This is a genomic window from Micromonospora sp. NBC_00389 (genome assembly GCF_036059255.1).
In the GTDB taxonomy this organism is placed as follows: domain Bacteria; phylum Actinomycetota; class Actinomycetes; order Mycobacteriales; family Micromonosporaceae; genus Micromonospora.
Map to the genome: position 1 here is coordinate 737,394 of NZ_CP107947.1, position 226,800 is coordinate 964,193.

Here is a 226,800-nt window from a genome sequence, read left to right on the forward strand (position 1 = left end):
CTTCGCCCCGGATCACCGGCAGCTCGGTCCAGGTCAGCTCGGCGTCGGCGTACTGCCGGGCGGCCTCGGTCTGGCCGGCCACGTCGCCCATCACCTTGTTGAGGTCGACGTCGACGAAGCCCGCGGTGAGCCGGCCGATCCGGGAGAACGCGAGCAGGTCGTTGATCAGCCGCTGCATCCGCTGCGCGCCGTCCACCGCGAAGGCGATGTACTGGTCGGCCCGCTCGTCGAGCTGCCCGGCGTAGCGGCGCTGGAGCAGCTGGCAGAAGCTGGCCACCTTGCGCAGCGGCTCCTGGAGGTCGTGTGAGGCCACGTACGCGAACTGCTCCAGGTCGCGGTTGGACCGGGTGAGCTCCTCGGCCTGTTTCTGGAGCTGGGTGTTGACCCACTCGATGCGCTCGCGAGCCTCCCGCACCTCGGCCAGGTCGGAGGCGATCTTCTGGCGCATCGCGTCCACGTCCTCAGCGAGCCGGATGAACTCCGGCGGGCCGGTGGTGGCGATGCCGTGCTGGTAGTCGCCGTCGGCGACCTCGCGGACCTGGTCGGCCAGCCCGACGAGTGGCCGGATCACCATCCGGTCCAGGGAGAGCAGCAGCACCGTGCCGGCGACGACCACCACCAACGCGGCGATGATCAGGAGCACGACCAGCACGTTGCTGCTGCTACGCACGGCGGCGGCGGACTCTTCCCGGGCGGTCAGGATCTCCTGCTGAAGGTCGCCGACCGCCGACCGGACCTGGTCGAACTGCTGCCGGGCCTGGTCGTTGACCAACGCCTGCCCGGCGGTGGTGCCGCGCTGGTCGGTGGTGGTGATCACTGGCTCCGCCACCACCTGCCGCCACTGCTCGGCACGCTCCTCGACGGTCCGCAGCTCCTGGCCGATCTGTGGATAGTCATCGAGCAGCGTCCGCATCGAGGCGACGAGGTCCTTCTCCTGGTCGAGCCCCGCCCGGTACGGCTCAAGGTCGGCCGGGTCACCGCTGACCGCGTACCCGCGGACCCCCGTCTCCTGGTCGAGCACCGCGTTGAGCAGTTCCTGCGCCTGCACCCGCAGCGGGCCGGTCTTGTTCAGGATGGCGTCGATCTGGGTGCGGTTGCGGGCCGCCATCGCCGCCTCGGCGGCGGCCAGGCCGATCAGCAGCACGCCAACGACGGTGAGCAGGGTGATGACCCGGCGGCGCAGGCTCCAGCCGCCGACCACCGGCGTCACCGGCCACCGCCCCGGCTGACCAGCAGCATGGCAACGTCGTCGGCGAGCGGGCCACCGTTGATCTGCTCGGCCCGGCCGACCAGCCACGCCGGCAGCTCGGGCAGCGGCACCTGGCGGTTCGCCGGCTCATCGAGCAGCCCGCTCAGACCCGGCACGTCGAGCCGCTCGTTGCTCGTGCCCACCCGCCCCTCGATCAGGCCGTCGGTGTACATCAGCAGGGACCAGTCATCGGTGTCGAACTCCAGGTCGTAGGCGATCGGCCGGCGGGGTCGTACGCCCAGCAGCAGGCCGCCGGGCGCGGGCACCGGAACGACCCGGCCGCCGGAGAGCAGCAGCGGCGGCGGATGCCCGGCGAGTCGGACGGTGGCCCGGTTGGCGTCCAGGTCCAGTCGGGCGGTGGCCACCGTCGCGAAGATCTCCTGGAGCCGGCGCTCGCTCATCAGCACCTGCTCCAGCGCGGGCAGCACCTCGTCGTCCGGTACGCCGGCGAGCACCAGTGCCCGCCAGGCCACCCGCAGCTCGACGCCGAGCGCGGCCTCGTCCACGCCGTGCCCGCAGACGTCCCCGACGATCAGGTAGAGACGGTCCGGACTGGTCTGCACCACGTCGAAGAAGTCGCCGCCGATCAGCGCGGCGTGCCGGCCGGGCCGGTAGAAGGTGTGCACCGCCACCTGGTCGGTCGTCATCAGTGGCTGGGGCAGCAGGCCGCGTTCGAGCCGAGCCGACTCGGCCTGGCGCAGCTCGACCTCGCGCAGCCGGCGGGCGTTCTCGTCGGCGCGTTTGCGCTCCACCGCGTAGCGCAGCGCCCGGGTCAGCAGCACCCCGTCGACCTGGCCCTTGACCAGGTAGTCCTGCGCGCCCTCGGCGACCGCCACGATGCCGAGGTGCTCGTCCGAGCGGCCGGTGAGCACGCAGACGGCCGCGCCGCTGGACATCTCCAGCACCTGGCGCAGCCCGTCCAGCCCCTGCGCGTCCGGCAGGCCCAGGTCGAGCAGGACACAGTCGACGTTGCTGATCCGTTGCCGCGCCTCGCTGAGGCTGCTGGCGATCAGGAGGTCGATCATCGAGTTCGTCTCGGCGAGCAGCTCACCGACGAGGAAGGCGTCACCCTCGTCGTCCTCCACCAGCAGCACGCGCAACCGCTCGCCCGGCGGCAGGTTGGCGTGCCTCGACAGGCCGCCGTGCGGGTACGGCACAACGGGGGAACCGGCCAGGCCGGCTCCCCGGTGCGGCCGGGTCACCGCCGCGAGGCGCGGGAGATCGCTGGTGATGTCGGGCTCCTTCCGAGTGCCCTGCTGATCCTGTATTAGACAACGGTCGGACACAACACGATGGCCTCGGCGCGACCGGCAATGGGCCGGATCACTGCCCGCGAAGGACAAACCGGGCGGCGGTGGAGGCCAGGACGTCCGGCCGTCCCACCCCGAGCCGCGGAGGGGCAGGATGGTGCCACCCCAGGCCCCACCACCCCCGAGGAGTTCCCGTGGGCGCACCCCCCACCCCCGTCACGAAGGGCAGGCCGGCCCGCACGGGTCCGGACGTACCCCTCGCCGACCGCGCGCTGGCCCGGCCCCGCCGGCGGCTCGCGGCCGCCGTGGCCGCCCTCGTCGCGCTGGTCGCCGTCGGCGCCGGCGGCCTGCTGGACCTGCGCACCCCGGCGCCGAGGTCGGCCGACGCGCCGGTGGACGCGTTCAGCGCCAGCCGGGCGTACGAGGACGTCCAGGTCATCGCAGCCCGGTCGCACGTCGCCGGCAGCCCGGCCAACGACCAGGTCCGCGCGCACATCGAGCAGCAGTTGCGCGGGCTGGGCCTGGAGACCGAGGTGCAGGACACCGTCGCCCCGGAAGCCGGCCAGCTCAGCGGGGCGGCGGGTGGGGCCACCCTGGCCCGGGTACGCAACGTGGTGGCCCGGCTGCCCGGCACCGACCCGACGGGCCGGGTCTTCCTGGTCGCCCACTACGACTCGGTGCAGACCGGGCCGGGCGGCAACGACGACGCGGCCGGCACCTCCGCCATTCTGGAGGTCGCCCGGGCGTTGGCGGCCGGCCCCCGGCCGCGCAACGACATCGTCTTCGTGCTGACCGACGCCGAGGAGGCGTGCCTCTGCGGCGCCTCCGCGTTCGCCGCCAGCCATCCGCTGGCCGCCGACGGTGGGGTGGTGCTCAACCTGGAGGCGCGCGGCTCGACCGGCCCCGTGATCATGTTCGAGACGTCCCGGAACAACGCGAAGCTGGTGGACGTCTTCGGCCGCGCCGCCCCGCACCCGGTCGGCACCTCGTTCGCCGTGGAGATCTACCGCGCGCTGCCCAACGACACCGACTTCACCGCGTTCCTGGACCGGAAGTTCGTCGGGCTGAACTCGGCGTACATCGACGGTGGCGCGATCTACCACACGCCACTGGACACCCCGGCATCGATGGATCGGGGCAGCCTCCAGCAGCACGGGGACAACGCGCTGGGTCTGGCCCGGGAGTTCGGCCGCACCGACCTGACCGACCTACGCTCCGGGAACGACGCCACCTACTTCCCGGTCCCCGGCGGGCTGGTCCGCTACCCCGGCTGGCTCACCCTGCCGCTGGCCCTGCTGGCAGTGCTCGCGGTGGCCGCGCTGGGCTGGCTGACCCGTCGGCAGGGTCGGGCCAGCACCGGCCGGCTTGCCGCCGGCTTCGGGCTGGCCCTGGTGCCGATCGTGGCCGCGCCGCTCGCCGCACAGCTGCTCTGGATGGCGATCACCGCGATCCGGCCGGGGTACGCCGAACTGCTCGACCCGTACCGGCCGATCTGGTTCCGGTTGGCCGTGCTGGCGCTCGCCGCAGCCATCCTGTTCACCTGGTACGCGCTGACCCGCCGCCGGATCGGGCCGGCCGCGCTCGCCGTCGGCGGGCTGGCCTGGCTGGCCCTGCTCGGGGTGCTGCTCGCCGTGGCGGTGCCCGGCGGGGCGTACCTCACCACCCTGCCGGCGCTGGCCGGCGCCCTCGGCGGGCTGGTCGCGCTGCGCACCCGGCAGACCGGGACGTGGCCGGTGGTGGCGGTGACCGCCGCCAGCGCGGTCGGCGTGGTCATCCTGCTGCCCACCGTGGTGCTGCTCTTCCCCGCGCTGGGGATGGCCATGGGCGGCGTGGCCGCGCTGGTCGCGGTGCTGCTCGGCCTGGCCGCGCTGCCAGTGGTCGACCTGCTGCATCCGCAGGCCGGTGGCCAGCGCGGGATGCGGGCGCTGCGGGCCCGGCGGCTCGCGGTGCTGCCGGCCGGGGCCGCCGCCGTGGCAGCGGTGGTGCTCGCGGGGGTCGGCCTGGCCGTGGACCGCTTCGACGCCGCCCACCCCGCACCCACCCACCTGATGTACGCCATGGACGCGGGCACCGGCCAGGCCCGCTGGCTGAGCCACGAGACCGATCCGCAGCCGTGGACCGATGGCTACGTGGACGGGGTGACCGACGTCGGGGACGAATTCCCCGGGCTCGGCGATGGTGAGCTGCGGGCCGGCCCGGCGCAGGCGGCGAGCCTGCCGGCGCCGAAGCTGGAGGTGCTGGCCGACAGCGTCGCCGGCGGCGAACGCACCCTGCGGCTGCGGCTCACCCCGCAGCGGGTGGCGCGGCTGGCCACCCTGCACGTCGACACGTCGACCGCCACCGTGCTCCGGGCCGAGGTGGCCGGTCGGTCGGTGCCGGTGGAGCCCCGCGCGGGCAGGTGGGGCTTCGGGCTGGTCTTCCACGCCCCGCCGGCCGAGGGGATCGAGGTCACGCTGACCCTGCGACCGATCGCCGGGCAGGTGGCGCTGCGCGCGATGGACGCCAGTGACGGGCTGGACGCGCTGCCCGGCTTCCGCCCCCGGCCGCCAGCCGTCGGCGTCGTCGGCTCGCACAGCTCCGAGATGCTGGCGGTTGCCCGCACCTATCCCCTGTGACGGACGGGCCGGTGGTCCGGCGGAGCCAGTTCTCCGGCGGCCCACCGGCCGTGCGTACCGATCGGAAATGCCGCATGGCGCCGTTGCGGATCCGCCCGGCGATATCCGGTCAGCTCGCCGGTTCGGGTTGGCCGGCGCCGCTGCGCCGCCAGCGGTTTCCGTCGTGATCGGTGTACGTGAGATCCACCAGAACGGTGTCGGCCGCGCGCAACCGATGCTCCGCCGTCACGGTGACGAACAGTTCGTGACTGTCCCGACCGTGTATCCGGCGTACCTGTTTCACTGCGGCCAACTCGGTGGGCGTGCCCTCCGGATCGTCGGGCGGGACGAGCCGCGGCAACACCGTCACGTCCAGCACCGGGGCGTCGCTCTCGTTGGCCACGGTCACCCGGAGCACCGAGTTGCCCCGGATCTCGGCCACCGCCGAGATCAGCCGGGCCTGGGTGGCCCGGACCCGCAGCTCGTCGGTCCGGCGGGCACGGATCTCCCGGCGCAGTCCAAGGTAGACGAACAGGACGCTGGCGATCGAGCCGACCGCGCCAAACCAGTCCGGCACGGAACCCCAGTCGACGGCGGCCTGGTGTGGCGACCAGTTCATGCGTCCATCGTGGATGCGCCAGGCGAGTGTCCCGTACGGCGGATCGGCCCGAATCTATCGCGAAATGGAAATCGCGGCACCGATTCCGGTCACGCGGGTGACCTAAACGGAGAGTGTGCGAGTCAGTACGGTGGTGGATATCCTTGCGGTTGGCGTGGTGCGAGCGACAATCCCTCCCACTGTCCACCAGATGGACATGATCTTTTCTGTCGCCTACCCCGCCGCAATTTCGCCACCGAAGGGGGACCGCATTGACTGCGGACGTTCCACCCGACGATGCCGGCGTGCCCCGGCCGGCTTACGACCGGCCGAGTCGGGTCTCTGTCGACCCGCCGCTCGGGCGGCTGGACTGCCCGTTGCACGGGCGGGACGACCTGATCGACGAGATCATGCGGCCACGGGAGATCGCCGGGGACCGGGCCTCGGTGCACATCCTCTGCGGCATGGGCGGCTCAGGTAAGAGCCACGTCGCCCTGGAGATCGCCCGCCGTGCCCGTTCGGACGGACGGACCGTCTGGTGGGTGCAGGCGGGCCGGCTCAACTCGGGGATGCGCGAGGTGGTCAGCCAACTCGGCGCCTCGGAAACCCAGGTCGACCAGGCATGGGCCGGGATGATCAGCGCAACGGACCTGGTCTGGCGCTACCTCAACCAGGCCGGGCAGCCCTGGCTGCTGATCTTCGACAGCGTGGACGAGCCCGGCACGCTCGGCCCCACCGACGGGGTGCTCGCCGACGGCACCGGCTGGCTGCGCAGCCCGGAGGCCGAGGACGGCATGGTCCTGGTGACCACCCGGGACGGCAACCGGAGCACCTGGGGCACCTGGTCGACTCTGCACCAGGTGCGCCCGCTCGACGCCGACGCCGGCGCGCAGGTGCTGATCGACCGGGCCGGCCCGCAGGCCGGTGACCTGGCCGACGCCCGGGAGCTGGCCCGGGAGCTGGGCGGGTTGCCGCTGGCCCTGCGCGCGGCCGGCAACTACCTCCGGTCGGTCAACGCCAGCCCGGTCTGGCGCGGCTCCTCCACCATCACCACCTTCGCCGACTACCGGGCTGCGGTGGAGCGCCGGTTCCGCTCGCCGCGCGACGCCGCCGACATCGACCTCGACGAGTCGCTCGGCCTGGAGATCGTCCGCGAGGTCGACGACATCTCACTGGACCTGCTGGCCCGCCGCCAGCTCCAGCAGAGCCGCCCACTGCTCAACGTGCTGGCCTGCCTGAGCATCTCCCCGGTGCCCTACGAGGTGGTGCTCAAGCCGGCCATCCTGGCCGGGTCGCCACTCTTCGAAGGGCTGACCGGCCGGCAGCGGGTGAAGGTGCTGGAGGGCATCGGGGACCTCACCCTGGTCGACTTCGACGTCCGGGAGGACGTCACCGACCCGGCCTTCGCGCACGTGCTGTCGCTGCACCCGCTGGTGCACGCGATGTTCCGGGACCGGGACGAGGTCCGCGAGCAGATCGCCGAGTACCACGGGCTGGTCATGAGGCTGCTGCTCGCCGCCACCGAGGGGCAGAGCCCGGACGACTCGGGCGTCTGGGCCAACTGGGACGTGCTGGTGCCGCACCTGGTCGAGGCGGTCCGCGAATACCTCGTGCCGCAGCAGCAGAAACACGACCCTGAGACGGTACGCCGGGCGCTGGAGCTGGCCCGGCTCACCGCCCGCTACCTCATCGCGGTCGGCCTGCCGGGCTCGGCCTTCGACATTCTCGACCCGATCGTGCGCGGTTGTGGCGCGTACGACCACGAGCGCGACCGGCCCCAGGTACTGGCGCTGCGGCACGAGCTGGGCCGCACCTGGCTGGAGCGGAACCAGCCGGAGATGGCCGAGCGGGTGCTCCGCGACGTGATCGCGGACCGGACCAGGGTGCTCGGCAGCGACGATGCCGACACGCTGGCCAGCCGGCACAAGCTGACCAAGGCGATCATGGCGCAGCGTCAGTGGCCGGAGGCCGAGCTGGAGCTGCGGCAGATCGTCATTGCCGAAGACCAGGTCCGCGGTCCGGAGCACTGGGACACCATGGTGGTGCGGCACAGCCTCGCGCTGGCCGTGCTCGCCCAACACCGGGCCGCCGAGGCCGAGGAGATGCTGCACGCCATCCTGGAGGTCCGGTACCGCACCTGGCCACTCAACCAGCCGGAGACCTGGCAGGCCCGGCACACGTTGGCCCGCTGCATGCAGGAGCAGGGCCGGCTCGACGAGGCGGAGACGGAGCTGCGGGCCACCCTGGCAACCGTCGAGCCCCGGCACGCCGACCGCAGCGAGGTGCTCGCCATCCGGGCCACCCTGGCCGCGCTCCTGCTGCTCGACGGGCGCCTCGACCCGGCGATCGAGGCGTACGAGCAGCTGCTGGCCGACCGGCGGCGGCTGCTCGGAGACACCCACCTGGACACTCTCCAGGTGGAACATGCGCTGCGTCGCCTGCGCAACGGCGACGAAACGGCCGGGCCCACCGGCGGACGCTGAGCACCGACGACCGCCACCGGGCTCGGCGCAGCGGGCGTCGGGGTCAGTGCGGCGCGGCCGGACCCAGGTCGCTCGGGTCGGTGTTGCCGCCACAGACGATCAACGCCACCCGCTCCCCCGCCTGCGGCACGTACGCGCCACCGACCAGCGCGGCCAGCGCCGCGGCGCCGCCCAGCTCGGCGGCGACCCGCAGCTCCGACCAGAGCAGCCGGCGCGCCCGCACCAGGTCCTCGTCGCGGACCAGCACGGAGACCACCCCGGTCCGGCGGGCGGTGTCGAAGGCGATCTCGCCGATCCGACGGGCGCCCAACGAGTCCGTGGCGATGCCGCCCACCTCGATGTCGACCGGCCGGCCGGCCTTGAGGGCGGAGTGCAGGGTGGGGATCTGCTCGGGCTCGACGGCGACGACGCGTACCGACCCGTCGAACCAGGTGGCGATGCCGGACACCAGCCCGCCCCCGCCGACCGCCACCAGCACGGTGTCGATCCCGTCCAGCTGCCGTTCCAGCTCCCGGCCGACGGTGCCCTGACCGGCCACCACCTCCGGCTGGTCGTACGCGTGCACGACCAGCGCGCCGGTCTCCTCGGCCCGCTGGGTGCTCGCCGCCAGCGCCTCGGCGTAGTGCTGGCCAACCTGCCGCACCTGGGCGCCCAGCCCGGCCAGCCGCTGCACCTTCACCGGCGAGGCGGTGACCGGCACGAAGACCTCCGCCGGCACACCCAGCGAGCGGGCCGCGTACGCGACGGCGAGGCCGTGGTTGCCACCCGAGGCGGCGATCACCCCCGCCGAGGGCAGCGACCCCTGGAGCATCCGGTTGAACGCGCCGCGCGGCTTGAACGAGCCGGTGTGCTGGTGCAACTCCAGCTTGAGGCTGAGCTGCCCCGGCACACCCAGATCGGCACCGTCGATGGTCAACACCGGGGTTTCCCGGACCCGCCCCTCGACCAGCGCCGCAGCCGCCTCGACGTCGCTTCTGTCCACCATGGGAAAACGCCCTTCGCTACGACCAGAGGGCCAGTCGACCGTCGTCGGTGAGCCCGACGAAACATCCTATGGAGATCCGCCGGCCATCCGTCGCGGGACGCACCGTGTGGTAGTGCCGCGGGTCGAACAGGAAGCCCTCGCCGAGCGTGGGTCGCAGCGTCAACGACTGCGCGTCGGCGGTCACCGACTCGTCATAGCCGTACCCGCCCGGAACGCGCAGGTCCTCGTCGTCCGGCTGCCACCGCCGCCGCCACAGCACGGTCTCACCGCCGGCCGGCGGCACGCGGACGTAGATGTTGAAGGCCAACTGGGCCACCACGTCGGTGTCGAGCAGTCGGCCGGCGTACTCCCGGACGGCGTCGTCGAAGTGCACCTGGAGGCCGGCGTTGATCTCGCGGACGATGCCGACGTGCATCTCCCGCCGCTGCCGCCGCCCGGGTGCGACGTCCGGCCAGGCGGCCCGGAACGCGGCCAGGCACAACTCCCGCGGCGCGTCCGACAGGCCCAGCGTGGACCAGGTCTTCTCGGCCGCGCGGGCCGCATCCCAGTAGTCCTCACGCAGGTCACCGGCATCGCGGTGGTCGTTGATGGCCGGGCCGAACTTGGCGACGACCGGAAACACCCGGCTCTCCTCGTAGCGGTCCATCGGGGCGGCGGCGAGGGCGGCGGTGATCGCGTGACAGCGGGCCGGGGAGAGCAGGCCCGGCACCCGGAGGGCAGCCAGCCGCCCTGCGACGAGCCCGGCGACGTCCGCTCGGGTGATCACATCGGATTCGACGGCGACGAACAGCGGGTCGGTGTTCCTCGGTTGCTGCACGGCGGTCCTCCTGTTGCGAAGATCCCTCACCGGACATGTCGCGCCCCACGACAGCGCACGATGCAATGTACCGACCGACGGCAACCGGGCCGGGGCCATCGACATTGACCGCGCCACATGCCGCGAACAGTTTCCGCAGTTCCGGATGGGGTGGCGCGGGCACCGCTACCATCGGCGCAACGGGGGTCCGGCGCACAGAGCCGTACGGCGGTTGGATTCCGCCGATCGGGGAATGGTGACGCACCCCGGCCTGACGGATGATGCGACTAGTTCGAACGCTGACAAGGAGTTCGATATGGCTGGCGCCGGCCCGACGGATCTTGACAGGCAGACCGACCGCCTGGAGATGGCGCGTCGAATAGCCCGGGAAATGATCGAGTCCGACCATCAGGCACTGGAGCTCGCCATCCGGCAGCGCCCGCAGTGCTGGTCCCGGCGCCCGACCGGCCACGGTGCCCGCCCGGAGCCGACAACTCACTGATCCGACAGGTCACGGGAGCCGTCGCCGAGTCAGCTCGCCGGCTCGTGATCTCCGTCGTGGTCACGGATCAACGCCGCCCATGCTCTCTGCTGTCACGGGTGGGCCTGCTCCAGGTCGTACCCGCAGGTAGCGCCCGCTATGGAATAGCCGACGGTGGCTGCCGCCAGCACGAGGCCGACACCGACGCCGAGGGCTGCCGCGCCTTTGCTGGACAGCCCAGTTCGCCAAACGAACACGGCCGTCACCACGGCGGCCAGGGGCAGCGAGAACGCGAGGGAGAGCCACACGGTCTCGCGGAACACCCATACCAACCAAGCTGGATCCCCGGTGATCTCCTCGCACGGGACCGGGTGTGCGGGCCTGGGCGCCGCCGCCAGCGGCGCAGTGGCAAGACCAGCGAACGCGTATGCCAACACCGTCCAGCTCAGCGCAGCCCGGGTCCTCGGCCAGTCGATCACAACGGCGACTGTGCCAGACGCCACCGAAGACGGCTACGGCACGCGGACCTGATCGCCGTACAGCCGGGGCCTCTACTTCCAGCGGAAGTGCACGAAGAGCCGGCCGAAGTTCTTGGAGTCCTTCTCCACCCGGTGATAGAGCTGCTTGACGTCCTTCTGATCGAGGAACCGCAGCACCCGCTTCTTGAGCTGGCCCGACCCCTTGCCAGGGATGATCTCCACGAGGGTGGCCTTCTTCGCCACCGCCTCGTCCATGATCCCGCGCAACGCCCGGTCGATGTCCTGGCCCTTGTTGAAGATCTCGTGCAGATCCAGCTTGAGCTTCATGCCGCAGCCCCCGGCCGGTCAGGTCCCATGTCCGCCATCCTAGGCACGCCCGTCGGCCCACCCGCCGGACGATGACGGGGCGACCCCGAAGGGCCGCCCCGTGCATATCACCGGTCCGCGCTCAGCGCCTGCCGCCCAGGCGGGTCTCCACCCGCTCCAGCGCGACCCGGTAGTCGTCGTTGGCCGCGTACATCGCGGCAGCGATCCGCAGGTGCCGCAGCGCGTCCGAGTGCCGGTTGAGCCGCTCCAGCGTCCGACCCAGCACGTGGTGCGCGTAATGGTCGCTCGGGTCCCGGTCGACCAGCTCCCGCAACTGCTCCTCGGCCCGGCTGAGCTGGGCCGACTGGAAGTAGGCCCGGGCCAGCAGCTGCCGTACCGCCGCGTTGCCGGGTTCGGCGTCCACGATCGGCTCCAGCAGTCGGGCCGCTCCGCTCGGGTCACCGGTTTCGAAGAACATGGTCGCCCGCCGGTAGTCCGCCAGAAGATCCATCTGCCCACCTCCTCGGGTCGCGCCGTCACCTGTTCCGACGCTGGCACAACGCTGGCCGTTTAGCGACTGTTCCCCGGGTTGGGATCGGGCCGAATCCGGCCCTCGGCGGGTCAGGCGCGGGCGTCCCGGCGCCCGGCGGCCAACTCCCAGGCGCGGACGCCACCGACGATCCCGGCAGTGTTCGGCACCACCACCACGTCATCGCCCATCCGGGCCAGTTGCTCAGGCCGAATCAGCCGGGAGTTGCCCCCGCCCAGATAGAGCCGGTCCCAGCGGAACACCGGGCGGAGCCCGTCCACGACCTGGCGGATCCGCCGGGACCAGAAGGCGTCGCCGAGCCGGCGGCGCTCCGGCTCGCCCACGTACGTGTCGTAGGTGGTGCCCCAACGCACCGGCGCGTGGGACAGCTCCAGGTGTGGGGCGAGCACCCCGCCGTCGAAGAGGGCGCTGCCCAGCCCGGTACCCAGGGTCAGCACCAACTCGCAGCCGGTGCCGGCGACCACCCCGGCACCGTGCACCTCGGCGTCGTTGAGCACCAGCGCCGGCACCCCGAACGCCTCGGCCAGCGCGCCTCGCGCGTCCCAGCCGGACCACTCGGCCAGCAGGTCCGGGTCGACACGGGTACGGGGGCCGCTGCGGGTCACGTAGTGCGGTGTGGTCACCACCACACCGTGCCGGATCATCCCGGGCACGCCGACCGTCAGTCGGTCCGGCGTTGGCAGCCGAGCGCCCAGGTCGAGCAGGGTCTGGACAAACAGCGCAGGAGGCAACGGGTACGGGGTCGGCACCCGTAGCGGCCGGGCCCGCATCGTGCCGGCCTCATCGAGCACCGACGCCTTGATGCCCCCGCCACCGCAGTCGATCGCCAGTGTGGTCACCACGTCGATGAGTCTGCCCGCTGCCGGCCGGTCATATGCGGGCGGCCGGATAGGCTGCCGTCCTGATGAGCGCCACGATGATCGTCAAGGACCTGGCCGCCGGGCACGGTGACCGCCCACTCTTCGCCGGATTGGACCTGGTGGTCGCCCCCGGCGACGTGGTCGGCCTGGTCGGGCCGAACGGTGCCGGAAAGTCGACGCTGCTGCGTACTCTCGCCGGGTTGCTGCCGGTGGAAGCCGGCAGTGTCACGCTCAGCCCGCCCTCCGCGAGCGTCGGACACCTGCCGCAGGAGCCGGACCGGCGACCGGGCGAGACGGTGCGCGGCTTCCTGGCCCGGCGGACCGGGGTGACCGCCGCGCAGGCGGCGCTGGACGCCGCGACCGAGGCGCTGACCGCCGGGACGGCGGGCGCCGATGACGCCTACGGCGACGCGCTGGAGCGCTGGCTCGCCCTCGGCGGCGCGGACCTGGACGAACGCGCCGAGCAGGTGACGGCCGACCTGGGGCTCGCCATCGACCTGGACCACCCGACGACCGGGCTCTCCGGAGGCCAGGCGGCCCGGGCCGGGCTGGCCTCGCTGCTGCTCAGCCGCTACGACGTGTTCCTGCTCGACGAGCCGACCAACGACCTGGACCTGGCCGGGCTGGAGCGGCTGGAGGAGTTCGTCACGGGGCTGCGCGCCGGCACCGTGCTGGTCAGCCACGACCGGGAGTTCCTCGCCCGCACGGTGACCCGCGTGCTGGAGCTGGATCTGCCGCAGCAGCAGGTGCACCACTACGGCGGCGGCTACGCGGCCTACCTGGAGGAGCGCGAGGTGGCCCGGCGGCACGCCCGCGCCGACTTCGAGGAGTACGCCGACACCCGGGCCGGGCTGGAGGCGCGGGCTCGTACCCAGCGTGCGTGGATGGAGAAGGGCGTCAAGAACGCCCGGCGCAAGGCCACCGACAACGACAAGATCGGTCGCAAGTTCCGCAGCGAGGCCAGCGAGAAGCAGGCGGCCAAGGCCAAGCAGACCGCGCGGCTGATCGAACGGCTCGACGTGGTGGAGGAGCCCCGCAAGGAGTGGGAGCTGCGGATGGAGATCGCCGCCGCCCCACGCGCCGGCGCCGTCGTGGCCACGCTGCGCGGCGCGGTGGTACGCCGGGGCGGCTTCACTCTCGGCCCGATCGACCTCCAGATCGACTGGGCGGACCGGGTGGCGGTGACCGGGGCGAACGGCTCGGGCAAGTCCACCCTGCTGGCGGCGCTGCTCGGCCGGCTGCCGCTGGACGCGGGCACCGCCTCACTCGGACCCGGGGTGGTGGTCGGCGAGGTGGACCAGGCCCGGGGTTTGTTCCTCGGCGACGCGCCGCTGATCGACGCGTTCCAGGCGGCCGTACCGGAGATGTCGCCGGCGGACGCGCGGACCCTGCTGGCCAAGTTCGGGCTGCGCGCGGCGCACGTGCCACGGCCGGCGGCCACCCTCTCCCCCGGTGAGCGGACCCGCGCGGCGCTGGCCCTGCTCCAGGGGCGTGGGGTCAACCTGCTGGTGCTCGACGAGCCCACCAACCACCTGGACCTGCCCGCCATCGAGCAGCTCGAATCGGCGCTGGCCAGCTATCCGGGCACGCTGCTGCTGGTCACCCACGACCGGCGGATGCTGGCCGCCATCGAGACGAACCGTCGGCTGCGGGTCGACGCCGGGCGGATCGCCGAGGATTGATCCGTGCCGGCGCGTCGCCGCGGGGTGACAATGACGCCATGCTCAAGTGGGAGTACGCACTGCTGGTCCGCCGTCGCCAGGCGGCGACCAACGACCTGGGCTGGGAAGTCGTCTTCGTCTGGTACGGCCCGGACGGCTCGATGGTCGACGTGACGCCGTACGGCGACACCGCGCTGGCCCACCTGAACCGGGCCGGCGACCAGGGCTGGGAACTGGTCGCGATGAGCGAGGACCCGTCCCTGCCCGGCAACCATGAGCTGCACCGCTACCACCTCAAGCGGCCGAAGCCCGCCGCCGCGCCGCCCCGGCAGCGGATGCGCGGCGGCGGCCGGCCCGGCCGCCGCACCCTCTCCGGCTGACCACTGCGACCGCTCGGCGGACTGACCCGGTCCGGCCCTGCGGTTCCCGCTCGACCCGTGCCCGGATGTGCGGTTCCGGCTCGGCCGGGCACCAGTCACAGTTGAGCGTGATACCTCAGAGGCATTTTTATGACTCTGAGGTATCACGCTCGCTGCGGCCTGGCCTCGAAGACTGCGACACGCCGATCAACGGCACTCCGACCCGCCGACGCGGTAGACGAGCGGGGCATACCGGGCGCGGATGCGGGTATCGCGCGGCGGGAGGTGACCCGAATGGTCGCTTTGGCACAGACTCCGCCCTCGGCCGACCGGCTGCGGGCGATCGACGAGTTCCTCGCTCAGGCGTGGGCGGACCAGGTCCGGCACGACGACCGGCTGCGTGGTCTGGCAGTCGAGGTGCGGTTCGACCGGGGGGTGGCCCATCTCAGCGGGGAGGTGGCCGAGCCCGACGACCTGCGGCTGGTCCGGGACCTGGTGGGGCGGCTGGCCGGGGTCTACGGCGTCTGGTGCCGGGTCGGCGTTGGCGGGCGGGAGCCGGTGGTGGTGGACCTCGGCTGCGGGCCGACCAAGCAGTGGTCGGGCAACCTGGGGCTGGACATCTACCCGGCGCCGGGGGTCAACGCCGTGGCGGACCTCTCCGGCTCGCTACCGCTGGCCGACAACTCGGTGGACGTCCTCTTCGCGGTGCACATCCTGGAGCACCTGATCGACTTCCTGCCGCTGGTGGACGAGTGCCACCGGGTGCTCCGCCCGGGCGGCGTACTGCACGTGATGAGCCCCTGGTGGGGGCATGTGAACGCGGTGGCGGACCCGACCCACGTCCGACTGATGGACGTGCAGACGTTCAAGGGGATCTGCCAACTCCGGCCGCCGGGCACCCCGCGCTGGTACCCGCTGCACGCCGGCTGCGACGGTGCCTCGATCTTCGCCGACCTCACCCCGCTACCCCCCGACGCCGACCCCGCAACCCAGTCCCACCTGGCCCGCTTCTTCGACTGACCAACCCCACTCCGGCCAGCCCCAACCGGGTCGACCGGTTAGGGGGTCTGGGTGGATTCGCGGATTTCCAGGCGATAGGGGGCGGAGAGTTCGCGGGCAGGGGCGGAGCGGTCGCCGTCGAGGCGCTCAGCCAGCAACTCGACGGCGAGCCGGGCGATCTGCGCCTTGTCGGGGGCGACGGTGGTCAGTGTGGGGATCGAGAACCGGCCGTCCTCGATGTCGTCGAAGCCGACCACCGCCACATCCTCGGGCACCCGCAGGCCGGCCTCGTGCAGGGCGCGCAGGGCACCCAGGGCGAGCGTGTCGTTGAAGCAGAAGACGGCGTCGGGGCGTACCCCGGAGGTGAGTAGACCGCGCATGGCGGCGGCGCCGTCGGCGCGGTGCCAGGCCGACGCGGGCGCCACCAGGGCCTCGTCGTAGTCCAGGCCGGCGGCGCGCAACGCGTCGGCGTAGCCGGTCAGGCGCAGCCGGGCGCTGGCGCCCTCGGGCGTGCGCTGCGAGCCGATGGCCGCGATCCGACGCCGGCCGAGCCGGATCAGGTGGTCGGTGATCTCCCGGGCCGCGCCGACGTTGTCGATCACCACGTGATCCGCCGGGCCGTGGTCGACCCGCTCGCCGAGCAGCACCATCGGCGTGCCGTCCAGGCCGGTCAGGTCCTCTGCGGTCAGCGCCAACGGGCTGAAGATCAACCCGTCGATCAGGTGGTCGGTGATGCCGGAGGCCACCACGCGTTCCTGCTCGCGCCGGCCTCCGGTCTGGTCGATCAGCACGGTCCAGCTGAACTGGGCGGCTGCGGTGACGACGTGGCGGGCAAGCTCGGCGAAGTACGGAATGTCCAGTTCCGGCACGGCCAGCGCGATCACGCCCGTGCGGCCCTTGCGCAGGTGACGGGCGGACAGGTTGGGCCGGTAGTTCAGCTCGGCGATCGCCTCCTCGACCCGGGCGCGGGTGTCCGGCCGCACGTGCACGTAGCCGTTGACCACGTTGGAGACCGTCTTCACCGACACGCCGGCCCGTTCGGCCACGTCCTTCAGCCTGTTTCGCACGCCGCAACCTCCCCGAGGTAACCCAGCGCACCATACCTCGACATCAACTCTTTACAACGTTGCCTACAACGTTGTAGAAACGACTGATACCGGGTGGGCGGTGACTGCGGTCACCCGGCACCGGCAATGAGGAAAGGTGGCACCCTTGCGGACCGCGCAGCTGACGATCGACCCGGCCTTCGCGATCGGCCCGGCCGACCGACGTCTCTTCGGCTCCTTCGTCGAGCACATGGGGCGGTGCGTCTACGGCGGAATCTACGAGCCCGGCCACCCGAGCGCCGACTCCCGCGGCCTCCGCCGTGACGTGCTGGAGCTCACCCGGGAGCTGGGCGTCTCGGTGGTGCGCTACCCGGGTGGCAACTTCGTCTCCGGCTACCGCTGGGAGGACGGGGTGGGCCCGGTCGGCGACCGGCCGCGCCGGCTCGACCTGGCCTGGAAGACGATCGAGACCAACGCGTTCGGGCTGGACGAGTTCATGACCTGGGCCGCCGAGGCCGGTGTCGAGCCGATGATGGCGGTCAACCTCGGCACCCGCGGCGTCCGGGAGGCGCTGGACCTGCTGGAGTATGCCAACCACCCAGGCGGCACCGAGCTGTCCGACCTGCGGCGCAAGCATGGCGCGGAGGACCCGTACGGGGTGCGGCTGTGGTGCCTGGGCAACGAGATGGACGGCCCGTGGCAGGTCGGCCACAAGACCGCCGACGAGTACGGCCGGCTCGCCGCCGAGGCCGCCCGCGCCATGAAGATGATCGACCCGTCGATCAGCCTGATCGCCTGCGGCAGCTCCAACCGGCGGATGCCCACGTTCGCCGCGTGGGAGGCGACCGTGCTGGAGCACACCTACGAGCACGTCGACTACATCTCGGCGCACACCTACTACGACCCGTCCGACGGTGACCGGGCCAGCATCCTGGCCTCGGCCGTCGACATGGACAACTTCATCACCGAGGTCGTCGCGACCGCCGACCACGTGGCCGCCAAGCAGCGGCACAAGCGCAAGCTGAAGATCTCCTTCGACGAGTGGAACGTCTGGTACGAGTCCCGACTCCAGGCCGACCTGGACCGGCGCGGCTGGGTCGAAGCCCCGGCGCTGATCGAGGACGACTTCACCGCGGTCGACGCGGTGGTCGTCGGTGACCTGCTGATCACCCTGCTCCGGCACGCGGACCGGGTCGGGGTGGCCGCCCAGGCCCAGTTGGCCAACGTGATCGCGCCGATCCGCACCCGCAACGGCGGCCCGGCCTGGCGGCAGAGCATCTTCCACCCGTTCGCGCTGACCGCCCGGTACGCCCGCGGCACCGTGCTGCGCACCGAGCCGGTGTCGCCGCGCTACGACACGAAGAAGTACGGGGACGTGCCGGTGCTCGACACGGTCGCCGTGCACGACGAGGAGACCGGTGAGCTGACCGTCTTCGCGGTCAACCGTGGCGAGGAGGATCTCCCCCTGGAGATCGACCTGCGCGGCCTGCCGGGACTGTCCGGTCTGTCCTTCCTGAGCCTCGCTGCCGGATCTGACCCGTCGGCGATGAACACCGAGGCCGAGCCCGATCGGGTGACGCCCCGGGAAATGCCCACCCCCACCCCCGACGGCGGCCGGTGCACCGTGCGCCTGCCCGCCGTGTCCTGGAGCGTGCTGCGCTTCGGCCCGGCCAGCGCCTGAAGTCGCACCGGGTTTGACCAGGCACAATTCATTCCGTCCCCCTCCAAGGAGATACCAGCATGATCCAGAACGACATGAGCCGGCGCCGCCTGCTCGGCCTCGGTCTCGGACTCGGTGCCGCGGCCTCGCTGACCCTCGCCGGCTGCGGCGGCGGCGATGACAGCACCTCCGGGCCGGCGGCCGGCAACGGCGGCAAGGAGTACACCGGTCCCAAGGTGGACCTGAAGCTGTGGAACGGCTTCACTGGCGGCGACGGCGACATCTTCAAGACGCTGGTGAACCAGTTCAACACCGAGCACCAGAACATCGCCGTCTCGGTGGCCACCTACCAGTGGGAGGACTACTACAACAAGCTCCCCGGTGCGGCCTCCAGCGGCAACGGCCCGGACATCGCGGTCATGCACATGGACCAGCTCGCCACCTTCGCCGCCCGCGGCGTGATCACCGAGCTGGACGACGTGGCCAAGAACCTGGAGCTCTCCGAGGGGGACTTCGCCCCGACGGTGTGGAAGGGCGGGCTCTACAACAACAAGCGGTACGGCATCCCGCTGGACATGCACCCGCTGGGCTTCTACTACAACAAGTCCGTCATGCAGAAGGCCGGCCTGGACCCGAACAAGCCGCCGACCACCAAGGACGACTTCACGGCGGCGCTGGTCGAGCTGAAGAAGGCCGGCGTCCAGGGCTTCTGGGTCAGCCCGTTCCAGTTCACCGGCGGCATGACCTTCTACTCCCTGCTCAACCAGTGGGGCGGCACGCTCTTCGACGCGGACGTGGCCAAGGCCACCTTCAACTCCGACCCGGCGGTCGAGGCGTGCACCTGGCTGGTCGACATGATCAAGCAGGGCCACTCGCCGGCCAACGTCGGCCAGGACGCCGAGTACCTGGCGTTCAAGAGCGGCAAGAACGCCTTCACCTGGAACGGCATCTGGCAGATCAACGATCTGAAGAAGAGCCCCGAGGTGCAGTGGGGCGTCGCCCCCCTGCCCCAGATCGGCAGCAAGCAGGCGGCCTGGGCCAACTCGCACAACTTCACCATCGTGAAGCAGCGGGCCACCGACGCCAACAAGGTCGCCGGGTCGAAGGTCTTCATCAACTGGCTGAGCCAGCACTCGCTGGACTGGGCCAAGGGCGGTCAGGTGCCGGCCCGCAAGGCGGTCCGCGAGAGCGCCGAGTTCAAGGCCCTGCCGGAGATCTCCGTGCTCGCCCCCGAGCTGGAGTACGCGGCCTTCCCGCCGGCGGCGCCGGGTCTGGGCGAGGTCATCACCACCTTCTACAACTCCTTCAACGAGGCCGCGCTGGGCAAGAAGTCGCCCAAGCAGGCTCTCGACGACGGGGTGGCCAAGGCCAACAAGCAGCTCGAGGACAACCGCAAGAAGTACGGGAGCTGATAACCCGTGGCGGACGTGATCGAGGTCGGGGCGGCGCGCGATGACGCGCCGCCCTCGGCGGCCAAGACTCCCCGCCGGGGCGCCTCGGCGGGCCGGACCGGACGGGCGACGCCGTATCTGTTCCTCGCCCCCTACCTGATCCTGTTCGGGGTGTTCGGCCTGCTGCCGATCATCCTGGGCCTGTGGCTCAGCGTGCACCAGTGGGACTTCCAGCTGCCCAATCGACCGTTCGTCGGGTTGGACAACTACAAGGAGCTCTTCTCCAGCGACTCCGCCGTCTACGGCGACTGGTGGGAGAGCGTCCGGGCCACCGCGATCTTCACGGTGCTGTCGGTGCCGCTGCTCGTGGTCGTACCGCTCGGGCTGGCGCTGCTGCTGAACCGCTCCTTCCCGGGCCGGACCTTCTTCCGGGCGATCTACTTCGCGCCGTACGTGCTGGGTGTGGCCGTGATCGGCCTGCTCTGGCGGTTCCTGCTCGACGCCAACCTGGGCCTGGTCAACCGGCTCCTCGGCGTGGTCGGGCTGCCGGCGGACACCCCCTGGGTGACCAACATGCCGTGGGCATGGATCTCACTCGTCGGCGTGACCGTCTGGTGGACCTCCGGGTTCAACGCGGTGATCTACCTGGCCGGCCTGCAGGACATCTCGCCGGAGCTGTACGAGGCGGCCCGGATGGATGGCGCCAACGCCTGGCAGCGGTTCCGCAACGTCACCCTGCCCGGGCTGCGCCCGGTGCTGCTGTTCGTGATCACCACGACCGTGCTCGCCTCGGCGAACATGTTCGGCCAGTCGTTCCTGATCACCCAGGGAGCACCCGGCACGGAGACGCGCACCGTGGTCTGGTTCATCGTCGAGGAGGGCCTGCGGGACAACGACGCCGGCCGGGCAGCCGCGATGAGCATCGTGTTCGCCCTGATGCTGGCCGTCGTGAGCATCGCCAACTTCCGCCTCTTCCGCTACAAGGAAGACTGAGGGGACCGCCATGACGACGCCCACGCCGACCACCCGCGGTTCGGCCACCGCGCTGCGCCGGGTCGTGCTCTACGCCACCCTGGTAGCGCTGGCCCTGATCTTCCTGATGCCGCTGGTGTGGATGGTCATCACCTCGCTGAAGACGTACACCGCCGCCCAGCAGATCCCGCCGAGCTGGCTGCCGAACCCGCTCGCCGGTTACGGCTACGAGCAGATCCTCAACAACTCGGCGAACCCGGTGCTGCGGTGGTTCCTCAACAGCATGCTGGCCGCCACGCTGCACTCGCTGCTGGTGCTGGTGACCGCCTCGATGGCCGCGTACGCGCTGGCCCGGCTGCGGTTCCGAGGGCGCGGGGTGAGCTTCGCGCTGATCGTCGGGACGCTGTTCATCCCGCCGACCTCGCTGATCATCCCGAACTTCCTGATCGTCGACCAGCTCGACTGGATCGACACCCTCGCCGTGGTGGTGGTGCCCGGCGCGGCCAGCGCGTTCGGCGTCTTCTTCCTGCGGCAGTTCTTCCTCTCGCTCCCGAACGAGCTGGAGGAGGCCGCCACGCTGGACGGCGCCAACCAGTGGCAGATCTTCTTCCGGGTGGTACTGCCGCTGTCCAAGCCGGCGCTGGCCACCCTGGCCGTGCTGTCGTTCCTCACCAACTGGAACGATTTCCTCTGGCCGATCTTCGTGCTGTTCAGCCCGGAGAAGCTCACTCTGCCCCCGGGCCTGGGCCTGCTCCAGGGCTCGTACGTCACCGACTACCCGGTGATCATGGCGGGGGCGGTGCTGGCGAGCCTGCCGGTGCTGATCCTCTTCGTGCTGGCCCAGCGGCACATCATCCAGGGTGTCTCCCGCAGCGGTCTGAAGGGATGACCCGGGCAACCACCCGGCGACGCGGCGCGGCGGCGATCATCGCCGCCGCGTTGCTCGTCGCGGGCTGCGCCGACGGCAGCGAACCCACCCCCACGAGCAGCGGGAGCGACCCCAGCATGTTCACCAACCCGGTCGTACGCACCGACGCCCCGGATCCGCACGCGATCCAGGTGGGCGACACCTGGTACCTGTTCCACACCAACTCGGGGGGCCGCAACGTCCCGGTGCTCACCTCCCCCGACCTGGTCGCCTGGACCGAGGCCGGGGACGCCCTGCCGGCGCTGCCGGACTGGGCCGACGCCGGCAGGACCTGGGCCCCGGAGGCGATCCAGCTGGCACCGGAGAAGTTCCTGCTCTACTACACCGTCGCGGGCCGGGAGTCCGGGCGGCAGTGCGTCGGGCGGGCGGTGGCCAGCGCGCCGCAGGGGCCGTACCGGGACGACTCGACCGGCCCGCTGATCTGCCAGGCCGAACTGGGCGGGGCGATCGACGCCAGCCCGTTCCGGGACACCGACGGCAGCCTCTGGCTGCTGTGGAAGAACGACGGCAACGCGATCGGGGTGGACACCTGGCTCTGGTCCCAGCGCCTCGCCGAGGACGGCCTGACCCTTCTCGGTGAGCCGACGAAGCTGCTCAAGCAGACCGAGCCGTGGGAGGGCACCCTGATCGAGGGGCCGTTCTTCCACCGCCAGGACGGTCGGCTGCATCTCTTCTTCGCCGCCAACGCCTACGACCGGGCCGAGTACGCCGAGGGCTACGCGGTCTGCGAGAGCCCGAGCGGTCCGTGCGTGAAGGCCGCCGAGAACCCGATTCTGAAGACCAACGAGGTTGCCTCCGGCCCCGGCCACGCCTCGATGGTGGTCAAGGACGGCCGGACCTGGCTGCTGTACCACGCCTGGCCGCCCGGCCAGGAGGGCAGCACCGACCCGGGCCGCCAGGTCTGGCTCGACGAGGTGACCTGGGCCGACGGCAAGCCGGTCGTCAAGGGCCCGACGGGCGAACCCCAGCCCCGCCCCTGACGTGGAAGGAAGGGCCCCTTGCGATCGCAAGGGGCCCTTCCGCACATCCCGGATCAGCTGTCGACGACCGGTTTTGCCACCCAGCGGCGAGAACTGTCAACCGCCTGAGCTGGCCTCCATCGAATCGACCGGGTGCGAACTCTTGCGGTAACGACCCGAGTGTGAAAATTTCCTTCCAGCGGCAGATAGCCTGCGGCGAATCTTGCCGGAAGTGCCGCGCTGAACACCCGGGAGCCCCAACGAAGGGACACACCGCATGAAGGCAACTCGGCTCGGAGCCGCCGGGCTGGTCGCAGCCCTGCTCGGCACGCTCGTCGCCGCCACCCCCGCCAGCGCCGCGCCCGGCGCCGACACCGCCACCACCTCAGCCACCTGCACCACCGACCCGGCCACCCCCAAGCGGCAGTTCCGGGCCATGTGGATTTCTTCGGTGGTCAACATCGACTGGCCCAGCAAGGCGTCCCAGACCGACCCGGACCGGATCGCCGCCCAGCAGGCCGAGTACCGCGGCCTGCTCGATCTCGCCGAACGACTCAACCACAACGCCGTCGTGGTGCAGGTCCGGCCGACCGCGGACGCGCTCTGGCCCTCGCCGCACGAGCCCTGGTCGGAGTTCCTGACCGGCGTACGCGGCCAGGACCCGGGCTGGGACCCGCTGGCCTTCCTGGTCGACGAGGCGCACAAGCGCAACCTGGAGTTCCACGCCTGGTTCAACCCGTACCGGGTCTCCATGCCGGCCCCCGGTGGCGCCGGCGCCGACATCAACCAGCTCGCCCCCGACCACCCGGCCCGGCAGCACCCGGACTGGACCTTCGCCTATCCACCGGCCGGGGTGGCCGGCAGCCGCCTCTACTACAACCCCGGCATTCCGGAGGTCCGCGAGTTCGTACAGACCGCGATGATGGACGCGGTCAAGCGGTACGACATCGACGGCGTGCACTTCGACGACTACTTCTACCCGTACCCGAGCGGCACCCACCAGGTGCCGGACGACGCCACGTTCGCGGCGTACAACCGGGGCTTCACGGACCGGGCCGACTGGCGGCGGGACAACATCAACCTGCTGGTCCAGGAGATGAACGGCAAGATCAAGGCGGCGAAGCCGTGGGTGAAGTTCGGGGTCAGCCCGTTCGGCATCTGGCGCAACAAGGCCGCCGACCCGCTCGGCTCGGACACCACCGGCAGTCAGTCGTACGACATCATCTCCGCCGACACCCGTAAGTGGGTCAAGGAGGAGTGGATCGACTACGTGGTGCCGCAGCTCTACTGGTACATCGGCCAGTACCCGGCGGCCGACTACGCCCGGCTGGTCCCGTGGTGGGCCGAGACGGTGCGTGGCACCCGCGTGCAGCTCTACATCGGCCAGGCCGACTACAAGAGCGGCGACCCGGCGTTCGGGCCGTTCTGGCAGAACCCGAGCGAGCTGTCCGACCACCTGACGCTCAACCGGGCGTACCCGGAGGTGCAGGGCAACGTGCACTTCTCCGCCGTCCAGGTGCGGGCCAACCGGCTCGGCGCCACGGACATCTACGCCGCCGAGCACTACTCCCGCCCGGCGCTGGTGCCAGCCATGTCGCACCTGCCGGCCAAGCCCCTGCTCTTCCCGGTGGTCACCAAGGCCACCCGGGAGGCCGACGGGGTTCGGCTGACCTGGCACCAACCGGCCGACGGCGTCGGACCGTTCGGCACCGCCACCTCGTACGCGATCTACCGGTTCGACGGCACCACGCTGCCCGGTCGGTGCGGCACCGCGGACGCCGCGCACCTGGTCGACACGGTCCGGGCGAAGCCTGGTGGAAAGCAGTCCTGGGTGGACACCTCGGCGGAGGCCGGCCAGCGGTACACCTACCAGGTGACCGCGCTGGACCGGTCGGCCAACGAGAGCCCGGTCAGCCCGCCGGCCTTCGTTCTGCGCTGACCCGTACGACCCTTGCCGGATGCCCCGGGTGCCACCGCGCACCCGGGGCATTCGTCTGTTTCAACGTATGTCACCAATAGGTGGCGCGACATATACCGACAAGTTGATCAGTTAATCGAGACTGATCGCCATCCGGTAACCCGCCGGTAACTTCCGTCCCACCCGCTCACCCCCGCGGAGGTAACCCGTGCCCCGACGTCTCGCCACCCTGATCGCCTCGGGCGCGCTCGCGCTGCTCGCCACCCTCGCCGTCGCCTCCCCCGCCGCCGCCGTCACCCCCCAACAGCGGCTCTCCGTGCTCTCCAGCTGGACCCAGACCAGCGCCTCCAGCTACAACTCCTGGAACAACGCCCGGACCAACCGGGCACCCTGGGCCGAGTACGCCTTCGACTGGTCCACCGACTACTGCTCGTCGAGCCCGGACAACCCCCTCGGGTTCACCTTCAACCTCGGCTGCTACCGGCACGACTTCGGCTACCGCAACTACAAGGCCGTCGGCCAGTTCTCGGCCAACAAGTCCCGTCTGGACAGCGCCTTCTACCAGGACCTGAAGCGCGTCTGCGCCACCTACAACGCGATCGTCCGGCCGGCCTGCAACAGCCTGGCCTGGACCTACTACCAGGCGGTCAGCATTTTCGGTTCGGTGGCGGCCGTGCAGCAGGCCGACATCGACCGGGCCGCCCGGATGAAGGCCGACGCCGAGCGCCGCGCAGGCGTACGCGCCTGACACCGGCACCCGACGGAGGGTCGCGTCGCTGGGGACCTCCCGGCGGCGCGGCCCACGCCCAACCGCTCAGGCCCGCTCGGTCCGGGTGGCCGGGTGCCGGTCCGGGTCGGCGAGACGACGCGGTGCAGGTTGGGACAGCCCGGTGCTGAACCGGGTCGAATCCGCCGCCAGGTCCGGGTGTTCCACGTCCAGCGCCAGCGCCGCCGCCTCGTCCAACCCCAGCTCGGCGCCTTCGCCGTACGCGTCGTCGAAGGCCGCGTCGCCCAGCACCTCACGCAGCTTCGCCTGCTCGTCGGCCCAGTAGCCGCCGTAGATGCCCGGCGTGGCTCGCATGCTGGCCCGGGTGGCCTGCGCCGCCCCGAACAACCGGGCCGCAGTCAGCCCGTCCCCGCCATCCGCGCAGCGCACCGCGATCGCGTTCAGCGTGTCGCACGCCCGGCCGTGGTAGCCGTGACCCATCCGGGATCGCAGCGCCACCAGCAGGTGCTCGTGCGCGGCGATCACGTCGCCCCGCGCCAGCGCCACCACGCCGAGCAGCATGTCCACCGACCGCCGACCCCGCTCCACCGGCCGGGCCGCCTCCACCGGACGAACCGCCCCCAACAGGTCCGCCGCCTCCTCCAGCGCGCCCCGCCGCCAGAGCAGCTCGGCCAGGCTGAACACCGCGAACAGCGCCTCGCCGACCACGTCCTGCCCGTGCGCCCAGTCGATGACCTCCCGGCACACCCGCTCGGCCTCAACGAACTGGCCCATGTCGACCAGCGGCGCGGCCCGCCCGGCGAGCACCCGGGCCAGCAGCCCGGCGTCACCAGCCTGCCGCGCGGCCGCCTCCGCCCGCTGGGAGTAACGCAGCTCCTCGGCGAACTCGCCGTCCGCGCCGGCGTGCAGCGAGTGCATGTGGTACGCCGCCGCCAGCTCCGCCTCCGGGATCCGCTCGCCGGTCTCGGCGATCCGCCCGTACAACCGGAACAGCCAGAGCCGACACTCCCGGGCCAGCCCACGCTCGCGCCACCACTGGTCCAGGCCGCCGGCCAGACCGAGGCCCGCGCGGGCGCTGCCGCCGGTGGCGCACCAGCGCAACGCGGCCCGCAGCTCCCCGGCCAGTGGGTCGAGCGCGTACAGCGACAGCGTCACCGGCCCGCCGTCCGGGCCCAGGCGAGCCCGCTCGAGCGCGTGCGCCGACCAGGCCACATGGCGGTTGCGGGCGGCGTGCTCCTCGCCCGCCTCGACCAGCCGCCGCGCGGCGTACGCCCGGATGGGGTCGAGCATTCGGTACGTGCTGCCGGCGGCACGAGGCTCGGCCAGCACCATCGACTTGTCCACCAGCACCGAGAGCGGATCCAGCGGGTCATCCCCCAGCAGCCACTCCACTGTCGCCAGGTCCACCGGCCCGGCGAAAACCGCCAGCCAGCGCAGCAGCCGGGCGGCCCGGGGCCCCAACGTCCGGTACGACCAGGTGACGGTGGCCTGCATGGTCAGGTGCCGCTCGGTGGCCGAGCGTTGCACCGCCCTGCTCGCCGGGCTGGGCGGCGGCACCCCGACCGCCGCGGCCACCAGGTCCACCGTGTCCTGCTGGTTGCCCGACCAGCCGCGCTCCACCGGCGGTGGCTCCGGGTCCTCCCGGCCGGCGTCCAGCGTGCCGAGCATGTCGTCCAGCCGCTCGGCGAGCTGGCCGACGGAGAGCACCCGCAGCCGCGCGGCGGCAAGCTCGATGGCGAGCGGCAGCCCGTCCAGCCGCTGCACCACCCGGCGCAGATCAGCCGACTCAGCGGGGTCCGGCTGCCGGCCACCGCGCGCCGCCGTCGTACGGTCCAGCAACAGCGCCACAGCGTCGCTCTCCGCGCCGTCCGGGCTCGGTTCGACCGAGAGCGGCGGGATCCGCCACACCACCTCGCCAGGCAGGCTGAACGACTCCCGGCTGGTGGCCAGCACCCGCACGCCGTGCCCACCGGAGAGCAACCGCGAGATGACCTCCGCGCAGGCCGCCGGCTGGGTGTCGCAGGTGTCCAGCACGACCAGCATCCGGCGGGCGGCGGCGTACTCGACCAGGGTGTCCAGCATCGGTCGGCCCGGCTCGGGTCGCAGCCCCAGCACCGCGGCCATGGCGAACGCCACCAACCCCGGGTCGGTCACCGCGGCGATGTCGACGAACCAGACCCCGTCCGGGTACGCCTCGACCACCCCACTGGCCAGCTCCACCGCGAGCCGGGTCTTGCCCGCACCGCCGGCGCCCAGCACGGTGACCAACCGGTACTCCTCCACCAGCCGGCTCAGCTCCGCCCGCTCGGCCTGTCGGCCAACGAACGAGGTCACCTGGGTCGGCAGGTTGTGTGCCACGGCGTCGGCGGTACGGGGCCGCGGGAACTGCCGCTCCAGACCGGGCGCGACCAGTTGGAACAGCCGTTCCCGGTCGTCGAAGCCGCGCAACCGGTGCAGGCCCAGGTCGAGCAGGGTGGCACCGGGTGGCAGCGGATCGGCCCGGCGGACGGTGGACGCCGAACAGAGCACCTGCCCGCCGTGCGCGGCGGCGGCCACCCGGGCCGCCCGGTGCACCTCGGGGCTGGCGTACTCCCCGTCGCGTGGCTCGGCGTAGCCGGTGTGCAGTCCCATCCGCACCCGGGGCGCGGACTCCTCAGTGGGCCAGTCGTGGCTCGCCAGAGCCCGCTGAGCGGTCAGACAGGCAGTCAACGCCGCCGCCGCGTCATCGAAGGCCAGGAAGAACGAGTCGCCCTCGGTCAACAGCTCCGCGCCACCGGTGCTGGCCAGCGTCCGGCGCAGCAGACGTCGGTGTTCAGCGAGCACCGGGCGGTAATCCGGGCCGAGCAGCTGGGCCAGCCGGGTCGAGCCCTCGATGTCGGTGAACACGAAGGTCACCCAACCGCTCGGGAGCTGGATCCGTGGCGACATGCGTGGAACCTCCGCCCGTGACGTCGGGTTCATGCTGCCTGAATCCGACCGGTCACGCATCGTGAGAACGGCCGGGCAGGTGCCGCCTCAAGGTGCCACTCGGACCCGCTCCCGGCAAGGGTGGCCCACCAGGCGGCCGTGAATCGACCGGATCAGCAGCCGCAGGCGCCGCCGCAACAGCCGCCCCCGGCGGGAGCCGCGGTGCCGCCGCCCGGGCCGCCCGCGCCCCGGCCGGTCACCGCGACCGCGGAAAGCAACTTGACCGTGTCGGCGTGTCCCTGCGGGCAGGCGGCCGGCGCACCGGCCGCCGCCATTGGACGGTTGACCTCGAAGGTGTCGCCGCAGGCGCGGCAGCGGAACTCGTACCTGGGCATGGAACCCAGGGTACGTGGGCCTGACTCCCGGCGGGGCATGGGTGATACTCGACGGGTGGTGGACGGCGAGGACCAGACGCGTGTACGACCGCTACGGCCGGCAGCGCCGCTCGACGGCCCGCTCGAAGGGTCGGGAGCCGCGCCGGATCCGGTGCCACGAGCCGTGCCCCGCCCCCGTCGCCCCTGGCTGAGTGGCCGGGCCGCAGACACCCCCACGCCGCCAGCGGCCACCGCCGCCGAGGTCCCGAAGACGGAAACCCCCGCCGCCGAGGCCCCGCAGACCGAACCGCCCGCCGCCGAGACACCCAAGACCGAACCTCCTGCCGCCGAGGCCCCGAAGACCGAGCCTCCTGCCACCGACACAACAGCGCTGACCCCGGCCACCGAATCGACCGCGGTTTCCCCGGCCGGGCCGAGTGCCGAGACGCCGGCCGATCCGAAGGCCGCGACGTCGACCGGCGCCGCCGCGGCGGACCCGACGGCGACCACCGTGGACACCACCGCCAGCACCACTGCCACCGCCACGGCCACGGCCACTGCGAGCGCCAGCGCGCCGACGTCCGGCACCGGCCGGCGGCGACGGATGCCGTTCGCGCACGCGGTCCGCATGCCGCCGCGCCAGGCGGCGGCGACCGCAGCCCGGGCGACCCGCGCCTGGGCGCGCCGACCCAGCGGCCGGCTCACCCTGCCCGGGGTCTTCCTGCTCGCCCTGGTGGCCGCGACCGCCGCAGCCGGCGCACTGCTCGTCCCGGCCACCATCCGCGCCCCCCGGCCGGTTGCGGTCGACGCCTCCGCGAACGTTCCGCCGGCCATGCCGTCCGGCGGGGTACCCCTGCCCACCGACCCGCTCCCCACCGGCGCGTTCCCGACCGGCCCGCTGCCGACCGGGCCGCTCCCGACCGGTGGGCTGCCGACCGGTCCGGCCATCGGGCCGGTGACCGGTGGGCGGCCCTCGGACGCCCTGGCCGGCTGGGCGCAGCAGGTCGGCGCCAAGGTGGGCGTCCCACCAGCGGCGATGCAGGCGTACGGCTATGCCGAGCTGGTGCTCGCCCAGACCAACCGCAGCTGCGCGCTGAGCTGGACCACGCTGGCCGCGATCGGGCAGGTCGAGTCCGGGCACGGCTCGGCCAACGGCGCGAGGCTGGGGCAGGACGGCAAGGCGCTGCCGCAGATCATCGGTCTGCGGCTGGACGGGCAGGACGGCCGGATGCGGATCATCGACACCGACCGCGGGCTGCTCGACAAGGACGCCACCTTCGACCGGGCGATCGGGCCGATGCAGTTCATCCCGACCACCTGGCAGGAGATCGGCGCGGACGCGGACAACGACGGGGTCAAGGACCCGCACGACCTGGACGACGCCGCCCTGGCGGCGGGAAACTACCTGTGCAAGGGCGGCCGCAACCTGAGCATCCCGGGCGACTGGTGGAACGCCATCCTGTCGTACAACGACGTGCGCCGGTACGCCCAGGACGTCTACGACACCGCAAATCGGTACGGACGGGCCAGCCGCACGTGAAGTGATCGTTCACATACATTGTAGAACTGGACACTTCCCCCGGGCAGCGGTTAGCGGCAAGCTAGACGGGTGATGGTGCGCGAGTGGGACCCCAGGACCGCGTCGTCCGCCGAGATCGGGTCGCTGGTGGACACGCTGAACGCAGTCCTGGCGGTCGATCTACCACAGGACCCGCCGTGGCGGGAGAGTTCCCTGCGGGAATACCTCGCCGAGGTGATGCCCGGCGAACGGCGGATCTCCTGGGTCGCCCAGGGCGAGTCGACCGTCCCCGGTGAGCCGGGCGCGATCCTCGGGCAGGTCCACGTGCTGCTCCTCGGTGACATCGGCGTGCTCGAGGTGCTGGTGCACCCGTCCGTGCGGCGCGCCGGGCTCGGCCGTGACCTGGTGCTGCGTGCCGCCCGCCGGGTCTACCAGGAGGGCTTCCGGTCGATCGGGGTCGAGGTGGTCGGCGACACGCCGGCGGTGGCCTTCTACGAGGCACTCGGCTTCACCCGTGAGTACGTGGAGACGCGCAGCGTGCTCGACCTGGCCACGGTCGACTGGGCCGAGCTGGCCGAGATGGCCACCGGCATCGGAGCGGGCTACCACCTGGAGTTCTTCCCCGGCGGGCCGCCGGACGACCTGATCGAGGCGTACGCGCGGGCCAAGGCCGAGGTGCGCGACGTCGACGACGGTGAGCTGCGGCCCAGCTCCTACGACCCGCAGCGGCTGCGGGACAGCCTGGCCACCCTGCACCGGCGTGGCATGAAGCCGTACATCGTGCTGGCCCGGCACGAGCAGAGCGGTGAGGTGGCCGGCCTGACCGAGGTGGTGGTGCCGGCACAGCACCCGACCCGCGCCGACCAGTACGACACGATCGTGGCGCAGGACCACCGCGGCTACGGCATCGACCGGGCGATCAAGGCCCGGATGCTGCTGGAGCTGCGCTCCGCCGAGGCGGAGCTGGCCGAGGTGCAGACCTGGAACGCACAGGCCAACGAGGCGATGCTCAAGGTCAACGCGGAGTTGGGCTACCGGCCCGACCGGGACTGGTGCGAATACAGCGTCGACATCGCTGAGCTGGTGCACCGCCTCGATCCGCCACGCTGAAGGAATTCACGAAACTGTCCAATGGGGGATGGACGGTGGACAGCCGCGCACCTTAACGTGCGTTGACTCGTCCACCCATCGTGGAGGCCCTATGCGCCCGCGCCGCACAATCGCCGCGCTCGCGACCGCCACCGCCGCCGTGACCATCACGGCAGTCGGCGTCGCACCCACCGCGGCAAGCGCCGCGCCCACCGACCTGTTCATCTCGGAGTACGTCGAAGGTTCGTCGAACAACAAGGCGATCGAGTTGTTCAACGGCACCGACGCCGCCGTCGACCTCACCGCCGGCGGCTACCAGCTCCAGCTCTTCTTCAACGGCTCCAGCACGGCCACCACCATCGCGCTCACCGGGACGGTGGCCGCCGGCGACGCGTTCGTGTTCGCCAGCGCCTCGGCCGGCCCCGCGATCATCGCCCAGGCCGACCAGACCACCGGGGCGAGCCTGTTCAACGGCGACGACGCGCTCGTGCTGCGCCGGGGCACCACTGTGCTCGACTCGATCGGCCAGGTGGGCGTGGACCCGGGCACCGAGTGGGGCGCGGGGGCCACCAGCACCGCGGACAACACGCTGCGTCGGCTGCCCACGGTGACCGCCGGCGACACGGACCCGTCGGACGCGTTCGACCCCGCGGCGCAGTGGGCCGGCTTCCCGGTCGACACCTTCGACGGGCTCGGCACGCACACCGTGGACGGTGGTGGGCCGGTCGACACGCCGGCCACGCTGACCTGCGGCGGGCCGCTGGTCACCGCTGCGGGCACGGCGGCGACCCGCGAGGTGACCGCCACCGACCCCGACGACACGATCGTCGACCTGGCGGTGACCCAGGTCAGCCCGACCCCGGCCACCGGCTCGATCGCCCGCACCGCGCTCACCCCGGCCGACGGGCTGGGCGGCACCGCCCGCGCCACGATCGGTGCGAGCGCCGACCTCGCCGCCGGGGCGTACACCGTCACCGTCACCGCGACCGACGCGGGCGGCGGCTCCGCCAGCTGCGCCCTGGTCGTGCAGGTGACCCGGGAGCTGACCGTCGGCGAGGTGCAGGGCACCACCACCGACGCCGAGTCCGGCGCGACCGACCGGTCGCCGCTCGCACCGGCGAGCGGCAACGGCACCAGCAGCACGCTGTACGACGTACGCGGCGTGATCACTCAGTTGACCCTGGCCCGCACCTCGGCCGGGGCGGAGCAGCACGGGTTCTTCCTGCAGAGCCGCACCGGCGACACCGACGGCGACCCGACCAGCTCCGACGGCATCTTCGTGTTCATGGGAACGTTCACCTCGCTGATCGGCGGTTACGTCCCGACGGTCGGCGACGAGGTGGTGCTCCGCGCCCGAGTGTCGGAGTACTTCAACCTCACCCAGCTCTCCGGCGCCTCGCTGGTCCGCCGGATCGCCTCCGGCCTGGACGTGGGCACCGCAGTCGCGGTGGCCGACGCGGCGCCGCCGGTCGAACTGACCGACGCGCAGCGCTACTGGGAGCGACAGGAGGGCACCCGGCTGCGGGTGCGGGCGGGCAGCGGCGCGGTGAGCGGCCGGGACGTCTTCGCCTCCACCGCCGACGCGGAGCTGTGGGTGGTCGACCGGGACGACCCGCTGCTGGACCGCGCCGACCCGTACGCCCGGCGGGTGTTCCGGGACTCCCACCCTCTGGACAACGACCCGACCCGCCGCTTCGACGACGGCAACGGCCAGCGGGTGCTGCTCGGCAGCATGGGCGTGAAGGCCACCGCCGGGGACAGCACCGCGCTGCTCCCGCCGGCACACACCTTCGACACGCTGCGCGCGGACGCGGTGGGCGGGGTCTACTACTCGTTCGAGAAGTACGGCGTCCAGGTCGAGCGGGCGGAGTTCGACGCCGGGGCCGACCCGTCGAAGAACAACCCGCCCAAGCCGGCCGACCGGTCGCAGGAGGTGGCGGTCGCCACCTACAACGTGGAGAACCTGTACGACTACCGGGACGACCCGTTCGACGGCTGCGACTTCGCCGGTAACGCCGGCTGCCCGGGCGTCGACCCGCCGTTCGACTACGTGCCGAGCAGCGAGGCGGACTACCGCGAGCACCTCACGGCGCTCGCCGACCAGATCGTCAAAGACCTGCACGCGCCGGACCTGATCCTGGTGCAGGAGGCCGAGGACCAGGACATCTGCACGGTGTCCGGGGCGGCGCTGGCCTGTGGCGACACGAACAACGCCGACGGCGCGCCGGACAGCATCCAGGAGCTGGCGGTCGCGGTGGCGGCTGCCGGCGGGCCGTCGTACACCGCCGCCTATGACCGGACCGGCGCGGACGCCCGCGGTATCACCGCCGCGTTCCTGTACCGCACCGACCGGTTGTCGCTGGCGGCCGCGACGGCGGGCGACCCGCTGCTGGGCTCCGCGCCGACCGTCCAGTACCGCGCCCCGGGGCTGCCGGCCAACGCCGACGTGCAGAACCCGAAGGCACTCAACGCGGTGCTGCCGTCCGACGTGGACACGTCCACCGGCCGGGACGGCAACAACGTCTTCACCCGTGCTCCCCAGCTGGGCAAGTTCAGCGTGGCCGCGACGCCCGGTTCGTCCGAGCGGTACACCCTGTACGCGCTCAGCAACCACTACTCGTCCGGCCCGGACAGCCGGATCGGGCAGCGTCGGGAGCAGGCGGCGTACGGCGCGGCGATCGTCACCGCGATCGAGGCGGCCGACCAGAACGCTCGGGTGGTCTACGGCGGGGACCTGAACGTCTTCCCCCGCCCGGACGACCCGATCGCCACCGGCAGCCAGCCCACCCCGTCGGACCAGCTCGCCCCGCTCTACGAGGCGGGCCTGCACAACCTGTGGGACAACCTGGTCGCGGACGTGCCGGCCTCCGCCTACTCGTACAGCTTCGAGGGGCAGGCGCAGACGCTCGACCACCTGTTCGTCAACGACGCGCTCTACGGCGACCTGGTGCAGGTGCGGGCGGCGCACATCAACGCCGACTGGCCTGCGGAGTTCACCGGCGACGGGTCGCGCGGTTCCAGCGACCACGACCCGCAGGTGGCCCGGTTCCGGTCCCGGGCGTCGCTGACCGTCGCCGACGCGACGGTGGTCGAGGGCAACCAGGGCACTCGGCAGCTCGCCTTCACCGCCACCGTGTCCCGGCCGCTGTCCCAGCCGGTGCTGCTCTGCGCCGCCACCGTTGGTCTCGCGGCGCAGGCCGGCTCGGACTTCGACCCGTACGTCGGCTGCCGGACCCTGGCCGCCGGGCAGACCTCGCTGACCTTCCCGGTGACCGTGCGCGGTGACCGGAAGCGGGAGTCGGACGAGAAGCTGACGCTGCTGGTGGCGGGCGTGCCCGGGTTGCGACTGAGCGACCCGCTGGCGGTCGGCAGCATCATCAACGACGACTGATCCTGGATCAGGCCGACGACGGCCCGCCGCCCCGGGTACCTGCCCGGGGCGGCGGGCCGTTTCCGTACCGCTCGCGGATGTAACGTGGCGCCCCCGCCGAGCCAATGAAGGAGTCGCTCTACACGAGTACCGCCGTCACCCGGATGGCCGTCGTCGATCGGTTGGGGCAGTTGCCCTGAGCCGTAGGCACTTTCCCGCCACCGTTGACTTCATCATTGGTTCAAGTCCTAGCGTCTGCGGCATGACAACGCTGAACGAGCTGTCCTGGTGGGCCGAGGCCCGCCGGGCCCGGCCGTGAGGCCGCCGACGTGGACGCTTCCGCTCGCCGGCTCGGCTGGTACCTGACCCTGGGCGGTCTGCTCGCGGTGATCGACACCACCGTCACGGTGGTGGCTCTGCCGAGGCTGGTCGACGACCTGGACACGAACCTGACCACGATCGGGTGGGTCACCAGCGGCTACGCGCTCGCCCTGGTCGCGGTGATGCCCACCGCGGCCTGGGCGATCGGGCGCTTCGGTGCCCGCCGCACCTACCTGACCGCGCTACTGCTGTTCACCCTGGGCTCGGTGCTGGCCGGGGCCGCCTGGGACGTCGGGTCGCTGATCGCGTTCCGGGTCCTCCAGGGGCTGGGCGGTGGACTGCTCAACCCGGTCGGGATGGCGGTTGCGCTGGCTGCGGTGCCTCCGCACCGGCGCGGCCGGATGATGAGCCTGCTCGGTCTGCCCGTCCTGGTCGGGCCACTGATCGGGCCGGTGCTCGGTGGGCTGCTGCTCGACCACGCATCCTGGCGGTGGATCTTCTGGATCAACCTGCCGGTGGGGCTGCTGGCGGTGCTGCTCGGCCGGTCGGTGCTGCCGGCCGCCGACCCGCGACGACCACGGGTCCGGCTGAACGTCGTCGGGCTGCTGCTGCTCTGCCCCGGCCTGGCGTTGGCCGTGTTCGGGCTCAGCGTCACCGGCGACAGGGGCGGAGTCGTCACCGCGTCCGTGCTGCTGCCGCTCACGCTCGGTGCCGCCCTGGTGGCCGCCTTCGCCTGGCGGGCAGGCAGGGTACGGCAGCCACTGCTGCGCCTGGCCGTGCTGCGCGCGCCCGGGATGGCCGGTGGCGCCGCGACGGTGGCGTTCTTCGCCGCCGGATACTTCGGCTCGTTCCTGATCATCCCGGCGTACGTGCAGGTGGTACGCGGGGACTCCGCCACCCTGGCCGGTGTGATCGGCATCCCGCAGGCGCTGACCACCGGGTTGATGCTTCAGGTGGCCACCCGGCTGGTCGACCGGGTCTCCGCCCGGCGGGTGGTCGGGCTCGGCATCGCGACCGCGCTGGCGGGCACGATCGCCCGCGTGCTGGTGCTCGATGCGGACACGTCGTACCCGCTGCTCGCCGCGCTGGGCGCGGTCATCGGCCTGGGTATGGGCGCGACGCTGATGCCGACGATGACCGCGGCCAGCCGTTCGCTGCCGCCCGACGACCTGCCGTCCGGCTCCACGCTGCTCACCACGGTGTCGCACACCTCGGTCGCCGTCGGCACAGCGCTGATCGCCGCAGCCCTGTCCTGGATGGCCGATCGATTCGCGTCGGGCCTGGGCGGCGGAGGCATAGCGGCCGCCACCCGGCTCGACCCGCTCACCCGTGCCGGTTTCGCACCGGAGCTGGCGCAGGCCACTCGGCTCGCGCTGGCGGTGTCCGCCGTGCTGTTGGCGCTCGCCTGGCTGACCAGCCGGCGACTTCCGGCCGCCCCTCCCAGCGCGGAGGCAGGCGCCGCCCCGGCGGAACCCGAGGTGGCGGTGAACGAACCGGTCAGTACCGCTGGCGGAGCAGACCGGCGGCCTCGACCGCCCAGTAGGTGAGGATGATCTGCGCGCCGGCCCGCCGGATCGAGGTGAGCGTCTCCAGCATCACCCGCTCCCGGTCGATCCAGCCGTTCGCGGCGGCCGCCTCGACCATCGCGTACTCGCCGGACACCTGGTAGGCGGCGACCGGGACGTCCACCGCGGCCCGCACCGCCGACACCACGTCGAGGTACGGCAGCGCCGGCTTGACCATCACCATGTCGGCGCCCTCGGCGACGTCCAACGCCACCTCACGCAGCGACTCGCGCAGGTTGGCCGGGTCCTGCTGGTAGGTACGCCGGTCGCCCTCCAGCGCCGACTCCACCGCGTCCCGGAACGGGCCGTAGAAGGCCGAGGCGTACTTCACGGCGTAGGCCAGCACGGCCACGTCCTGGTGCCCGGCCGCGTCGAGCGCTCGGCGGACCACGCCGACCTGGCCGTCCATCATCCCGGAGGGCCCGACCACGTGGACCCCGGCGGCGGCCTGGGCCACCGCCATCTCGGCGTACGCCTCCAGCGTGGCGTCGTTGTCCACGTCGCCGCTCGGGGTGAGCAGACCACAGTGCCCGTGCGAGGTGAACTCGTCCAGGCACAGGTCGCTCATCACCACCGTGGCGTCGCCAACCTCGGCCACGACGTCACGGATGGCGACGTTCAGGATGCCGTCCGGGTCGATACCGCCGGACCCGGACGGGTCCCGCTGGGCCGGCACCCCGAAGAGCATGATCCCGCCGACGCCGGCCTGGACCGCCTCGACCGCCGCCTTGCGCAGCGAGTCCCGGGAGTGCTGGAGCACCCCCGGGAGCGACGCGATGGCCCGCGGCTCGGTCAGCCCCTCCTTGACGAACATCGGCACGACCAGCTGGGCCGGGTCGACCTGCGTCTCGGACACCAGCCGCCGCACCGCCGGGGTGCGGCGCAGCCGGCGGGGCCGGATCTCGGGGTACGGCATGGGAGGTCCTCCTCGGACGACTACCGGAAGCGCAACGCGGTCGGCCCCTGCACCTTCGAGCCGCGACGCTGCTTGGCCGGCATGGCGGCGAGCTTCTCGCGCAGCTCGACGGCGTAGGCGGCGAGCGCCTCCACCAGGTCGGGCACCGAGGCGTGCGGCGGCTGGACGTCGACCCGCAGGCCGAACTCCGTCGCGGTCTCCGCCGTCTTGGGCCCAATTACGGCTACAACGGTACGCGCGTGCGGCTTCCCGGCGATACCGACCAGGTTCCGCACGGTGGAGGACGAGGTGAAGAGCACCGCGTCGAACCCGCCCGACTTGATCGCGTCCCGGATCTCGGCGGGCGGCGGCGCAGCCCGCACCGTCCGGTACGCGGTCACGTCGTCGACCTCCCAGCCGCGCTCGGTGAGCCCGGCGGCGAGCGTCTCGGTGGCGATGTCGGCGCGCGGCAGCAGCACCCGGCCCACCGGGTCGAGGATCTCGTCGTGCGGCGAGAACTCGGCCAGCAGCCCTTCGGAGGACTGCTCCCCGGCGGGGATCAGCTCCGGCTGGATGCCGAACGCGCGGACCGCGTCCGCCGTCGCCTCACCGATGCAGGCGATCTTGACGCCGCCGAAGTGCCGGGCGTCCAGCCCGTGCTCGGCGAACTTCTCCCAGACCGCGCGGACCGCGTTCACCGAGGTGAAGATCACCCAGGCGTACCGGCCGTCGACCAGGCCCTTGACCGCCCGCTCCATCTGCGCCGGGGTGCGCGGCGGCTCGACCGCGATGGTCGGCACCTCGCACGGGATCGCCCCGTACGCGCGCAGCCGGGCACTCATCACGCCGGCCTGCTCCTTGGTCCGCGGGACCAGCACCTTCCAGCCGTACAGCGGGCGGTTCTCCCACCAGCTCAGCTTGTCGCGCTGCCCCACCCCGGCGCCGACGGTGAGCACCACCCGGCCGGTGAAGCCGAGCGCGGCGGCCACGAAGCTGTCCACGGTCGACGTGGTCGTGTACTGGGTCTCGCCGGTGCCGTCGCCGGTCACCCCGACGCCGGTGGTGCCGTCGACCCCGGCGGACAGCAGCCCGTCCCGGACGGCGGCGAGGTCACCGGCGTCCACCGCGAGCGCGAGCGAACCCCGGCCGACGGCCGCGGCCAGCGCCTCGAAGTCCAGCACGCTGACGTCCTCGACGTCGGCGGCGGTACGCACGCCCGGCAGCGGGACACCCGCGTAGGTGGCGACGCCCTCGGCCTGGCCGACGCCGGGCACCACCTCGAAGTGGGCGGCGGTACGGGCCACCGCCTGCACCTCCTTGACCACCGAGTCGTGGCCGAAGGGGTCGCCGGCGACCAGGTGCACCGCGTTCAACCCGGACCGGGCCGCGGAGATCAGCACCTTCGCGACATCCCCTGGCACGCCTTCGGCCGGGGTGAACTCGGCGTCGTCCCTGGCCTCGGCGCGGACGACGGCGAGCAACGACTCCGGGACTCCCCGGTCGTAGATCACCTGATCGGCGTCGACCAGGGCGTCGTGCGCCCGACGGGTCAGCAGGCCCGGGTCGCCGGGGCCAGCCCCGACGAACGCGATACGGCCGACGGGCTTACGGGTGCGGGTCATTCTGTGCTCCCAAATTGCTGGGTCCCCGGGCCGGTGCGTCCTTCGTGGCCGAGGATCGAGTCGGCGCCGAGTTCGAGGAGTTCGGCGGCGAGTGCCTTACCGATCTCCGCCGCGTCGGCGGGCGTTCCGGTGCGGGACAGCCGGAGGTCACGAGTGCCGTCCGGGCTGATCACCGCCCCGCGCAGGTAGATCTCATCGCCGGCGTCGCCTTCGGCGAGTTCGGCATAGGCGGCGACGGGTGCGCTGCACCCGGCCTCCAGGGTGGCCAGCAACGCGCGCTCCGCGGTGACCGCGGCGTGCGACGGTGCGTGGTCGAGCACCGCAAGCAGCTCGACCAGGTCCTGGTCGTCGACCCGGCACTCCACGGCCAGCGCGCCCTGAGCGGGCGCGGGCAGCATCAGCATCGGGTCCAGCGTCTCGGTGATCACGTCGGCCCGGCCGAGCCGGGCGAGCCCGGCCCGGGCCAGTACGACGGCGTCCAGGTCGGCCTCCGGGCCGAGCGCCCGCGACAGGCGGGTGTCCACGTTGCCGCGGATCGGGGTGACCTCCAGCTGCAGGCCGAGCGCGTGCAGCTGGGCGATGCGGCGCAGCGCTCCGGTGCCCACGGTGGCACCGGGCGGCAGCTCGGTGAGCGTCCGGCCGTCCCGGGCGACCAGCGCGTCGCGCGGGTCCTGCCGGGTCGGCACCGCCGCGATGTGCAGCCCGCCAGCGGCCGCGGTGGGCAGATCCTTGTAGGAGTGCACCGCGAAGTCGATGGTCCGGGCGGCCAGCGCGTCGCGCAGCGCGGAGACGAACACCCCGACGCCGAGCCGGTGCACCGGCGCGTTGGAGCGGTCGCCAGCGGTGACCACCTCAACCAGTTCGACCTGGCGGCCGGTGGCGGCGGTCAGCGCCTCGGCGACCTGGCCGGACTGGGCCATCGCCAGAGCGCTGCCGCGGGTGCCGAGGCGCAGGGGGGCGGTCATCGCGCACCTCCGGTGGGTGGAGTCGGGTCGGTGACGTCCGCACCGAGCATCGGGTCGATGCCGGTGAACGCCGCGCCGAGGTCGGGGGCCACCACGTCGGGGACGGTGTCCACCGGCGAGGTCTGTGGCACCTGGAGGTCGAACAGCTCGCGCAGCAGCGCCGCGTACTGGTCGCCGCCGGGCTCCGCGGCCAACTGGCGGACCTTGACGGTGGGCTGGTGCAGCAGCCGCTGCACCACCCGGTGCACCGTCCGGGCCACCTCGGCCCGCAGGTCGTCGCCGAGGTCGGGGCGGCGCTGGGCCAGCCGGCGCAGCTCGGCGGTGACCACGTCGTCGGCCCGACCGCGCAGCGCGGCCACGGTGGGTGCCACGTCGGCGCCGCGCAGCCAGGTGAGGAAGCTCTCCACCTCGCCGAGCACGATCCGCTCGACGGCGGCGGCGTCCGCCGCGGCCGGACCGTCGGCGAGCAGCGCCGCCATCCGGTCGATGTCGATCACTTCGACGCCGGACAGCTCGGTGACGCCCTCCTCGACGTCGCGCGGGACGGCCAGGTCGAGCAGGACCAGCGGCCCTCGGGACGGGTCCCGCTCGGCGAGCGCCGCACCGACCACCGCTCGGGTGAGAACCGGTTCGGTGGACGCGGTGGCGGCCACTACGATGTCCACTGTGGAGAGGGTGTCGGCCAGCTCGGTCATCGGCGCGGCGTTCGCCCCGTACGACTCCGCCAGCCGGACGGCCCGGTCGGCGCCCCGGTTGGTGACGGTGAGTGGCCCGGCGCCCAGCCGGGACAGCGTGGCCACCCCGAGCGAGCCCATCGCGCCGGCCCCGACCACCAGGGCCGGGCGGGCGACGAGGTCGCCCTGGAGGTGCCCGGCGGCCAGCTCCAGCGCGGCGGTGACGACGCTCTGGCCGGCCCGGTCGATGCCGGTCTCGGAGTGGGCCCGCTTGCCGACCCGCAGCGCCTGCTGCATCAGCTCGTGCAGCAGGCGGCCGGCCGAGTCGGCTCCGGTGGCCCAGTGGTACGCGTCGCGCAGCTGGCCGAGGATCTGCGCCTCGCCGACCACCATCGAGTCCAGCCCGCTGGCGACTCGGAAGACGTGGTCCACGGCGGCGGCGTCGTAGTGCACGTAGAGGTGACTCGCGAGCGCCGTCGGCGTGCAGTCGGCCTGCTCGGCCAGGACGGCGCAGATGTCGCCGAGCCCGCCGTGGAAACCGGACACGGCGGCGTAGACCTCTACCCGGTTGCAGGTGGAGACGAGCACGGCCTCGGTGACGTACGGCTGGGCGACCAGGCGGTCCAGGGTGCGGGTGAGGTCGGCGGGGGGCACAGCCAGCTGCTCCAGCGTGGCGACCGGGGCGGTCCGGTAGGACGCGCCGACGACGAGCAGTTTCACGTGCCGATCGCCTCCTGGGTGTCGGTGGCCGCGAGCCCGCCGGGCAGGGCGGTCAGGCCGGACCCGCCGGTGGCGGGCAGCGCCGTGAGCGACGCCTTGCGGTGCTCGTGGAAGGACAGAATCTGCAGCTCGATGGCGAGGTCGACCTTGCGCACGTCGACCCCCTCCGGAACCGAGAGTACGCACGGTGCGAAGTTGAGGATGCTCGTCACGCCGACCGCGACCAGCTGATCGGCGACCCGCTGGGCCGCGGCGGCCGGGGTGGCGATCACGCCGATCGCGATGGATTCGGCCTCGGCGACCGCCGGAAGCTCGTCGACATGCCGTACAACCAGGCCGTTGATCTCTTCACCCACCCGGGAGGGGTCGGCGTCGAGCAGCGCGGCGATCCGGAAGCCCCGGCCCGCGAAGCCGTCGTAGCCGGCCAGAGCGTGACCGAGATTACCCACGCCGACCAGGGCGACCGCCCGGCGTTGGGTGAGCCCGAGCACGTACTCGATCTGCTCGATCAGCAGCGCGACGTCGTAGCCGACGCCCCGGGTGCCGTACGAGCCGAGGTGTGAGAGGTCCTTGCGGAGCTTGGCGGAGTTGACCCCGGCGGCGGCGGAGAGGCCCTCGCTGGAGACCGTCTCGTGCCCGGCGTCGGCGAGGTTGTGCAGCGCGCGCAGGTACTCCGGGAGCCGAGCGACGGTGGCCTCGGGTAGGTCCGGGAGCACCGGTACGGCACCGGCGCGGCCGGACGCGCCTGGGTGACGATGCTGACTCATGAGACTCCGTGCGGTGCGTTCCTCGGCCAACTCCGCTGGTCGGCCGCTTATGGACTCCCGCTGGCGACCGAGATTGCCGGCTGTGCTAGCAGGGCGCGTCGGAACTAGAGAGTAGGCGCTTGGGAAGACGTGCACAAATCGCGATCTTGTCGCTCCGTGACGCGACTCCACCAGCACCTCCTTTCGGCAAGATCGATCCAGCGGCCCCGCACCCCCACCGCCCGAGGCGATTATTGCTCAATCCCGACTTCTCTGACCAATCCCGCGCCGCCGCACCCACCCCCGCGATCTTGCCGTTTCCGCCCCGCATCAGGCCCATACCGCGCGAATCGGCGACCACAGGTGCAAGATCGACGCGTCGAAGGGGGTCGGGGTAGGGGCAGCACTACGAGGGAGAGGCGGGGTTTCGGGATGGGTTGGCCGATCGCGGGTGCCTAGCCTTTGGGGCATGACCGCCGTTGCCGCCACCAGCGACCAACCGACGCTGGCACCGAGCATCCCCCGCCAGCTCTTCGTCGACTCCGGGTACGTACTGCTCGGCCTGCCCCTGGCCCTGGCCAGCTTCGTCGTCCTCGTCGTGGGCCTTGCGGTCGGCGTTGGGCTGGTGGTCACAGTGATCGGTCTGCCGATCCTCAGCGGCACCCTGTACGCCGCCCGCGGGCTGGCCGACATCGAGCGGCTGCGGCTGCCCGCCGTGCTCCGGCAGCCCCGGATCCGGCCGCACTACCGGCTGGCGGAGGCGGGGGCGAACGCCTGGCGGCGGATCTTCGTGCCGATGCGGGACGCCCAGTCCTGGCTCGATCTGGCGCACGGCATCCTGCGGCTGATCGTGGCGGTGATCACCTTCGTGGTGGCGCTGGTCTGGTGGGCCGCCGCGGCCGCCGGTTCGCTCTACTGGGCGTACGACTGGGCGCTGCCGCGCAGCGACGGCGACAGCGACCCTGCCCAACTGCTCGGCCTCGGCGACTCGACCACCGCCCGGATCGGGCTGACCACCGCGGTCGGGGTGTTCTTCCTGATCACTCTGCCGATCGTGGTCCGGGGCTGCGCGCTGCTCCAGGCCACCTTCGCCCGGGCCATGCTGACCGGGGTGGCCGAGATGCGGGACCGGATCACCGTGCTGGAGGAGCAGAAGCGGGCCGCCGTCTCCGCCGAGGCGTCCGCGCTGCGCCGGCTGGAGCGCGACATCCACGACGGCCCCCAGCAGCGTCTGGTCCGGCTGGCGATGGACCTCAGCCGGGCCCGGCTGCAACTCGCCTCCGACCCGGAGGCGGCCGGCCGGACCATCGACGAGGCGGTCACCCAGACCCGGGACACGCTGGCCGAGCTGCGGGCACTGTCCCGGGGCATCGCCCCGCCGATCCTGGTCGACCGGGGCCTGCCCAGCGCCCTGGCCGCGCTCGCCGGCCGAGGGCTGATCCCGATCGACCTCCAGGTGGACCCGCAACTCGGCACGCCGGGTGGGCGACTCGACCCGGCGGTGGAGAACACCGCGTACTTCATGGTGGCCGAGGCGCTGACCAACATCGCCAAGCACAGTCGGGCCACCGAAGCCCTGGTCGCCGTGTCCCGGCAGGGCACCCGACTCCTGGTGCAGGTGGGCGACGACGGGCAGGGTGGCGCGCACCTGGCCAAGGGGCACGGGCTGGTCGGCATCGCCGACCGGGTCCGGGCGGCCGGCGGCGAGTTGGCCGTGGTCAGCCCCACCGGCGGGCCCACCGAGCTCCGCGCGGAGCTGCCGCTGTGAGCCCGCTCCGAGCCCGCACGACAGGCCGGACATGGTAGACAACACAGCCATGCGCATTGTGATCGCCGACGACGCCGTCCTGCTCCGCGAGGGGCTGGTGCGGCTGCTGACCGAGAGCGGGCACCAGGTGGTGGCAGCCGTCGGTGATGGCGACGCGCTGGTCGCGGCGGTGGTGGAGCACCAGCCGGACGTGTCGATCGTCGACGTCCGGATGCCCCCGTCGCACACCGACGAGGGGCTGCGGGCGGCCGTGGAGGCGCGTCGGCTGGTGCCGCGTACCCCGATCCTGGTGTTGTCCCAGTACGTCGAGGTCTCGTACGCCGACGACCTGCTGGCCACCACGGGCGGTGCCGGCGGCGGGATCGGCTACCTGCTCAAGGACCGGGTGGCCGCGATCGACGAGTTCCTGGACGCGCTGCGCCGGGTGGCGGCCGGCGGCACCGTGCTCGACCCGGAGGTGGTCGGGCAGCTGTTCGCCCGACGGCGTCGGGACGACCCGCTGCGCGAGCTGACCCCGCGCGAGCGCGAGGTGCTCGCCCTGATGGCCGAGGGGCGCTCGAACACCGCCATCGCCCGCGCCCTGGTGGTGAGCGACGGCGCGGTGGAGAAGCACGTGCGCAACATCTTCACCAAGCTCACGCTTCCGCCGGACACCGAGCAGCACCGGCGGGTGCTGGCCGTCCTCACCTACCTGCGGAACTGACCTCCCGGGCCAGGGTCACGGCGTCGGTGAGGGTGTCGGCCACCGGGTGACCGGAGGCCTGCAGCCGCGCCCGGTCGGTGAACCCGCCGGTGTAGAGCACCGCTCGGCCACCCACCGCGAGCGCCGCGTCCGCGTCGTCGATGGAGTCGCCGATCAGCACCACCGAGGTGCCGTCCACGCCCAGCTCGGCCAGGTGCTGCTGGAGCGACTCGGCCTTGCGGCCTCCACCGACCGTGGCCCGCAACCCGTCCACCCGGGTGAAGTGGCTGGTCAGCCCGTAGGTGTGCACGGTCGGGACCAGCTCCTCGTGGAACCACATGGAGAGCAGACTCTGGCTGCCCGTCCAGGAGGCCATCGCGGTCCGCGCGTCGGCAGCCAGCTCGCAGGTGGTCAACCCACTGCGGTACGCGTCGTGGAAGATCCGGTCCAGCCGGCCGAACTCGTCGTCGTCCACGGCCTGGCCGAGCACCTCGGCGTAGTACTCGGCGATCGGCCGGCGAAACCGCACCCGGTGTTCCTCGGAGGTGACCGCCGGCCCGCCCACACTGGCGAAGACCGCATTGGTGGCGGCCACCACCAGGCTGAGGTCGTTGAGCAGAGTGCCGTTCCAGTCCCACACCAGGTGGGGGTGCGCAGGGGTCATCAGAGCACCATAGGCACTCCTCAGAGCTGCGGCGTGGTCAGGTCCCGCAGCAGCCGCTCCTCCTCCACCCGCCAGTAGCCGTGCTCCTTGCCGTCGAGCATCACCACCGGCAGCCGGTCCCCGTACTCCCGCTCCAGCTCCTGGTCACCGCTCACGTCCCACTCGACCCACTTGTCCCCGGTCACCGCTACCACCCGGTCGAGCGCCGCCTTGGCGTCGTCGCACAGATGACACCCGGGCCGGGTGATCAGGGCGAGCCGGGCGTCAGTGGACATCGGTTACCTCCGTGCGGGCGTCGGCCGGCGTCGGCGGCCGGAGCTGGGTCTTGCGTACCTTGCCGATCGCCGAGTGCGGCAGGGTGTCGACGAACTCGACCGCGGTCGGGCACTTGAACCGGGCCAGGTTCCGTGCGCAGTGGGCGAGCAACTCCTCGCTGGTCACCGGCCGCCCCGGCGCCGGCACCACATACGCCCGCACAGTCTCGCCGGTCCGGGGGTGCGGCACACCCAGTACCGCCGACTCGGCCACCCCGGGGTGCCCGGCGAGCACCACCTCCACCTCGTGCGGATAGACGTTGAACCCGTTGACCAGGATCAGCTCGCCGAGCCGGTCGACCAGGAAGAGGTCACCGTCCTCGTCGGCGTACGCGATGTCGCCGGTGCCCCACCAGCCGTCGGCGTCCGGGCCGCCCCGACCGTCCGGCCAGTAGCCGGAGAAGAGATTGGGGCCGGACACCACGATCTGCCCCGGGTCGGTGCCCGGCGCCACGTCGGAGATGTCCAGCTCATCCGGGTCATCGTCGGGGACGGCCAGGCCGTCGCGCCACAGCTCAGCCCCGTCCGCGCCGACCAGGCGCAGCCGCACGCCGGGCAGCGGCCGACCGATCGAGCCGACCTTGGCGACCCCGCCGACCAGGGTGGAGGTGAGCACGGGCGCGGTCTCGGTGAGGCCGTACCCGACGTGCACCGAATGACCGCTCGCCTCGGTGAAGCGCGCCGCGACCGCGGGCTCCAACGGCGCCGCGCCGCAGACCGCCACCCGCACCGTCGCGGTCGCCGCGCGGACCTCGTCCGCACCGGCCCACGCCAGGAACATCGACGGTACGCCGACCAGCACGCTGACCCGGTGCCGGGCGATCTCGTCCAGCCCCACTGTCGGCCCCAGCTCGTCGAGCAGCACGCCGGTCGCGCCATGGTGGACGACCGCGCCGAGCCCCGAGTTGAGCCCGTACGCGTGGAACAGCGGCAGAGCCAGCAGCACGGTGTCGCCCGGACCGACCACCGGCGGCTCGATCCGGTCGACCTGCTCGTGGTTGGCCAGCAGCGCGCGGTGCGAGAGCATCGCGCCCTTGGGCCGGCCCTCGGTGCCGGAGGTGTAGAGCAGTACGGCCAGGTCGTCACCGCCCCGGTGCGGGCGCGGCTGCTCGGGTGCGTCGGCGGCCGGCGGTGGCGGCGCGCCGTGCACGGCGGTGAGCGCGGGCAGTTCGGCGGCCACCTCGGCGACCAGGCCCCGGACCCGGTCGGTGCCGATCAGCACCGACGCGCCGGAGTCGGCCAGCACGTGCCGCAGCTCCGGTGCCGTGAAGCCGGGGTTGACCGGCACCGCGATCAGCCCGGCGCGCAGGGCTCCGAGCCAGCCGATCACGAAGTCAGGGCTGTTGGGCAGGGCGATCGCGACGCGGGGCGGCGCACCGTCCGGGTCGGTGGGCGGCGCGGCGGTGGCCAGGCCGTGCGCGGCGGCGTCCACCGAGGCATCCAGTTCGGACCAACTGAGCGTCCGGTCGCGCCAGTGCAGCGCGGCCCGGTCACCGTGGTCGAGAGCCGCCCGGCGGACCCGGTCGGCGAGGTTCGGCGCGGGGTTTTCCGCTGCGTCCTGCACGGTGACCGAGTCTGGCACAGCGGACGACGACAGGCCACGCCCGACGGTCGGGCCAGCGGCCGGACAACCGTGCCGCGCGCGAGTCCCGTAGGTGGGACCAGCCACGGTGCCGCCAGCGACCCGATCAGGTCCCGCCGATGGGACGGATGACCCTTCCGCCGGCGGTTCGGCCGGGCCCGCACCGACCACCCGTCGGGGCGGGTCAGCCGAACGGACGACGCACCCCGACCAGGGGATCCACCCTGGATCATCGAGCCGGTCCAAAGTCAATCGCACACGACGGACAACCGGTCCGCCGACGGTGCGACGGAGAAGGAAATACTTCCGCCCTGTGTAACGGACTTGCCACGCGCGGGTGACGTTGGCCCTATCATCACTCGGGTTGGCTCACCCCATTTGCCGTGAGTCGACACCCCTCAGCCCGAGGAGGCCCCCGTGCCTGTGAGCGCATTGGACCAGCACCTCAAGGGGAACTGCCGCCCGTCGGCACACCCCGGAACCGTCCTGCCCGACCGGAAGCCCGGTCGGTCCGCACCAACGACCCGCAAACCGGCCCGTCCGGTGACCGACGGGACGGGGGCGTCGCGGTGACCACCTTCGGTTACGCGGAACGCCCGGTCGGCCTGACCGGTTCGGCGGCACGCTCCCACGTCAACGAGCGGCCGGCGGCCCGCGCGCCGCTGGACGATCCACACGGCACCGCCGTGCGGGGTGACGGAACGGCGAAGCGGATCCGCAACCGGCCACACCACAACGAGCCGCCGCCACGACCGGCGGTGCCCGGTGGGAACGCGAAACCGGCCGGCGGTCGGGTCGCTGTGCCGGCCCGTCCGACCATGCCGGTCCAGGGCCGACGGGTCGGCGACACGCCGACGGCGACCACCGATCCGTCGGCGGGCGAGACGGCGGTGATCCCGGCGGTGCCGGCCACCACCACCCCGACCGGCTTTCCGAGCCGACCGGACCCGTCCGACCCCGCCACCGAGGTCTGGACGCTGGTCGAACGGGCTCAGGCCGGTGAGTCCGAGGCGTTCGGTCTGATCTACGACCGGTACGTGGACACCGTGTTCCGGTTCGTCTACTTCCGGGTCGGCAATCGCCAGCTCGCCGAGGACCTCACCTCGGACACCTTCCTGCGGGCGCTCAAGCGGATCGGCAGCTTCACCTGGCAGGGCCGCGACCTCGGCGCCTGGCTGGTGACCATCGCCCGCAACCTGGTCGCGGACCACTTCAAGTCCGGCCGGTACCGGCTGGAGGTCACCACCGGCGACGTGCTCGACGCCGATCGGGAGGACCGGGGCCCGGAGGGCAGCCCGGAGGCGGCGGTGGTCGAGCACATCACCAACGTCGCCCTGCTCACCGCCGTGAAGCAGCTCAACCCGGAGCAGCAGGAGTGCATCGTGCTCCGCTTCCTCCAGGGCTTCTCGGTCGCCGAGACGGCCCGTGCCATGGGCAAGAACGAGGGTGCCATCAAGGCCCTCCAGTACCGGGCGGTCCGCGCGCTGGCCCGACTCCTGCCCGACGGTTTCCAGCCATAGCTTCCTTCCGCGGGACCGATGGGCATCGATCGATGTCCGGGCAGCTCAAGTCGGTCCCAACTGGTGATAACGATCACATTCCGTGATTTCCGCCCCACCAGGCCCGTAACCCGTGCCCGGTCCGCCGCGTTTCTCCGGGTGCGACCGGTGGTTGCCCCGGCAGGCCCGGGTCACCGGGGTCCGACCGGCATACCGGACGGGGCCCCACCTCCGTGGTGTCACACTGCCGCCCGGTCGCTGGCAACGACGGCGGCCGACCGGCCGTGACCAGCGAGAGGAGGTGCCTGCGGTGGACAACATCCTCTTCTCCCGCCGGCGCGCCGAGCGCTTCGCGCAGCTTCTCGACGAGGCCAACGGCGGCCGGCGACACCATGTCCGGTCCCGGGCCGACGGCCAGCTCGCGCCGCTCGTCGCAGTGGGCCAACGGCTCAGCGTCGACCCTCCGGCGGTCGAGGTGAACCCCGACTTCCGCACCGGCCTGCGGGCGATGCTGCTCGCCACCGCCGAACGGGAAGGGCTGGGCACCCCGGCGGCTGTCGAACCGGCCGCCACGCGTCCCGCCGCCGCCACCCGTGGCTCGCTGCTGCCGGCGGTGACCGCCCGTCGGGCCCGCGCCCGCGGCGCGATCCTGATCGGCATCGCCGCTGGCGCCATCGCCGTCTCCGGCATCTCGGCCGCCAGCGAGAACGCGGTCCCCGGCGACGCGCTGTACGGCATGAAGCGCTCGACCGAGCGCGCCCAACTCGCCCTGGCCAGCTCGGACATCAGCCGTGGCCAGCTCTTCCTGGACTTCGCCCGGACCCGGCTCGGCGAGGCCGCCGAGCTACGCGGTGACCGGATCGGTTACAGCGCGGTCCTCGACGACATGGACGCCGACACCCGGCAGGGTGTCCGCCTGCTCACCGCCGCGGCGGTGCAGCGGGCCGAGCCGGCGAGCCTGGACACCGTCAACACCTTCGTCACCGGCCAGCGCCGGGCGGTGGGCAACCTGGTCGACGGGGCCACCCGGGCCGACCGGGAGCGGACGCGGCGGTCGCTGGAGCTGCTGGACAGCGTCCGGGAGCGCTCGGACGGGCTGCGCGCGGCGATCGGCTGCGGCCTGCCGGCGCCGACCGGCAGTGATGCCCTCGGGCCTGTCCCGACCGCCTGCCCCGGCACCCGCTGACCCCAGTCGGCGCCCACCCGCCCCCGGCCACTCCCCTATACCGCAGGTCCTGCGGGCCACGGCACAGTTCGCTGTGTGCCCAGCCGTTCGACCAGGCACGCCGGCTACCCTCGCTGGAGGCATCCGGCGAGGAAGGGAGTCGCGTGGCGCGTAGCCGCAAGGTGACGGTCAGCACCGACGCCCATGGTCATACCGCCGGTTGGGTGGAGACCGAGCTGGCTCCGGCGACCGGACCCGCACCGGACCCGACCGCCGCGGCCTTCTTCGACGTGGACAACACGATGATGCAGGGCGCGTCGATCTACTGGTTCGCGCGCGGGCTCGCCTCCCGGAACTACTTCACCACCGCCGACCTGGCCCGGTTCGCCTGGCAGCAGCTCCGGTTCCGGCTGCTCGCCCGGGAGCACGCCGGTGACATGTCCCAGGCCAAGGAGGCCGCGTTGGCCTTCGTCGAGGGCTGGCGGGTGGACGACGTGGAGCGCCTCACGGAGGAGATCTTCGACGAGCTGATGGCTCCCCGGATCTGGGCCGGCACCCACCGGCTCGCCCAGGGCCACCTGGACGCCGGTCAGCGGGTCTGGCTGGTCAGCGCCGCCCCGGTGGAGATCGGCCGCGTGATCGCCGCTCGGCTCGGCCTGACCGGCGCGATCGGCACGGTGGCCGAGGTGCTGGACGGGGCGTACACCGGACGGCTGGTGGGCGACCTGATGCACGGGCCGGCGAAGGCCGAGGCGGTCACCCAGCTCGCCGCCGTGGAGGGGTTGGACCTGAGTCTCTGCTCGGCGTACAGCGACTCGGCAAACGACCTGCCGCTGCTCTCCGCCGTGGGCCGGGCGGTGGCGGTCAACCCGGACGGCACCCTGCTGCGGCAGGCCCGGCAGCACGGCTGGGAGGTGCGGGACTTCCGCACCGGCCGCCGGGCGGTCAAGATCGCCGTACCGTCGACCGCGGCGGCCGGCCTGGTCGCCGGGGCGGTGACCGCCGGCCTGGCGCTGCAGCGCCGCCGTCGCACCGGCTGACGCCGCGGGTCAGGGGCCGAACGGGTCGGGACGCCGCTCCAGCAGCGTGTGCAGGGTCTGCTGGATGGTCTCCCGCACCTGGTCGGCGAGGTTGAAGACCACCAGCGGGTCGTCCGCCGAGTCGGTCAGGTGCGCGGTGGGGATCGGCGGGCAGAACTGGATCAGCCACTTGCTGGGCAGCGGCACCATGCCCAGTGGCCCGAGCCACGGGAAGGTCGGCGTGACCGGAAAGTACGGCAGCTTGAGCAGCCGCGCGAGGGGCTTGATGTCGGCGAGCATCGGGTAGATCTCCTCGCCGCCGACGATGGCGACCGGCACGATCGGGGTGCCGGTGCGCAGCGCCGCCGAGACGAACCCTCCTCGGCCGAAGCGTTGCAGCTTGTACCGGTCGGAGTAGAGCTTCCCGATGCCCTTGAAACCCTCGGGGAACACACCGACCAGGTCGCCGCCGCCGAGCAGCCGCTCGGCGTCCGGGTTGCAGGCCACCGTGCCGCCGGTCTTGCGGGCGATCTCCGACACCACCGGCATCCGGAAGACCAGGTCGGCGCCGAGCAGGCGCAGGTAGCGGTGGGCGGGGTGCTTGTCGTGCAGCGCCGCCGAGAGGATCAACGCGTCCAGTGCCACCGTGCCCGAGTGGTTGCCGACCACCAGGGCGGGCCCGTCCACGGGTACGTGCTCCACCCCGCTGACCTCGGTGCGGAACCAGTCCCGGTAGAGCAGCCGCAGCAGCGGGTGGAAGACCGCGTCGGTCAACTCCGGGTCGAAACCGAACTCGTCGACCTCGTAGTCGCCGGACAGCCTCCGACGCAGGAACGCCAGCCCGTTCGCGACCCTGCGGTCCCAGTGGTCCCCCGGCCGGTCCGGCACGGCCGGTTCGGTGCCACCCGGCTCGCCGCCGGTGGCCGGGTCGCCCGTGTCGGCCGGCTCGCCGGTGACCGGGTCAGCCGCACCCGTCGGCTCGTCGGTGGTCGGGTCAGCCACGGCGGCGGTCTCGTCGGTGGAGGAAGTGTCGGTCTCGCCGGACGATGACTGGATCGGCGCGATCCGGGCCGCCGATCGGTGTCCGTTGCGCCGCGCCGGCTCCGTGCCCGGTGCGGCCGGCCCCGGCGGTACGTCGAACCGGCCGATGCCCGCCGGATCGCGCCCCTCGCCCGGCCCGGTCACGACCGCTCCCGCACTGCGGAGCGGACCTGCCGGATGCCGTCCAGGACGAGTTGCTCGGCGGTGGCCAACTGGCTCCGGGTGACCACGACACCGCCGTGGTGGGCGCGGATGAAGTCGTCGAAGGCCGCGGCGGTGGAGCGGGGCGTGAAGCCGTACTCCTGCTCCAGCCGGCTGGTGTCGACCACGCGGCCGTGCACGAAGAGGTCGACCTGGTCCAGGCCGTAGCGGCCGAAGCCCATGCTGCGGGCCAGCGCGGCGGCGCCGGAGAGGCCCGGCTCCAGCACCGGCACGGCCACCCGACCGGCCCGCCGGATCGCCTGGGACAGCGACAGCACCCCCGGGCCGGCGACGTTGTACGTGCCCGGGTGGTCCTCCACGATCGACCGGTGCAGCACCTCCAACGCGTCGTCGAAGTGCAGGAACTGCAACCGAGGGTCACGGCCGAAGACGGTGGGCACCAGCGGCTGCGAGAAGTAGCGGGTCAACGTCGTGTCGGCGGTCGAGCCGATGAACGGGGCGAAGCGCAGCACCGTCGCGGTGACGTCGGACCGGCGGCGCCGGAAACCGCGGACGTACCCCTCGACGTCGAGGATGTCGCGGCCGAAGCCGCCGCGGGGCACCTCGCGCGGCTCGGTCTCCTCGGTGAACACCGCCGGGTCCCGGAACGACACGCCGTACGCGGCGGTGGACGAGCGGACCACGAGCTTGCGCAGTCGGGGTGCCCGTTGGCAGGCAGCGAGCAGTTGCATGGTGCCGATGACGTTCTGGTCCTTCATCGCCGACCGGCCACCGTGCTGCGGGTCGGGAGCGCTGACCAGCGCGAGGTGCACCACCGCGTCGACGTCCAGATCGGCGAGCAGCCCGCCGATCGAGCCGGCGTCGACGCGGATCCGTTCGACCCGGTCCAGCAGGTCGGTGAACTCGGCGCCGGGCTCCGGCGCGTCCACTCCGATGACCCGCTCGATACGCGGGTCGGCGGCCAGCCGGGCCGCCACGTGGGCGCCCAGGTAGCGGCTGACCCCGGTGACGACGACAACCCCCGGAGCACCTGAGGTGCTGCCGGGGGTCATCTGCCGCACCTACCCCGGCAGGAGGGATCGAGCCGGGACAACCACGGCCTGATCACCTGAGCCTCCGGGGGTCGACAGTTGGCAAGTGACGCCGGACGCCGGGCCGCTGGCCCGGCGGCGATCACTTGCCGAGACGGCGACGCTGGACGCGGGTCTTGCGCAGCAGCTTGCGGTGCTTCTTCTTAGCCATGCGCTTGCGGCGCTTCTTGACCACCGAGCCCATACGACAGCCTTTCGATACAACGTGCGGGGCGGACCGGATGACACCACGCAGGTGGCGACGGCGACCGCTTGCGGACAACGGACCGGACCAGTCTGGGCGGCGGGGCGCACCGGTGGGGTCTCGGTCGGGCTCCAGGGTAGCCGGAGAGGGTCAGCCGGACCAACGCGCCCCCATCGAGGCCCTACCGATGTCCGTTACGTCGCGCTCGACGTGCGGGGCGGTGGCTCAGGCGGTCTCCTGAAAAGCACCCCGCAGATATTCGTGCACCGCGTGCTCGGGCACCCGGAATGACCGGCCAACCCGGACAGCGGTGAGCTCACCGCTGTGCACCAGGCGATAGACCGTCATCTTCGACACCCGCATGACCGTTGCCACCTCGGCGACGGTCAGGAACTTGACCTCCGACAGCCGTCCGTCGGACTGCGACCCGGCCATGGCTCACCGACCCATCCCATGCCCGGCGCGTGCCAACCCGACGGATGCTCCGGGCCGGGCCGGCGACGCGCGTGTTACCAGTACGGTAGCGGGGCGGCTGTGACCGGCGCGATCCCTTCGTACAACTGATCATGTTTCGGCCGTTGGTTCACCCGATCCGCGCTCCCGGTATCTCCCTGCCTGCGCCCAGCGTCCGGGTTGCGGTCGCGGTTCACTCGGCGCGCAGCGCGACCACCGGGTCGAGTCGGCCGGCGCGCTGCGCGGGAACCACGCCGAAGACGATGCCCACCACCGCCGATACGCCGAAGGCGAGCGCCAACGACCACCAGGTGATCGCCGCCGGGATCGGTGACAACGCGTCCACCAGCAGCGCGGTACCCACGCCGAGCGCCATCCCGGTCAGCCCACCGATCGTGGTGAGCAGCACCGCCTCCAGCAGAAACTGCACCCCGATGTCGCGGGGGCGGGCGCCGACGGCCTTGCGCAACCCGATCTCCCGGGTCCGCTCCTGGACGCTGACCAGCATGATGTTGGAGACGCCGACCCCGCCGACGAGCAGCGAGATGCCGGCGATGGCGGCCAGCACGCCGGTGAGCACACCGAGGATGTCGCCGAGCACGCCGAGGATCTGCTGCTGGGTCACCGCGCTGAACTCGGTGTCCGGGTGGCGGCGGCTCAACTCGGCGACGATCCGCTCGCCCAGCTCGTCGATCCGTTCCCGGTCCGGCGCCTTCACCGCGATGCCGTCCACCCGCTGAGTGCCCCAGAGCCGTTGCGCGGCGGTCACCGGCACGTGCACCTCGTCGTCCCGGTCGACGCCGAGGCTCTGCCCGAGCGGCGCGAAGATGCCGATCACCCGGAACCGAACGCCGGCCAGCGTCACCTGCTGCCCGAGTGGGTCCCGGTCGGGGAAGAGCGCGCGGGCCACCGAGTCGCCGAGCACCGCCACCCGTCGGCTGGTGTCCACGTCCGTGCCGGTGAGGTAGCGGCCTCGGGCCAGCGACCGGGTGAACACCGCCGGGGTGGTCTCCAGCACGCCCTGCACGGTGGTGAAGTCGGACCGGGCACCGGCCCGTGCGGTCGCCCCGGAGGCGACGGTGACCGCCACCCGCTCGGGGTCGCCGACCACCCGGGAGACCGCGTCCGCGTCCTTGAGCGTCAGCGGCGAGACCACCGGCGCGTTGCCCACCTCGATCCTGCCGGGGACGACCAGCAGCAGATTGGAGCCGAGCCCCTCGACCTGCTGCTCCACCTTCTGCTTGGTTCCGGTGCCGATGGCCACCAGCAGCACCACCGAGGCCACCCCGATGATCACCCCGAGCATGGTCAGCGCGCTGCGCAACCGGTTGGCCCGTAAGGCGTCCAGTGCCACCCGCCATGCCTCGGCGACCCTCACGACCCACTCCCGCCGCCGGTCGCCTCGCCGGCGTGACCGGTCCCGCTGCCTACGCCGGGCGGATCCGGAAGGCGTCCGGTGGCTCCGGCGGCGCCGCCGGAGCCACCGGACGGGTGCCCCGGCCCGCTTCCGGACGCGGACCGAGGCTCCGCGCTGGGAGCGGAGACCAGTGTCGCAGGTCGACCGTGATCAACGGACGGCGGTCGATCATGAAGGGCGGCCGGGTCGTCACCGGTGGCGCTGTCCGCCACCACCACGCCGTCGCGCATGGTGATCCGGCGACGGGCCCGGGCGGCCACCTCCTGATCGTGGGTGACCATCACCAGCGCCACACCGGACTCGATGTTCAGCTGCTCCAGCACCGCCGCGCCGGTGACGCTGTCCAGGTTGCCGGTGGGCTCGTCGGCCAGCAGCACCGTTGGCTCGGTGACCAGAGCGCGGGCGATGGCCACCCGCTGCTGCTCGCCGCCGGACATCTGGTTGGGCCGGTGGTCCAGCCGGTGCCCGAGGCCGACCCGGCCGAGCATCGCCGCCGCCCGCTCCCGACGCCGCCGGGCCGGTACGCCGCGGTAGACCAGCGGCAACGCCACGTTCTCCACCGCCGAGGTCCGCGGCAGCAGGTGGAACGCCTGGAAGACGAAGCCGATCGTCTCGTTGCGCAGGGTGGCCATCTCCGGCGGCGAGAGGGCGCTGACGTCCCGCCCGCCGATCACCAGCCGGCCGCCGCTGGGCCGGTCGAGCCCGCCGAGCAGGTGCATGAGGGTGGACTTTCCCGAGCCGGACGGCCCGACCAGCGCCACATGGTCACCCGGCTGCACGACCAGCGACACCCCGCGCAGCGCCTCGACGGACACCCCGTCCAGTTGGTACGTCCGGGATACGTCCACCGCCTCGATCGCGGGCGGGGATCTGGTCACCGCACCTCCTGGCCGTCGCGCACCTGGTCGGTGCCGCGCACCACGATCCGGTCGCCCGCCTGCACGCCGTTGAGGATCTGCACCAGGTCGGCCCCCTGGACGCCCACGGTCACCGCTGCCCGGTCCGCCTTTCCGTCCCGGACCACCCAGACAGCGTCCCGGCCGTCGGCGGAGAACACCGCCGAGGCGGGGACGGTCACCGCGTCGGCGGCCTCGCGTACCCGCAGGTGCACGATCGCGTTCATCCCGGGACGCGGCGCCGGTGCCGGATCGTCCTCGGCGAGCTTCCCGGCGCCCAGCGCCAGACGTACCCGGTAGGTGACTCCACCCTGCGCGGAGTTGGTGGGGAGCACGTCGACCGAGCGGACCGTGGCGTCGTAGCTGGCACCGGGCACCGCGTCCAGCTCGACCGTGGCGGTCACGCCGCTCTTGACCAGCAGCACGTCGGTCTCGTCCACCTCGGCGAGCAGCCCCAGCTGCCCGGTGTCCACCACGGTGAGCACCGGCGTGCCGGCGGTGACCTGGCCACCGACCGCGACCGCGTCGTCCACCCCGGCGGGCGGCCCGCCCTGGCCGGGGGCCAGCACCGACGGGTCGATCCCCGCCGCCTGAGCGCCGCCGGCCTGCTCCAGCAGCCCGGCCAGACCACCGCTCGATCCGCCGCCGGCCCGGGTGCCGCCCGGCTGCACCACCCCGGCGATCGGGGCGCGCAGGGTCAGCGCGTCGACGGTCGCCTTCGCCAGGTCGTACGCCTGCTGGGCCTGGAGCCGTTGCGCGGCGGAGAGCGCGCCGACGGCGGAGTTCAGCCCGCTGATCCCCCGCTGCACCGCCCGGACGGCCTGGTCGGCGCTGCGCGCGGCGGCGGCGTACTGCCGCTGGGCGGAGGTCACCTGGGTCAGCAGCGCATCCCGCAGCTGCGGGTCGGCGATCTTCTCGGCGGCCTTCCGGGCGGCGTCGAACGCCTCGTCGGCTGCCTTGTCGGTGCCGCGCCGGCTGCCGGTCAGGTCGCCGGTGGAGACGCCCCGGCCGGCGCGCTTGGCGGCGGCCAGCGCCTCCCGGGCCTGGCGCAGCCGATCCTGTGCCGACGGGGAGGCGACCACGGCGAGCACCTGACCACGCGTGACCCGCTGTCCAGGCTGAACCCGCAGGCTGGACAGGGTGCCGTCGGCGGGAGCGGTCAGGGTGGCGGCGGCCCGGGCGGTCACCGTCGCCGGCGCGTCGATCACCTCGGTGACGGGGCTGCGGGCCGCCGAGGCGAGCGCGACGGGCGGCTGGTCGTCGTCGCACGAGGCGGCCGTGGTGGCGGCGAGGACGGTGAGGGCGGTCAGGGCGGTGAGCAGGCGGGGCCGCGTGAGGCTGACGGGCCGCGGCGAGTGGGTGCGGCGCACCCATCGATGGTACGGCTCACCGTCACAGCGCTGACATGTCGTCAGGCGGCGGTGGCCCGGACGTACGCCACGCACTCGTCGTGCAACGTCGACCACTGCTCGCCGAACGCCTCCTGGGCAGCGGCGTCGAGGGCCTTGCGGTCATGCACCACTGCCTTGAAGAAGGTGAGCAGCCGCTGCGGCCCGTACCGGTCGACGAGGTGCCGGACGGCGAGGTAGCCGGCGCCATAGCTGCCGCCGACCCGCTCGGCAGAGGCGTCATCGGCGGGGGTCATGCCCTCCAGCCGGCCGTCCCAACCGCCCCGGACCAGCTTCCGCACCTCGGCGAGCCCCTCGTACCGGTCAACCGGCTGCCCGCCAGCGCCCGCGAACTCGGCCAGCCCCTCCACCAGCCACCAGGTCGTCTTGCCCGGATAGCCGCGCTCCGGCAGCGAGGCGGCGTGGGTCAGCTCGTGCCGGAGCAGGTCATCGGCGCTGCTGCTGGAGAGACCCTCGGCGTTGAGCACCACCTCGTGGTGGCCGCCGCCCACGGTCACCGCGTAGCCCCCGGTCCACTGTGGTCGTCCGCCGCCGTACCAGCGCTGCCACTCGGCGCGGCCGGCGTAGAAGATCCGGTACCGGTCCGGTGGGGCCCCGGCCACCACGTACCCGTCGGCGACCTTTGCCGCCGCCTCCGCCTGCGCGAGCAGGCCGGGTAGCTTGCCCCGCTGCGCCGGGGTGGTGGCCACGATGGTCCGCGCGCCGACCGCCACGGCCAGGTCGCTGATCTCCCACGGCCGGGTGCCGGTCTCCGCAGACTTGGATTCCTCCAGGGCGACCAGTCGGGGCTGGTCGCCGTTCTCCCGCCAGCGGGTGCCGATCAGCACCGGGCTGGGTCGGCAGCCCGGCACCACGAAGCAGTACTGGAAGCGCACCAGCAGTCGCCACTCGCCGGGCTTGCCGACGACCGGAGCGGGCAGGCCGCTCGGCTCGGGCCGCCAGACGGTCACCTTGAGCGCGCGCAGCGCGGCAAAGCGCCGGCGCAGGTCGGTGTGCGCGGCCGGCTCGGCGACGGAGAGGAAGCCCGCCGGGTCGCCGCCGAGCAGCGCCGTGGACTGCCGCTGAAGCTGGGCGGTCATCCGGTCGGCCAGCCCGCGGGCGACCGCGGTGGCCGGGTCGTCGGTCGCCGAGGCACCGATCCGGCCGACCGTGGCCCGGTCGCCGGACTCCCGAACCACCCCCGCCACCAGCAGCGCCGGCAGCCCGCATCCCAGCAGCAGGACGACCACCACGAGCCCGGTCCACAGTGGCCACAACCGCCGTAGCGATGGCTGATGCACCCCGTCAGTCACCCGGCGAAGGGTACGACCTCTGGACGGATCGGGCGAGGCCGGCACGGCCCCGCCCCACCTCCTGGACCGCACTCAGGCCGGGCGGCCGGCGCGGCGGAGCAGGATGATGACGACCGCCCAGACGACGACCAGGGCGAGGCCGAGCCACGGCTGCCCGAGCAGTGCGAGCATCCCGCCACCCAACACGAACCAGCAGGCCTGGAAGGTGTGCTTGGCCAGCGGGCGTAGCGGCACCCGGGCGCGCGGTGAGCCGAGGACGCCCCAGAGCCCGGCGAGCAGCAGCGGCACGCCGACGGCGGCGAGCAGTCGGCCGGCGGTGGGCGCGTCCAGGGACCAGCCCCACCGGGCGCCGATGGCCAGCACGGCCAACTCCAGCAGGAAGACCAGGAGCAGCCCGAGTGCCCGGATCACGGCTGGTCCGGCTGGTCGACGGCGCGACGAGCGCGCGGCCAGGATCGGAACGCGACGTCCAGACCGGCGACCAGTTGGTGGTACGAGCGGTCGACCTCGCGGGGCAGCCCGAAACCACCGGCCGCCTCCAGCGACACGAACCCGTGCAGGGCGCTGCGCAACGCCCTGGTGGCGTCCACCGCGTCGTCGGCGGTCAGCCCGTACCCACGCAGCACCGCGTAGATGGCGCCCACCGCCCGCTCGCCCGCCACCACGTGCTCGGGGTCGGCCGGATCAGGCGCCCGCAGCGTGGTCGGGTAACGGCCGGGGTGCCGTTGGGCGTAACCGCGGTAGGCATCGGCCATCGCCCGTAGCGCGTCCCCGCCGGCGCGGCCGGCGGCGGCGGTGGTCAGGTCGGTGGCCAACTCGGTGGTGGCCAGCGCGGAGAGCTTCTGGCTCAGCGCGTCGGCCCCTCGGACGTGCTTGTAGAGGCTGGGCAGCGCCACGCCGAGCCGGCTGGCGAGCGCGGCCAGGGTGAGCTGCGGGAGGCCGACCTCGTCGGCCAGCCGGGCGGCCTCCCGCACCACGGTCTGCTGGTTGAGCCCGACCCTAGGCACCGGTGCACACCTTCAGGAAGCCGAGCAGCTCCTCGGCGGTCCGTTGCGGCCGGTCGGCGTGCGGGTAGTGCCCGGACTCCTCGACCATCCGCGCCTCGGCGGTGCCGAAGAGCCGGCGGGCCGCCCGTGCCTCGGCGCCCGGGTCGGGGAAGTCCGGGTCCTTGGCACCCATCAGCACCAGCACGGGTTGCCGGACCTGCGGGGCGCGGGCGGTCCAGTGCGGCTCGACCGGCTCGGCCACGCCGCGGGTCGCGGCCATCCGGCCGGGCTCGCGCAGCTTGGCCACCATCGACCGGCGGTACGCCGCGTCGTCGGCGGGCCGGTGCACCGGGAAGAGCGTCTTGTGGAACATCCCGAACAGTCGAGGGCTGCGCACCACCGCTGCCAGCGCCATCCGCATCAGCGGGTTGAGCTTCGGCTGGCTGACGAACCCGCCGATCTGCACGATGCCGGAGACCAGGTCGGGCGCCTCGGCCGCGGCGAAGACCACCGCCGCCGCGCTGGACGAGCTGCCGACCAGCACGGCCGGGCCGGCGTCGATGTCGCGGATCACGGCCAGCAGGTCGGCGCCGACCTCCGCCGGGGCGTACGTGGGCCAGCCGACGCTGGACTCCCCGTGCCCCCGTACGTCGACCGAGGCGACCCGGTAGCCGGCCGCGACCAGCAGCGGCACCAGGTGCCGGTAGCTCGCCCGGTTCTCACCCATGCCGTGCGAGAGGACGACCAGCGGGCCTTCCCCGTGCACCTCGTACGCGATGTGTCCGCCGTCCCGCTGCACCTGGCTAGCTGTCATAGCCATAAAGCTAACCCCATTAGCCAACATCGTCAAGCCGGATACGCGAACGGGCCGGCGGGGACCACGAGGGTCACCGCCGGCCCGTCGGCCGGTCCGTCCGGGTTACTTCTTGGAGATCAGGGCACGGCCGAAGAAGACCAGGTTGGTCGGGCGCTCGGCGAGCCGGCGCATCAGGTAGCCGTACCACTCGTCGCCGTAGGGGACGTAGGTGCGCACGGTGTAGCCCTCGCCGGCCAGCCGGGCCTGCTCCTCGGGGCGGATGCCGTAGAGCATCTGGAACTCGAACCGCTCCGGCCCCCGGTCGAACCAGCGGGCCCGGTCCTCACCGATGGCGATCATCCGAGGGTCGTGGGTGGCCAGCATCGGGTAGCCGTCGCCGGACATCAGGATGTTCATGCAGCGGACGTAGGACTTGTCCACCTCGCGGGCGGACTGGTACGCCACCGACTCCGGCTCCTTGTACGCGCCCTTGCACAACCGCACCCGCGATCCGGCGTAGGCCAGCTCCCGGCAGTCCGACTCGGTCCGGCGCAGGTACGCCTGGAGCACCGCGCCGGTCGACGGGAAGTCCTTGCGCAGCTTGCCCAGCACCTCCAGCGTCGAGTCGGTGGTGGTGTGGTCCTCCATGTCCAGGGTGACCGTGGTGCCCGCCGTGTCGGCCGCCGCGCAGATCGCCCGCGCGTTGTCGTACGCCAACTGCTCGTCGAACATCTGGCCGAGAGCGGAGAGCTTCACGCTCACCTCGGCGGCCGGGGTGAGCCCCGCCCCGGCGAGCATCTTCAGCAGCCGCAGGTATTCGTCCCGGGTGGCCGTGGCCTGCTCGGGGGTGACGGTGTCCTCACCCAGGTTGTCGAGGGTGACCGCCAGACCGTCGTCAACGAGTTCGCGGGTCGCGCGCAACGCGTCGTCGGTGGCGGCGCCGGCGACGAACCGGCGGACGACGTCCCGGGTGTACGGGGCAGTCGCGACGAGCCGCTCGACCTGGGATGACCGGGAGGCGGCGAGGATGACGGAACGGAGCATGAGCCGAGCGTATCGCCCCTGCTGGGCCCTCCGCCGAGGGGCAGCCAGCACCCGACTCCCGAGTTGGAAAGTGCCCCTTGCACAACAAAATCCGATAACAAGGAGTCGTTCCTCACCGTGGGGCGGGGCGGCGGCAGTGGCGTCGATCGGCTACAACGATGCCGTGGACCAACGCCCCCGCCGCCGGCTCCGGTCGGCCTCCGTGCAGCTCGGCGCGCTCACCGCTCTCGCGCTCGCCCTCTCCGGCTGCAACATGACCTCGGACGACGACGATGACGACGACTGCGCCCTGGGGCCGGCCGGCGGCGGTGACACGGTCGCGCTGGCGATGCGGGTCGCCGAGCCGGCCGCCGGCCGCGCCGCACCGGAGCCGACGACCGCAGCCGTGCCCGAGCGCGGTGGGTTCGGCACCCACCTCGCCTCCTGCGGCGGCTGAGGTGCGCCGCGAATCGGTCGCGCCCCGACCCGACTGGGATGCCACCATCCGGGCGCAGGGGCTGGTCTACGTCGACACCGAGCTGCCCGACGGCGGGATCATGTCGTACTGGGACGAGACCGCCGCGTACGCCTTCGACCTGGACGAGGTGCTGCGGCTGGAGGAGGCCACCGAGGAGCTGCACCGGATGTCGGTGGCCGCCGCCGAGCACGTGGTGGCCCACCACCGGTACGCCGAGTTCGGCATCCCGGAGTGGGCGGCCGAGGCCGTGGCCCGGTCGCTGCGGGAGGCGCCACCCACCCTCTACGGGCGCTTCGACCTGGCCTACGACGGCAGTTGGCCGCCCAAGATGCTGGAGTACAACGCCGACACCCCAACCGCGCTGGTCGAGGCGAGCATCATCCAGTGGTACTGGCTGGAGCAGACCCGGCCGGAGCTGGACCAGTGGAACAGCCTGCACGAGCGGCTGGTCGGCGCCTGGGCGAAGATCGGCGCCGGGCTGCACGATCCCCGGGTGCACGTGCTCTGGTCGAGCGAGGAGGAGTCGGGCGAGGACCACATGACCGCCGGCTACCTCGCGGAGACCGCCCGGCAGGCGGGGCTGACCGTCGACCTGCTGCCGATCCAGGACATCGGCTGGGACGGCCGGCGGTTCGTCGACGCCGCCGACCGCCCGGTGACCACCTGTTTCAAGCTCTACCCGTGGGAGTGGATGCTGGCCGAGCCGTACGGGCCTGCGGCGTTGGCTCCGGGCACCCCGACCACCTGGATCGAGCCGGCCTGGAAGCTGCTGCTGTCCAACAAGGCGCTGCTCGCGGTCCTGTGGGAGCTGTACCCGGGCCACGAGTACCTGCTCCCGGCGTACCTCGACTCGCCCCGCGGAATGTCGGAGTACGTGGCCAAGCCGCTGCTCGGACGGGAGGGCGGCTCGGTGCGCATCGTCACCGCCGAGCAGGAGATCACCAACCCGGGCATCTACGGCGACGAGGGCTGGTGCTACCAGGAATTCCGGGCGTTGCCAGAGTTCGCCGGCAATCGGATGGTGCTGGGCAGCTGGATCGTCGACGGCGAATCGGCCGGGGTGGGGGTGCGGGAGAGCGCCAGTCTGATCACCGACGGCTACGCGCGGTTCCTGCCGCACTACATCGACGCGCCGCGCACCCCGTGAGTCGTCTACCGTTGGGGGCGTGAACTTCGACGCGTACGCCCGGACCGGTGTTGACCTGGTCAACGCCCGCCTGGACGACCTCGACGACCTGCGGGCCATCTTCCCCGACGACAACGCCTGGATGCGCGACGAGGTCGCGGACCGGGACGTCGCGACCTTCCGGCGGGCGCAGAAGCGGCTGCGCGACGTCTTCGAGTACGGCACCTCGGGGCGGGACGCCCAGGCGGTGACGGAGCTGAACGCGCTGCTCGAGGCGTTCCCGGTCCAGCCGCGCATCTCCGGGCACGACTCCAGCGACTGGCACATGCACGTGACCAGCCGGGGCGCATCGGTCAGCGCGGAATACCTGGCCGGTGCGGTCTGGGGGCTGTCGGTCTGGCTCTGCGAGTACGGCAGCGCCCGGTTCGGCGTCTGCGCTGACGAGCGGTGCGGCAACGTCTACCTGGACACGTCGTCCAACTGCTGCCGGCGGTTCTGCTCCGAGCGCTGCGCCACCCGCTCGCACGTGGCGGCGCACCGGGCCCGCAAGCGGGCTGCGGTCGGCGAGCAGGTGACGGTCGCCCCGCAGCCGACCGCGGGCGCCGAGTCACTCACCCCGGTCAGCTAGCTGACGCCGTACCGGTCGGCCCGCCCTGTGTGGGGACGACGGGTCAGGCGTCGACCGGGGACGGCGCGGTCAGGTGCTGGCGGGCGAACTCCAGCGCGGCGCGCAGGTCCGCCTCGCGTACCGCGCGGCTCTTCGCGCCCCGGGTAGCCACCTCCACCGCCACCGACCCGGTGAAGCCCCGCCCGGCCAGCGAGGAGAGCAGCTGGCCGCAGGGCTGGGTGCCGCGCCCGGGCACCAGGTGCTCGTCGCGGCCCTCGCCGGTGCCGTCGCCAAGGTGCACGTGGGCCAGCCCGGCGCCCATCCGGTCGGCCATCTCCAGGGGGTCACTGTGCGAGGCCGCGCAGTGCGACAGATCCAGGGTGTACGACGGGTAGCCGGTCTCCGTGGGATCCCAACCCGGCACGTACGGAACGAACTGCCGGCCCGCCATCCGCACCGGGTACATGTTCTCCACCGCGAAGCGCAGCCCGGTGAACCGGTCCGCGACCGCGGCGAGCCCTTCGGTGAAGGTGCGCGCGTAGTCGCGCTGCCAGGTGAACGGTGGGTGCACCACGACGGTCGGCGCCCCCAGCGTCTCGGCCAGCTCGGCGGCCTTGCGCAGCCGCTCCCACGGGTCCGGGCTCCACACCCGCTGGGTGACCAGCAGGCAGGGCGCGTGCACCGAGAGCACCGGCACGTCGTAGTGGGTGGAGAGGCCGCGCAGCGCGCCCAGGTCCTGGCTGACCACGTCGGTCCAGACCATCACCTCGACGCCGTCATAGCCGAGCGCCGCGGCCAGTTGAAACGCCGCCGCGGTCGGCTCGGGGAAGACCGACGAGCTGGACAGGAGCACCGGAACGCGGGAAGTCACATCAGCCAGGGTAGCCCGGCGCGGGTAGGGCCACCGTGACGAGCGCCGGCAAATCGGTCGTAACCACCCGGCCCGGTCATACCGGTTCGAGTTGATCGAGCCGACGGAGGATGACCCCTTCCCGCAGCGCCCACGGGCAGATGTCCAGCGAGTCCAGATCGAGGCGGCGCATCACCGCCTCGGCGACCACCGCCCCGGCCAGCAACTGGTGAGCCCGGCCGGCGCTGACCCCCTCCAGCTCCATCAACTGGGCCGGCGGGATGTGCCGGATGAAGCCGATGACCTGCCGCAACCCGGCGCGGGTCAGGCTGCGCCGCGCCCAGAGCCCGGCCCCGGACGGCGCCGCCCCGGCCAGTCGGGCTAGGGTGCGGAACGTCTTCGAGGTGGCCACCGCCCGCTCCCAACCCACCTCGGTCATCTGGTCGACCACCTTGTCCAGCCGGCCGTCCACGTACTCCCGCAGTTTCTCGACGGTTTCCGCGGATGGAGGCGCCGCGCTGTCCGGGTCGACCCGCAGCCGCTCCCGGGTCAGCCGACCGGCACCGAGCGGCAGTGAGACGGCGACGTCCGGGTCCTCGTCGATCCCGGCGGCGATCTCCAGCGAGCCGCCGCCGATGTCCAGCACCAGCAGCCGCCCCGCCGACCAGCCGAACCAGCGCCGCACGGCCAGGAAGGTCATCCGCGCCTCGTCCGCCCCGGACAGGACCGCCAGGCGTACGCCGGTCTCGTCGCGGACCCGGGCCAGCACCTCGGCCGCGTTGGTGGCGTCGCGTACCGCCGAGGTGGCAAACGCGATCAGGTCGTCCGCCTCCAGCCCGGCGGCCGCCGCCTTGGCCATGCCGACCGCCTTGACCAGGCTGTCCGCGCCCGCGTCGGTCAGCGCGCCGTCCGGGCCGATCTGCTCGGCCAGCCGGAGCACCACCTTCTCGGAGCGCGCCGGCCACGGGTGCGCGCCGTGGTGCGCGTCCACCACCAACAGGTGCACCGTGTTGGATCCGACGTCGAGGACACCCAGTCGCATGGTGAAGACACTAGGTGCAACACGTTTGCGCGGCTCGGCGGCCCGCGGAGGTCACCGCGCGTACGCTGGGCCGGGTGACGATGGAGCTCCGCGTGGTGGTGGACGACCCGGGCGACCCGCGCAGCCGCGAGGTCCCACTGGACTTCCCCCGAGAGTGGATCGAGTTCGCCGACCCGGCGGACGAGAATCACCTGATCCGGGCGGACCTGACCTGGCTGCTCTCCCGCTGGACCTGCATCTTCGGCCAGGGCTGCCACGGCATCATCGCCGGCCGAGCCGCCGACGGCTGCTGCTCACACGGCGCGTTCTTCACGGACTCCGACGACGAGAAGCGGGTCCGCAACGCCGTCAAGCGGCTCACCCCGTCGACCTGGCAGCACTTCCGGCGCGGGTTCCGGAACTGGACCGACGAGGACACCATCGACGGCAAGACCCCGGCCCGCCGGACCGCCACCCAGGGCACCGAGGGGCCGTGCGTGTTCCTCAACGACGCCGACTTCGCTGGCGGGGGCGGCTGCGCGCTGCACGCCCAGGCGCTCCGCGACGGGGTGCACCCGCTGGAGTACAAGCCAGACGTCTGCTGGCAGCTGCCCATCCGGCGGGACCAGGACTGGGTCAAGCGGCCGGACAACACCAAGGTGCTGGTCTCCACGCTGTCGGAGTTCGACCGGCGGGGCTGGGGTGCCGGCGGACACGACCTGGACTGGTGGTGCACCTCCTCGACGGACGCGCACGTCGGCGCCGAGCCGATGTACCTCTCGTACTCCCCCGAGCTGACCGCGCTGATCGGCGCGGCCGCGTACGAGCGGCTGGCCGAGCTGTGCGCCGCCCGGACGAAGCAGGGCATGGTCGCCCCGCACCCCGCCGACGACATCTGACGAGTCAGCGTGATCTTGGTAGCACTCTTGCTACCATTCGAGGTATGGCCATGACGCTCCGGCTCGATGACGAACGTGAACAGCGACTCCGTCTTGTCGCGGAGGAAGAGACGCGGTCGATGCACGCCGTCGTCGTCACCGCCATTGACGACTACCTGGCACGGCGCAACGCCCGTCAGTTCGGCGAACTCGCAGACGAGATCATCGAGCGCCACTCCGCATTGCTCGCTCGCCTGGCGGAGTGATGACCGAGGTCCACTACCCCACGCTCACCGACATCGCCGGCATCGCCCGCAAGCTCGGCGTCGGGATCCGGGATGCCGGCCTCGTCGAATCGGCCGTGGCCCGCCCAAGGACAAGCGTGTTCGGCGAGGACGCCTACCCCGACCTGTGGACCAAGGCGGCGGCGTTGCTGCACTCGCTGGTCAACAACCACCCCTTCGTCGACGGCAACAAGCGGATCGGCTGGATCGTGGCCGTTGCCTTCCTGCTTCAGAACCGTGCCGTGACCGTGGCCCAGCTCGACGAAACCAACCAGGACGTCGCGTACGACCTGGTCATCAGCGTGGCGGAGAGCCGGGTGACCGAGGTCGGCGACATCGCGGCCGCCCTGCGCAAACTGTTCTGACCGATGCCGGAAACGCCGAAGGGGGCCCGCGCCGCGCGCGGGCCCCCTTCGGTACGCCGATCACGGCTCGAACTTGTAGCCCAGACCCCGAACGGTGACGATGAAGCGCGGCGCGGACGGCTCCGGCTCGATCTTGGAGCGCAGCCGCTTGACGTGCACGTCCAGCGTCTTGGTGTCACCGACGTAGTCGGCGCCCCAGACCCGGTCGATGAGCTGACCCCGGGTCAGCACCCGGCCGGCGTTGCGCAGCAGCAGCTCCAGCAGCTCGAACTCCTTGAGTGGCAGCTGCACCGCGCCACCCTCGACGGTCACCACGTGCCGCTCGATGTCCATCCGCACCGGCCCGGCGGCCAGCGTCGGGACACCCGCGTCGGCCACCTCGGGGCTCTGCCGGCGCAGCACCGCCCGGATCCGGGCCACCAACTCCCGGGGCGAGTACGGCTTGGTGACGTAGTCGTCGGCGCCGATCTCCAGCCCGACCACCTTGTCGATCTCGCTGTCCCGGGCGGTGACCATGATGATCGGCACGGCCGAGCGCTGCCGGAGCTGCCGGCAGACCTCGGTGCCCGACATCTCGGGCAACATCAGGTCGAGCAGCACGATGTCCGCGCCGGTCCGGTCGAACTCGGTGAGGGCGTCGGTGCCGGTCGCGGCGACCGAAACCTCGAAGCCCTCCTTACGGAGCATGTACGACAGGGCGTCGGAGAACGACTCCTCGTCCTCGACCACCAGAACGCGGCTCAACGGGGTGTTCCTTTCATTGCTGTCAGACCTGCCGTAGCTCGGCCGGACCGGCCTCGATCCCAGCCGGCGGCAGTGTCGCCAGCAGGTCGTCCGGTGGACTGGCGGGCAGCCGGAGGGTGAACGTCGATCCACCACCAAGAGTGCTCGACACCTCCACCCTTCCGCCATGGTTGCTCGCGATGTGTTTGACGATGGCCAATCCGAGCCCGGTGCCGCCGGTGGCACGCGAGCGGGCCTGGTCGGCCCGGTAGAACCGCTCGAAGACCCGGTCCACGTCCGTCGGGGCGATGCCGATGCCCTGGTCGGCGACGGCGATCTCGACGTGCTCGTCGTCACCGCGGGTGGTGATCCGCACCGTGGTGTCGTCGCCGGAGTAGTTGATGGCGTTCTCCACCAGGTTCGCCACCGCCGTGGCGAGCTGGGTGTCGCTGCCGTACACGGTGAGGCCGCGCTCGCCGGTCACCGTCACCTCGACGCCCCGGGCGGAGGCGGTGGTGCGGGTCCGGTCGACCACCTCGGCGATCACCCAGTCCAGCGCGACCGGCTCCGCTGGCGGCTGCGGCTCGGCGCCCTGCAACCGGGTCAGCTCCAGCAACTCCTGCACCAGCCGGCCCAGCCGGGTCGACTCGTGCTGGATCCGTTCGGCGAACCGGCGGGCGGCGACCAGGTCCTCGGAGAGGTCGGGCGTCGCGGCGTCGGCCGGCTCGGTGGCGTCCAGCAAGGCCTCGGCGAGCAGTTGGAGCGCCCCGATCGGGGTCTTGAGCTCGTGACTCACGTTGGCCACGAAGTCGCGTCGCACCCGGGCCAGCCGGTGCGACTCCGTCACGTCGACCGCTTCCACCGCGATGAAGCCGTTGCCGAGACCCATCGCCCGCAGGTGCACGCCGAGCGGGTTCTCCCCCGCGCTGTCGCGACCCCGGGGCAGGTCCAGCTCGATCTCGCGCCGCACCCCGGTGCGCCGCACCTGGCCAGCGAGAGTACGGATCAACGGGTGCGCGGCGATCGACCCTGCGGTACTGCCGGTACGCAGCAGACCCATCGCGCGGGCGGCCGGGTTGATCAGCACGGGCACGTCGTTGTCATCCAGCACCACGACACCGGCCCGGAGCGAGTCGATCGTCCGGCGGCCGAGCCCGGCCTGTTGCTCGTCGACTATCGCGGGCCTCCCCCTGCTCCAGCGGGAGCTCGCGCTCCCCGTCGACGTGGAGAGGCCGTCCCGCGTCCGCAGGAACCGGGGCAGCAGGAAACCGGCGGCCAACCCGGCCACCAACGCCACGGCCACCACGACCGCCACCACCCACTCCACCCGGCGATCGTAGGGTCATTGTTAACCTGGCTACCACACAGACCAGGACGAACCACCCTCACTTTCGCGAATGTTCACCCCTGCGTCCGGTGCCGTTCACCGGGGTTCATCCGGGGTCCGTCCGCGCCACCTACCGTTGGCGTCGCACCTGCTCAACCCCTGCGCCGACACCCGTCGGCGGCGACCGACCACAGGACGTGATGATGCGCGACGAGTTCCGGGCCGACCTCCAGATCGTCAGCCAACTGCTGGTGGACATGGCGGAGGGCGTCCGCGCCGCCATGCGCCAGGCCACCCGGGCCCTGCTCACCGCCGACCGGCAGGCCGCCGAGACGGTCATCGAGCGGGACGCCGAGATCGACGACCTCTACCGGCATGTGGAGGAGCGGGTCTGTGACCTGCTCGCCAGGCAGGCGCCGGTCGCCTCCGACCTGCGCGCCATGATCACCGCACTGCACGTGGCGGCCGACCTGGAGCGGATGGGCGACCTCGCCGACCACGTGGCGAAGACCGCGCTGCGCCGGCACCCCTCGCCCGCCGTACCGGCCGAGCTGCGGACGATCTTCACCGAGATGGCCGAGATCGCCGACCGGATGGCCGTGAAGATCGGCTCGGTGCTGGCGAAGCCCGACGCCGACCTGGCCGGCGAACTGGACCGCGACGACGACGCGATGGACGAGCTGCACAAGAACCTGTTCGCGGTGCTGCTCGGCGACGACTGGCCGTACGGGGTGGAGACCGCGATCGACGCCACCCTGCTGGGCCGCTTCTACGAGCGCTTCGCCGACCACGCGGTCAACGCCGGTGAGCACGTGGTCTACCTGATCACCGGGCAGACCTCGCCCACGGCGAGCTGATCCACGTACGGCGAAGGCCCCCGGGTTCCCGGGGGCCTTCGTCGTAGGCTCAGCGGCCCTGGTTGGCCACCGCGGCGGCGGCCGCCTTGGCGGCGTTCGGGTCGAGGTACGTGCCACCCAGGGTGAGCGGGCGCAGCTGCGGGTCGAGGTCGTAGCGCAGCGGGATGCCGGTCGGGATGTTCAGCTTGGCGATCGCCTCGTCGGAGATCTGGTCGAGGTGCTTGACCAGGGCGCGCAGCGAGTTGCCGTGCGCGGCCACCAGCACCGTCCGGCCGGCCAGGACGTCCGGCACGATCGAGTCGTACCAGTACGGCAGCATCCGGTCGACGACGTCCTTGAGGCACTCGGTGCGCGGCATCAGCTCGGTCGGCAGCAGCGCGTACCGCGGGTCGCCCACCTGCGACCACTCGTCGTCGTCCGCGATCGGCGGCGGCGGGGTGTCGTACGACCGGCGCCAGAGCATGAACTGCTCCTCGCCGTACTCCTCCAGGGTCTGCTTCTTGTTCTTGCCCTGCAGGGCGCCATAGTGCCGCTCGTTGAGCCGCCACGACCGGCGCACCGCGATCCAGTGCCGGTCGGCGGCGTTCAGCGCCAGCTCGGCGGTGCGGATCGCCCGGCGCATCACGCTGGTGTGCACGACGTCCGGCAGCAGACTGTGCTCGCGCATCAGCTCGCCGCCGCGCCGCGCCTCATCCTCGCCCTTCTCGGTCAGGTCGACGTCCACCCAGCCGGTGAAGAGGTTCTTGGCATTCCAGTCGCTCTCACCGTGCCGCAGCAGGACCAGCGTCCCGACGGTGGGCCCCTCGCTCGCAGTCATGCGGATCATCCTGCCCCACCCGGGGACGTGACACGCGGGCACCCGTAGTGACGACCACCACGTGAAAAAGCGGGTGACCTGCGGATCCGCCCAGCACTAGGGTTGTAAGGCGCTGTAGTCACATCGGTCATTACTTGCAAGCGGGGGAACCACGTGCGGACGATGCGGAGCTGGTTCCGGGACACCACCGGCGGCCTGCCCACCACTTTCTGGTACCTGTGGAGCGGCACCCTGATCAACCGGCTCGGCTCGTTCGTGCTCGTCTTCCTCGCCATCTACCTGACCCAGGAACGCGGCTTCTCCGCGTCCCAGGCCGGCCTGGTGCTCGGCCTGTGGGGCGTCGGCGGCGCGATCGGCACCACCGCCGGCGGCACCCTGGCCGACCGGTGGGGACGGCGACCCACATTGCTCACCGCGCACGTGGGCGCGGCCGCCATGATGCTGGGCCTCGGGCTGGCCCGGGACCTCTGGGCGGTGGCGCTGGGTGCGCTGCTGCTCGGCATGTTCGCCGAGGCGGCCCGGCCCGCGTTCGGTGCCATGATGATCGACGTGGTGCCGGCGAAGGACCGCCTGCGCGCCTTCTCGCTCAACTACTGGGCCATCAACCTGGGCTTCGCCTGCGCCGCCATCCTCGCCGGCCTCGCCGCGCAGGCGAACTACCTGCTGCTGTTCGTGGTAGACGCGGCCACCATGCTGATCACCGCGCTGATCATCTTCGTGAAGGTGCCGGAGACCCAGCAGACCGGACGTACCGTCACCCCCGCGGCCACCGCCCAACGCGGCGCACTGCGCACCATCCTCAACGACCGGGTCTACCTCGGCTTCGTGGCGCTGAACCTGTTCGCCGCGCTGGTCTTCCTCCAGCACATCTCGATGCTGCCCATCGCCATGGGCGACGACGGTCTCAGCCCGGCCACCTACGGCTCGGTGATCGCGCTCAACGGCGTCCTGATCGTGGTCGGCCAACTCTTCGTGCCCCGACTGATCCGGGGCCGAAGCCGCTCGCACGTGCTCGCGCTGGCCGCCGTGGTGATGGGTGTCGGGTTCGGGCTGACCGCGTTCGCCGGCACCCCCTGGTTCTACGGGCTGACCGTGCTGATCTGGACGGTCGGCGAGATGCTGAACTCACCGTCCAACTCCACCCTGATCGCCGAGCTGTCCCCGGCCGAGCTACGTGGCCGGTACCAGGGCGTCTTCTCCCTCTCCTGGCAGATCGCCGGGGCCTGCGCGCCGATCCTCGGCGGCCTGGTACGCGAGCACGCCGGCAACGACACGCTCTGGTTCGGCTGCGCCGCGATCGGCGTCCTGACCGCGGTGGCCCACCTGGTGTCCGGCCCGGCGCGCGAGCGCCGCGCCACCGCGCTGCGTCGCTCCGGCGAGGCGCTGGCACCGGTTGAGAACCCCCGGCCGCCGGCTTCGCAGCCCGCCGAGGCTGCCGTCTGACGGTGGCCCCATCGCTGTGACGAAGGGCCCATGATCAGGAAATCGACTAGCGGGACCGGGCCCGAGTTCCTACCGTGCAGGAGAAACGGTTAGGAAACTGAACTGTCGGGAGGTCGGGTGCACACCCTGCGGCGCTGGTGGCACGACACCGCAGGTGGGCTCCCCGCCACCTTCTGGTACCTCTGGGCCGGCCTGCTCATCAACCGAGCCGGCGCGTTCGCCATGCTCTTCCTGTCGCTGTACCTCACCGATGCGCGGGGGGCCAGCGAGGCGCTGGCCGGCACGGTGGTCGGCGCGTACGGGGCCGGTGGGGCGGCCGGCGTCCTGCTCGGCGGAGTGCTGGCCGACCGGTGGGGTCGCCGAGCCACCCTGCTCGCCGCGCACCTGGCCACCGCCGGCCTGATGGTGGCACTGGCCTTCAGCCGACCCCTGGTGCTGATCGCGGCGCTCTCCGCGCTGGTCGGCGTGGTGCACTCGATGCCGAGCCCGGCCTTCGTCGCGGCGATCGTCGACGTGGTGCCCGCGCAGCGTCGCTCGCGCGCGTTCAACCTCCAGTTCTGGGCGTTCAACCTGGGCATGGCGGTCGCCTCGCTGCTCGCCGGCGTGCTGGCCGAGGCGAGCTTCACCGCGCTGTTCCTGGTGGACGCGGGCGCCACCCTGGCCGCCGCCGGCGTGATCGCCTGGAAGGTGCCGGAGACGCTTCGACGCACCGCACCGACGGCTGACCTCCCGCCGCCCACCCCATCGGCGCCGGGGGCGAGCCGGGTTCGGCAGCCGGGCCTGCACACCGCACTCACCGACCGGACCTTCCTGATCTTCGTCGGGCTCACCTTCGTGCTGGCCGTACTCACCCTGCAGACCTCGACGATCATGCCGCTGGCCATGCGCGCAGACGGCCTGGGCCCGTCGGCGTACGGGCTGGTGGTGGCGCTCGGCGGAGCGCTGATCGTGATCGGCCAGTTGTTCGTGCCCCGGCTGATCGACCGGCATCGCAAGGCCGTCGTGCTGGCGGCCTCGACCGCCCTGCTCGCGCTCGGCTTCGGCGTGCTCGCCGTCGCCGACGAACTGGCCGTTTACCTGGGCGCCGCGGTGGTCTGGACGGTCGGCTCGATGCTCGCCGCCCCGCCCAACGCGCAGATCAACGCGGATCTGGCGCCGCCGCAGCTGCGCGCGCGGTACCAGTCGGTCTTCTACCTGACGTTCCCGGCCGCGGCGTTCGTCGCACCCACGCTCGGCGGGGTGAGCCTGCAATACCTCGGCGACCGACACTGGCTGATCGTCGGCGGGCTCGGCCTGCTGGCCGCGCTCGGCCACCTGCTGGCCGGACCGCCCCGGGAGCGGCACGTCGCCGCGCTGCGCCGGGCCGACCGGGAGCCGACACCGCCCGCGGACCGCGTGCCGACCGCGTGACCGACCCACCCCGCCCACGGGGTACGACAGACGCAAAGCGCCCACCACGGCCCGAAGGTCGTGGTGGGCGCCCGCCGGCGGGGCCGGCGGCGGCGGGCAACACTCACCCCCGTAAGCATCGCCCGCTCACGCCGCCGGTCCAAACAGGTGGGCACCGTCCCCCAACGGTTGATCCACCCGTCCCCTCGCGTCTCGCTCGGTGCACGGATCTGATCGATCCGCCGCTCCCCCGAACGTTTCCAAGCGTGACGCGGTGCAATAAAGCTAGTTCGCCCGGATTCTGGATTCAACCCAGATCGGCTGTCTCGCCGATCACAACTCGCGAGTATCCGCTGCTCGGGCCTCGGTCTTTGGTAACAGCCGCATACCCGTCGCGCATTCCCGCAAACACCTCAACCGTCCTCTCGATCCGGTGATTCCGTCCGGAAGAAGTTGCTCTGCCGACCGTCGCGCATCTGCTCCTGATAAATCAGGTTCAGTCGCCGCAGGTCGAAAGTGTGGAACCACGCATCCCAGGTGATCTCGCGGATCCGGCTGCTCTCCCGGTAACCGGGGATGTTGAAGGTCAAAACCCCCGCCCGGCCGTCCCGCTCGGTGCCGGCGATGGTCGCCGGCTTCGCCCCGCGTTCCCGGGCCCAGCGCATGATCACCTCGTGGTTCGCCGTGATCAGGCTCCGTCCCGGGCGCTCCGGCCGGTCCGCGATCGACGAGATCACCTGCGAGCTGCGAACCGATCGCCCGGTGCTCCGCCCTACCCGGATCCCACCCGCCGTCGTACCACCGCCGGCCGGCCGGCTCGGCGCAGCGCGCTTCGCGGGCGCCGCCCGCTTCGCCGCCGGTCGCGCCGGGGCCTTCTTCGCCGGGGCCTTCTTCGCGGGCGCGGTGCGGGCCGTAGTCGTCTTACGCGCGGCCGCCGTCTTGCGCGCCGGCGCGGTCTTGCGGGCGGCCGCCGTCTTACGTGCCGGCGTCGTCTTGCGGGCAGCCGTCGTCTTGCGGGCGGCCGCGGTCTTACGGGCGGTCGTCGTCTTGCGCGCGGGTGCAGTCTTGCGCGCGGCGGCCGTCGTCTTGCGGGCGGGCGCGATCTTGCGGGCGGTCGTCGACTTCGCCGCTGCCGTCGTCTTCTTCGCGGCGGCTGCCTTCTTCGCCGCCGTTGTCTTCTTCGCGGCGGTCGTCTTTTTTGCCGCCGCCGTCTTTCGCACGGCGGCCGTTTTCGTCGCGGCGGCCCGCTTCGCGGGGGCGCTCTTGTTCGCCGGCGCGGCCTTCGCGCGGCTCGGCACCGCCCTGGCCGCCGACTTCTTCGTCGCGGCGGCACGGCCCGCCGACGCCCTGGTGCCGGTGGCCCGGCCGGCCGGGCCGGTACTGCGCCGGCCGGCCCCGCCACGCTCGGCCCGCAACGAGCGCACCAACTGTTTCACCAGGTCGGGCTTGCGCAGTGCGGAGATCCCGGAGACCCCGCGTTTGCGCAGCTGCCCGCGGATGTCGTCCACCCGCATCCGGGAGATCTCCGACTCGGAGATCCCCGGTGTGTTCGGCGTCTGGTTGCCAGCCTGTCGTTTGGTAGTGGTCGCAGTCCCGCCGCGACCTGAGCTGTTCCGCTGAGCCATGGGACGCTCACGCTCCTCGACACTCCGTCCTCGGCGCGCGGGGGTCCCTGTGCCGCACCGCGCGGTGCGGCATACCCGTCAGGAGCGGTCCGAACCACCAGCCGGCAGACAGTCGGGTCGGACCGGTCAGGACAGACGGTCAGGCGGGGTCTGGGCCCACCGTCAGGCGGGGTCGGGGTCGGGGCCGGTGCCGGACGGCTCGAAGAGGTGGGCGAACGCGGCCAGGTTGGCCGTCGACTCACCGCGCTTGACCCGCCACTCGTACTCCCGACGGATGGAGCTGCCGAAGCCGATCTCCAACATGGTGTCGAAGGACTCGTCGGCGTACGTGAGCACCGCGCCGAGCAGCCGGTCCAGCTCGTCGGCGTCCACCCCGGCCGGGTTGACCCGCCCGGTCAGGTACACGTCGCCGACCGCGTCCGTGGAGAAGGAGACCCCGTACATCCGTGCGTTGCGCTGCAACAGCCAGGCCCACAGCTCCTCGCGCCGCTCGTCCGGCTGACGCATCACGAACGCCTCGACGCGTAGCGCATGCTCGCCGACGATCAGGTTGCAGACCGTCTTGAGCTTGTGGGTGCCCGGCAGGGTCACCGCGTACGAACCCGACCCGGTCGACTCCCAGGCCAGGTCCCGCTCGGCACAGACGGACTCGATCAGGGTCGCAAGATCGCTCTTCGGGCTCACCGGACCCACTCTACGACCGACCCCGCCGGTGTACCCGACGGCGACCGGTAGCCCCGGTCACCAGGAGCAGGAGAGCGCGGGATCGCCCGCCAGGTCGGCGGCGAGGCGGGCGCGGTGCGCCGTGATCGCCTCGCCGTAGACGGCGAGAAGGCCGGCGACCGTACGGTCCCAGGAGAAATGGCGGGCGTGCTGCTCGGCGCCTCGGGACAGCTCCGCCCGCCAGGCCTGATCCGGCAGCAGGCGGGCCAGCGCGACCGCCCAGTCCGCCGGGTCGTGCCCGTCGATCAGCACCCCGCTCACCTGGTCCCGCACGGCGGTGACCAGCCCGCCGACGGCGGCGGCCAGCACGGGCGTACCGCAGGCCTGCGCCTCCAGGGCGACCAGCCCGAAGGACTCGTTGTGCGACGGCACCGCGACCAGGTCGGCGGCCCGGTACAGGGCGGGCAGGTCGTCCCCGGTCTGCGGTGGCAGGAAGCGCACCCGGTCGGTGACCCCCAGGGTGGCGGCCAGCTCGATCAGCGCGGTGGGCCGGTCCAGCCCGCTGCCGCTGGGGCCGCCGCAGATCGCCACGGTCACCTCGTCGGCCAGGGCCGGGTCACGCTCCCGCAGCGCGGCGACCGCGCGGATCAGCACGTCGGGGGCCTTGAGCGGCTGGATCCGGCCGACGAAGGCCACCACGTACCCGTCGACCGGAAGCCCCAGCCGGCGGCGGGCCGCCCGGGTGGCCGCGGACCGGTCGCCCGGCGCGGGCCGGAACCGCTCCAGGTCGACGCCCGGCGGGACGACGGCGACCTGGGTCGGGTCGGCGTCGTACCGCTCGACGAGGTCGCGGGCCTCCACCCGGGTGTTGGCGACCAGGCGGTTCGCCTCGGCGACCACCTGCTCCTCGCCGATCACCCGGGCCTTTGGTTCCGGCCGGTCGCCGGCTGCGAGCTGGGCGTTCTTGACCTTCGCCAGGGTGTGCGCGGTGTGCACCAGCGGCACCCCCCAGCGCTCCTTGGCCAGCCAGCCGACCTGGCCCGAGAGCCAGTAGTGGGAGTGGATCAGGTCGTAGTGCCCGGGCGGGCGGGACGCCTCGGCCCGCAGCACCCCGGCCGTGAAGGCGCAGAGCTGGCCGGGCAGCTCCTCCTTGGTGAGCCCCTCCAGCGGGCCGGAGGTGATGTGCCGGACCTGCACGCCGGGGGCCATCTCGACCACCGGGGGCAGGTCGCCGGAGGTGGCCCGGGTGAAGATCTCCACCTCGACGTTGGCCTCGGCGAGCCGCCGGGCGACCTCGAGGATGTAGACGTTCATTCCGCCAGCGTCGCCCGTGCCGGGCTGGTGCAGCGGGGAGGTGTGTACGGACAGGGTCGCGATACGACGGGGCCGGGGCCACGGTTGCGTACCGCGCTGACGACCGACACCGGTGTGCAGTTCCGCCACGTCCGCTCCTCTTGTCACGGTTAATGCCGTCGCACGACCGGCGCTTCTCGCTCAACCTGTACGCCGGATGTCATCTTCCCCATCGGGCTACGGAAATTCCCCGGCGGTCCCCCGGGGGTGACGGACCTCATCTCCGTGCCCGCCTGCGGCGACCCCCCACGCCCGCCCGGAGCGGGTCGGATCGGCGGGGTGACAATGACGGGATGACCTCTGTCGCCATCGTCACCGGAGCGTCCAGCGGGATCGGCGCGGCCACCGCCCGCCGGCTCGCCGCCGAGGGTTTCCACGTGCTCGCCGCCGCCCGCCGCCCCGACCGGCTCGCCGACCTGGTCGCCGAGATCACCGCCGCCGGCGGAAAGGCCACCGCGGTGACCTGCGACATCACCTCGGACGAGTCGGTGGCCGGGCTGGCCGAGGCCGCCGCACGGGCATCCGGGCCGGTGACCCTGCTGGTCAACAACGCTGGCGGCGCGCGCGGCCTGGAGCCGGTGGAGTCCGGGTCGGTCGCCGACTGGCAGTGGATGTACGACGTCAACGTGCTCGGCACGCTACGGGTGACCCAGGCGCTGCTGCCGGCACTGGAGGCGTCGGGCGCCGGCACCATCGTGGTGGTCTCGTCCACCGCCGGCCTGACCGTGTACGAGGGCGGGGGCGGCTACACCGCCGCGAAGCACGCGCAGACCGCCATCGCCGGCACGCTCCGGCTGGAACTGTGCGGTCGGCCGCTGCGAGTGATCGAGATCGATCCGGGCATGGTGAAGACCGACGAGTTCGGCCTGGTCCGTTTCGGCGGCGACGCGGAGCGAGCCGCCGCCGTCTACGCCGGGGTGCCCGGGCCGCTGGTCGCCGAGGACGTGGCCGACTGCATCGCCTGGTGCGCCACCCGCCCGGAGCACGTCAACGTGGACCGGCTGGTGGTCCGGCCGCGGGCGCAGGCTGCCCAGCACAAGGTGCACCGCGTCGGCCAGTGAAGCGCGAGGAGTGAGCCGGGCCTGCGAGCCCCGCAGTCGCGAACACGGGGATCGCAGTGAAGCGCGAGGAGTGAGCCGGGCCTGCGAGCCCCGCAGTCGCGAACGGGGTCGGCAGTGAAGCGCGAGGAGTGAGCCGGGGCGGGAGGTCGGGATGAGCGGAGCGGCGCGACGCCGGCCGCTCGGCGTGGTCACCCGGGGCACGACCAACCCGAACCGGCTCCGCCGGGTGGACAACTGGATCGTCGCCACCTGCGCCGACCGACTGCGGGCGGCGGCCGACCCCCTGGTGGTCGATCTCGGCTACGGCGCCACCCCGGTGACCGCGGTGGAGCTGCGGGCCCGGCTGGCCGCCGGGGTCCGTCCGGACGTACGACTGGTAGGGCTGGAGATCGATCCGGCCCGGGTGGCCGCCGCGGCACCGGCCGCCGACCCGCCCGGCCTGACCTTCGCTCGCGGCGGGTTCGAGCTGGCCGGGCTCCGGCCGGTGCTGGTGCGAGCGTTCAACGTGCTGCGCCAGTACGACGAGAGCGAGGTGCCCGAGGCCTGGCGGACGATGACCGCCGCGCTCGCCCCGGGCGGGGCGCTCATCGAGGGCACCTGCGACGAGTTGGGCCGGCTCGCCAGCTGGCTGCTGATCGACTCTGACGGCCCCCGGACGCTGACCCTGGCCGCGAAGCTCGTCACGTTGGGCAGCCCCGCCGAGCTGGCCGAGCGGTTGCCGAAGGCACTGATCCACCGCAACGTCCCCGGTGAACCGGTGCACGATCTGATCCGGGCGTTGGACGACGCCTGGCAGGCCGCCGCCCCGTACGCCCCCTTCGGCCCCCGCCAGCGCTGGCTACGAGCCGTAACCCAGCTCAAGAGCGCCGACTGGCCCATCCTCGACGGCCCGCACCGCTGGCGCCAGGGCGAACTGACCCTCCCCTGGCCCACCATCGCCCCCCGAACCTGATCTCGGTCCCCGCACTTTCGCCGCTTTTGCACCCTCAAGGCCGGTTTGCCCCGTCAGTAAGTGCGAAACCGGCGCTGCCGGAGCGGGATCACACCGTGCAGTTGATGAGGACGGGTTCCGGGTGGAGGGTTACGCCGAAGCGGGTGTGCACCGTGTCGCGGATGTCGCGGGCCAGGGCGATCAGGTCGGCAGTGTGAGCTGTGCCGGTGCGGTTGGTGAGTGCCAGCGTGTGCTTGCTGGAGATGGCCACCCCGTCCGGGCCCGGGTGGCCCTTGACGAAGCCGGCCTTGTCGATCAGCCAGGCAGCGCTCACCTTGACCGTGTCGTCGGCCCCGGGCCAGTGGGGCGGCTCGCCCAGCTCGACGGCGCGCTCCCGGAGCAGCTCGTACGTCGCCCGGTCGAGCACCGGGTTGGTGAAGAAGGAGCCGACCGAGCGAGTGTCGGGGTCGGTGGCGTCAAGCACCATGCCCTTACCGGCGCGTAGCCGCAGCACGGCCGCCCGGGCGTCCGCCAGCGGCACCCGCTCGCCCACCTCGACTCCGAGCGCCCGGCCCAGCTCGGCGTAGCGCACCGGGCCGGAGAGTGGGGACCGGGCGAGCCGGAAGTCGACGGAGAGCACCACCCAGCGGTCCCGGTACTTGAAGATGCTGCCCCGGTAGGCGAACCCGCAGTCGGCGGCGGGGATGAACTGACGGGTGCCCTCGACCCGGTCGTACACCTCGACTCCGGTGATGGTCTCGGCGACCTCCTGGCCGTACGCGCCGACGTTCTGGATCGGGGTGGCACCGGTTGAGCCGGGGATGCCGGAGAGGCACTCCACGCCGGCCCAGCCGTTGGCCACCGTGGCGGCGACCAGGTCGTCCCACGGCTCGCCGGCCTCGACCCGTACGGTGACCGACCCGGCGTCCTCGGCGACGACCCGCAGGCCACCGGAGCGCACCAGGACGACCGTGCCGGGGAAGCCGGCGTCGCCGATCACCACGTTGCTGCCGCCCGCGAGGATCAGGACCGGCTCGTCCGCAGCCTGCACGGCCCGGATGATCTCGTCGGCACTGCCTGCGGCCACGATGCGCCCGGCCGGCCCGCCCATCCGCAGCGTGGTGTAGCTGGCCAGTGGACCAGGGATGGCACGATCGGCTTCGGTTGTCGACTGGGCGTAGGCGTCTGACACGTCTTTCACCTTAGGCTGAGGGGTAGCCGCGGCACCCACTGGTGGCCCGGCACCCCCGGGAGGATGGCGATGAGCAGACTGCACGGCAGCAAGGATTTCTGGATCGGGGCGCTCCGAACGGAGGGCCCGGCCTTCGCCGCAGCGGTGGCCGAGGCACCGCCGGAGACACCGGTGCTGTCTTGTCCCGGCTGGACGGTCAACGATCTCACGCTGCACCTCGCCGGCATCTACCACTGGGTTTATTCGTTCGCCGGCTCCGGCGTGACCACCGCGCCGGCCCCCCGGGTCCAGGTCGAGGCGGACCGGGCCGAGGCGGCCCGGGGTCTGAGCGCTCTCCCGTTCTGGCAGCAGGGGTACGACCAGCTGATGACCCTCTTCGACGGGCTCGACCCGGAGACCCCGGCGTGGAACTGGGCTCCGCAGCCGAAGAAGGCCGGCTTCTGGCCGCGCCGGATGGCACACGAGACGGCGGTACACCGCTGGGATGCCCAGCTCGCCATCGGAGCCGGTGACCCGGTCGAGGCGAAGCTGGCCGCCGACGGCGTGAGCGAGGTGCTGGACACCTGGTTGCCCGCGGGCCGGCGGCAGGTGCCGGGCGACTGGCACGGGGTGGTGCAGCTCTCCGCGGTCGACGCGGCCCAGGTGTGGTATCTGCGGCTGCGCGGCCAGGGGGTGGCGCTGCTCGACACCTCGACCATCTTCGACCACGACGACCATCACGCCCGGGCGCAGGTCAGCGGCAACGCGAGCGACCTGCTGCTGGCGCTCTGGGGCCGGGTCAGCTTCGAGACGCTGGACGTCAGCGGCGACCGGACCCTGCTCGACGGCCTGCGCACCGACTGACCGCCACCCGGCCCGCACGTCGAGGGCGTCACCCCACGGGGGTGGCGCCCTCGTTGGCGTCAATGTCTCGGTAACGAATGAAAACCGGGAGAGCGCTCTCTTGACAGCGCGGAAACGACCCAGCACCCTGTCCGTGAGAGCGCTCTCCCAGCCACTTGCCACCACCCGATCACCTTGAGAGGGGTCCGAATCCCATGGCTGTCTTCCCGCGCCGCCGCCTCGCCGCGGTGGCCCTCGCCGCCGCCACCGCCCTGCTCGCCACCGCCGGCTGCGGCGGCGCCGACGAGGCGGACGGGGACGGACCGGTCACGCTGACCGTCGACGTCTTCGGCCAGTTCGGCTACGAGCAGCTCTACCAGGAGTACATGAGCGCGCACCCCGACGTGAAGATCGTCGAGCGCGGTGCCGGCACCAACCTCGACGAGTACTCGCCGAAGCTGACCCAGTGGCTCGCCGCCGGCCGGGGGGCCGGCGATGTGGTGGCCATCGAGGAAGGCCTGATGGTCGAGTACAAGGCCAACCCCGGCAACTTCGTCAACCTGCTGGATCACGGCGCCGCCGACCTCAAGGGCAACTTCCTCGAATGGAAGTGGAACGCGGGGCTGACCGCCGACGGCAAGCAGCTGATCGGCCTCGGCACCGACGTCGGCGGCATCGCCATCTGCTACCGCTCGGATCTCTTCGCCAAGGCCGGCCTGCCCACCGAACGGGACGAGGTCTCCAAGCTCTGGCCGACCTGGCAGGACTACATCGCCACCGGGGAACGGTTCGTCGCGGCGAAGACCGGGGCGTCGTTCCTCGACGCGGCAACCAACACCTTCAACACCATCCTGCTGCAGACCGCCGGCAACACGACCGGGTACAGCTATTACGACACCAGCGGCAACGTCGTCGTCGACAGCAACCCGGCGGTACGACAGGCCTGGGACACCACGATGGACATCATCGACTCTGGCCTCTCCGGAAAGTACGGCTCCTGGTCCGAGGAGTGGGTTTCCGCCTTCAAACAGTCGAAGTTCGCCACCATCGCCTGCCCCGCCTGGATGACCGGGGTCATCGAGAGCAACGCCGGCCCGACCGCCCAGGGCAAGTGGGACATCGCCCGGGTGCCCGGCAACGGCGGCAACTGGGGCGGGTCACACCTCGCCGTGCCCAAGCAGAGCAAGCACCAGGCCGAGGCGATCGAGCTGGCCAAGTTCCTGACCAGCGCCAAGGGCCAGATCGGCGCGTTCAAGGCCAAGGGCCCGCTGCCCTCCTCGCCACAGGCGCTCGACGATCCGGCGATCACCGGCGCGACCAACGCGTACTTCACCGGGGCACCGGTCGGCGCCATCTTCGGCACCGGCGCGAAGAGCCTGAAGCCGGTCTACATGGGCCCGAAGAACCAGGCCGTCCGCACCGAGGTGGAGAACGCCGTACGGACCGTGGAGCTGGGGCAGCGCAACCCCGGGCAGGGCTGGACCGACGCGGTGGCCAACGCGAAGAAGGCCGCCGCCAAGTAGCCAGACCCAGCGTGCGGGCGGGCTCCGGCTGCCGGAGTCCCGCCCGCACCGCGAAAGGAGCTCCCGGGCATGACCGTCCAGCTCGACGCCCGCCCGCCGGCCGCACCGACGCCCGGCAGCCGCCGCCGATCGTCGGGTCGACTCACCCGACTCGACACCCGCTACTCCCCGTACCTCTACATCGCCCCGTTCTTCCTGCTCTTCGCGGTCTTCGGGGTCTACCCGCTGGCGTACACCTTCTGGGTCTCGCTGCACGACTGGGACCTGCTCGGCACCGACCACCCGTTCGTCGGCGCGGCGAACTACACCCAACTTCTGGCCGACGCCGACTTCTGGCACGCGGTGGTCAACACGCTGGGCATCTTCGTCATCTCCACCGTCCCGCAACTGCTCGCCGCGCTCTGGCTGGCCAACCTGCTCAACCGAGGGCTGCGGGCCCGTACCGGCTGGCGGATGGCGGTGCTCGTCCCCAACGTGACCTCCACCGCCGCCGTGGCGATCGTGTTCGGGGTGCTCTTCGGCCGCGAGTTCGGCATGATCAACTGGATGCTCGACCTGGTCGGGGTCGACCCGGTGGCCTGGAAATCCGACCGGGTCGCCTCCTGGGTGGCCATCTCCGCCATGGTCGACTGGCGGTGGACCGGCTACAACGCGCTGATCCTCCTGGCTGCGATGCAGGCCATCCCCCGCGACCTGTACGAATCGGCGGCGATCGACGGCGCCAACCGGGTCCGGCAGTTCTGGGCGATCACCGTGCCGCTGCTCAAGCCGACGATCATCTTCTGCGTCATCATCTCCACCATCGGCGGGTTGCAGCTCTTCACCGAGCCCCGGCTGTTCCACTCCGGCACCAACCCGATCCGGGGCGGATCGCTCCGGGAGTCGCAGACCGTGACCATGTACATGTTCGAGAACGCCTTCGCACCGCACTACAACTTCGGGTACGGCTCGGCCGTGGCCTGGCTGCTCTTCGCGCTCATCGCGATCGTGGCGGCGGTCAACGTGCTGGTCCTGCGCCGGATGGGCGGCGGATCGGGACCCGGTCCCGGGAAGGGAGCGGCTCGATGAGCCGGCTCTGGCGGGCCAGCCCGCTGACGTACCTGGCCCTGGTGATCGCCGCTGGGATGTCGGTCTTTCCGATCTGGTGGATGTTCGTGGTGGCCAGCCGGTCCAGCGACGCGATGGGTCAACTGCCGCCGCCGATGACCCCCGGCGGCAACCTGGGAGCCAACATCGCCCGGCTGTTCGACAACACCGACGCGTACTTCCTGACCGGCCTGATCAACTCGACGATCGTGGCCTGCACGGTGACCGTCTCCGTGGTGTTCTTCGCCAGCCTGGCCGGCTTCGCCTTCGCGAAGCTACGGTTCCGTGGCCGCAACGCGCTGCTGTTGGCGATCATCGCGACCATGATGGTGCCGACCCAGCTCGGCGTGATCCCGCTGTACATGTTGATGACCCGGCTGCAGTGGAACGACCGACTGCCCGCGGTGATCGTGCCGGCACTGGTCACCGGGTTCGGGGTCTTCATGATGCGGCAGTACGCCGGACAGGCGGTCAGCGACGAGCTGATCGAGGCCGCCCGGATGGACGGCTGCGGCACGGCCCGGATCTGGTGGCACGTGGTGGTGCCCGCGCTGCGACCGGCCGCCGCCGTGCTCGGCCTGCTCACGTTCATGACCACCTGGAACGACTTCCTGTGGCCGTACGCTGTGCTGAACGACCCGGCGAACCCGACCGTTCAGCTCTCCCTGCGGGCGCTGTCAGACGGGTACTACCAGGACATGTCGCAGGTGTTCACCGGGACGGCCATCGCGACGCTGCCCCTGCTGCTGGTCTTCGTGCTGTTCGGCCGGCAGATCATCGGCGGGATCATGGAAGGTGCGGTCAAGGCGTGAATGAACTCCGGTTTCCCGAGCACTTCCTCTGGGGAGCGGCCACCGCCGCGTACCAGATCGAGGGCGCGGCCCGCGACGACGGACGCGGCCCGTCCATCTGGGACACCTTCAGCCGCACACCGGGAAAGGTGTACCAGGGCCACACCGGCGACGTCGCCTGCGACCACTACCACCGGTACGCCGACGACGTGGCGCTGATGGCCGAGCTGGGGCTGCGGGCGTACCGGTTCTCGGTCGCCTGGCCACGGATCCAGCCGGACGGCACCGGCCCGGTCAACCCGCGCGGCCTGGACTTCTACGACCGGCTCACCGACACGCTGCTCGACCGGGGGATCGACCCGATCGTCACCCTCTACCACTGGGACCTGCCGCAGACCCTGGGCGACCGGGGCGGCTGGACCAACCGGGACACCGCCGAGCACTTCGCCACGTACGCCACGGCGATGTACGCCCGGCTCGGCGATCGGGTGGATGTCTGGACCACGCTGAACGAGCCGTGGTGCTCGGCCTACCTCGGCTACGGCAACGGGGTGCACGCCCCGGGCGAGCAGGACCCGGCGGCGGCCTTCACCGCCGTACACCATCTGCTGCTCGGGCACGGCCTGGCGGCGCGGGCGCTGCGGGCGGCCGGCGCACGCAGCGTGGGCATCACCCTCAATCCGGCCGACGTGCGGCCGGCCGATCCGCAGAGCGCCGCCGACGCCGCGGCGGTCCGCCTGGTCGACGGCCTGCACAACCGGATCTTCCTCGACCCGCTGTTGGCCGGTGGCTACCCGGACGACGTGCGGGAGCACGTGGCGCGGATCGTCGAGCCGACGTTCATCCGGGACGGCGACGAGAAGCTGATCGCCGCCCCGATCGACCTCCTCGGGATCAACTACTACCAGCCCAGCTACGTCGCCGGTCGGCCCGACGGCGCTGGCGGCGGCGGTGCGTACCCGGGCACCGAGGGCGCGGTGCAGTTCCTGCCGCCGGCCGGGCCGCTCACCGACATGGACTGGATGATCGAGCCGGCCGGGCTGACCCGGCTGCTGGAACGGATCGCCACCGACTACCCCGGGGTGCCGCTGCTGATCACCGAGAACGGCGCGGCGTTCCCCGACAAGCCGGGCGCCGACTCGCCCGACGGGCCGGGGCAGGTGATCGACACCGACCGGATCGCCTACCTCGACGGGCACCTGCGTGCCGCACACGAGGCGATCTCCCGGGGCGTGGACCTGCGCGGCTATCTCGTATGGTCATTCCTGGACAACTTCGAGTGGGCGGAGGGCTACCGCAAGCGGTTCGGGATCGTGCACGTCGACTACCTGACCCAGCGGCGCACACCGAAGGCCAGCGCCCGGTGGTACCAGGAGGTGATCTCCCGGAACGGGCTGTGACGAGCGGGGGGGAAGGCGCTATGACGACGGCGCAACGGCCGACGCTCGAGGCGGTGGCAGCGCTGGCCGGGGTGTCCCGGGCCACCGTGTCGCGCGTGGTCAACGGCTCCACCACCGTCGCCGAGCCGATCCGGGAGGCGGTCAACCGGGCGGTCGCCGAGCTGGGGTACGTACCCAACCTGGCCGCCCGCAGCCTGGTCACCCAGCGCACCGACTCGATCGCCCTGGTCATGCCGGAGGCGGCCACCCGGGTCTTCTCCGACGACCAGGTCTTCCCCGGCATCATCCGCGGGGTGAGCCAGGAGTTGGAGGCGGCCGACAAGCAGTTGGTGCTGATGCTGGCCGGGTCACCGGCCGGGCACCACCGGGTCGAGCGGTTCACCACCGGCCGGCACGTCGACGGGGTGCTCTTCGCGTCGCTGCACGGCGCCGACCCGCTGCCCGGAACGCTGGCCCGACTCGGCATCCCGGTGGTGTGCAGCGGCCGGCCGCTTGGCGACGTGCCCGTGCCGTACGTGGACGTCGACCACGTCGGCGGCGTGACGGCGGCCGTGCGGCACCTGATCGACAGCGGTCGCCGGCGGATCGCCAGCATCGCCGGGCCACAGGACATGGTGGCCGGGATCGAACGGCTCGCTGGCTACCGCGACACGGTTGCCGCCGCCGGGCTACCCGAGCTGGTCGCGATCGGCGACTTCACCCGGGAGTCCGGGGCTGCGGCGATGCACCGGCTGCTCACCGAGCATCCCGACCTGGACGCGGTCTTCGCCGCCTCCGACCTGATGGCGCACGCCGCCATGCGCACGCTGCGCGAGGCCGGTCGGCGAGTGCCGGAGGACGTCGCGGTGGTCGGCTTCGACGACATCGAGACCGCCGCGTACACCGAGCCGCCGCTGACGACCGTCCGGCAGCCGATCGTGGAGATCGGCCGACGGATGACCCGACAGCTGCTCCGGCTGGCCGCCGGCGAGACCATCGAGCCGGCGGTCATGCTCCCCACCGAGCTGATCCTGCGCGACTCGGCCTGAGTCGGTCGGGCCGCGCTCGCCGGGGCGCGCCCGCAAGATCCACACAACTGCCTGCCGCCGGTTAATGCGTCGCCCCGATACCCGATCGTGGTTAGCCTCGCCGGCATGCCGCAATCCGTCGCGTTGTTGCACGTCCCTGCCCTCACCGACGTCGCCGAGTACGCGTACGCGGCAACCGTCGAGCCGCCCGCCCGGCTGGTGTTCACCGCCGGTGCGTGCCCGCTCGACGCGGAGGGACGGACCGTCGCGCCGGGCGACCACGCGGCGCAGGCCCGGCAGGTGATGGCGAACCTGGAGACCGCCCTCAATGCGGCCGGCGCCCGGCTCACCGACGTGGTCAAGACCACCGTCTACGTGGCGTCGTCACGGCAGGCGGACCTGGTGACGGCCTGGGAGGTGGTACGGGACTTCTTCGGCGACCACGACCCGCCCAGCACCCTGCTCGGGGTGGCCGTGCTCGGCTACACCGACCAGCTCGTCGAGGTTGAGGCCGTCGCCGCCGTCCGGATGGGAGCCTGACATGCGGATTCGTGTGGCGCAGCCCGACGACGCTCCGGCCGTGGTGGCGCTGCGGGCCATCGTCTACCCGTACCTGGTGCGCGGGGTCGAGTCGACCCGCAAGATGCTCGCCGAGCCGCCGCCCGAGGAGGGGTGGACCGCCTTCGTGGCCGAGGTCGACGGGCAGGTGGTCGGCTGGGCTTCCGCCCAGCGCGTTGCCTGGACCTCGACGCCGGACGTCGGCGACATCGCCCTGCTGCACGTCCACCCGGAGCACCGGCGGCGCGGCATCGGCAGCAGGGTGCTGGCCGCCGCGACGGACCACCTCGCCCCGCTGGGGATCCGCAGGTTGCGCTCCTGGGCGCAGCCGGACTCGCTGCCGTTCGCCCGCCGGCACGGCTTCGAGCCAAGCCGGGAGGTGCGGTACTCCGCGCTCGACCTGGACCCGGCACCGCCCGCGCCGGACCTGCCAGCGGGCGTACGGCTGCACCCGATCGCGGACCTGGACCCGCACCGGCTGTACGTGGCGAACGTGGCCGCAGGGGCCGACGAGCCGAGTGACGTCCCGATCGACGCGGTCAGCTACGCGAGCTGGCAGTACGACGTCTGGGAGAACCTCGGCCTGGACAAGGCGGCCAGCACCGCCGTCGAGGTCGACGGGGAGGTGGCCGCGTTCAGCCTGGTGAAGCGGGACGGGGACCGGATGTGGTCGGACTACACCGGCACCGTCCCGGCATACCGGGGCCGAGGGCTGGCCCGGCTGGTCAAGACGGCGGCGCTGCACCGGGCCGCCGCTGGCGGCGTCCGCATCGCGTACACCTCGAACGACGAGGCGAACGGGCCGATGCTGGCGATCAACGCGCGGCTCGGCTACCGGCCGGTCGCGTCCCAGTGGTCCTGCCTGGCCGAGCTGACCTGATCAGCGTCGGTCGACACGAGGAACCAGGCGCGTCCGGGGGCTTTCGCTATGCCGAGGGGTCGGCGTCGAAGACCTGGCGCGCGGTGGCGTGGGTGTCCGCCCCGAAGAGGACCAGGCGAGCCTCGGTGACGTTCGCCGGCGCGGCCGGGCGCAGCACCGACAGCGCCTGGCGGACCGCGTCCTCGATCGGCCAGCCGTAGATGCCGGCGGAGATCAGCGGGAACGCCACGGTGGACGCGCCCAGCTCGTCGGCTATCCGCAGGCTGTTGGCGTAGCAGTCGCGCAGCAGCGCCGAGCGGTCCTCGCCGGCCGACCAGACCGGCCCGACGGTGTGGATGACCCAGCGGGCCGGCAGCTCCCCGGCCGTGGTGGCCACCGCCTGCCCGGTGGGCAGACCCCGGCCGTACCGGGACGCCAGCAACGCCCGGCACTCGGCCAGGATGGCCGGGCCGCCGCGCCGGTGGATGGCACCGTCCACTCCGCCGCCGCCCAGCAGGGACGAGTTGGCGGCGTTCACGATCGCGTCCACCCGCTGGACGGTGATGTCGCCCTCGACGAGGTTGATCTGCATGTCAGCGCCCCTCGATGGGGTGGCCTGCCGGCGGCGCGGGCACCCGTTCGTCGATGGGCTGGCCGAGGGATCGGCGGGCCAGCAGAGTGGCACCGGCGACCGCGGCCGGCATGATCAGCACCGCGCCGAGCGGGATCAGGAAGCAGACGAAGACCGCCACTCCGAAGCCGAGCGCCATCGGCCGGTCCGCCTTCAGCACGGACCGGCGGTCCGGCAGCCGCATCCCCCGCCGGTAGAAGGGTGCCCCGACCAGCTCCAGCGCGAGGAACCAGCCGCCCACCGCCGCCCCGATCACCGGGACCACCGTCTGACCGACCACCGGGATGAAACCGGCGACGAAGAGCGGAATGCCGACCAGCGCAGCGAGGGCCACCAGCCGTAAGGAGTCGGCGATGCTGCGGCGCAGCGAAGGCCAGAAGGAGACCTCCACCGCGCCGGGAGTGCCCCCGAGCCGTTCCTCCACCCGCTCGGAGATCTTCTCGTAGAACGGGTCTCCGATCACCAGGGTCACCGCCGTGAAGGTGAGCACGCCGAGCAGCCCGCCGAGACCCAGGATGGCCAACCCGGCGATCACCCGGACCAGGTTGCGGGCGGTGGTCGACCAGTCGTCGGCGAACGGCGTGACCAGTGCGGCGATGTCGTCCACGAAATACGCCAGGGTGGCGATCGCGGCCACGAAGAGCGCACCGGAGATCAACGCTGGCACGATGCCGAGCAGCATCAGTCCGGGGCTGCGCACGTAGAGGCCGAGCCCACGCAGGAGCAACCCGACCCCGGCGAAGAAGCGTCCGACGACCCCGGTCACCGGGCTGGCGATTCTGCTGGCGTCCACGACCGAGCAGCCTAGCGATCAGTGCCAACCGCCGCCGGGCGGCGCGTTGACAGGGATCCCTTCCGTGCACATCAACCGGTTGGTGGATCGCCGAGGTCAGCCGCTGCCACGAAAGATCACCAACGGCTGGTCGATTCGCCGCCGAGCCGCCGCCGCCACGCTGAAGAGGTACGGGTACGACGGCGGAAGGCGGCGCGATGCCGGTCATTGAGGTGACCAACCTGCACAAGCGATACGGCGACCTGGTGGCCGTGGACGACGTGTCGTTCACGGTCGAGGCCGGGGAGATCTTCGGGGTTCTCGGCCCGAACGGCGCTGGCAAGACCACCACGGTGGAGTGTGTCGCGGGGCTCCGCGTCCCGGACGGGGGCGGGGTGTCGGTCCTCGGGCTCGACCCCCGCGGGGACGCGGCCCAACTCCGCCAGCGGGTTGGCGTGCAGCTCCAGGAGAGCCAACTGCCGGACCAACTGCGGGTCGCCGAGGCGCTGGAGCTGTACGCCTCGTTCTACCGCAACCCGGCCGACCCGGCGGGCCTGATCGACAGGCTGGGTCTGGGCGAGAAGCGGAACACCGCGTACAAGAAGCTCTCCGGCGGCCAGAAACAGCGGCTGTCGATCGCGCTGGCGCTGGTCGGCAACCCGAGCGTCGCGATCCTGGACGAGCTGACCACCGGGTTGGACCCGCAGTCCCGGCGGGACACCTGGGCCCTCATCGAGCAGATTCGGGACAGCGGCGTGACGATCGTGCTGGTCACCCACTTCATGGAGGAGGCCGAGCGGCTCTGCGATCGGGTCGCCGTGATCGACCGGGGACGGGTCGTCGCACTGGACAGCCCGGCAGGCCTGGTGTCGACGGTGGCCCCGGAGCAGCGGGTCCGATTCCGGCCGTCCGCCCCGGTCGACGACCAACTCTTTACGGACCTGCCCGAGGTGATCTCCGTGCACCGCACCGGCAATCAGCTGGTGGTGACCGGCACCGGTGAGGTGCTGCACGCAGTCACCTCGGTGCTCGCCCGCAACCAGATCGTCGCCGCCGACCTGCGGCTGGAGCAGTCCACCCTCGACGACGCGTTCGTCGAGCTGACCGGGCACCGGCCCGCCGCCTGAGGGAGAACCGACATGCACGCCTTCGGGCAGATCCTCAAGATCGAGACACGACTCTTCCTGCGGGACTTCGGCTCGCCGTTGACGACCGTGGCGTTGCCGCTCGCGCTGCTGCTGGTGTTCGGGCTGATCCCGGCGGCTCGCCAGCCGGAGGCACAGTTCGGCGGCCTGTCGTTCATCCAGTACTTCGCCCCCTCGCTGCTGGTGATCACGCTCGCCATGTCAGCGGTGAACATCCTGCCCACAGTGTTGGCCACCTATCGGGAACGTGGGGTGCTGCGCCGGCTGGCCACCACCCCCGCCAGCCCTGCCGCACTGCAGGCCGCCCAACTGGTCATCACGCTCGGCACCATCCTGGTCAGCGCCGTACTGCTCGTCGTGATCGGCCGGTTGGCGTTCGACGTACCGCTGCCCCATCGCCCGCTGGGCTTCACGCTGGCCCTCATCCTCGGTACGGCGGCCCTGCTGGCACTGGGCCTGCTGGTGGCGGCGGTGGCGCGGACAGCCAAGTCGGCGCAGGCGCTGGCCGTGCCGTTGTTCATGGCGGTCATGTTCTTCGGCGGCGTCTACGTGCCCCGGTTCCTCCTGCCGGACTTCCTGGTCCGGATCGGCGACTACACGCCACCCGGGGTGCAGGCGCTGCTCGATGCCTGGACCGGGCCGTCGCCGCAGCCGCTGCACCTGGCGATAATGGCGGTCATCGCCGTGCTCGCTGGTTCCGTCGCGGCGAAGTTGTTCCGCTGGGAGTGAGTGGGGGTCCGATGACCAGCACCGCCGAGCAGGTCGACCGGCTGGCAACCTGGGAGGCCCGAGAGGCGCGCCTCCACCGGGTGCTCCCGTACGTCGGGCTGGCCGTCGGGGCACTGCTCACCGCCGCCGCGCCGGCACCCCTGGGCATCTCCCTGGCCCCCCACCTGCTCGTCGCCGCGACCGCGGCGTGCTGGATTACCTGGTTCGTCAGCCTGCACCCCGGTTGGGCGACCCGGCGCACCCTGATGACCGTCTACTACGTCGGGCTGCTCGCGCTCAGCGCCATGCTGGTGCTGATCAGCCCCTGGTACGGCTTCTTCAGCTGGGCCGGCTTCCTGCACGCGGTGCTGCTGCCCGGCAACTGGCGGTTCGCCGGAGTGGCTGCCTCGGCCGTCCTGGCAGCCACCGCGCAGGGCGGCGGCCTCCCGTCCTCTCTGTCGCACTGGCTGCTCTGGGGCGTGCTGGTGCTGTTCAACCTGGGTGCGGCCGGTGGAATGATCTGGTTCGCCACCATCGCCGATCGACAGCACGCCAACCGCAAGCGGCTGGTCGACGAGCTGGCCGAGGCGAACCGCCGGCTGGCCGAGACGATGCGGGAAAACGATGGGCTACACGCCCAGCTACTCACCCAGGCCCGGGAGGCCGGGGTGACCGACGAGCGGCAGCGGATGGCCCGGGAGATCCACGACACCCTGGCGCAGGGCCTCACCGGCATCATCACCCAGCTGGAGGCGGCCGGGGTGGCCCGGGACCGGCACGCCGACTGGCAGCGGCACGTGGACACCGCGGTCGCCCTGGCCCGGGAGAGCCTCACCGAAGCACGCCGCTCGGTGCGGGCGGTCCGCCCCGAGGCGCTGGAGGCCGCCCGGCTGCCCGAGGCGCTCGCCGAGCTGACCCGGCGCTGGTCGACGATCAACGAGGTACGCGCCGAGGTGAACGTGACCGGCGACGCCCACCCGCTGCACCCGGAGGTCGAGGTGACCCTGTTGCGGACCGCTCAGGAGGCGCTGGCCAACGTGGCCCGGCACGCCAAGGCGTCCCGGGTCGGGCTCACCCTGTCGTACATGGGTGACGTGGTCACCCTGGACATCCGGGACGACGGCACGGGTTTCCCGGTCACCGACCCGCCCGCCCTCCACCGTCCCGACGGCGGATACGGGCTGATCGCCATGCGGCAGCGGGTGGCCGGCGTCGGCGGCGAGCTGGCCGTCGAGAGTGAGCCGGGCTGCGGCACCGCCGTCTCGGCGTCCGTGCCCGCACTTTCCGGGGGTGCCGGGTGAACGCCCCGGTCCGGCTGCTGATCGTCGACGACCACCCGGTGGTACGGGACGGCCTGCGTGGCATGTTCACCGGCGACCCGGATTTCGAGGTGGTCGGCGAGGCCGGTGACGGTGCCGAGGCGCTCGCGCTGGCCGCGCACCTGCGTCCGGACGTGGTGCTGATGGACCTGCGGATGCCCGGGATGAACGGGGTGACCGCGATCGGCCGGCTGGCCCGTTCCGGCAGTTCCGCCAAGGTGCTGGTGCTCACCACGTACGACACGGATGCCGACGTGCTGCCGGCCATCGAGGCCGGCGCGACCGGCTACCTGCTGAAGGATGCTCCCCGGGACGAGCTGGTCCGAGCGGTACGGGCCGCCGCCCGGGGCGAGTCGGTGCTGTCCCCCAGCGTCGCCGGTCGGCTGATGGGACGGCTCCGCGCGCCCGCCGAGGAGCCGCTGAGCCAGCGGGAGCTGGAGGTGCTCACCCTGGTGGCGAAGGGCGCGTCCAACCGGGAGGCCGCCGCCCGGCTGTTCATCAGCGAGGCCACGGTGAAGACCCACCTGCTGCACGTCTACGCCAAGCTCGGGGTCAACGACCGTGCCGCCGCGGTGGCCGTCGCGTACGACCGGGGCCTGCTCACCCCCGGCGGGCGGTGAGCGGGGGCCGGGCAGGATGGGCGGATGCGCGCCTCCCGACTGATCTCGCTGCTGTTGCTGTTGCAGGCCCGCGGGTCGATGACCGCGGGCGAGCTGGCGCGGGAGCTGGAGGTCTCCGAGCGGACGGTCTACCGGGACGTGCTTGCGCTCTCCGCCGCCGGGGTGCCGGTATACGCCGACCGGGGCCGGGCCGGCGGGTACCGGCTGCTCGGCGGCTACCGGACCCGGCTGACCGGGCTGACCCGGGACGAGGCGGAGGCCCTCTTCCTCTCCGGCCTGCCCGGGCCGGCCGGCGACATGGGGCTCGCCGACGCGGTCGCCGCCGCCGAGCTGAAGGTGCTCGCCGCGCTGCCTCCCGCGCTGCGGGACGCCCCGGCCCGCGCCGGGCAGCGGTTCCACCTGGACGTGCCGGGCTGGTTCCGGGAGACCGGACCGCCGCCATGGCTGACCGAGTTGGCCCGGGCTGTCTGGCGGGACCGGGTGGTGCAGCTGGGGTATCGGCGCGGCGACCGGGAGGCGACCCGCCGGGTGCAGCCGTACGGGCTCGTGCTCAAGAGCGGGGTCTGGTACCTGGTCGGCCGGGTCGGCGAGGACGCCCGCACCTACCGGGTGGACCGGGTGACCGGGGTCGAGGTGGGCGAGGAGAGCTTCGACCGGGACGAGGACTTTGACCTGGCCGGGTACTGGCGCGAGCAGGCCGGGTCGTTCCTGCGGACCATGCTGCGCGCCGAGGTCACCGTCCGGCTCAGCCCGGCCGGCCTGCGCCAGCTCCGGCACCTGGTGGACGCCCCCTTCGTGTACGACGAGGTGGTCGCCACCGCCGACGAGCCCGACGGGCAGGGGCGGGTCGTAACCCGGCTGCCGGTCGAGTCCGTCGAGGTGGCGTACCACCAACTTCTCGGGCTCGGCCCCGAGGTGGAGGTCCTCGAACCACCCGCGCTACGGGAGCTGTTCGCCGACGCGGCGGACCGGATCCGCGAGCTCTACCGGTAGCCGGTGACGTCCGCCGGCTTGCCGGCGTTGACCACCTCGGTGATGTACCGGATGGCCTCCGGCTGGCTGCCGTCGACGTCGGTGAACCCGTACACCTTGGCCAGCGAGCCGGCGTCGACGGACTCGCCGTTCCAGCGGGCCTTGTCCTCGTCGGCGGCCAGCGCGGCGACCGCGCGTCCGACGAAGGCCGGCGTCTCCGAGATGAGGAAGTGCGGGTCGGTGGCCGCCCCGTCGCGCCAGTTCTCCTCGGTCACGCCGAAGATCTCCAGCATCGCCTCGGAGCGGAGCCAGCCTGGGGTGAGAGCGACGGCGGTACAGCCGTGCGGCTTCAGCTCGTGCGCCTGGCTGAAGGCGAGTCGGTTGACCGAGGCCTTGGCCAGGTCGTAGAAGACCGAGAGTCGATAGTTGTCGTCGTTGTACGCCTTGGTGCCGTCGCCGATCTCCACCACCAGGCCGCCAGGCTTGCGGATCAGTAGCGGCAGCGCGAAGTGACTGGTGATGATGTGCGTGTCGATGGCCAGGCGCAGGGTGCGGAAGCCTGCGTCCAGCGGCTGCTCCCAGATCGGCTTCTCCCAGGTGACCAGCGGGTCGCCGCCCCAGATGTCGTTGACCAGCACGTCGAGTTGGCCCTGCTCGGCGTCGATCCGGGCGACCAGGTCCCGGACCTGCTCGGGCACCAGGTGGTCGACCCGGACGGGGATGCCGACGCCGCCGGCGGCGGTGACCAGCTCGGCGGTCTCCTCGATGGTCTCCGACCGGTCCATCTCCGAGCGGCCGGCGCGGCTGCTGCGGCCGGTGGCGTACACGGTGGCCCCGGCGGCGCCGAGCTGGACGGCGATCTGCCGACCGGCACCCCGGGTAGCGCCGGCGACGAGCGCGATCTTTCCTGCGAGCGGTTGTGTCATGCCTTCGAGGCTGCCAGCAATACCTGACAGCCTCCGTCCGAATTCCGGATCGGGTCACGAGCGGCCGGCGGGCATCCGCGCCGCCCTGTCGAGCTGCCCCATTTGTGGGGCAGCTCGACGTCTAGGCACGCTCGACGTCTAGGCACGCTCGACGTCTAGGCACGCTCGACGTCTGGCCCGCTCGACGGGCGGCGAGCCACCCGTGCCACGCCCCATATCTGGGGCAGCTCGACAGGCCCGCATCCAGTCATGCCCGGCCGAACGGCTGCCCGGCTGTCACTGCACGTCGAACTCGTTGCCCTCCGGGTCGGTCATGGTGGTGTGCACGCTGCCCCGGTCGGCGACCTCGCGCAGCACGGTGGCGCCAAGCCCGACCAGCCGCTGCACCGTCGCCTCCCGCTCGTCCGGGCCGGCGTGTAGGTCGATGTGCAGCCGGTTCTTGACCTGCTTGGGCTCCGGCACGGCCTGGAACAGCAGCCGGCGGCCGAGACCGATGCCGCTGACCGGTTGGACCGGGTCCTCCGGGTGGCGGACCGCCGCGAGTTCCCGAAAGGCCCGCCGGCCGTCGACCTCGACGTACTCGTCCGGCCCGACCCTGCCGGCCGCGGCCAACTGGTCAATGAGGGCGCTGTTGTCCTCGACCTCGTATTCGAGGGCCGCCGCCCAGAACCGGGCCAGCGCGATCGGCTCCGCGCAGTCGACGACGAGCTTCCATGCCAGGGCCATCTGGATCCCCTTCACCTTCGTCGGCGACCCGCAGCGTGCGGACCACCCCTGTAACCGTTTATAGTGGTTACGTGACCGACGTCGCAAGTGGAATCACCCTGGTGTCGCTGCAAGGGGCCCGTTTCCTCTTCGATCCAGGAGCGCTCTGCCTGGAGTTCCTCACCAGCGGCGGGCCGGGCATCGGGGCCCGTTTCGAGGTGCTGCACCGCCCGGCGGATCTCGCCGACTGGCTGGGGCGGTCGCGGCTGCGCTTGGACCCTGCCCGGGTCGACGTCGACCTGGCGGAGTTGGCCGCCGCGCGGCGCCTGCGGGACGCGCTGTGGCGCCTGGTGTGCGCCCGCACCGGCACCCGGCCACCGGCCACCACGCCCACGGACTTCGACGCGACGCCCGGCGACCTCGACACCCTCAACGAGGCGGCGGCCGCTGCGCCGCTGGCGCCCCGGCTGGATGCGGACGGGACACGGCATTGGGTGCTCCCGGCCAGCGGGCAGCAGGCCCTCGCCAGCATCGCCCGGGACGCGATCGACCTGTTCAGCGGGCCGTACGCCGACCGGATCCGGGAGTGCGGCGCGCACAACTGCTACCTGGTCTTCGTGGACACCTCACGCCCCGGGCAGCGCCGCTGGTGCAGCATGGAGCGCTGCGGAAACCGGCACAAGGTCCGGTCGCTGCGCGCCCGCCGGGACGCCTAGTCCACCAAGCGACAGCGCCCCTCAGTCCGGGAGCCGGACGCGGACCCGGCGATTGGCCCGGCCCTTGCTCTCCACCTTGACCACCTGCACCTTGCCGATCTGGGCGGTGGAGGCGACGTGGGTGCCGCCGTCGGCCTGCACGTCCAGCCCGACGATGTCGACGATCCGGACCTCCTGCTCGTCCGGCGGAATGAGGTCGGACTGGGTGCGGATGATGTCCGGCAGGGACAGCGCCTCGACGCGCGGCAGCACCCGGACGGCAACCGCACGGTCGGCGGCCACCTCGGCGTTGACCAGCTCCTCGATCCGGCTCTTGAAGTCGGCCGGCACCTCGGGCAGGTTGAAATCCATCCGAGCCTCGCCCGGTTCCATGTTGCCGCCGGTGACCAGCGCGCCGAAGTCGCGGAACACCACCCCGCAGAGCACGTGCAGCCCCGAGTGGGTGCGCATCAGCCGAGTACGGCGCTCGTCCTCCACCGCGCCGGTCACCTCGGTGCCGGGCGGCGGCAGCGGATCACCCTCGGCGGGAATCAGGTACGGGTCGTCGCCCTTGCGGGTGCCGATGATCCGGGTCTGCACGCCCTGCCAGAGCAGCACCCCGTGGTCCGGCGGCTGCCCCCCGCCGCCCGGATAGAAGGCCGAGCGGTCCAGGACGATGCCCTGCTCCGGGTCGGCGTGCAGGACCGTGCAGGTCCACTCGCGCAGGGTCGGGTCGGCAAGGTCCAGCCGGTGCGTCCGGCCATGCTGTGTGACGCCCATGACAGGGCACGCTACTCGTTCAGGAAGCTGGACACTCGCTCCCGCAGGTCGGCGCGTTCCGTCCAGAGCACGCCGGGCCGGTCGTACACGTGCAGGGTGGCCTGGGGCAGCGCGGCCGCGAGCTGCTCGGCCACCTCGACCGGGTGCAGATCGTCGCCCGCACAGCCGATCACCAGCGCCGGTGCGGTGACCGCCGCCAGGGCGGTGGCGTCGCGCAGCGGCGCCTGCTCCGGCAGGGTGGCCAGACCGTCGGCCAGACCGTCGCGGAGCAGCTGGTCGAGTCGCTGCCGCAGGTACGCCCAGCCGGCCGGGGTGTTGCGCACCGCCGTGGGCAACTCCAGCGAGACGATGTCGGCGACCGCCGAGGCGTCCCCGCTTTCCACCGCCTCCAGCAGGTCCGTGACGCGTTCCTGGGCGACCTGGCCGCGCGGCTGGTCAAGCACCGCCGGGAGGAAGAAGACCAGCTTCTCGAAGCGTTCCGGGCTCTCGGCCAGCAACCGGCAGAGCGCACCCGCGCCGAGGCTCACCCCGAACGCCCGACTGGCGCCGCCGAGATCCGCGACGGCGCGCAGATCCCGGGCCAGGTCCAGGTAGCTCCACTGCCCGGCCGGCGCGTCGGAGCGGCCGTGCCCGCGGAACTGGAAGAACACCTTGCGGCCGGTCACCCCGCTGCCGAAGGGGCGGGTGGTGGCGATGCCGTTGCCCAGCCCGTGCGCGAACACGGTGACCGGATCGCCGGTGCCGGTGACCAGCCGCTCCAGCCGTACCCCGTGCGGGGTGGTGATCAGCTCGGTCTCCGGCTCCGGCAGCGCCGGCCGGCCGGTACGCGGACCACCCGGACCGGGCCCCCAGGTGCGAGGCCCACCGTCCGGCGGGGGTGGCCAGCGGAAACTTCTCACCAGAACCCTTTGCCGTCGCTCAGGTCGCGCAGGCCGACCCGGACGTCGAGCAGGTAGATGAGGGCGGCGGCGATGCCGATCAGTCCGAAGAGGCTGATCGGACCGAAGCCGAGAAGGGTCAGCACCAGGCAAACCGCCAGGATGGCGATCCAGCCACCCTTGGGCAGCGTCCCGATGGCGGGGAAGCCGTCGGAGCGCTGTGTGACGGCGTGCACCAGCGCGACACCCTGGATGATCAGCGCGAAGACGAGCAGGATCAGCTCGATCACGTAGCGGACTTCGAACGCGAAGATCGGCGCGGCGTTGGCCATGCCGGCAAGCTTATGTCGACGACCCCGACTACGTCCGACAAGGACGCCGCCGGGGTCGTCGACACCACGAACTACTCGGCCGCCGGACGGGTCCGCTTGGTGGCCCGGGGCAGCTTCGCCGACGGGGTCGCGGCCGGCTTGGCGGCCGTCCGCGCCCGGGCGGCCTTCTTGACGGCGGCCGGCTTGGCCTCGGCGATCTCGGCCACCTCGGCCGGGCTCGGCACGTCGGCCGGGCTGGACACCTGGGCCGGGCTCACCGGGGCGGTGGCTACCGCGTCGGCGGTCGCCGGCGACACGGCCTGGGTCGCCTCGATGTCGGCGTTGACCGTCTCGGCGGCCTCCAGCACGCCGGCGCCGACGACCCGCTCACCACGGGCGACCAGTGCGCCGTACGCGGCGAACGCGCGCTCCTGCGCGGCCTGGGCACCGGCGACCACCACAGCGGCGTTACGGGTCGCGGCGGCGCGCAGCTTGTCGAGGTCGGTGACCTCGCGGAGCTTGGCCAGGTCGGCGGACTCACGGAGCTTGGCCAGGTCCAGCTCGGCCTGAGCCCGGCCGCGCAGGGTCTCGGCGGTCTCGTTGGCGGTACGCAGCGTCTCGGTGGCCTTCTGGCGCAGCTCGAAGCCGGTCAGCACGGCCCGGCCGCCCAGGTCGGCGACGACCCGGGTGCCGAGGACGCCGACCACGGCCGGCAGCTTGCGCAGCTGCTGGAGGGCCAACTCTCCGGCACCGGCGGCAGCGTAGATCGGGGCGGGGATGCGGTTGATCTTCGGCTCGGTCATGAGGTCTCCTCTTCGGCCGCGTCGGCGGCCTTCCGGACCGCCGGACCGGCGGCCTTCTTCTCGGGGGTGCTGGTGCTGGGCGGGGCGGGGGCGGACCCCGCCTCGGTGACGGCGACCGACTCGAGCACGGCCTCGGTCGGGGTGCCGCCCGCGGTGGTGGGGCCGGTGGCGGCCAGGTTGGCCACGTCGGCCGGCTGGTCGGCGATGTCGGTCGGGGTGGTCACCCCGGCCGCGCCGCCGGTGTTCGTGCCGGCGCCCTCGGCCTTGGCCTCGGCCTCGGTCAGCCGGGCGTTCTCCCGGCGGAAGGTCTCGTAGATCTGGCTGAGCGACTGCTTCTGGGCCATCGTCAGGTCGGCGTCCACCGCGATGGCGGCGAGCACACCGTGGCCTTCCTTGTCGTCGAGCAGCCCGGCCCGCAGGTACATCGCCGGAGTGGACACCCGCAGGGCGCTGGCCAACTGCTGGAGCACCTCCGCGCTGGGCTTGCGCAGGCCGCGCTCGATCTGGCTGAGGTACGGGTTGCTGACCCCCGCCTGCTCGGCGAGCTGCCGCAGCGAGATCTTCGCGTTGCGCCGCAGATCGCGGATGAACCCGCCGACGTCGGGGAGGTCCTTCGGTGTGGCCATGACACCGACGCTAACCGGACCCGCTAACTCCTGCAAGCAGAACGCTAGCAAGAGTTAGCAAGGTCTCAGCATCCTGTTTGCGCGCCGCTCGTCCGATCCGTACCGTCCGTCCGTGCACAAGACCACAGTCAATGGAGCAGTCATCGCGTACGACGAGGCCGGCAGCGGCTCGCCCGTCGTGCTGCTGCACGCCGGCATCGCCGACCGCCGGATGTGGCGGGGGCAGTTGTCCGCGCTCGCCGCCCGGCACCGAGTGATCGTCCCGGACCTGCGCGGCTACGGCGACTCCGAGTTGCCCCCGATCCCGTTCGCGCACCACGACGACGTGGCCGGCCTGCTGGACGCGCTCGACCTGCCCCGGGCCGCCCTGGTCGGCTGCTCCTTCGGCGGGGCGGTGGCCATCGACACCGCGCTGGCGTATCCGGACCGGGTGAGCGCGCTCGCGCTGTTCGGCACGGCGGTCTCCGGCAATGAGTGGTCCGAGGAGGCCAACGACCTCTGGGACAGCCTGGTCGGCGAGGTCGATCCCGACGACTTCGCCGCCGGAGCGGCCGGTGAGGTGCGGTTCTGGGTGGTCGGCCCGGGCCGTCAGCCGGCCGACGTCGACCCCGGGCTGATCGCGTTCGCGCAGGAGATGGATCAGCGCGCGCTCGCCGCCGAACTGGCCCTCGGCGCGGTGGAGGTGGGCGAGCTGACGCCGCCGGCGATCGAACGCCTCGGCGAGCTGCGGCTGCCCGTCCTGGTCACCGCCGGCGCGGCGGACGTGCCGGACATTCGCCGGCTCGCCGACCGGATCGCCGCCGAGGCGCCCGACGCGGTACGGCTGCCCGATGTGCCGGACGCTGCACACCTGCTGCCGCTGGAGCGGCCCGAGCCGGTCAACGCGGCCCTGCTCGACTTCCTGAGCTGAGCCCGCCCGACTCCGCAGAGCCCGCACCGAGGGTGTCGGGCGAATGAGGCTGATACCTCAGAGGCATGAATATGCCTCTGAGGTATCGCGCTCATCCGCGAGTGGCCGTCCCCGACGGTCGGGACCAGCCGCCGCTCACCAGAGCGGACGGACCGCGCCGACCGGGACGCCGCCGCCGAAGAGCGGCACCTCGGCGTACTCGGCAAGCACCGGGGCGTCCACGCCGAGCCGGCGCAGCGCGGAGACCAGCACCGGCATCCGGGCCCGGTCGGCGCCATCGTCGATCTTGAGCGCCACCGCGCCGACGCCCGGCAGGCCCACGGCGATCACGCCCTCGGCGCCAACCTTCGCCAGCAGGCCCGGAACGCCGCGCATCAGCCGGGTGTCGTCGGCCCGGGTGCCACCCACGATCTCCGGGTGGGCGCGCATGGCGTCGGCCACCGCGCGCGGCACCGAACCGGGCTCGGCGTCGACCAGCCGGAGGTACGCCCCGGCCAGACCGGTCAGCGACACGGCGAGCACCGGGGCACCGCAGCCGTCCACCCCCACCGCCGCCGCCTGCTCACCGGTGAACTCCTCGATGGCTGCCCGCAACCGCTGCTGCAACGGGTGCTCCGGCCGCCAGTAGCCGTCCAGCGGCCACCCGGCGGCCCGGCAGGTCAGCAGCATCCCGCTGTGCTTGCCGGAGCAGTTCATCTGCACCCGGGTCGGGCCGCCCCCGGCGCGCAGCACGGCCTCCCGGGCCGCCGCGCCCACCGGCAGGTCGGGCGGGCAGTGCAGGGCCGAAGCGTCCAACCCGGCCCGATCCAGCAGCGCACCGACCCGGGCCAGGTGGAATTCCTCACCCGCGTGACTGGCCGAGACCAGCGCGAGGTCGGCCGGGTCGGTCAGCGGCAGGCCGGCGCGGAGCATCCCGATCGCCTGCATCGGCTTGCTGGCCGAGCGGGGAAAGATCGGTGCGGTCACATCCCCGACGGCGGCCACCGGCACACCGGCGGCGTCCAGCACCACCGCCGAGCCGCGGTGCGCGCCCTCCACGAACCCGGACCGGACCACCTCTGCGAGCGGCGCGCCGCCCTCGTACGTCTTTCCCACGTGCTGGACGGTACCGACGGTCCCGGGGGTCTCGGCGGCGGGGTGACCAGGTCGTCCACCGCCCGGGTGACAGGGGTGCCCGACAGAGCCGGCCTTACAGGCCGAGCAGCTCGCGGGCCTCCGCGGTGGTCAGCGGCGGCCGCTGGGCGAGCTGGGCGAAACCGACCGCGCGGGCGACCAGTTGCATGTTGGACTCCACCGGCCGGCCCTTGGCGTACGTCACGGTGTCCTCCATGCCGACCCGCAGGTGCCCACCGGTCGACAGCGAGGCCAACATGACCGGGATCGTGCTGCGACCGATGCCGGTGGCCGCGAAGGTGGTGCCCTCCGGCAGGTCCCGCAGCATCCGGTGCGCCGCGACCAACGTCTCGGTGGTGCCCGGCATACCGCCCGGCACACCCATCACGAAGTCGACGTGCACGTGCCCCCCGGCCGGCAGGCCGTACCTGCCCAACAGCCGCTGCAACGCGGACAGGTGGCCGAGGTCGAAGATCTCGTACTCCGGCACGATCCCGCGCTCCTGCATCCGGGTGTGCAGGTCGACGATGAACTCCCAGCGGTTGAGGAAGACGTCGTCGCCGAAGTTGACCGTGCCCATGGTGCACGAGGCCATGTCCGGGCGGGCGTCGAGCACGGCCAGCCGGGATGCCTCCGGGTCGGTCACCGCGCCGCCGGAGGAGAGCTGCACGATCAGGTCGGTGCTCTCGCGGAGCGCCGCCACGGTCTCCCGCAGGCGCACCGGGTCGAGGGTCGGCCGCGCCGCGTCGTCGCGGATGTGGACGTGGATCACGGCAGCGCCGAGGGCCTCGCACTCCTTGGCGGTGAGCACCAGCTCGTCGAGCGTCACCGGCAGCGCCGGCACCTCCGCCTTGGCCGACTCCGCGCCGGTCGGGGCTACCGTGATCAACGTCCCTGTCGTCATGCCGGCGATCCTAGACGGCCCGGTCAGGCCGGGTCGATCGCCGCCGCGGTCTCGCCGATCCGCAGCGCGGCGTCCTCCGGGACGTTCCGCTTCAGCACCGCCAGGGCGATCTGGCCCAGCTCGTGGTGCAGCACGGCGGTGCCGACGAAGCCCACCGTCCGGCCGTCGAGGGTCACCGGCGTACCGGCGGTCGGCGGCTGGTCGGTGGTGATCCCGTCCAGGTGCAGCAGCACCAGCCGACGCGGCGGACGGCCCATGTTGTGCACCCGGGCCACCGTCTCCTGCCCCCGGTAGCAGCCCTTGTCCAGGTGCACGGCCGGGCCGATCAGGTCCACCTCGGCCGGGATCGTCCGGTGGTCGGTGTCCACCCCGACCCGGGGCCGCCGGGCGGCCACCCGGATCGCCTCGTACGCCCAGAGCCCGGCGACCGGTACGCCAGCGCCGCGCAGCTCCGCCACCACCTGCTCCATCGCGGCCCGGGGCACCAGCAGGTCCACCCCGAGCGGGCCGCGTCGGGCCCACCCGCCGGTGGGTAGCGGGCGTACGTCGTACCGAACGCTCGCTCGGGGTGGCACGGCACCGGCAGCGAACTTCGGACCCGGCACGGCGATCAGGTCCGGTGCGGCCATCCCGGTCACGCCGAGCACGCCGAGCACGCCCAGCACGTCCGTCGCCGCCGGCCCGACCAGCGACAGCAGCGCCCGCTCGGCGGTGGCGTCGCGCGGCTCGACCTTGCTGAAGAACCGCATCTTCTCCAGGTACGCCAGCAGGCCGGCGGTCGCCCCCGGCTCAGTGTCCAGCCAGGTGGTCTCGCCATCCTCGGCGACCATGGCATGTTGCTCGACGTGCCCGTGCGGGGACAGCACCAGCAGTTCGGTGCCGTCGTTGGCGGCCAATGTCGCCAGGTGCTGCGAGGTGATCGTGTGCAGCCAACTGGCCCGCTCCTCCCCCGGCACCGCGATGATCCCCCGGTGCGACCGGTCGACCAGGCCGACCTCGGTGTCCAGGATGCGCTGCTCGCGCAGCGGGTCGCCGTAGTGCGCGGCCACCCCTCGCACCCCGGCCGCCGCGTGTGCCGGCTCCGGCTGGTCGCGGCTGGCCTCGTCGATACTCTCGACGGCCACCGCACCCGCTATGTCGATCATTTCTGGTCCCCGTTCTCGCAGCGTCCGCAGACACCGAAGAGTGACACGTGCCCGATGTCCACCCGGAACCCGCGCTGCGCGACCAACTGGTCGGCGAGCGGGCGGAGCAACTCCGGATCGATCTCGTCGATCGCGCCACACTCCCGGCAGACCAGGTGGACGTGCTGGTGCTCACCGGCCGCGTGGTAGGTCGGCGAGCCGTGCGAGAGGTGCGTGTGGGTCACCAGGCCGAGCCGTTCCAGCAGCTCCAGCGTGCGGTAGATGGTGGTGATGTTGACGCCGGCAGCGACCTCCCGCACCGCGTTGTGCACCTGCTCGGGGCTGGCGTGGCCCAGATCGAGCACCGCTTGGAGGACAAGCTGCCGCTGGGCCGTCAGCCGCAGCCCACGGGCCCGCAGCATTTCCGCGAGGGAGGATTCGGACACCGTCCGATCATAGTTCGGCAACCATGCCGATCTCCGCATCGCGATGGACCGCCGCTAGGCTCGACGGTCATGGTGATGTCGTCCGTCGGAAAGGTCGCGGCCGACCCGACCGCGCGGATCGTCGTCCTCGGCCGCGGCCCGGTGCCGGCCGGCGAGCCCGTGCTCCGCGGTGACGACCTCGGTGTGCTGCGCGGCGACGGCCTCTTCGAGACCATGCACCTGCGCCAGGGCCGGCCGTGGCTGCGCGACGAGCACCTGGCCCGGCTGGCCGCCTCGGCTGCCGCCGTCGAGCTGGCCCTGCCACCCATCGCCGCGCTGATCGACCTGCTCGACACCGTGCGCGCGGGCTGGCCGGCGCGGGTGGAGGGGGCGCTGCGACTGGTCTGCACCCGTGGCCCGGAGGCCGGCGGCCCGCCGAGCGTCTACGCCACGCTGACCGAGGTGCCCGCGTCGTCCCGGGTGGCCCGTCGGGACGGGATCAGCGTGGCAACCCTGCCGCTGGGGGTGCCCGCGGGGGCACGCACCGGACTGGACTGGCTGCCCGCCGGGATCAAATCCACTTCGTACGCGGTCAACACCGCCGCCCGCCGCTGGGCCGACCGGGCCGGGGTGGACGACGTGCTCTGGATCTCCTCCGACGGGTACGCGCTGGAGGGCCCCACCGCCAACGTGGTGTGGCTCACCGGCGGCACGCTCTGCACCGTGCCCGCCGCCACCACCGGCATCCTGCCCGGCACGACCGTCGCCTGGCTGCTGGGCCACGCTGGCGAGCTGGGCCTGACCGCCGCCGAGCGGATGGTCACCCCAGCCGAGCTGCACGCGGCGGACGGCATCTGGTTCACCTCGTCGGTCCGCGGGCTCACCGAGATCCACACGCTGGACGGGGTGCGCCGGGCGCGCTGCCCGCGTACCCCCGCCCTGCACGCCGTGCTGGGTTTCCCCGTCCCGTGACGGTCAGCCGCCGACCCGGACGAGCCGGGCGGACAGGTGCGGGCTGAGCCCGTGCCCCATCGCGGCCATGTCCTGGGCGTAGAGCAGCGCGCCCTCGACGATGCCGAAGAGCCGGTGCCCGCCGGTGACCTCCTTGGCGGTCGCCGTCCGGACCACCGCGTCGGTGGCGAACTCGACCTGGGTGCCGTTGCGCTTACCGAGGTGGAGCTCCATCACCCCGCTCGGGGTGGTCAGCAGAGCCTCCAGCTCGTCGGTGGCCCGGCCGTCCACCAGCACCGGCCGCCACCAGCCGACCTCACGCCCGGCGGGGCGGACCGGCTTGCTCTGCTCGTCGAGGATCCAGGCGCGGGACTCGTAGTGCAGGAACGGACGGCCGTCGTGGCTGATCCGGATCTCCTGGGCGTAGTCGAAGTCCTCGACGGTGGGGAAACCACCCTTGCCACGGCCGCGCCACAGGCCGATGTAGGGCAGCAGGCCGTCCAACGCCGGGTGCAGCTTCGGCCCGACCCGCAGGTCGTGACTCTCCTCGAACGGGTACGGGTCGACCGGCGGCGCGTTCAGCCACGGGGGCTGCAGCGGGTTCTCGTCGCTCACCAGCGTCACCAACGTCCTCTCGATATGCGTACGGCGAGGTAGACCAGGCCACCGGCGAGCCCGCCCAGGCCGGCGACCAGCAGGCTGACGAACCCGATCTCGGTAACCATCCCGGCCATCCTATGCTGGGCCTCATGGCCCGCACTCTCGTCGTCAAGGCCACCGCGGGGGCGGACGCCCCGGAGCGGTGTGCGCAGGCGTTCACGGTCGCCGCCACGGCGGTCGCGGCCGGGGTGGACGTATCGCTCTGGCTGACCGGCGAGGCGACGTGGTTCGCGCTGCCCGGCCGTGCCCAGGAGTTCGAGCTGCCGCATTCCGCCCCGCTGGCCGAGCTGCTGCACGTCATCCTGACCAGTGGCAGGGTGACCGCCTGCACCCAGTGCGCGGCCCGGCGGGAGATCGGCCCGGACGACGTACTGCCCGGCGTCCGGATCGCGGGCGCCGCGGCCTTCGTCGAGGAGGCGCTGGCCGAGGGCGCGCAGGCCCTGGTCTACTGACCAGCGGCGGGACGACCCGGACGGTAGGGGCGGAGTGCGGATACCGACCCGACATCTCGGACGGCTGCCTACGATTCGGATGTGACCGAGGCGACGGAGAGGTTCTTCGAATCACTGCCGGCGCGTGCCCCGGAGGTCCTCGGCGGCCTGGTCGCCGGAACCCTTCAGATTGACCTCGGCACCGACGACCAGACGACCGAGCACTGGCTGGTCCGGATGCGGCCGGGGTCGGTGCAGGTCAGCCGCAACCGCGGGCCTGCCGACGCCATCTGGTACAGCAGCGCGGCCCTGTTCGACCGGCTGGTGACCGGCGAGGCCCAGGGGGTCGCGGCGGTGCTGCGCAACGAGAGCACGTTCAGCGGGAACGTGGTGCTCTTCCTGGCCTTCCGGCGGTTCTTCCCGAACCCGCCGGGCACCCGCGACCCGCGCGAGGTGGCTCGGAAGCAGGCCGGGCGGATGGCGTGAACGATCTCGTCAGCATCCTGGACGGCAACACCTTCCTGGTCAGCGACCGGACGGGGGACATCGAGCCGTCCTACGACTTCCCGACCGGGCTGTTCTCCTTCGACACCCGCTTCCTGTCCAACTGGGTGCTCACCCTGGACGGCGAGCGGCTGCACGCCCTGTCGATGGACGATTCCGAGTCGTACCGGACCAAGTTCTTCCTGGCCCCCGGCGAACCGACGCACTACCTGGACGCCAAGGCGTCGGTGATCCGCAGCCGGGCGATCGTGGGCAGCTTCGAGGAGGAGCTGACCGTGCTGAACCACACCGGCGAGGAAGTCGAGTTCACCGTCCGGGTGGAGATGGCGTCTGACTTCGCCGACCTTTTCGAGATCAAGAACGCCCGGCGGAAGCGCGGTCAGACGACGATTTCGGTGGCCGACAACGAGTTGCGCCTGACCTACCGGCGGGAGGCGTTCCACCGGGAGACGCTGATCACCTCCAGCGCACCGGCCATGGTCGACTCCTCCGGGATGATCTTCCAGATCCGGATCGCCCGGAACAGCGAGTGGAGCACCCGGCTGCACGTGTCCACCGTCGTCTACGGCGCGCGGGGGGAGGACATCCGGGCCACCCTGCCGTACGGCGGCAGCCGCAGCGCGGACGCCATCCGCGCCGAGCAGCAGGAGCTGATCGACCGGGCGCCGAAGCTCGGCTGCGACTGCGAGCCGTTGGCCGGGGCGTACCGGCGCAGCCTCAACGACCTGGCCGCGCTGCGCTATGAGTCGATCGCCCTGGGCGTGCGGCTGCTCGCCGCCGGGCTGCCCTGGTTCATGACCCTGTTCGGCCGGGACAGCATCATCACCTCGTTGCAGGTGCTACCGTTCCTGCCGGAGCTGATCCCGCCGACCATCGTGATGCTGGCCGGCCTGCAGGGGCACCGGGTGGACGACTTCCGGGACGAGGAGCCGGGCAAGATCCTGCACGAGCTGCGGTACGGGGAGACCGCCGGTTTCGAGGAGCAGCCGCACTCGCCGTACTACGGGTCGGCCGACTCGACGCCGCTGTTCATCATCCTGATCGACGAGTACGAGCGCTGGACCGGCGACTCCGAGTTGATCCGGCGGCTGGAACCGCAGGTGCGCGCGGCGCTGGAGTGGATCGACACCTACGGCGACCTGCTCGGCACCGGCTACCTCTGGTACCAGACCCGCAACCCGGAGACCGGCCTGCAGAACCAGTGCTGGAAGGACTCCTGGGATGCCATCTCGTACGCCGACGGCCGGTTGCCCGGCTTTCCCCGGGCCACCTGTGAGCTGCAGGGCTACGCGTACGACGCGAAGATCCGGGCCGCCCGGCTGGCCCGGACGTTCTGGAACGACCCGGCCTACGCCGACCGGCTGGAGCGGGAGGCCGCCGCGCTCAAGCAGCGGTTCAACCACGACTTCTGGATCGCCGACCGCGGGTACTACGCGCTCGCCCTGGACGCCGACGGGAAGCAGGTCGACGCGCTGTCCTCGAACATCGGGCACCTGCTGTGGAGCGGAATCGTCGACGAGTCCCGGGCCGGCAAGGTGGTCGAGCACCTGCTCGGGCCGCGACTGTTCTCCGGCTGGGGGGTGCGGACCCTCGCCGAGGACCAGGGCCGGTACAACCCGATCGGCTACCACGTGGGCACCGTCTGGCCGTTCGACAACTCGATCACCGCCTGGGGGTTGTGGCGGTACGGCTTCCGGAACGAGGCCGGGCTGATCTGCGACGCGATGCTGGCCGCATCCCGCTACTTCGATGGCCGGCTGCCCGAGGCGTTCGCCGGCTACGCCCGGGACCTCACCGACTACCCGGTGGAGTACCCGACCGCGTGCAGCCCGCAGGCGTGGTCGACCGGCACACCGCTGCTGCTGCTGCGGGTGATGCTGGGGCTGGAGCCGCAGGGCGAGCACCTGATCATCGATCCGGCCGTGCCACCAGGCATGGGCCGGATCGAGCTGCTGGACATCCCCGGCCGGTGGGGTCGGGTCGACGCACTGGGCCGCAGCCGCGGCCCGGAGGAGCAGCAGCCGGGCGTCTGACCCGGCGGGATGCTCGGCTCAGCCAGGGCAGCCGACGGTGGCGGCCAGCCGGGCGGCGTCCGGGGTGAGGTCGGCCAGCACGGTGACCGGGCCGGCGCGGTACGCGTACACCGGGGGGTTGTCCAGCAGCGGGTTGCCGCCGGCCAGCGGTGCGAGCCCGCCCGGCGACGCGGCCGGGTCGGGACCGGCGGCGGACCGCGCGGTACGGGCCGACGCGCCGCCCGGACAGGGCGCGGTGACCAGCTCCGGCGCGGCGTCGGCCGGCCGGCCGAGCGCCCGCAGCGCGGCCGTCAGGGCGGCGACCTCCGGGCCGCCGTCGGTGGTCGAGGGCGGGGTGTAGCCGGAGCCAATCGGCCGACAGCCGGTGTCGACGGTCAACCGGATCCGACCGTCCCCGGTCGGCCGTCCCTGGACGGCGACGAACTCACCAGCGTCAGCGCGCAGCACCGGGCCGTCCCGCCCGGACCCGACCCAGGCCCGCCAGTTGGCCGGAAGTCGCTCGGCGATCCCGGCCAGGACGGTGCGCTCGGTGCCGGCGGGCGCGAGCACACCGACCTCCCGGCGAAGCGTGGCACCGTCAGCGAGCGGGGTGACCCGGCAGCCCGACCCGATCCGCGCCGGGCTCAGCTCCAGCAGCCCGGCCGCGCCGGCCGCCCGGGCCAACTCGCCGACCGCCCGGTCGACCACCGGGCCAGCCTGGTCGAGGGAGCGCTGCTCTCGCACGGTCGGTGGATCGTCGCGGACCGACGTCCAGGCGAGCAGGGCCAGCAGCACGGCCCAGACCACGCTCGCGACCAGCAGCCAGCGCCGCCGTCGCCGGGGTGCCGGCGCGGCGGGACCGGTCGACGGGGCCCACCCCGTCCGGACAGCACCGCTCACCCGGCCATGGTGTCACGGGCGATCCGCCGGCCCGGCGGCGACCGGCGCCCGCGGCGGCGGGTGGGCAGCCCGGGTCGTCGGGTGTTGGTCAGGCGGGCCGGGACGGCGGGTCGAGCCGGTAGCCGACGCCCCGCACGGTGTGCACCCGCGGCCCGCCCGGCAGGCTGCGCAGCTTGTGCCGGAGCCGCTTGATCGCGGAGTGCACGACTGCGCTGTCGCCCAGGTACGCGCCGTTCCAGACGGCCGCGAAGAGCTGCTGGTAGCTCCACACCACCGGCGGCGGACCGATCAGCCGGGCGAGCAGCTCCCGCTCGGTGCGGGTGAGCGGGAGCGGATCACCGCACCAGGTGACCAGGCGCCCGGCCCGGTCGACGACCAGCTCGCCCCACGTGACCGGCCCCTGCGGCACCGCCGGCGGGCTGACCGGCGCGACGGCCGTGGCCGCGCCGCCCGGCGGCGACGGGAACAGCATGGCCCGCAGTTCGGCCAGGTCGACACAGCTCACCACCGGGCCGACCCCGTCGAGCTGGCGCACCACCCGCTCCCGCACCGAGACGTCCGCGGTGACGCAGACGACGATCGGGACCCCTGCACCGGGCCTGGCGCCTTCACCCGCACTGACCGTGAATTCCACCCGACGATAGTGACGTACGCCGATGGATTTCGGGGGGCGACCCATGGTCGAGGTCACGCTACGTAACTGACTCCGACCATCTCGACCGGGAAACGACCGGGGCCGGTCACCCCACGAGGGTGACCGGCCCCGGTCGATCAGAGGGTGGGCTGTCAGGCGACGGTGACGCTGACCTCGTTGATGCCCCGGCCGGCGGTGACGGCGGTGTCGCCGTTGCCGTGTCGGGACAGCGCGCGCAGCGTCCAGGAGCCCGGCGCGGCGAAGAACCGGAACTGGCCGGCGGCCGAGGTGACGACCTCGGCGGTGAACTCACCGGTCGAGTCGAGCAGCCGGACGTACGCGCCCGCCACGACCTCGTCCGCCTCGGAGCGGACGATGCCGGTGATCACGGTTTCCTTCTCCAGGTCCAGGCTGGCCGGCAGCGGCGCGGCCTGGTCCGGGGCGGCGCAACCCGCGGTGGTGGGAGCAGTCATGGTCAGGCCTCCCCGGGCTCGTCGCCGAGCGCGACCGGCACGCCGACCAGCGAGCCGTACTCGGTCCAGGATCCGTCGTAGTTCTTCACGTTGCGGTGACCCAGCAGCTCCTGGAGCACGAACCAGGTGTGCGAGGAGCGCTCACCGATCCGGCAGTAGGCGATGGTCTCCTTGCCGTCGTCGAGCCCCGCGTCCCCGTAGATCCTGCGCAGCTCGTCGTCGGACCGGAAGGTGCCGTCCTCATTGGCCGCCTTGGACCACGGGACGCTGATCGCGGTGGGGATGTGCCCGCCGCGCTGCGCCTGCTCCTGCGGCAGGTGGGCGGGGGCGAGCAGCCGGCCGGCGAACTCGTCGGGGCTGCGCACGTCGACCAGGTTCTTGGTGCCGATCGCGGCGACGACCTCGTCGCGGAAGGCCCGGATGGAGGTGTCCGGCTCCTGCGCGACGTACTGGGTCGCCGGACGGGTCACCGCGTCGGTGACCAGCGGGCGGGCGTCCAGCTCCCACTTCTTGCGACCGCCGTCGAGCAGCTTCACGTCGCGGTGGCCGTAGAGCTTGAAGTACCAGTAGGCGTACGCGGCGAACCAGTTGTTGTTGCCGCCGTACAGGATGACGGTGTCGTCGTTGCTGATGCCGCGCTCGGAGAGCAGCGCCTCGAACTGGGTCTTGTTGACGAAGTCCCGGCGGACCTGGTCCTGCAGGTCGGTCTTCCAGTCGATCTTGACTGCGCCGGCGATGTGGCCGGTGTCGTAGGCCGAGGTGTCCTCGTCGACCTCGACGAAGACGACGCCCGGGGCGTCGAGGTTCTTCTCGGCCCACTCGGCCGAAACGAGTGCGGTGTCGCGACTCATCGAATCACTCCCTGGTGAGGATGGATGGTGAGCCAACGCGCGAATATCGATGGGTTTGACTGTCGCACCGCGCGCGGGACCCAGCAAAAGGACGGGATCACGGGTTCGTGCGACGGCGCCGCTGCCGGGCGTTCGGTGGGATCACCGGAGGGTACGAGAACCCTGCGTGCCGGTGGCCGCCGTCAGGCGGCCGAAAACAGCCCCGCCGTCAGATGACGGGGCGACACAGGCAGGTGGCCACGCGGCACAGGTCGACCGCGCGCCGTTTGGTGAGGTGGGTCCCCATGGCCACGGAGCCTACCAGCCAGTGACTGTGCTGCCACTGGGTCGACCAGCATCCGGGAATCCAGGGCCGACCGCCGGCGTCCCTCCGCTCGGCGGCCGGCTGGCCGATCAGCTCGCGGAGTTGATCGGCACGTTCTTCGCGTCGGCGGTGACCGCCAGCCCTTCGGGCAGCGGCCGGACCTCCCGAACGGCGAGCTGGAAGGGAAGGTCGGGCAGGGGCACGTCGATGGAGATGCCCTTGGCGTAGTTGTTCAGCAGCGCGCGGGCCAACGGCAGGTTCGGCAGGCCCTCGGCGTCCAGGTTGTTGAAACGCAGCGCGACGGCGCCACTCTTGGCGACCGTGACGTCGGCGGTGCCGCTGACGGTGAGTGTCTGGCCGAGGATGTCGACCGGGGCGGTGACGGCGAGCTTGCCGCCCTGCTCACCGAGGGTGAGCCCGGGCCGGTCCAGCAGCGCGGCGAGACTCTCGTAGCTGATCGTGCCGGTGCCGTTGACCGTGTCGGCGACAACGTCGCCCTGCCCGGTGCGCAGAGTGTCCAACGAGGCCCGCACGTTGCGGGCGTCCACGTCCAGCACCAGCAGCCGCACGGCGTCGCCCTCGACCGAGGCCTGCACGTCCCGCAGCTTGATGGAGATCCGCTGGTAGCGGCCGTCGAGCACCTGGGTCAGGAACGGAGTTCCGCCGACCTCCACATCGGGCGCGGCGGCCTGCGCGCCCTGCTTGGTGACCTCCTGGCTGACCCGGTCGGCGATGGCCCGCTCGGCCACCCCGACCGCCACCCGGTCCGCGATCACCAGCAGCCCTGCCACCAGCAGGAGCAGGACGACCAGGCCGATGAGCAGCTTGCGACCGCGCCGTCGGGGCCGGACCCCGTCCGCCGGATACTCCTGCGCCACGCCGCCTCCTGTCTCCGCCCGCCGCTTGCGGCGGATCGTCGGTACCGGTTGCCGCAGCGCGGCGCACCACCCGTAGGTACCCGACCGGTCCCGGGCTCAACCGTGACTCAGAGAAAGAGCATGCACATGGCGTACGCGGCCGGCGCGGCCAGGGCGAAGCCGCCGAGCGGACCCTGCATGTGCCGGGCGACCCACATGGTGGGTGGCTCGCCGGCCATCAGCCGGCCCGCCTCCGCGTACCCGACGGCGAGGTCGGAGAGGACGGCGGTGACCGCCGCGACCAGGCCGATCACCGCAGCCCGCGTCGGCGTGAAGGGTGCCACCAGGTAGCTGCCGAGCATCGCGCTGACCAGCGTGCCGACCATCGCGCCGGCAACCACGCCGGCGGCGCCCCGGGGGACCTGCGGGGCCAGCCGGGGCCAGGGCAGCACCGCGTCGGTGAGCCGGGCGACGGTCAGCGCGACCCCGCTCGCGGTCAGGCAGACCGTGATCGCCTGGGTGCCGGCCGGGATCCTGCTGAGCACGATCAGGGTGCCGAAGGCCACCACTCCGACCACGATGAGCAGCGTGGCGCCGAGCGAGTCGGTGACCCGGACCCGGTCGACCCGTCGGACCAGCTGACCGAGCACCGCGGCGAGGAACCCGCCGGCCGCCAGGTAACCCAGGGGCGCCAGGCCGGCGACGTCGGTCTGCACCGCGGCGATGTCGACGACCGCGGCGACCGCGGCGCTGACCCCGGCGACCAGCAGCAGCGCCGGTGGACGCATGGCCATCGTCCAGGCGAGCACGAACAGCAGTTGGACGCCGAAGATGATGAAGGCGAACGGCAGCCGGTGACCGGGGCCCGAGGTCTGCGCGCCGAGCACCAGGCCGACACCGAGCAGTGCGGCGAAGCCGGCGATGGTCAGCGCCAACGAACGGCGCACCTCGACCGGGGGTACGACCTCCTCCTCCGGCTCGTCGATCTCGTCTTCGGAGCGGCGGGCCGGCTCGCCGGCGCGGCGTGCCCGGCGGGGCCCACCCCGCTCGCGGCGGTTGCCGTCGATGACAGGCGGGCCGGTACGCGGCGCAGGCGGGTGACCACGGGTCGGTGCGGCCGGGCCCGGGCGGGGCCCGTCGGGCCACGATTCGCGGCCGGCGTCGGGCGAGGTGGAGGGAAACACGCCCCGATCGTGCCAGACCGACCGCCCGACGCGGTGGTCACGGGTTTCAGCAACGTTAAAACCTGTGCCACGATCAGGGGCAAGCTGGACAAACGGGAAATTGCCTGACGGCACAGCCAAGGCGATCGGTTAGGCTCAACGCGTTACCCGCCCGTCAGCGACGCCGGGACCACGCAATTTCTCAGCGCACTCCCCCGTGAGTGTGTCTGGTCGCGCGCGGCCGAGCGCCGCCGGGACGGAGGTGATCGTGGAGATCCTGCTGCTGGTGACCGCACGCGCAGGGGAACCGTCCGCTGTTCTGCCGGCACTCGACCTGCTGCCGCACTCGGTCCGCACCGCACCGCGCGACGTCCGCACCCTGGTCGCGGGCCCCAGCCCCGACGCGGTGCTGGTGGACGCGCGGTCGGAGCTGAGCGAGGCCCGGGCGACCTGCCGGATGCTGCACGCCACCGGGCTCGGGGTGCCGCTGGTCGCGGTGGTGACCGAAGCCGGCCTGATCGCGTTGAACGCGGACTGGGGCGTCGACGACGTCATCCTCGCCGCGGCCGGCCCCGCCGAGGTGGAGGCGCGACTGCGGCTGGCGGTGGGCCGGCTGAGCAACGCGACCGCTGGCGCCGGCGGCTCGATCCGGGCCGGCGAGCTGACCATCGACCCGGACACCTACGCGGCCAAGCTGAAGGGGCGCCCGCTCGACCTCACGTACAAGGAGTTCGAGCTGCTGAAGTTCCTGGCCCAGCACCCGGGCCGGGTGTTCACCCGGGATCAGCTGCTGCGCGAGGTCTGGGGCTACGACTACTTCGGCGGCACCCGCACGGTGGACGTGCACGTCCGACGGCTGCGCGCCAAGCTCGGCTCGGAGTACGAGTCGATGATCGGCACCGTCCGCCAGGTGGGTTACAAGTTCGTCGTACCGCCCTCGCGGTCGCTGCCCGAGGCGGAGCACGCGCCGCTGCCCGTCTGATCCGCACCCAGGCGGGGAACGATTCCCCGTATGCCCTTTTGGCGCAGCTCGTCAGTTCTATTCTGACTGCCGGGTTTGTCGGAGAAAGGGGCGACGGTGCGCGCAGTGACCACGGGGACCACGGGCCGGCGTGACCGGTCAGCCAGGCGGAAGCCGTGAAGTGGAGCAACCCGACCGTCCGGGCGGCGGGAATCGTGGTGTTGGTGGTGACGGCGCTGCTCGGCTCGGCATACGTGCTGGGCCGCAGTCTCATCCCCGACCAGCCTCAGCGGCAGGGGACCGGGGTCAACACGAACGCCGACGGGCCGTACTACGCCGACCAGCCCACCGACGACGCGTCCAGCGCGGCCCCGACCACCAGCAGCGGCCCCGCCCAGGCCGGTCAGGACGGGTCGGGGCGGGACGCCGAGGGCGAGAAGCTGTTCGGCGCGCACTCCACCACCGGCACTCCACGGCTCGCGCTGACCTTCGACGACGGACCGGACCCGCGATACACCCCGCAGGTGCTCGCCACGCTGCGCGAGTTCGACGTCAAGGCCACGTTCTGCGTGGTGGGCGAGAACGCCCAGGCCCATCCCGATCTGATTCGGGCGATCGTGGCCGATGGGCACACCCTGTGCAACCACTCCTGGCACCACGACGTCACCCTGGGCAATCGTTCGGCGGACACGATTCGCGCCGACCTGTTGCGGACCAACGAGGCGATCCGGGCAGCGGTGCCGGACGCGCCGATCGTCTGGTATCGCCAGCCCGGCGGCGCCTGGACCTACCCTGTGGTGTCGATGGCGCAGCAGCTCGGCATGACCGCGCTGCACTGGTCGGTGGACCCGGCGGACTGGGAGGCCCCCGGCGCCTCCAAGATCGCCGCGTCAGTGCTCACCCAGGCCGAACCAGGATCGGTGGTGCTGCTGCACGACGCGGGTGGGGACCGGCAAGGCACGGTGGACGCGCTGCACCGGATCCTGGCCGACCTCACCGGACGGTTCGAGCTGGAGGCGCTGCCCACCGACCCGACGTGAGCCGGTCGGGGATCCCGGCCGACCGTCGTCCCCGGCGACTACGGTGACGGGATGAGCAGCGCGGAGCCGACCAGCGACCAGGTGACCCGGACCGACCGACTGGCCCCGGCGGAGATCGCCGACGTGCTGGCCCTGGCCCGCTCCGCAGGCGACACCGACGGCGCGGACCCGCTCGACGAGCACGTCCTGCTCCGGCTTCGTGATCCCAGTGCGCCGGCCGTGCACCTGATCGCCCGCGCCGACGACGGCACCCTCACCGGGTATGCGCACCTGGACACCACCGACCCGGTCGGCGGGATCGGGGTGGAGCTGGTGGTGCACCCCGCGTACCGGCGGAGGGGCACCGGGCGGGCGCTGGTTCGGGGCGTGCTCGCCTCGGCCACCGGGCCGCTGCGGGCGTGGGCGCACGGCGACCACCCGTCGGCCGCCGCGCTCGCGGTCGACCTCGGGTTCACCCGGGTGCGGGTGCTCTGGCAGCTACGCCGGCCACTGGCCGCCCCGCTGCCCGAGCCGCGGCTGGCCGATGGGGTGGTGCTGCGCGCGTTCCGGCCGGGCGCGGACGACGCGGCCTGGCTGGCCCTCAACGCGCGGGCCTTCGCCGAGCACCCCGAGCAGGGTCGGTGGACCTCGGACGACCTGCGGGTCCGCCTCGCCGAGCCGTGGTTCGACCCGGCCGGCTTCCTGCTCGCCGAGGAGACCGCCACGGGCCGACTGCTCGGCTTCCACTGGACCAAGGTGCACGAGCGCCCGGGGTCGGCCCGGATCGGCGAGGTGTACGTGCTCGGCGTGGAACCGACCGCGCACGGCGGCGGGCTCGGCCGGGCGCTGACCACCGCCGGGTTGGCGTACCTGCGGGACCGGCGAGGGCTGGACCGGGTGATGCTCTACGTGGACGACTCGAACACCGGCGCGGTGGCGCTCTATGAGCGGCTGGGCTTCGCCCGCTGGTCTGCGCACATCAACTACCACCTGGGCTGACCAGCGGAGTTGACCTCCGGGCAGCCGCTGCGACCGGGTCACCGGCGGGTAACGGCCACGCGTCGGCGGGATAACGCCTAACCGGAAATATGAGCATACTTCCGACAGGTGTACCCGAGTTCACTTAACGGACAACCCACCCTCAGCAAGCGGTCACCTCGAGGGGCGTACGTGTTCACCTCGCGTTCACTTGCGACCGGCGAACCGGCTACCTGGCACTTCTAACTTTCGTGTCAGCCGGTCAGTGCCGGTCCTCGGGCCCCGGGATCGGGGCGCCAAGTCAGACGCGAAGGGAAACCCCTCAGGTGAAGCTCCAGCGGTACGGCACTCTTGCCTGCCTCGCTCTCGCCGCGACGCTCGGTCTCAGTGCATGCGGCTCGGACAACAACGAGCCCACCTCCAGCGCCAGCGCTTCGGGCTCGGCCGCCGCGGTCGACTGCGCCACCGGCACGCTGAACGCCCAGGGCTCGTCGGCGCAGAAGAACGCCATGGCCGAGTGGATCAAGGCGTACCAGCAGAAGTGCCAGGGCACCACGATCAACTACGAGCCGACCGGCTCGGGCGCCGGCATCCAGGCGTTCATCGCCGGGACTGCCGACTTCGCCGGCTCCGACTCCGCGCTCAAGCCGGAGGAGCAGCCGCAGGCTGACGCGAAGTGCGTCGGTGGCAAGGCCATCCACCTGCCGATGGTGATCGGCCCGGTTGCCGTCGCCTACAACGTCAGCGGCGTGGACAACCTCCAGCTCAAGCCGGCCACCCTGGCGAAGATCTTCGCCGGCAAGGTCACCAAGTGGGACGACGCGGCGATCAAGGCCGACAACCCGGGCGCCACCCTCCCGGCGACCACCATCCAGACCGTCCACCGTTCGGACGAGTCGGGCACCACCGACAACTTCACCAACTACCTCTCGAAGACCGCCGAGGCCGACTGGACCCTCGGTAAGGCCAAGCAGTGGAAGGGCCCGGGCGGCACCGGCGCCAAGGGCTCGGACGGTGTGGCCAGCTCGGTCAAGGGCGCCGACGGCTCCATCGGCTACATGGAGTGGTCGTTCGCCGAGAACGCCGCTCTGAAGATGGCCAAGATCGGTAACGGCAACGGCGAGTTCGCCGCGCTGACCGCCGAGGCGGCCGGCAAGACCATCGCCGGCGCCAAGGTCGAGGGCCAGGGCGACGACCTCAAGCTGTCGATCGACTACAACACCAAGGAGGCCGGGGCCTACCCGATCGTCCTGGCGACGTACGAGATCGTCTGCAGCAAGGGCCTCCCGGCCGACAAGCTGCCGCTGGTCAAGGGTCTGCTGGGCTACGCCGCCAGCACCGAGGGCCAGGCTGCCATGACCGAGTTGGGCTACGCCCCGCTGCCGGAGAGCGTCCGCACCAAGGTCGAGGCCGCAGTCAAGAACATCTCCTGACCGACACCACTCCGCAACCGAATCGAGCGAGCAGATGGGTGACACCCCACCCCGCTCGGCCGACGCCGGCACCGGCGGGACGCGCGTGACCCAGAGTCACGAGTGGCCCGCCGGTGCCTCGGCGCGTGTGGCCGAGGCACCAGTCAGCACCCGTTCCCCGGGCGGCACCGGGCTGGGCGGCGGCGGCGCGCTGCCGCGCAGCCGTAAGTTCGGCGCCGAGCGGGCCTTCCGCGGTCTCACCCTGGCCGCCGGCACCGCCGTTCTGGTCATCATCGCCGCCATCGCGATCTTCCTGGTCGCCAAGGCGGTGCCGGCCCTGCGCGCCAACACCGAGAACTTCTGGTCCTACGAGGGCTGGTCCCCCAACGAGGCGCAGCCAAAGTTCGGCATCGGTGCGCTCGCCTTCGGCACCGTGCTCAGCTCGGCGCTGGCGCTGCTCATGGCGGTACCGGTCGCACTCGGAATCGCGCTCTACCTCTCGCACTACGCGCCCCGCCGGCTGGGCACCGCGCTCGGCTTCCTGGTCGACCTGCTCGCCGCCGTGCCGAGCGTGGTTTTCGGCCTCTGGGGGCGGGACATCTTCATCAACCCGGTCCGGGATTTCTCGGTCTGGCTGAACAAATACTTCAGCTGGCTCCCGATCTTCGGCGGCGACGGCCCGTTCGGTAAGTCGATCATGCTGGGTGCCCTGGTACTCGCGATCATGGTGTTGCCGATCATCACCTCGCTCTCCCGCGAGGTGTTCCTCCAGACGCCGACCGCGAACGAGGAGGCCGCCCTCGCCCTGGGTGCCACCCGCTGGGAGATGCTCCGCACCGCAGTGCTGCCCTACGGACGCCCCGGCATCATCGCCGCGGTGATGCTCGGGCTGGGCCGCGCCCTCGGTGAGACCATCGCCCTGGCGATGACCCTCGGCATCACCTTCGGCGTCTCGTTCAACCTGATCCAGAACGGCGGCAACACCATCGCCGCCAACATTGCCAACGCGTTCGGCGAGGCGAACGAGACCGGCCGGGGCGCACTCATCGCCTCCGGCCTGGTGCTGTTCGCCATCACGCTGATCGTCAACATCACGGCGCGGGCGATCATCTACCGCCGCCGGGAGTTCACGGAGTCGGCCGCATGACCACAACCGTCACCTCCCACCGCACTCGTCCGCCGGCCCAGCCTCCCTCGCTGCGGGCTCGGCGGCTGCCCTGGTACGCCGCACCGGCCATCGCCGTGGCGGCCCTGGCGCTCTCCGCCGTGATCGTCTACGGCACCGGCACCGGCGGCCCGGTCCTCGTGGTCGCCCTCGGCGCAGTGCTCTACCTGGTCGGGCTCTTCGCCGCGGCGAACGCGGTCGAGGGGCGCCGGTCGGCCCGCAACCGCACCTGGAGCGCGTTGATCCACTCCGCGTTCGTGCTGGCGGTGCTGCCGCTCGTGTCGGTGGTCTGGACGCTGGTCAGCAAGGGCGCCGAGCGGCTGGACCTCAACTTCTTCCAGACCTCGATGAACAACATCGGGGCCCGAGACACCAACGGCGGCGCGTACCACGCGATCATCGGCACGCTGGAGCAGGTCGGCGTCGCCACCCTGATCACCGTGCCGCTCGGCATCCTCTGCGCCATCTACGTCGTCGAGTACGGCCGGGGCAAGTTCGCCTTCGCGATCCGGTTCTTCGTGGACGTGATGACCGGCATCCCGTCGATCGTCTCCGGCCTCTTCGTGCTGGCGTTCTGGGTGCTGGTCGTGTCGCCGTGGTTCAACGACGGCCGGCCGAGCTTCTCCGGCTTCGCCGCTGCGCTCGCGCTGAGCGTGCTCATGCTGCCCACCATCGTCCGGTCCACCGAGGAGATGCTCCGCCTCGTCCCGGCGCCACTGCGCGAGGGCGCCTACGCGCTCGGCGTACCCAAGTGGAAGACCATCCTGCGGGTGGTGCTGCCGACGGCGCTGCCCGGCATCGTCACCGGCGTGATGCTCGCCATCGCCCGTGCGGCCGGCGAGACCGCGCCGGTGCTGCTGGTCGCCGGCGGCGGTGCCGCGATCAACACCAACCCCTTCGAGAACAACCAGTCGTCACTGTCCCTCTTCGTCTACCAGCAGGCCGGCGACGCGTCGAGGTACGCGCCGGCACGGGCATGGACCGCGGCACTCACCCTGGTCGCCCTCGTGCTCATCCTGACGATCGGGGCGAAGCTGCTGGCCCGTCGTAACAGGCTCAGCCGATGAACCCCGGAGGTTCCACCATGGCCAAGCGCGTCGCAGCCTCGAACGTCACCGCCTACTACGGCGGCTTCAAGGCGATCGAGAACATCAACCTGACCGTCGAGCCGAAGACGGTCACCGCCCTGATCGGCCCGTCCGGTTGCGGCAAGTCCACCTTCCTGCGGTCGATCAACCGGATGCACGAGGTGCTGCCGGGGGCCCGGGTCGAGGGCAGCCTGACCATCGACGACCAGGACATCTACGACCGGGACGTGGACGTCACCGCGGTTCGGCGCATGATCGGCATGGTCTTCCAGCGGCCGAACCCGTTCCCCACCATGAGCATCTTCGAGAACGTGGTGGCCGGGCTGAAGCTCAACGGCGTTCGGAAGAAGTCGATCCTGGAGGACGCGGCCGAGAAGGCACTGCGCTCGGCGAACCTGTGGGACGAGGTCAAGGACCGGCTGGGCAAGCCCGGCGCGGGCCTCTCCGGCGGTCAGCAGCAGCGGCTCTGCATCGCCCGGACCATCGCGGTCGAGCCGCAGGTCGTGCTGATGGACGAGCCCTGCTCGGCCCTGGACCCGATCTCCACGCTGGCCATCGAGGACCTGATGTTCCAGCTCAAGGACAAGTTCACGATCATCATCGTGACGCACAACATGCAGCAGGCCGCGCGGGTGTCGGACCGGACCGCCTTCTTCTCGATCGAGAAGACCGGCGACCCGGGCCGGCTGATCGAGTACGACAACACCCAGAAGATCTTCAGCAACCCGAGCGTGAAGAAGACCGAGGACTACATCACCGGCCGCTTCGGCTGAGCCGTCCGCAACCGGTCACCGGCGCCCCGCCCACCCGGCGTGGGCGCCGGTGTCGTATCCGATGTCGCCCGTGCGCCGCCACCTCCAAGATCGTGCTCGAACATGGAAGTAATGGCCTCCGTCGCACGACGACCCCACTACTTCCTGGATCGAGCGCGATCTTGGGGGGCGAGCGCGGCGGGGGGGGTGGGGCGGGGTGCTCAGCCGAGCACGAAGCGGGGCTCGCCGTCGGGCGGCAGGTCCAGGCGGGGGGTGATCGGGGTGGCGGCGTCCCGGCTGGCCGCCGCTCGCGCCACTCCGGCCAGATCGCCGGCCGCCGCCACCTGGGCCAGCGTGACCAGGGTCGGCGGCAGCATGGTCAGCTCGCCCGCCTCGGCCCGGGCCAGCGCGTCCGCCGGGCGAACCCACAGGGTGTGGTCGGCCTCGCCGGAGACGTCCCGGGTCCGCTGCCCCTCGGGCAGCAGGGCGACGAAGAAGTACGTGTCGAAGCGGCGCGGCTCGAACTCCGGCGTGATCCACCGGCTCCACGGCAGCAGCAGGTCCGACCGTAACGTCAGGCCCCGGTCGGCGAGCAGCGCCGCGAAGCCCAGGCGACGCCCCTCCAGGTCCTGCCGGGCAGCTTCCCAGTCGTCGCCGCTGACGTCGCCCACCACGGTCGCCGGGTCCGGGCCGGCGAGCAGCACGCCCGCCTCCTCGAAGACCTCCCGGGCGGCGGCGCAGACCACCGCCTGGGCGGCGTCCGGGGCCACCCCGAGCCGCCCCGCCCACTCGCTCGGCGCCGGGCCGGCCCAGTCCAGGTGGGCCTCGGAGTCGGAGCGGTCCACCCCGCCGCCGGGGAAGGCGTACATCCCGCCGAAGGTCATCGCGGCGACCCGGCGGATGACGTACACCTCGAAGTCGGCGCCGGTCGGGCGGAGCAGCAGGACGGTGGCCGCGACCCGGGGCACCGCCGGGGTGCCGCCCTCGGCCTGGAACCGGCGGGCGTGCTCGACCAGGGCGGCCGGGGCGGCGAAGCCGTCGCTGTCGATCGTCATGCCGCGAGCCTAGTTCCCCGCGACGCGGCTACCGGGAGCGCGCCCAGCCCACAAAGCGGGGTTCGGCTCCGTATCGGCGATGTCGGGGTGTCCTGGTCGCGGGATACCGCGATGTCGCCGACACGGAGTCGATCACGATCAGGCGCGCACCCCGGGCAGGCATGGCCGGCGAGCCAGCGGTTCACCTGGCTGGGCTAGCGTGCCGACATGACTCGTTGGGGCATCCTGGCCACCGGCCACATCGCCAGCCGTTTCGCCGAAGACCTCCGGTTGGTGCCGGACGCCGAACTGGTCGCGGTCGGCTCCCGCGCCGCCGACAGCGCGCAGCGCTTCGCCGAGAGGCACGACGTTAAGCGCGCCTACGCCTCCTGGGTGGAGTTGGCCGCCGACCCCGAGGTGGACGTGATCTACGTGGCCACCCCGCACGCCGCGCACTACGAGGCGGCCATGACCTGCCTGACCGCCGGGCGCCCGGTGCTGCTGGAGAAGCCGTTCACCCTCGACCTGGCCACCAGCGCCGAGTTGGTGGACACCGCCCGTGCCGCCGGGACCTTCCTCATGGAGGCCATGTGGATGCGGACCAACCCGATGATCCTGCGGATGGTGCAGCTGATCGCGGAGGGCGCGATCGGCACGGTGAGCAGCGTCCGGGCCGACTTCGGGGTGTCCGGGCCGTTCCCGGCGGAGCACCGCATGCGGGCCGCGGCGCTGGGCGGGGGCGCCCTGCTCGACCTGGGGGTCTACCCGATCAGTCTGGCCCACCTGCTGCTCGGTGTGCCGCAGCAGATCCGGTCCTGGGCGCAGCTCGGCCCGGAGGGGACGGACGAGAACACCGGCATCCTGTTCGGCTACGACACCGGCGCGCTGGCCACCCTGAGCTGCGGCATGGTCGGGTCGAGCGGGCAGACCGCCTCGATCACGGGCACCGCGGGTCGGATCGACCTGGCGGAGCCGTTCTTCCGGCCGGGTTCGCTGGTCCTGCACCGCGACGGCGCCGAGCCGGAGACGATCACCGCCGACACGGTCGGTAACGGCTACCAGTACGAGGCGATCGAGGTGCAGCGCTGCCTGGCCGCCGGGCTGACCGAGAGCCCGCTGGTGCCGCACGCCACCACGCTTGAGGTGATGGCCCTGCTGGACGCCGTACGCGAGCAGATCGGCGTGCGGTACGCGTGAAGAAAGGGCCCCTTGTCAGCTGACAAGGGGCCCTTTCGTCGTGATGCGACGGGGTGCGGTCAGCCGAAGAGCGGCCGGACCAGCAGGTAGGTGAGGCAGGCGATCAGCGCGGCGGCCGGGAACGTGACGATCCAGGCGATCACGATGTTGCCGGCGACGTTCCAGCGGACCGCGGAGAGCCGCTTGGTGGCGCCCACGCCCATGATCGCCGAGGTGATCGTGTGGGTGGTGGAGATCGGCGCCTTCAGCACCAGGGCGTTGAAGTAGAGCACCGCGCTGGCCACCGTCTCGGCGGCGAAGCCCTCCGGCGGGCCCAGATCGATGATCTTGCGGCCGAGGGTGCGGATGATCCGCCAACCGCCGGCGTACGTGCCCAGCGCCAGCATCGTCGCCGAGGTCCAGAACACCCAGCCGGGGATGTGGGACTTGTCGTCCTGGAAGCCGCCCGTGTACAGGGCGAGAACCACGATGCCCATGGTCTTCGCGGCGTCCTGCATGCCGTGGCCGACCGACATGGCGGCCGCCGAGGCGGTCTGCGCCCATCGGAAGCCCCGGTTGAGCTTGCCCGGCTGCCCCTTCCGGAACAGCCAGAGGATGGCCAGCATCAGCAGGTAGCCGAGGGTGAGACCGACGATCGGCGAGAGCACCATCGGCAGGATGACCTTCTCGCCGATGGTGGCCCACTGCACGATGCCGCCGGTGGACAGCAGGGTCGCGCCGACCAGGCCGCCGAAGAGCGCGTGTGACGACGACGAGGGCAGACCGAAGTACCAGGTGATCAGGTTCCAGGCGATGGCGCCGAGCACCCCGGCGAAGACCACCCCGAGGCTGGCGACCCCGGTGGGCAGGGTGACCAGGCCGTCGCCGACGGTCTTGGCCACCCCGGCTCCGAAGTGGGCACCGACGAAGTTGCCGACGGCGGCGAGCAGCAGGGCGATCCTGGGTGTCAGCGCCCGGGTGGAGACGCTGGTCGCGATCGCGTTGGCGGCGTCGTGGAAGCCGTTGGTGTAGTCGAACGCCAGGGCCACCGCGATCACCGCCAGCACGGCGATGAGTTCGGGGGTCACAGGCTCAGGACTCCTTGACGGCGATGGTCTCGACGGTGTTGGCCACGTGCTCGAAGGCGTCGCAGGCGGCCTCCAGCTCGTCGGCGACCTCCTTCATCTTCAGCACCGTCAACGCGTCGTACTCGCCGGAGAAGAGACGGACGAGCAACTGCCGGTTGATCCGGTCGCCCTCGTTCTCCAGCCGGTTGCACTCGATCCAGTAGTCCTCGAGGTCCTTCATCGACTTCAGCCGCGGCATCGCGTCGGCGGTCAGCTTGGCCTGCTGGTCGAGCACGTTCACCATCTCGTGCAGCTCGCGGGGAAGCGCCGGGAGCTCGGTCAGCCCGTACAGGTAGAGCAGGTCGCCGACCGCCTCCAGGTGGTCCATCACGTCGTCCAGCAGCGAGCCGAGCCGGTAGATGTCCTCCCGGTCGAACGGCGTGATGAAGGTCGAGTTGATCTTCTTGTAAAGGTCGTGGGTGATCTGGTCGCTGTCGTGCTCGACCTCGGTCAACCGCTCGCTGACCGACTGCACATCGACGCCGGGCAGGGCCAGTTCGTTCAGCAACGCGGTGCCCCGGACCAGGTTCTGCGCGGCCCTGGTGAAGAGCTCGTAGAAGGCGCCCTCGGTGGGGCGGAAGGAAAACTTCACAGCACAGACCTCGTCGCGTCGGTGGAAGGGTGGCGGTGCCCGTCGGGTACCCGCCCGGTGAATGCTAGGAAACGGCGGAACGGCGAATTCGTCGGCCCACCCCTGGCCAGGCCGCATTCACCGGTCGTTCACCTGCTGTTCATCTCGGGCGTCCCACCCGCCCCCGCGTCCCCAGCACAGAGCCGCTCCCGCTCGTGCGCCACGTCGAAATCGGCAGCCGGATACCCCAGATCAAGCGTGTCGAACGTCTCCCGCAACAGGTGGGCCACCGCCCAGTCCCGGTACCACTTGCGGTCCGCCGGCACCACGAACCACGGCGCGGCGTCCGTGCCGCACCGGCTCAGCGCCTCGGCGTACGCGGCCTGGTAGTCGTCCCAGAGAGCCCGGGAGTCGACGTCCGACGGGTTGTACTTCCAGTGCTTGCGCGGGTCGGTGAGCCGCTCCAGCAGCCGCCCGCCCTGCTCGGCGTAGGAGATGTGCAGCATCACCTTGACCAGGGTCACCCCGCCATCGGTGAGCTCCCGCTCGAAGGAGTTGATGTCGTCATAGCGGGCCCGCCAGGTGGCCTCCGGCACCAGCGAGCCGACCCGGGCGATCAGCACGTCCTCGTAGTGGGACCGGTTGAACATCCCGACGTACCCCGGTGGCGGCAGCGCCCGTCGGATCCGCCACAGGAAGTCGTGCCGCAGCTCCTGCGGGGTCGGCGGACCGAACGAGCGGATGTGCAGGCCCAGCGGGTTCATCGCGCCCGCCACCCGCTTGATCGTGCCGTCCTTACCGCCGCAGTCCATCGCCTGGAGCACCAGCAGCACCCGACGCGCCGGCCCGTCCGACCCGGCCTTGGCCATCGCGAAGAGCATCTCCTGCTGGCGGCCCAACTCGCCGCCGACCAACTCCACCTGCTCGCGGGCCCAGGCCTTGCGGCGCTCCCCGGTCACCTCCGACGCCGGCAGACCGGGCGTGGACCGGGGGTCGATCGCGCCGAGATCCACCGGTGCGGTGACCCGCAGCAACTCCCGCACGGAGCCGCCGACGGGCGCCACGATCTGCGCTTGCTGGGGTGCGCTCATCCTCGGATCATCGCCCACCCGCCGGCCATCCGCCCGCCGAGCGCAGCCCTGCCCGGGCCGGCTGTCACGTTCGGGGCTGCCGGCGCGTCCAGTTGGCGGGAGGATGTACGCCGGGACGAGCCGGCCGGGGAGGGTGGTGGGTCGTGCAGGACCTGGCGACGGAGTTCGAGGCCAAGCGGGGCCGGCTGCTCGCGGTGGCCCAGCGCATGCTGGGCAGCCGCAGCGAGGCCGAGGACGCGGTGCAGGAGACCTGGCTGCGCTACGCCGGCGCGCTCGCCGACCCGGCGGCCCGCGCCGAGATCCGCGACCTGTCCGCCTGGCTGACCACCGCCTGCGCCCGGATCTGCCTGGACGTGCTCCGCTCGGCCCGGGTCCGGCGTGAGGCGTACCACGGGGAGTGGCTGCCGGAGCCGGTGGTGAGCCCGGTCGGCGCCACCCCGCCCACCGACGGGTACGCCCCCGACCCGGCCGAGCGGGCGGTGCGCACCGACCAGGTCGGCACCGCGCTGCTGGTGGTGCTGGAGCGGCTCGCGCCGGAGCAACGGGTCGCCCTCGTGCTGCACGACGTGTTCGCGGTGCCGTTCGCCCGGGTCGCCGACGTGCTCGGCACCACCGAGGCCGCCGCCCGGCAGCTCGCCTCCCGGGCCCGGCGGGCGGTCACCGCGCCGGACCTGCCCCGACACACCGCCGAGCCGGCCGAACAGCGCCGGGTGCTGGCCGCGTTCATCGCCGCCACCGAGTCCGGTGAGCTGGATCCGCTGCTCCGGGTGCTCGCGCCGGATGTGGTCCTCATCGGCGACTCGGGCGGGCATTTCCCGGCCGCCCGCCGACCGGTGGTCGGCGCGGACAAGGTCGGGCGCTTCGCACTCGGCCTCTTCGGCCGGGCCGGCCGGTACGCCAGCCGGGTGCTGTCCCGGCCGGTGCTGGTCGACGGCGTGCTCGGCCTTCAACTGGAGACGGTGCACGCCGACGGCCGGCCGATCCGCCTGGTGACCGCGTTCGCCGTGGACCAGGGCCGGATCACCGCCATCTACAACCAGCTCAACCCGGAGAAGCTGACCGATCTGCCGCCACTGAACGACGACGACCACTGGCCGCCGCGCTGGTGAGCCGGCTCAGACCACCAGGGCCAGCCACTTGCGGTACGAGGTGGCGAACGGCTCGGTGCCGTCGCCGAGCGCGCCGAACAGCCACCGGGCCGCCGCCTCGGCCTCGACCACCACGTCCTCCGGGTAGCCGTACCGGGCCCGGTGCTCGGCGAACTCGTCCTCGTCGAGCAGCTCCACCAGGCCGGTGGCCCGGCGCCGGACCACGTCCAGGTCCAGGTCGATCAGATGGACCGTGTCGTCGGATTCCCAGCGGGCCGGGGTGGCGATGTCGCAGTAGACCTCGCTGGTCCGCGGCGGCGGGTTGAACATGCCCGTCCACCAGGCGTGGCGCGGCACCAGCAGGACGAACGGGATCTTCTCCACCGACGGACGGCCGTGGTAGACCGACTCGGTGCCCGCGGGGACGCCGAGCCAGACGCCGAGGTCGTCCTCGGCGAGCCGGCGGGCGGGATAGTCACGGTGGGCGCTGCCGTCGTACTTGCGGTAGATCACTCGGACCACGTCGCTCGGCATGATTCGCACCCTAACCGATACTGCCCACGCGTCGTAGCACAGCTGTAACCGGACGGCGCCGGACGGGCCGGCCCACCAACCGGTACCGCGCCACGCGGGCGGATGGGCGCGGCCCGTGTCGGGCACGACGGGTACCGTCGCACGGTGACTCCGCCCCGCACCGCCACCGGTTCCGCCACCCCGTCGGCCCGTGCCGGGAGCCGGCGGCGGGGTGCCCGGCCCAGCGGCACCGAGCTGCTCGCGGCGGCGGTCGGCGCGGTGCCTGGCGGTGCTGCGCGCCCCGGCCAGCAGCAGATGACCACCGCGATCGAGGAGTGCGTGACCAGCGGCGAGCACCTGCTCGTCCAGGCGGGCACCGGCACCGGCAAGTCGCTGGCCTACCTCGCGCCGGCCCTCACCGTGGACGGCCCGGTGGTGGTCTCCACCGCCACCCTGGCGTTGCAGTCCCAGTTGGTCGACCACGACCTGCCCCGGCTGGCCGACGCGGTCGAGCCGCTGCTCGGCCGGCGGCCCACCTTCGCGGTGCTCAAGGGCCGCCACCACTACCTCTGCCTCGCGCGACTGGACAACTCCACAGAGGAGGAGCCGGAGGACACCCTCTTCGACACCCCGGCCGCCCGCCCCGGCGGCGGCACGAAATGGCTCGGCGAGGCGGGCCGGATGGGCAAGCAGATCGAGCGGCTGCGCGGCTGGGCGGAGAAGACCGCCACCGGCGACCGGGACGAGCTGGACCCGGGCGTTGACGACCAGGCCTGGCGGCTGGTCTCGATGCCGGCCCGGGAGTGCGTCGGGGCGACCCGCTGCCCGTTCGGGGCGGAGTGCTTCGCCGAGGCGTCGCGTGCACGGGCCCGCGAGGCCGACATCGTGGTGACCAACCACAGCCTGCTCGCGGTCGACATGCTGGCCGACCGGCACATCGTGCCGCCGCACAAGCTGCTCATCGTGGACGAGGCGCACGAGCTGGCCGACCGGGTCTCCTCGGCGGCCCAGGCGGAGCTGGTGCCGGATCTGATCGACCGGTCCACCCGGAGGGCCCGCCCGCTGCTGCGGCCGGAGACCGCCGAGTCGCTCACCGCGGCCGGCGACGCCCTCGCGGTCGGGCTGGCCGAGGCACCGGCTGGGCGGATCACCGCCGGGCTGCCGGCGCCGCTTCGCGAGGCGTGCACGCTGCTCGACGCGGCGACCCGCGCCGCGCTGGACGCGATCGGCGAGGTCAAATCCGACGATCCCGACCCGGTCCGCAAGCAGCAGGCCAAGGCGGCGTTGGACGAGCTCTCCACGACCGCGCAGCGGCTGCTGGAGGAGGCCGAGCACGACGTGGCCTGGGTGGAGAAGAACGACAGCGGCAGCCGGCGCGCACTGGTGGTCGCGCCGCTGTCGGTGGCCGGCACCCTCGCCACCCACCTGTACGACGAGCGCACCGTGGTCGCCACCTCGGCCACCCTGGCGCTCGGTGGCCGGTTCGACACGGTGGCCCGCGCCCTCGGGCTGGACGCGCCGCCGGTCCCGGCGTCCCCGGCCGCCGCCGCGCTGGCCGCCCGCACCGGCCCGGGCCGCCCGGCCGCCGAGACGCCGGGCCGCCGGCTGGCCGACGACGCCATCCCGGGTGCCACCATCCCGGCGACCGAAGGTCCGGGCTGGCGGTCGCTGGACGTGGGGTCGTTCGACTACGCCCGGCAGGGCATCCTGTACGTCGCGGCGCACCTGCCCCGGCCCAGCGTCTCCGGGCTGCCCGAGGCGGCCGGGGAGGAGCTGATCGCGCTGGTCGAGGCGGCCGGTGGGCGTACTCTTGGGCTCTTCTCCTCCCGGCGAGCCGCGCAGCAGGCGGCGGAGCTGCTGCGCGCGCGGACCGACCTGCCGGTGCTACTGCAGGGTGAGGAGGCGCTGCCGCTGCTGGTCCGCCGGTTCCGCGAGGAGCGCGCCAGCTGCCTGTTCGGCGTGATGTCGCTCTGGCAGGGAGTGGACGTGCCGGGCGATGCCTGCCAGCTCGTGGTCATCGACCGGCTGCCCTTCCCCCGGCCGGACGAGCCGCTGGCAGCGGCCCGCGCCGCAGCCGTGGACGCGGGCGGCGGCTCCGGCTTTGCCGCGGTCAGCGTGCCGATCGCGGCGGTCCGGCTGGCCCAGGGGGTGGGCCGGCTGATCCGGGCCACCGGCGACCGGGGGGTGGTCGCGGTGCTCGACTCCCGGCTGGAGACCGCCCGCGGTTACGGGCCGTTCCTGCGTCGTTCGCTGCCGCCGTTCTGGTACACCACCCGCCCCGAGGTGGCCCGCGGTGCGCTGCAACGCCTCGCCACCGCCTGACCGCCCGCCACGCCCCACCGCACACCGCGCCGCAGCTCAAGATCCGCACAACATCAGGGAAAGAGTGGCCTCCGACAGCGGGGAGACCACTCTTTCCAGGAAACTGTGTGGATCTTGAAGTGGGCCGGCGGGTCAGGGAGCCTGTGCGGCGACGACCACGGCGTCCGGCGGGGTGTCCGGGACCGTCCGGGCGGCCAGCCTGCGGACCGCGGTGTTCAGCACCGCGATCAGCGGCACGGAGACCAGCGCGCCGGTGATCCCGGCGAGCACCACCCCGGCGGCAATACCGATGATCACCGCGAGCGGGTGGAGGGCCACCGCCCGTCCCATGATCAGCGGCTGGAGCACGTGCCCCTCCAACTGCTGCACGCCGATCACCACGCCCAGGATGATCAACGCGGTGACCGGGCCGCTGTCGACCAGCGCCACCAGTACCGCCACGCCGCCGGAGAGCGCCGCACCGACGATCGGGATGAACGCGCCAAGGAAGACCAGCGCGGCCAGCGGGAAGGCGAACGGAATGTCGAAGATGACCAGGAAGATGCCGATGCCGACCGCGTCGATGAAGGCGACCAGCACCGTCGCCCGGACGTAGGCGACCAGCGTCTGCCAGGAGGCTCGGCCGGCGTCGTCGACCTTCCACCGGGCGGCCACCGGCAGCAGCCGGACCAGGAAGCGCCAGATCCGGCTGCCGTCGCGCAGGAAGAAGAACGTGGCGAAGAGCACCAGCAGCGTGCCGGTCAACACCTCGGCCAGCGTGGCGGCGGTGCTCAGCGCGCCGCTGGTGAACTTCGAGGTGTTGTCGTTGATCCAGCCCTGCGCCTCGTCGATGTAGCGGTCGAGCTGGTTGTCGGAGACGTGCAGCGGGCCCGTCTTCAGCCAGTTCTGGATCTGCCGGACGCCCTCCGAGGACTTCTCGCTCAGCTCCGGCACTCCCCGGATGAACTCGTTGACCACCAGGGTGAGCGTGCCGATCACCGCCGCCAGGCCACCGACCAGCACCACCGCCGTCGCCAGCGACCGGGGCAGCCGGGCCCGCAACAGCCAGCCCACCGCCGGCGCGAGCAGCGCCGAGAGCAGTAGCGCGATGGCCAGCGGAATGATCACGATCTTGACCGTGCCGACGATCCGGAGCAGCGCCCAGGCCACCACGCCGATCACGATCAGCCGCCAGCACCAGGCGGCGGCGATCCGCAGCCCGTGCGGGACGTCGGCGTCGTCGCGGCTGGAGGTCGAGCTGTGCACGTCCACCGGAGGTTCCGCGCCGACGACCGTGGCCGTCGGCGGCGCGGCGGGCCCCGGCACGGCGGGCGAGGCCACCCCGACGGGCTCCGGGACGTCGCTCGACGCGCTCCGATCGGCGCGTACCGAGTCCCGTCCTGACTGGTAGGCGCGGCGGAGCCGCCCGCGTACCCGCTCGAAGCGGCTCAAGCGCACCTCCTGGCAGAGAAACCGGCCCGCCCACGACGACAGGTCGGACAGCATACGTCCGTTCCCGACACCGTAGGGCAGTTCCGCCACACATTGCCCCGGTCACCTCGGGCGTAACCACCGGCTGCCGGCCGTCGCCGACACGGTAGCGTCTGCGGCGTGACCGCCGACCAGGATCTCGACGCCGGCCTGCCGATCCGCCTGCTGCACGACCGGGTGCTGGTACGGATGGAGGGCAGCGAAGGCGAGCGCCGCTCCACCGCCGGCATCGTCATCCCGGCGACCGCCACGGTCGGCAAGCGCCTCGCCTGGGCCACCGCCGTCGGAGTGGGGCCGAACGTCCGCGCCATCGTCTCCGGCGACCGAGTGCTCTTCGACCCGGACGACCGCTCCGAGGTCGAGCTGCACGGCCGTGGGTACGTGCTGCTGCGAGAGCGGGACGTGCACGCCGTGGCCGCCGAGCGCGTCGACAACGACTCCACCGGCCTCTACCTCTGAGACCTCCCCCAAGCCCGCGCCGCACACCGGCGTGGGCGGCCGGGCATCGGCGCGCGGCGTCGCTCCGTTTGCCGGGCGGCACGACGGGAAGCCATCCGGCGACCGTGGCCCTGGGGAGGGACGATGCCGGTATTCGTGAAGAAGCTGTTGGCCTGGGGCAGCCTCGCGTTCCTGATCTACTTCATGGCGTTCCGGCCGGACGGTGCCGCGCAGATGTTCAAGGCGATCGGGGCGATGCTGGTCGCGATGGCCCAGGGCCTCGGTGACTTCCTCACCACCCTGATGACCTGATCCGCCGGCCTCCCATCAGTGTTGACCGGGCGGCCAGGGCGCGGGTGCCGCCGGCCGCACGCCGTACCAGCCGGGCGGGGCGTACCCCACCGGCGGTGGCGGCGCGGCCAGCAGCACCGGAATCGGCACCACCGGCTCGTCCGGCGCGGCCACCGGACGCTGCGAACCGTCCGGGAAGCGCAGGTGGTAGCGGCTGCCGTCCCAGACCCCGACCGGGGCCTGCGGGTCCCGACCCACGAAGAACGACCGGTACGAGGTGATCGACTCCAGCAGCTCCCGCTCCTCACGAGCCGTCCGCTCCCGATCGGCCGGCTTGCGGTCCAGGCCGCGCAGCGTCCCGTCGCGCAGCAGGGCCAACCGGGTGGCGGCGAACTGGTACCCCCGCATCGCCCGCACCCCGGCGTCCCCGGCCACCCGACGCGCCCAGCTACGGGCCGCGTGCCGGCGACCGAGGCTGCTCAACGCGGCCACCTCGGGCGGGCTCAGCCAGCCGGCGCGCACGTAGTCCGGCAGCGTCCGCTCGGTGAGCCGCCCCTCCCACGCACGCAGCCACACCGCCAGCCCCACCATGCCGAAGAAGACCGGCACCATGAGGCCCAGGAAGCCGTACAGCATGATCACCGTCTCGCCGGTGGCCTGGGTCAGCGTGGGCAGCAGGTTCCAGGTGCCGTGCAACATCATGGCCAGCAGCAGGCCGGCGACCGGTGCGAGCACCCGGACCCGGCGGTCGGCCGTCCGGGCGGCGACACCCAGCCCCACACCGGTCATCGAGGTGAAAAGCGGATGGGCGAAGCCGAACAGCAGGATCCGCACGATGAAGATCGCGATGACCTGCTGGGTGCCGGTCGCCGGGCCGTACCGGTCGGCGCCGGCCGCGTAGCCGTACCCGCCCAGGTAGAGGATGTTCTCCACCATGGCGAAGCCGACCGCGGAGAGCCCGCAGTAGACCAGGCCGTCGGTGATCCCGGACCACTCCCGGCGACGGAACACCAGCAGCAGGATCGGGCCGAGGGCCTTGGTCAGCTCCTCGATGAACGGCGCCACCAGCACGCCGGTGAGCGCGGCCGGCAGTCCCCAGTCATTGAACCGGGCGGCGGCGAACTCGTTCACGGTGAGCGAGGCAGCCGTGGAGACGAACGCCCCCCAGGCGAAGCAGAAGATCAGGTACTTCAACGGCTCCGGCTCGTAGCGGTCCAGCCAGAGGAAGCAGGCGACCAGCACCGGCACCGGCAGGACGGCGGCGACCAGCCCGATCAGCAACGCCTCGACGCCGAGCGACTGGCCGAGCGTGAAGACCATGAAGCCCGCGCAGGCGGCGATGAACAACACCACCCCGGCCAGCACCAGGAACCGCCGCCGGTCCAGTCGGCGCAGCGGCATCCGGGGCGCCTCGCCGGCGGACGGGGCTGCGGGCGCGGGCGGCGACGGCAGGGGTGCACCGGGCGGGGTGTCGGCCATGCGGTCAGCGTAGCCATCCCCCGCCGGCTGGTTTGGTCGCATCGGCAGTCGCTATGCTGCCTGCAGGTCACGAGCGCCAGCGTCAAGCCCCGGCTTGCTGGCCGGCAACCCTCGTCGAGTTCGCGGTGGGGTGCCCCGGGTGATGACCGGGCCCAGCCCGATCGGCGTGCTGGGCAAGCGCGGACCCCGTCCCGACACCAGACCCGGGGTCCCTGACCCCGGAGGTTCCGGCGTGTCTGTCACCCTCGTACCCTCGCTCCCCACCCGGTCCGCCGTGGCGCCCGCGCCGGCCCCGTCGGCGCCGCTCGACGTACTCGGCGTACCGGGCGAGATCAACCTGGACTACGCGGCCAGCGCGCCGTGCGCGCGGGCCGCCGCCGACGCGGTGGCCGAGCTGCTGCCCTGGTACGCCAGCGTGCATCGCGGTGCCGGAGCGCTGTCCCGGCACTGCACGCTGGCCTACGAGCGGGCCCGGCAGACGGTCGGTGACTTCTTCGGCGCCCGCGCCGAAGACCACGTGATCTTCACCCGCAACACCACCGACGCGCTCAACCTGCTGGCCCGGGCGCTGCCCGCCGGCACGACGGTGGTCACCTTCGCCGGCGAGCACCACGCCAACCTGCTGCCCTGGCCGCGCGGCTCGGTCCGGCTGCCGGTGCCCACCGACCCCGCCGGGGCGGTACGCGCCCTCGCCGCCGCCCTCACCGAGCTGCGCCGGGACAGCAACCCGGCGCTGCCCGTACTGGTCGCGGTGACCGGGGCGAGCAACGTGACCGGCGAGCGATGGCCGGTGGCCGAGCTGGCCCGGGTGGCCCACCGGCACGGGGCCCGGATCGCCCTGGACGCCGCGCAGCTCGCCCCGCACGCCCCGGTCGATCTGCTCGCGCTCGACGTGGACTACCTGGCCGTCTCGGGCCACAAGCTGTACGCGCCGTTCGGCGCGGGCGTGTTGATCGGCCGGGCGGACTGGCTGGACGTCGCTCCGCCGTACCTGGCCGGTGGTGGCGCCACCAGCCACGTCGGGCCGGCCACCCACGACGTGACCTGGACGACCGGCCCGGCCCGACACGAGGGCGGTACCCCGAACCTGGTCGGCGCGGTGGCACTGGCCGCGGTGTGCGCGGCGCTGGCCGACGCGGACCGGTTCGCGCTGGCGGCCCGCGAGCAGGCGCTGCTGGCCCGGCTGCGGACCGGCATCGCCGCCCTGCCGCACGTGGTGGAGCTGCGCACCTTCGGCCCGGACGCGCCCCGGGTCGGCATCGTGTCGTTCGTGGTCGCCGGGTGGGACTCCGCCGACGTGGCCGCCCGGCTGGCCGCCGAGCACCGGATCGGCGTGCGGGACGGGCTGTTCTGCGCCCATCCGCTGGCCCGGCGGCTGCTCGCCGAGGCGGCGGGGCGTACCGGCCGGCGGGACCTGCCACCCACCGCCCTGCGCGCCAGCATCGGCCTGGGCAGCACGGCCGCGCAGGTGGACCGGCTTCTCGCCGCACTCGCCGCGTTGGGCTGAGGGCGGGCGGAGCGCCGCAGCCCCGGTCAGCCGACCGGTGGGGCGGTGGGCGGCTTCGGTGCCTCGCCCGGCTCGGCCGGTTCACCGATCGGCCGCTCCTGCTCCCCGAAGGCGGTACGGATCCACCGGTTCGCCTCCTCCTGGTCGATCCCGGAGGCCACCAGCAAGTCGCTCGCCGTGGTCCGGATCTGGGCGATCACCACGCTGCCCGAGAAGCCGACCCCGGCTCCGTACGCCCGACCGGCCTCGCTGACCGCCCGCAGCGACCGCTCCCGGGCCTTCTCCGGTTCCTCGCCCACCGCGAACTCGTGCTTGAGCAGCCGGACCGACTCGGCGAGGTGGCTAATGCCGTCCGGCATCGGATCCGGCACCGGCTCCTCGTCCTCGATCAGCGTCACGGCCCGGCGGATCAGCGTGCCGGTGTTGCGCATCGCCCGGTCGATCGGGTCGGCCGCCTCCGCGTAGTGGGTCAGCTCGTCGCGCCGGTGCCAGCGGGCCGGGGAGAGGGTGGCGGTCTCCTTCGCCCCCTCGATCGCCTCGGCCAACGTGGCCAGCTCCTCCTTGTTGTTGCGCAATCGTTCGAGCGCCTGCTGGATGCCGGCGCGGTCCCGGTTGCGCAGCCCGTCGGCCGTGGCGTCGAGCTGGGCGGCGAGCAGGTCCAGCGCCGGTCGGGCAGCGCGATTGAGCACCCGGAGCGGGTTCAGCGGCAGCAGCACCGCCGTCACCAGCAGCGCGATCCCCCCACCGAGGAACGCGTCGACGAAGCGCGGGATCTCCAGATTCTCGGTCTGCGGACTCAGCGTGACGATCAGCACCGCCGTGGCCGCCGCCTGGATGACGATGGCCACGCTGGCCCCGGCGAAGATGGTGAGCAGGATCGCGACCGTGACCACCAGGCCGAGCTGCCACGCCCCGGTGCCCAGCAGGTAGATCAGGAAGTCGCCGATGGCCACCCCGATCCCCACCCCGACGATCAGTTCCACGGTCCGGCGGAACCGCTGACCGACCGACGCGGCCAGGGTGCCGACCGCAGAGATCGGCGCGAACACCGGCTGCGGGTTGCCGAGCAGCCGGTGCGAGACGTAGTACGCCAGCCCGGCGGCCAGCCCGGCCTGCACGGCCAGCCCGCCGGCCATCCGCACCCGGTGCAGCCGGTCGTGCAGCGTGGCCCGACTGCGATGGCGCAGCTCCTCGGTGGCCTCGGCGATCCGCGCGCCGTCGATGTCCACCAACCCTTCGCGCAGCGCCGTACGCCGCACCATCGGAGGTCGCTTGTCCCGGGGCACGGCCATGGGCGCGACTACCCGTGGCACGCGCGCTGAATCCTCCCGCTCCGCGCGCTCCCGTCGGATGCGGCAGACTCGGGCGGTGGCCGATCTGTTGGACCGGTGGCGGGCGGCAGCCCGGGGCGCCGGGGCGAAGCCCGGCGCGGACACGACCCGGGCTGGGGAGCAACTGCTCGCCCGGTGGCGGGAGCCGCACCGGCACTACCACACGGCGGTGCACCTGACCGCCGTGCTGGACGTGGTGGACCGGCACGCGGGGCTGGCCGACCGAGCCGACCTGGTCCGGCTGGCGGCCTGGTGCCACGACGTGGTCTACGACCCGCGGGCCGCCGGCGACGCCAACGAACGGGACAGCGCCACGCTGGCGGAGACCGTGCTCACCGAGCTCGGGGTGCCGGCGCCCGCGGTGGCCGAGGTGCGCCGGCTGGTGCTGCTCACCGCCTGGCACGTGGTGGCCCCGGGCGACCGGGACGGCGAGCTGCTCTGCGACGCGGACCTCGCTGTGCTGGCCGCCCCGCCGGCCACCTACGACCGCTATGCGGCGGCCATCCGGCGGGAGTACGCGCACGTGCCGGAGCCGGCCTTTCGGGTGGGCCGGGCCATGGTGCTCACCGGCCTGCTGGCGCTGCCGGCGCTGTTCCGGCTGCCACCGCTGGCCGGCCGGTGGGAACAGCCGGCCCGGAACAACCTGCGCCGCGAACTGGCCACGCTCACCGCTGCCGGGCCGCCGGCGGACTGACCAGATGCTTCGGGCGGCGCAGGCCGGCGTCCCGGAGCAGCCGGACCAGCTCCCGGCTCGGCACCACCTGGGCACCGAGCCACACCGCCGCCGCGAACCGCTCGGCCGGAATGTCGTAGTGGTCCCGGTCGAAGCCGCGCCGGGGCGCACCCAGCGCCTCGGCGAAGGCGTGCAGTTCGGCGTAGGAGACGTCGCTGATCAGGTGCGACCAGAGCCGACCGCGCCACGGCCAGGCAGGCCGGTCCAGGTAGAGCATGGTGCCCAAGTTAGCCCGCGCAGTTGATCACGTTGATGATCGGCGGTCGGCAACCTAGCCTCAGCTACATGGCCCCCACCCCACTCCTCGACGACCTGCGCGCGGCGCTGGGCGAGACCGCCGTGCTCACCGACCCGGACCTGCTGCGCATGCACCAGCGGGACGAGGCCGACCTCTGCGCCGCCGGCACCCCGTTGGTGGTGACCCGCCCGCGCACCACCGAGCAGGTGGTCGCGGTGATCCGGGCGGCGGCGCGGCACGGCGTACCCGTGGTGCCGCAGGGCGCGCGGACCGGGCTGGCCGGCGCGGCCAACGCCGTGGACGGCGCGGTGGTGCTGAGCACCGTCGCCATGGACGAGATCCGGGAGATCGACCCGGTGAGCCGGATCGCGGTGGTCCAGCCGGGGGTGGTCAACGCGGCGCTGGCCGCGGCGGTGGCCAAGCAGGGGCTCTGGTACCCGCCGGACCCCGGCTCCTGGGAGTCGTCCACCATCGGCGGCAACGTGGCCACCAACGCCGGCGGCATGTGCTGCGTCAAGTACGGCGTGACCACCGAGTACGTGCTCGGCCTGGAGGTGGTGCTCGCCTCCGGCGAGGTGCTGCGCACCGGCCGGCGTACCGCCAAGGGGGTGGCCGGCTACGACCTGACCCGGCTCTTCGTCGGCTCGGAGGGCACCCTCGGGGTGATCACCGAGGTGACCGTCGCGCTGCGCCCCGCCCCGGCCGAATCGCTGACCCTGGTGGCGGTCTTCCCCTCCACTGCGGCGGCCGGCGCAGCGGTGGCCGAGATCGCCGCCCGAGGGCTCACCCCCAGCCTGCTGGAACTGCTGGACCAGACCCACCTGCGGGCGATCGAGGCGTACCAGCCGATGGGGCTGCGGACCGACGCCCAGGCTCTGCTACTGGCAGCCGCGGACACCGGCAGCCGGGCCGCGGACGACCTGGCGGGCCTGGCCGAGGTGTGCGAGGCGGCCGGCGCCGACGAGGTCTACGCGGCCACCGACGCGGTGGAGGCGGCGGCGCTGCTGCAGGCCCGGCGCCTGGCCCACCCGGCGATGGAGAAGTTCGCGGCCGACGCCTACCCGGGCGGCAACGGCGGCCTGGTGATCGACGACGTGGCGGTGCCGCGAGGCTCGCTCGCCGCCCTGCTGGACGGCGTGGCCCGGATCGCGGTGGACTGCGACGTGCCGATCGGCGTGGTGGGGCACGCCGGAGACGGCAACATGCACCCGAACATCGTGGTCGACCGGGCCGACCCGGCGAGCCTGGAACGGGGTCGGCGGGCGTTCGACGAGATCATGCAGCTCGGCCTGGACCTGGGCGGCACCTGCACGGGCGAGCACGGCGTGGGGCTGCTCAAGCGGGACTGGCTGGCCCGGGAGATCGGCCCGGTCGGGGTCCGGGTGCACCACGCCATCAAGTCGGCGCTGGACCCGGACGGCCTGCTCAACCCCGGCAAGGTGCTCTGACCCGGACCCGGACCCGGACCCGGACCCGGCCCCGGCGAGGCCCGGCCGACGCCTCGGTGCAGGATCAGCCCTCGACCTCGGCCGGGGTCGCCTGGGTGAGCAGCAGCAGGATCTCCCCGGCGACCTTCGTGCGCTCCTCGCCGGGGCAGTCCTGCGAGGTGACCAGCCCGGCGGAGGTGAGCAGGCTGGAGGTCAGCGCGTCGATGCAGGTCGGCCGGTACTGCCGGACCTGATCGGTCTCCTTGGCCAGCGTCGGGTCGGCGAGCAGCACCTGGAGCCGTTCGGTCTGCTCCGGGGCGAGGGTGCCCCGGGAGGTGACCCCGTCACCGGCACAGTCGAGGCACTGCCACGCCCCGTCCCGCTCGACGCTCAGCGTGCGCAGCGGGCCGTCGGCCCCGAGCCTCTGGAGCAGGCTGACCTGCCCCGCGGCGACCGTCGTGGGAACCTCGAGCGCCGGCCCGCCGGCCGCGGCTCCGGCCGACTGCACCCCCGGTGTGTCGCCGCCGTTCCGGTTGAACAGCGAGCACCCGGTCAGGGCGCTGGCCAGCGCCGCAACGAGAAGGGGAATGAGCAGGCGGGAGGGCGCGCGGTACAGCACGCGCGGAAACCTACCCCACCGTAGGTTCGACCGAAACCACCATCCGGGCCGGTATCGATGGTTACCCTTCGGTAACGTTTCTTTTCGTCACCGAGTGGACGGGCGCAACTCAGCCTGATCGTCGTCGCCACCCCGGTCGGCCGCGAAGCCCCGAACGTCCGGAGCGCCGAGCCGGGCCGCGTCCGCAGCGGCGTCGTCCGGCATCAGTTGGGACTGCCGCTCCGCCTCCACCCGTGCCCGGTAGTGCTCGACCTCGCGTGCCTGGGTGGCCGCGTCCCAGCCGAGCACGGCACCCATCAACTCGGCGGCGTGTTCCGCCGACTCCAGCCCCCGATGGCTGGTCTCGAAGGAGATCCGGGTCCGCCGGGTCAGCACGTCCTCCAGGTGCAGGGCGCCCTCGGCCCGCGCCGCGTAGGTGACCTCCGCGGCCAGGTACTCGGGGGCACCGGCCAGCGGGGAGGCGAGCAGGGGATCGGCGTCGGCCAGCGCCAGCAGGTCCAGCGTGAGGGTGCCGTACCGCTCCAGCAGGTGCTCCACCACGCCCACCGGTACGCCGTGCCGGCGGGCCAGGTCGGCCCGGTCCCGCCACATGGCCGGGTAGCCGTCGGCGCCGAGCAGCGGCAGGTCGGCGGTACGCGAGGCGCGCGCGCCGCCCAACCGCCTGGCGGCCCGGTCGACCACATCGGAGGCCATCACCCGGTACGTCGTGTACTTGCCGCCGGCGACCAGCAGCAGCCCGAGCATCGGCTCGAAGACCGCGTGCTCCCGGGACAGCTTCGAGGTGGAGTCGGCCTCGCCGGCCAGCAGCGGACGCAGCCCGGCGTAGACGCCCTCGATGTCGGCGGTCGTCAGCGGCCGGTCCAGCACGACGTTGACCTGCTGCAGGAGGTAGTCGATGTCGCGGGCCGAGGCAGCCGGGTGGGACCTGTCCAGCCGCCAGTCGGTGTCGGTGGTGCCGATGATCCAGTGCCCGCCCCACGGGATGACGAAGAGCACCGAGCTCGCCGTACGCAGGATGAGCCCGGTCTCGCCGGTGATCGCCGAGCGGGGCACCACCAGGTGCACCCCCTTGGAGGCGCGCACCCGGACGCCGGGCCGCAGGCCCACGTCGTTGAGCATCCGGGACATGTCGTCGCTCCACACCCCGGTGGCGGCGATGACGGTGCGGGCGTGCACCTCGAACTCCGCGTCCGGTGAGCCGGCCGGCGCCTCCAGGTCACGGACCCGGACGCCGGTCACCTCACGCGCCTGCCGGATCAGCCCGACGGCGCGGGCGCTGCTCACCACCGTGGCGCCGAGGCTGGCCGCGGTGCGGGCCAGGGTGACCACCAGCCGGGCGTCGTCGACCTGCCCGTCGTAGTACCGGATCGCCCCGGCCAGCGCGTCGGCCCGCAGGCTCGGGAAGATCCGCCGGGCACCCTCGCGGGTCAGGTGCCGGTGCAGAGGCATGCCCCGGCCACCGCCGAAGACCCCTGCGAAGGCGTCGTAGGCGGCGACGCCAGCGCCGTAGTACGAGCGGCGGAAGATCCGGGCGGGCAGGTCCCGCAGGCCCCGACCGGCCGGCAGCGGCACCAGGAACGGCACCGGGCGGACCAGGTGTGGCGCGAGCCGGGTGGCTAGCAGGCCGCGCTCGGTCAGCGCCTCGTGGACCAGGTGGAACTCCAACTGCTCCAGGTAGCGCAAACCACCGTGGATGAGCTTGCTGGACCGGCTGGAGGTGCCCGCGGCAAGATCGCGTGCCTCGACCAGGGCCACCTTCAGGCCCCGGGAGGCCGCGTCCAGGGCGGCGCCGGCACCGGTCACCCCACCCCCGATGACCAGCACGTCGAAGCGCTCGCCGCGGAGTCGGCGCAGGTCGGCAGCGCGGCGGACCGGCGAGAGCTGACCGGCTACGGATCGGGAGATATTGGGGTCGCGCACCTGTCCACCGTAACCGCCGATGCCATCGTGCCGACATGCGCCGCCCGCCCCGTACTGTTCACGTCATGCAGGTCGGCTCTCCGTCACCCGCTGGTCCACCGTCGCACCACCAGCCGTCGTACCCGGGCCGGGCCAGTCCGTGGCCGGTGGTCGCGGCCGTGCTGGCCGGCTGCTGGACGGTGGGGGTCACCGTGGCCACCCAGGCGGGTGGCTGGCTCACCGACCAGGTGCTGCTGGGCTTCGGACGGGACCGGATCGGTTCGCTCTGGCCGCTGCTGGGCCTTGCCACCGTCGTGCTGGTGGGCACGCCCGCGCTGCTGCTGGCCCTGCTGCCCCGGTCGGCCGCGGTCCGCGCCACCGGCCGGGCCTGGCTGGGCGGGGCGCTCGCGCTCGGTGTGCTCACGCTGCTGCGAATCGTGCCGCCGGTGCACCACGAGGCGTACCTCGCCGCGCTGGCCGCCACGGCGGCGCTCACCGCGCTCGTCCTGCGCTGGACGGCACGCCGCTCGGCGCGTCGCTCAACGTCCGGCGGGTCGATCGGCGCGACGCCCGGCAGGGACGCCGCCGCACCCCCGATCGGAAGCGCCGCGCCCGGCGACATCGCCAGTGCCCCCGAGCCGACTGGAAGCGCCGCGCTGGCGGACATCATCGGCGGCTCGGCCGGACCCGGGCGGAGGCCGGCCCGGCCCGGTCCGGTGCCGCTGCTCGCGGTCGCCGCCGGGCTGGCGCTGCTGCTGCCGTGGGCCTGGCTGGGCGCGCTCGGCGGCCTGCTGGAGACCGCGCTCGCCCTGCTGGCGGCGGCCGCACTCGGCGCGCTGGCCGCGACGCTGCTGGACGCCGCCTTCTGGTCCCGGTTCGCGATCGGCCGGCCTCCCCGGCCGGCCCGGTTGGTCCTGGTCGGCGGCCTGGTCGCCGGGGTGACGCTGCTGCTGCTCGCGGCCGGCACCGGCCAGTCCGGCGCGCAGCTACCCGCGCTGCTGACCCTGCCGCCGGTGGGCTTCGCGCTGGCCGCCCTGTGGGCCGCGACCTGGCGTCCGGCCGCCGACGGGACGGCAGACGCCGGGGAACCGACGGCGGACGCCGGGCGCACTGGTCGGGCGGCGACCGGCTGGCTGGTGGGCCTGACCGCGCTCGGCCCGCTGGCCTTCACCGACCCGGAAGAGATCAGCGTGCTGTTGGCCGGCACCCGCGACGTGCCGTTCTGGGTAGCGGCCGCCGCCGGTGTCGGGCTCGCCGTCGCGGTCCTGGTCGCCATCGGGTACGCGCTGCTGCTGGCCCGGCCGGCCGCCCGCACGCCGAGCCGGCGGATGGCCGCGCTGACCGCAGTGGTGCTGCTGGTCACGGCCGTCGTCGTCGACGTCGGGCCCGGGCAGCACGGCCTGTACGGCGAACGGCTGCTGGTGGTGCTGCGCGAGCAGGCCGACCTGACCGGCGTGCCGGCCGGTGTGCCGGGCCGGGCGGGGCGGGACGCCCGGGCGGCGGAGGTGTACCGGCGACTGGTGACCACCGCCGACCGGAGCCAGGCCGACCTCCGTCGGGAGCTGACCCGGCTGCGGCTCAACCCGGTGTCGTACTACCTGGTGAACGCGGTCGAGGTGGACGGCGGTCCGGCGGTGCGGGCCTGGCTCGAGCGCCGACCGGGGGTGGCCCGGGTGCTGGTCAGCCAGCGACTGCGGCCACTGCCGGCCCCGGCCGGGCAGAGCCGGGGCACCGCCCCCGCGCCGACCGGTCCGGAATGGAACATCCGCCAACTCGGCGCCGACCGGGTCTGGTCGCAGCTCGGGGTGACCGGCGCGGGCATCGTGGTGGGCAGCTCGGACTCCGGGGTGGACGGCACCCATCCGGCGCTGCGGGCCGGGTTCCGGGGCGGGGACGACTCCTGGTTCGATCCGTGGGACGGCACCCGGACCCCGACCGACCAGGGCGGGCACGGCACCCACACGGTGGGCAGCGCGGTCGGGCGGGGCGGCATCGGGGTGGCGCCGGACGCGCAGTGGGTGGGCTGCGTCAACCTGGACCGCAACCTGGGCAGCCCGGGGCACTACCTGGAATGCCTTCAGTTCATGCTGGCGCCCTTCCCGGCCGGCGGTGACCCGTTCACCGACGGCCGGCCGGAGCGCGCCCCGCAGGTGCTGACCAACTCGTGGGGCTGCCCACCGATCGAGGGCTGCGACCCGGGTGTGCTGCGACCGGCCACCGCCGCGCTGGACGCCGCCGGGATCTTCGTGGTCGCGGCGGCCGGCAACACCGGCCCATGGTGCGAGTCGATCGCCGACCCGCCCGCGCCGTACCCAGACGTGTTGACCGTGGGCGCGGTGGACGCGCAGCGACGGGTTGCCGAGTTCTCCTCGCGGGGGCCGGTGCCGGGCGGCCTTCGCAAGCCGGACGTGCTGGCGCCGGGCGTGGACGTGGTGTCGGCCATGCCGGGCGGCGGGTACGCCGCGCTCGACGGCACCTCGATGGCTACCCCGCAGGTGGCCGGGGTGGTGGCGCTGATGTGGTCGGCGAACCCGGCGCTGGTCGGCGACCTGGCCCGGACCCGGCAGATCCTGCGGGACACCGCCACGCCGGCCGTGCCGACCTACCGCTCCCGCAACACGGCGGACGCCTGCGGCGGCCCGGCGAACGTCACCGGGGCCGGCCAGGTCGACGCCTACGCCGCCGTCCGAGCCGCCCGGCCCTGAGCCTGCGGTTGTCCTCATCGAGACGATGGCGGGAGTCAAAACCGGTACTCGGTGATCTAGGGTCGCGACCATGGACGCCGAGATCACCATCACCGAGCTGACCGTCGACCTGACCCCCACCGTGGTGCGGCTCTGCGAGCAGGCGCTCGACCTGCCGGAGGACGCCACCGAGGCGGGGCCTGTGGTGGACGCGCTCTGGCCCCGGGCCGCCGCCGACCGGCTGGTGGTCGGGCTGGGCGCGTACCGGGGTGGGGACCTGGTCGGGGTGCTGCTCTGCTCGGTGTCGTCGGCCGACCCGGGTCTCGGGCACGTCGACCTGGTCGCGGTGCTTCCGGAGCAGCGTCGCCGGGGTGTCGGCCGGGCGCTGCTGAGGCGGGCCGAGCGGGTGCTCGCCGAGCGCGGGGCGACCGAGGTGCTGCTGGCCGGGAACCCGCCGTACTACGCCTGGCCGGGCATCGACGTGCGCTACACGCCAGCGGTCTGCACCGCCCTGGCACTGGGTTACCAGCAGGATCGGACCGCCTGGAACATGACCGCCGACCTGTCGTACGACGAGTCGCCGGCGCTGCGGTCCACCGAGGCGGCGGAGCGGCGGCTGGCCGGACAGGGCATCACGGTACGTCGGGCGGAGCCGGCGGACCTACCGGCGCTGGCCGCGTTCGCCCGGTCCACCTTCGGTGGCGCGTGGGACGGGGAGCTGGCCGGGTCGGTGGGTCGCGAGGGCGCCGGTTGCCACCTGGCGGAGCGGGCTGGCGAGTTGCTCGGCTTCGCCGCCTACGGTTCGTCCCGACCGAGCTGGTTCGGGCCGATGGGCACCGCGCCGGCCGCCGAGGGTTCGGGCATCGGCGGGGTGCTGCTGCGGCGCTGCCTACGCGACCAACGGTCGGCGGGGCTGGACCGGGCGCAGATCGGTTGGGTCGGGCCGGTGCCGTTCTATTCGGGCAGCGCGGGCGCCCGGATCGAGCGGGTCTTCTTCCTGTACCGACGGACGCTCAACGGCGAATAACGGGCGAATAGGATATAGACCCAGATAGTCCCATTCGCCCGCGTCGGGCATCGACGCCCCCTACCGTTTCGGTAGAGGAGGCAGCCATGACCACGGATGACGACCAGACCGAGGACGGCCCGCCCGTCACCTGGAAACCGGTCGGCGAACTCCCCGGCCAACTGCCGTTCGACCGGCTCGACTACGGCGACGCCGAGCAGTTGGCCGAGATGGCAGAACCGGTGATCGAGGAGCCGCAGGAGATGGTGGACGCACCCATCCAACTGCCTCCGCCGTACGACCGGGCGCAGAAGCGGCGCAACCAGCGCCCCCTGCCCACCTGACGACGAACGGGGCGGACCGCGTCAGCGGCCCGCCCCGTTCGGTGTCGGAACTGGACTCAGAAGTCCATGTCCCCGCCACCCGGGCCAGCCGGGGCAGCCGGGGTCTTCTCCGGCTTGTCCGCGACAACGGCCTCGGTGGTGAGGAAGAGCGCCGCGATGGAGGCGGCGTTCTGCAGCGCCGAACGAGTCACCTTGGCCGGGTCGATGATGCCCGCGGCCAGCAGGTCCACGTACTCGCCGTTGGCGGCGTTGAGGCCGTGACCCGCTTCGAGGTTACGGACCTTCTCCACCACAACGCCGCCCTCGAGGCCGGCGTTGACGGCGATCTGCCGCAGCGGGGCGTCCAGCGCGACCTTGACGATGTTGGCACCGGTCGCCTCGTCGCCGACCAGGTCCAGCTTGTCAAAGGCGGTCTTGCCGGCCTGCACCAGCGCGACGCCACCACCCGGGACGATGCCCTCTTCGACGGCGGCCTTCGCGTTGCGAACGGCGTCCTCGATGCGGTGCTTGCGCTCCTTGAGCTCGACCTCGGTGGCCGCGCCGACCTTGATCACCGCAACGCCGCCGGCCAGCTTGGCCAGCCGCTCCTGCAGCTTCTCCCGGTCGTAGTCGGAGTCGCTCTTGTCGATCTCGGCCCGGATCTGGTTGACCCGGCCCTGGATCTGCTCGGCGTCGCCGGCACCATCGACGATGGTGGTCTCGTCCTTGGTCACCACGACCTTGCGGGCGCGGCCCAGCATGTCGAGGGCGACGGCGTCCAGCTTGAGGCCGACCTCCTCGCTGATGACCTGGCCACCGGTGAGGATGGCGATGTCGGCGAGCATGGCCTTGCGGCGGTCACCGAAGCCCGGCGCCTTGACGGCGACGGACTTGAAGGTGCCCCGGACCTTGTTGACGACCAGGGTGGCCAGGGCCTCGCCCTCGATGTCCTCGGAGATGATCAGCAGCGGCTTGCCCGACTGCATGACCTTCTCCAGGATCGGGAGCAGGTCCTTGACCGACGAGATCTTGCTGTTGACGATCAGGAGGTAGGGGTCGTCGAAGACGGCCTCCATGCGCTCCGGGTCGGTCATGAAGTAGGCCGAGATGTAGCCCTTGTCGAAGCGCATACCCTCGGTGAGCTCAAGCTCCAGGCCGAAGGTGTTGCTCTCCTCGACGGTGATGACGCCTTCCTTGCCGACCTTGTCCATCGCCTCGGCGATGATCTCGCCGACGGTGCTGTCGCCAGCAGAGATGGAGGCGGTGGAGGCGATCTGCTCCTTGGTCTCGACGTCCTTGGCGAGCTTGGACAGCTCCTCCGAGACGCTCGCGACCGCGGCCTCGATGCCCCGCTTCAGGGCCATCGGGTTGGCGCCAGCGGCCACGTTGCGCAGGCCCTCACGAACCAGGGCCTGGGCCAGGACGGTCGCCGTCGTCGTGCCGTCACCGGCAACGTCGTCGGTCTTCTTGGCGACCTCCTTGACCAGCTCAGCGCCGATCTTCTCGTACGGGTCCTCGAGCTCGATCTCCTTGGCGATGCTCACACCATCGTTGGTGATGGTGGGGGCACCCCACTTCTTCTCGAGCACGACGTTGCGGCCCTTGGGGCCGAGGGTCACCTTTACGGCGTCAGCGAGCTGGTTCATGCCTCGCTCGAGGCCGCGGCGCGCCTCTTCGTCGAACGCGATCATCTTGGCCATACGGCGTTGTCCTCCTGGACACTCACGGGCCACCCGAGATGTGTGCCTCGAATGGGCCGCCTGGTGTACGCACCTTGGGACGTCGCCACCTGGCGACGACGACGTCCTTCGGCCGGGCCGGATAGCCCGCGACGACCGGCCATGTGCCGCCCCGGCGTCTCCACGCCGGTGCAACCTGGCCCCACCGTCCCGACCATTGGCACTCGCGGTATGCGAGTGCCAATACCTTGTTTAGCACTCTCCCCTGCCGAGTGCAAGCACGACTGCCGCTGTCAGCCGAGTTCCGCGGCCAGCCCGGCGCTGTTCACCGGCCCCTCATGAGCCCGCTGCTCGGCGTACGTCACCAGCAGCCCCACCATCTGCGCCAGATAGGCGGGGAGGGCCAGCACCGCTCCGAGGGCGAGGACCAGCGCCACGCCGATCGCGGAACCTGGAGCGGCGAGCGGATCGACTCCGAACGGGGCGGTGCCGACCCCCTCCAGCACGCTTGCGACGAAGGTGCCGACAATCACCACCGCCCCCACCAGCGCCACCCGCCCCAGCAGCAACCCCAACCGGTCGTGGAACATCCTGAACGACCGGCCGATCGGGTTGTGCCGCTCGAAGAGATAGACCGGCCCGGCCATGCTGAGCGCGAAGGTGAGGTAGATGCCGGGCAGGACGCAGAAGCAGATGCCCAGGCCGACGATCAGGCTGATCGCCAGCGTCCACCCCCAGAGCCCGAGCGCCCGGCGCAGGCCGTAGCGCAGCGCCTCACCCAAACTCACCGGCCCACCGGCCGCCTGACGGGTGATCACCCAACTGCCGGCGGCCCAGCCCACGGACTGCACCAACCCGATCAGCACGCTGCCGACGATGATCACCAGGAACAAGGACGCCAGGTCGGTGAAGAAGTTGTCGGGCAGCGAGGTCGACTCGTCGACGGCGTTCGTGTCCCACTCCGCGGTCGGATCCAGCCCGAGCGAGAGCACCGACAGCACCGCCGCCGGCAGCACCTGGGTGAGCAGCAGGATGGGCAGCAGCAACCGCCAACCGCGCTGGAGCGCACCCAGGCACCGGTTGAACCAACCGCTCAGCCCGGCGCCGGGCGGCGTGACCAGCCGGTCGGACGGGTCGATGCCGGGCGGGTACCACCCGGCGGCCGGTGGCCCGGGATACCAGTGCTGCCCGCCGTACGGCCCGGAACCGATCGGGTAGCCGCCGGTGGGCGGGAACACCCAGCCCTGCGGCGGCGCGCCCGGTGGCGGCCCCCAAGCAGGCACGGTCGGATCCCAGCCGGGCGGACTGCCCGGCGGCGGGCCTCCAGCCGAAGCCGGCGGCGCGGTCGGATCCCAGCCGCGCTGGGTCCCCGGCTGCGGGCCCCAGGGGGGCGGCGCGGTTGGATCCCCGCCGGGCGGGGTGCCCCCGGGCGGGAGCCCAGCGGCACCGGGCGCGGTCGGGTCACCACCGGGCGGCGGACCGGACGGGTCGGGCTGACCCGGTGGTGGGACGGCCGGGGGCGGCTGGTCGGACATGAACCCTCCTCAGCAACGGCTGGAACGGTTCACGATCCTCCAGGGTCCAGCCGCGCGGCGCAGCCCCGGGCCGGCGGCCTTACTGGCGGTGCCCGCTCAGGCGACGACGCGCACCCGCTCCGCCTGCGGACCCTTCTGGCCCTGGGCGATCTCGAACTCCACCCGCTGACCGTCGTCCAGCGCCTTGTAGCCGTCCATCTCGATCGCGGAGAAGTGGACGAACACGTCCTGACCGCCGTCGACGGCGATGAAGCCGTAACCCTTTTCGGCGTTGAACCACTTCACGGTGCCCTGTGCCACGGTGCACTTCCTCACTCTGCGCGGCGTGCCATGCCCCTGGCGCGCGGCACGGGCCGGCGCCGTCGGACCACCCACTCGGCGATCGATGACTACCGCTGAAACAGGTGACCGAAATCGCACGCTACACGAGGAGTGACGGCCGCGCACGACCACAAATCGGGCGCATCGGCGCCGTTTCCGACAGCACGAAGTCGGCCTCGTTTTCGATCAACCCGATCCACGCTCATGACTACCACGGCGCAGGCAGCCCGCCGGCCGTCCGGCGGCGATCGAGCACGCCGAAACCGTCGTCCACCCCTGTGATAGGCATGCGGGCATGACCACCGATCCGGGCGGAGTCGCCCTCCGACAGGCGAAGGTCCGTCGGGTCCGGCCGGAGGACGCCGCCCGGATGCGGGCGCTGCGCCTGGAGATGCTCGCCGACGCACCGCTGGCCTTCCTGGAGACCGTGGCCGAGGCCGCGGCCCGCTCCCACACCGAGTACGCCGCCCGGGTCGCGTCCACCGCGGCCGGGTCCGGTACCGCGCAGTTCATCGCCGACCCGGGAGGCCGGCTGGTCGGGCATGCCGGGGGCACGGCCGCGCCGTACGAGGCGGGGTTGACCGTGATCTACGCCGTCTACGTCACGCCGGCCTGGCGGGGCATGGGGCTACTCGGCGAGCTGGTCGACGAGGTGGCCGCCTGGTCGCGCGCCTGTGGCCGGCCGGAGTTGCTGCTGGAGGTGGTGGTCGGCAACAACCGCGCCTACCGGGCCTACCAGCGGCTCGGCTTCACCGACACCGGCGTACGCGTCCCGCACCCGACCATCCCCGCGCTGACCGAACTCCAAATGCGACGCCCAGCCTGAACCCCAAGAACCCTCCCAAGGCAGAACCCCGCCTGATGTTCACCCACGGCCGGGCAGCCTCCCGACCAGCGTGCCCCGAGAGGGTTTCCGGGGGGAGCCCGCCCGCGGAAGGATCAAGCCTGACCGCCTGGAGCGGGTGGGCTCCCCCCGGAAACCCCAACAGCAACCAACGATCAGACCGGCCGCCGCGACTGCACGATCCGGAACCGATTCGCCACGTACGCGCCGTCGGTCAGCGCCGAGTTGGCCGCCGCGTTGGCGCCGCTGCCGTGGAAGTCGGAGAAGGCCGCCGACTGGTTCACGAAGACCCCGCCGGTGAGGTTGCAGGACAGGTGCACCCCGACCTCCACCGCCACCGCCTCGGTCGCGTCCAGCACCGCCTCGTCCGTGGAGTAGACCCCCGCGGTGAGCGCGCCCTTCTCGCCGACCGTCCGGTGTAGCAGTTCCAGGCTGTGCGCGGTGGAGTCGGTGGCGATGGCGAACGAGATCGGCCCGAACCACTCCCGGCCGTAGGTCTCCGCGTCGTCCGCGCCCAGCTTCACGATGGTCGGGGTACGCACCACCGCGTCGGCGTACGACGGGTGCGTGACGGCCCGCGACTCCAGCACCGGCTCGCCGACCTTGGTCACCTCGGCCAGCCGCTCCAGCACCCCGTCGTTGACGATGGCACCGGTCAGCTCCACACCCCGGGCCGGGTCGGCGGTCAGCTTGCCGACCGCCGCGGCGATCCCGCCGGCCACCTCGTCGAAGCTCTTGTGCCCCTGGTCGGTCTCGATGCCACCGGCCGGGATGAGGAAGTTCTGGGAGGTGGTGCACATCTGGCCGCTGTACAGGGTCAGCGTGAAACCGAGGTTGCGGCACATGCCGGCGAAGTCGTCGGTGGAGTCGATCACCACCGTGTTCAGCCCGGCCTTCTCGGTGTAGACCGCCGCCTGCCGGGCGTGCGTCTCCAGCCAGTCGCCGTACTCGGTGGAGCCGGTGAAGTCGACGATCTTCACGGCCCGGTGCAGGGCCAGGTCGCTGGCGAGCTTCTCGCCGGGCGTCTCGGCGGCCAGCGTGATCAGGTTCGGGTCGAAGCCGGCCTCGGCGAGCACCTCCCGGGCGTACTTCACGGTGATGGCCAGCGGCAGCACCGCGCGCGGGTGCGGCTTGACGATCACCGGGTTACCGGTGACCAGCGAGGCGAACAGCCCCGGGTACGAGTTCCAGGTCGGGAAGGTGTTGCAGCCGATCACCAGCGCCACCCCGCGGGGCACCACGTGGAACGTCTTGGTCATCCGCAGCGGGTCACCCTTGCCGGCGGACTTCTCCCACCCGGCCGTCGCCGGGTGCCGGGTCATCTCGGCGTACGCGTACGCCAGCGCTTCCAGCGCCCGGTCCAGCGCGTGCGCGCCGCCCGCCTGGAAGGCCATCACGAACGCCTGGCCGCTGGTGAACTGCACCGCGTTGGCCAGCTCGAAGATGTTCTTGTGCAGCCGGTCGAGGATCTCCAGGCAGACGCCCACCCGGGCCTGCGGGCCGGCGTCGCGCCACGCCGGCAGCGCGGCGGTGGCGGCGGCGACCAACTGGTCCACACCGGCGTGCGGGTAGCGCACCGCCAGCTCCACCCCGAACGGGCTCGCCTCGGTGGCGACCCGGTCGCCGGTGCCCGGCTGGTCGAGGGGGAAGTCGCCACCCAAGTACGCCTCGAAGGCGGCCTTGCCGTCGGCGGCGGCGGTCTCGCCGTACACCCGGGGGCTGGGGGACTCGGGATAGGCGGACCAGTAGCCCCGCTCCGTGATCGCGGTCAGCGCACGGTTGAGGGTGTCGGCGTGCCTGTCGTACAGGGGATGCGGGGTCTCCGTCATGCCCGCCATCATGCCTGAGGAGCGCCCGTGAGCAGTAGCGCCGATCCCGTCAGAGAGTGAGCTGCCAGTTGCTCCAGGAGTCCACCGGGCGGAACCCGAGCCGCTCGTTGATCGCCACCATGTAGCTGTTGCTCGCCGCGTTGAAGGTGTCGATGACGCGTACCTCCTGCTCGTGGGTGAGCAGATGATGCAGGTTCTCAATCTTGGCGAGCAGGCCGAGCCGGTGCCCCCGGTGGGCCGGGTCGACGATGGTGATCTGTTGGAACGCGTGCCAGTCGGCGGAGGCGCCCACGTCCAGCAGCGTCCAGGCGACCAGCCGGCCGGACTCCTCGTGCAGCACCCCGAGGTTGTAGCGCCGCCGACCCCGGGCGTCCAAGGCCCGTTCGGTGCCGCGGATCCGCTCGGCGTCCACCTGCTCCGGTTCCCACTGCACGTCTCCCATGGGCGCGTCCATGAGCAGCCGGCCGTCCAGGTAGGCGACGTCCGCCACGTACTCCTGCGGGGTCGCACCCTGCCAGCAGACCGACCGGTAGCCCTCGGCCAGGGCGTGCGCCTCGGCCAGCGCCGCGCGCAGCGCGACCCGGTCGATGGTGCCGACCTCGAGTCGGCGACGCACCTCGGCCAGCGCGGACTGGGCTCCGGTCGCGGCGGCGAACGCGTCGCCCGCCACCGTTCGGGCCGGCCCGTCGGGCAGCGCCGAGACGGTCATCGCGACCACCCGCTTGCGTCCGCGCTCGCGCAGCAGGCGTACCCCGTGCTCGTGCAGTGCCCGACCGACGCCCCGCCGCCGCAGCTCGGGATGCACCACCAGTTCGGCCGTGGCGTTGTCGGTGTTGTCGAGCTGCGGCAGGTCCAGCTGGACATAGCCGGCCGGTACGCCGTCCAGTCGGGCCAGCGCCCAGAGCGTCTCGGTGCCAGGCATCGGCGTGTGGAAGAACGCGTCGAAGCGACGCCGGCAGAAGGGCGGGAAGTCCGGGAGATCGGCGTCGTTGGCCGCCGCGCCGATCCGGTACGCCTCGTCGACCGAAGCTCGGTCGGCGCCGTCGAACGACGCGATGGTGATGCTCATGCCGCCGAGCGTGCACCCCGGGAAAGCGATCGGGCCAGCGAATTAATCGCTGGCCCGATCGAACGTGGTCGGGAGGGACACTCGCACAACGCCTCCGGCGCTGGGTCGCAAGAACTTCAAAAGTCTCCGGCGAAATGCCCTCCCGCAGGGAGCATCTTGCGCCGTCCGGTTCCTGCCGTCAAGTCCAGAGCGGTGGGTTTTCCACACTCACTGCGAAAAGCCAGTTACCCGGCGGATCGGCCCGATCCCCCGTCCGGGCGATCCCCCATCACCCGCCCGACCCTGCCCGCCCACCCCTCCGGCGCGGCGCGGGACGGGGCGGGCTGGGCTGATCAGCCCAGGAGGCCGGCATCGCGGGCGGCACGGAGGGACGGCTTGATGTGGTGGGTCGGGCCGACCTGACCGGCTACCGCATCGATGGTCTTCAGCCCCTCGCCGGTGTTGAACACCACGGTCTCCGCCGTCAGGTCGAGCCGACCGGACTCGACCAGCTTGCGCAGCACCGCCACGGTGACCCCACCGGCGGTCTCCGCGAAGACGCCGGTGGTACGGGCCAACTGCCGGATGCCGGCGCGGATCTCGTCGTCGTCGGCGTACTCCATCCAACCGTCGGTGCGGCGGACCGCCTCCAGGGCGTAAAGGCCGGCGGCCGGGTCGCCGATGTTCAGCGACTTGGCGATGCCGGTGGGCTTGACCGGGGTGATCGTGTCGGTATCGGCGTGCAGGGCGGTGGCGATCGGGTTGCAGCCTGCGGACTGGGCACCGAAGACCTTCCAGCCGCCGGCCGGCGCCTCGACCAGCCCGATCTCGACCAGCTCAGAGAACGCCTTGTCAATCTTGGTGAGCAGTTCGCCGCTGGCCATCGGGATGACCACCTGGGCCGGGATCCGCCAGCCGAGCTGCTCGGCCACCTCGTAGCCGAGGGTCTTGGAGCCCTCCGCGTAGTACGGCCGGACGTTGACGTTGACGAACGCCGTGTCCTCGAACTCGTCGGTCTCCACCAACTCGCCGCAGAGCCGGTTCACGTCGTCGTACGAGCCGTCGATGGCGACCAGGTCGCCGCCGTAGACCGCGGTGGTGATGACCTTGCCCTGCTCCAGGTCACTGGGGATGAAGACCACCGAGGGCACCCCGGCCCGGGCGGCGTGCGCGGCCACCGAGTTGGCCAGGTTGCCGGTGGAGGCGCAGGCGAACCGGCTGAAGCCGAGCGCGCGGGCGGCGGTGAGCGCCACCGAAACGACCCGGTCCTTGAACGAGTGGGTCGGGTTGGCGCTGTCGTCCTTGACCCAGAGCGGCGCGGTGATGCCCAGCTCGGCGGCCAGGTGCGGCGCCGCCACCAGCGGGGTGAGCCCCGGGTCGAGGGTCACCCGGGTGGACGGGTCCTGACCGGCGGGCAGCAGCGCGGCGTACCGCCAGATGTTGTTCGGGCCGGCCTCGATCTGCTCACGGGTGACGGCGGCCAGGGCGGCGGTGTCGTAGTCGACCTCCAGCGGGCCGAAACACTCGTAACAGGCGTGCTGGGCGGCGAGCGGGTAGCGGGCCGAACAGGCGCGGCACACCAGGGCTCGGGCGGGGCTGGAGGAGGTGTCGATGCCAGGGGTGGCGAGCGTCGACGTCATGTCGAGGAGTCCTCTCATCTTTCCCCACACCGCACGGTGCGGCGGGGACGGAATTGGCACCTGCCCCGCGGGTCGCTCAGCGGTGAGCGCGCGGGGTGGTTGCCGGGGCGTCGTCGGGCCGTATCCCTCAGCCCCTCTGGATGAGGTATTCAGTTGTGCCGTCGAGTCTAGGCAACGCCGGGCGCCGCCTCCACCGCAGATCCCAGTGGGTGGGTCAGCGGTTGGCCACCGCCACCGGGTCGACCACCGCGACCGGATCGGTCACCGCAGTCGGTTGGGGCAACGACGGGGTCACGGTCCGGGCCCGGGTGGCGAGGTTCGCGGCGACCAGGGCGGCGATGGTGATCGCGGCCCCGACCAGCTCGATCGGCTCCGGCCGGTAGCCGCGGACGATCTGCACCGTGAAGGTGGTCACCGGCACCAGGTTCATGAACAGGGCGGCATTGGCGGCTCCGAGCCGCTGCACGCCGGTGTTCCAGGCCAGCACCGCGATCACCGCGCCCATGATCACGGCGTACGCCAACTGCGGGGCGACCGCCACGAGGTCGGCGGCGGCCGGCGCGTGCTGCCATCCGATGCCGTCGGCGAGCACGCTCGCGGCCAGCATGGCGGCCGTGCCGGCGAGCGCGGTCAGCGTGGTGTACCGCAGCGGCGACCAGGCGCCGAACTGGCTGGCACCGTGGGTGTAGATCGCCCAGCCGAGCACCGCGCCGATCATCATCAGCCCGCCGAGGCCGAACTGACCGAGCCCGGTCAGGCTCCCGCGGGTGATCACCAGGCCGACGCCGAGGAGCGCCACCAGGGAGAGGGCCAGCAGGAGGGGCTTCGGGCGTACGCCGTCGCGGGCCCAGCGGACCAGTTGGGTGATCACCGGGGTGGTGGCCACGAAGAGGGCGATCTGCTGCGGGGCGGCGTGCTCGAGCGCCAGGTTGGTGAGCACGTTGAAGCCGGCGAAGCCGACCACACCGAGCACCGCCACCTCGACGGCCCGACCGCCGAGCCGCAGCGCACCGGCACCCTCGCGGAGCAGCAGGATGGCGACCAGGATGAGGGCGGCCAGCAGGTAGCGGGCGGTGGTCAGGTTGAGCGGATCAACCCGGGTCAGCGCGCTGGCCAGGACCGGGAACATCACTCCCCAGCTGAGCACGGCGAGAAGCGGATAGGCGGCGGAACGGGGACGCATCGTCAGCTCCAATGTTCGAGAATCGTCGAACCAGCGACACCGACCCTAGGGACTTGTTCGACGATTGTCGAACAACGGTTACACTGGTCACATGGAGCCGCACGAACCCGACCTGACCGCCGTACCGGTCACCACCGTGCTGGCCGCACTCGCCGACGACGTGCGGCTACAGATCGTCCGGGCGCTCGCCGAGGGCGGCGAGTTCGCCTGCAACACCTTCGAGTTCGGCGTCTCCAAGGCGACCCGCAGCCACCACCTCAAGGTGCTGCGCGAGGCCGGCCTGACCCGCACCCGGGCCGCCGGCACCAGCCGCTACGTCCGCCTCCGGCGAGACGAGCTGGAGCGCCTCTACCCCGGCCTCCTGAACGCCGTCCTCACCCCCCCGCCCGCCCCGAGCCGCGCCGCCCCGAGCCGCCCCGCCCGCCCCGCCCGCCCCGAGCCAGCCTGAGAGCGGCCGGCACCGCTGGCGACGCGACGTGACGGCGGGCTGACGAGCCCGGCGGCCGGGAGTAACGGACTGCCTGCACGCCCTGTCGAGCTGCCCCAGATATGGGCAGGGTTGGACGTCGGCGTTACCACCGCTCGGTGCCGGATTGTGCGCTTGCCTCAGCATGCCGGCCGTGTGCCGGGTCAATGACCGCCGGCCGCTACACGCGGACGAGCGATGTCCCCAGCGATTCAGCTCCAGAGGCACCCGGAAGCCCTCGTCAGGTCCGTGCCGAGAGGGAGCGGCGGCAGAGCAGCCGCCCCGGCACAGCAGCCGCCCCTGCACAGCAGCCAGGCAGAGCAGCCAGCCCAGCACAGCAACCGCCCCGCCTCGCGCCCCAGCCCGGCACAGCAACCGCCCCGGCACAGCAGAGCAGCCAGCCCGGCAGAGCAGCCGCCCCAGCAGCGCAGCCAGCCCGGCAGGACCGGTCGGGTGACTGGTCGCCGCGCAACCCTCGCGGCGATGGTCCAAATATGGGGCAGCTCGACAGGGTCAGCAACCGGCAGGCCGGGGCGCGAGCCCGGGGCGCGAGCCCGGGGCGCGAGCCCGGGGCGCGAGCCCGGGGCGCGAGCCCGGGGCGCGAGCCCGGGGCGCGAGCCCGGAGCGCGAGCCCGGAGCGCGAGCCCGGAGCGCGAGCCCGGAGCGCGAGCCCGGAGCGCGAGCCCGGAGCGCGAGCCCGGAGCGCGAGCCCGGAGCGCGAGCCCGGAGCGCGAGCCCGGAGCGCGAGCCCGGAGCGCGAGCCCGGAGCGCGAGCCCGGAGCGCGAGCCCGGAGCGCGAGCCCGGAGCGCGAGCCCGGAGCGCGAGCCCGGAGCGCGAGCCCGGAGCGCGAGCCCGGAGCGCGAGCCCGGAGCGCGAGCCCGGAGCGCGAGCCCGGAGCGCGAGCCCGGAGCGCGAGCCCGGAGCGCGAGCCCGGAGCGCGAGCCCGGAGCGCGAGCCCGGAGCGCGAGCCCGGAGCGCGAGCCCGGAGCGCGAGCCCGGAGCGCGAGCCCGGAGCGCGAGCCCGGGGCCGCGAGCCCGGGGCGCGAGGCCGGGGCGAGGCCGGGGCGCGGCCGGGGCGCGAGGCCGGGGCGCGGCCGGGGCGCGGCCGGGGCGCGGCCGGGGCGCGAGGCCGGGGGCGCGATGCGAGAGTCGATGCGGGAGTCGATGAGATCCAGAGGGCCGGGCGGCGGTCGGAAGCTCGCGTCGGCGAGGATCAGCGGATGACCTTCCACGGCACGGCAGCGCGGCGACGGACCGGCGTGGCGGTCGCGATGGCTCTCGTGCTCGGCGCCTGTGCTCCCGCCGACCATCGAGGCCAGGCGGGGGATGGCCCGAGCCGGCTGCCCGGGGTCACGGCCACGCCCAGCCCGACGCCGTCGGCGTACGTCAGCCCGCCGTTCTGGTGCCCGGAGTCGGGCCTCCGGGTCCGGACAAGGGGGTCGGACGCCGCCATGGGATTGCGCGCCCTCGGGCTGGAGCTGGTCAACTGCGGCGACCAGCCGTACCGATTGAAGGGGTACCCGGCGCTGCGCGTGTTGGACGAGCAGCGCGAGCCGATCACCCTGCGGGTGGTGCCTGGGGCGAAGGAGATCACCCCGGGGTTCGACCAACCGCCCCAGCAGTTCACGCTGCAGAAGGGTGAGCGGGCCGTCGCCACCGTCCTCTGGCGCAACCTCGTCACCGACTCGACCGTGCCGGCCACCAACGGGGCGTACCTGCTGGTCGCGCCCGCCGCCGGGCAGCCGGTCGAGGACGTCGACCCGGACGGCCCGATCGACGTGGGCAACACCGGCCGGATCGGCGTCAGCGCCTGGAAGAAGGCCGACCCGCCCGCGCCGGTGCCGACGCAGCCGGCTCAGCCGCCGGCGCCGAGCGCGGTGCCGTCGTCGGTGAGCCCGCCCGACATCCGGCTCTGAGGTCAGCCGGCTACGAGGTGATGTCCTTGCGGGTGAAGCGCCAGAACGCCAGCCCCCAGAACAGCGTCGCGTAGCTGATCGCCGAGATACAGCCGCGTACCACGTCGTCGGTCTGCACCGGGGTGGAGAGCAGCCCCAGCCAGGCGGTGCTGAAGTGGGTGGGCAGGAAGTCGCGCAGCGCACCGAGCGCGGTGATCTGGTCCAGGATGCTGGACAGGATCCAGAGCAGCACCGCGCCGCCCACCGCGCCCAGCGCGGCGTCCGTCGTCACCGACAGCAGGAACGCCAGCCCGGCCACCACCAGCAGGACGACCGCCAGGTAGCCGAGCACCGCCAGCAGCCGGAGCAGCCCCTCGGCCGGCTCCAGCTCCGCGGCGACCGTGCTGCGCAGCGGCGACCAGCCGTACCGCAGGGTGCCGGCGACCAGCGCGGTACCAGCCAGCAACAGCAGGGCCAGCCCCGAGTACGCGAGCGCGACCACCAGCTTCACGGTGAGCAGCCGGGCCCGGGGCACCGGGATCGCCAGCAGGTAACGCAGGCTGCCCCAGCTCGCCTCGCTGGCCACCGTGTCGCCGCAGAACAGCGCCACTACCACCACCAGCAGGAACGACGCCGACACGAAGATCGAGAACAGGGTGAAGTTGAGCCCGCCAGCAGTGGCCAGGTCGACCAGGCTGGCGAACTCGTTGTTGCCGTTGTCGTCGTCGCCACCGGAGTTGAACTGGAAGGCGACCAGGATGACCAGCGGCAGCAGCACCATGAACCCGAGCGCCAACTGGGTTCGCCGCCGGGACGCCTGGCGGCGGAACTCCGCGCCGAACGGCATGGTGGCCGACGGCCGGTAGCCCCGGGCCGCACCGGCCGGATCGGTGACGCCCATCGGCGCCTCGACGGAAGAGCCAGCCATCACCGGTCACCGCTTCCCCGAGAGTTCTCGCCCACCAGGGCGAGGAACGCGTCCTCCAGGCGCCGCCGGGGCACCACCCGGTCCACCCCGATGCCGGCGCGCACCAGCTCGGCCACCACCTCGCTGCGGGCCGTGCCGTTGGTGTCGACCACCAACTGGCCGTCGCTCTCCGGCAGCACCCGGACCCCGTGCAGCCGGTCCAGCACCGCCCGTGCCGCCACCGGATCGGTGACGTCGAAGAGCACGCTCGGGGACTCGCCCACGATCTCCTCCACCGGTCCGGATGCCACGATCCGGCCCTTGTTCACCACCACCGCGTGCGTACAGGTCTGCTCCACCTCGGCCAGCAGGTGGCTGGAGACCAGCACCGCACGACCGTCCGTGGCGTACCGCTGGAGGACTCGGCGCATCTCGGCGATCTGCGGCGGGTCGAGCCCGTCGGTCGGCTCGTCCAACACCAACAGCTCCGGCAGGCCGAGCATGGCCTGGGCGATGGCCAGTCGCTGGCGCATCCCGTGGCTGTAGTTCTTGATCTTCCGGTGCACCGAGTCGCCCAGCCCGGCGATCTCCAGCGCCGCGTCGAAGTGCGCGTCCGCCGCCGGTCGCCCGGTGGCCCGCCAGTACGCCTTCAGGTTGTCCAGGCCGGACAGGTGCGGCAGGAAGCCGGGCCCCTCCACCAGCGCGCCGATCCGGGAGAGCACCGGCGAGCCGGGCACCAGTCGGCGGCCGAAGACGTAGATCTCCCCGGCAGTCGGCTGGGTCAGCCCCATCAGCACCCGCAGCGTGGTGGTCTTGCCCGCGCCGTTCGGCCCGAGCAGGCCCACCACCTGACCCGGGTGCACCTCGAAGTCCACGTTCGACACCGCGACGAAGCCGTCCGCGTACTCCTTGCGCAGCCGCCGCACGGCCAGCGGCGTGTCCGCGTACTCCGGATGCACCGAGCGGTCCTGTCGACGGTGCCGGCGCCGGACCACGGCGACGACCACGACGAGGCCGATCGCGATGGCGGCGAGCAGGCCGGCGAGGACCCAACGCCAGATGATCGCCGCGGTGGGGATCGGCTCGCCGCTGATCGTGGGCAGGCTGACCGCGCCGTCCGCCGCCACCGTGTAGACGGTGGGCTGGGCCGGTGTGGTGTACGCCTGGTCGGAGCTGGCCACCACCAGCCGCAGCCGGTGCCCGGCCTCCACCCGGCGGACGATCCCGGGCAGCGTCACGGTGACCGGGCGGGCCTCCTGCACCCGCTGCGGCAGGCCGGTGAGCCGAACCGGAGCGACCAGCCCGTTCTGCAGCGTGGCCGCGCCGTCCGGATCGACGTCGTAGAGCTTGACGAAGAGCACCGCCTCGCCGGTCGGCGACGCGGCCCGCAGGCTGACGGTGGGCGCGCCTGCCACATCCACCGCCTCGGTCAGCGGTGCCGACTCGAACCGGGCGTGCTGGCCGGGAACGTCGCCGGCCACCCCGTCCAGCAGCGACGCGAGCCCACCGGCGAACGGGATCGAGGAGATGGCGGCCGGGTTGCCGTTCGGCGGGTTCGCGATCGGCTGGGCGGGGCCGGCGACCGCGACCTCCCGGCGGCTGCTGCCGGTCAGGCCCGGATAGTCGGCGCGACGGAAGCCGGTGGCGACCAGCCCCCGGTCGAGCGCGTCGAAGCCGGCGATCCGCGACCAGGTGAAGTCGTCGCCGGGCGCATCGCCCTCGCCCTTGACGTAGTGATCGAGCCACTGGACGGTCAGGAACTTCACCCGGTCCGAGTCCGAGCGGGGGCCCGCACCGCCGTCGTGCCCGCCGGTGAACCAGGCGACCCGCACCGGGGTGCCGGCGGCGGCGATGCCCCGCGCGTTGGCGTCCGCCTCGCCGAGCGGGAAGAGGGTGTCCGCCTCGCCCTGCACCAGCAGGGTGGGTGCCGTGATCCGGTCCAGCACGCCCGCCGGGCTGGAGCGGCGCAGCAGGTCCACGGCGGCCTGGTCGGCCTGCCCGGTGGTGGCGATCCGCAGGTACGCGGCGCACACGTCGGCGGCGAACCGGCCGCAGGACGGATCGGCAGCGCCGGCCGGGGCGCCACCGGGACCCGTGCCCGGGCCGGCGCCCGGATCCGGGCTGGGCGGGCCGGCGGAGGCCGGTGCGCCCTGCGGCTGGGCGGCGGCCCCGCCGGAGATCCCGGCCGGGCCGGTGCCCACGTTGCCGCCCCCGCCGAAGAAGAGGCCGGCCCACCCCTTCTTGAACACGCCCTCGGTCGGCGCCCCGCCAGTGCTCTCCGGCAGGAACGCCCGGGACAGGTCGTTCCAGGTGATCATGGGAACGATCGCGTCGACCCGATCGTCCTGGGCGGCCAGCAGCAGCGCCAACCCACCGCCGTACGAGCCGCCGACCACACCGACCTTCGGGTCGCCAGCGGCGTCGGTGCGCACCTCCGGCCGGGCGGCCAGCCAGTCCAGCAGCCGCTCGGCGTCACGTACCTCGTAGTCCGGGCTGTCCAGGTGGATCTCGCCACCGCTGCGGCCGAAGCCCCGCGCCGTCCAGGTGAGCACCGCGTAACCGCGCCCGGCGAACTCCTCGGCGTCGGACCGTACCGACTCCTTGGTGCCGCCGAACCCGTGCGCCAGCAACACCGCCGGCACCTTCCTGCCGGACGACGCGTCGGCCGGCAGGTAGAAGGTGGTGTCCAGGTCCACAGGCTGGTCGCCAGCCGGCCCGGAGCGGACGGTGAGCATCGCGCTCTCGGTGCGCACACCCGATCCCTGCGGCCACACCGCCCAGGTCACGACGGCCGCCAACAGCACGACGACCGTCGCTGCGGCGATCGCGCGGCGGCGGGTGGGCAGGGCACGCCGGAACCACGCGGCCGGCGACGGCGATCTCATGCGGCACACGGTACGGGCCACAGGCTGAGCGTTGGCTGAGATCCGCCGTACGTCCGTCCGGTTGCCCCGATCGGAGACCGGACGGGGTGCGACCGCCCACCGTGCGACGCGGCCCAGTGAGTTGAGTTCGCATCCCGTGAATTCCGATCTTCGGCGGATATCCACCTCGATCCCTTCATGTCACACCCGTCGACGGGACGCAGCGTGCCGGCAACACGGACGAACAGTGACATCGCTCGAACTGACGCAAACCCGACTCACCGACGACGGGTTGGCCACCGGAAGGTTCGGTTAGTTTTCCGGTCCGGTGCACGGGACTCATCGGCGAAACCCGACACCGCGCCCACCGCCGGAGGAGACACACATGACAGTCCCCGCGCCGCGGGTCCGTCGAAGGCCGTCCATGTTGGGTCGACTGCTGCCGCTGCTGCTCATCACGGCGCTGCTGGCACCGGTGGGTCTGCTCCTCACCCAGACCTGGCGGCAGACCAGCGACGACCGGGATCTGGCCGCCCGGGAACGGCTCGGCGTGCAGTACCTCCGCGCCCTCGCCCCGGTCACCGGCGCGCTGGTCGACGCCCAGTCCGCCGCCGTCAGCGGCCGCCCAGTCTCCAGGGAGGCGCTGACCCGCACGGTCGAGGACGCCGCCGAGGTGGACGCTCGGATCGGCGCCGAGCTGCGCAGCCAGGAACGCTGGGCCGGGCTGCGGGCCAGGCTGGAAGCCTTGCAGGACCGCAGCCCCACCGACCCCGAGTCCGCCTACACCGCGTACGGCGAGGTCACCGACCTGCTGCTGGCCCTGCACCGCAAGGTCCGGGAAAGCTCCGGGCTGGTGCGCGACCCGGGCGCCGACTCCTTCTCCCTCCAGGACAGCGCCGGCCAGGAGCTGCCCGAGGCGGTGGTGGCCGCCGGCCGGCTCGCCGACCTGGGCACGCTCGCCGCTCGCCGCCCGGCCGCCGAACAGACCCGCAGCCTGATCGAGCTGACCGGCCTGCGGGTGGCCGCCCTGACCCCCGCCGCCGACCTGGTCGACAACCTGCGCGCCGCGGTGGACAGCTCGGAGAGCACAGACCTGGGCGCGAACGTGCTGACCCCACTGGACACCTACCAGCGCTCGGTGGAGGCGCTGGCCGCGTACTCCGCCCCGGCCGCCGGCACCGGCACGGTGGACCCGGGTCGGCTGACCGCCGCCCGGCTCGATGCGCACACCGCCGCCCTCCAGCTCCAGCCGGTCATCCTCAGCGAGCTGGACGCCCTGCTGGCCGAGCGGATCGACGGGCTGGACCGGGACCGCTGGCTGACCGCCGGGGCCGGGGTGACCGCCGCGCTGCTGCTGGGTTGGCTCGCCGCACTCCTCATCGCCGCCAGCCGTCGGGCCCGTCGCCGGGCCGCCATGACCGCAGCGGGCGCGGAGAGCCCCGGCACCCCTGCGTCCGGCGGTTTCTGGCAGCCGGCGGTCAGCGCCGGCCGACCCGGCGACCCACGGCCGCTGCAACCGGTCGGCGCGACCCGAGACCCGGAATCCGCCCAGTGGGGGGCGTTCGATGCTGCTCGGTAGGCTCCGGATCCGCGGCAAGCTCGCGCTGCTCGTTCTGATCCCCCTGCTCAGCATGGTCGGCCTCGCGGTGCCCGTGGTGCTCGACCGGGTGGCCGCGGCGCAGCGCGCCGACGACATCGCCGAGCGGGTGCGGCTCGCCAGCCGGGTCGGCAGCCTGGTGCAGGACCTCCAGCAGGAACGCATCCTCTCGGTGGGCTTCCTGCTCGGCCGGGTGGAACGCGCCGAACTGGTCCGCAAGACCGCCGATGTGGACGACCGGGTCTCCGACCTACGGGCCGGGGGGAGCGACGCGCTGACCGACCGGGTCGACCACGCCCTGTACGGGGTGTCCAGCCTCATCGACCTGCGGACCGCCGTGCTCGCCCGGTCAGCGAGCCCGATTCAGGTGATGGACGCGTTCGGCCCGGTCAACCGGGGAATGATCGACTCGCTCCGACTGCCGTTCAGCGTGGACACCGACACGCAGCCGGGCCGCCAGGTGCTGGCCCTGGACGGGCTGCTGCGCGCAGACGAGGGGCTGGGCGCCTGCGCCACCCTGATCGTGCTGGTCAAGGCGACCGACAGCCCGCAGGCCAGCGCCGGGTACGTGGCCTGCATGGCCGCCCTCCAGGTGGACAGCCAGCGCTTCCGCAGCCTGATCACGCCCGAGCAGCTGGAGGTGGCACGGCTCAACGACGTGGCGGTGGCCGCCCGTACCAGCCCCGACTTCCTGGTCACCAGCGCCCGCGACCCGGCCGGCGCGATCCGTGACGTGCCGCTGGACGCGCTCTTCCCGTCCGTCCGCTCGATGATCCGGCTCGGCCAGTTCGTGGAGAAGAAGCTGGTCGCCGACGTACTCGCCGAGGTGACCGCCGAACAGCGGCGGGCGCTGACCGCCGCGTACCTGGTCGGCGGCGCAGCGGCGCTGATCCTGGCGATGGTCGTCCTGCTCAGTGCGGTCGTCGCCCGGACGGTGGCCAGGCCGCTGACCCGGCTCACCCTCTCTGCGGACCGGGTCGCCCGGGTCGCCGAGGCGGAGCTGGTCCGGGTCGCCGACGACGAGACGGAGAACGCCCAGCCGATCCGGCTGGATCCGGTGGACATCCGGGCCCGCGACGAGATCGGTGACCTGGCTCGGGCCTTCGACCGGGTGCAGAGCACCGCTGCCCGGCTGGTCGAACGGCAGGTCGCCGGCCGGCGCAACGTGGCGCAGATGTTCGGCCACGTCGGGCGGCGCACGCAGAACCTGGTGGGCCGGCAGATCGCGCTGATCGACTGGCTGGAGCAGCAGGAGGCCGATCCGGGCCGGCTGGAGCACCTCTACCGGCTCGACCACATCTCCAGCCGGCTGCGGCGTAACGCCGGCAGCCTGGTCGTGCTCTCCGGCTCCGCCGGGGCCGACGCGCACACCGCACCGGTGCCGCTGGCCGACGTGGTCCGGCTGGCGCTCGGCGAGATCGAGGACTACACCCGGGTGGACGTGCAGGTGCCGGCGGGCATCTCGGCCGCACCGGCGGTGGTCGGCGACCTCGTCCTCGCGCTGGCCGAGCTGATGGAGAACGCCACCGTCTTCTCCCCGCCGCACACCCGGGTGCTGGTGGTCGGTGAGGCTTCCGGGCTCGGTGCCCGGATCACGGTGCTGGACCGGGGCATCGGCATGACCGAGCAACGGTTGGCCGAGGAGAACGTCCGGCTCACCCGCCGGGAACGGCTCGACCTGACGCCGACCGAGGTGCTCGGCCTCTTCGTGGTGGGCCGGCTGGCCCGCCGCCACGGCTGGACGGTCAACCTGGCCGCCACCACCGGCGGCGGCGTGACCGCCCGGCTGGAGATCCCGCCGGTGTCGCTGGTGCTGCGCCCTGCCGACCGGGCCGGGGCCACCGTGGCCCGGGCCGCGGTGCCGGACCGGGACCGCCGCTCGCTGACCGCACACGAAACCGGCCGGGGTACCCGGTCCCTCACGGCAGCCGCCCCCGCGGCACCCGCCGGCTTCGACTCGGACCTGCTCAGCCGCGCCACCCGCAGCCTGGAGTCGGGCAGGCCCTGGGACGCGTTCGGCGCCGCTGCCTCCACGCCGCAGATCAGCGCGCCCGCCGACGCCTCCGCCGCAACGCCGGCCGCCCCGGTGGACCTCCCGGCAACCGACTCGGGCCTGCCCCGCCGACCGGGGCGCGGCACGGCCGGCGGGGCGGGCATCGCCGGCGCCGGCATCGGCCACCCGGACCGCACTGCGCCGGGGCCGGAGAGGCCGGAACCGACGGGTACGCCCACCGGCCCACGGGTCCGGCAACGGGTGCCCGGGGCCAGCCTCCCCGCCGCCACGGCGCCAGTCGGCCCGGTGGACGCCACCGACGCCGACCCGGCCGCCGCCCGCGCGCTGGTCGAGGCGTTTCAGGCCGGCGTACGCCGAGCCGAGCTGAGCGTGAAGGTCGACCGTCCCGCCACACGTGGCGGTCTCGGCCCCACGGTCGCGGACACCGCCGGCTCGGCAGGGACCACCCCGGGCCGGCCCCTGCTGAGCCGGCGGGTACCCGGGGCGAACCTCACTGTCGACCCGCCCTGCCAGGCGGCCAGCCCGCACCTCGGCGATCCGGCCGAGATCCGCAAGCTCCTCACCGAGTTCGAGGCGGGCGTCGCCCGTGCTCTCCGCGAAGTCAGCCCAGACCGTCGGAACGAAGAAGGATCATCACGGTGACCAGCCCCTTCCTGCACGACAATGTCGACCACCAGAGCCCGTCCGGCGCCGTCGGGGACCTCAGCCCGGAGGCGCGCACGTTCAACTGGCTCCTGGACTCCTTCACCTCCAGAACGGCCGGGGTGCTGGAGGCGATCGCGGTCTCCTCGGACGGGTTGCTGATGGCCATGTCGGCGATCAAGGACCGGTCCAACGCGGAGCGGCTGGCCGCCGTGGTCTCCGGCATGACCAGCCTCGCCGGCGGCGCGGCCAGCTGGTACGCGCTCGGCGGCCTCAACCGGGTGATCGTCGACATGGCCGACGGCTACCTCCTGATCAGCGCGATCAGCAGCGGCTCCGTCCTCGGCGTGGTCGCCGACCGGTCGGCGAACCTGGGTACCGTCGCGTACGAGATGACGCTCTTCGCCGGACGGGCCGGTGGCGCCCTCACCCCGCGGCTGATCGTCGAGCTGAAGAACGCCGTCCAGCAGTGATCCCCGACGTCGCCGGCGAGGATCCGGACCCGGAAGCCGGTGTCCGGATCCGCCCCTACCTGCGTACGCCGCCCCCGGCCGGGGGCGGCGCGTCGGCGGCGACGGCGCTGCCCGAGCCGGAATCCGGCGATGACCGGCCGGGCGGTCCCCGGCCGTTCGTGCTCACCTCCGGACGGGTTGCCGGCGCGGACCCGGCGATCGGCCTGGAGACGCAGGTGACCGTCCGCGCGGACAGCGGCTGGTGGACCGGCCCGCCGGGCGTCCTGCTGGCGCCGGAGCTCCAGGCGATCATCGCGCTCTGCGCCGAGCCGATCTCGGTGGCCGAGCTCTCGGCCCGGACCCGGCTGCACTTCGGCGTGACCCGGGTCCTGGTCGGCGACCTGCGGGCCGCCGGGCACCTGGACGTGCACGTCACGGACGCCGACGGTGCCTTCGACCCCAACCTCATCCTGCGAGTGATTGATGGACTCCGTGCGATCTCCTGAATGGCCGGTCGCCCCGCTCGGTGGGCCCGCCGGCAACAGCGCCGCTGCCCGCTACGGCACCTCGCCGACCACCGGTCCCGCGCTCGGACGCACCGGCCAGCCGCTGCCCGCGCCACCGCCGCCGTACCAGCCACTGGCCGGTTCGGGGTCGGCGCCAGCACCGGCCAACCGGCCTCCTGCCGCGCCACCGATCCCGGTCAAGATTCTGATTGCCGGCGGGTTCGGCGTGGGTAAGACCACCACGGTCGGCGCGATCTCCGAGATCGCGCCGCTGACCACCGAGGCCGAGATGACCAGCGCCGGGATCGGCGTGGACGACCCGGGCGTCCGGTCGCACAAGACGACGACCACGGTGGCGATGGACTTCGGTTGCGTAACCATCGACCGCAGCCTCAAGCTTTACCTGTTCGGTACGCCGGGGCAGACCCGGTTCGGCTTCATGTGGGACGACCTGGCCCGGGGTGCGCTCGGCGCCCTGGTGGTGGTTGACAGCGCCCGGCTGGACGACTGCTTCCCGGCGATCGACTTCTTCGAGCGGGCCGGGCTGCCGTTCGTGGTCGGGGTCAACGCCTTCGACGGGCGGCTGGCCCTGGAGCTCGGCGAGATCCGGTGGGCGCTGGCCATCGGGGAGCATGTTCCCCTGGTCCAGTTCGATGCCCGGGACCGGCTTTCGGTACGGGACGCCCTGCTGGTCGTCCTGGACCGTGCGCTGGAACGGGCCACCCGGGACAGGAGGGCCTGAGCCGACCGGCTCCGGCCGTGGGTGGGAAGGGGTGATCTGGTGAGGGGCGACCTGGACGAAACGCTGGCCCGGCTGGCCCGACGCGAGGAGGCGCTGCGCCGGCTGGCCGCCGACCGTGACGACAGCACACCACCACCGGATCAGGTCGATGGGCCGGCTCAGCACGGAAGCGGCCGCACCGACACCCGCAACGCCGGACCGGGCCGGCACGACGCCCGACACGCGGGGCGGGACACCCCCGGTGAGGTGGCCGGGTGGGGTCCGGTCGAGGAGGTGGCCGAGGCGGTACGGCAGGTCGTCGGCGCCCACCCGGGGCTGGCGGTGACCGTCCGCGTCGAGCACGCCGGGCGGACGTACCCACTGCGGGTCTCCTGGGACGGGCCGGACGTCACGGTCGGCCCGGAGCTGTCGGCGCCCCCGCCGGAACCACCGCCGGCCTGGCCACTGTCCGGCCGGACGGTGCCGGCCTGGGCACCCGGCCCGGACGGGCTGACCGCCGACCCGGCGGCCCGGCTGGCCGAGCTGATCCGGCGGGACCCGTCGCTGTTGAACGAGCTTGATCCCCGGCGCTGACCAGCGGGGGCTGGCGGCCGGCGCGTACGGTCGGGCGGTGGCGCAACCCGACCTGACCCTGACCGCGAGCCTGCGGCCGGCGGCGCTGGATGCCCGCCGGGGCATCGTGCGGCTGCATCCGGAGGCGCTGACCGCGCTGGGGCTGCGCCCCGGCGATCCGGTCCGGCTGGCCGGCCGCCGGGAGACGGCCGGGATCGTGGCGGCGGCGGAGCCGGGAGCGAGCACCGCCCTCCTGTACGCCGACGACCTGACGCTGGGCAACCTCGGCCTCCGCGACGGCGGTCAGGTGCGGGTGACCCCGGTACCCCTGACCCCGGCGAGCCGGGTCACCCTGGCCGGGCCGGTGGAGGTGGTCGCGGCGGTCAGCCCGGAGATGCTCCGGCTCGCCCTGCTGGGCAAGGTGGTCACCGCCGGCGACGACGTGTCGCTGTTGCCGCAGGACGTGCTGCCGGACGCCTCGGTACGCGGCCTGATCGAGGCGGCCCGGCGCAGCCTCGCCAACACGGTCGGGTTCGCCTGGACCAGCACCCTGCTCACCGTCGTCGCGGTCGAGCCGGCCGCTGGCGCGCTGGTCACCATGGACACGCTGGTCGGCTGGGAGCACGGCCCGACCACCCACGGCTCCGCCCCCGGCCGGCTCACCCCGGCGGAGCGGCCCCTCGCGAATGCCGGCGGGCACCGGCCGGCCGCTGCGGCTCCGGCGGATGCGGCGGCGGACTGGACGAACGACGACGCGCCCGACGTGGATGAGCTGCCCGGCCTGCGGGCCCAGGCCGAGGAGCTGACCGAGCTGCTCGACCTCGGCTTCCACCACCGGGAGGTGCTGGGCCGGCTGGGCACCACCATCTCGCTGGGAGTGCTGCTCAGCGGGCCCGCCGGCTCCGGGAAGTCGGCGCTGGTCCGGGCGGTTGCGGCCCGGGTCGGTGCCCGCGTACACCCGCTCTGGGCGCCCGAGGTGGCCGCGCTGGCCAACCAGGCCGCCGCCGACCGGCTGCGCGCCGTGGCGACAGCGGTCCGGGCCGGCGGGCCGGCGGTGTTGCTGGTCACCGACGTCGAGGCGCTCGCCCCGGCGGACGAGCCCGGCCCGGTGGCCACGGTGTTCCGGCAGGTGCTCGCGGAGGCCGTCCGGGCCGGCGTCGCCGTGGTCTGCACCACCGGCCGGCCGGAGGCGGTCGACCCGGCCCTGCGCGCGCCGGACCTGCTGTCGCTGCGGATCAGCATCCCGCTACCCGACCCGGCGCTGCGCCGCGAGCAGCTCACCGTGCTGACCCGGCAGGTGCCGCTGGCCGACGACGTCCGACTGGACGAGGTGGCCGGCCGTACCCCCGGGTTCGTGGCGGCGGACCTGGCGGCGCTGGTCCGGGAGGCCGGGGTACGGGCGGCGCTGCGGCAGAAGTCGGCCGAGACGCCGACCGTGTCGATGGCCGACTTCACCGCCGCCCTGGAGGTGGTCCGGCCGACCACGATGGCCGCCTCCACCCTGGAGTTGGCCTCGGTGACCCTCGACGACGTGGGTGACCTGGTCGAGGTCAAGCAGACGCTGACCGAGTCGGTGCTCTGGCCGCTGACCTACCCGGACACCTTCGCTCGCCTCGGCGTACAGCCGCCGCGCGGCGTGCTGCTCTACGGGCCGCCCGGCTGCGGCAAGACGTACCTGGTCACGGCCCTGGCCGGGTCGGGGCGGGCGAACGTGCTCTCGGTGAAGGGCGCGGAGTTGCTCTCCAAGTGGGTGGGCGAGAGCGAACGCGCCGTTCGCGAGCTGTTCCGTCGGGCCCGGGAGGCGGCTCCCGCGCTGATCTTCCTCGACGAGGTGGACGCGCTGGCGCCGATCCGCGGTCAGGCCAGCGACGGGGGCACCACGGACCGGGTGGTCGCCGCGCTGCTCACCGAGCTGGACGGGGTGGAGACGCTGCGCAACGTGGTGGTGGTCGGCGCGACGAACCGTCCGGACCTGGTCGACCCGGCGCTGCTGCGGCCGGGCCGGTTGGAGCGGCTGGTCTACGTGCCGCCGCCGGACGGGGCGGCCCGCGCGGAGATCCTGCGAGCCTCGTCCCGAAACGTGCCGCTGGCCCCGGACGTCGATCTGGCCGCGCTCGGCGGGGAACTGGACGACTTTTCCGCGGCCGACTGCGCGGCGCTGGTCCGGGAGGCGGCGCTCGCCGCGATGCGTGAGTCGTTGACCGCCGCCACCGTCACCGCCGCGCACGTGGCCGCGGCACGTCGCCGGGTCCGTCCGTCGCTGAACCCGGCCCAGGTCGCCTCGCTGGCCCGGTACGCCGCCGACCGGTCGTGACGCCAACAAAACTGATCAGCGAGTCAACCTTTCGAGCCGCCCAGGGTGTTCCTAGGACGTCACATTCCTCAGTGGAAAATTCCACGACGACGTCAGGCGGTGTTCCTTGCGCAAGCTGTTCTCTCTTCTGGTCGTTCCCCTAGTGGCGGCCGCGACCCTGGTCACGGTCGGCTCACCGGCGACCGCTCATCCGGCGAAGCCGTTTCCTGCCCGGATCGCCCTACCCGACGGGTTCACCCCGGAGGGCCTGACGATCGGTCGGGGCACCACCGTGTATGTAGGGTCCATTTTGGACGGTGCGATCTGGCGGGGTGACTTACGCACAGGGCGCGGCTCGGTGCTGATCCCCGGCGTGCCGGGCAAGGACAAGGCCGGCCTCAAGCTCGACCAGCAGGGCCGGCTGTGGACCGCCGACTTCTCCGGCGGCGGCGCCAGCGTGTACGACGCGGGCACCGGCGCCCAACTGGCCCACTACCAGTTCACCGACGAGCCGGGCAGCTTCGTCAACGACCTGGTGATCACCAAGCGGGCCGTCTACTTCACCGACTCGGCCCGACAGGTGCTGTACGTGGTGCCGCTGGGCCCGGGCGGTCGCCTGCCGGCCGCCAGCAACTTCCGGGTGCTCCCGCTCACCGGTCCGGCCGCGACGCCGGACGCGTACCACAACGGGATCGTGGCGCTGCCGGACGGCGATCTGCTGGTCGCGCAGATGCTGCCCGGCCGGCTGGTACGCATCGACCCCCGCACCGGCGGCAGCCGCCTCGTCGACCTCGGTGGCTACTCGGTGGAGCGGGCCGACGGCCTGGTGCTGCGCGGGCACACCCTCTACGTGATCCGGAACCTGACCAACGTCATCGCGGTGGTCCGGATGAACGCCAAGTACACGGCCGGAGTGGTGCAGCGGGAGATCACCGGTCCGGAGCTGCGGTCGCCGGCCACCGGTGACCTGCTCGGTTCGGCGCTGTACGTGGTGAACGGCCGCTTCGACGTGGAATCCACGCCGGACACCGACTACGACATCGTCCGAGTGCCGGCCTGATCCGTGCGGTCGGCGGCGACCCCGTGGTCGCCGCCGACCGACGCCCGCACCAGCGGAATCCGCCGATCCGGTCGGACGAAGCGAGGTGTCTCAGAGCGCCGGCGGCGTCGAATCGAGGCAGATTTCGGCGCGTACCTTACCGCCATCCTCGTGCAGTTTCGCACCGCACTTCTTCAGCACGGCGACGGCGCCGACATTGTCCGGGGTCGTCTCGGCCACCACGGCGCGCATGCCCGCTCGGGCGGCGGCGTTCAGCAACTCGCGCAGGGCGGTGGCACCGATCCCCTGCCCGCGTGCGGAGCGACCCAGCCACATCCCGGTCTCCACCGTGCCGGGCTCGTCACAGCGCGTCATCCGCACCATGCCCATCACCTCGCCACCGACGAGGATCGCGTACATCTGCGAGCGGGTCGGGCCGTCCAGGCCGCCGAAGCTCGCCCGGTGGAAATCCCGGAACGCCTCCCGGCGGGCGAGCGACCAGCCGGCGGGAGCCTCGACCGGAGGCATCACGTCACCCGGTTCGGCCTCGGCAGCCGCTACGGAGAGCAACGGCTCCAGGTTCCGCTCGTCCACCGGCTCCAACCGGACCGCACCCGCCACGTGCCGCAGTCTGCCGCCCTCACCGGCCGAAGTCCACCCCATTGGGCATCCACTGGCGGTCCGGCTACCGGTACCAGCCGGTCGGGCGGCCGGGGTGTTCCACCTCACGCTCCGTCGCCACCCGGTGGTGCGGCAGATCGGTCAGGCCGCCGGCCCGAACTCACAGAAAACCACCGAGGCGTCGTCGGTCGGCTTGTGCCGGCGCAGCCGGTCGGGGTGGTCGCGCTCGGCGTCCCGAACCCGATCGAGCAACGCGCCCGGGCCGTCGGCGCTCAACATGTCCAGCAGCCCGGCCCAGTCGGTCAGCCCGAACTGCTCGACCGCGCTGGACGCGCCGTCGCTGAGCAGCGCCGCCCGGCGCACCGCCGCCGGGCCTCGCCGGGGCAACGTCCCGGTCACCGCGTGGAAGGCCGCGTCCGGGTCGGCCGCCGCCACCCAGTAGCCGTGTGTGCGGTTCATCCGCTCCCGCTGGACGCCCACGGCCTGGCGAAACCGGGTGACCGGGTCGGCGGCGCCGGCCGGCACGGTGGCGACGGTTCGGCGCAGCTCGGCCATCGCCGACTCCAGCCGATCGTCGGTCACCACGCTGACCTGGCCGCCGGCGTCGAGCACCAGCGGGCTGTCGCAGAGCACCAGGTAGTCCACCTGGTCGCCACAGTCACGCAGCAGGCAGACGGTGCTGGATGGTGTGCCGGGATGGTCGAGATCGCACTGCCCGCCGTGGTCGGCGCGAACGGCGAGAATGGCCGCGGCCAGGTTGCTGGTCAGCCTGGCCGACGGGCGCGCCGCCTCGGCCACGCCGAGGCGGGCGGCCAGGTGCCGGACGTACCACTCCGGCCCGTGCACACAGCCGGTGTCGAAGCCCTCCGGCACGGTGGCGCCGTCCAGGACGCCGACCAGCGGGCCGAACCGGAAGACCAGGTCCTCGTTCACCGGACGGCCGGGGGCCGGCGCGGACGCGGAACGAACCCGCATCGGTGCCGGCCCCGGCCCGCTCGGGTCAGCGCTGCCGGAGGTCGTCGGCTGCCGCATGCGCCTGCCCCTGCACCTGACCGGCGGATGACCGGCTCTGCTCCCGGACCGCCGACATCCCCTGCTCGGCGGTGGACCGCACCGACTGCGCCGCCTGCTGCGCGGGCTCACGCAGGTTGTCCTGCATCTGGTGCCCGACCTGGCTCGCCTGTTCGCGCAGCTCACCGGAGTGTTCGGTCACCATGCTCCGGGCCTGGCCGGCGAGTTGCCGTTCCCGCCCGCTCGGTGGGACCAGCGAGGCGGCCAGCAGCCCGACGCCGAAGGCGACCAACCCGGCCGCCAATGGATTGCCCTGCGCCTGCTCGCGGGTCTGCCGCCCGAGCGACTGGGCCTCGTCCCGCGCCGAGTACACCGCACCCCGCGACTGCTGCCCCAACGACCGAGCCTCGTCGCGTACCGAACCGGCCATGTGCGACATCCGCTGGCTGGCCTCCTGCCCGCCATGGCTCGTGCTGCCCATCACCTTCTCCTTCGCTCGGGTGAACGCGCCACGGGCCTCGCCCACGCGATCACCGGCGATCCGACGCGGATTCATCCTGTCGGTCAGCGCGTCGACATCGTTGCTCAACTCGTTGCGGGTCGTCTCGATCTCCCGCCGGATCCGATCCGGATCACTGGACATGACCTGTTTCCTCCCGACTCGTTCACCGACCCCGCATGGCGTCCGGCAGTTCCCGGGCGGTCTGCTTCGTCCGGGGCAGCACCGCACGTGCCGCCCTCAGTTGGCTCCGCGCGTTGATGAAGAGGCCAGCGGCGACGACGGCCCAGATGATCGCGACGATCAGTGCGGCCCAGCCCTGGTCCATCGTGTTGGACAGCCCCCACCAGGCGGCGTACGACACGAACAGCACGGCCAGGAACCCGGCCAGCCCCGCCCCGCCGAACATGCCACCGGCCTTGCCGGCCTGGCTAGCCTCCTCGCGGAGCTCAGCCTTGGCCAGCTCGACCTCCTTGCGCATCAGCGTGGAGAGGTCCCGGGTCACGTCACCCAGCAGGTCGCCGACCGAGGCCTGGGTCCGCTCCTTCTCCGGGGCGCTCACGGTGCCACCCCGCCCGGCAGGTCCCGCTCCGGCCGGCCGACCGGCGAGGCGTTCTGCGCCCGGGCCACCCCGCTGTACGGCTGCTCGTACGGCTGCGGCCCGGCCCCGGCTGCCTGGCCCTGTGGGGCCGGTGGGCCGCCTGACATCCCTCCATCGCCACTGCTGGTCAGACCACGGGTGAGCCGCCCGACCAGCAACCCGGCCACCGCAGCGCCGGCTAGGAAGGTGCCGGGATGCTGCCGGGCGTACGTACGCACGTCGTCCAGTACCTCACCGGGCTCCCGTCCGTCGAGCCAACCGGCGGCACGTTGGGCGGCGTCCGCCGCCCGGCGGACCGCCTGGCCGGCCAACCCGGAGTCGCCGTCCCGTTCGGCCATGGAGTTGAGCCCCTGGCCCAGGTCGCGCAGCCCGTCGACGGCCCGTTGCTGTTGCGACCGGGCCTGCTCACGCAGTTGGTTGGTGGCCTCCCCGGTCAGGTGCTGGGCCTGCTGGCGCGCCTCGGACGCTACCTGCCCACCCTGCTCAGCGGCGGCGTGGGCGACCTGGCCGCCGGCCTGTGCGGCCTGCTGCCCGACCCGAGACGCCTCCTGCCGAGCCTGCTGCCCGGTGCCGGTCGCACCCTGCGGTGGCCGGCTCGGGTTGGTACCCGTCATAAGCCCCTCCCCCCGTCGGCCCGGAGCCCCCTGACGGCGGCCCGGTACCCGTCCCGCCTACCCGTCGCATCTGGCGACATGCTTTCGCCGGCTGCGACGGACCGGGCACCGGGGAGGCGGTTCGCAAGTGGGCATCATTCACCACTGGCGAAACGTTCTTCGCCATCCGCCGCAACGGACGCGGTCAGCGGCGGCGGTTGCGGGCGCGCGACGAGCGGAGTCGACGGAGCCGGCCAATCAGCACGGGGTCGGCGACGAGTGCCGCCGGGTTGTCGAGCAGCGCGTTGAGGAGTTGGTAGTACCGGGTCGAGGACACCCCGAAGGTGTCCCGGACGGACTGCTCCTTGGCGCCGGCGTGCCGCCACCACTGCTGCTCGAAGGCGAGGATGGCCCGTTCCCGCTCGGTCAACCCCGCCGCCGACGCGGTGGGTTCGGCATCGTCCCTGGCATCTGGCGCGAGGTCGTCGGTGTTCTCGTCGGCCGGTGCCGGCCGGGGTGTCGGGACGATCGGCCCGCCACCAGCCGCCACGTGGCCCGGACGAGCGTCGGTGGACGGCTCGGGGGCGGCGGGGGTGGCGTCGGCGGGCATGGCACTCAGCCTAACCAGGGTCGACCCGGGTCGCAGCAGCCGGCGCGGCCGGCCCCGCACCGCCGGGAACCCCGACGGCCGGGCCGGCCGCGCCGCACCGGTCAGGAGATGTCGCGCCGACGGATCGCCCAGAGGGCCGCGCCGAGGATCACCACCACCCCGACGGAGAGCAGCACCGAGGACTGCTGCCAGGTGATGTCCAGGGTCTCCGGTTTGCACTCGCCGTAGTAGGTGGCGTTACAGGAGTCCCAGTCCTGCAGGGTGACCGTCTTCGTCATCCAGGCCAGCACGTACGTGGGCAGCAGCCATGCCTCGGTCCACCGCACACTGGCCATCTCCAGCAGGATGCCCAGGCCGAACTGGCCGACCACCATCACCGCCACCACGCCGCCGAGAGCCATCGCGGTGTGCCGGCCCAGCGAGGCCAGCGCGAAGCCGATGGTGGTGAGCACCAGTACCAGCACGACACCGCGCAGCCCGGTGAGGGCGAACGACTGCCAGGCCCCGGAGGTCATCTTCTCGGTGCTACCCCGGAACGCGGCGACCGCCCAGAACCCGGCGAACCAGAGCACTGCGGCGGGCAGCGTCACCGCCAGAATGCCGGTGAGCAGCGCGGCCAGTTTGGTGAGCAGCACGGTGAGTCGCTTCGGTCGCCAGAGCAGCAGGTTCATCATGCCGCCGGTGCTCCACTCGGCGCCGACGAAGGACGCGCCGACCACGAACCCGACCAGGGCGAGGATTGCTGCAAACGGGATCAGCGTCTCGGGGAACGTCTCACGGAAGTTGAACGTGGAGGGCAGGAACCACTCCGCCTGGATCTGGTCGCGGGGCGGCGGCGTGATCACCGAGCAGTCGTCGGGGTAGCGGCCGTCGTTCGGCGTGCCGGCGGTCTTGGCCTGCTCGCAGTTGACGCGCTCCTGCTCGCTCCAGCGCACCTGCTCCTGGTAGCTCTGCTCGGCCTGGCGCTCGGCCTGGGCCAGCTGATCGGTGCCGATCTTCTGGTTCGTGAAGAACACCCCGATCACCACTGCGGCCAGCACCAGCAGGCCGAGCAGCGACATGTAGCGGGTGAAACGCCGCTTGGCCAGCCGGCGCAGCTCCGTACGATAGAGGCTCACGCGCCCCACCCTCCTCCGGTGGCGGGCTGACCCGTCCCACCGACCTTCGTGGACTCGTCGACCTGCCGGTTCTGTCCGGGTACCGGCGCGGTGGCGGTCAGTTCGAGGAAGACGCTCTCCAGGTCCACGGCGACCGGGGCCAGCTCGCTGACGTAGAGGTTGTGCTCGGCGAGCAGCCGGGTCACCGTGGCCGGCTTGTCGACGCCGGCCAGCATCAGGTGGTCCGGGTGGCCGGTGACCCGGATCCCGGCCCGGGTGAGCGCGTCGGTGGCCGCCGGCAGGTCGCTGACCGCCTCCAGCCGGACCAGGACGGCACCGGACGAGTGCTGGGCGAGCACCTCGTCGACCGGGCCGAAGGCGACCCGCCGGCCCAGCGAGATGATGGTGACCGAGTCGCAGATCAGCTGGATCTCGCCGAGGATGTGGCTGGACAGCACCACGGTCATCCCGGATTCGGCGAGCGTCCGCATCAACGTGCGCATCTCCCGGATGCCGCCCGGGTCGAGGCCGTTGGCCGGCTCGTCGAGGATGAGCAGATTCGGGTTCTTCAGTAGGGCGGAGGCGACGGCGAGCCGCTGCTTCATGCCCAGCGAGTACGTCTTGACCCGCTCGCCGGCCCGGTCGCGCAGCCCGACGAGCTCCAGCACCTCGTCGACCCGGGTGACCGGCACCTCGCCGGCCCCGGCCAGCAGAGACAGCGTGTCCCGCGCCGAGAAGTGCGGGAAGAACTGCGGGCTTTCCACGATGGCGCCGACACGACCGGCGACGGTGGGCAGCGCGTCGGGCACCTCGTGCCCGAGCAGCGCCATCCGGCCGCCGTCGGGTCGGATCAGGCCGAGCAGCGTACGCAGCGTGGTGGTCTTGCCGGACCCGTTGGGACCCAGGAAGCCGTGCACCTGCCCCGCGTCGACCCGCATGTCGAAACCGTCGAGCGCGTTGCGGGTGCCGCGTCGACGACTCTTGTACGTCTTACGTAGACCTTCGATCTCCAGGACAGCTGGCAAGCTGCACCTCCCCCGATGATGGGCGTGACAGCCGACACCATACGCGGTATGCAGCGGTGCGCAATACGCGGTATGCATCGGCGCGCCGAAGGAGGTAATTGATAGACGGAGAGTGACCGGTCAGGCGCAGACGACCTGCACGCCGGCGGCGCGGAACGCGTCCACCACCTCCGGGGCGGCACCGGAGTCGGTCACCAGCGTCTCCACCCGCTCGACCGGGCAGATCCGGGCGAAGGCGTGACCCCCCAACTTGGACGAGTCCGCGATGATCACCACCCGCTTGGCGCGGGCCACCATCAGGTTGTTCATCGCCGCCTCCCCCTCGTGGTGGGCGGCGGCGCCGAGCTGCGGATCGATCGCGTCCACACCGAGCAGCGCGACGTCCAGGGTGACCTCACGCAGCAGCGCCCCGCCCAGCGGGCCGACCAGCTCGAACGACTTGGGACGCACCACCCCGCCGGCCACCACGACCTTCATCCGCGACCGGACCAGCAGTTCGTTGGCGATGTTCAGCGCGTTGGTCACCACGGTGAGCTGGGCACCCTCGGCGCTGGTGTTCAGATCCGGCCGGACGGCCAGCGCCCGGGCCACCTCGGTGCTGGTGGTGCCGCCGTTCAGGCCGACCACGGTGCCGGGCGTGACGAGCGCCGCGGCGGCGGCGCCGATCCGCTGCTTCTCCGCCGAGTGCTTGGCGGTCTTGTAGCGCAGCGGCAGGTCGTACGAGACCCCGTTGGCCACCGCACCACCCCGGGTCCTGGTGATCATCTGCTGCTGGGCAAGCTGGTCGAAGTCGCGGCGAATGGTGGCCTGGGAGACGTCCAGCCGCTCAGCGGCCGCCTCGACGCTGACCCGGCCGTTGTCGGTCAGCATCTCGAGCAGGGCGTTCCATCTGGCGTACCGGTCCACCGCGGGGGTCCTCCCACTGACTGCACGAACGGTGATTGATTGCGTGCACACTAGTGCGCGAAACTAGGCTTGCGCAAAAGACCGGCCTGCGCGATCGGCTGGTCGGTTGCCACGGCCACCCAGTTTCGCGCAGAATGACGCGCGAAATACGGGTGTAACGAGCCGTATTGCGCACCGGCCGGCCCTGCGAGGAGTTTCCCATGGCATACGTGGACGCGGAGATCGCGAGCCAACCCGACTGCTGGCGGGAGGCGGCCGACCTGGCCGGCGTCGTGCGTGGTGACCTGCCGCGCCCCGGCGAGCGGGTCGCCGTCGTCGGCTGCGGCACGTCGTGGTTCATGGCGATGGCGTACGCGGCCCGCCGCGAGCAGGCCGGCCAGGGCGAGACCGACGCGTTCCAGGCATCCGAGTTCCCCGTCGGCCGCCGCTACGACCGGCTGATCGCGATCACCCGTTCCGGCACCACCACCGAGGTGCTGGAGCTGCTGGCCGCGCTGCGCGGGCTGGTGCCCAGCACCGTCATCGTCGGCGACCCGGCGTCCCCGGCGGTCGACCTGGCCAACGCCGCGGTGACCATGCCCTTCGCCGACGAGCGATCGGTGGTGCAGACCCGCTTCGCGACCACCGCGCTGGCCCTGCTCCGGGCCAACCTCGGCGACCCGGTGACCGCCCTCGCCGCCGACGCCGAGGTGGCCGTGCGCGCCCCGCTGCCGATCGATCCGGCCACCATCGGGCAGGTCACCTTCCTCGGTCGGGGGTGGACGGTCGGGCTGGCCCAGGAGGCCGCGCTGAAGTGCCGCGAGGCGGCCACCTTCTGGGCCGAGGCGTACCCGGCGATGGACTACCGGCACGGACCCATCTCGATCGCCGCGCCCGGCCGGCTGGTCTGGGCGTTCGGCGAACTGCCCGACGGGCTGCCCGAGGACGTGGCCGCCACCGGCGCGGCCTTCGTACACAGCCGCACGCACGGGTGCCGCACGGTGCTGGGCAGTTGGGCCGCCGGCCGGACCCCGGTCGACCCGATGGCCGACCTGATCCTCGCCCAGCGCTTCGCGGTGGCCCTGGCGACCAGCCGGGGTCTCGACCCGGACGCGCCCCGTCACCTGACCCGGTCGGTGGTGCTGGCATGAGCGAGCGAACCATCAGGCACCGCAGCGTGGCGCGAAGCGTCGGCACGGAGCGCAGCGGAGTGCCGACGTGAGCGACGGCCAGGCCGTGGACACCGACCGGGTGGTCGTCGCGCTGGACGTCGGCGGCACCGGCATGAAGTGCGCCCTGGTCCGACCGGACGGCGTCGCGGTACACACCGAGCGGCACTCCACCGACGCCGCGCGCGGCCCGGCCGCCGTGGTCGGCACCATCCTGGACGTTGCCGAGGGGCTGGCCGGTAAGGCCCGCGCCGACGGGCTCACCCCGGTCGCGCTCGGCATCGCCGTGCCCGGGGTGGTGGACGAGGCGCGCGGGGTCGCGGTCTGGTCGGCGAACGTGGGCTTCCGGGACGTACCGCTGCGGGACCTGGCGGTGGCGCGGCTCGGCCTGCCCACGGCGCTCGGCCACGACGTGCGGGCCGGTGGCCTCGCCGAGGCCCGGCTCGGCGCCGGCCGCGGCACCGGCCACGTGCTCTTCGTGGCGATTGGCACCGGCATCGCCGCCGCGCACGTGGTCGACGGCACGGCCGCCGTCGGCGCTCACGGCGCTGCCGGGGAGATCGGCCACATCCTGGTACGTCCCGGCGGCCCGCGCTGCGGCTGCGGTCGGCCCGGCTGCCTGGAGGCGGTCGCCTCCGCCTCCGCGATCGGCCGCCGCTACGTGGAACTGGCCGGCGGGACGCCCGCCGAGCCGGTCACGGCGGCCGAGGTGGCCGAGCGGGCCGCAGCCGGCGAGCCGCTCGCGGGCCGGGTCTGGCAGGAGGCGGTCGAGGCGCTGGCCGACGGCCTGGCCTCCGGGCAGGCGCTGTTCGACGTGGCGACGATCGTGCTCGGCGGTGGCCTGGCGCAGGCCGGGCACCGGCTGCTCGACCCGCTGCGGACGGCGCTGCACGAACGAATGACCTTCCACCGGGAGCCGCGGCTGGTCGCGGCAGCCCTCGGCGACGAGGCCGGCTGCCTCGGCGCCGCTCTGCTCGCCCTGGACGCCGCCGGCGTCCGTGACCATCAGGAGAAGCGATGACCGTGCGGGTGAACGGCCGAGTGGTGACCCCGACCGGTGTCATCCGGCAGGGCTGCGTCGAGTGGGACGGCGACCGGATCACTGCGGTGGCCGAATACCCGTCGGTCCGCGACGGGCACTGGATCCTGCCCGGCTTCGTCGACATGCACACCCACGGCGGCGGCGGGCACACCTTCACCACCGGGGACGCCGACCAGGCCCGGTCCGCGGCGGCGTTCCATCTGGGCCACGGCACCACCACTCTGCTGGCCAGCCTGGTCAGCGCACCCTTCCCGCTGATGCGCGCGGCCACCGAGGCGTTCGCACCGCTGGTCGACGCGGGCGTGCTGGCGGGCATCCACTTCGAGGGGCCCTACCTCTCCGCCGTCCGCTGTGGGGCGCAGAACCCGGAGTACCTCCGCGACCCGTCCACCGACGAGCTGGCCGAGTTGATCGAGCTGGGTGGGGGCGGGATCCGGATGGTCACCCTCGCCCCTGAGCGGGACGGCGCGCTGGAGGCGATCAAGCTGCTCACCGCCCACCGGGTGGTGGCCGCGGTGGGCCACACCGACGCCACCTACGAGCAGACCCGCGCCGCGATCGCCGCCGGCGCCAGCGTCGGCACCCACCTGTTCAACGGCATGCGGCCGGTGCACCACCGCGAGCCCGGCCCGGTGGTGGCCCTGCTCGACGCACCCACCGTGGTCTGCGAGCTGGTCGCCGACGGGGTGCACCTGCACGACGGCATGCTGACCTTCGCCACCACGACCGCCGGCCCGGACCGGGCCGCGCTGATCACCGACGCGATGGCCGCCGCCGGTATGCCCGACGGCGAGTACGAGCTGGGCGGTCAGGTCGTCACCGTGGCCGACGGGGTGGCCCGGCTGGCCCGCGACGGAGCGATCGCCGGCAGCACCCTGACCATGGACGCGGCGCTGCGGCACGCCGTGGAGGCCGGGATCCCGATCGCCGACGCGACGCGGATGGTGGCCACCACCCCGGCCCGCGCCATCGGCCTGGGCGACCGGGTGGGCTCCCTTCAGGTCGGCCTCCGCGCCGACCTGGTGGTGCTCGACGAGGACCTGAACGTGGTCCGGGTGCTGCGCGGCGGCTCCTGGGTGGAGTGACGGGCGCTCTGCCCGGCCTGGCGGCACCGGCGAATCCGAAGCCCAGGCTCGGGTCAACCGAGGGTGGAGACCTCGACGCCGAGCACGGCCTGCTCGTCGGGGCGGTGCACCAGCACGTCGGCCAGGTACGACTGGACCGCGTGGCGCATCCCGACGTCCCGGCCGGCCCGCTCGGAGAGCAGCCACTTGTGCTCGATGATCTGCGCGAACAGCTCCTGCGGCTCCAGCTTGCGGCGCAGGTGCGCGGGCACCGCCCGGACCACCGGCTCGAAGACCTCGGTGAGCCAGCGGTGCGCCGCCTGCTGCTCGTCGTTCAGGTCGCTCTCCGCCCGGTAGGCGTCCAGGTCGTTGAGCAGCTTGCGCGCCTGGTTCTCCTCGGCGTCCAACCCGGTGAGTCGCAGCAGCCGCCGGGTGTGGTAGCCGGCGTCGACCACCTTCGGCCGGACCAGGTAACGCCCGTTGTCAATGGTCGACATGGCCACCTCGGCCACGTCGAAGCCCAGGTCGTTGAGGCGGCGGATCCGGCCCTCGATGTCGTGCCGGGCCTCCCGCTCGACCGCCTGCTCGTAGGTGATCTCGTGCCAGAGCCGCTCGTAGCGCTGCACGACCTCCTCGCAGACCAGCTCCGGGTCGATGGACTCGTGCAGCAGACCAGCGGCCTGCAGGTCCAGTGCCTCGCCAAAGATGTTGACCCGGGCGATCTCCAGATCCTCGCCGCGCTGGCCGTTGGAGAGTGAGTTGTGCAGCGCGCCCGTCTCCGCGTCCACCAGGTACGCCGCGAAGGCGCCCGCATCCCGCCGGAACAGCGTGTTGGACAGCGAGCAGTCGCCCCAGAAGAAACCGGTCAGGTGCATCCGCACGATCAGCGCGGCGAGCGCGTCGAGCAGCCGGCTCATCGTCTCCGGCCGCAGGGTGTGTGAGAAGAGCGCCCGGTAGGGCAGTGAGAACTGCAGGTGCCGGGTGATCAGCACCGATTCGAGGGGTTCCCCGTCCTCGGTCTGCCGGTCGGCGACCACCGCCACGGCCTCGACCGACGGGAAGTCGATCCGCTCCAGGGCCCGGAGCAGGTCGTACTCCCGTTCGGCGATCCGCTCGCGAGTCTCCTTGAACGCGTAGACGTACTCACCCAGCCGGACGAACCGGACGATGTGTCGGGAGATGCCCTGCGGCAGGGCCACCAGGTGCTGGGCAGGCCACTCCTCCAGCGGTGTCGACCAGGGCAGGTCGAGCAGCGCCGGGTCCACGAGGGCAGACGTGATCCGCACGGGCACAAGCATGACTGGTCTCCCCCCACATCCGCCTCTCATCGTGGCTGGGCACACAGCGCGGGACGGCGGCCTCGCCCGGTGCCGGTAGCGTGGTCGCGTGCGGGAGACCACAGCGGTACGACGTCACCTGCGGCTACGGCCGGTCCGGCCGGCCGGCTGGTGGTTCGATGCCCTGCTGCTGGTGGGGCTGGTCGGGCTGACCGTGGCGCTCGCCGCGGACCAGTTCTTCGGGCTGGACCGGGCGGTCGCCGACTGGGCCGACGGGCATCGGCCGGCAGTCGCTTACTGGGTTGCCCGGGTGCTGAACCTGCTCGGCCAGGGCACCCCGCTGACCTTGATCGCCGCCGGGCTGGGTGTGTTGCTGGCCGTCCGGCTCCGGTCGCTGCGCCCGGTCCTGCCGCCGGTGGTCGCGTTCGGGCTGACCTATCTGACCATCGGCCCGCTCAAGGTGTGGACCGCCCGGGCGGCGCCGAGCGCGAGCGTCAAGGAGCCCTACCTGCCACCCGAGCAGACCCTGCCGCTGTTCCACGACGACCTGCCGGTCCGGTTCGCCCAGTCCTACCCGTCGGGGCACGTCGCCAACGCGATCGTCTGGTACGGCGTCATAGCGTTGCTGCTCGTCCCGCTGGCGCGCAGCTTCGGCCGGCAACTGCCGGCCCGGCTGGTCATCGTGATCCGCGTGGTGCCGCCCCTGGTGGTGCTCACCACCACCACCTACCTGGGCTGGCACTGGCTGACCGACTCGGTGGCCGGGCTGCTGCTCGGGCTGATCCTGGACCGGCTGCTGCACCGGGCACCGTGGGACAACCTGCCGCTGCCCGGCCGGCTACGCCAGTGGGACCGGCCGTTCACCTCGTACCCCTAGGGTGCGGCGGGTGAATCACCTGGCGCGACGGCTCGACGTACCCGATGCGGTGGTCATCGGGTTGGGCTCGATGCTCGGCGCGGGCGTCTTCGTGGTCTTCGGCCCGGCCGCGGCGGCGGCCGGCGGCGCCGGCCTGCTGCCCGCTCTGGTGCTCGCCGGCTTCATCGCCTTCTGCAACGCGACCAGTTCGGCCCGACTGGCGGCCCGCTATCCGGAGTCCGGCGGGACCTACGTCTACGGACGGGAGCGCCTCGGGCCGCTGGCCGGCTTCGTGGCCGGTTGGGGCTTCGTCGTCGGCAAGACGGCGAGCTGCGCGGCGATGGCGCTGACCATCGGGGCCTACCTGTGGCCGGGTCAGGCCCGGCTGGTCGCGGTCAGCGCGGTCCTCGCGGTCACCGCGGTGAACCTGCGCGGCATCGGCAAGACGGCAACCGCGACCAAGGCCCTGGTCGCGCTGGTACTCGCGGTGCTGGCCCTGGTCGCGGTCGTCGGCGTCGCCGGTGGCGACCTGGCGCTGGACCGGCTCGGCGATCCCGGTGGCTCCGGCCGGGGCGTGCTCACCGCCGCCGGGCTGCTGTTCTTCGCCTTCGCCGGGTACGCCCGGATCGCCACGCTCGGCGAGGAGGTCCGTGATCCGCGCCGGACCATCCCCCGCGCGGTGCCGCTGGCGCTCGGCGTGGTGCTCGCGATCTACCTGGTGCTGGCCGTGGTCACGCTCGGCGTGCTCGGCCCCGACCGGCTGGCCGACTCCGCCGCGCCCCTGGTCGACGTGGTGACCGCCGCCGGGCTACCCGGCCTGGCCTGGGTGGTCCGCGCCGGGGCCACCATCGCCGTCATCGGAGTGCTGCTGTCCCTGGTCGCCGGGGTCGGCCGGACCACCCTGGCGATGGCGCGCCGCCGCGACCTGCCCGGCGCGCTGGCCGCCGTACACCCCGTACGCCAGGTGCCGCACCGGGCCGAGGTGGCCGTGGCCGCCGTGGTGATCCTGGTGGTGCTGCTCGGCGACGTGCGGGACGCGATCGGCTTCTCCAGCTGCACCGTGCTCGTCTACTACGCGATCACCAACGCGGCAGCGCTGACGCTGGGCCGAGAGCCGGGGCGGAAGCTGCCGGTTCAGGTACTCGCCGGCCTGGGCCTGGTCGGCTGCCTGCTGCTCGCGGTCAACCTGCCACTGAGCAGCGTCCTCGCCGGCTTCGGAGTGCTCGCCGTCGGCGCCGCCTGGTACGCGCTACGGCCTGGTCGCCGCTGACCCGAGGAGGCCACCGGCGACCAGGGGTCAGCGACTCAGCCGCTGGTAGCGGCGCACTGCCAGCGGAGCGAACGTCGCGATCAGCAGCACTGGCCACACCACCGCCAACAGCATCGCGTTCTCTGCCGGCCAGGAGTCGCCACCCAGGCCCGGATTGCCGAACAGTTGGCGGATCGCCGCGACGGTGGCCGACAGCGGGTTCCACTCCGAGATCGCGCCGATCCACGGCGGCATGAGCTCGGGCGACACGAACACGTTGGAGATCGCGGTGAGCGGGAACGCCGCCGGGAAGACGATCACGCCGACCGTGTCCGGATTGCGGACCAGCAACGCCAGGTAGATGCCGATCCAGGTGATCGAGACCCGCAGCAGTAGGAGGAGCCCGACGGCGAGCAACGCCCGGCCCACGCCCTCTCGCCACTGCCACCCGACGAGCAGGCCACAGACCAGCAGGGTGGCCATCTCCAGCAGGGCGCGGAGCAGATCGGCGGCACTGCGGCCGGTCATGAGGGCGGAACGCGCCATCGGCATCGACCGGAACCGGTCCACGACACCCCGACTGAGGTCGAGCGCCACGCCGGTCGCGGTGGCGCCAAGCCCGTACAGCATCGTCATCACGAAGACCCCGGGCAGCAGGAACTCGCGATAGTTGCCGCCGCCCGGCACCTGCATGCCGCTGCCGAACACGTAGCCGAAGACGAGCACGAACATGATCGGCAGCGAGAAGTAGAGGATCAGCTCCTCCGGCGCACGGATCACGTGGATCATGTTGCGCCTGGTCATTGTCCAGCCGTCGGTGATCGCGGCACCCAACCGCGCCAGCGGCGTACGCGCGGGCACCGGCGGGACCGTGGTGGCCGCCGTTTCGACCGATCGGATCGCAGTGGTCATGCCGCGTCCACCTTTCCTCCGGCGCCGACGGGCACGCGGGCTTCGTCGGGGCGGTGCCCGGTCAGGTGCAGGAACGCCTCGTCCAGCGTCGCGCGGCGCAGGCCGATGTCCTCGACCGCGATCCCCGCGTCGTCCAACGCCCGCACCACGTCGACCAGCCCGGTGACCCGGTCGGTCACCGGCGCGCTGAGCCGCCGGATCTCCGGATCGCGCTCGGGCTCCGCGCCGCAGATCCGGGTCACGATGCGGGCAGCCTGGGTCAGGTCGGCCACGTCGCGCACCACCACCTCGACCCGGTCACCGCCGGTCATCGACTTCAGCTCGTCCGGTGAGCCCTCGGCCACCACCCGACCGGCGTCGATCACCGAGATCCGGTTGGCGAGTTGGTCGGCCTCCTCCAGGTACTGCGTGGTGAGCAGCACCGTGGTCCCGTCCGCGACCAGGGTGCGGACGAGGTCCCACACCTGGTTGCGGCTGCGCGGGTCCAGGCCGGTCGTCGGCTCGTCGAGGAAGAGAACGCGCGGCGTGCGGATCAGGCTGGCGGCGAGGTCCAGCCGGCGGCGCATCCCACCCGAATACTCACCGGCGGACCGACTCGCCGCCTCGTCGAGCCCGAACCGTTCCAGCAGTTCGTCGGCTCGTTGGCGGGCCGCCCGTCGGCCGAGCCGGAACAGCCGGCCGAACAGCTCCAGGTTCTGCCGGCCGCTGAGGGTCTCGTCGACGGCGGCGTACTGCCCGGTCAGCCCGATCCGGGCACGCACCTCGTCCGGCTGACGCCGCACGTCGTATCCGGCCACAGTGGCCCTGCCGGCGTCGAAGTGCAGCAGCGTGGCAAGGATCCGTACGGCCGTCGTCTTCCCGGCGCCGTTCGGTCCCAGCAGTCCGTGCACCGCGCCGGTCGGTACGGTCAGGTCAAACGTGTCGAGCGCGTGGGTCGGGCCGTACCGCTTGCCCAGCCCTTCGGCGACCACGTCGAATGTCGTCATGCCCCCACGGTGCGGTCGGGCGCTGACGGCTCACGCACCGTCGGCTGACGGCGGCGCACCAGGCACCTCCGGTGCCCCGGCTTTCTCCGCCTCGGTGATCTGGTCGAGGACGAGGATGATCTCCGAGCGGGTGGCCTCGCCGACGTACCAGCCGGTGAGCCCGCCGACCAACGCCTCTTCGCAGAGCCGCCTCGCCTCGCCGAGATCTCCGCGCAGCCGTGCGACCTGGGCGAGGCCGAGCCGAGCGCTGGATACGAACTCCGGCGCGCCGCTGCGCTGCGCGAGGAGCAGCGCAGCGGCGAAGTCGTCCCACGCCGCGGCGAGGTCACCGGCGCGCAGCCTCAGCTCGCCCCGGGTACGCAGCATGTCGGCCTGATCGACGGCCGATCCGAGGCTCTCGGCCAACCCCAGGGCCTCATCCATGTGTGCGCTGGCCGTCTCCGGATCATCCCGCCAGGCGGCGAGTTCACCGAGCGCGCCGAGCGTGATCATGGCCCCCCACCGGTCCCCGGTGCTCCGGAAGCCGTCAAGCGCGGTGACCAGTGCGGTCCTGGCCTGGTCCCACTGACCACGCCACATCTGCGCGGAGCCGGTTCCCATCGCGCCGAGCGCGTTGATCCACACGTCCGGGCCGACCAGCTGCCGCAGCTCCCGCATGAGGTCTTCGACGTCCTCGGCACCGCCGGACGGTGGCCCGGTGGAGATCCCCGACAGATACAGCAGAAAAGGTTGTCGAGGCGGCCGGCCGAGGCTTCGGATCATGGACTGCTGCGATCCGGACGGCAGATGGCCGGAACCACCGAGCGAGGCGTTGAAGACGCAGAGGGCGAACTCCTCGCCCAGCCCGGGCGGCGCCTCGGCGCCGAGCAGGTCGAGGACGTCGGCGGCCAGCCGGGCACCTTCCCCGCGCATGCCGCGCAGCCACCAGTAGAACGACAGGGCCGCGACCAGCCCGGCCGCGTCGGACGCGTCACCGGCCCCGGTGGCACGACGCAGCGCCGCATGCAGGTTGTCCCGCTCGGCGTCGAGCCGTCGCAGCCACTGCAACTGTTCAGCTCGCCTCAGGTGGTCGCTGGCGGTCCAGGCGAACTCCAGGAAATACGTGGCGTGCGCGCGGCGTAGCTGGTCGGCCTCGCCGGCTTCGGCGAGACGCTCGGCGCAGAAGGCGCGCACCGTCTCGAGCATCCGGTAGCGACCACCGGTCAACTCGACGAAGGACTTGTCGGCCAGACCGGTCAACGCGTCGACGAACTCGGCGGTGGGCAGGCCGGAAACTCTCCCGGCCGCCTCCAATGTGGCACCGCCTGCGAAGACAGTCAGCCGTCGGGCCAGCCTCCGTTCGGCGTCGTCGAGCAGGTCCCAACTCCATTCGACCACGGCCCGGAGCGTGCGGTGTCGCGGCGACGCGGCCCGGTTGCCCATCGACAGCAGCCGGAACCGATCGTCGAGACGAGCGGCCACCTCCGCGACGGGCAGCGCCCGCAGCCGCGCGGCGGCCAGCTCGATCGCCAGCGGCAGGCCGTCGAGGGTACGGCAGATCCGCAGCACCATCTCGACGTTGGCCGACGTGACGGCGAAGTCGGGCGCGACGTCAGCGGCCCGCTGGGCGAACAGGATGACCGCGGCGTAGTCGTCGGCGTCCAGCACCGACACGTCGGGCGGCGGCAGGGTCAGCCCGGACAACGGGCACAACGCCTCACCGGCCAGCCCGAGCGGTTCGCGACTCGTGGCCAGGACAGACAGCGTCGGGCACGCGCTCAGCAACCGCGCGGCCAACCGGGCCGCGTCTGCGATGACGTGCTCGCAGTTGTCGAGCACGAGGAGCAGCCGCCGCTCGGCGAGCGCCTCGACCAGCCGGTCGGTTGCCTGCCGGTTCGGTTCGACCGGGGCGCGCAGGCCCGCGTCGCGCAGGCCGAGCGCGCTCAGCACCGCCTGCGGTACGTCCGAACCATGTGCCAGCCCAGCCAGCTCAACGAAGCGGACCTCACTGTCGAGGCGGCCTGCCGCCTCGATCGCCAACCGCGTCTTGCCCGCTCCCCCGGGGCCGGTCACAGTGACCAACCTTCGCTCGCCGAGCAACTCCCCAACGCGCTTGAGCTCATCCTCCCGCCCGACGAACGTGGTGAGCTGGCTCGGCAGTGCCGGTTCGCTTGTCCCGCGCACGGCCGAATGCGTCTCACCGCGCAGCACAGCCAGGTGAATCGCGGCCAGCGCCGCCGACGGGTCGACGCCGAGCTGCTCGGCCAGCGTTCGCCGGGCGTCCTCGAACTCGGCCAGTGCCTCGGCCGGCCGGCCCAGTGCGGACAGGGCGCGCATGAGCTGGCCCCGCGACCGCTCCCGCAACGGATGCGCGACGACCAGCTCCCGCAGCTCCGCGACCAGCGCGGCATGCGCGCCCAGCGCCAGCTCCGCCTCGATACGATCTTCGATGGCGGCCAGCCGCAGCTCGTCCAGCCGGGCCGCTTGCGCGGGTGCGCCCGCCAGGTCGATGACGTCGGCCAGGGCGGGACCACGCCACAGCTCCAGCGCCTCGCGTAACACGGCCACCGCGCGGGACCAGTCGCCGCTGGCGAGCGCGCGGCTTCCCGCCTCGGCGAGCCGCTCGAACCGGTATGCGTCGACATCGCCGGGATCAATGGCGAGGCGATAACCAGCCGGGTGGAACTCGACCGGGTTGTGCTCGGCGGGCAGGGCCTGGCGCAGCCGCGAGACCTGGGACTGGAGTGCGTTGGCCGCGCCACGGGGCGGGTGCTCGCCGTACAGGCCGTCGATCAGCCGCTCCGCGGACACCATCCGGCCCGCGTCGAGCAGAAGCAGCGCCAGCAGAGCGCGCAACCGCGGACCGCCCACGGGGATCTCGCGCCCGTCGGCCAACAGCACCTGGGTCGGACCCAGGATGCGGAATCGCATGACCCCGATTGTCACTCACGACCAGCCCGTCCCTGCTATCCGGCAAGGCCATCGTGCGAACCCGGTCAGCTCGGCTCGCCGGCCCCATCGGGTTGGCGGGTCAGCCCGCCGTCGTCCGGGGCGGACGCGTCCGGCGGTCCACCGTTGACCGACGGCACCGCCCCGACCGGGGGTGACACCGGAGTAGGCATGGGATGGGCCGCGCCAGGGGCGGATGCGGCGACCTCCCAATCCGCCGGCCCCGGCGCCGACCTGGGTGCCGCCAGTGGGGTCGGCACCCCACCGAGGACGGGCCCGGCCGGTCGGGGAACCGGGCCGGTGCGGGCGGGCGGGGCGCACTGCCTGGTCAGCCAGTCCAGCCCGCGCCGGCGGGCGACCACGGTGAGCCGGTCGCCCGCGAAGATCACCTGTCGGGGGTCCAGGTCCCGCCACCAGATGGTCTTGGCGCCGCCGGCTGGGGTCCGGGCGATCAACCGGACCTGCCCATCCCGGTTGACCACGTCGAGCGGCCGGCCGTCCAACTCGGAGCCGGGGGCGACCGGCACCTCGGCGACCGGCAGCGCATGCCGGTCGACCGGAATGGTGGTGATCACCGCGCGCTCGGTGAGTGCCCCGATGAAGGCCGGAGCGGCCAGGTAGGAGACCGAGCGGGACACCCCGAGGGCGAAGGTCTCCTCCACCCGTTCGGCGAAGTCACCGTCGAAGAGCCGCAGCACCACCCGCAGGTCGTCGCGGAGATCCCGGGCCGCCAACGCCGCCTCCAGGTTGGCCACGTCGTCGGTGGACGCCACCACCAGCGCCTGACAGTCCGCCACCGACGCAGCGGCCAGGGTCTCCGGCAGTGCGGCGTCCCCGACGATCAGCGGCACCTCCAACTGGCGGGCCAGGGCGGCGCCACGCGGCTCCGGGTCCTTGTCGATCGCCACCACCTCGACGTCGTACTCGCGGAGCTGGGCCATCACCCGGGTGCCGACGTTGCCGAGGCCGACCACCACGAAGTGACCGACCCGGGCGGGCTGCAGCCGGCCGGTGTGCAGGGCCAGCCGCGCGTTGACGATGCCGTCCACCACGACCGCGGTGATCAACGGAATCAGCGCGAGCCCGGCCAGGTTGAGCACCACCTGCATGATCTGCGCGTCGGCCGCCTTTTCGGTGTCCGGGTCGGCACCGCTGAGGGTGGTGACCAGCGTCAGGTAGAGCGCCTCGGCCGGGGAGACGCCCTCGGCCCGGGAGATCAACGTGCCGAGCAGCGCGATCACCGCGAGCACCAGCATCACCGCGATGCCGATCTTGCGGGTGGCGAAGCCGCGTACCGCGCGCAGCAGCACCGCCATCGGACGGCGCCGCCTGCGCGCCCGGACCAGCCGGCGGGCGGCGACCTCGGTGCCCGGCGGCTGCCCGGTCGCCTCGGCGAGCACCAGGTCGGCGTCGGCCTGCTCGGCCGGCAGCAGCTCCACCCCCTGCTCCTCGCTGATGTCGGCCAACGCGCAGACCACATCCTGCGGCCGGACGTCGGCACGGCGAGCCACCCGCAGCGTCTTGTCCCGGTGCTGGAACGAGCTCGGGTCGACCTCGCCGAGCGCGGCGGCGACGAACGCCGGTGCGGCCATCTCGGCGTCGGAGAGCACCTCGACCGGCGCCTTGAGCAGCTTGCGCACACCACCGGCGAGGGTGCCGTTGAACATCCGCAGCACCTGACGGACCCGCTGGTCGACGGCCTGGGCGCAGAGCGCGGCGTGCAGGTTGCCGACGTCGTCCTGGTGCAGCAGGGCCAGCCCGGTAGCCCCGGCCAGCCCGGCGGCCTCGAAGGTCGCCACGTCCAGTCGGTCTGAACGGACCACCCGGACCCCGCGCAGCCCGGCCACGTCCGGCCCGTTGGTGCGGTAACGCTCCGGCACCACCACGGTCACCCGGGCCCCGCCGGCCGGCAGCTCGGATTCGAGCATCGCCCGGGCCACGTAGTAGGCGAGCGCGTCGCGCCCGCAGATCACGTAGTGGGGTCGGGGGTCTCCGGCGGACCGCAGTCGCCAGTTCCACTCGACCGCCCGTCGCGCCCGGTCCCGCCACGGCTCCGCCATGCCCGGATCGTAGTCAGCACCACCACGGTGGGCGACCCCGTCCGGATCATCCCGGCCAGGCATGTCGGCCAGGGCGGTGGGTAGAGCAGCGGCATGCAGACGTTCCTCCCGTACCCGGACTTTCTGGCCAGCGCCCGCACGCTGGACCAGAGGCGGCTGGGCAAGCAGCGGGTGGAGGCCATCCAGGTGCTGCGTGGGCTCACCCGGCCCGGGTACGGCTGGCGCAACCACCCGGCGGTGAAGATGTGGGCCGGGTACGAGGAGGCACTCACCCGCTACGGGCTGGACATGTGCGCGGTCTGGACCGAGCCGGGGCGGGCCGACACCTGCGCCACCACGATGACCGTCGACCTCGCCGCCGCCTGCGGAGCCGGCGTCGTGCGTACCCAGACCGAGCTGGCCGAGGCCGCTGAACTTCCTCCCTGGCTGGGCCGCGACGAATTCCACCTGAGTCACCGCTCGTCACTGCTGCGCAAGGACCCCGCGCACTACCGCCCGATCTTCGGCGACGGCGTGCCGGCGGACCTGGAGTACGTCTGGCCCGCCTCCGACCGGAGCCGCCGCTGCCTACCGCGCGACTGACCGTTTTGTGCGGCAGACTGGAGGCTCCGTCAGGTCGGGAAGGTGCTCATGGCGCTGTCGCAAATGGTGGGACGGCTCATCGGCGTACGCCAGCACCAGGTGGACCCGGGCGGCGGTGGCGCCGACCGCGTGCCGGGACCGGTCACGGCGGTGGTGGTGGGTGGCGGCATCGCCGGCATGTCGGCGGCGGTGGTGCTGGCGGAGCGCGGTGTGACGGTGACGGTGCTGGAGGCGGCACCCACCCTGGGCGGCCGGCTGGGCGCCTGGCCGGAGGCGCTCGCCGACGGCAGCCAGCAGAACGAGCACGGTTTCCACGCGTTCTTCCGGCAGTACTACAACTGGCGGTCCATCCTCCGCAGGGTCGACCCCGACCTGGGCTTCCTCAAGCCGATCCCGGGCTACCCGATCCTCAGTGAGCAGTGGCCGACCGAGGAGTTCGGCAAGCTGCCGCCCGCACCGCCGGCGAACCTGCTCGCGCTGCTGCTGCGCAGCCCCAGCCTGCGCCTGGCCGACCTGCGACTGATGGATCGGGACGCCGCGCTGCCGCTGCTCAGCTACGACCCGGTACGCACCTACGCCGAGCTGGACGACACCACCGCCGACGAGCTGCTGGCGTCGCTGCGACTGCCGGACCGCGCCCGGGCCATGCTGTTCGAGGTCTTCTCGCACTCGTTCTTCAACCACGAGTCGGAGATGTCGGCCGCCGAGATGGTCGCCCAGTTCCACTTCTACCTGCTCGGCAACCCGGAAGGGCTGGCCTTCGACTGCCCGGACGAGGACTACGGCACGGCGATCTGGGAGCCGCTGACCCGGCACGTGGAGAAGCACGGCGGCCGGGTGCTCACCCGGGCCACCGCGACCGGGGTGCACCGTGGCGCCGACGGCTGGCGGGTGTCGACCGCCGACGGCGGCAGCCACCCGGCGGGGTACATCGTGCTGGCCGTCGACCCGCCGGCGCTCGCCGCGCTGGTCGGGGCCTCCCCCGACCTGGTCGAGCAGGCACCGGAGCTGGTGGCGCGGATGCCCGCGTTCGGCACGCCCGGCCCGCCGTACGCGGTGGCGCGGTACTGGTGCGACGGGGACGTGGCCGCCGAGCGCGCGGTGTTCAGCGGAGTGTCCCGGCAGCCCACATTGGACTCGGTGACGCTCTACCACCGGCTGGAGAACGAGTCGCGACGCTGGGCGCGGCAGACCGGCGGGTCGGTCATCGAGTTGCACGCGTACGCCTGCGAGCCGGGGGTGCCGGCCGAGGAGCTGGCCGAGCGGATGCGCCGCGAGCTGGTGGCGCTCTGGCCGGAGGCCGCCGGCCTGCGGATCCGCGAGCTGCGAGCCCGGGTGGAGGCGCAGGCGCCGGCGTTCAGCCTGGGCAGCCACGCCTGGCGACCGGGGGTACGCACCGACGCGAACGGCCTCTATCTCGCCGGGGACGGAGTTGCCACGGACTTCCCGAGCGCCCTGATGGAACGCTCCGCGGCCACCGGCATCATCGCCGCGAACCACATCCTGCGTGCCGAGGGTGGCGCCGCCGAGCCGGTGCACTCGATCCGGCCACGGGGGCTGCTGACCAGGAGAGGCACGGCAACCTGACAAGGCGGTCATATGCCGCACTGTCCGCCGGGGCAGAGCCGGACGGCCGATCGAAATACGTTGCCCGTCTGACCCGTGCCGACCTACCGTGATCGCGCAAGGTCAACACCGCCGCGGGAGCAGATCATGACGATGTCGCACGTCACCAGCGTGCCATCCGTGCTGCCCGGCGACGGTTGCCGAGCGGAAGGTCCCCGGGCGGGCCGGCCCGACTGACGCGTACCCGTACGCGCCGAGCCGCCCGTCCCACAGCCGGACCGGGCGGCTTTTCGCTGTCCGGAGCCATCGTCCGTCACTGCCCTGGAGGGAGATCCCGGTGGACGCCGTCCTCGTCATCAACGCCGACCTCGGCCCGCTGCACCGGGTCACCGTTCAGCACGCCGTCCGGATGCTCTGCCGTCGGGTGGCCGAGATCCACGAGGCCGAGCCGGACCAGGTGATCGGGGTCTTCCCGATGCCCCGGGTGGTACGACTCGTCCGCTACGTGGTCACCCGGTGGCGGTTCAGCTCCGGGCCGGCCTGGTCCCGGGCCGGTGTGCTGCGCCGCGACGACCGCTGCTGCGCGTACTGCGGTGGCGCGGCGTCGACCATCGACCACATCCTGCCCCGCTCGCGCGGCGGCCGGAACACCTGGCGAAACACCACCGCCGCCTGCTACGGCTGCAACCAGCGCAAGGGCGACCGGACGCCGGCGGAGGCGGGCATGCCGCTGCGCCGGGAGCCGGTGAACCCGGGTTGGGCGGCCCTGGCGGGGCGGTGACGGACCGGCCGGCGGGAACGGGGGGCCGTGTCGGGGGTACGCCCCCGGCGCGGCACCCGCCGGCCCCCGGTCAGCCGGCGCGCTCCTTGACCTGCGGCTTCGGCCGGCCGTTGGCGCAGTGCACCCGGATCTCGCTGCGGTGCTCGGCGGAGGTCAGCTCGACCTGGATCCGCTTCGCCGGGCCCGGGTCGTACGCCGCCGCCCGGTAGCCGGGTGCGGACGTCACCGCCAGGACCTCGGCCGCCGCCCCGAGGCAGCGAACCGTGACCGTCCCACCGAGGGCGTCCACCGGCACACCCGGCCCGGGGCTGGGTGTGGACGCGGCTCCAGTCGGGATCGGCCCGGAGGTGCTGGTGGGCGGTCTCGGTACGGAGGTGCTGGCGACCGCCCGTGTACTGCCTGGACCGGTCGACGGGTCAGGTCCGGCGCTGGCCGGCGGGGCGGCGGGCGGTCGGGGGACGGCCGCGTCAGCCGGGTCGGCGATACGCGGCAGCCCGACCGTCGTGGTGCCGCCCGATCCGATGCCGGTGCGCGGCTCGCCCGCTTCCGGTCGTCGTGTGACCGGGTCGCCTAGCGACCCGCCCATCGCCACCGCGGCCACCACCGCACCACCGACCGCCAACACCGCCCGCCGCCGACGCCAGGACACCCTCCGGGCGGCACCGGTCGTTCCGGCGACCGCACCGCCCACCGTCTCGGCTGGCTCAGCGCGGGCGTCCGCCATCCCGCCGGACGGCAGCCCGGAACTCGATGCGCCCACGGCGGCGACCTCTTCACCGCCGGTCGCCGTCGATCTGCCCACGGCGGCGACCGGTTCGCCGACGGTGAGCAGGATGCGGGCCACCTCGGCGGCCGGCGGCCGGTCATCGGGGTCGCGGGCCAGACACCAGCGGTAGAGCCGGTGGATCTGTGGCGGCACCCCGTCGATCGCGGGCAGCGGGTCCGGCTCGACGTACGCGTGTGCGCGCAGCATCCCGGCCCGCGCCTCGGTACGCCAGGGCAGCCGGCCGGTCAGCACCCGGTGCAGGAGCAGGCCGAGCGCGTAGACGTCGCAGGCCGGCAGCACCTCGCCGGCTTCCAACCGCTCCGGGGCGAGGTAGGCCGGCGTGCCGAGCAGCCGCCCCTCGAAGTCGATCTCCGGATCCCCGACGACCGCCGCGATGCCGAAGTCGAGCACCTTGGCGCCGGTGGGGGTGAGCATCACGTTGCCCGGTTTGACGTCCCGGTGCACCAGCCCCCGTGCGTGCGCGGCCGCGAGCGCGGCCGCCACCTCGGCGCAGATCCGCAGGCCGGCGCGGGGCGGCAACGGCCCGGTGGCCAGCTGCTGTTCGAGGGTGTGGCCGCCGAGCAGCTCCATCACCACGAACGGGACCTCGGCACCATCGAGCGGCGACTGGCCGTAGTCGAAGACGCTGGTGACGTGCGGGTGCGACAGCCGGGCCGCGGCCTTGGCCTCGGCCCGGATCCGTTGCCGGGCGTTGGTGTCCGAGACGACGAGCACCTTCACCGCCACGTCCCGTTCGAGCACCTCGTCGTACGCCCGGTGCACCTCGGACATGCCGCCACTGCCGAGGCGTTCCAGGAGCCGGTAGCGGCCCGCAAGCAACTGATCACGCTGCACGACGGACAGCCTGCCGTACGGTCCTGCCGTACGCCAGCCAGGATCGAGATCATTTGATGGCTGGAGTGGACCCTGAAACGTGGTCAGTCGTTGGCGGGAGGCCGCCAGGCGAAGCGGGGCGTACGGCGCTCCGCGACCGCCGCCACCCCCTCCCGGGCCTCGCCGCTGGTCGCCACCTTCCGGTGCCACCACGCGACCCGGGCCGGCCCGGCCCGGTCGTCGACGATCTCCTTGGCTGCGGCGACGGTCAGCGGCGACCGCTGGGCGATCGTCGCGGTGAGGTCGTCCACCCGCGCGGCGAGCTGGTCGCCCGGCAGCACCTCGTCGACTAGGCCGACCCGCAGCGCCCGCGCGGCGTCGATCAGCTCGGCGGTGAACAGCAGATGCTTGGCGGCGGACGGCCCGACCAGCCGGGCCAGCCGGCGGGTGGTCGGCGCCGGGTAGACCAGCCCGAGCCGGGCCGGCGGTACGCCGAACCGGGCGTCGTCGGCGGCGATCCGCAGGTCGCAGGCGACCGCGAGCTGGCACCCACCCCCGACGCAGGCGCCCCGGATGGCCGCCACCGTCGGCTTGGCGAAGCGGGCCAGGCGCTCCTCGGCGGCCACCGCGATGCTGGCGTCACCGGCGTCCAGCAGCTCGGCCAGGTCGCCGAGGTCGGCGCCGGCGCAGAAGGCGTCGCCCGCGCCGGTGAGCACCAGCGCCCGTACGTCGGGGTCGGGCTCCAGCCGGTCGAGCAGCTCGGGGAGCTGGCGCCACATGGCCGCGGTCATCGCGTTGCGGCGGGCCGGGTTGTGGATCACCACGGTCGCCACCGGCCCGGTCACTTCGACGGTCAGCTCCGCGTCCGACACGTCCACCCCTCTCCACGGGCGCCCCTGGGGTCGCCACCACGTCCGTCGACTCCGCGCCGGCCGGATTCCGCCGACCGGCGGCGGCCTGCCCGCTCCGGTGCCGCGACCATAGCGGCGCGGGCCCGACACCCACCCGCGAGGGGTGGCCGTCGGGCCCGCTTGAGCAGCGCGTCAGGTCAGGAGACGGTGAGCGCGGTGTCGTCGACCACGAAGGACGTCTGCAGCGAGGAGTCCTCGGTGCCGGTGAACTTCAGGGAGACGGTCTGGCCGGCGTACGCGGCCAGCGAGAAGGACTTCTGGCTGTAGCCGGCGGCCTTGTTCAGGTTCGAGTAGGTCGCCAGCGTGGCCAGCACCGTCCCACCGCTGTTGAGCACCTGCACGCGCAGCGTGTCGTACGCGATGCTGCTGGTGGTCTCGGCGGTGTCGATGTGCAGCCAGAAGCTGACCGTGTACGACGAGCAGCCCGACGGCAGGCTCACCGACTGGGCGAGCGTCTCGGTGCGGGTGCTGCCGTACCCGTTCAGCCACGCCTTGTACGACCCGGTGCGGGCGGGCTGACTGCTGGAGTTGGTGATCACGCCGGAGCTGGCCGTCCAGCCGGTCGCACCGGACTCGAAGCCCGGGTTGGCCAGCTTCTGGCCCGGCGCCGTGCAGCCACCGCCGGTGCCGTTCACGGTCAGCGTGTAGGTCGCGCTCCGGGTGACCGCTCCCACGCCGTTGACGGTGACCGAGTAGGTGCCGGGCGGGGTGCCCGCCGAGGTGCTGATGGTGAGGGTGGACGAGCCGCCCGAGGTCACCGAGGCCGGGCTGAACGCGGCGCTCGCACCGCTGGGCAGGCCGGACGCGGAGAACGTCACGGTCTGTGCCGTGCCACTGGTGGTCGCGGTGGCCACGGTGGTGAACGCCGAGCTACCCGGGTTCACCGAGCCGGCGGTCGGCGAGAGCGCCACGGAGAAGTCGTTGCCGGTCGAGCAGGGCGCGTCGTTGCCGGCCACGTTCACCGCGGTCCAGGCGGCCTGCACGGCCTTGTACTCGGTGGAGCAGCTGCCGTACAGGTCGGTGGCGGCCCGCAGGCTGTAGGCCCGTGCGGTGTTCGCCGGGTTGCTGGTGTTGACGTACGACGTGTTGGAGGTGAAGTAGACGTCCAGCGCCCGGAACCAGATCTTCTCCGCCTTGGCCCGGCCGATGCCGGTCACCGCGGGGGCGGAGCCGCAGACCGGCGAGGTGCCGTACGCGGTGGCCCCGGTGCCCTCGGCGAGGTTGAAGTAGAAGTGGTTGGCGACGCCGGAGGAGTAGTGCACGTCCTTGTTCTTCGTGCTGGTGGACCAGCAGCTGTCGGACGAGCCGTCCAGCGACGGGTTGTACATGTAGCGCAGCGGCGTGCCGTTGCCGTTGATGTTGATCTTCTCGCCGACCTGGTAGTCACCCGGGTCGGCCGAGGTGTTGGCGTAGAACTCGACCATGTTGCCGAAGATGTCGCTGGTGGCCTCGTTGAGGCCACCGGACTCACCGGAGTAGGTCAGGCCGCCGGGGACCACGTTCTCGGTCACGCCGTGGCTCATCTCGTGTGCGGCCACGTCGATCGAGACCAGCGGACGGGAGTTGCCCGAGCCGTCGCCGTAGGTCATCCGGGAGCCGTCCCAGAAGGCGTTGACGTAGTTGCTGCCGTAGTGCACCCGGCTCGGCACGCCGGTGCCGTTGCCGAAGATGCCGTTACGGGCGTGCACGTTCTTGAAGTAGTCGAACGTCTTCGCGGCGCCGAAGTGCGCGTCCACGCCGGCGGACTGCCGGTTGGAACTGGCCCCGGTGCCCCAGGTGTTGTCCGCGTCGGTGAAGGTGGTGCAGGTCGACGTGCCGTTGTTCATGTCGCAGGTCGAGCCGTTGCCGTGCGACGGGTCGATCATCTGGTAAGTGCTGCCGGAGAGCGTCGTGTCGACGGTGACCGTGCCCGAGTAGATGCTGTTGCCGGTGCCGTTCACCGCCTCGATCTCGTCGTACGACCCGACGGCCGCGCCCGTGGAGGCGTCCGTGATCACGTGCAACCGGGACGGGGTCTGCCCGTCGGGCTGCCAGCCGCTGACCACGGTCTCCCAGGCCAGCCGGCCCTGGCCGGAGCTGGCGTCGACGAACAGCTCCGGGGTGCCGACGGCCTCGACCGTGCCGGTGAACCCGGCGCGGGCGGTCTTCTTCGCCGCCGCGGAGGCGACCTTGGCCGAGGTACCGAGGGTCAGCGGTGCGGCCAGACCGACCGAACTGCCGGCGTAGGTGCCGCTCGGCGTGGCGTGGATGACGAAGTCACCGCCGTACACCCGCAGCCCCTGATAGGTCCGGGTGTAGCGGGTGTGCGTGGCGCCGGTGGCGTCCACCTTGGTGCTGTGCACCTGGTAGGACTCGGCGCTCGAACCCTGGACGGCGCCGGGGTTCGTTCGCAGGACGGTCGCTGCCTGGGCCGCGGCGGAGGCATCCGGCGCGGGGGCGGTGGGCGGTGCCGCGTGCGCCGAGGTGGCGACGCAGGTCAGCAGGCCGCTGGTGAGCAGCGCTGCGCTGACGGCGGCGAGGGGTCGTTTCACGTGCCCTCCGGAAAGAGAAGGATTGTGACGGGGGTAGTCACACATGTAGATATAACGATGTGTTGAAGAAAAGAGAAGCCCTGGACCGCTCCCAGACATCGACAATGGCCGTTCGGATGAGGGCCTTGACAAGGGAACCGGCGACCGGGGCCGCGCGTCCGAGCGGCATGAGACCCGCCTCGACGAACGGCGTCATGATCGCGCTCCTGGTCGCCGCCCTGGCCGGCTGCACCAGCGCCGACCCGGCCGGCAGCACCCCGGACCGGCCCCCGGCCACCGCCGGCCCGACCTCGACCGCCCCGGCCACCGACACCCCGCCGGCGACCACCGCCCCCACGGTGAGCCCGGGTACCGGGGCCACCAGCGCGGCTGCCCGGGTGATGCTGTTCCGCTCCGGCGGCTTCGCCGGCCGCGGCGACGCCGTGACCGTCGAACCCGACGGCCGGTGGACGATGGTGGACCGGGCCGGCAGCCAACGTACGGGCCGACTCGACCCCGCCGACCTCGGCCGGCTGCACGGGCTGGCCGCCGATCCCCGACTGGCCGCCGAGGCCCGCCGCCCGACCACCACGACTCTCTGCGCGGACGCGTTCAGCTACCGGCTGACCGTCGGCACGGTCGAGACCGGGTACGTCGACTGCCCGGCCGACACCGCCCCGCCGCCGGCCACCCAGGCGCTGGTGGAGCGGCTGCTACGCGTCACCGGCTGACCGCCCGACGCTCAGATCAGGTAGTCCGGGGGCAGGCCGGTGCCGCGCAGCTCCGGCGGCAGGTGCGCCACGTCGTTGACGGCGACCAGGTTCGGCGGCCCGGCCGGGCCGTACCGGATGACGGTCAGCCCCGCGTTGTGCAGATTCAGCCCCAGCCACCGCCGTTCCGGCGCGTCGAGGGCGTGCCGGACCAGCCAGGCGATCAGGAAGTTGTGCGTCACGACCAGCTCACGGACCGGCCCGGCGCCATCCGCGCCGTCGGTGCCGTCCGCGACCGGGCCGGCGAACCGCAATACCGCCGCCGCCGTCACCCGCGGCCCGTCGACCCGTTCGGCCGCCGGGAACTGGGCCAGGAATTCGGCGTACGCCGGAGGCAGGCCGGCAGGCTCCGTGTCGTGCGGGAGGTGGTCGCCGGCCAGCTCCGTCGCGTACACCGGAACCCCGGGCAGCGACGCGGCGACCAGCTCGGCGGTCTCCGCGGCCCGGCGCAGTGGCCCGTGGTGCACGGCGGCGAACCGCCGGCCCCGCAGCCGCTCGCCGAGCAGCCTGGCCTGCCGCCGGCCCCGCTCCGAGAGGCCGGCATCCGGCTCGCCGGGTTCGGTCAGGTCCTGCTCGCCGTGTCGGGCCAGATACAGCAGCCGGGTGATCATGTCTCACACCTCAGCACACCGGGAGGCACGGGAACTCCCCGTGCCTCCCGGTGTGACGGCAACCGGCTCAGTCCACCCGGCCGGACGCCGCTCGCGCGAAGGTGACCGACACCCACAGCCAACCGACCGTCACCGCCAGGCCGAACGCCACCATGACGGCCGGCGCCGGCCGGACCATCAGCGCCACCCAGGCCACCGCGAAGAAGGCCCCGGTCGCCAGGCTGAACCCGGCCCGACCCACCAGCCCACGACGCGCGGCCCGTCGGCCGGCGACCACCGTCGCCACGATCAGCGAGACGAAGGCGACCGCCGCCACCAGGAAGTGCAGGCCACCGTGCCAGCTGATCTGGCCGGCACCCCGGGGCGTGCCGACGGGGAACCCATCGGCCGGGTCGGCGCTGAAGATCGCCGCCCCCACCAGGCCCAGCCCGTACAGGGCGAGCAACCGGGGCACCCAGACCGAACCGGTGCCGGTGGAGCGCCGGAGCGCCCCGGCGGCCAGCACGCAGAGCACTCCGGTGACCAGGAACGTGGCGATCTGGATCCAGCCCAGCTCACCGGTGCTCAACACACTGACCGGGTGCCGCCGGAAGTCGAAGCCATCCCGGGTGAGCCCCTGGAGCAGCGCCGAGCCGGCGAAGATCGGGCCGGCGAGCACCCCGCCGGCCAGCAGCGCGCGGTCCAGGCCAGCGACCACCGGTCGGACCCCGGGAAGCGGAACGGCCTGGCTCATCGGTCCGCCCCTCAGGCCCGAGGGAACATCTGGCCGATGCGGATCCGGTTACCGAACGGGTCCCGGATGCCGAAGTCGATCCCGTACGGACGCTCAGTCGGCTCGTCGGTGATGTCGACCCCCTTGGCCACCAGGTCCTCGTGCGTCTTGTGGGCGTCGTCGGTGGTCATGAACAGGGCGCCGCCCAGCGCCCCCTTGGTGAGCAGTTCCCGGACCTGCGCCGCGGTGGCCGGGTCCATCGCCGGCGGACCCGGCTTCTCCAACAGGATCTCGCGCTCCGGGTCGCCGGGCAGGTTGACCGTCAGCCAGCGCATGAAGCCGAGGTCCTGGTCGGTGTTGAGCTCCATGCCGAGCTTGTTCACGTAGAAGTCGAGTGCCTCGTCCTGGTCGAGGACGTAGATCTGGGAGCGGCTGATCGCGTTCATCGTCATGTCAATCACGCTAGACGGGGACCGTGACCTGCTGCTTATCCAAAACTGCTGGGTCTGGTCCAGGCCTTGGTGAAGCAGGACGGCACGTTGGTCGGCGCGGCGCGGCGGCGGAAGTCCGTCGGTGACTCCCCGACGATCTGCCGAAACGTCCGGCTGAACGTGCCCAGGCTGCTGAAGCCGACCGCGAAGCAGATGTCGGTGACGTCTCGCCCGGTCTCCACCAGCAACGACATCGCCCGCTCCACCCGCCGACGTTGCAGGTAGCGGTGCGGGGTCTCGCCGAAGGTGGCTCGGAAGGTCCGGATGAAATGCGCCTCGGAGACGTGCGCGATCCGGGCCAGCGCCGGGATGTCCAACGGCTCGGCGTACGCGCGGTCCATCGCGTCCCGAGCACGCAGCATCGCCCGGTTCGACTCCTCCACGGCGCGACTCATCCGTCCTCGTTTCGCTCTTTCTCCCCCGGCCGGGCTGCCCAGCTCAGGTTACCGCTGGCCCTCGGTGTCACCCGCACGCCGACGCGGCCGGCCCAGGGGCTAACCGCCGTGCGGGGCGATGATCTCGGCGAGCGCCTGCTCGAACTGCTCGTGCAGGTATACCTGCACGTAACTGCCGGTCAGGTCGATGGCGAGCGCTTCGGCCGCGGTCAGATCACGCGGGTTGCCGCTGGCCGTCTCTCCTGACCCGAACTCGCCGACGGCGGGCAAGCCGGGGAACGGTGGCTGCGGCCGGTGGTAGATCTCCGGATCGGCGGGGAAGTAGCCGAGCAGTTGCCTGTCGTTCCCGACCAGGTGCCATCGCCCGGTAGAGATCGCCTCCTCGTCGCAGTACCTGACGATGCCGGTAGCTGCCGCAGTGAGGCCGGCGGTCGGGTTCCGCAGCGGGTACCGGCCGCGGATCAGACCGAAGGCGGTGCCGAAACGGTTCCGGCAGACCAGCACGACCAGGTGGTAGTCGTGGTTGCCGGTGGCTACGGCGATGATGTCACCAATGCGGGCGCGGGCCTTCGCCCGCCTGAGCTTCGGCGCTATCGCGGTGAGACGGGCGGCCTCCGCCGAGTCCAGCAGGGCTGGGCCGACCTGACGAAGCGCCTCAAGCACCACAGCGGCGAGGTCGACGCGGGTTACCGGCCCACCCGAGCCGGCCCGCCACCATCGGTTGAAGGCCGCTGAGGCCGCGACGTATGGGCCATCATTGAGGTCACCAAGAACATCGGTGTTACGGGCGCGTGCGCGTGGACGCTCGACGAAGCCCACAATCTCGTCCGGATGGCCGTCGGCCAACGCGTCACCGGGCAGCGTTCGGGCTCCCTCGCGCAGAATCTCCAGCAGTTCCACCAGCTGGGGTGCGCGGCCGGCATCTTCCTCGAAGGCATCGAGCACCTCCCGAAAGCCATCAGCCAGCAACGAAGTCGCCGGCACCCGGCCATTCGAGGTCGCATCCACGGGCCGCACCCTAGCTCTGGCGGGACCAGCCCGCTGTCAGCTGTAGACCCCGCAGCCGGCTCGCGACAACACTCGATGCGCATTTCCCGGTGAAATTGGAGCCCTCGGCCGGGGTCGAACCGACGACATCTCGCTTACAAGTTCTGGGCGGAGCGTCCAGGCCGGTTCGCGCATGTCTCGGACCTCGGGCGGTGGTCCGCCGCTGTCCGGCTGAGCCCCTCCCCAGAGCCCCCTGGGTGCCCCAATTCGTCGGCCCTGTCGCTGCTAAAGGCTTCGGGTGACAATGGCGAGGTGCTGACCTACGTCCGTTGGTACTGGCCGAATGACGACCTCTGGAACTACGAGGAACTGGACGCCGATCGGTGGGCGCTGCGTCACGTTGAGCTGCGCGGGTCGGACGGGGTCTTCCTGGCGGCGGCGTCGCTCGCCGAGGTGCTCACGGCTCGTGACTCAGGGACCGTGGGCGCCGTAGCCGAGTACGAACGCCGGTACGGCGTTGTGCCGGAGGCCCCGCTCCCTCCACCTACCGACGCATTGGAACCTGCCCTGGAAAGCGTGTCTCCCGGGGAGTTCGAGCGCCTGTGGCGGGATGCTCGCCGGCAACTGGAACAGCAGACCGGAATCTGACCCGTTCGTCCCGAAAGAACGATCACTGAGGGGTGAGCTGCGCGAGCAGCCGGGCTGAGCTGCCGGTACGGTCCGCCAACGTCCATGGGTGTCCATCCATGCTCGCGTCCGTCGTCACCCAGTTGGTCACTCAATCGCGGGCGTCAGACGTTGAAGCGAATCGTGCCATCATCGTGCCGTGAGTCACCCGGACGAACTTGACGACAACTGGCTCAACGGCGAGGAAATCACCTGTCCGGAGTGCCACGAACGCCTTTACCGTCTCGATCACTCACCGCTGTTGGACTGCTACTTCCTCTACTGCGACAGCTGCCCAATGCGGGTGGATGTCAGTTACTACGACAGCACGTGTATCGCCATCGCGGATGCGCTTCCTGCCCGGGACGGGACCCGTTCCACGCTGATGGACGCAGTTGAAGCGCGACTACGACGGTGTGACTGCGGCGGGCGGTTCCGGGACTCGGCTCTTCGGCGCTGCCACCGGTGCTCCGCCGTCCTGACGGCCATCAGTGCGCCCTCCGGTGTCGACGTCTGGCCAGGCTGGTGGACGGATGAGACGGACACGGACTCCATCGCAGAGGAGTTCACCGCCAGGTACTTCCGCACGGAGGACCTCTGGAAGCACTGACGCCGCCGGAATCAGTTGCCGGCCCAGACGGCCTTGACACTGCGGCCTCGGTTGATGTTCGACATGATCGCCCCGGCGTCATGTCGAGCCCGAGCCTCGCAGCAAGGGCGGACGTTTGGCCGGCTGCGTGTGTCTAAAGCGGATCCAGACGCAGCCGGCCGTCCGGTGAGTAGAAGTACCGGCGTACATGCGGAGCCCAGTCGTCAATCTTCGGGTCTTCCCACTGCGATAGCCACTCAGACAGATGCGCGTGCTCGTCGGTGCATCCGTTGTCCAAGAGCCACTGAAGCGTTTCGCGCCTGCCCGCTCCGAAGATGGCCTGGGCATCGAAGCCAATGCCCAGGTCCATGTCACCTGTGCGGAACTTCGCTCCATACAGGCGGGGCGAGTCCGCGGGATCGCCGATCAGGAACAGCAGGAAGGCTGCTACGTAAATCTGCTCGTACTCGTCGCTCTCGCCCGTGTCCGGACCTTCGCGCCACGCTCTTTCGAGGTCGAAGATCTCGCGGAGCATCGCGTGGTGGGGGCCAGGACCATCTACGTCAACCATCCGGAGCGCTTCCCGACGTGCAGCCGGACTCGAGACGTCCAACGACTTGGCCATGGGTGAACGCTAGTTGGAGGACGGCTCATCGGCATGAGCGGGGACGCGTCGCCGAGGCGGTGCGACGGCCGGTCCGCGCAGACCTTGGACGGCCAGCGTTGTCGTGATCATGTAAAGCATCAATCGAGACCGCAGTGTCAACCATCATGCGAGCCCAGGCATCCCCGGCAGCCGGCCGCCCCGCTACGAGAAGGGTCGGACTGGTGCCCGCCTGCACGATCTATGGCACACCGTCGTATCGCTACCGATGGAGATGGGCGTTCCGCCACATGTCGTCCAGGCCATCGCCCGACACGCCGACGTGAAGATCACCCTCAAGGTCTACGCTCACGCCAACGTCGACGCGATGCGTCAGGCGCTTGGCGAACTCTCGTGAGTCCCGTTCCGGTCAACCGGTCGACTCACGGCAGTGCCCGTCGGGAAAAGCCTGGTGGAATTGGAGCCCCCGGCCGGGATCGAACCGGCGACATCTCGCTTACAAGCTCTGTGCAGCGCATCCGAGCTCGTCCGGGAACGGTCGCCGACTCGGAAGATGGTCCGTCCCTGCCCCCGTCGGTGCGTCCGCGTTCGGGGAGGTTGCTGTCAGCGTTGCTGTCGACAGCGGCTAGGTGGGGAGCGCCGGACGCGACTGTTGCGGGGACCCGTCACAATTGCCGGATGACCGAATCCGAGGTTGATCTGCTGCCCGGAGAGCGGATCCTCTGGGAGGGCCGCCCGCTCCGCCATCGACTGTTCTGGGCACCGGACGTGCTGCTGATCCCCGTCAGTCTCCTATGGTTCGGGTACGCCGTGTTCTGGGAAGCGTCGGTCCTCGCCGCGCGGGTCGCCGGGGACCGACCCCCGCCGGTGTTCATCGTGCTGTGGGGGATTCCCTTCGTGCTCGTCGGCCTGTATATGGTGGTCGGACGATTCGTCGTGCGAGCCGTCGCGTCCCGCCGCACCCGGTACATGCTCACCGGCCTCCGGGTGGTGGCCATCGGCGGACTGTCCGGCAACCGGACCACCTGGGCCTATCTACGGTTGCTGCCGCCGCCGGTCGTGGCCGAGCGGCCGGACCGGTCAGGCAGCCTGGCCTTCGGCGCCTTTCCCGGCGTGCTCGACGCCTTCAACCCGAGGAACGGTCTGCGGGGATGGGCCAGAGAACCGTCGACCACCCCGATGCTCTTGCACATTCCAGACGTGCGTCGCGTCCGCGACCTCGTGGCAGGGGCCCAGGCCGAGCGGGACTGGTCGGCCGACTTTCCACGACGAGCAGGTTGAAGGGCTCCCTCGGCAGGGACGACCCCCGCCGGGGGGATGCGGTCTCAAGCTGTCGGCCGCTGCCACCTGGTCGCGGCCTGCCTCGACGAGCAGGTGCCGGGCGTCGTCGGTTCACGTTCGCGGTCGACCCGCACCGACGCTCCCGCTGCCTTGTTGCTGCCTCGCTGCCGGTCAGCGTTGCTGTCGACAACGCCCAGCGGGCCGGTCCGATGCACACTCTCGGTCGCTGGCTCGACTGCCTGTCGTCGGATACTTGACAGAGTACGGTTTCGGGACGCCGTAGCGTCCATTCATGGTTGACCGCTGGGCGGCTATGGGCTGGAAGCTCGTCGAGGAACCCGCGAGCTCGGGCAGCCGGCCTGCCGAGCCCAAGCTTCATCGCCCAGATCCTGCCGATCCAACCCGTGCAATGTGCGGACGCAAGCTGGACCCTGTGGCTCCCAAATTCACGGCCCGTCCGCGCTCAGTGCCTGCCTGCGGCAAGTGTGGGGCCCTGGTGGCTGTGGCTCGGAGACAGGACGAGAGGGCCACGGGTGTTACGGCGCGACGCAATAAGGCCGGCAAGGGGAAGTCCCGTAAGGCGGAACTCTCGCTCAAACAGCAGATTGCGCGGCAGCGGCGAGCCTCTCGCGCAGCTAGACGCGCAGAGGAGGCCGACCGGCTCGACCGTCAGCGTGGCCAGGGCTCCTCGATACGGACCGTTAGCGGCGGACTTCCTACGCTCGGCCGTCACCACCGCTGAGGCTCGCCAAGGAGGCATCCGGTTCGAACCCTGAACCCCTCTCGGTTCCGGTAGATCGTCGTTAACCGTACCAATCCGTGCCGTGACCAGCAGGAAGTCTGCCAACGTTTGCCAGCGCTTGTCGCTGCTTATCGTTGCCAGTTGTGCCGGACCTGTGCCCGGCGATCTTGCTCGTGGCCACAGCCACCCTCGATCGAGCTTCACTTCGGTCTGTAGGCAGCCAAGCCCAGCTCTGGCATGCTCGCAATCTGGGCTGGGCGCAGAGACGGAGCAACGTGTGACGATGAACGATCGCAATCCGGACAGAACGGCGTCCCTCAGCAAGAAATTCGATGAGTACGTTCTCGGCGGTATCCCACGGCTGAGACGGCTCGGCTACAACCCGTTCCAGTTCTTGGAAATGGTCGAGCGCTACAGAGGCGCCGTCGGCGCGACGAAACATCTCTTGGCGGATCCGAGGCATACTTCGTACGGCTTCCAGCGGCTTCTTGAACTTGGGCGCCTCGAAGACACCCGTCGAGTTTGCAGCCTGCCTGCCATGGTTCACCGAGCTGTTTTGGCCCAGAGAGCTCAACGAGGCGAGAGCCCGCCTGATCGTCCACGAGTTTCCGATCGATGCAAGGCTCGCCGCGGCTGCAGCCTCACCCCCTGAGTGGGTGGCAGACCTTTGACCGGCTACGCCAGCTAACAGTCAACCTTTCAGCCCGGCGCTTGCTCGATCGCGTAGTTCGGTGCAGCATCCCGACATGGTCGACGCCTTCGGCTTCATCGCCGACCTCGCGCCCTGGCCCCGGTGGATGCCCTTCGCACTCGCGATTCAGCAGGCGCCATGGTTGCCTGGTGTGCACCTCGCGCGTCGAACAGCCACCGGGCCGCTGGTCTACGTCGGCATGGCAGGTGAGCGGGGTCAGGGCATCAAGGGCCGTCTTACGGTCTACTACCGCGGCAAGGCCGCCGGATCGGTGCACTTCTACCGGGCTGACCCATTGGAGAAGCGGAGACCGGCCGTAGCCCATCTAGCCGCTAAACTGCTTGATTGCTTCGCCCAAGTCCGGAATCGGATCGAAAACATAGCGCTTCCCCGACTTCCTCTTGGTCAGTAACCCCATTGATTCAAGGCCGATGAGGTCGCTCCTGGCAGTTTCGGTTGATACCCGGTGCGATGTCTTGTGCGATTGAACACTGTAGCGGGTTGTAGGATTCTTAAGGGCATGCTGAAGAAGCGCCAGTTGGCGAGGATTGAAGTTCTCAGCCGACTGCCGTAGAGTCCTTCTCACTTCGCGAACTTCTGCCATCTTGTGCGCCAGGTAAGCATGCAACTCATCGATGGCCCGATGGAGCACGTTCAGATTGTAGATAAAGAAGTAGGTAAGGTCGTTCTCGTCAGTCTCGGTGTATAAAAACGATCGCGCATACTTACCCGGAGCTCGTTTGAGAATTCGGGATACACTCAAGAACTCTGTCAGCCAGTAGCCCTGGTTGAGCATTGACCAGTAGAAGAGCGCCCGCGCTGTGCGGCCGTTGCCATCCTCGAATGGGTGCTCGTACCCGATCATAAAGTGGATGACCAACGCACGCAGCGCTCCCGGGAGATAGCCGGTATCGGACTGGGCATTGGCGAAATCGCAAAGCCTTTGCATGCGCTCCGGCAGCTGATCTGCGGGCGGCGGCGAGTGCAGCAGTTGGTTCTCTTCGGCCCAGACTGCGACTCGATCTTCCTCCGGCAACTGGAAGCGCCCCGCGGCATCCGAGTTTTCTAGCGTACCTTCAGTGACAATCTTATGAATCTCGCAGATGAGGTCGATTGTTAGCTTCTCATGGCGCAATTCACCAATCCGCTGCATCGCATGGAAGTTGTTTAGGATCATCTGCTCACTTCGGTCCCGCGGCTGACGTCCCGAACGGATCATGTCACGAGCGACTTTCCGCGATGTGGATGCCCCTTCGAGCTGGCTCGACGTGATCGCTTCTTCGATAAGCTGGCTGACTAGGTACCGATCACGCGTGGCAGGGTCAGTCACCTGCTCACTCAAACGGATCTGGCCACTTGCATAACTTGCTATGTAATCCGTCTGTTTAAGCACTTCATCCGGCAGGGCATAGACAAAGGGGTGCCCAGCTTTGTCTACGAGCGGTATACGCCGATACATGCCTCTACGGGCGAATTTCGTGGCCACCCACCACTCTTCAACCGCAAGGTCGTGGGGTGGCCTCTTGTATCGAATCTCGTCCCAATGCAGGTAGCGCTGGCTTGAGACTCCATCCGCAGCGTAGAGGGTGAAGATGCGCGCCATGAGCTCACTGTCGCCCGACGCAAGGACCTCCCGAGTGAGGTCATCTATAGACGGCGGGGGCATGGGTGTCTTCATTGGCTACCTGCCATGATCTCGTTTGCTGCAACTTTAGCAGCAACTAGCAGCAACACTCGGATGTCCGGCCGAGTGGCCGGCCTTGTCGCAGCTAACCGAGCCACCCCTTCAAGGCGGGCGATGATCGTGCGCGCTCCTCGCCTGCCCGCCTGCTAGGGCTGCGATGCATGCCTCGAGTCTTGTCCTCGAAACGCCGCGCAGTGTTGCTACCAACGATCTGCTAGTTGCTCCCAGACTGGCAGCAACGCACGAGCCCCCGCGAGCCCCTCGAGTCTTGCCCTTGAAACCCCGCCCAGTGTTGCTACCAACGATCTGCTAGTTGCTCCCAGACTGGCAGCAACGCACGAGCCCCCGCGAGCCCCTCGAGTCTTGCCCTTGAAACCCCGCCCAGTGTTGCTACCAACGATCTGCTAGTTGCTCCCAGACTGGCAGCAACGCACGAGCCCCCGCGAGCCCCTCGAGTCTTGCCCTTGAAACCCCGCCCAGTGTTGCTACCAACGATCTGCTAGTTGCTCCCAGACTGGCAGCAACGCACGAGCCCCCGCGAGCCCCTCGAGTCTTGCCCTTGAAACCCCGCCCAGTGTTGCTACCAACGATCTGCTAGTTGCTCCCAGACTGGCAGCAACGCACGAGCCCCCGCGAGCCCCTCGAGTCTTGCCCTTGAAACCCCGCCCAGTGTTGCTACCAACGATCTGCTAGTTGCTCCCAGACTGGCAGCAACGCACGAGCCCCCGCGAGCCCCTCGAGTCTTGCCCTCGAAAGAACCGACAGAGTTGGGAGCCGGCGACCGGCTTATCGGCCACCCTTCGCCTGGTCATGTGGGTCCTGTGTCGCGCTTAGTAGCACATGTAGCCGGTGTCGTACCCTCGGCCGATGAGCATTTCGGCGAGGGGCGAGGCCGTCCCGCTTGATTCAGGGATGGCGGCTCTAGCGCCCATCCCGGCTGAAGCGGTCGAACACGGCGAAGTCTTCACACGGCGATGGATCGTCGAGCTCATCCTCGACCTCGCCGGCTATACCGCAGACCGTGACCTCGCCAACCTCGTCGCCGTGGAGCCGGCCTGCGGCGCCGGTGCCTTTCTCGGGCCTATGGTCGAGCGCTTGAGCAAGTCGTGCCGCCTCCGGGGTCGATGCGTGACCGATGCTGGGGCTGCCCTCCGCGCTTTCGATCTCCTCCCCCGCAACGTCGAGGACAGCCGCCGCCTGGTGGAGAAGGTCCTTCTCGGCGACGGATGGTCCGCCGAGGACGCGGCAGCGCTGGCCGCAGGCTGGGTGCAGGAAGGCGACTACCTTCTGCGCGACAGGGGCAACGATGCTGTGGACTTCGTCCTCGGAAACCCTCCCTACGTCCGGTTAGAGGACGTGCCGGTGGATCGGATGGCCGCATACCGTGCCGCCTGCCCCACCATGGTCGGACGCTCGGACATCTACGTCGGGTTCTACGAGGTCGGACTGCGGTCCCTCAAGGTGGGAGGGGTACTCGGCTTCATCTGTGCTGACAGGTGGATGCGCAACCAGTACGGAAGGCACCTGCGAGAACTCATCGCAGCGCACTACAGCGTTGACGGGACGATCATCATGCATGACGTAGACGCCTTCGACGAGCAGGTCTCTGCCTACCCTGCGATTTCTATCGTCCGGCGAGGTCAGCAGGGCCCTGCGGTGGTCGCCGACACTACCCGCGCCTTCGGTCCCACTGATGCCACGGCCCTACTTACATGGATCCAGCAGCAGGAAACTCAGTCGGTCTCGAACGATCGGTTCGAGGTCAGCCGCCTGCCGCATTGGTTCGAAGGCTCGGAGTCTTGGCCGAGCGGCTCGCCGGCGACCCTCGCCATGATCGAGGACTTGAATGACCGCTTTCCGCTGTTGGAGGACCCAGCGACCGGCACCCGTGTTGGCATCGGCATCGCCACCGGCGCCGACGCTGTGTTCGTGACAACCGCCGCAGACGTCGAACCCGACCGCCTGCTTCCGCTGTCGATGGTCCGGGACACGGTCTCCGGGACGGTGTCCTGGTCCGGCCACTACCTCGTCAATCCTTGGGATGCTGGCGGGGTCGTTGACCTAGACACCTACCCGCGGCTTCGGGCCTACTTCGATGAGCATGGCGACGCTCTGCGCAAGCGCCACATCGCTCAGAAGCGGCCCGCGAATTGGTATCGAACCATCGACAAGGTGGACCCCAGCCTGACTGCAAGGCCGAAGCTCCTGTTCCCAGACATGAAGACCCAGATTCATCCGGTGCTGGAGGGGGGCGGCCTTTACCCGCATCACAATCTGTATTACATCGTGTCGGATGAGTGGGATTTACAAGTTCTGGGCGGTTTACTCCTGTCTGCGGTCGCGGAAGCCTTCGTGGCCGCTTATGCGGTTAAGATGCGCGGCGGCACGCTTCGCTTCCAGGCCCAGTACTTGCGCCGCATCCGCGTGCCCCGACCAGACATGATTTCAGCCAAGGATCGTGTGGCGCTCGCAGACGCTTTTGATCGCCGAAACAGGCGGGCGGCCACGGAAGCCGCCCTGCGCATCTACGGCATCGGTGATCCAGGAGCGTTGACCTATGGGTAGTACCGCTTTACCTGCGCAGTGAGCTCCGCCGCGAAGCTCTCATAACCCAGCGCCTCTTCGTCCAGCTCCCACCAGGCGAATTCATGGACACACTCCAGGAATCCAGTCCTTAGCTGCGGGCACTTTTTGGGATCGACTACGCCAGGGCAGTCCGGTCTGCTGGTAGCAACCGCCCACGCCGAGTCATAGTGCCCATCTTCCACTAGGCGTTGGCTCAGCAAACGTACCCGATCGACATACGACCAGTCTGCAAAATAAGCGTCCCTTGTATAGCGGCTAGCATCTTTCCCGGCCTCGCTCCTGCGGGAAAAGATGTCGTCCTCGATCATGAAAGCGTATCCAACCCAGGGATTTCCCGGGATCAACCCAGCCTTTCGCGCACGGTCGAAATCAACAGCACTACCGATAGCCTCTTCGGCTCGGTTATTGGCATTGTTCCCATACGACGGACCGTTTTGGCTTTTCAGCTCAACAACCACGATCGGGGCGTCGTCGTGATGAACCACCAAATCCCATTGTTTCGTGGGTCGGTAGTAGCCCGGAAGTGTCGTGTTCTTCGGGGTACCCACCCGGCGGGACGGGTCTCCAACCGGCGCCTTGTACCACACCTGATTGAGCGGTGCTCCTGCGTCGAAACAAACCTTCGCTAAAAGTCTGGCAACTTCGTCTAGGTGACCACCCGACGTCACGTCAGCTCTGCCCCCAGCATCCTGCACCTTGCCTCGTTCGGTCTGCTGGCGTGCTGCTCGCTTCCGGCTAGTCCAGTAGGCAAACATGGCGGCGTCGACATCGCGCTCTTGCTCGGGAGTCATACTCGTCCTCGGCGCTTTCATCTCTTCTGGACAGAGCGAGCATGATAGCCCTCGGCGAACCTGCCATCCCGTCTGCCATCGACCCGCCCTTCTGGGGAGCGGGCCGCCGCCCGGCCCGCCACGTCAAGACGGCCTTGACGCAGGTTCGGACGCTGGCGGGTCGGGCGGTGGTTTGCTCGGCTTGCCCGGGTCGAGGGCAGGCGGGATGGCCTACCGCAACCACTCACGAACCGTGACCCGCCGGTGGAGCCGCGGCCATCCTGGAGCCGGAGCGCCCCCGCCGGAGGCGCAGTAACCGCAACCCCGCGACCGTTGCCAGCTCCGCCGACGCGGCCGACGTGCACTCTCCTACGCCGCGCGGGCTCGTGGCCGCGCGGCCCGGCCGGCTGCCGGCCCACCCCACATTGGTCAACGGTCTGTCATTCTGCTGCGGCCCGCGGGCTTCCCGCTGTCCGCGCCAGCCGCCGGGCGTTTGGCGTGGTCCGGCCCTGGCGCAACGCAGAGGGGCCGGGCCGCGCGCCCTGGCGGCGGCGCGTGCGGCCCGCTTGTCGGGCCGCCTTGAAGACGTACAGAAACTTTGCACAACATCGCCGGCAGTCGGCCTGTCGTGTCACGGGACATGCTTGACAGTGGCGTCCCACCAGATGCTTGACATGATCGGCTTCGGCTTCGGCGCGGTGCGGCGACCGCCGCGTGTTACCAGGGCTGAACCACCGTCACTGCTTCTTCCATCGAGCGGTCAACTGCTCGTACTGCGCAACCAGCTCGTCACGGGTCGCTCCTCCGCCGTACACCGAACTCCACAGCAGGTCGCGGAAGCGCAGGTAGTCGAGGTCCTCCGGGGTCGCCTTCAGGTCATCCTCAAGCGGCCAACCTCTGCTCGCCATGTACTGCTCGCCCGAAGCCCTAACGTCGGCCATACGCACCACGCGTTCGAAGTCTCCGAACGCCGGATCGTCAGGGTTGATGACGGGCAGAATCTCCGCCTCTGGTGTGAAGCCCAGACCCGCGAACAGCCCCAACACGGCGTCCTCCATTACCGGGAAGCCTTCGTCATCCCACGTGAGAAGTGCCGTGGTGGCCTCCGTCGGAGGCGTCCGGCCTGCTTCCACCGCCCACGTACGCAGCGTGTCTACCGCGAGGTGCGTGTCAACGGGTTCGGGCCTACCCTCCACGTGCTCGTACCCGCACGGCTCATTGGTGTTCGGCAGGTGCAGCGAGAAGCTGAGGCCCGTAGCAGTTCGGCCCTCCAACTGGGCGCAATCGCTGTTGGACACATATGCCGCCAGAGCTGGAGCCGCCGTGGCCGCCACCAGACCGTCCACCCCCGCAGACAACCGCAACCGCTCGGTGCAGAACGGCGCGACGCCCATTCGCTGCCAACCCTGGCCCAGGTCGTAAAGCCCGAGCTTGTTGCCCCATGGACCTGGCGTGGCGAAGGAAGAGCCGAACGCCTCGCGCACCCCCGGCTGCGTGGGAAGCGTGGCGGTCGTCGGCTTTGCCAACAGCAGCGTCCCGAACCAACCCATAGGCCGAACCCTACGGCGTAACGAGACCTAGGCCGACAAGCATGTCCTGTGACGGACACGCCGGCCGTCCGGCCGCCATCCGTGCGAACGACCGCTAGGCGCTGCGCAAGTCAGGCGGCGCTGGGCAGGAGGAGGGATCGCAGCGCGATCGCCCGAGACTCGATGAGCTGCATGCGGAGTTGCCATTCCGCGGTTGCCGTCCAGTCGGCCTGTGCGGTGATTTGGTCCGGGTGCTTCCGATACAGCAACCCTGGTTGGTCGATGAAGTACCCGTCGACAACTACCGAGGCCGCGAGCAGTAGGCCGGTGTCTTCGCCGCCGGGTAGGGCCATCCAGCCGCCTAGTGCAAGCGAGAGGTCCCGTCGGATGCAGAGCGTTGCTGGGTGCACGGGTAGCCGATAGCCGTTGTCGTGAAAGTAGGACAGCACCTCGGCCCGGTCGAGTCTGCCTCCCGCCGGGTCGGCATGCTGCCAACTCACCGTTGACCCGTCAGGCATCAGGTCAAGGACGCTTGATGTTGTCCACCCAATGTCAGGGCGAGAGCTAAGAACTCCGATCTCGCGTGCGAGGGCGCCGGGTGTGAGCTGATCGTCGGCATCTAGGACCCGCAGTAGTGAGCCCTGGCTCCGCGCCATCGCCATGTTGCGGGCGACTCCAGGGCCGCCCGCTTTGCCGGTCGCGCCTAGGACGCGCGAGTCTTGGGGTAGAGCGGCCTCGACATCTCCTGTACGGCCATCCTCCTGCACCAGCCATTCCCAGGCCCAGCCGTCGGGCATCTCCTGTGCCCGCAGTGACTCGTAGGAGTCCGCAAGATAGGGGATGCTCGGCCCGTGGACCGGGGTGACTACGGAGATCAGTTTTCTCACTCCGACCACCTCGCCAGCTTCGTTGTGTAAACAAACTCAGTTCGGTCACCTGGTAAAACGACGTTCGACACCTCGACCACGCAGTCGCTCGTGTCGATAGATATCTTCCGAAGGATCAGCACTGAGACCCCCGGCGGCAGCTTCAACGCCTCGGCTTCCTCCGGCCCCGGAGGCCGCGCAGTGATCTCGTCAACGATCCGATCTAGCTCGATCCCGATGCTAAAGAGCTGGTTCTGCGTTCCGCCCGGCCACGGCTCGTTGTGAGCATCAAGCAGCGCTGGATTCTCGGCAACGACGTCGTACACCATGTATGAAGTGTTGAGGCTCAATGGCGCGTTCTCTCGTCGTGAACCTGTTCGGTAGACGCGCTCAAGCATCTTGGCACCCACCGGGACACTGAACAGTCGGCCCAGCTCGACGGTCGCAGGAACGGTCCGGTACTCCGCCGAGAACTCAAGGTCCTGCATGGTCAATCCCGTGTCGCGTTCCGTCGCGCCCGTGCGACGTCTCTGGGACTCGGGTAGCCGCGCTCGGTCCTTCTCCCATTGGTACCGCTCCGGCGATCGCCGCACACGTTGACGTGGTGCCCGAACGAACGTGCCTCGTCCGTGGCGACGATCTACCAGCCCTTCGGCCTCTAGGGCGTCCAGGGCTTGCCGCACGACCGGAAGGCTGACCTCGTAGTCGGCCTTCAACTTTTGTTCGTTTGGCAGCTTGAATTCCGGTGCCAGCTCGCCGGAATGGATCTTTTCCCGCCAGTCTGCGGCGATTCGCTCCCATTTAGCCACGGCTCCACCCTCCTTCGCTTCACCACCGAGTTTAGGTCTTCATGAAGTCTTGACGCGAGACATCCACCGTCGTAGCTTGTCTACACGTCTTCATGAAGACATGATGACGACGGAGTGCACCGACGAACGGTGCCCCAGCAGAAGGAGACAGCCTTGAAGCTGTACGTGGACACCACGAGCAAGCAGGTGACGGCGTCGAAGGACCCGGAGCCGAAGAACGACCAGAACGGCAATCAGAAGTCCGAGAAGAACACGGGCCGGCTCATGTGGTCTACCCAGGTCTTCGTGCTCGACGAGAACGGCGGGGAGGTCATCACCATCACCACGGCGGGTGAGAAGCCGAGCGTGAAGGTGGGCGACTTCCTGGCCGTCGAGCAGTTGGAGGCCATTCCGTGGGCGACCAACGGGCGTAACGGTGTCGCGTTCCGGGCGGTCTCGCTGAAGCCGAAGACTGGTTCTCCGGCCAAGTAGGTCCCTCGCACCGCTGTGCTGTGTGAGCCGCTGGTGTCCGTGGCTCGCGAAGCGGCCTGATGGTCCACTGAACCAATCCACTACATGGGTCCGGGAGTGCTTCTGACTCCTACATTCCCGGCCTGGTCATCACCTGTGGTGGTGGCATCCCCGTAAGAGCTGGCGCGGGGTCGGTCTGACTCCTACATCACCCGACCCCGTGCCTACCAACTCATCCGACCCAATGTGCTTGGGAGGACTCGTCGTGTCCAAGTCTAGCCCGCGCCGGTTCGCCGGCAGGTCAACCGGAACGGTGACGGTCATCGAGGCCAAGGTCCACCGTTCCTCCGCGCGCAACGCCAAGATGGCGTTCATCCTGACGGCGGTCATCGTCGGCCTTCTGTCGGCCGTGGTGGCCGCTTCCTACATCCACCCGATCCTCGCCGTCTTCGTCGGCGCGCTTATCGGCGTACCGACCGGCGGGCTCGTCTGGGTGCTCGTCCGCGTCTGGCCGATTATCCGGCTGCTGTGGTGGTGGACCCCGGAAACCATCCTCGGCGTCCTGCTGCTCACCGCGTGGGTGCAGCTGGCCAACCACACCCCCACATTGGTGACCCTGCTCGTGGTCGCCCTGGTCGTCGGCGTCCCCGCCGCCATCCGCCCGGTCCGCCGCCAGGTCAAAGCCTGGACCTGGTGCCTGATCGTCCGGCATCGGCTGCGCGTGTGCTTCGCGCAGTTCATCATCGCCAACCAGTCCGGCAGTCTGCCGCTGATCCTGTGGGCACGCCCCACCCCGGTTGGCGAACGGGTCTGGGTCTACCTGCGCCCCGGCCTGTCCGCGAAGGACCTGGAAGGCCGCCTCGACAAGATCGCGGTCACCTGTCACGCCTCCACCGTGCTCATCGAGCGCGCTTCGGAGAACAACGCCGCCTACCTGCGGTTCGACATCAAGCGCCGTGAGGTGCTGACCGCCCACGTCGGTTCCCCGCTGGTCGACGTGATCGACCCGGCCGCCCCCGTCTCGGCATCGCCGCTGACGGTCCCCACCGCCCTGGACCTGCCGGACGTCGACGCTCCGACGATCACCCTCCCCACCCAGGGCAAGCCCGCCGGCAAGAAGCCGGCCGCTACTACGGCCAACGGCAGCAAGCCCGCGGCTTCCTCCGCGTCGTCCGTGCCGGACGACGACACATCCGACTGGATCTGACCTACGCCCAACCCGGGACGCGGGGAGCCATTGCGGCTCGTTCGTGTGGCTCCTCGCGCCCACAACGCCCAGGAGGGCATCTCATGACCACCACGATTCCCACCACCGCTGCTGCGGTGCCGGTGGGTCCTGGCCTGTCGATGTTCGACCCGATCTTCATCGGGATCGACGAGTTCGGCCAACCCGTCTACCTGGACGTCATCTACCGCAACCTGCTCACCGCAGGCGAACCCGGCGGCGGCAAGTCCGGCCTGATCAACAACATCTGCGGCCACGCCGCTCTCTGCGACAACACCCGGCTCGTGCTCTTCGACGCCAAACTCGTCGAACTCGGCCCCTGGCGCGACCTCGCCGACGCGTTCATCGGCCCCGACATCGACCAGGGCATTGACGTGCTACGTCGCCTCCTGGTCGTGGCCACCAACCGCTACACCTGGCTCCTCGCTAACCGGCGCCGCAAGCTCGCCGACGGCGACGGCATGTCCGTCATCGTCACCATCATCGACGAACTCGCCATGTTCTCCACCGTGCTCGGCACCAAGGCCCAGCAGGAAGAGTTCTCCACCCTCCTGCGAGGGCTCGTGTCCCTCGGCCGGGCCTGCGGCATGCCCGTCATCGCCGCCACCCAACGGCCGTCGTGGGACATCATCCCCGCCTCGTTGCGGGACCTGTTCGGCTACCGGGCCGCATTCCGCTGCACCAGCTTGAACAGCTCAAACATCATCCTCGGTCAGGGCTGGGCCGAGCAGGGCTACACCGCCTCCGACATCTCGCCCACCAACCAAGGCGCGGCCTACCTCCTCGCCGAAGGCGGCGTACCCCGCCGCATCAAGGCCGCCTACCTCACCGACACCGACATCTACAACATCGCCGACTACGCCGCCTGGACCCGCCGCCCCACCAGCAGCAGCAGCGCCCCGGCGGTCAACCCCACCGAGTGGGAGATGGCGGCATGACCGCCCGAGAGCGCACCTACGCCCGCGCCAACAACCAGCGGGCCGCGCAATACACCGAACTGTGGATCACCGGCAGTCCCGAGGACATCGCCGCTCTGGTCCAGGCCGTCGCCCGCAGCGGGCGACTCGTCTTCGCCTCCGCACCCACCCGCATGCGGGGTGACGACAACCGGCACCGCCGCTACCTGCGGCTGCGCGCCCGATAGCCGGTCGACAGGACCAGTCAACGCCTGCCAGCAACCGCTGGTCCTGCCGACCCAACCAACAGCCCTACTGAAAGGACGTGGCTGCCATGAAGGCTACCCAAAACCCACCCACCGCAGCACCGATCACACCCGCTGACCTGCTGCGGATGGCTGCCCTCTATCTGCGCCGGCACGGCTGGCACCAGGGCACCTACTACGCCAACAGCACCAATAACCCGACCCCGCCGGCCTGCGCCGCCGGGGCTATTGGCATCGCCTGCGCCGGTTACCGCGTCGAGCACTTCTCCCAGCTCGACCCCGACGCGCTCGCCGACTACCTCACCGCCCTGGGCGTGTTCGTCGACTACCTCGACACCACCGCGCCCGTGTTCTTCGTCGACGAGGACGGCTACCTGCTCGACGAACACACCTCCCCCTACTCATGGAACGACGACCCTGCCCGCACCGCCGAGCAGGTCATCACCGCCCTTCAGGCGGCTGCCGACGAGTGGGACTCCCTCCACAGCGAGGGAGGCGAGAAGCGATGAGCACCGTCAAGAAGCCCTTGACGCCGAACCTGCCTCGGCAGAAGCGCCGCACCGTCGTGGAAAACGACGAGTTCGCCGCGTTCGGCCGCCGGATCATCCGCGCTCACGGCCGCCGCGTCGCCACCGGCGACGTCGAAGCACTTGGCGACCTGGTCGCCCTGTCGTCGGTCATTGACGACGCCATCGGTGAGGCCGTGATCGGCCTTCGGGCCTTCGGCTACTCCTGGTCCGAGATCGGCTCCCGACTCGGCATCTCCAAGCAAGCCGCCCAGCAGCGCTGGGGAGACAAGCCATGACCGACCTGCGCAGCGTCGACCTCGACAACCTGGCCGATCGCACCGGCATCCGGGTCGAGTTCTACGACCCGCTCGGCACCCGCTACGGGTTCCCCACCTTCCCCTACCACGCGGCACCTTCCGGACTGGCCACCGTGCGGCAACTCCGCGCCGCCGGCCTTCGCCCCAACGGACATGACCCGGTCGCCCAGATCTATTGGCGGCACCGCAAACAGCGCCGGGTCGCCTACCTCTACCGCCTCGACATGGCCGCACCCAAGCGCACCGCCACACCCGCACAGCGCGTGGCCATCGCCAAAGCCCTTCGCGCCCGCCGGACCTGCCGCGTCTGCGCCCAGGTCAAGCCCTACTACATCCCCCGCCGCTACGGCGAATGCCTCGACTGCCACGAAGGGAACCCGTCGTGAGCTTCCACCTGTCTGACCCCTGCCTGTGGTGCATCGAGGGCAGCTCGCCCGCCGGCATCCACGACATCCTCGGCCCGGTCTACAAGCCCTGCCCCGTCTGCCTCGGCCCCTGCGCCCTCTGCGAAGGCGACGGACTGTTCCCAGCCGACTTCGCCTGCCTGCCCTGCTTCCGCGAGCAGATGGCCGCCCTCGGTCTGGCCCCCATCATGTGCGCCCACTGCTCCGGCGTGGTCGACCTCATCCCCCTCGACGCCATCCCGGCTCCGGAGGTGACTCCCCATGGCCACCACTGACCCGACCGCCGTGACCGAGCAGTTCGCCGCCGAGTACGCCCGCAACGCCGTACCGACGATGCTCAAGGCGATCGGCTCCATCAAGCGGTACAACCGCTTCGTTCTGCTCGGCGCTTTGCTGACCAGCTACCTGCACCAGGCCCACTACCTGTGGACCCAGAACGCCGGCTACTTCGCCTACCTCGTGCCGCTGATCTTCGACGCCGCCATGGTGTCGATGCTGACCGTCGTCCGCACCTCCGGCATCGCCAAGGATGCGAAACGCGGAGCCATGGTCGTCTTCGCCGCCGCTGCCATGCTGTCGGCCACCATCAACTTCGCCTCCCCGGGCAGCCTCGGCCTACGCCTGGTCTTCGCCCTGGTCGTCGTCCTCGTCATCGGCGTCGAACTCGTCGCCGGACGCATCCGCCCCGACTTCGCCGCCATCCAAGCCGAAGCCGCCGCCCTCCTCGCCGCGATCAACGACCTCACCGAAACGGCACCGGCCACCGAGCCGACCAACACCCCGGCCGCCACGCCAACCGTCGACACCACGCCGGAACCTGCTCCGGTCGTCGACGCCCCGCCGGCACCGACGCCGGCCGCCATCACGGCACCTGCCTTCACCCCGATCCCGGTTGCCCGGCCCGAGGTTCCGGCGCACCTGATGCCCACCGCCCGCTTCGTCATCGGACGACACGAACAGAGCACCGGCCGACCCATCACACCGGATGAACTCGCCGGTCTGCTCTCGGTCACCCCGGACATCGCCCGGGAACTGCTGCACACCATCACCGGCCACACCCCGGCCGTCAACGGAACCCCCGTCGGTGGTGCCCGATGACCATCCACGTCGTCGACATTGAGCAGGTCACCCACACCTGCCCGGCGTTCGCTGAGGCGCACCCTTACGACACCCGACGCACCGTCATCCACGTCATCCCCGGCGGAGAATGCCGGACTCCGGTCACCATCCACTGCGGCGAGACGACCGCCGTCATCGCGTGTCACCGGCACGAACCGGCCGACCGCCAGTGCGGCGCCTGCCGCATCATCGTCACGCAACACACCATCACCAACCGACACCACGAGGTTGTCGGCTGATGGCTTCGACGCTGGACCTCACACCCCGCGCTTCGGCCCGGGGTGTGGGCTCGAACGCCGACACCATCACCCCCCACGTCGGCTACACCGCCGCCGGCTCCGCGTTCACCCGCGCCACCGCACCCGACTACTTCGGCTGGCTGGACCACGTCCGCGCCGCCGGCGGGTGCACCCGCCCCATCCGCCTCGCCGGCAGCCTGCTCACCGTCGAACCCGCCACCGGCCGACTCCTCGACGCTCGGCACACCGACGCCATGCCCGACGCCGCGATCTACAAGGCGTGCGGCAACCGTCGCGCCACCGTCTGCCCGACCTGCGCTGGCGTCTACCAACGCGACGCCTACCAACTCCTGCGCGCCGGCCTCGTCGGCGGCAAAGGCGTCCCCGAAACCGTCTCCCGCCACCCGGCCGTGTTCGCCACCTTCACCGCCCCGTCCTTCGGCCCCGTGCACGCCCGCGCGGTCAAGCGGCACACCTGCGCCAACCGCAAACGCTGCGACTGCCGACCCGACCCCTGCCACGCCCGCCGCACCACCGACCCCACCGCCGGACTCTGCACCCACGGCCGCCCTGCCGTGTGCTGGGCCAGGCACGAACCGGCAGACGCTGTCCTCGGCCAACCGTTGTGCCTGGACTGCTACGACCACGATCACCAGGTCGTCTGGAACGTGTTCGCCGGAGAGCTGTGGCGGCGCACCAAGCAAGCCGCGGAGCGCCACCTCGCCCAACTCGCCCGCCGACGCGGCATCCCCCCGGCCCACGTCGTCACGGCCTCGGGCAAGGTCCGCACGGTCGCCCCGGTCCGGCTGTCGCACGGCAAAGCCGCCGAGTTCCAAGCTCGCGGAGCGGTGCACTTCCACGCCCTGGTGCGCCTGGACGGCGTCGACCCCACCGACCCCACCGCCGTCGTCCCACCGCCGGCCGGGTTCACCGCCGCCGACCTCGACGACGCCATCCACCACGCCGCCACCCAGGTCGACTACACCACCCCGGCCCATCCCGACCAGCCCGCCGGGTGGCCCGTCGCCTGGGGCACCCAACTCGACATCCGCCCCATCAGCCTGACCGGAAGCGGTGAGGTCACCGACGGCATGGTCGCCGGCTACCTTGCCAAGTACGCCACCAAGAGCACCGAGGTAACCGGGCACCGCTCCGTCAGGCTCACCGCCGACACCATCGGCGACTACGCCGACCCCGACGGCGACCACACCGCCCGCCTCATCGACGCCTGCTGGCGCATCGGCCGACCCACCACCACACCCGTCCCGCTCTCGGATCGGCCCCGGGACCACCGGCCACGGCCCGGCTTCGTCCAACGCTGGGAATGCCCCGACTGCGGCACCCACACCCGCTACGCCGCCTGCCCCGTCTGCATCGCCCACCGTCAAGCCAGCCTTGACGCCGAACCCACGAAACCGGCCACGGGCAACCCATACGCCCGGCTGCGCCGCTGGGCACACATGCTCGGCTTCGGCGGCCACTTCCTCACCAAAGCCCGCCGCTACTCCGTCACCTTCCAACTCCTGCGCGACACCCGCGTCACCTACCGACGCAACGACGACCAGGACCAGGACGCCAACGACCCCATCAAAGCCGTCGACCACCTCGACGAAGACGACACGACGCTCATCGTTGGCACCCTCACCTTCGCCGGCGTCGGCTGGCACACCACCGGAGACGCGCTCCTTGCCAACACCGCCGCCGCCATGGCACGCGCCCGACAAGCCGCGGGCCGCGAAGAACTCGCCCACGAAATCGGCACCACCCCTGCCGATGCAGTGCCTGCCGCAGCTTGACCCCCGCCACGCCGCACGAGGAAGGCCAACCGATGGACACCCCCACTCCGATCACTCCTCGCGTGCTGCGCGTGGAGGAAGCAGCCCAAGCGCTCGGCATTGGTCGCTCGCTCGTCTACGACCTGATCCGCTCCGGCCGCCTCCGTTCCTTCAAGGTCGGGAGCCGCCGACTCATCCCGGCCGTCGCCATCGACGAAGTCATCGCCACGCTCACGGAAGAAGCCGCCTGATGCCCAGAGATCCCAAGCAGCGCCAATCCGCCGCCCGTCGCAATCCGAACGGCGAAGGCTCGATCTACCAGCGTTCCAGCGATGGCCGCTGGGTCGGGCAGGCATACGTGCTTAGCACCGACGGCACTCGCAAGCGCAAGTTCGTCTACGGCGCGACCTGGGAAGAAGCTCACGCCAAACTGGTCGATCTGAAATCCCGCTCCCAGCGTGGCATCCCTGTCCCCGACCGGGCCTGGAAGCTGGCCGACTATCTGCCCTACTGGCTGTCCGCCTACGTCAGCGACCTCAAGCCCACCACCGCGCGGGGATACGAAAGCGCGGTACGGCTGCACCTCGTTCCCGCTCTCGGCACCAAGCGCCTCGACGGGTTGCAGGTCCAGCACGTTAAGGCGTTCATGGACGAGTTCCGCCGCAAGTGCCTCTGCTGCACCAACGGTCTCGACAAGATTCGACCGGCTGAGCGACGCTGCTGCTCTGTCGGCCGGTGCTGCCAGCACTACCCCAGCGCTCGTCAGATCCAGTTCGTGCACGCGGTGCTTCGCAACGCGCTCCAACACGCCATGCGGGAAGAGTTGGTGTCGCGCAACGTCGCCAAGCTGGTCCGAATCCCTTCACCTCGTTACAAGGTCGGCAAAGGGCTCTCCGTCGACCAGGTACGAAAGATCCTGGCCGCCGCCGCCGGTCACCGGCTCCACGCGCTCTACGTCGTGGCGGCGACCATGGGCCTTCGTCGAGGTGAGCTGGTCGGCCTTCGCTGGTCAGATCTCGACCTGGACGAGGGCACGCTACGGGTGCAGCAGACCGTGCAGCGGGTTGCCGGGCAGCTCCACGTCCAGGACGCCAAGACCGAAGACTCGGAGGCGGTCTTGCCGCTGCCTGAGATCACCTGGATGACGCTCCTCGAACACCAGGAGCGGCAGCAAGCCGAGCGGGTCGCCCTCGCCGAGGTGTGGGAGGAACACGACCTCGTCTTTCCCTCGGAGCGGGGCACCCCCATGGAGCCCACCAACCTCAGCCGGTCGTTCGCCCGGCTCCGCCAGACCGCCGGTCTGCCTGGGGTCCGCCTGCACGATCTACGGCACACCGTCGTCTCACTGCTGATGGAGCTGGGCGTCCCGCCACACGTCGTGCAGGCCATCGCCCGGCACGCCGACGTAAAGATCACGCTTAAGGTCTACGCTCACGCCAACCTCGACGCGATGCGTCAGGCTCTCGGCAAGCTCGACGGAAAGCTCTCGTGAGTCCCGTTGCTGTCAGCGTTGCTGTCAATCGGTCGTCTCGCGGCAGTGCCGGTCGGGGAAAGCCTGGTGGAATTGGAGCCCCCGGCCGGGATCGAACCGGCGACATCTCGCTTACAAGGCGAGTGCTCTGGCCAGCTGAGCTACAGGGGCGCGCGCGTCGAAGCCAGCATAGCGACTGACGTCCGGATATCCCGCTCGCGAGGCCTCCCGAGCATGGGAAACGTCAACAACCCGACGCTGATCCATCGTCGTGCGGTCGAGCCGTATGTCGATTGATGTCCGACCGTGCCCGACTGACCGGATTGTGTAGGCAATGGGCCGCGTCCGGCGCTCCCGCGCCTTGGCAGCGCGGGGAAAGCCGTTTACCGTGCAGTGACACGGACGACAGGTCCGGCCGCCCTCGCGACCGACCCGCCGTCCGTTGGCCGACACGGATACGTGTCGGTCGCTCCTTCACTCGGATCGTCCGGCACGTTCCTGCCGGTGAAAGGAAGC

218 protein-coding genes, 1 tRNA gene, 1 pseudogene and 2 riboswitches (1 of these 222 cut by a window edge) are annotated in these 226,800 nt (G+C 72.0%); of the genes and pseudogenes, 107 read left to right on the top strand and 113 right to left on the bottom strand.

All coding sequences use genetic code 11. From position 1 onward, the window contains the following. Both OG470_RS03525 and OG470_RS03530 read right to left on the bottom strand, forming a co-directional pair. Positions 1-1,210, bottom strand: partial view of a sensor histidine kinase gene (locus OG470_RS03525; protein WP_328420697.1) — the 5' portion only. The gene continues 533 nt to the left of window position 1, outside the view; 1,210 of the gene's 1,743 nt are visible here — the first part of the coding sequence; it begins with the start codon at positions 1,208-1,210; the stop codon falls past the left edge of the window. After that, a complete protein-coding gene (locus OG470_RS03530; RefSeq protein WP_328420699.1) occupies positions 1,207-2,451 on the bottom strand; it encodes a PP2C family protein-serine/threonine phosphatase in 1,245 nt (414 codons plus the stop codon). The genes OG470_RS03525 and OG470_RS03530 overlap by 4 nt, the downstream gene beginning before the upstream one ends. A gap of 242 nt (positions 2,452-2,693) precedes the next feature. Between OG470_RS03530 and OG470_RS03535 the strand changes: the two genes are divergently transcribed. Next, complete coding sequence (locus tag OG470_RS03535; protein ID WP_442931036.1) at positions 2,694-5,114, top strand: M28 family peptidase; 2,421 nt, start codon at positions 2,694-2,696, stop codon at positions 5,112-5,114. 109 nt (positions 5,115-5,223) lie between these two features. On the opposite strand, the gene OG470_RS03540 is transcribed toward OG470_RS03535, so the two are convergent. Then, on the bottom strand, positions 5,224-5,712 hold the full coding sequence (locus tag OG470_RS03540; protein WP_328420701.1) for a hypothetical protein: 489 nt from the start codon (positions 5,710-5,712) through the stop codon (positions 5,224-5,226). 284 nt (positions 5,713-5,996) lie between these two features. Here OG470_RS03540 and OG470_RS03545 point away from each other — a divergent pair, with 284 nt between their 5' ends. After that, positions 5,997-8,174 carry a tetratricopeptide repeat protein gene (locus tag OG470_RS03545; RefSeq protein ID WP_328420703.1) on the top strand — a complete coding sequence of 726 codons (2,178 nt, stop codon included), beginning with the start codon at positions 5,997-5,999 and terminating at the stop codon, positions 8,172-8,174. Positions 8,175-8,217: 43 nt separating this feature from the next. Here OG470_RS03545 and OG470_RS03550 read toward each other — a convergent pair whose 3' ends face one another. The 6 genes from OG470_RS03550 to OG470_RS03575 all read right to left on the bottom strand — a co-directional run bounded on the left by OG470_RS03550 (position 8,218) and on the right by OG470_RS03575 (position 12,613). Then, complete coding sequence (locus tag OG470_RS03550) at positions 8,218-9,159, bottom strand: threonine/serine dehydratase (RefSeq protein ID WP_328420705.1); 942 nt, start codon at positions 9,157-9,159, stop codon at positions 8,218-8,220. 16 nt (positions 9,160-9,175) lie between these two features. Beyond that, positions 9,176-9,976: a 2OG-Fe(II)-dependent halogenase WelO5 family protein gene (locus OG470_RS03555; RefSeq protein ID WP_328420707.1), complete on the bottom strand. Its 801-nt coding sequence runs from the start codon at positions 9,974-9,976 to the stop codon at positions 9,176-9,178. Between the two features lie 573 nt (positions 9,977-10,549). Next, complete coding sequence (locus OG470_RS03560) at positions 10,550-10,759, bottom strand: hypothetical protein (RefSeq protein WP_328420709.1); 210 nt, start codon at positions 10,757-10,759, stop codon at positions 10,550-10,552. 228 nt (positions 10,760-10,987) lie between these two features. After that, entirely contained in the window at positions 10,988-11,242 is a 255-nt protein-coding gene (locus OG470_RS03565; protein ID WP_007465523.1) for a Smr/MutS family protein, read from the bottom strand. A 121-nt stretch (positions 11,243-11,363) separates the two neighbouring features. Next, entirely contained in the window at positions 11,364-11,732 is a 369-nt protein-coding gene (locus OG470_RS03570) for a tetratricopeptide repeat protein (protein WP_328420711.1), read from the bottom strand. A 110-nt stretch (positions 11,733-11,842) separates the two neighbouring features. Continuing rightward, on the bottom strand, positions 11,843-12,613 hold the full coding sequence (locus OG470_RS03575; RefSeq protein ID WP_328420713.1) for an ROK family protein: 771 nt from the start codon (positions 12,611-12,613) through the stop codon (positions 11,843-11,845). 62 nt (positions 12,614-12,675) lie between these two features. Here OG470_RS03575 and OG470_RS03580 point away from each other — a divergent pair, with 62 nt between their 5' ends. The 3 genes and pseudogenes from OG470_RS03580 to OG470_RS03590 all read left to right on the top strand — a co-directional run bounded on the left by OG470_RS03580 (position 12,676) and on the right by OG470_RS03590 (position 15,671). Continuing rightward, positions 12,676-14,313 carry an ABC-F family ATP-binding cassette domain-containing protein gene (locus OG470_RS03580; protein ID WP_328420715.1) on the top strand — a complete coding sequence of 546 codons (1,638 nt, stop codon included), beginning with the start codon at positions 12,676-12,678 and terminating at the stop codon, positions 14,311-14,313. Positions 14,314-14,351: 38 nt separating this feature from the next. Further along, positions 14,352-14,597, top strand: a pseudogene (locus tag OG470_RS03585) (hypothetical protein); the annotation flags it as partial. A 348-nt stretch (positions 14,598-14,945) separates the two neighbouring features. Next, positions 14,946-15,671 (top strand): methyltransferase domain-containing protein, encoded by a 726-nt coding sequence (locus OG470_RS03590; RefSeq protein ID WP_328420717.1) that lies wholly within the window; start codon positions 14,946-14,948, stop codon positions 15,669-15,671. 38 nt (positions 15,672-15,709) lie between these two features. On the opposite strand, the gene OG470_RS03595 is transcribed toward OG470_RS03590, so the two are convergent. Beyond that, positions 15,710-16,717 carry a LacI family DNA-binding transcriptional regulator gene (locus OG470_RS03595; protein ID WP_328420719.1) on the bottom strand — a complete coding sequence of 336 codons (1,008 nt, stop codon included), beginning with the start codon at positions 16,715-16,717 and terminating at the stop codon, positions 15,710-15,712. Positions 16,718-16,862: 145 nt separating this feature from the next. Here OG470_RS03595 and arfA point away from each other — a divergent pair, with 145 nt between their 5' ends. The 7 genes from arfA to OG470_RS03630 all read left to right on the top strand — a co-directional run bounded on the left by arfA (position 16,863) and on the right by OG470_RS03630 (position 25,272). Beyond that, positions 16,863-18,377, top strand: coding sequence for an arabinosylfuranosidase ArfA (gene arfA / locus OG470_RS03600; RefSeq protein WP_328420721.1), 1,515 nt, complete (start codon positions 16,863-16,865; stop codon positions 18,375-18,377). 59 nt (positions 18,378-18,436) lie between these two features. Continuing rightward, positions 18,437-19,768 (top strand): ABC transporter substrate-binding protein, encoded by a 1,332-nt coding sequence (locus OG470_RS03605; RefSeq protein WP_328420723.1) that lies wholly within the window; start codon positions 18,437-18,439, stop codon positions 19,766-19,768. 6 nt (positions 19,769-19,774) lie between these two features. Beyond that, entirely contained in the window at positions 19,775-20,740 is a 966-nt protein-coding gene (locus tag OG470_RS03610; protein ID WP_328420725.1) for a carbohydrate ABC transporter permease, read from the top strand. A gap of 10 nt (positions 20,741-20,750) precedes the next feature. Further along, positions 20,751-21,608: a carbohydrate ABC transporter permease gene (locus OG470_RS03615; RefSeq protein ID WP_328420727.1), complete on the top strand. Its 858-nt coding sequence runs from the start codon at positions 20,751-20,753 to the stop codon at positions 21,606-21,608. Beyond that, positions 21,605-22,627, top strand: a complete 1,023-nt coding sequence (locus OG470_RS03620; protein WP_328420729.1) for a glycoside hydrolase family 43 protein — start codon at positions 21,605-21,607, stop codon at positions 22,625-22,627. The genes OG470_RS03615 and OG470_RS03620 overlap by 4 nt, the downstream gene beginning before the upstream one ends. Before the next feature lie 256 nt (positions 22,628-22,883). After that, positions 22,884-24,545 (top strand): glycoside hydrolase family 10 protein, encoded by a 1,662-nt coding sequence (locus tag OG470_RS03625; RefSeq protein ID WP_328420731.1) that lies wholly within the window; start codon positions 22,884-22,886, stop codon positions 24,543-24,545. Positions 24,546-24,732: 187 nt separating this feature from the next. Continuing rightward, a complete protein-coding gene (locus OG470_RS03630) occupies positions 24,733-25,272 on the top strand; it encodes a phospholipase (protein ID WP_328420733.1) in 540 nt (179 codons plus the stop codon). A gap of 66 nt (positions 25,273-25,338) precedes the next feature. Here the strand turns inward: OG470_RS03630 and OG470_RS03635 are convergent, their stop codons facing one another. Both OG470_RS03635 and OG470_RS03640 read right to left on the bottom strand, forming a co-directional pair. Continuing rightward, entirely contained in the window at positions 25,339-28,179 is a 2,841-nt protein-coding gene (locus OG470_RS03635; protein ID WP_328420734.1) for an ATP-binding protein, read from the bottom strand. 152 nt (positions 28,180-28,331) lie between these two features. Continuing rightward, complete coding sequence (locus OG470_RS03640; protein WP_328420736.1) at positions 28,332-28,553, bottom strand: FmdB family zinc ribbon protein; 222 nt, start codon at positions 28,551-28,553, stop codon at positions 28,332-28,334. Between the two features lie 37 nt (positions 28,554-28,590). Between OG470_RS03640 and OG470_RS03645 the strand changes: the two genes are divergently transcribed. From OG470_RS03645 to OG470_RS03660, 4 genes are all read left to right on the top strand, one after another. Beyond that, positions 28,591-30,072 (top strand): lytic transglycosylase domain-containing protein, encoded by a 1,482-nt coding sequence (locus OG470_RS03645; RefSeq protein WP_328420737.1) that lies wholly within the window; start codon positions 28,591-28,593, stop codon positions 30,070-30,072. A 72-nt stretch (positions 30,073-30,144) separates the two neighbouring features. Then, on the top strand, positions 30,145-31,161 hold the full coding sequence (locus tag OG470_RS03650) for a GNAT family N-acetyltransferase (RefSeq protein ID WP_328426117.1): 1,017 nt from the start codon (positions 30,145-30,147) through the stop codon (positions 31,159-31,161). Between the two features lie 91 nt (positions 31,162-31,252). Further along, a complete protein-coding gene (locus OG470_RS03655; protein ID WP_328420739.1) occupies positions 31,253-34,531 on the top strand; it encodes a lamin tail domain-containing protein in 3,279 nt (1,092 codons plus the stop codon). Positions 34,532-34,839: 308 nt separating this feature from the next. Next, the gene (locus tag OG470_RS03660) at positions 34,840-36,378 is read left to right on the top strand and encodes a DHA2 family efflux MFS transporter permease subunit (RefSeq protein WP_328420741.1); all 1,539 of its coding nucleotides are present in this window, start codon (positions 34,840-34,842) and stop codon (positions 36,376-36,378) included. Here the strand turns inward: OG470_RS03660 and hemB are convergent. Genes hemB through OG470_RS03685 form a run of 5 tightly spaced genes read right to left on the bottom strand, consistent with a single transcriptional unit; the run spans position 36,329 to position 42,039 of the window. Continuing rightward, positions 36,329-37,312, bottom strand: a complete 984-nt coding sequence (gene hemB, locus OG470_RS03665; protein WP_328420743.1) for a porphobilinogen synthase — start codon at positions 37,310-37,312, stop codon at positions 36,329-36,331. The genes OG470_RS03660 and hemB overlap by 50 nt on opposite strands. 20 nt (positions 37,313-37,332) lie before the next feature. Continuing rightward, complete coding sequence (locus OG470_RS03670; protein ID WP_328420745.1) at positions 37,333-38,913, bottom strand: uroporphyrinogen-III synthase; 1,581 nt, start codon at positions 38,911-38,913, stop codon at positions 37,333-37,335. Then, positions 38,910-39,878: a hydroxymethylbilane synthase gene (gene hemC / locus OG470_RS03675; RefSeq protein ID WP_328420747.1), complete on the bottom strand. Its 969-nt coding sequence runs from the start codon at positions 39,876-39,878 to the stop codon at positions 38,910-38,912. Before hemC ends, OG470_RS03670 begins: the two co-directional genes overlap by 4 nt. Next, a complete protein-coding gene (locus OG470_RS03680) occupies positions 39,875-41,272 on the bottom strand; it encodes a glutamyl-tRNA reductase (protein WP_328420749.1) in 1,398 nt (465 codons plus the stop codon). The genes hemC and OG470_RS03680 overlap by 4 nt, the downstream gene beginning before the upstream one ends. After that, a complete protein-coding gene (locus OG470_RS03685) occupies positions 41,269-42,039 on the bottom strand; it encodes a redox-sensing transcriptional repressor Rex (RefSeq protein ID WP_328420751.1) in 771 nt (256 codons plus the stop codon). The genes OG470_RS03680 and OG470_RS03685 overlap by 4 nt, the downstream gene beginning before the upstream one ends. Positions 42,040-42,487: 448 nt before the next feature. Here OG470_RS03685 and OG470_RS03690 point away from each other — a divergent pair, with 448 nt between their 5' ends. Further along, positions 42,488-43,786, top strand: a complete 1,299-nt coding sequence (locus tag OG470_RS03690; protein WP_328420753.1) for a sensor histidine kinase — start codon at positions 42,488-42,490, stop codon at positions 43,784-43,786. 49 nt (positions 43,787-43,835) lie between these two features. Beyond that, positions 43,836-44,489 carry a response regulator transcription factor gene (locus OG470_RS03695; RefSeq protein WP_328420755.1) on the top strand — a complete coding sequence of 218 codons (654 nt, stop codon included), beginning with the start codon at positions 43,836-43,838 and terminating at the stop codon, positions 44,487-44,489. Here the strand turns inward: OG470_RS03695 and OG470_RS03700 are convergent. Genes OG470_RS03700 through OG470_RS03710 form a run of 3 tightly spaced genes read right to left on the bottom strand, consistent with a single transcriptional unit; the run spans position 44,470 to position 47,010 of the window. Then, positions 44,470-45,132, bottom strand: coding sequence for an HAD family hydrolase (locus OG470_RS03700; protein ID WP_328420757.1), 663 nt, complete (start codon positions 45,130-45,132; stop codon positions 44,470-44,472). The genes OG470_RS03695 and OG470_RS03700 overlap by 20 nt on opposite strands. Before the next feature lie 20 nt (positions 45,133-45,152). Continuing rightward, on the bottom strand, positions 45,153-45,407 hold the full coding sequence (locus OG470_RS03705) for a glutaredoxin family protein (RefSeq protein ID WP_328420759.1): 255 nt from the start codon (positions 45,405-45,407) through the stop codon (positions 45,153-45,155). Next, entirely contained in the window at positions 45,397-47,010 is a 1,614-nt protein-coding gene (locus OG470_RS03710) for an AMP-binding protein (protein WP_328420761.1), read from the bottom strand. The genes OG470_RS03705 and OG470_RS03710 overlap by 11 nt, the downstream gene beginning before the upstream one ends. Positions 47,011-47,597: 587 nt before the next feature. Between OG470_RS03710 and OG470_RS03715 the strand changes: the two genes are divergently transcribed. The 3 genes from OG470_RS03715 to OG470_RS03725 all read left to right on the top strand — a co-directional run bounded on the left by OG470_RS03715 (position 47,598) and on the right by OG470_RS03725 (position 50,732). Then, positions 47,598-48,548, top strand: coding sequence for an ECF subfamily RNA polymerase sigma factor, BldN family (locus tag OG470_RS03715; protein WP_328420763.1), 951 nt, complete (start codon positions 47,598-47,600; stop codon positions 48,546-48,548). Between the two features lie 289 nt (positions 48,549-48,837). Next, positions 48,838-49,713 (top strand): DUF5667 domain-containing protein, encoded by an 876-nt coding sequence (locus tag OG470_RS03720; protein ID WP_328420765.1) that lies wholly within the window; start codon positions 48,838-48,840, stop codon positions 49,711-49,713. A gap of 143 nt (positions 49,714-49,856) precedes the next feature. Further along, the gene (locus tag OG470_RS03725; protein WP_328420767.1) at positions 49,857-50,732 is read left to right on the top strand and encodes an HAD family hydrolase; all 876 of its coding nucleotides are present in this window, start codon (positions 49,857-49,859) and stop codon (positions 50,730-50,732) included. 9 nt (positions 50,733-50,741) lie between these two features. On the opposite strand, the gene OG470_RS03730 is transcribed toward OG470_RS03725, so the two are convergent. From OG470_RS03730 to OG470_RS03785, 12 genes are all read right to left on the bottom strand, one after another. Next, positions 50,742-51,599, bottom strand: a complete 858-nt coding sequence (locus OG470_RS03730; RefSeq protein WP_328426119.1) for a lysophospholipid acyltransferase family protein — start codon at positions 51,597-51,599, stop codon at positions 50,742-50,744. A gap of 293 nt (positions 51,600-51,892) precedes the next feature. Further along, the gene (locus OG470_RS03735; RefSeq protein ID WP_328420769.1) at positions 51,893-52,966 is read right to left on the bottom strand and encodes an NAD-dependent epimerase/dehydratase family protein; all 1,074 of its coding nucleotides are present in this window, start codon (positions 52,964-52,966) and stop codon (positions 51,893-51,895) included. A 121-nt stretch (positions 52,967-53,087) separates the two neighbouring features. Further along, positions 53,088-53,189, bottom strand: a complete 102-nt coding sequence (locus tag OG470_RS03740; RefSeq protein ID WP_007465623.1) for a 30S ribosomal protein bS22 — start codon at positions 53,187-53,189, stop codon at positions 53,088-53,090. 225 nt (positions 53,190-53,414) lie between these two features. Further along, a complete protein-coding gene (locus OG470_RS03745) occupies positions 53,415-53,624 on the bottom strand; it encodes a helix-turn-helix domain-containing protein (RefSeq protein WP_007465625.1) in 210 nt (69 codons plus the stop codon). Positions 53,625-53,835: 211 nt separating this feature from the next. Beyond that, positions 53,836-55,020 carry an ABC transporter permease gene (locus OG470_RS03750; RefSeq protein WP_328420771.1) on the bottom strand — a complete coding sequence of 395 codons (1,185 nt, stop codon included), beginning with the start codon at positions 55,018-55,020 and terminating at the stop codon, positions 53,836-53,838. Beyond that, positions 55,017-55,937, bottom strand: a complete 921-nt coding sequence (locus OG470_RS03755; RefSeq protein WP_328420773.1) for an ABC transporter ATP-binding protein — start codon at positions 55,935-55,937, stop codon at positions 55,017-55,019. Before OG470_RS03755 ends, OG470_RS03750 begins: the two co-directional genes overlap by 4 nt. Then, complete coding sequence (locus OG470_RS03760) at positions 55,934-57,325, bottom strand: efflux RND transporter periplasmic adaptor subunit (protein WP_328420775.1); 1,392 nt, start codon at positions 57,323-57,325, stop codon at positions 55,934-55,936. The genes OG470_RS03755 and OG470_RS03760 overlap by 4 nt, the downstream gene beginning before the upstream one ends. A 41-nt stretch (positions 57,326-57,366) precedes the next feature. Beyond that, the gene (locus OG470_RS03765) at positions 57,367-58,656 is read right to left on the bottom strand and encodes a hypothetical protein (RefSeq protein ID WP_328420777.1); all 1,290 of its coding nucleotides are present in this window, start codon (positions 58,654-58,656) and stop codon (positions 57,367-57,369) included. A gap of 72 nt (positions 58,657-58,728) precedes the next feature. After that, the gene (locus OG470_RS03770) at positions 58,729-59,067 is read right to left on the bottom strand and encodes a DUF2568 domain-containing protein (protein WP_328420779.1); all 339 of its coding nucleotides are present in this window, start codon (positions 59,065-59,067) and stop codon (positions 58,729-58,731) included. Further along, entirely contained in the window at positions 59,064-59,663 is a 600-nt protein-coding gene (locus OG470_RS03775) for a TetR/AcrR family transcriptional regulator (protein ID WP_328420781.1), read from the bottom strand. Before OG470_RS03775 ends, OG470_RS03770 begins: the two co-directional genes overlap by 4 nt. Then, positions 59,656-60,456: an alpha/beta fold hydrolase gene (locus OG470_RS03780; RefSeq protein WP_328420783.1), complete on the bottom strand. Its 801-nt coding sequence runs from the start codon at positions 60,454-60,456 to the stop codon at positions 59,656-59,658. Before OG470_RS03780 ends, OG470_RS03775 begins: the two co-directional genes overlap by 8 nt. Before the next feature lie 105 nt (positions 60,457-60,561). Further along, positions 60,562-61,482 carry a proline dehydrogenase family protein gene (locus OG470_RS03785; protein WP_328420785.1) on the bottom strand — a complete coding sequence of 307 codons (921 nt, stop codon included), beginning with the start codon at positions 61,480-61,482 and terminating at the stop codon, positions 60,562-60,564. Positions 61,483-61,645: 163 nt separating this feature from the next. Here OG470_RS03785 and OG470_RS03790 point away from each other — a divergent pair, with 163 nt between their 5' ends. From OG470_RS03790 to OG470_RS03800, 3 genes are read left to right on the top strand one after another with little or no spacing between them, the layout of a single operon-like run. Continuing rightward, on the top strand, positions 61,646-61,918 hold the full coding sequence (locus OG470_RS03790; protein ID WP_328420787.1) for a hypothetical protein: 273 nt from the start codon (positions 61,646-61,648) through the stop codon (positions 61,916-61,918). 1 nt (position 61,919) lies between these two features. Further along, complete coding sequence (locus OG470_RS03795) at positions 61,920-63,086, top strand: glutathionylspermidine synthase family protein (protein WP_328420789.1); 1,167 nt, start codon at positions 61,920-61,922, stop codon at positions 63,084-63,086. Between the two features lie 19 nt (positions 63,087-63,105). Continuing rightward, positions 63,106-63,693: a CGNR zinc finger domain-containing protein gene (locus OG470_RS03800; protein ID WP_328420791.1), complete on the top strand. Its 588-nt coding sequence runs from the start codon at positions 63,106-63,108 to the stop codon at positions 63,691-63,693. A 43-nt stretch (positions 63,694-63,736) separates the two neighbouring features. Here the strand turns inward: OG470_RS03800 and OG470_RS03805 are convergent, their stop codons facing one another. Together OG470_RS03805 and OG470_RS03810 are read right to left on the bottom strand one after the other, a co-directional pair. Then, entirely contained in the window at positions 63,737-64,543 is an 807-nt protein-coding gene (locus OG470_RS03805; protein WP_328420793.1) for a sugar phosphate isomerase/epimerase family protein, read from the bottom strand. Positions 64,544-64,619: 76 nt separating this feature from the next. After that, positions 64,620-65,564 (bottom strand): Ppx/GppA phosphatase family protein, encoded by a 945-nt coding sequence (locus OG470_RS03810; protein ID WP_328420795.1) that lies wholly within the window; start codon positions 65,562-65,564, stop codon positions 64,620-64,622. A gap of 80 nt (positions 65,565-65,644) precedes the next feature. Here OG470_RS03810 and OG470_RS03815 point away from each other — a divergent pair, with 80 nt between their 5' ends. From OG470_RS03815 to OG470_RS03825, 3 genes are read left to right on the top strand one after another with little or no spacing between them, the layout of a single operon-like run. Beyond that, on the top strand, positions 65,645-66,442 hold the full coding sequence (locus OG470_RS03815) for a hypothetical protein (protein WP_328426121.1): 798 nt from the start codon (positions 65,645-65,647) through the stop codon (positions 66,440-66,442). A 44-nt stretch (positions 66,443-66,486) separates the two neighbouring features. Next, a complete protein-coding gene (locus OG470_RS03820; RefSeq protein WP_328420797.1) occupies positions 66,487-66,687 on the top strand; it encodes a hypothetical protein in 201 nt (66 codons plus the stop codon). Beyond that, positions 66,687-67,070 (top strand): type II toxin-antitoxin system death-on-curing family toxin, encoded by a 384-nt coding sequence (locus OG470_RS03825; RefSeq protein ID WP_328420799.1) that lies wholly within the window; start codon positions 66,687-66,689, stop codon positions 67,068-67,070. Before OG470_RS03820 ends, OG470_RS03825 begins: the two co-directional genes overlap by 1 nt. A gap of 60 nt (positions 67,071-67,130) precedes the next feature. Here the strand turns inward: OG470_RS03825 and OG470_RS03830 are convergent, their stop codons facing one another. Then, complete coding sequence (locus OG470_RS03830; protein ID WP_328420801.1) at positions 67,131-67,814, bottom strand: response regulator transcription factor; 684 nt, start codon at positions 67,812-67,814, stop codon at positions 67,131-67,133. Between the two features lie 22 nt (positions 67,815-67,836). Beyond that, entirely contained in the window at positions 67,837-69,120 is a 1,284-nt protein-coding gene (locus OG470_RS03835; RefSeq protein WP_328420803.1) for a sensor histidine kinase, read from the bottom strand. Positions 69,121-69,323: 203 nt separating this feature from the next. Here OG470_RS03835 and phoU point away from each other — a divergent pair, with 203 nt between their 5' ends. Beyond that, positions 69,324-69,977, top strand: a complete 654-nt coding sequence (gene phoU / locus OG470_RS03840) for a phosphate signaling complex protein PhoU (protein ID WP_328420805.1) — start codon at positions 69,324-69,326, stop codon at positions 69,975-69,977. A 49-nt stretch (positions 69,978-70,026) separates the two neighbouring features. On the opposite strand, the gene OG470_RS03845 is transcribed toward phoU, so the two are convergent. Next, complete coding sequence (locus OG470_RS03845; RefSeq protein ID WP_328420808.1) at positions 70,027-70,794, bottom strand: phosphoglyceromutase; 768 nt, start codon at positions 70,792-70,794, stop codon at positions 70,027-70,029. 153 nt (positions 70,795-70,947) lie between these two features. On the opposite strand from OG470_RS03845, the gene OG470_RS03850 reads away from it, so the two are divergent. Together OG470_RS03850 and OG470_RS03855 are read left to right on the top strand one after the other, a co-directional pair. Next, a complete protein-coding gene (locus tag OG470_RS03850; RefSeq protein WP_328420810.1) occupies positions 70,948-72,237 on the top strand; it encodes an MDR family MFS transporter in 1,290 nt (429 codons plus the stop codon). Between the two features lie 117 nt (positions 72,238-72,354). Next, complete coding sequence (locus OG470_RS03855) at positions 72,355-73,647, top strand: MFS transporter (protein ID WP_328420812.1); 1,293 nt, start codon at positions 72,355-72,357, stop codon at positions 73,645-73,647. 392 nt (positions 73,648-74,039) lie between these two features. On the opposite strand, the gene OG470_RS03860 is transcribed toward OG470_RS03855, so the two are convergent. The 3 genes from OG470_RS03860 to mshA all read right to left on the bottom strand — a co-directional run bounded on the left by OG470_RS03860 (position 74,040) and on the right by mshA (position 77,357). Next, positions 74,040-74,729, bottom strand: a complete 690-nt coding sequence (locus OG470_RS03860) for a hypothetical protein (protein ID WP_328426123.1) — start codon at positions 74,727-74,729, stop codon at positions 74,040-74,042. Positions 74,730-75,413: 684 nt separating this feature from the next. Beyond that, positions 75,414-75,935, bottom strand: coding sequence for a YbjN domain-containing protein (locus OG470_RS03865; RefSeq protein WP_328420814.1), 522 nt, complete (start codon positions 75,933-75,935; stop codon positions 75,414-75,416). A 57-nt stretch (positions 75,936-75,992) separates the two neighbouring features. Next, entirely contained in the window at positions 75,993-77,357 is a 1,365-nt protein-coding gene (mshA, locus tag OG470_RS03870; RefSeq protein ID WP_328420816.1) for a D-inositol-3-phosphate glycosyltransferase, read from the bottom strand. Positions 77,358-77,560: 203 nt separating this feature from the next. Here mshA and OG470_RS03875 point away from each other — a divergent pair, with 203 nt between their 5' ends. Continuing rightward, positions 77,561-78,328, top strand: a complete 768-nt coding sequence (locus OG470_RS03875; RefSeq protein ID WP_328420818.1) for an SDR family oxidoreductase — start codon at positions 77,561-77,563, stop codon at positions 78,326-78,328. A 151-nt stretch (positions 78,329-78,479) separates the two neighbouring features. Continuing rightward, complete coding sequence (locus tag OG470_RS03880; protein ID WP_328420819.1) at positions 78,480-79,280, top strand: class I SAM-dependent methyltransferase; 801 nt, start codon at positions 78,480-78,482, stop codon at positions 79,278-79,280. An 88-nt stretch (positions 79,281-79,368) separates the two neighbouring features. On the opposite strand, the gene OG470_RS03885 is transcribed toward OG470_RS03880, so the two are convergent. Then, the gene (locus OG470_RS03885; RefSeq protein WP_328420821.1) at positions 79,369-80,451 is read right to left on the bottom strand and encodes a UDP-N-acetylmuramate dehydrogenase; all 1,083 of its coding nucleotides are present in this window, start codon (positions 80,449-80,451) and stop codon (positions 79,369-79,371) included. A gap of 69 nt (positions 80,452-80,520) precedes the next feature. Between OG470_RS03885 and OG470_RS03890 the strand changes: the two genes are divergently transcribed. The 8 genes from OG470_RS03890 to OG470_RS03925 all read left to right on the top strand — a co-directional run bounded on the left by OG470_RS03890 (position 80,521) and on the right by OG470_RS03925 (position 88,518). Continuing rightward, positions 80,521-81,294, top strand: a complete 774-nt coding sequence (locus OG470_RS03890; protein ID WP_328420823.1) for a maleylpyruvate isomerase family mycothiol-dependent enzyme — start codon at positions 80,521-80,523, stop codon at positions 81,292-81,294. Between the two features lie 194 nt (positions 81,295-81,488). Further along, positions 81,489-82,796, top strand: coding sequence for an ABC transporter substrate-binding protein (locus OG470_RS03895; protein WP_328420825.1), 1,308 nt, complete (start codon positions 81,489-81,491; stop codon positions 82,794-82,796). A 69-nt stretch (positions 82,797-82,865) separates the two neighbouring features. Beyond that, a complete protein-coding gene (locus tag OG470_RS03900; RefSeq protein WP_328420827.1) occupies positions 82,866-83,864 on the top strand; it encodes a carbohydrate ABC transporter permease in 999 nt (332 codons plus the stop codon). Further along, positions 83,861-84,694, top strand: a complete 834-nt coding sequence (locus tag OG470_RS03905; protein WP_328420829.1) for a carbohydrate ABC transporter permease — start codon at positions 83,861-83,863, stop codon at positions 84,692-84,694. The genes OG470_RS03900 and OG470_RS03905 overlap by 4 nt, the downstream gene beginning before the upstream one ends. Next, positions 84,691-86,073, top strand: a complete 1,383-nt coding sequence (locus OG470_RS03910; RefSeq protein ID WP_328420832.1) for a GH1 family beta-glucosidase — start codon at positions 84,691-84,693, stop codon at positions 86,071-86,073. Before OG470_RS03905 ends, OG470_RS03910 begins: the two co-directional genes overlap by 4 nt. A gap of 20 nt (positions 86,074-86,093) precedes the next feature. After that, entirely contained in the window at positions 86,094-87,101 is a 1,008-nt protein-coding gene (locus OG470_RS03915; RefSeq protein ID WP_328420834.1) for a LacI family DNA-binding transcriptional regulator, read from the top strand. A 105-nt stretch (positions 87,102-87,206) separates the two neighbouring features. Then, positions 87,207-87,620 (top strand): RidA family protein, encoded by a 414-nt coding sequence (locus OG470_RS03920; protein WP_328420836.1) that lies wholly within the window; start codon positions 87,207-87,209, stop codon positions 87,618-87,620. A gap of 1 nt (position 87,621) precedes the next feature. Continuing rightward, positions 87,622-88,518 carry a GNAT family N-acetyltransferase gene (locus OG470_RS03925; protein WP_328420838.1) on the top strand — a complete coding sequence of 299 codons (897 nt, stop codon included), beginning with the start codon at positions 87,622-87,624 and terminating at the stop codon, positions 88,516-88,518. Between the two features lie 46 nt (positions 88,519-88,564). On the opposite strand, the gene OG470_RS03930 is transcribed toward OG470_RS03925, so the two are convergent. Both OG470_RS03930 and OG470_RS03935 read right to left on the bottom strand, forming a co-directional pair. Then, complete coding sequence (locus OG470_RS03930) at positions 88,565-89,089, bottom strand: O-acetyl-ADP-ribose deacetylase (protein ID WP_328420840.1); 525 nt, start codon at positions 89,087-89,089, stop codon at positions 88,565-88,567. A 1-nt stretch (position 89,090) separates the two neighbouring features. After that, positions 89,091-89,921, bottom strand: coding sequence for an EI24 domain-containing protein (locus tag OG470_RS03935; RefSeq protein WP_328420842.1), 831 nt, complete (start codon positions 89,919-89,921; stop codon positions 89,091-89,093). A gap of 197 nt (positions 89,922-90,118) precedes the next feature. Here OG470_RS03935 and OG470_RS03940 point away from each other — a divergent pair, with 197 nt between their 5' ends. Genes OG470_RS03940 through OG470_RS03960 form a run of 5 tightly spaced genes read left to right on the top strand, consistent with a single transcriptional unit; the run spans position 90,119 to position 94,685 of the window. Beyond that, entirely contained in the window at positions 90,119-91,027 is a 909-nt protein-coding gene (locus tag OG470_RS03940; protein WP_328420844.1) for an ABC transporter ATP-binding protein, read from the top strand. Positions 91,028-91,039: 12 nt separating this feature from the next. Next, positions 91,040-91,774, top strand: a complete 735-nt coding sequence (locus tag OG470_RS03945; protein WP_328420846.1) for an ABC transporter permease — start codon at positions 91,040-91,042, stop codon at positions 91,772-91,774. 11 nt (positions 91,775-91,785) lie between these two features. Beyond that, complete coding sequence (locus OG470_RS03950) at positions 91,786-93,054, top strand: sensor histidine kinase (protein WP_328420848.1); 1,269 nt, start codon at positions 91,786-91,788, stop codon at positions 93,052-93,054. Continuing rightward, positions 93,051-93,692 (top strand): response regulator transcription factor, encoded by a 642-nt coding sequence (locus tag OG470_RS03955; protein ID WP_328420850.1) that lies wholly within the window; start codon positions 93,051-93,053, stop codon positions 93,690-93,692. Before OG470_RS03950 ends, OG470_RS03955 begins: the two co-directional genes overlap by 4 nt. Positions 93,693-93,716: 24 nt before the next feature. Next, on the top strand, positions 93,717-94,685 hold the full coding sequence (locus OG470_RS03960; protein ID WP_328420852.1) for a helix-turn-helix transcriptional regulator: 969 nt from the start codon (positions 93,717-93,719) through the stop codon (positions 94,683-94,685). On the opposite strand, the gene OG470_RS03965 is transcribed toward OG470_RS03960, so the two are convergent. After that, the gene (locus OG470_RS03965) at positions 94,676-95,590 is read right to left on the bottom strand and encodes an SDR family oxidoreductase (protein ID WP_328420854.1); all 915 of its coding nucleotides are present in this window, start codon (positions 95,588-95,590) and stop codon (positions 94,676-94,678) included. The genes OG470_RS03960 and OG470_RS03965 overlap by 10 nt on opposite strands. 276 nt (positions 95,591-95,866) lie before the next feature. Then, the gene (locus OG470_RS03970; RefSeq protein WP_328420856.1) at positions 95,867-96,316 is read right to left on the bottom strand and encodes a VOC family protein; all 450 of its coding nucleotides are present in this window, start codon (positions 96,314-96,316) and stop codon (positions 95,867-95,869) included. Positions 96,317-96,387: 71 nt separating this feature from the next. Here OG470_RS03970 and OG470_RS03975 point away from each other — a divergent pair, with 71 nt between their 5' ends. Next, positions 96,388-97,011 (top strand): CGNR zinc finger domain-containing protein, encoded by a 624-nt coding sequence (locus OG470_RS03975; protein ID WP_328420858.1) that lies wholly within the window; start codon positions 96,388-96,390, stop codon positions 97,009-97,011. A gap of 21 nt (positions 97,012-97,032) precedes the next feature. Here the strand turns inward: OG470_RS03975 and OG470_RS03980 are convergent, their stop codons facing one another. The 5 genes from OG470_RS03980 to OG470_RS04000 all read right to left on the bottom strand — a co-directional run bounded on the left by OG470_RS03980 (position 97,033) and on the right by OG470_RS04000 (position 100,388). Then, a complete protein-coding gene (locus OG470_RS03980) occupies positions 97,033-97,770 on the bottom strand; it encodes an alanyl-tRNA editing protein (protein ID WP_328420860.1) in 738 nt (245 codons plus the stop codon). An 11-nt stretch (positions 97,771-97,781) separates the two neighbouring features. Next, positions 97,782-98,669, bottom strand: a complete 888-nt coding sequence (locus OG470_RS03985; RefSeq protein WP_328420862.1) for an alpha/beta fold hydrolase — start codon at positions 98,667-98,669, stop codon at positions 97,782-97,784. Further along, positions 98,666-98,980 (bottom strand): DUF2516 family protein, encoded by a 315-nt coding sequence (locus OG470_RS03990; RefSeq protein ID WP_328420864.1) that lies wholly within the window; start codon positions 98,978-98,980, stop codon positions 98,666-98,668. Before OG470_RS03990 ends, OG470_RS03985 begins: the two co-directional genes overlap by 4 nt. Before the next feature lie 71 nt (positions 98,981-99,051). Beyond that, positions 99,052-99,762, bottom strand: a complete 711-nt coding sequence (locus tag OG470_RS03995; protein WP_328420866.1) for a hypothetical protein — start codon at positions 99,760-99,762, stop codon at positions 99,052-99,054. After that, positions 99,759-100,388 carry a helix-turn-helix domain-containing protein gene (locus OG470_RS04000; protein WP_328420868.1) on the bottom strand — a complete coding sequence of 210 codons (630 nt, stop codon included), beginning with the start codon at positions 100,386-100,388 and terminating at the stop codon, positions 99,759-99,761. Before OG470_RS04000 ends, OG470_RS03995 begins: the two co-directional genes overlap by 4 nt. 112 nt (positions 100,389-100,500) lie before the next feature. On the opposite strand from OG470_RS04000, the gene OG470_RS04005 reads away from it, so the two are divergent. After that, positions 100,501-101,298 (top strand): alpha/beta fold hydrolase, encoded by a 798-nt coding sequence (locus OG470_RS04005; protein WP_328420870.1) that lies wholly within the window; start codon positions 100,501-100,503, stop codon positions 101,296-101,298. Positions 101,299-101,433: 135 nt separating this feature from the next. Here the strand turns inward: OG470_RS04005 and OG470_RS04010 are convergent, their stop codons facing one another. The 4 genes from OG470_RS04010 to OG470_RS04025 form a co-directional block, all read right to left on the bottom strand. After that, on the bottom strand, positions 101,434-102,393 hold the full coding sequence (locus OG470_RS04010; RefSeq protein WP_328420872.1) for an asparaginase: 960 nt from the start codon (positions 102,391-102,393) through the stop codon (positions 101,434-101,436). A gap of 94 nt (positions 102,394-102,487) precedes the next feature. Then, complete coding sequence (locus tag OG470_RS04015) at positions 102,488-103,315, bottom strand: 3-keto-5-aminohexanoate cleavage protein (protein ID WP_328420874.1); 828 nt, start codon at positions 103,313-103,315, stop codon at positions 102,488-102,490. Positions 103,316-103,338: 23 nt separating this feature from the next. Beyond that, positions 103,339-104,460 carry a CAF17-like 4Fe-4S cluster assembly/insertion protein YgfZ gene (gene ygfZ / locus OG470_RS04020; RefSeq protein WP_328420876.1) on the bottom strand — a complete coding sequence of 374 codons (1,122 nt, stop codon included), beginning with the start codon at positions 104,458-104,460 and terminating at the stop codon, positions 103,339-103,341. Continuing rightward, positions 104,457-104,885, bottom strand: coding sequence for a Fur family transcriptional regulator (locus OG470_RS04025; protein ID WP_328420878.1), 429 nt, complete (start codon positions 104,883-104,885; stop codon positions 104,457-104,459). The genes ygfZ and OG470_RS04025 overlap by 4 nt, the downstream gene beginning before the upstream one ends. 75 nt (positions 104,886-104,960) lie before the next feature. Between OG470_RS04025 and OG470_RS04030 the strand changes: the two genes are divergently transcribed. Further along, positions 104,961-105,836 (top strand): aminotransferase class IV, encoded by an 876-nt coding sequence (locus OG470_RS04030; RefSeq protein ID WP_328420880.1) that lies wholly within the window; start codon positions 104,961-104,963, stop codon positions 105,834-105,836. Between the two features lie 3 nt (positions 105,837-105,839). Here the strand turns inward: OG470_RS04030 and OG470_RS04035 are convergent, their stop codons facing one another. Continuing rightward, entirely contained in the window at positions 105,840-106,430 is a 591-nt protein-coding gene (locus tag OG470_RS04035) for an FABP family protein (RefSeq protein WP_328420882.1), read from the bottom strand. A gap of 5 nt (positions 106,431-106,435) precedes the next feature. Then, the gene (mtfM, locus tag OG470_RS04040; RefSeq protein WP_030327764.1) at positions 106,436-106,540 is read right to left on the bottom strand and encodes a small membrane protein MtfM; all 105 of its coding nucleotides are present in this window, start codon (positions 106,538-106,540) and stop codon (positions 106,436-106,438) included. Positions 106,541-106,552: 12 nt separating this feature from the next. On the opposite strand from mtfM, the gene OG470_RS04045 reads away from it, so the two are divergent. From OG470_RS04045 to OG470_RS04055, 3 genes are all read left to right on the top strand, one after another. After that, positions 106,553-106,927: a DsrE family protein gene (locus OG470_RS04045; RefSeq protein WP_328420884.1), complete on the top strand. Its 375-nt coding sequence runs from the start codon at positions 106,553-106,555 to the stop codon at positions 106,925-106,927. 81 nt (positions 106,928-107,008) lie between these two features. Next, the gene (locus tag OG470_RS04050; RefSeq protein WP_328420886.1) at positions 107,009-107,392 is read left to right on the top strand and encodes an SCP2 sterol-binding domain-containing protein; all 384 of its coding nucleotides are present in this window, start codon (positions 107,009-107,011) and stop codon (positions 107,390-107,392) included. Then, positions 107,389-109,443: an amylo-alpha-1,6-glucosidase gene (locus OG470_RS04055; RefSeq protein ID WP_328420888.1), complete on the top strand. Its 2,055-nt coding sequence runs from the start codon at positions 107,389-107,391 to the stop codon at positions 109,441-109,443. Before OG470_RS04050 ends, OG470_RS04055 begins: the two co-directional genes overlap by 4 nt. Positions 109,444-109,461: 18 nt before the next feature. Here OG470_RS04055 and OG470_RS04060 read toward each other — a convergent pair whose 3' ends face one another. The 7 genes from OG470_RS04060 to OG470_RS04090 all read right to left on the bottom strand — a co-directional run bounded on the left by OG470_RS04060 (position 109,462) and on the right by OG470_RS04090 (position 114,625). Continuing rightward, a complete protein-coding gene (locus OG470_RS04060) occupies positions 109,462-110,322 on the bottom strand; it encodes a hypothetical protein (protein ID WP_328420890.1) in 861 nt (286 codons plus the stop codon). Positions 110,323-110,410: 88 nt separating this feature from the next. Next, positions 110,411-110,956, bottom strand: coding sequence for a winged helix-turn-helix domain-containing protein (locus tag OG470_RS04065; protein WP_386988149.1), 546 nt, complete (start codon positions 110,954-110,956; stop codon positions 110,411-110,413). Between the two features lie 152 nt (positions 110,957-111,108). Then, on the bottom strand, positions 111,109-111,429 hold the full coding sequence (locus OG470_RS04070; protein WP_328420892.1) for a DUF1416 domain-containing protein: 321 nt from the start codon (positions 111,427-111,429) through the stop codon (positions 111,109-111,111). Positions 111,430-111,431: 2 nt separating this feature from the next. Further along, positions 111,432-112,280, bottom strand: coding sequence for a sulfurtransferase (locus tag OG470_RS04075; protein WP_328420894.1), 849 nt, complete (start codon positions 112,278-112,280; stop codon positions 111,432-111,434). Positions 112,281-112,488: 208 nt separating this feature from the next. After that, positions 112,489-112,566 (bottom strand): Ms5788A family Cys-rich leader peptide, encoded by a 78-nt coding sequence (locus OG470_RS04080; protein WP_310503780.1) that lies wholly within the window; start codon positions 112,564-112,566, stop codon positions 112,489-112,491. A 107-nt stretch (positions 112,567-112,673) separates the two neighbouring features. Then, complete coding sequence (locus OG470_RS04085) at positions 112,674-113,462, bottom strand: LmeA family phospholipid-binding protein (protein ID WP_328420896.1); 789 nt, start codon at positions 113,460-113,462, stop codon at positions 112,674-112,676. Between the two features lie 107 nt (positions 113,463-113,569). Beyond that, positions 113,570-114,625: a hypothetical protein gene (locus OG470_RS04090; protein ID WP_328420898.1), complete on the bottom strand. Its 1,056-nt coding sequence runs from the start codon at positions 114,623-114,625 to the stop codon at positions 113,570-113,572. Between the two features lie 241 nt (positions 114,626-114,866). On the opposite strand from OG470_RS04090, the gene OG470_RS04095 reads away from it, so the two are divergent. The 7 genes from OG470_RS04095 (at position 114,867) to pstB (ending at position 122,000) form a co-directional block, all read left to right on the top strand. Next, the gene (locus OG470_RS04095) at positions 114,867-115,586 is read left to right on the top strand and encodes a winged helix-turn-helix transcriptional regulator (protein WP_328426127.1); all 720 of its coding nucleotides are present in this window, start codon (positions 114,867-114,869) and stop codon (positions 115,584-115,586) included. A gap of 155 nt (positions 115,587-115,741) precedes the next feature. Next, on the top strand, positions 115,742-116,605 hold the full coding sequence (locus OG470_RS04100) for a polysaccharide deacetylase family protein (RefSeq protein WP_328420900.1): 864 nt from the start codon (positions 115,742-115,744) through the stop codon (positions 116,603-116,605). A 51-nt stretch (positions 116,606-116,656) separates the two neighbouring features. Next, a complete protein-coding gene (gene mshD, locus OG470_RS04105) occupies positions 116,657-117,583 on the top strand; it encodes a mycothiol synthase (RefSeq protein ID WP_328420902.1) in 927 nt (308 codons plus the stop codon). 305 nt (positions 117,584-117,888) lie between these two features. After that, positions 117,889-118,995 carry a phosphate ABC transporter substrate-binding protein PstS gene (gene pstS, locus OG470_RS04110; protein ID WP_328420904.1) on the top strand — a complete coding sequence of 369 codons (1,107 nt, stop codon included), beginning with the start codon at positions 117,889-117,891 and terminating at the stop codon, positions 118,993-118,995. Between the two features lie 34 nt (positions 118,996-119,029). After that, positions 119,030-120,121 (top strand): phosphate ABC transporter permease subunit PstC, encoded by a 1,092-nt coding sequence (gene pstC / locus OG470_RS04115; RefSeq protein ID WP_328420906.1) that lies wholly within the window; start codon positions 119,030-119,032, stop codon positions 120,119-120,121. Beyond that, on the top strand, positions 120,118-121,206 hold the full coding sequence (gene pstA / locus OG470_RS04120) for a phosphate ABC transporter permease PstA (RefSeq protein WP_328420908.1): 1,089 nt from the start codon (positions 120,118-120,120) through the stop codon (positions 121,204-121,206). Before pstC ends, pstA begins: the two co-directional genes overlap by 4 nt. Positions 121,207-121,223: 17 nt before the next feature. Then, positions 121,224-122,000, top strand: coding sequence for a phosphate ABC transporter ATP-binding protein PstB (pstB, locus tag OG470_RS04125; RefSeq protein WP_328420910.1), 777 nt, complete (start codon positions 121,224-121,226; stop codon positions 121,998-122,000). A 200-nt stretch (positions 122,001-122,200) separates the two neighbouring features. Here the strand turns inward: pstB and OG470_RS04130 are convergent, their stop codons facing one another. After that, positions 122,201-123,034: an NUDIX hydrolase gene (locus OG470_RS04130; protein ID WP_328420912.1), complete on the bottom strand. Its 834-nt coding sequence runs from the start codon at positions 123,032-123,034 to the stop codon at positions 122,201-122,203. Between the two features lie 207 nt (positions 123,035-123,241). Here OG470_RS04130 and OG470_RS04135 point away from each other — a divergent pair, with 207 nt between their 5' ends. Beyond that, entirely contained in the window at positions 123,242-124,210 is a 969-nt protein-coding gene (locus OG470_RS04135) for a Gfo/Idh/MocA family protein (RefSeq protein WP_328420914.1), read from the top strand. Between the two features lie 59 nt (positions 124,211-124,269). Here OG470_RS04135 and OG470_RS04140 read toward each other — a convergent pair whose 3' ends face one another. The 3 genes from OG470_RS04140 to OG470_RS04150 form a co-directional block, all read right to left on the bottom strand. Beyond that, complete coding sequence (locus OG470_RS04140; protein WP_328420916.1) at positions 124,270-125,277, bottom strand: inorganic phosphate transporter; 1,008 nt, start codon at positions 125,275-125,277, stop codon at positions 124,270-124,272. 4 nt (positions 125,278-125,281) lie between these two features. Beyond that, positions 125,282-125,908, bottom strand: coding sequence for a DUF47 domain-containing protein (locus tag OG470_RS04145; protein WP_053655020.1), 627 nt, complete (start codon positions 125,906-125,908; stop codon positions 125,282-125,284). Between the two features lie 128 nt (positions 125,909-126,036). Continuing rightward, a complete protein-coding gene (locus OG470_RS04150; protein WP_328420918.1) occupies positions 126,037-126,978 on the bottom strand; it encodes a PPK2 family polyphosphate kinase in 942 nt (313 codons plus the stop codon). Positions 126,979-127,121: 143 nt separating this feature from the next. On the opposite strand from OG470_RS04150, the gene sigJ reads away from it, so the two are divergent. Continuing rightward, positions 127,122-128,087, top strand: coding sequence for an RNA polymerase sigma factor SigJ (gene sigJ / locus OG470_RS04155; RefSeq protein ID WP_328420920.1), 966 nt, complete (start codon positions 127,122-127,124; stop codon positions 128,085-128,087). Positions 128,088-128,093: 6 nt separating this feature from the next. Here sigJ and OG470_RS04160 read toward each other — a convergent pair whose 3' ends face one another. Continuing rightward, positions 128,094-128,600, bottom strand: a complete 507-nt coding sequence (locus tag OG470_RS04160; RefSeq protein ID WP_328420921.1) for a DUF402 domain-containing protein — start codon at positions 128,598-128,600, stop codon at positions 128,094-128,096. A gap of 102 nt (positions 128,601-128,702) precedes the next feature. Between OG470_RS04160 and OG470_RS04165 the strand changes: the two genes are divergently transcribed. Next, entirely contained in the window at positions 128,703-130,901 is a 2,199-nt protein-coding gene (locus tag OG470_RS04165; RefSeq protein ID WP_328420923.1) for an ATP-dependent DNA helicase, read from the top strand. A gap of 132 nt (positions 130,902-131,033) precedes the next feature. Here the strand turns inward: OG470_RS04165 and OG470_RS04170 are convergent, their stop codons facing one another. Next, the gene (locus OG470_RS04170) at positions 131,034-132,386 is read right to left on the bottom strand and encodes an AI-2E family transporter (protein ID WP_328420925.1); all 1,353 of its coding nucleotides are present in this window, start codon (positions 132,384-132,386) and stop codon (positions 131,034-131,036) included. 105 nt (positions 132,387-132,491) lie between these two features. Here OG470_RS04170 and OG470_RS04175 point away from each other — a divergent pair, with 105 nt between their 5' ends. Together OG470_RS04175 and OG470_RS04180 are read left to right on the top strand one after the other, a co-directional pair. Then, positions 132,492-132,830: a GroES family chaperonin gene (locus OG470_RS04175; RefSeq protein ID WP_328420927.1), complete on the top strand. Its 339-nt coding sequence runs from the start codon at positions 132,492-132,494 to the stop codon at positions 132,828-132,830. A gap of 123 nt (positions 132,831-132,953) precedes the next feature. Beyond that, positions 132,954-133,121 carry a hypothetical protein gene (locus OG470_RS04180; protein WP_328420929.1) on the top strand — a complete coding sequence of 56 codons (168 nt, stop codon included), beginning with the start codon at positions 132,954-132,956 and terminating at the stop codon, positions 133,119-133,121. 15 nt (positions 133,122-133,136) lie between these two features. Here the strand turns inward: OG470_RS04180 and OG470_RS04185 are convergent, their stop codons facing one another. Continuing rightward, on the bottom strand, positions 133,137-134,621 hold the full coding sequence (locus tag OG470_RS04185; protein ID WP_328420931.1) for a PrsW family intramembrane metalloprotease: 1,485 nt from the start codon (positions 134,619-134,621) through the stop codon (positions 133,137-133,139). A 23-nt stretch (positions 134,622-134,644) separates the two neighbouring features. Next, a riboswitch (SAM riboswitch) is annotated at positions 134,645-134,765 on the top strand. 46 nt (positions 134,766-134,811) lie between these two features. Between OG470_RS04185 and OG470_RS04190 the strand changes: the two genes are divergently transcribed. Next, positions 134,812-136,086 (top strand): aminotransferase class V-fold PLP-dependent enzyme, encoded by a 1,275-nt coding sequence (locus tag OG470_RS04190; RefSeq protein WP_328420933.1) that lies wholly within the window; start codon positions 134,812-134,814, stop codon positions 136,084-136,086. Positions 136,087-136,112: 26 nt separating this feature from the next. Here the strand turns inward: OG470_RS04190 and OG470_RS04195 are convergent, their stop codons facing one another. Beyond that, the gene (locus tag OG470_RS04195) at positions 136,113-137,348 is read right to left on the bottom strand and encodes an FUSC family protein (RefSeq protein WP_328426129.1); all 1,236 of its coding nucleotides are present in this window, start codon (positions 137,346-137,348) and stop codon (positions 136,113-136,115) included. 106 nt (positions 137,349-137,454) lie between these two features. Here OG470_RS04195 and OG470_RS04200 point away from each other — a divergent pair, with 106 nt between their 5' ends. Beyond that, positions 137,455-138,111 (top strand): HD domain-containing protein, encoded by a 657-nt coding sequence (locus OG470_RS04200; protein ID WP_328420935.1) that lies wholly within the window; start codon positions 137,455-137,457, stop codon positions 138,109-138,111. Here OG470_RS04200 and OG470_RS04205 read toward each other — a convergent pair. Next, positions 138,083-138,367 (bottom strand): DUF4031 domain-containing protein, encoded by a 285-nt coding sequence (locus tag OG470_RS04205; protein ID WP_328420937.1) that lies wholly within the window; start codon positions 138,365-138,367, stop codon positions 138,083-138,085. The genes OG470_RS04200 and OG470_RS04205 overlap by 29 nt on opposite strands. Positions 138,368-138,435: 68 nt before the next feature. Here OG470_RS04205 and OG470_RS04210 point away from each other — a divergent pair, with 68 nt between their 5' ends. After that, entirely contained in the window at positions 138,436-139,836 is a 1,401-nt protein-coding gene (locus OG470_RS04210) for an FAD-binding oxidoreductase (RefSeq protein ID WP_328420939.1), read from the top strand. A gap of 64 nt (positions 139,837-139,900) precedes the next feature. On the opposite strand, the gene OG470_RS04215 is transcribed toward OG470_RS04210, so the two are convergent. Together OG470_RS04215 and OG470_RS04220 are read right to left on the bottom strand one after the other, a co-directional pair. After that, on the bottom strand, positions 139,901-140,434 hold the full coding sequence (locus tag OG470_RS04215; protein ID WP_328420941.1) for a hypothetical protein: 534 nt from the start codon (positions 140,432-140,434) through the stop codon (positions 139,901-139,903). A gap of 87 nt (positions 140,435-140,521) precedes the next feature. Further along, positions 140,522-142,339, bottom strand: coding sequence for a glycerol-3-phosphate dehydrogenase/oxidase (locus tag OG470_RS04220; protein WP_328426131.1), 1,818 nt, complete (start codon positions 142,337-142,339; stop codon positions 140,522-140,524). Positions 142,340-142,419: 80 nt separating this feature from the next. Between OG470_RS04220 and OG470_RS04225 the strand changes: the two genes are divergently transcribed. From OG470_RS04225 to OG470_RS04235, 3 genes are all read left to right on the top strand, one after another. Further along, positions 142,420-145,038 carry a S8 family serine peptidase gene (locus OG470_RS04225; protein WP_328420942.1) on the top strand — a complete coding sequence of 873 codons (2,619 nt, stop codon included), beginning with the start codon at positions 142,420-142,422 and terminating at the stop codon, positions 145,036-145,038. A gap of 70 nt (positions 145,039-145,108) precedes the next feature. Next, the gene (locus OG470_RS04230; RefSeq protein WP_328420944.1) at positions 145,109-146,044 is read left to right on the top strand and encodes a GNAT family N-acetyltransferase; all 936 of its coding nucleotides are present in this window, start codon (positions 145,109-145,111) and stop codon (positions 146,042-146,044) included. Between the two features lie 86 nt (positions 146,045-146,130). Continuing rightward, positions 146,131-146,367 (top strand): hypothetical protein, encoded by a 237-nt coding sequence (locus tag OG470_RS04235; protein ID WP_328420946.1) that lies wholly within the window; start codon positions 146,131-146,133, stop codon positions 146,365-146,367. A gap of 56 nt (positions 146,368-146,423) precedes the next feature. Here the strand turns inward: OG470_RS04235 and groL are convergent, their stop codons facing one another. From groL to OG470_RS04250, 3 genes are all read right to left on the bottom strand, one after another. Then, entirely contained in the window at positions 146,424-148,046 is a 1,623-nt protein-coding gene (gene groL / locus OG470_RS04240; RefSeq protein ID WP_328420948.1) for a chaperonin GroEL, read from the bottom strand. 272 nt (positions 148,047-148,318) lie between these two features. Next, entirely contained in the window at positions 148,319-149,308 is a 990-nt protein-coding gene (locus tag OG470_RS04245) for a hypothetical protein (RefSeq protein WP_328420950.1), read from the bottom strand. Between the two features lie 348 nt (positions 149,309-149,656). Then, a complete protein-coding gene (locus tag OG470_RS04250) occupies positions 149,657-149,860 on the bottom strand; it encodes a cold-shock protein (RefSeq protein WP_007073263.1) in 204 nt (67 codons plus the stop codon). 316 nt (positions 149,861-150,176) lie between these two features. Here OG470_RS04250 and OG470_RS04255 point away from each other — a divergent pair, with 316 nt between their 5' ends. Continuing rightward, complete coding sequence (locus OG470_RS04255) at positions 150,177-150,707, top strand: GNAT family N-acetyltransferase (protein ID WP_328420959.1); 531 nt, start codon at positions 150,177-150,179, stop codon at positions 150,705-150,707. Between the two features lie 173 nt (positions 150,708-150,880). Here the strand turns inward: OG470_RS04255 and paaN are convergent, their stop codons facing one another. The 4 genes from paaN to OG470_RS04275 form a co-directional block, all read right to left on the bottom strand. Then, positions 150,881-152,554: a phenylacetic acid degradation protein PaaN gene (gene paaN, locus OG470_RS04260; protein ID WP_328420961.1), complete on the bottom strand. Its 1,674-nt coding sequence runs from the start codon at positions 152,552-152,554 to the stop codon at positions 150,881-150,883. Positions 152,555-152,603: 49 nt separating this feature from the next. Then, a complete protein-coding gene (locus OG470_RS04265) occupies positions 152,604-153,623 on the bottom strand; it encodes a GNAT family N-acetyltransferase (RefSeq protein ID WP_328420963.1) in 1,020 nt (339 codons plus the stop codon). Positions 153,624-153,955: 332 nt separating this feature from the next. Then, positions 153,956-155,242 carry a threonine synthase gene (thrC, locus tag OG470_RS04270; protein ID WP_328420965.1) on the bottom strand — a complete coding sequence of 429 codons (1,287 nt, stop codon included), beginning with the start codon at positions 155,240-155,242 and terminating at the stop codon, positions 153,956-153,958. Between the two features lie 11 nt (positions 155,243-155,253). Then, a riboswitch (SAM riboswitch) is annotated at positions 155,254-155,389 on the bottom strand. A 67-nt stretch (positions 155,390-155,456) separates the two neighbouring features. Beyond that, complete coding sequence (locus OG470_RS04275) at positions 155,457-156,425, bottom strand: DMT family transporter (RefSeq protein WP_328420967.1); 969 nt, start codon at positions 156,423-156,425, stop codon at positions 155,457-155,459. A 91-nt stretch (positions 156,426-156,516) separates the two neighbouring features. On the opposite strand from OG470_RS04275, the gene OG470_RS04280 reads away from it, so the two are divergent. Next, positions 156,517-156,873, top strand: coding sequence for an ArsR/SmtB family transcription factor (locus tag OG470_RS04280; protein ID WP_328420969.1), 357 nt, complete (start codon positions 156,517-156,519; stop codon positions 156,871-156,873). A 1,239-nt stretch (positions 156,874-158,112) separates the two neighbouring features. Then, the gene (locus OG470_RS04285; RefSeq protein ID WP_328420971.1) at positions 158,113-158,808 is read left to right on the top strand and encodes a DUF4232 domain-containing protein; all 696 of its coding nucleotides are present in this window, start codon (positions 158,113-158,115) and stop codon (positions 158,806-158,808) included. A gap of 10 nt (positions 158,809-158,818) precedes the next feature. On the opposite strand, the gene OG470_RS04290 is transcribed toward OG470_RS04285, so the two are convergent. Both OG470_RS04290 and OG470_RS04295 read right to left on the bottom strand, forming a co-directional pair. After that, a complete protein-coding gene (locus OG470_RS04290) occupies positions 158,819-159,715 on the bottom strand; it encodes an ABC transporter permease (protein ID WP_328420973.1) in 897 nt (298 codons plus the stop codon). Then, positions 159,715-162,579: an alpha/beta fold hydrolase gene (locus OG470_RS04295; RefSeq protein WP_328420976.1), complete on the bottom strand. Its 2,865-nt coding sequence runs from the start codon at positions 162,577-162,579 to the stop codon at positions 159,715-159,717. The genes OG470_RS04290 and OG470_RS04295 overlap by 1 nt, the downstream gene beginning before the upstream one ends. A 364-nt stretch (positions 162,580-162,943) precedes the next feature. Between OG470_RS04295 and OG470_RS04300 the strand changes: the two genes are divergently transcribed. From OG470_RS04300 to OG470_RS04335, 8 genes are all read left to right on the top strand, one after another. Next, positions 162,944-164,137 (top strand): hypothetical protein, encoded by a 1,194-nt coding sequence (locus tag OG470_RS04300; protein WP_328420978.1) that lies wholly within the window; start codon positions 162,944-162,946, stop codon positions 164,135-164,137. After that, complete coding sequence (locus tag OG470_RS04305; protein ID WP_328420980.1) at positions 164,124-166,811, top strand: sensor histidine kinase; 2,688 nt, start codon at positions 164,124-164,126, stop codon at positions 166,809-166,811. The genes OG470_RS04300 and OG470_RS04305 overlap by 14 nt, the downstream gene beginning before the upstream one ends. Continuing rightward, positions 166,808-167,284, top strand: coding sequence for a roadblock/LC7 domain-containing protein (locus OG470_RS04310; protein ID WP_328420982.1), 477 nt, complete (start codon positions 166,808-166,810; stop codon positions 167,282-167,284). The genes OG470_RS04305 and OG470_RS04310 overlap by 4 nt, the downstream gene beginning before the upstream one ends. Continuing rightward, positions 167,281-167,769: a DUF742 domain-containing protein gene (locus OG470_RS04315; RefSeq protein WP_328420984.1), complete on the top strand. Its 489-nt coding sequence runs from the start codon at positions 167,281-167,283 to the stop codon at positions 167,767-167,769. The genes OG470_RS04310 and OG470_RS04315 overlap by 4 nt, the downstream gene beginning before the upstream one ends. Beyond that, positions 167,747-168,511, top strand: a complete 765-nt coding sequence (locus tag OG470_RS04320; protein WP_328420986.1) for a GTP-binding protein — start codon at positions 167,747-167,749, stop codon at positions 168,509-168,511. Before OG470_RS04315 ends, OG470_RS04320 begins: the two co-directional genes overlap by 23 nt. A gap of 39 nt (positions 168,512-168,550) precedes the next feature. After that, positions 168,551-169,084 carry a hypothetical protein gene (locus tag OG470_RS04325; RefSeq protein ID WP_328420988.1) on the top strand — a complete coding sequence of 178 codons (534 nt, stop codon included), beginning with the start codon at positions 168,551-168,553 and terminating at the stop codon, positions 169,082-169,084. Positions 169,085-169,121: 37 nt separating this feature from the next. Continuing rightward, a complete protein-coding gene (locus OG470_RS04330) occupies positions 169,122-171,377 on the top strand; it encodes an AAA family ATPase (protein WP_328420990.1) in 2,256 nt (751 codons plus the stop codon). A gap of 337 nt (positions 171,378-171,714) precedes the next feature. Beyond that, positions 171,715-172,416 (top strand): SMP-30/gluconolactonase/LRE family protein, encoded by a 702-nt coding sequence (locus tag OG470_RS04335; RefSeq protein WP_328420992.1) that lies wholly within the window; start codon positions 171,715-171,717, stop codon positions 172,414-172,416. A 90-nt stretch (positions 172,417-172,506) separates the two neighbouring features. Here OG470_RS04335 and OG470_RS04340 read toward each other — a convergent pair whose 3' ends face one another. The 9 genes from OG470_RS04340 to OG470_RS04380 all read right to left on the bottom strand — a co-directional run bounded on the left by OG470_RS04340 (position 172,507) and on the right by OG470_RS04380 (position 179,358). Continuing rightward, the gene (locus OG470_RS04340; protein WP_328420994.1) at positions 172,507-173,016 is read right to left on the bottom strand and encodes a GNAT family N-acetyltransferase; all 510 of its coding nucleotides are present in this window, start codon (positions 173,014-173,016) and stop codon (positions 172,507-172,509) included. A gap of 141 nt (positions 173,017-173,157) precedes the next feature. Then, positions 173,158-174,048: a hypothetical protein gene (locus OG470_RS04345; protein WP_328420996.1), complete on the bottom strand. Its 891-nt coding sequence runs from the start codon at positions 174,046-174,048 to the stop codon at positions 173,158-173,160. Next, positions 174,017-174,670 (bottom strand): DUF3618 domain-containing protein, encoded by a 654-nt coding sequence (locus tag OG470_RS04350; protein ID WP_328420998.1) that lies wholly within the window; start codon positions 174,668-174,670, stop codon positions 174,017-174,019. The genes OG470_RS04345 and OG470_RS04350 overlap by 32 nt, the downstream gene beginning before the upstream one ends. 22 nt (positions 174,671-174,692) lie before the next feature. After that, positions 174,693-175,088, bottom strand: coding sequence for a phage holin family protein (locus tag OG470_RS04355; protein WP_328421000.1), 396 nt, complete (start codon positions 175,086-175,088; stop codon positions 174,693-174,695). Next, on the bottom strand, positions 175,085-175,741 hold the full coding sequence (locus OG470_RS04360) for a hypothetical protein (RefSeq protein ID WP_328421002.1): 657 nt from the start codon (positions 175,739-175,741) through the stop codon (positions 175,085-175,087). Before OG470_RS04360 ends, OG470_RS04355 begins: the two co-directional genes overlap by 4 nt. 184 nt (positions 175,742-175,925) lie before the next feature. Then, positions 175,926-176,330 (bottom strand): DUF3263 domain-containing protein, encoded by a 405-nt coding sequence (locus OG470_RS04365; protein WP_328421004.1) that lies wholly within the window; start codon positions 176,328-176,330, stop codon positions 175,926-175,928. Positions 176,331-176,431: 101 nt separating this feature from the next. Continuing rightward, complete coding sequence (locus tag OG470_RS04370; protein WP_328421007.1) at positions 176,432-177,448, bottom strand: ABC transporter permease subunit; 1,017 nt, start codon at positions 177,446-177,448, stop codon at positions 176,432-176,434. Next, the gene (locus tag OG470_RS04375) at positions 177,445-178,452 is read right to left on the bottom strand and encodes an ATP-binding cassette domain-containing protein (RefSeq protein ID WP_328421009.1); all 1,008 of its coding nucleotides are present in this window, start codon (positions 178,450-178,452) and stop codon (positions 177,445-177,447) included. The genes OG470_RS04370 and OG470_RS04375 overlap by 4 nt, the downstream gene beginning before the upstream one ends. A 120-nt stretch (positions 178,453-178,572) precedes the next feature. Further along, positions 178,573-179,358 carry a DeoR/GlpR family DNA-binding transcription regulator gene (locus OG470_RS04380; RefSeq protein WP_053654382.1) on the bottom strand — a complete coding sequence of 262 codons (786 nt, stop codon included), beginning with the start codon at positions 179,356-179,358 and terminating at the stop codon, positions 178,573-178,575. A gap of 200 nt (positions 179,359-179,558) precedes the next feature. Here OG470_RS04380 and OG470_RS04385 point away from each other — a divergent pair, with 200 nt between their 5' ends. From OG470_RS04385 to nagA, 3 genes are all read left to right on the top strand, one after another. Then, positions 179,559-180,488: an SIS domain-containing protein gene (locus OG470_RS04385; protein WP_328421013.1), complete on the top strand. Its 930-nt coding sequence runs from the start codon at positions 179,559-179,561 to the stop codon at positions 180,486-180,488. A gap of 67 nt (positions 180,489-180,555) precedes the next feature. Continuing rightward, on the top strand, positions 180,556-181,527 hold the full coding sequence (locus OG470_RS04390; protein ID WP_328421015.1) for an ROK family protein: 972 nt from the start codon (positions 180,556-180,558) through the stop codon (positions 181,525-181,527). After that, positions 181,524-182,633, top strand: a complete 1,110-nt coding sequence (gene nagA, locus OG470_RS04395; RefSeq protein WP_328421017.1) for an N-acetylglucosamine-6-phosphate deacetylase — start codon at positions 181,524-181,526, stop codon at positions 182,631-182,633. Before OG470_RS04390 ends, nagA begins: the two co-directional genes overlap by 4 nt. Positions 182,634-182,686: 53 nt before the next feature. Here the strand turns inward: nagA and OG470_RS04400 are convergent, their stop codons facing one another. Further along, the gene (locus OG470_RS04400) at positions 182,687-183,910 is read right to left on the bottom strand and encodes a DUF4032 domain-containing protein (RefSeq protein WP_328421019.1); all 1,224 of its coding nucleotides are present in this window, start codon (positions 183,908-183,910) and stop codon (positions 182,687-182,689) included. 118 nt (positions 183,911-184,028) lie between these two features. Between OG470_RS04400 and OG470_RS04405 the strand changes: the two genes are divergently transcribed. Both OG470_RS04405 and OG470_RS04410 read left to right on the top strand, forming a co-directional pair. Then, complete coding sequence (locus OG470_RS04405) at positions 184,029-184,766, top strand: phosphatase PAP2 family protein (protein ID WP_328426133.1); 738 nt, start codon at positions 184,029-184,031, stop codon at positions 184,764-184,766. Between the two features lie 10 nt (positions 184,767-184,776). After that, positions 184,777-186,015: an APC family permease gene (locus OG470_RS04410; protein WP_328421021.1), complete on the top strand. Its 1,239-nt coding sequence runs from the start codon at positions 184,777-184,779 to the stop codon at positions 186,013-186,015. Between the two features lie 27 nt (positions 186,016-186,042). Here the strand turns inward: OG470_RS04410 and OG470_RS04415 are convergent, their stop codons facing one another. From OG470_RS04415 to OG470_RS04430, 4 genes are all read right to left on the bottom strand, one after another. Then, positions 186,043-186,798 carry an ABC transporter permease gene (locus OG470_RS04415; protein ID WP_355602021.1) on the bottom strand — a complete coding sequence of 252 codons (756 nt, stop codon included), beginning with the start codon at positions 186,796-186,798 and terminating at the stop codon, positions 186,043-186,045. Between the two features lie 104 nt (positions 186,799-186,902). After that, positions 186,903-187,892, bottom strand: coding sequence for an ATP-binding cassette domain-containing protein (locus tag OG470_RS04420; protein ID WP_328421025.1), 990 nt, complete (start codon positions 187,890-187,892; stop codon positions 186,903-186,905). 30 nt (positions 187,893-187,922) lie between these two features. Beyond that, the gene (locus tag OG470_RS04425) at positions 187,923-190,802 is read right to left on the bottom strand and encodes a BTAD domain-containing putative transcriptional regulator (RefSeq protein ID WP_328421027.1); all 2,880 of its coding nucleotides are present in this window, start codon (positions 190,800-190,802) and stop codon (positions 187,923-187,925) included. A 65-nt stretch (positions 190,803-190,867) separates the two neighbouring features. Continuing rightward, positions 190,868-192,880, bottom strand: a complete 2,013-nt coding sequence (locus OG470_RS04430) for a potassium channel family protein (protein WP_328421029.1) — start codon at positions 192,878-192,880, stop codon at positions 190,868-190,870. 93 nt (positions 192,881-192,973) lie between these two features. On the opposite strand from OG470_RS04430, the gene OG470_RS04435 reads away from it, so the two are divergent. From OG470_RS04435 to OG470_RS04445, 3 genes are all read left to right on the top strand, one after another. After that, positions 192,974-193,462, top strand: a complete 489-nt coding sequence (locus tag OG470_RS04435; RefSeq protein ID WP_328421031.1) for an MSMEG_6728 family protein — start codon at positions 192,974-192,976, stop codon at positions 193,460-193,462. 48 nt (positions 193,463-193,510) lie between these two features. After that, positions 193,511-195,049, top strand: coding sequence for an FAD-dependent oxidoreductase (locus OG470_RS04440; protein WP_328421033.1), 1,539 nt, complete (start codon positions 193,511-193,513; stop codon positions 195,047-195,049). Positions 195,050-195,365: 316 nt separating this feature from the next. Beyond that, complete coding sequence (locus tag OG470_RS04445) at positions 195,366-195,809, top strand: HNH endonuclease (protein WP_328421035.1); 444 nt, start codon at positions 195,366-195,368, stop codon at positions 195,807-195,809. Positions 195,810-195,879: 70 nt separating this feature from the next. Here OG470_RS04445 and OG470_RS04450 read toward each other — a convergent pair whose 3' ends face one another. The 4 genes from OG470_RS04450 to OG470_RS04465 form a co-directional block, all read right to left on the bottom strand. After that, positions 195,880-197,430: a serine/threonine-protein kinase gene (locus tag OG470_RS04450; RefSeq protein WP_328421037.1), complete on the bottom strand. Its 1,551-nt coding sequence runs from the start codon at positions 197,428-197,430 to the stop codon at positions 195,880-195,882. A gap of 83 nt (positions 197,431-197,513) precedes the next feature. Beyond that, positions 197,514-198,287 carry an enoyl-CoA hydratase/isomerase family protein gene (locus tag OG470_RS04455; RefSeq protein WP_328421039.1) on the bottom strand — a complete coding sequence of 258 codons (774 nt, stop codon included), beginning with the start codon at positions 198,285-198,287 and terminating at the stop codon, positions 197,514-197,516. Positions 198,288-198,457: 170 nt separating this feature from the next. Then, a complete protein-coding gene (locus OG470_RS04460) occupies positions 198,458-200,851 on the bottom strand; it encodes a M4 family metallopeptidase (protein ID WP_328421041.1) in 2,394 nt (797 codons plus the stop codon). Positions 200,852-200,888: 37 nt separating this feature from the next. After that, positions 200,889-201,047 carry a hypothetical protein gene (locus OG470_RS04465; RefSeq protein ID WP_328421043.1) on the bottom strand — a complete coding sequence of 53 codons (159 nt, stop codon included), beginning with the start codon at positions 201,045-201,047 and terminating at the stop codon, positions 200,889-200,891. Here OG470_RS04465 and OG470_RS04470 point away from each other — a divergent pair. After that, the gene (locus OG470_RS04470) at positions 201,046-201,561 is read left to right on the top strand and encodes a protealysin inhibitor emfourin (protein WP_328421045.1); all 516 of its coding nucleotides are present in this window, start codon (positions 201,046-201,048) and stop codon (positions 201,559-201,561) included. The two genes, OG470_RS04465 and OG470_RS04470, sit on opposite strands and share 2 nt — an antisense overlap. A gap of 11 nt (positions 201,562-201,572) precedes the next feature. Here OG470_RS04470 and OG470_RS04475 read toward each other — a convergent pair whose 3' ends face one another. The 5 genes from OG470_RS04475 to OG470_RS04495 all read right to left on the bottom strand — a co-directional run bounded on the left by OG470_RS04475 (position 201,573) and on the right by OG470_RS04495 (position 204,817). Beyond that, positions 201,573-202,211, bottom strand: a complete 639-nt coding sequence (locus tag OG470_RS04475; RefSeq protein ID WP_328421047.1) for a histidine phosphatase family protein — start codon at positions 202,209-202,211, stop codon at positions 201,573-201,575. 67 nt (positions 202,212-202,278) lie between these two features. Further along, positions 202,279-202,944: a DUF998 domain-containing protein gene (locus OG470_RS04480; RefSeq protein ID WP_328421049.1), complete on the bottom strand. Its 666-nt coding sequence runs from the start codon at positions 202,942-202,944 to the stop codon at positions 202,279-202,281. A gap of 11 nt (positions 202,945-202,955) precedes the next feature. After that, a complete protein-coding gene (locus OG470_RS04485) occupies positions 202,956-203,375 on the bottom strand; it encodes a VOC family protein (RefSeq protein ID WP_328421051.1) in 420 nt (139 codons plus the stop codon). Between the two features lie 35 nt (positions 203,376-203,410). Further along, a complete protein-coding gene (locus OG470_RS04490; protein ID WP_328421053.1) occupies positions 203,411-203,809 on the bottom strand; it encodes an AraC family transcriptional regulator in 399 nt (132 codons plus the stop codon). A 99-nt stretch (positions 203,810-203,908) separates the two neighbouring features. After that, a complete protein-coding gene (locus OG470_RS04495; protein WP_328421055.1) occupies positions 203,909-204,817 on the bottom strand; it encodes a hypothetical protein in 909 nt (302 codons plus the stop codon). Positions 204,818-205,108: 291 nt separating this feature from the next. Here OG470_RS04495 and OG470_RS04500 point away from each other — a divergent pair, with 291 nt between their 5' ends. Together OG470_RS04500 and OG470_RS04505 are read left to right on the top strand one after the other, a co-directional pair. Further along, the gene (locus OG470_RS04500; RefSeq protein WP_328421057.1) at positions 205,109-205,444 is read left to right on the top strand and encodes a hypothetical protein; all 336 of its coding nucleotides are present in this window, start codon (positions 205,109-205,111) and stop codon (positions 205,442-205,444) included. Positions 205,445-205,622: 178 nt separating this feature from the next. Continuing rightward, complete coding sequence (locus OG470_RS04505) at positions 205,623-206,072, top strand: hypothetical protein (protein ID WP_328421059.1); 450 nt, start codon at positions 205,623-205,625, stop codon at positions 206,070-206,072. 133 nt (positions 206,073-206,205) lie between these two features. Here the strand turns inward: OG470_RS04505 and OG470_RS04510 are convergent, their stop codons facing one another. Further along, complete coding sequence (locus OG470_RS04510; protein ID WP_328421061.1) at positions 206,206-206,586, bottom strand: hypothetical protein; 381 nt, start codon at positions 206,584-206,586, stop codon at positions 206,206-206,208. A 337-nt stretch (positions 206,587-206,923) separates the two neighbouring features. On the opposite strand from OG470_RS04510, the gene OG470_RS04515 reads away from it, so the two are divergent. Both OG470_RS04515 and OG470_RS04520 read left to right on the top strand, forming a co-directional pair. Continuing rightward, positions 206,924-207,052 carry a hypothetical protein gene (locus tag OG470_RS04515; RefSeq protein ID WP_328421063.1) on the top strand — a complete coding sequence of 43 codons (129 nt, stop codon included), beginning with the start codon at positions 206,924-206,926 and terminating at the stop codon, positions 207,050-207,052. A gap of 281 nt (positions 207,053-207,333) precedes the next feature. Then, entirely contained in the window at positions 207,334-207,936 is a 603-nt protein-coding gene (locus OG470_RS04520; RefSeq protein ID WP_328421065.1) for a hypothetical protein, read from the top strand. A gap of 1,758 nt (positions 207,937-209,694) precedes the next feature. On the opposite strand, the gene OG470_RS04525 is transcribed toward OG470_RS04520, so the two are convergent. Beyond that, a complete protein-coding gene (locus OG470_RS04525) occupies positions 209,695-210,972 on the bottom strand; it encodes a Fic family protein (protein ID WP_328421067.1) in 1,278 nt (425 codons plus the stop codon). A gap of 948 nt (positions 210,973-211,920) precedes the next feature. Here OG470_RS04525 and OG470_RS04530 point away from each other — a divergent pair. Then, complete coding sequence (locus OG470_RS04530; RefSeq protein ID WP_328421069.1) at positions 211,921-213,618, top strand: Eco57I restriction-modification methylase domain-containing protein; 1,698 nt, start codon at positions 211,921-211,923, stop codon at positions 213,616-213,618. On the opposite strand, the gene OG470_RS04535 is transcribed toward OG470_RS04530, so the two are convergent. From OG470_RS04535 to OG470_RS04550, 4 genes are all read right to left on the bottom strand, one after another. Next, complete coding sequence (locus tag OG470_RS04535; protein WP_328421071.1) at positions 213,609-214,430, bottom strand: PaeR7I family type II restriction endonuclease; 822 nt, start codon at positions 214,428-214,430, stop codon at positions 213,609-213,611. The genes OG470_RS04530 and OG470_RS04535 overlap by 10 nt on opposite strands. 716 nt (positions 214,431-215,146) lie before the next feature. Further along, positions 215,147-215,959 carry a hypothetical protein gene (locus tag OG470_RS04540; RefSeq protein WP_328421073.1) on the bottom strand — a complete coding sequence of 271 codons (813 nt, stop codon included), beginning with the start codon at positions 215,957-215,959 and terminating at the stop codon, positions 215,147-215,149. Between the two features lie 110 nt (positions 215,960-216,069). Then, a complete protein-coding gene (locus tag OG470_RS04545) occupies positions 216,070-216,825 on the bottom strand; it encodes a glycosyltransferase family 2 protein (protein WP_328421075.1) in 756 nt (251 codons plus the stop codon). Then, a complete protein-coding gene (locus OG470_RS04550; RefSeq protein WP_328421077.1) occupies positions 216,822-217,613 on the bottom strand; it encodes a GntR family transcriptional regulator in 792 nt (263 codons plus the stop codon). The genes OG470_RS04545 and OG470_RS04550 overlap by 4 nt, the downstream gene beginning before the upstream one ends. A gap of 153 nt (positions 217,614-217,766) precedes the next feature. On the opposite strand from OG470_RS04550, the gene OG470_RS04555 reads away from it, so the two are divergent. From OG470_RS04555 to OG470_RS04615, 13 genes are all read left to right on the top strand, one after another. After that, positions 217,767-218,084, top strand: a complete 318-nt coding sequence (locus OG470_RS04555) for a hypothetical protein (RefSeq protein ID WP_088951025.1) — start codon at positions 217,767-217,769, stop codon at positions 218,082-218,084. Between the two features lie 292 nt (positions 218,085-218,376). Continuing rightward, on the top strand, positions 218,377-219,270 hold the full coding sequence (locus OG470_RS04560; RefSeq protein ID WP_328426135.1) for a hypothetical protein: 894 nt from the start codon (positions 218,377-218,379) through the stop codon (positions 219,268-219,270). A gap of 83 nt (positions 219,271-219,353) precedes the next feature. Further along, positions 219,354-220,226, top strand: coding sequence for an FtsK/SpoIIIE domain-containing protein (locus tag OG470_RS04565; RefSeq protein WP_328421079.1), 873 nt, complete (start codon positions 219,354-219,356; stop codon positions 220,224-220,226). Beyond that, on the top strand, positions 220,223-220,432 hold the full coding sequence (locus tag OG470_RS04570; protein ID WP_328421081.1) for a hypothetical protein: 210 nt from the start codon (positions 220,223-220,225) through the stop codon (positions 220,430-220,432). The genes OG470_RS04565 and OG470_RS04570 overlap by 4 nt, the downstream gene beginning before the upstream one ends. A gap of 86 nt (positions 220,433-220,518) precedes the next feature. Beyond that, positions 220,519-220,959, top strand: a complete 441-nt coding sequence (locus tag OG470_RS04575; RefSeq protein ID WP_328421083.1) for a DUF6197 family protein — start codon at positions 220,519-220,521, stop codon at positions 220,957-220,959. After that, positions 220,956-221,255: a hypothetical protein gene (locus OG470_RS04580; RefSeq protein ID WP_328421085.1), complete on the top strand. Its 300-nt coding sequence runs from the start codon at positions 220,956-220,958 to the stop codon at positions 221,253-221,255. Before OG470_RS04575 ends, OG470_RS04580 begins: the two co-directional genes overlap by 4 nt. Then, positions 221,252-221,662, top strand: a complete 411-nt coding sequence (locus OG470_RS04585; protein WP_328421087.1) for an RRQRL motif-containing zinc-binding protein — start codon at positions 221,252-221,254, stop codon at positions 221,660-221,662. Before OG470_RS04580 ends, OG470_RS04585 begins: the two co-directional genes overlap by 4 nt. Continuing rightward, positions 221,659-221,955, top strand: coding sequence for a hypothetical protein (locus tag OG470_RS04590; protein WP_328421089.1), 297 nt, complete (start codon positions 221,659-221,661; stop codon positions 221,953-221,955). Before OG470_RS04585 ends, OG470_RS04590 begins: the two co-directional genes overlap by 4 nt. Continuing rightward, the gene (locus OG470_RS04595; protein WP_328421091.1) at positions 221,942-222,778 is read left to right on the top strand and encodes a DUF2637 domain-containing protein; all 837 of its coding nucleotides are present in this window, start codon (positions 221,942-221,944) and stop codon (positions 222,776-222,778) included. Before OG470_RS04590 ends, OG470_RS04595 begins: the two co-directional genes overlap by 14 nt. Then, on the top strand, positions 222,775-223,038 hold the full coding sequence (locus OG470_RS04600) for a hypothetical protein (protein WP_328421093.1): 264 nt from the start codon (positions 222,775-222,777) through the stop codon (positions 223,036-223,038). Before OG470_RS04595 ends, OG470_RS04600 begins: the two co-directional genes overlap by 4 nt. Beyond that, positions 223,038-224,834 (top strand): replication initiator, encoded by a 1,797-nt coding sequence (locus tag OG470_RS04605; protein ID WP_328421095.1) that lies wholly within the window; start codon positions 223,038-223,040, stop codon positions 224,832-224,834. The genes OG470_RS04600 and OG470_RS04605 overlap by 1 nt, the downstream gene beginning before the upstream one ends. 32 nt (positions 224,835-224,866) lie before the next feature. Further along, positions 224,867-225,064 (top strand): helix-turn-helix domain-containing protein, encoded by a 198-nt coding sequence (locus OG470_RS04610; protein ID WP_328421097.1) that lies wholly within the window; start codon positions 224,867-224,869, stop codon positions 225,062-225,064. Next, positions 225,064-226,305, top strand: a complete 1,242-nt coding sequence (locus OG470_RS04615) for a tyrosine-type recombinase/integrase (RefSeq protein WP_328421099.1) — start codon at positions 225,064-225,066, stop codon at positions 226,303-226,305. The genes OG470_RS04610 and OG470_RS04615 overlap by 1 nt, the downstream gene beginning before the upstream one ends. Before the next feature lie 73 nt (positions 226,306-226,378). Here the strand turns inward: OG470_RS04615 and OG470_RS04620 are convergent. Further along, positions 226,379-226,455 (bottom strand) — tRNA-Thr (locus tag OG470_RS04620). Positions 226,456-226,800: the final 345 nt, after the last annotated feature.

Excerpts from the sequence above, each read along its gene's own strand:
- OG470_RS03540 (WP_328420701.1), bottom strand. The coding sequence starts at position 5,712 with ATGAACTGGTCGCCACACCAGGCCGCCGTCGACTGGGGTTCCGTGCCG.
- OG470_RS03550 (WP_328420705.1), bottom strand. The coding sequence starts at position 9,159 with ATGGTGGACAGAAGCGACGTCGAGGCGGCTGCGGCGCTGGTCGAGGGG.
- OG470_RS03565 (WP_007465523.1), bottom strand. The coding sequence starts at position 11,242 with ATGAAGCTCAAGCTGGATCTGCACGAGATCTTCAACAAGGGCCAGGAC.
- OG470_RS03570 (WP_328420711.1), bottom strand. The coding sequence starts at position 11,732 with ATGGATCTTCTGGCGGACTACCGGCGGGCGACCATGTTCTTCGAAACC.
- OG470_RS03580 (WP_328420715.1), top strand. The coding sequence starts at position 12,676 with ATGAGCGCCACGATGATCGTCAAGGACCTGGCCGCCGGGCACGGTGAC.
- OG470_RS03590 (WP_328420717.1), top strand. The coding sequence starts at position 14,946 with ATGGTCGCTTTGGCACAGACTCCGCCCTCGGCCGACCGGCTGCGGGCG.
- OG470_RS03605 (WP_328420723.1), top strand. The coding sequence starts at position 18,437 with ATGATCCAGAACGACATGAGCCGGCGCCGCCTGCTCGGCCTCGGTCTC.
- OG470_RS03615 (WP_328420727.1), top strand. The coding sequence starts at position 20,751 with ATGACGACGCCCACGCCGACCACCCGCGGTTCGGCCACCGCGCTGCGC.
- OG470_RS03620 (WP_328420729.1), top strand. The coding sequence starts at position 21,605 with ATGACCCGGGCAACCACCCGGCGACGCGGCGCGGCGGCGATCATCGCC.
- OG470_RS03625 (WP_328420731.1), top strand. The coding sequence starts at position 22,884 with ATGAAGGCAACTCGGCTCGGAGCCGCCGGGCTGGTCGCAGCCCTGCTC.
- OG470_RS03635 (WP_328420734.1), bottom strand. The coding sequence starts at position 28,179 with ATGTCGCCACGGATCCAGCTCCCGAGCGGTTGGGTGACCTTCGTGTTC.
- OG470_RS03640 (WP_328420736.1), bottom strand. The coding sequence starts at position 28,553 with ATGCCCAGGTACGAGTTCCGCTGCCGCGCCTGCGGCGACACCTTCGAG.
- OG470_RS03645 (WP_328420737.1), top strand. The coding sequence starts at position 28,591 with ATGGGTGATACTCGACGGGTGGTGGACGGCGAGGACCAGACGCGTGTA.
- OG470_RS03650 (WP_328426117.1), top strand. The coding sequence starts at position 30,145 with ATGGTGCGCGAGTGGGACCCCAGGACCGCGTCGTCCGCCGAGATCGGG.
- OG470_RS03655 (WP_328420739.1), top strand. The coding sequence starts at position 31,253 with ATGCGCCCGCGCCGCACAATCGCCGCGCTCGCGACCGCCACCGCCGCC.
- hemB (WP_328420743.1), bottom strand. The coding sequence starts at position 37,312 with ATGCCGTACCCCGAGATCCGGCCCCGCCGGCTGCGCCGCACCCCGGCG.
- OG470_RS03670 (WP_328420745.1), bottom strand. The coding sequence starts at position 38,913 with ATGACCCGCACCCGTAAGCCCGTCGGCCGTATCGCGTTCGTCGGGGCT.
- hemC (WP_328420747.1), bottom strand. The coding sequence starts at position 39,878 with ATGACCGCCCCCCTGCGCCTCGGCACCCGCGGCAGCGCTCTGGCGATG.
- OG470_RS03685 (WP_328420751.1), bottom strand. The coding sequence starts at position 42,039 with ATGAGTCAGCATCGTCACCCAGGCGCGTCCGGCCGCGCCGGTGCCGTA.
- OG470_RS03690 (WP_328420753.1), top strand. The coding sequence starts at position 42,488 with ATGACCGCCGTTGCCGCCACCAGCGACCAACCGACGCTGGCACCGAGC.
- OG470_RS03695 (WP_328420755.1), top strand. The coding sequence starts at position 43,836 with ATGCGCATTGTGATCGCCGACGACGCCGTCCTGCTCCGCGAGGGGCTG.
- OG470_RS03700 (WP_328420757.1), bottom strand. The coding sequence starts at position 45,132 with ATGACCCCTGCGCACCCCCACCTGGTGTGGGACTGGAACGGCACTCTG.
- OG470_RS03705 (WP_328420759.1), bottom strand. The coding sequence starts at position 45,407 with ATGTCCACTGACGCCCGGCTCGCCCTGATCACCCGGCCCGGGTGTCAT.
- OG470_RS03735 (WP_328420769.1), bottom strand. The coding sequence starts at position 52,966 with ATGACCCCCGGCAGCACCTCAGGTGCTCCGGGGGTTGTCGTCGTCACC.
- OG470_RS03740 (WP_007465623.1), bottom strand. The coding sequence starts at position 53,189 with ATGGGCTCGGTGGTCAAGAAGCGCCGCAAGCGCATGGCTAAGAAGAAG.
- OG470_RS03745 (WP_007465625.1), bottom strand. The coding sequence starts at position 53,624 with ATGGCCGGGTCGCAGTCCGACGGACGGCTGTCGGAGGTCAAGTTCCTG.
- OG470_RS03780 (WP_328420783.1), bottom strand. The coding sequence starts at position 60,456 with ATGACAGCTAGCCAGGTGCAGCGGGACGGCGGACACATCGCGTACGAG.
- OG470_RS03785 (WP_328420785.1), bottom strand. The coding sequence starts at position 61,482 with ATGCTCCGTTCCGTCATCCTCGCCGCCTCCCGGTCATCCCAGGTCGAG.
- OG470_RS03810 (WP_328420795.1), bottom strand. The coding sequence starts at position 65,564 with ATGCGACTGGGTGTCCTCGACGTCGGATCCAACACGGTGCACCTGTTG.
- OG470_RS03815 (WP_328426121.1), top strand. The coding sequence starts at position 65,645 with ATGGAGCTCCGCGTGGTGGTGGACGACCCGGGCGACCCGCGCAGCCGC.
- OG470_RS03820 (WP_328420797.1), top strand. The coding sequence starts at position 66,487 with ATGGCCATGACGCTCCGGCTCGATGACGAACGTGAACAGCGACTCCGT.
- OG470_RS03825 (WP_328420799.1), top strand. The coding sequence starts at position 66,687 with ATGACCGAGGTCCACTACCCCACGCTCACCGACATCGCCGGCATCGCC.
- phoU (WP_328420805.1), top strand. The coding sequence starts at position 69,324 with ATGCGCGACGAGTTCCGGGCCGACCTCCAGATCGTCAGCCAACTGCTG.
- OG470_RS03845 (WP_328420808.1), bottom strand. The coding sequence starts at position 70,794 with ATGACTGCGAGCGAGGGGCCCACCGTCGGGACGCTGGTCCTGCTGCGG.
- OG470_RS03875 (WP_328420818.1), top strand. The coding sequence starts at position 77,561 with ATGACCTCTGTCGCCATCGTCACCGGAGCGTCCAGCGGGATCGGCGCG.
- OG470_RS03880 (WP_328420819.1), top strand. The coding sequence starts at position 78,480 with ATGAGCGGAGCGGCGCGACGCCGGCCGCTCGGCGTGGTCACCCGGGGC.
- OG470_RS03890 (WP_328420823.1), top strand. The coding sequence starts at position 80,521 with ATGAGCAGACTGCACGGCAGCAAGGATTTCTGGATCGGGGCGCTCCGA.
- OG470_RS03895 (WP_328420825.1), top strand. The coding sequence starts at position 81,489 with ATGGCTGTCTTCCCGCGCCGCCGCCTCGCCGCGGTGGCCCTCGCCGCC.
- OG470_RS03900 (WP_328420827.1), top strand. The coding sequence starts at position 82,866 with ATGACCGTCCAGCTCGACGCCCGCCCGCCGGCCGCACCGACGCCCGGC.
- OG470_RS03905 (WP_328420829.1), top strand. The coding sequence starts at position 83,861 with ATGAGCCGGCTCTGGCGGGCCAGCCCGCTGACGTACCTGGCCCTGGTG.
- OG470_RS03915 (WP_328420834.1), top strand. The coding sequence starts at position 86,094 with ATGACGACGGCGCAACGGCCGACGCTCGAGGCGGTGGCAGCGCTGGCC.
- OG470_RS03920 (WP_328420836.1), top strand. The coding sequence starts at position 87,207 with ATGCCGCAATCCGTCGCGTTGTTGCACGTCCCTGCCCTCACCGACGTC.
- OG470_RS03925 (WP_328420838.1), top strand. The coding sequence starts at position 87,622 with ATGCGGATTCGTGTGGCGCAGCCCGACGACGCTCCGGCCGTGGTGGCG.
- OG470_RS03930 (WP_328420840.1), bottom strand. The coding sequence starts at position 89,089 with ATGCAGATCAACCTCGTCGAGGGCGACATCACCGTCCAGCGGGTGGAC.
- OG470_RS03940 (WP_328420844.1), top strand. The coding sequence starts at position 90,119 with ATGCCGGTCATTGAGGTGACCAACCTGCACAAGCGATACGGCGACCTG.
- OG470_RS03945 (WP_328420846.1), top strand. The coding sequence starts at position 91,040 with ATGCACGCCTTCGGGCAGATCCTCAAGATCGAGACACGACTCTTCCTG.
- OG470_RS03950 (WP_328420848.1), top strand. The coding sequence starts at position 91,786 with ATGACCAGCACCGCCGAGCAGGTCGACCGGCTGGCAACCTGGGAGGCC.
- OG470_RS03960 (WP_328420852.1), top strand. The coding sequence starts at position 93,717 with ATGCGCGCCTCCCGACTGATCTCGCTGCTGTTGCTGTTGCAGGCCCGC.
- OG470_RS03965 (WP_328420854.1), bottom strand. The coding sequence starts at position 95,590 with ATGACACAACCGCTCGCAGGAAAGATCGCGCTCGTCGCCGGCGCTACC.
- OG470_RS03970 (WP_328420856.1), bottom strand. The coding sequence starts at position 96,316 with ATGGCCCTGGCATGGAAGCTCGTCGTCGACTGCGCGGAGCCGATCGCG.
- OG470_RS03980 (WP_328420860.1), bottom strand. The coding sequence starts at position 97,770 with ATGGGCGTCACACAGCATGGCCGGACGCACCGGCTGGACCTTGCCGAC.
- OG470_RS03990 (WP_328420864.1), bottom strand. The coding sequence starts at position 98,980 with ATGGCCAACGCCGCGCCGATCTTCGCGTTCGAAGTCCGCTACGTGATC.
- OG470_RS03995 (WP_328420866.1), bottom strand. The coding sequence starts at position 99,762 with ATGACCGAGCCGAAGATCAACCGCATCCCCGCCCCGATCTACGCTGCC.
- OG470_RS04000 (WP_328420868.1), bottom strand. The coding sequence starts at position 100,388 with ATGGCCACACCGAAGGACCTCCCCGACGTCGGCGGGTTCATCCGCGAT.
- OG470_RS04015 (WP_328420874.1), bottom strand. The coding sequence starts at position 103,315 with ATGACGACAGGGACGTTGATCACGGTAGCCCCGACCGGCGCGGAGTCG.
- ygfZ (WP_328420876.1), bottom strand. The coding sequence starts at position 104,460 with ATGATCGACATAGCGGGTGCGGTGGCCGTCGAGAGTATCGACGAGGCC.
- OG470_RS04030 (WP_328420880.1), top strand. The coding sequence starts at position 104,961 with ATGTCGTCCGTCGGAAAGGTCGCGGCCGACCCGACCGCGCGGATCGTC.
- mtfM (WP_030327764.1), bottom strand. The coding sequence starts at position 106,540 with ATGGTTACCGAGATCGGGTTCGTCAGCCTGCTGGTCGCCGGCCTGGGC.
- OG470_RS04045 (WP_328420884.1), top strand. The coding sequence starts at position 106,553 with ATGCTGGGCCTCATGGCCCGCACTCTCGTCGTCAAGGCCACCGCGGGG.
- OG470_RS04070 (WP_328420892.1), bottom strand. The coding sequence starts at position 111,429 with ATGACTGCTCCCACCACCGCGGGTTGCGCCGCCCCGGACCAGGCCGCG.
- OG470_RS04075 (WP_328420894.1), bottom strand. The coding sequence starts at position 112,280 with ATGAGTCGCGACACCGCACTCGTTTCGGCCGAGTGGGCCGAGAAGAAC.
- OG470_RS04080 (WP_310503780.1), bottom strand. The coding sequence starts at position 112,566 with ATGGGGACCCACCTCACCAAACGGCGCGCGGTCGACCTGTGCCGCGTG.
- mshD (WP_328420902.1), top strand. The coding sequence starts at position 116,657 with ATGAGCAGCGCGGAGCCGACCAGCGACCAGGTGACCCGGACCGACCGA.
- pstC (WP_328420906.1), top strand. The coding sequence starts at position 119,030 with ATGGGTGACACCCCACCCCGCTCGGCCGACGCCGGCACCGGCGGGACG.
- pstA (WP_328420908.1), top strand. The coding sequence starts at position 120,118 with ATGACCACAACCGTCACCTCCCACCGCACTCGTCCGCCGGCCCAGCCT.
- pstB (WP_328420910.1), top strand. The coding sequence starts at position 121,224 with ATGGCCAAGCGCGTCGCAGCCTCGAACGTCACCGCCTACTACGGCGGC.
- OG470_RS04130 (WP_328420912.1), bottom strand. The coding sequence starts at position 123,034 with ATGACGATCGACAGCGACGGCTTCGCCGCCCCGGCCGCCCTGGTCGAG.
- OG470_RS04135 (WP_328420914.1), top strand. The coding sequence starts at position 123,242 with ATGACTCGTTGGGGCATCCTGGCCACCGGCCACATCGCCAGCCGTTTC.
- OG470_RS04150 (WP_328420918.1), bottom strand. The coding sequence starts at position 126,978 with ATGAGCGCACCCCAGCAAGCGCAGATCGTGGCGCCCGTCGGCGGCTCC.
- OG470_RS04160 (WP_328420921.1), bottom strand. The coding sequence starts at position 128,600 with ATGCCGAGCGACGTGGTCCGAGTGATCTACCGCAAGTACGACGGCAGC.
- OG470_RS04165 (WP_328420923.1), top strand. The coding sequence starts at position 128,703 with ATGGGCGCGGCCCGTGTCGGGCACGACGGGTACCGTCGCACGGTGACT.
- OG470_RS04170 (WP_328420925.1), bottom strand. The coding sequence starts at position 132,386 with ATGCTGTCCGACCTGTCGTCGTGGGCGGGCCGGTTTCTCTGCCAGGAG.
- OG470_RS04180 (WP_328420929.1), top strand. The coding sequence starts at position 132,954 with ATGCCGGTATTCGTGAAGAAGCTGTTGGCCTGGGGCAGCCTCGCGTTC.
- OG470_RS04185 (WP_328420931.1), bottom strand. The coding sequence starts at position 134,621 with ATGCGACCAAACCAGCCGGCGGGGGATGGCTACGCTGACCGCATGGCC.
- OG470_RS04195 (WP_328426129.1), bottom strand. The coding sequence starts at position 137,348 with ATGGTGCGGCGTACGGCGCTGCGCGAAGGGTTGGTGGACATCGACGGC.
- OG470_RS04205 (WP_328420937.1), bottom strand. The coding sequence starts at position 138,367 with ATGCTCTACCTGGACCGGCCTGCCTGGCCGTGGCGCGGTCGGCTCTGG.
- OG470_RS04210 (WP_328420939.1), top strand. The coding sequence starts at position 138,436 with ATGGCCCCCACCCCACTCCTCGACGACCTGCGCGCGGCGCTGGGCGAG.
- OG470_RS04225 (WP_328420942.1), top strand. The coding sequence starts at position 142,420 with ATGCAGGTCGGCTCTCCGTCACCCGCTGGTCCACCGTCGCACCACCAG.
- OG470_RS04230 (WP_328420944.1), top strand. The coding sequence starts at position 145,109 with ATGGACGCCGAGATCACCATCACCGAGCTGACCGTCGACCTGACCCCC.
- OG470_RS04235 (WP_328420946.1), top strand. The coding sequence starts at position 146,131 with ATGACCACGGATGACGACCAGACCGAGGACGGCCCGCCCGTCACCTGG.
- groL (WP_328420948.1), bottom strand. The coding sequence starts at position 148,046 with ATGGCCAAGATGATCGCGTTCGACGAAGAGGCGCGCCGCGGCCTCGAG.
- OG470_RS04255 (WP_328420959.1), top strand. The coding sequence starts at position 150,177 with ATGACCACCGATCCGGGCGGAGTCGCCCTCCGACAGGCGAAGGTCCGT.
- paaN (WP_328420961.1), bottom strand. The coding sequence starts at position 152,554 with ATGACGGAGACCCCGCATCCCCTGTACGACAGGCACGCCGACACCCTC.
- OG470_RS04265 (WP_328420963.1), bottom strand. The coding sequence starts at position 153,623 with ATGAGCATCACCATCGCGTCGTTCGACGGCGCCGACCGAGCTTCGGTC.
- thrC (WP_328420965.1), bottom strand. The coding sequence starts at position 155,242 with ATGACGTCGACGCTCGCCACCCCTGGCATCGACACCTCCTCCAGCCCC.
- OG470_RS04275 (WP_328420967.1), bottom strand. The coding sequence starts at position 156,425 with ATGCGTCCCCGTTCCGCCGCCTATCCGCTTCTCGCCGTGCTCAGCTGG.
- OG470_RS04280 (WP_328420969.1), top strand. The coding sequence starts at position 156,517 with ATGGAGCCGCACGAACCCGACCTGACCGCCGTACCGGTCACCACCGTG.
- OG470_RS04285 (WP_328420971.1), top strand. The coding sequence starts at position 158,113 with ATGACCTTCCACGGCACGGCAGCGCGGCGACGGACCGGCGTGGCGGTC.
- OG470_RS04290 (WP_328420973.1), bottom strand. The coding sequence starts at position 159,715 with ATGGCTGGCTCTTCCGTCGAGGCGCCGATGGGCGTCACCGATCCGGCC.
- OG470_RS04295 (WP_328420976.1), bottom strand. The coding sequence starts at position 162,579 with ATGAGATCGCCGTCGCCGGCCGCGTGGTTCCGGCGTGCCCTGCCCACC.
- OG470_RS04300 (WP_328420978.1), top strand. The coding sequence starts at position 162,944 with ATGACAGTCCCCGCGCCGCGGGTCCGTCGAAGGCCGTCCATGTTGGGT.
- OG470_RS04305 (WP_328420980.1), top strand. The coding sequence starts at position 164,124 with ATGCTGCTCGGTAGGCTCCGGATCCGCGGCAAGCTCGCGCTGCTCGTT.
- OG470_RS04320 (WP_328420986.1), top strand. The coding sequence starts at position 167,747 with ATGGACTCCGTGCGATCTCCTGAATGGCCGGTCGCCCCGCTCGGTGGG.
- OG470_RS04345 (WP_328420996.1), bottom strand. The coding sequence starts at position 174,048 with ATGCGGCAGCCGACGACCTCCGGCAGCGCTGACCCGAGCGGGCCGGGG.
- OG470_RS04350 (WP_328420998.1), bottom strand. The coding sequence starts at position 174,670 with ATGTCCAGTGATCCGGATCGGATCCGGCGGGAGATCGAGACGACCCGC.
- OG470_RS04360 (WP_328421002.1), bottom strand. The coding sequence starts at position 175,741 with ATGACGGGTACCAACCCGAGCCGGCCACCGCAGGGTGCGACCGGCACC.
- OG470_RS04365 (WP_328421004.1), bottom strand. The coding sequence starts at position 176,330 with ATGCCCGCCGACGCCACCCCCGCCGCCCCCGAGCCGTCCACCGACGCT.
- OG470_RS04385 (WP_328421013.1), top strand. The coding sequence starts at position 179,559 with ATGGCATACGTGGACGCGGAGATCGCGAGCCAACCCGACTGCTGGCGG.
- nagA (WP_328421017.1), top strand. The coding sequence starts at position 181,524 with ATGACCGTGCGGGTGAACGGCCGAGTGGTGACCCCGACCGGTGTCATC.
- OG470_RS04400 (WP_328421019.1), bottom strand. The coding sequence starts at position 183,910 with ATGCTTGTGCCCGTGCGGATCACGTCTGCCCTCGTGGACCCGGCGCTG.
- OG470_RS04415 (WP_355602021.1), bottom strand. The coding sequence starts at position 186,798 with ATGACCAGGCGCAACATGATCCACGTGATCCGTGCGCCGGAGGAGCTG.
- OG470_RS04420 (WP_328421025.1), bottom strand. The coding sequence starts at position 187,892 with ATGACGACATTCGACGTGGTCGCCGAAGGGCTGGGCAAGCGGTACGGC.
- OG470_RS04425 (WP_328421027.1), bottom strand. The coding sequence starts at position 190,802 with ATGCGATTCCGCATCCTGGGTCCGACCCAGGTGCTGTTGGCCGACGGG.
- OG470_RS04430 (WP_328421029.1), bottom strand. The coding sequence starts at position 192,880 with ATGGCGGAGCCGTGGCGGGACCGGGCGCGACGGGCGGTCGAGTGGAAC.
- OG470_RS04435 (WP_328421031.1), top strand. The coding sequence starts at position 192,974 with ATGCAGACGTTCCTCCCGTACCCGGACTTTCTGGCCAGCGCCCGCACG.
- OG470_RS04440 (WP_328421033.1), top strand. The coding sequence starts at position 193,511 with ATGGCGCTGTCGCAAATGGTGGGACGGCTCATCGGCGTACGCCAGCAC.
- OG470_RS04470 (WP_328421045.1), top strand. The coding sequence starts at position 201,046 with ATGATCGCGCTCCTGGTCGCCGCCCTGGCCGGCTGCACCAGCGCCGAC.
- OG470_RS04465 (WP_328421043.1), bottom strand. The coding sequence starts at position 201,047 with ATGACGCCGTTCGTCGAGGCGGGTCTCATGCCGCTCGGACGCGCGGCC.
- OG470_RS04475 (WP_328421047.1), bottom strand. The coding sequence starts at position 202,211 with ATGATCACCCGGCTGCTGTATCTGGCCCGACACGGCGAGCAGGACCTG.
- OG470_RS04480 (WP_328421049.1), bottom strand. The coding sequence starts at position 202,944 with ATGAGCCAGGCCGTTCCGCTTCCCGGGGTCCGACCGGTGGTCGCTGGC.
- OG470_RS04485 (WP_328421051.1), bottom strand. The coding sequence starts at position 203,375 with ATGACGATGAACGCGATCAGCCGCTCCCAGATCTACGTCCTCGACCAG.
- OG470_RS04490 (WP_328421053.1), bottom strand. The coding sequence starts at position 203,809 with ATGAGTCGCGCCGTGGAGGAGTCGAACCGGGCGATGCTGCGTGCTCGG.
- OG470_RS04510 (WP_328421061.1), bottom strand. The coding sequence starts at position 206,586 with ATGCTCCGCGAGATCTTCGACCTCGAAAGAGCGTGGCGCGAAGGTCCG.
- OG470_RS04515 (WP_328421063.1), top strand. The coding sequence starts at position 206,924 with ATGGAGATGGGCGTTCCGCCACATGTCGTCCAGGCCATCGCCCGACAC.
- OG470_RS04520 (WP_328421065.1), top strand. The coding sequence starts at position 207,334 with ATGACCGAATCCGAGGTTGATCTGCTGCCCGGAGAGCGGATCCTCTGG.
- OG470_RS04525 (WP_328421067.1), bottom strand. The coding sequence starts at position 210,972 with ATGGCGCGCATCTTCACCCTCTACGCTGCGGATGGAGTCTCAAGCCAG.
- OG470_RS04530 (WP_328421069.1), top strand. The coding sequence starts at position 211,921 with ATGAGCATTTCGGCGAGGGGCGAGGCCGTCCCGCTTGATTCAGGGATG.
- OG470_RS04535 (WP_328421071.1), bottom strand. The coding sequence starts at position 214,430 with ATGACTCCCGAGCAAGAGCGCGATGTCGACGCCGCCATGTTTGCCTAC.
- OG470_RS04540 (WP_328421073.1), bottom strand. The coding sequence starts at position 215,959 with ATGGGTTGGTTCGGGACGCTGCTGTTGGCAAAGCCGACGACCGCCACG.
- OG470_RS04565 (WP_328421079.1), top strand. The coding sequence starts at position 219,354 with ATGACCACCACGATTCCCACCACCGCTGCTGCGGTGCCGGTGGGTCCT.
- OG470_RS04570 (WP_328421081.1), top strand. The coding sequence starts at position 220,223 with ATGACCGCCCGAGAGCGCACCTACGCCCGCGCCAACAACCAGCGGGCC.
- OG470_RS04575 (WP_328421083.1), top strand. The coding sequence starts at position 220,519 with ATGAAGGCTACCCAAAACCCACCCACCGCAGCACCGATCACACCCGCT.
- OG470_RS04580 (WP_328421085.1), top strand. The coding sequence starts at position 220,956 with ATGAGCACCGTCAAGAAGCCCTTGACGCCGAACCTGCCTCGGCAGAAG.
- OG470_RS04585 (WP_328421087.1), top strand. The coding sequence starts at position 221,252 with ATGACCGACCTGCGCAGCGTCGACCTCGACAACCTGGCCGATCGCACC.
- OG470_RS04595 (WP_328421091.1), top strand. The coding sequence starts at position 221,942 with ATGGCCACCACTGACCCGACCGCCGTGACCGAGCAGTTCGCCGCCGAG.
- OG470_RS04600 (WP_328421093.1), top strand. The coding sequence starts at position 222,775 with ATGACCATCCACGTCGTCGACATTGAGCAGGTCACCCACACCTGCCCG.
- OG470_RS04605 (WP_328421095.1), top strand. The coding sequence starts at position 223,038 with ATGGCTTCGACGCTGGACCTCACACCCCGCGCTTCGGCCCGGGGTGTG.
- OG470_RS04610 (WP_328421097.1), top strand. The coding sequence starts at position 224,867 with ATGGACACCCCCACTCCGATCACTCCTCGCGTGCTGCGCGTGGAGGAA.
- OG470_RS04615 (WP_328421099.1), top strand. The coding sequence starts at position 225,064 with ATGCCCAGAGATCCCAAGCAGCGCCAATCCGCCGCCCGTCGCAATCCG.